The organism is Salmonella sp. SJTUF15591 (assembly GCF_043356435.1).
Lineage (GTDB): Bacteria > Pseudomonadota > Gammaproteobacteria > Enterobacterales > Enterobacteriaceae > Salmonella > Salmonella enterica.
Genome location: NZ_JBEUJO010000009.1, coordinates 1 through 169,208 on the forward strand (window position 1 = coordinate 1; position 169,208 = coordinate 169,208).

Sequence of the window (169,208 nt, forward strand, 5' to 3'; positions counted from 1 at the left end):
TTTGCCTGGCGGCCGTAGCGCGGTGGTCCCACCTGACCCCATGCCGAACTCAGAAGTGAAACGCCGTAGCGCCGATGGTAGTGTGGGGTCTCCCCATGCGAGAGTAGGGAACTGCCAGGCATCAAATAAAACGAAGGGCCCTGTCGGAAGACAGGGCCTTTTGTTTTATCTGTGGTCTGTCGGTGAGCACTCGTTGCGCAGCAACGGCCCGTAGGGTGGCGGGCAGGACGCCCGCCATAAACTGCCAGGCATCAGACAAGTGAAGAAGCCCGTCCGTCTGGACGGGCTTCTTTGCGTGTGTGGTAACTGTAAAAATGTAGGCCTGATAAGCGCAGCGCCATCAGGCAACCTGCACCGCCGGATGGCGGCTCCGCCTTATCCGGCCTACAAGGAACGTGCTTTCTCTAACCACCGCAAAATGAAGGCAGAAATCTGCGATACATCATTAAGATCCAAAACGGGTACCGCTACGGCAAGTGGAATATCACTGGCAACCGCAATAACATGCTCATCAAGAATTAATTCTTCCTCGCTGTGCCCACATCCCTGACGAAAAAGTAAGATCTTCGCAACTGCCTCGTGTTTAAACCCTTCTACCAGCACCATATCCAGCTTTGATGCATCCATCCGGCTCACCAGCCATGCCAGATCCAACTCTTCTTGCCCCGGCGTTTCAGTCATTAACGCCCAGCGCTGCTGACTGGCAACCAGCGTTTGTGCCGCCCCGGCCTTACGTAATTCGTAGCTATCTTTACCCGGTTTATCAACATCCATATCATGATGGGTATGCTTAATCAGCCCTGGCCGAATACCGTGCGCACAAAGTGCTGGGATCAGTTTTTTCAGCAGTGTTGTTTTTCCCGTGCCGCTCCACGCGGCAATGGCGAGTAGCGGTATCATGGTCTCTTTTGCCATTGCGCGAGTTCCTCCGGCGTGTTGACGTTCACAAATGCCTCCTTACAATCGCTGAAATCAACGGCGTGTCCGCCTACCTGGCGCATAAAAATCATTACCCGCCGCTCGCCTGCTTGCAAATAAGCTGTCAACTGGGGCTCAACGGCACGATTAATCAACGCGATCGTTGGATGATCGCGCTCTCCATCATGAACCCAAACCACGGGTGCGCCATGACGCTGCGTTGCTAAACGATCGACCAGGGTGGGGGGGATACAGGGATTGTCACAGGGACAAAACAGAAACCAGTCGCCTGCTACCTGCTGAAAAACGGAAAGCATACCCGCCAGCGGACCGGGAAAGTCAGCGATTGAATCCGGAATGACTTTCAGGCCGCTGGCCTGGTAGATATCCAGATGGCGATTAGCACTAATGACGACCGTAGCCAGTTGCGGCGCGAGCGCATCGGCAACGTGCCGCCAGAGCGGTTTCCCGTCCAGTTCAAGCAGACCTTTATCCGCACCTCCCATCCGCCGGGCTTTACCGCCTGCCAGCACCACGCCGGTTATTACTTCATCCAGATTCACCGATATCGCCTCTTTTATTGTGGGATTGACCCTGCTACCGTGTCTGTATCAAGAATAAGGAGCACAGCTATGAAATGTAAACGCCTGAATGAAGTCATTGAACTCCTCCAGCCAGCCTGGCAGAAAGAGCCTGATCTTAATCTGACGCAATTTTTGCAGAAACTGGCGAAAGAGTCAGGTTTTGACGGCAAACTGGAAGATTTAACTGATGATATCCTGATCTACCATCTGAAAATGCGTGATTCCGCCAAAGACGCCGCCATTCCAGGGATTCAAAAAGACTATGAAGAGGACTTTAAAACGGCGCTTTTACGCGCCCGCGGCGTTATTAAAGAGTAAAACCTTGTAAGCGGCGCCACCGAAATCGTCACGAAATGATATCCTGAATCATTCGTAGTATTTTCCGGATGATGGGATGAACGACAACGCTTTTACTTTCCAGACGCTACACCCGGAAACCATCATGGATGCGCTGTTTGAACAGGGGATCAGGGTGGATTCCGGGCTGACTCCACTAAACAGTTATGAAAACCGCGTCTATCAGTTTCAGGATGAAGACCGTCGACGTTTTGTCGTTAAGTTTTATCGTCCTGAACGCTGGTCTGTTGATCAAATTCGGGAAGAACACCAATTCGCGCTTGAACTGGTGAAGGATGAGGTTCCGGTTGCTGCTCCGCTCGCGTTTAATGGCCAGACACTGTTAGCGCATCAGGGCTATCATTATGCCATTTTCCCCAGCGTAGGCGGTCGTCAGTTTGAAGCAGATAATATCGATCAGATGGAGGCGGTAGGGCGTTATCTTGGTCGATTGCATCAGACGGGGCGAAAACGTCCTTTCACTTTCCGGCCTGACATTGGGCTTGCAGAGTATCTTTTTGAACCTCGCCAGGTATTCGAAGATGCCGCACTGATTCCCTCCGGGCAAAAAGCGGCTTTCCTGAAAGCCACTGATACTCTACTGTCTGCAGTTACCGAATGCTGGCGCACCGATTTCGCCACGCTGCGATTGCACGGCGATTGTCATGCCGGCAACATTCTATGGCGTGATGGACCGCTGTTTGTCGATTTAGATGATGCCCGTAACGGCCCGGCGATACAGGATTTATGGATGCTGCTGAACGGCGACAAAGCCGAACAGCGAATGCAGCTTGAAACCATTATTGAAGCTTATGAAGAAGTTAGTGGGTTCGATACGGCTGAAATTGGTCTCATTGAACCTTTACGCGCCATGCGTTTAGTTTATTATCTTGCCTGGTTGATTCGTCGTTGGGGCGATCCTGCGTTTCCAAAAAACTTTCCCTGGTTAACAGGGGAAGATTACTGGCAGCGACAGACAACGACTTTTATTGAGCAGACTAAAATTTTGCACGAACCCCCTTTACAATTAACGCCAATGTATTAATCGGAGAGAGTTGATCATGAAAAAGATTTGGCTGGCGCTGGCTGGTATGGTTTTAGCTTTTAGCGCCTCGGCAGCACAGATCAGCGACGGTAAACAGTATATCACGCTGGATAAACCGGTCGCTGGCGAACCCCAGGTACTGGAGTTTTTCTCCTTCTACTGCCCACATTGTTATCAGTTTGAAGAAGTGCTTCATGTGTCTGACAATGTGAAGAAAAAGCTGCCGGAAGGCACCAAAATGACCAAGTACCACGTTGAGTTCCTGGGGCCGTTGGGCAAGGAGCTCACCCAGGCATGGGCGGTGGCGATGGCGTTGGGTGTAGAAGATAAAGTCACGGTCCCGCTGTTTGAAGCCGTACAGAAAACCCAGACAGTACAATCTGCCGCGGATATCCGTAAAGTGTTCGTTGATGCGGGCGTCAAAGGCGAAGATTACGATGCGGCATGGAACAGCTTCGTGGTGAAATCACTGGTTGCGCAACAGGAGAAAGCCGCGGCTGACCTGCAACTGCAGGGCGTTCCGGCGATGTTCGTCAATGGCAAATACCAGATTAACCCACAAGGCATGGATACCAGCAGCATGGATGTTTTTGTTCAGCAGTATGCTGATACCGTTAAATATTTGGTTGATAAAAAATAAAAAGAACGCCGGTCACTGACCGGCGTTTTTATAAGATGTTTTAATCTCTTCTATCTGTATATCTTTCTTATCCCACAGCGTATTAAGCCAACGTTGAAAACGGCGTTTGAATGTTTTGTCGTTCACGTAATCGCCGTGCAGTTCTTCATTTATGGGTTCCAGTTGCACCCGAACAACAATACGCGTCAGCCTACCGCTTAGCATATCGTAGAAGGGGTGACGATCGTTGTTTGGGTAACACAACGTAATATTAAGCAGCTTATCGAACTGTGAGCCTAAAACATTAATCGCCATTGCAATACCGGCTGCTTTTGGCGGCAACAGATGTTGATAAGGTGAATGCGTTTGCTGACGTTTCTCATGCGTAAATCGCGAGCCTTCAACAAAGTTAACGATAGTGGTGGGATACCGACGAAACTTTTCGCAAGAGCGACGAGTTGTTTCAACATCTTTGCCGCGTCGATCGGGGTGGCGGAGCAGGTAGCTACGGGAGTAGCGCTTCATAAACGGCATATCTAATGCCCAGCACGCCAGGCCAATGAACGGTACCCAGGCCAATTGCTGTTTAAGAAAGTACTTATTCATTGGGATATGCTTGCGGAACAGAACGCAAAGCACAACGATATCGGCCCAGCTGCGATGATTACAAATCAGTAAATACCAATTTTTCTTGCTCAGCCCTTCTAACCCTTCTACATCCCATTGCAAGTGCGGATTAAGGCGTAACAGCGCTGCAAGACCAGCACACCAGCAATACATCATGAAATTGCAGAAAATGGAGACCTTGCGCCAGATACCGGGAACAGGCAAAAGAAGCTTTACCATACCGGCAATGATGATTGGTACGGAGCAAACAATAGTGACCAGGATGGTCAATACGATACTCAATGGGAGCGTGATAGCCGCGAGTATTCTCGTCATAATAAATTATTCAAAAGTTAGCCATAAACGGTGCGCGAAAAGGGCGCAAGAGGCTGATTCTATCAGAAAACGATGCTAATGATGGCGCTGAGTGAAATAGAAACACTCGTAACAACTATCCACATTATGATAACGGCATGAATCAGATAATCAGAAAAACGTGATGTTAACAACTCATTGAAAATAATGGGTAATTATTAAGATGAGAAGGCTATCGCGCTGATTTTAAAGTAATGGTAAGAATTTACACACAAAGTTATCCACAGGTTGTTTTGCGAGCGATCCTGAAGATCGACAAAACTTTTCCGCAAATGCGGCGAAAAACTCAAGTTTTCCTCCTGTATGTGGCATCCTTTAACCATAATCTGTTAAACAGGCACGGACATTATGGTTCAGATCCCAGAAAACCCACTTATTCTCGTAGATGGCTCATCCTATCTCTATCGCGCCTATCATGCGTTTCCGCCGTTAACCAACAGCGCGGGAGAACCTACGGGCGCAATGTATGGTGTCCTCAACATGTTGCGCAGCCTGATCATGCAGTATCAGCCGACGCATGCTGCGGTGGTGTTTGACGCCAAAGGAAAAACCTTCCGTGATGAGCTCTTTGAACATTACAAATCGCATCGTCCTCCGATGCCGGATGATCTGCGAGCGCAAATAGAGCCGTTACATGCCATGGTTAAAGCCATGGGGTTACCTCTGCTGGCAGTCTCTGGCGTAGAAGCGGATGACGTTATCGGTACACTGGCGCGAGAAGCGGAGAAGGTGGGGCGTCCGGTATTAATCAGCACCGGCGATAAAGATATGGCACAGTTGGTGACGCCGAATATTACGCTGATCAACACCATGACTAACACCATCCTCGGCCCGGATGAAGTCGTTAATAAGTACGGCGTGCCGCCTGAGCTGATTATCGACTTTCTGGCGCTGATGGGGGACTCCTCGGATAATATTCCGGGCGTACCAGGCGTGGGTGAGAAGACGGCGCAAGCCTTGCTTCAGGGATTGGGCGGCCTGGATACGCTGTACGCCGAGCCGGAAAAAATTGCCGGTCTCACTTTCCGCGGCGCCAAAACGATGGCCGGTAAATTAGCGCAGAATAAAGACGTAGCGTACCTGTCTTATAAACTCGCCACCATTAAAACGGATGTTGAACTGGAGCTGACCTGCGAACAGCTTGAAGTACAGCAGCCGATTGCGGATGAACTGCTGGGCCTGTTTAAAAAATATGAGTTTAAGCGCTGGACGGCGGACGTTGAGTCAGGCAAATGGCTACAGGCAAAGGGCGCGAAACCGGCGGCCAAACCGCAGGAAACGGTCGTTATTGATGAATCGCCCAGCGAACCGGCAGCGGCGCTCTCTTATGAAAATTATGTCACGATTCTGGACGACGTTACGCTGGAAAGCTGGATTGAAAAGCTGAAAAAAGCGCCAGTTTTTGCTTTCGACACGGAGACCGACAGCCTGGATAATATCGCCGCCAACCTGGTGGGCCTCTCGTTTGCCATCGAACCTGGCGTTGCCGCGTATGTACCTGTCGCGCATGATTATCTGGACGCTCCGGATCAAATCTCCCGCCAGCGTGCTCTGGAACTGCTGAAGCCGCTGCTGGAAGATGAAAAAGTGCGCAAAGTGGGGCAAAACCTCAAGTACGATCGCGGCGTCTTGCAAAATTACGGTATTGAGCTGCGCGGTATCGCCTTCGATACCATGCTTGAGTCTTACATTCTGAACAGCGTCGCCGGACGCCATGATATGGACAGCTTGTCCGATCGTTGGCTGAAGCACAAAACTATCACCTTTGAAGACATTGCCGGTAAAGGTAAAAACCAGCTCACCTTTAACCAGATCGCACTGGAGGAAGCGGGGCGCTATGCGGCAGAAGATGCGGATGTCACGTTACAGTTGCATCTCAAAATGTGGCCTGAGCTCCAGCAGCACAAAGGCCCGCTGAATGTTTTCGAAAACATCGAAATGCCGCTGGTGCCGGTACTGTCACGCGTTGAGCGCAATGGCGTAAAAATCGATCCTGCCGTCCTGCACAAACATTCGGAAGAAATCACGCTACGTCTGGCGGAACTGGAAAAGAAAGCGCATGACATTGCGGGCGAGGCGTTCAACCTGTCCTCGACGAAGCAGTTGCAGACCATCCTGTTTGAAAAGCAGGGTATTAAGCCGCTGAAGAAAACGCCTGGCGGCGCGCCGTCAACGTCGGAAGAGGTGCTGGAAGAGCTGGCGCTGGACTATCCGCTGCCGAAAGTGATTCTGGAGTATCGTGGTCTGGCGAAGCTAAAATCCACCTATACCGATAAGCTGCCGCTGATGATTAACCCGAAAACCGGGCGCGTCCATACGTCCTATCATCAGGCGGTAACGGCGACGGGACGTTTATCGTCCACCGATCCGAACCTGCAAAATATTCCGGTGCGCAATGAAGAGGGCCGCCGCATTCGTCAGGCATTTATTGCGCCTGAGGATTATCTCATCGTGTCTGCGGACTATTCACAGATTGAGCTGCGTATTATGGCGCATCTTTCCCGTGATAAAGGGCTGCTCACGGCGTTCGCCGAAGGGAAGGATATTCACCGCGCAACGGCGGCGGAAGTCTTTGGCTTGCCGCTGGATAGCGTGACCGGGGAACAGCGCCGAAGTGCGAAAGCCATTAACTTTGGCCTGATTTACGGGATGAGCGCCTTCGGTCTTTCTCGCCAGCTTAATATTCCGCGTAAAGAGGCGCAGAAGTATATGGATCTCTACTTCGAACGCTACCCTGGCGTGCTGGAATATATGGAGCGCACCCGCGCTCAGGCAAAAGAACAAGGCTATGTGGAAACGCTGGAGGGACGCCGCCTTTACCTGCCGGATATTAAATCCAGCAACGCGGCGCGGCGCGCGGGGGCGGAACGCGCGGCGATCAATGCTCCCATGCAAGGAACGGCTGCCGATATCATCAAGCGCGCCATGATTGCCGTCGATGCCTGGCTACAGGCCGAGCAGCCACGCGTGCGGATGATTATGCAGGTACACGATGAATTAGTGTTCGAGGTGCATAAAGACGACTTAGATGCGGTAGCAAAACGTATCCATCAGTTGATGGAAAACTGCACGCGTATTGATGTGCCGTTGCTGGTGGAAGTCGGTAGCGGAGAAAATTGGGATCAAGCGCACTAAGCATTTAAGGAAGAACGCGCTTTTTTCGTAATTAAGCAACATAAGCACGGGGGTTTTGTGATGGGTATTAGAATTCCCTATGTAAAGAATGAAAAAAAATTACGAAAAGGTCTTTCTGTGTTGCTCAAAAAAGAGTAAAGTTATTCACGTAGGGTACAGAGGTAAGATGTTCTATCTTTCAGACCTTTTACTTCACGTAATCGGATTTGGCTGAATATTTTAGCCGCCCCAGTCAGTTTATGACTGGGGCGTTTTTTATTGGGCGTAAGAAAAGTTTCGCTCACACCGTAGGCCGGATAAGACGCGCAGCGGCGCCATCCGGCATAGCGGATGATTATTCCCCGTCCTGAATCTCTTCGACCGGTGCCAGTTCGCTAAACCAGCTATCCAGTTTCTGACGTAACTTATCCACGCCCTGCTTTTTCAGCGAGGAAAACGCTTCTACCTGCACATCGCCATTAAAAGCCAGCACGGCTTCACGTACCATATTCAACTGCGCCTTGCGCGCGCCGCTGGCCAGTTTGTCCGCTTTGGTCAGCAGAACCAGAACCTGGATATTGCTCTCTACAGCCCACTGGATCATCTGTTGGTCGAGGTCTTTCAACGGATGGCGGATATCCATTAAAACGACTAAGCCCTGTAGGCTTTGACGTTTCTCCAGATATTCCCCCAGCGCGCGTTGCCACTTGCGTTTCATCTCTTCCGGGACTTCCGCATAGCCATAGCCCGGCAGGTCGACCAACCGTTTGCCCTCTACGACTTCAAACAGGTTAATCAATTGGGTACGGCCCGGCGTTTTAGAGGTGCGCGCCAGGCTTTTTTGGTTGGTCAACGTGTTCAGGGCGCTGGATTTGCCTGCATTGGAACGGCCAGCAAAAGCCACTTCAATTCCGCAATCGGAAGGTAAATGGCGAATATCAGGCGCACTCATCACAAAATGCGTCTGTTGATAATTCAGGTTAGTCAAAGCGGTCGTCTCCGTCAGTCAAAGCATTGTGGCGATTATACCTGAACGCCAGCAAAAGACGGATTTTTCGGCGCGTCGGTGCTGTAAGCAAAAGCCATACGCTTTGTGAGACATTGTCCATTGCACTTATGCGACATGACAGAGTCGTTGTCAGGCTCAAAGCCAGTTAATATAGTTAAATCATGAATTTATAGAAAGGTAATTGTCTGAAAAAAAGGGATTTGCCGTGTCGGTATCTTGTGAGTTTACCCCAAAAGAGTAAAGTAATGCACATAGCGAGGACGCTAACAGGATCAACGACTCAGGATGAGGGTCAGGAGCGCCAGGAGGCGAAGACACAGGATTGTCAGGAAGACAAACGTCCGGAGACGTTAGTAAAAGGAAATGGAAACAACATGGAATGTTCCAGGCTAAGGGAAAAACAGGGCGTGTTGATAGCCAACAGGGATGGTGGAACCCGTTAAGGGTCGTGAGTCAAGAAAAAAGGCGGCAGATTACTCTGTCGCCTTTTTTCTTTGCTTGCTTTCTGCTAGATTCCGCCTCAATTCTATACTGAATAAAACGGCTTAAAGATCTGACATCATGAAAAAACCAACCTCTGCACCGCGCAGTAAAGCCTTTGGCAAACAGCGTCGTAAAACGCGTGAAGAGTTAAACCAGGAGGCGCGCGACCGTAAACGCCTGAAAAAACATCGCGGTCATGCGCCGGGAAGTCGCGCGGCGGGCGGCAATTCCGCTTCGGGCGGCGGCAATCAGAATCAACAAAAAGATCCACGTATTGGCAGTAAAACACCTGTTCCATTGGGCGTGACTGAAAAAGTGACCCAACAGCATAAACCGAAAAGTGAGAAACCTATGCTTTCACCGCAGGCGGAGTTGGATTTACTGGAAACGGATGAGCGCCTGGATGCGCTGTTAGAACGTCTGGAAGCGGGCGAAACCCTGAGTGCGGAAGATCAAGCCTGGGTAGATGCCAAACTGGATCGTATTGATGAACTGATGCAGAAGCTTGGTCTGTCTTACGATGACGACGACGAAGACGACGAGAAGCAGGAAGATATGATGCGCCTGCTAAGAGGCGGCAACTAACGGGTTTACACCGTGGGCTTGCCCGTCCTGCTTATAACCCTTCCGGTTATATGTTATCTGGTGTGGTTATTCGTTAAACTACAGCGATTGTCGCGGCGACAGAAATGGCTGCGCAGCCGGCTTGCCGCCCGTCATGGCGTGAAGCCGGTACGCCGTACCCGCCAGAGACGCCATCGGAAGGAGTGAGCATGTCTGAACAGCAAATAGACTGGGATCTGGCCCTGATCCAGAAATATAACTATTCCGGGCCACGATATACCTCGTACCCAACCGCGCTGGAGTTTTCTGAAGACTTCGAGGACGCCGCATTCTTGCAGGCTGTGGCGCGTTATCCTGAACGTCCGCTCTCGCTGTATGTGCATATCCCGTTTTGTCACAAGTTGTGTTATTTCTGCGGCTGCAACAAGATTGTCACCCGCCAACAGCATAAAGCTGACCAGTATCTTGACGCGCTTGAGCAGGAAATTCGCCATCGCGCGCCGCTGTTTGCAGACCGTCATGTCAGCCAGCTTCACTGGGGCGGCGGTACGCCTACTTACCTGAATAAAGCGCAAATCAGCCGCTTAATGACGCTGTTGCGTGAAAATTTCCACTTTAATACCGACGCGGAAATCTCGATCGAAGTCGATCCCCGTGAAATTGAGCTGGATGTGCTCGATCATTTACGTGCGGAAGGTTTTAACCGCCTGAGTATGGGCGTGCAGGACTTTAATAAAGAGGTGCAGCGCCTGGTTAACCGCGAGCAGGATGAAGAATTCATCTTTGCGTTGCTTAATCACGCCCGCGATATCGGCTTTACCTCGACCAATATCGATTTGATCTACGGTCTACCGAAACAGACGCCGGAAAGCTTCGCTTTCACGCTGAAGCGTGTGACGGAACTGAACCCCGATCGTTTGAGCGTCTTTAACTATGCGCATCTGCCAACGCTTTTTGCCGCCCAGCGTAAAATTAAAGATGCCGATTTACCCAGCGCGCAGCAGAAACTGGATATTTTGCAGGAGACGATCGTATCGCTTACTCAGGCCGGTTATCAGTTTATCGGGATGGACCATTTTGCCCGTCCGGACGACGAACTGGCCGTCGCGCAGCGCGAAGGCGTGCTGCACCGTAATTTTCAGGGCTATACGACCCAGGGCGATACCGATCTGCTGGGGATAGGGGTTTCTGCTATCAGCATGATTGGCGATGGCTACATGCAGAACCAGAAAGAGCTGAAGCGTTATTACCAGCAAGTGGATGAGCGGGGCAATGCGCTATGGCGTGGTATTACGCTGACCCGTGATGATTGCATTCGTCGCGATGTTATCAAGGCGCTGATTTGTAACTTCCGCCTGGATTTTAACGCTGTCGAACAGCAGTGGGGGTTGCATTTCGCTGAGTATTTTGCCGAAGATTTGCAGTTACTGTCGCCGCTGGCGAAAGATGGGCTGGTGGATATTAGCGAGAAGGGAATTCAGGTGACGGCGAAAGGTCGTTTGCTGATCCGCAATATCTGCATGTGCTTTGACGCGTATCTGCGCCAGAAAGCGCGGATGCAGCAGTTCTCGCGCGTCATTTAGCCGGGTTGCCCGGTGGCGCTGCGCTTACCGGGCCTACACGTTGCGACAACCTGTAGGCCGGATAAGCATTAGCGCCATCCGGCACATTGTCAGCTGAACAGTCCTACCAGCGCGGCACACAACACGGCGGCTAGCGCAGTTTGTGGCGTGTGGCTGTCGACCGCTCCACTCGATACCAGATTAATAATAGATTCTAACATAATGAATCCCCCCGTTTGCCGGGCATGATCATACTGAACTCATCGGAACAGTAAAGCGCAAAATAGCAGCGTTTTGCGCTCAATTATTAATCTTTACACTCGCGGGTAATGTTTACTCCATTCCCAGCTCTTTCAACTTCCGCGTTAGGGTGTTTCGCCCCCAACCGAGCAGCCTGGCGGCTTCCTGTTTATGACCCTGCGTATGGCGTAACGCCGTGGTCAGTAGCGTTCTTTCCAGTTCTGGCTGCGCTTCAGAAAGCAGGTTTTGATGACCGGATCGCAAGGCGCGGTCCGCCCATTGCGCCAGTAATGTAGCCCAGCTATCCGGCGGCAGGTGGGACGGGCTATCCGGCGCCGAGGCTTCAAACAGTTCGCCCGGTAAATCCTGGATCAATACCTCCTGTCCGGCGGCCATGACGGTGAGCCAGCGGCAGGTATTTTCTAACTGACGCACGTTACCAGGCCATGCCAGGCGCGTTAACGCCGTTTCGGTTTCCGGATGTAATAATTTGGCTTCCACGCCTAATTCACGGGCGGCGACCTGCAAAAAATGGCGTGCCAGGCGCGGAATATCCTCACGACGCTCGCGCAACGGCGGGAGATGGATACGAATCACGTTCAGGCGGTGGAACAGGTCTTCGCGGAATTTCCCTTCCTGAACGCGTCGTTCGAGGTTCTGGTGGGTGGCGGCGATAATGCGCACATCCACTTTTACCGGCGCGTACCCGCCCACACGGTAGAACTGTCCGTCAGCCAGCACGCGTAACAGACGAGTCTGGACATCCAGCGGCATATCGCCAATTTCGTCCAGAAACAGCGTGCCGCCGTCAGCCTGCTCGAAACGGCCCTGCCGGATGGTATTCGCCCCGGTAAAAGCGCCTTTCTCATGGCCAAACAGTTCGGATTCAATCAAATCTTTCGGGATGGCCGCCATATTGAGCGCGATAAACGGCGCTTTGGCGCGTGGGCTATGGCGATGTAGCGCATGGGCGACCAGTTCTTTACCGGTTCCTGATTCGCCGTTAATCAGCACGCTAATCGAAGAACGCGACAGCCGACCAATAATGCGAAACACATCCTGCATGGCGGGCGCTTCGCCTATCATGTCTGTTGTCGGGCCGTTAACCTCGATATTACGCGGCTGCTGCTGCTCCTGATAGTGGCTAATCGCGCGCTCGACCAGAGCGACGGCTTCATCAATATCAAACGGTTTAGGCAGATAATCAAACGCCCCCTGCTGATAGGCGCTCACGGCGGCATCTAAATCGGAATGCGCGGTCATAATGATGACCGGAAGCATCGGGTGACGCTGTTTAATCTGCTTTAATAGCGCCAGCCCGTCCATTCCCGGCATTCGGATATCCGACAGCAAGACGTCCGGCGTTTTACTGGCCAGCGCAGCCAGTACTTCATTACCATTCTCAAAGGTGGTACAGGTCAACCCTGCCCCGGCGAGAGCACGTTCAAGTACCCAACGGATGGAACTATCATCATCGACGACCCAGACTATTCCTCGTTGCATAAACACCTCTATTTCCGAATCGGCAGGTAAACCGAAAACTCGGTATGCCCCGGCCAACTGGTAAATTCAATTTTGCCGGCGTGTTGATCGATAAGATTGCGGGCGATAGATAACCCAAGCCCGGTGCCGCCTTCGCGACCGCTGACCATCGGGTAGAACAGCGTATCCTGTAAATGGGGAGGAATGCCCGGCCCATTGTCTTCAACGTCTATACGCGCCGCCAGGCGATAGCGTTCGCCATGCAGCGTTAACTGGAAGGCGGTACGGGTACGCAGCGTAATTTCGCCGCCATCCGGCCCCAGCGCCTGCAAGGCATTGCGGACAATATTCAGCAGTACTTGCTCAATTTGTTCCGGGTCATGCGGCAGTTCTGGCAGACTGGGGTCGTAATCGCGGATAAGCCGGACATTATCCGGCAGTTCCATCGACACCAGCGCCACCACGCGCTCCGCGACTTTATGTATGCTCTCGGTAATGTGCATTCCCGGGTGCTGCGGCCCCAGCAAACGATCGACAAGGTTGCGTAGCCTGTCGGCCTGTTCAATGATGACTTTGGTATATTCCGTTAGCGCCGGGTCGGGCAGCGCCTTGCTGAGTAGCTGCGCCGCGCCGCGCAGGCCGCCGAGCGGATTTTTGATTTCGTGCGCCAGACCGCGCACCAGATCGCGGGCGGCGATTTGCTGCGCGTGCTGCAACTGCTCCTGACTCAGACGACGCTGGTTATCCATCGGTGCCATTTCGAGCAGTATAAAATCGTCGGGCAGACGTTGGGCGGTCAAAGAGAGAATATGCGAGCGACTATCAATCACCAGCGTCACTTCGTTATCGGTAAAGCCTTGTCCTGCCGCTAAACTTTCGCGCATCAGGTCAATGTTTAACGAAAAATAGCTCAACAGTTCAGGTAACGGCGTCCCGAACAGTTTGCGTGAGCTTTGCGCGAGCAACTGCTGCGCGGCAGGATTGGCGTAATGGATTGCCAGCGCGTCGTCGACCACCAGCACGCTGTTGATTAACGAATTGAGGATCTGCCCAGCATCGGGCTGTATGCCGCTTGCCATTCAGCAGTCTCCTGGAAAAGGTTGCACCATTTTAGTGCATTATAGCTTTTTACCACTAAAAAGCGCGTGAGATCAGATTGTTGGTGGAGAAAAAAGCCCATCCTGGGATGGGCTGAAAGTTTCCACGGCAACTCAAAAACTCCTGACGCCTTTCACGCTGTTGTTGTGTTGGCTGCTTTCGCTTACCCCAGTCACATCGCTATCTATGCTCCTGGGCATGTGCTCAGTTGCCGCCTTGCAGCAACGCGAAATTCGTCGGATTTTTAATATACGATTAAACGCTGTAGTACAGCTCAAACTCTACCGGGTGCGGGGTCATACGCACGCGGTCATCTTCTTCGCGACGCAGCGCAATATACGCATCGATCGCTTCATCAGTGAACACGCCGCCTGCTTTCAGGAACTCGCGGTCCAGGTCCAGCGCGTTCAGCGCTTCTTCCAGAGAACCCGCTACCTGTGGGATCTCTTTCGCTTCTTCCGGCGGCAGGTCATACAGGTTTTTGTCCATGGCTTCGCCCGGGTGAATCTTATTCTTAATCCCGTCCAGACCGGCCATCAGCAGGGCGGCAAAGCACAGATACGGGTTAGCCGCCGGGTCCGGGAAGCGAACTTCGATACGGCGCGCTTTCGGAGACGCCACCACCGGAATACGGATGGAGGCGGAACGGTTACGGGCGGAGTAGGCCAGCATCACCGGCGCTTCGTAACCCGGGACCAGACGCTTGTAGGAGTTGGTGGTCGGGTTCGCCAGGGCGTTGATGGCTTTGGCGTGTTTGATGACGCCGCCGATGTAGTACAGCGCCTGCTCAGACAGACCGGCATATTTGTCGCCAGAGAACAGGTTGGTGCCGTTCTTCGCCAGCGACATGTGGCAGTGCATACCGGAACCGTTATCGCCGAACATCGGTTTTGGCATAAAGGTCGCGGTCTTACCGAAGCGGTGAGCCACGTTATGCACGACATATTTGTAAATCTGAATTTCGTCGGCTTTTTTGGTCATGGTGTTAAAGCGGGTCGCCACTTCGTTCTGACCTGCGGTCGCTACTTCGTGGTGGTGCGCTTCAACGACCAGGCCCATCTGCTCCATGACCAGACACATTTCAGAACGGATATCCTGCGCGGAGTCAACTGGCGGAACCGGGAAATAACCGCCTTTCACGCCCGGACGATGGCCTTTGTTGCCGCCTTCATATTTGGTAGAGGAGTTCCAGGCGCCTTCAATATCGTCAATCGCCACATGTGAGCCGGAGATAGATGCGCCGAAGCGGATGTCGTCGAACAGGAAGAATTCAGGTTCCGGCCCAAACAGGACGGTATCGGCGATACCGGTCGCGCGCAGGTAGTCTTCCGCACGTTTTGCGATGGAACGTGGGTCACGGTCATAACCTTGCAGAGTGCCAGGCTCCAGGATGTCGCAACGGATAATCAGGGTAGAGTCCGCGAAGAACGGGTCAATCACTGCGGTGGATGCGTCTGGCATCAGCACCATGTCGGATTCGTTAATGCCTTTCCAGCCGCCGATAGAGGAGCCGTCAAACATTTTGCCTTCTTCAAAGAATTCGGCATTTACCTGATGAGCAGGAATCGTGACGTGCTGTTCTTTGCCTTTGGTATCGGTGAAGCGCAGATCGACAAACTTCACTTCGTGCTCGTTCAGCATCGTCAAAACGTGTTCAGCGGACATACTTGTACTCTCCCGGATTGGTCATGGTCGGTCGTCGTGGTAACGAGATCTTCAATTCTGCTGGCCGTGTCGCCGTAAAAATATAAAGCGAAATCTGTGCCAACTTTCACATTGCCCCCAAAAGGCGTTATCATGCGCACCATCGTGCAAAAGGGCTGCACCACGGTGACTATGTTGCACCAAAATAGTGCTTCAATGTGAACATTAAGCACCACATTGGTGCAATAGAACGCAAGCCACCCTTTTAACGCTCCGTGAAAGCGATCACAAAGAGACTCTGCAATACTTGTTTGCGGAGGATGTTTGTGATCCTGTTTTGTAGTGCGATTAATCCGTGTACAATAACGCGCTATTTCTAATGCCTGAGGCAAAGTTGTGATCGAAAATTTGCGTAACATCGCCATCATCGCGCACGTTGACCATGGTAAAACTACCCTGGTTGATAAGCTGCTCCAGCAATCCGGTACGTTCGACGCGCGTGCCGAAACTCAAGAGCGAGTGATGGACTCCAACGATTTGGAGAAAGAGCGTGGTATTACTATCCTCGCTAAAAACACCGCTATTAAATGGAATGATTACCGTATCAACATCGTTGATACTCCCGGGCACGCTGACTTCGGTGGTGAAGTAGAGCGCGTCATGTCCATGGTTGACTCTGTGCTGCTGGTGGTTGACGCATTTGACGGCCCGATGCCGCAAACGCGCTTCGTGACCAAAAAAGCCTTTGCTCATGGCCTGAAACCTATTGTGGTTATCAACAAGGTTGACCGTCCTGGCGCGCGCCCTGACTGGGTTGTTGACCAGGTATTCGACCTGTTTGTTAACCTCGACGCGACCGACGAACAGCTGGACTTCCCGATCATCTACGCTTCGGCGCTGAACGGTATCGCGGGTCTGGACCACGAAGATATGGCGGAAGACATGACCCCGCTGTATCAGGCGATCGTTGATCATGTTCCGGCGCCGGACGTTGACCTCGATGGTCCGTTGCAGATGCAGATCTCCCAGCTGGACTACAACAACTACGTTGGCGTTATCGGCATCGGCCGTATCAAACGCGGCAAAGTGAAGCCGAACCAGCAGGTCACTATCATCGATAGTGAAGGGAAAACCCGTAACGCGAAAGTAGGTAAAGTGCTGACGCATCTGGGTCTGGAGCGTATCGACAGCGATATCGCCGAAGCGGGCGATATCATTGCGATCACCGGTCTGGGCGAGCTGAACATTTCCGACACCATCTGCGACCCGCAGAACGTTGAAGCGCTGCCGGCGCTGTCCGTTGATGAGCCGACCGTGTCTATGTTCTTCTGCGTTAACACCTCGCCGTTCTGCGGTAAAGAAGGTAAGTTTGTGACTTCTCGTCAGATTCTTGACCGTCTGAACAAAGAGCTGGTGCATAACGTGGCGCTGCGCGTTGAAGAAACCGAAGATGCGGATGCGTTCCGTGTATCCGGTCGTGGCGAACTGCACCTGTCCGTGCTGATTGAAAATATGCGTCGTGAAGGTTTCGAACTGGCGGTTTCCCGTCCGAAAGTTATCTTCCGTGAAATCGACGGTCGTAAACAAGAGCCGTACGAAAACGTGACGCTGGACGTCGAAGAGCAGCACCAGGGGTCTGTCATGCAGGCGCTGGGCGAGCGTAAAGGCGACCTGAAAAACATGAATCCGGACGGTAAAGGCCGCGTACGTCTCGACTACGTGATCCCAAGCCGTGGGCTGATTGGTTTCCGTTCAGAATTCATGACCATGACTTCCGGTACGGGTCTGCTGTACTCCACCTTCAGCCATTACGACGATATTCGTCCGGGTGAAGTGGGCCAGCGTCAGAACGGCGTACTGATCTCCAACGGTCAGGGTAAAGCGGTGGCGTTTGCGCTGTTCGGTTTGCAGGATCGCGGTAAGCTGTTCCTGGGTCACGGTGCGGAAGTTTATGAAGGCCAGATTATTGGTATTCACAGTCGCTCCAACGACCTGACGGTAAACTGCCTGACCGGTAAGAAACTGACCAACATGCGTGCGTCTGGTACGGATGAAGCGGTGATTCTGGTTCCGCCAATTAAAATGAGCCTTGAGCAAGCGCTGGAGTTCATTGATGACGACGAACTGGTAGAAGTCACCCCAACCTCTATCCGTATCCGTAAACGTCACCTGACGGAAAACGATCGCCGCCGTGCGAACCGTGGTCAGAAAGAAGAGTAATTAACGTTCTTACGGATAAAAACCCTGCCGAAATGAAAACTCGGCGGGGTTTTTTTATTCACATTGATAAAGGGATAAGGTTGCCAAAAAATCAGCAATCGCTGGCGTATTATGCCGACCAATGACAATGGTCAGTGAGCGAAGCTTTGGCAGATCTTCATCGGTTAACATCAAATTAATGAGTGTTCCTGGGTTAATTCATTGCCCCAATCAATATTAAATCGCTTATTCATTTGTTTCCCTTCTCTATAAGCATGAATACGGTAAAACGCTTTGTGAATATTATCATGGCGCTTAGGGGCAGGATATCGGGAGTCTGATTCAGGATGAATGAGCGGGCAGAACAACTACCCGCTGTGATGCAGATTCGGAAAATAGAGGCGATAATATCAGAAGAAATACTTCGCCCCGATACGAATCTGGTTTTGCTCTCTATGGTAGGGACCCACGTTACGATCTAACCAGCGTAATTCAAAGTAGGGCAACCAGTGTTCATTGATACGATAACGGAAGGTATTAGTGATTTCCCAATGATGCTTCGTACCATTACTACTATTAAAATCATTAACGTTATAAAAATAGTGTGGTTCAAAGGTATAAGAAAATTTATCGGTAATGATAAAATTCCAATAGTTACCGATTTCATAGCTGTCATTATTATCCAGTTCGCCATTCAAATCGGTTGAACTATAATTATTGTGATTATATCGGTTACGTACCGTAAGATTAAACCACGGGGTAAATTTATAGTTAACATCCAGATAGACGGCGCCGCCGGAACCAATGCTTTTGTCGTTTATTAACCCGCCAGGCTGGATGGTTAATTTATCTGTAGGTTTAAATAACGGATACCAGCCCTCAATCTCATTATAACCGTGCTTTAATTCATCATCACGCTGTAGCGTATAGGTATTGGTCAACATAATTCCGGCACCCATATCGGAGTTATAGCCGACGCGCAGCATAAACTCCATTTGGTCAGACGCCAGGTTATAGGCCTCACGGTTTTCTACATAAGCGCCAGCAAAAACAGAGGTGGATATTACTGAAGTTAATATCACTAGAGTATTCAGAGATTTCATAATAAATCCATTTTTCAAATATAGGGAAGCCGCCATCCATAGGGATGGATAAAGCGGCAAGCGTCGTTTAATTATTTACAGTAGAAATACTTTGTTTATTATTAGTCGCGACAATTTGATTACCTGTTTTCTTTCGTTGGGCAATTTCCTCGATAATAAAAGCGAAACGTTGTTCATTGAGCTTATAAAAAAAGCCCATCGTTAGTGCTGCGATAATGGCAAGACCGCAAGGCCATAAAAAAATGAGCTGACGCAAACCAAGCAACGTGGTGTCACTTTGAGCTATGTTGGGGATATAACCGATTTGCGTCAGCATAATACCTGGCAAAAAGCCAGCAAGCGCAGCGGAAATTTTGCGGGAAAAGGTATAACCCGTGTACACCGAGCCTTCAGCGCGAATACCCGTTTTCCATTCACCGTAGTCAACCGTATCCGGAACCAGTGCCCAGTTCAGGCTGTTGACGAAAGCGGTACCGAAGAAGGCGATACAAGAGAAAATGACAAAATAAAAGGAGTTATAACCCCAAAAATAATTTAAAACATCGCCCGCGGCCCATAAAAGCATACCTGCTAAATACACGCGTTTCTTGCCAAAGCATTTTACGGTCCAGGGAACTAACAAAACACCAATAATTACACAGCCCATACTAAAAAAACCCATCCAGGATAATAGGTTAATGTCATTTAGTACATATTGGGTATAATAAACCTGAATAGCGAGCTTGATATTAAATGCTGCTAGTGTACACAAATTTGCAATGCATAGAACTAATAGTGGTGGGTTGTGAAAAATTGCACAAAATGATTTGATGATGCTTGCCTTATGTCCCGGCGATGGGGGCTCAATGTAATGTTCTTTGGTTCCTTTATAACATAGCATAATAAAAATGAAACCAAAGATAGAGAAAGTTAAGGCTGCATAACCATAACCAATGGTAGTTGTAGAGAATAAAGATTGAAGTGGAATAAAAGCAACCGTACAGATTAATAATCCTATTGTTGCCCCTCCCTGCCGAAAAGCTGCCAGTTGTGCGCGTTCATTTGGATTTTTTGTTATTGCTGGGATCATAGCGCCATATGAACAGTTCATTAGACTGTAAAACAGTCCGAATAACATAAATAGACCGGTAGCAATAGCGGTCTTTATCGGCAGACTAAATGTTGTAGCAATAAACTGAACTGTCGCAATAATTGCTGATGGTACTGCTGCATACAGAATGAAAGGTCTAAATTTCCCTCTGATTCCAATGTTTTTTTGAGAATCGAGAAGAAATCCGGTTAGCATATCTGTAAATGCAGTAAAGAATTTTGCTATGAGGAAAATAACCCCGCCATAATATGCAGGCATTCCTAGCTCATCTGTGTAAAACTTGAGCAAATATAATGTGCCAATGCTTAGCATTAGATTAGAGCCAATATCACCCGCACCGTAAGCGAGTTTTTCTCTCAAGCTTAGTTTTAGCGTTAGCGGATCATGGTCAGGCATAACCACTCCTTACAACGCCCCGAAGGGCATCAGTCATTATTATTGTTAAGCAGTACGTTTACGTGCTTCTATTTCCTCAACGATACGTATGTACATTTTCTCGTTGAGGTTGTAAAAACAGCCCATTGTAATCATGGCCAACACTGCGAGGGCACAAGGATATATGAAGATCAACTGACGTAATCCTTCAACAGTGCTGGTTGATTGCACCACGTTGGGTATGTAGCCAATTTGAGTAAGCATCCATCCGGGAAAAAATCCAGCCAACGCTTGGGACATTTTGCGAAAGAAGGTGAGCCCGGTATAGACCGTCCCTTCGGAACGAACACCTGTACGCCATTCACCATATTCCACTGTGTCCGAGACTAGCGCCCAGTTCAGGCTGTTGACGAATGCTGAACCAAAGAATGCCAGACAGGAGAAGGCCACGAAGCTCACCGAACTGTCGCCGAAGCTGTAGTTAAGCAAATCACCCACGGCCCAAATTAGCAGTCCGCCGATATAGACTTTTTTCTTACCAAAACGGCGTACAGCGGTAGGCATTAAAAATACGCCGATGAAGATACAACCCATACTGAAGAATCCCATATAGGACAACAGAATCGGATCGTTCAGCACGTACTGGGTGTAGTAGACCTGAATCGCCAGTTTGACATTAAATGCCGCAAGGGTGCAAAGGTTGGCGACGCACAGAATAAACAACGGGCGGTTACCGGCGATGGCGCGAAAGGATTGCAAAATTCCTGCTTTTTGTGCGGAATCAGCCTGTTTGACCTCGACATAACGCTCTTTGACACCCGCATAGCAAAGCCACATAAATAGCAGCCCGCATAACGAGAAAAGAGCAGCGGTTACGCCATATTGCAATTGTTGATTGCCTTCAATCAAATTCATTACTGGTACAAAAGCAACGGTGCCAATGAGAAGGCCTAAGGTGGATCCGCCCTGGCGCCAGGCTGCCAGCGAGGCACGTTCATTTGGATTTTTGGTTATAGCTGGCACCATCGCGCCATAAGAGCAGTTCATTAGGCTGTAGCATAATCCATACAGCATAAACAGCAGCGTTGCGACGACCGTTTTGCCCGTAATTTCTAACGGTGTTCCTATAAAGTTGGCTGTAGCCAGCAGTGCTACTGGGAATGAGCCATACAGAACGAACGGGCGAAATTTACCTTTCGGTCCTATTTTTCGCCGCGAGTCGAGCACAATACCAGTGCCCATATCGGCAAATGCGGTAAAGAATTTAGCGATTAAGAAAATAATCCCACCATAGGTTCCCGGAAGACCGAGGACATCTGTGTAGAATTTCAACAAATAGAGTGTGCCAATATCCAGCAGAATATTGGAACCCAGATCGCCTATGCCATAAGCTATTTTTTCTTTAAGCGGCAGGCGTAGCGTTGCCGGATCAGCAGAGGTCTGACTCATTATTTTTCTCCATCTGCCCGCAGGTTTCCCTGCGGGCGAGTCGTATTAGATATTCCGTAAAGAAGCAAAAAGTGAAGCCCACTCGCTCTTCGCGCGATAGAAGACCGGCGGTTTGCCAATGGGCGCATCCACGGTAATGTCACCGCCGTGGTGAACTTCGCCGGTCCAGATATTCACCCAGTGATCTTCCGGCAGGTACAGCGTCCAGTCGCAACGCCCCTGCTCGTGAACCGGCGCGACCAGCAGATCCTGACCGAGCAGATATTGATATTTCAGGGTGTAGGTTGTGGCATCGTTCTCGTAGTGCAGGAATAGCGGACGCATGACCGGCAGACCGGTAGCCGCGTTTTGCGCCACCGCCTGCTTGAGATACGGTTTCAGCGTGGTAAAGACGGTGGTCATGCGGGCAAAGTGGGCAATAGTTTCCGCGTCGCCGTCGAACTGCCAGTTATCGCCGGGGCGGTTGCCTTCATGGGTGCGCATCATCGGCGTAAAGGCGCTGAAATCGCACCAGCGCAGCAGCAACTCTTTGCTGCGTTTCATGTCAAACAGGGTGGTGTAGCCGCCGATATCGCTGTGATGCAGACCATGGCCGGTCATCGCCAGCGACAATGCCGCAGGCACTACAGAGGCCAGACCATCATCAAGGCTCCAGTCAACGTTCTGGTCGCCTGCCCACATCATGGTGGAATATTTCTGACTGCCGGTGTAACCCGCACGCATAAAGAACAGGATCTCGCCGAGTTTGCCGGTCTCCTGTAGCGCTTCGTAGTTACATTTCGCCCACAGCGCAGGCCAGGCGTTATGCATGATCTCGGCGCTGACGCCGTTGTGCAGATACGTGTCGGTCGGCAGATATTCGCCGAAATCCGCCATCCAGCCGCTGCAGCCGAGCGCGATCATGTTCTTTTTGATGACGTCTTTGAACCAGTCGTAAGCTTCAGGATTGGTCAGATCGACCACGCCGCCATAGAATTCGCCAAACTCGACCAGATAGTCGCCGCCCGTGGCGTCTTTCGCCAGATAGCCGTGTTTCGCCGCCTCGGCGCAGAGGTCTTTATCACTGGCGACGTATGGGTTGATATAAGAGAGGAACTGTACGCCTTCTTCTTTCCACTGTTTAATCCGGCTATCCAGTTGCGGATAGTTGTCGCTATTCCACTTCCAGTTCCACATCACGCGCTTGCCAAAGGAGGTCATGCGGATACCGGACCAGTCCTGCGCCCAAATACCGTTCACTTTTACGCCTGCGTTGCGCATGGTATCCAGTTTTTGCTGGCAAACTTCCGTACCGCCCTGAATGCCTAGCGTGACGCCGTTGTAAACCCAGTCCGGCAGCTCCGGCTGGCGGCCTAACAGCGCAGTCAGTTTTTCCAGCAGGGCGATGTAGGTGGCGGCACACTCAAAACGCAGCGTAGTTTTATCTTCCCACAGCGCCAGTTCGTGATACTCCGGCGCGCTGAAGTCGAAATTCATATAGCAGCTATTATCGACGTGGCAGTAATACTTCTGCGTGCTGACAAAGGTCGGTTGCGGGAAGAAGGTCCAGTAATAGTCGCCGCCGGCATTCTCTTTACAGTCTGCCTGCCAGGTGACATAGCTGGTTTTATTACGGCCAACGCCCTGTTCGCTGGTCCACAGCGGGAACGGCTTGCCGCGCAAATCGAAATAAGAGAACTGTTCGCCGCAGCCGTAGATATGGTCGTCTGGATTAGCCGCGAGGCGTAACCAGATACGGTTATGGTGTAGGTCGTCGTTTTGCAGATCCAGCTTCAGGCGTCCCGCCTCATCGGCGGAGATGCGAAGGGTGGCGCTAATTGTTGCGCCACGGCTGAATTGTACCAGCCAGCCGTCGGGTAGCTCGCTGACCGTGGCCTCTGTTAATGCAATCTTCTCGTTAAGTTTGTCTTTGATGCTGAAGTTGCCGCGGAACATATCAATGTCGGCAACGCCCGCGCCAATCCACAGACAGGGGTTTTCGGCGCTGTGGCGTAAAATCAGGCGCTGGTGGTACGTCAGCGTAAAGCCCTCAATGTTCTTTTCTATCAGGACAGAGGATAAATGCTTACTTTGCGTGCTCATAAAATATTCTCCATGAAATTGAGGAACGCGAGCATACTGATTGTTTATGATTCGTTATTATTCATTAGCCTTAAATAGTTATGCGCTACTCTTGAAGTAGCGCCTGAACAAAGCAAGCACTTATTATTTGCTGGCATCCACTTTACGAATCTCAGCAATTTTTTTGCCTAAAAGTATTTGTAATATTGCCAACAGTACAAATGGTGGTAGAAGCGCAGTAGCCGCTGAAACACCTAATGCACCTTTTATTAACATTGCACCCGAAGCAATTAATAATAAAAATACTAAAACGCGGAATACTTTTACCGAAATACGCTTATGAACATATTGCCCGACTAAGGAACCGAGTATCATGGTAGGGATACAGAAAATAACCAGTTTAAATGTTGAAATTGTTAATATTCCACTGGTTGCCAGGCCGCCGACAACTGCAATGTTGTTTGCCGTAAAGAATGCATTCAGCGTACCGCGAAAAGCGGCTGGGCCAAGGTTACGTAGCATTCCATACATCACAACTGGCGGTCCATTTGTGGAAAAGGCCGCTCCTAGCGCCCCAGCTATCGCCCCTAACGGTGCAGCAATCCAACGTCTGTCATAGATGGGTAGACGGGGAATAAACATACTGTAGAATGAGTAGAGAATAAGAAAACCACCCAATCCTATTTTCATTATGTGATCAGGTAGATAGGAAAGTGCATATAAACCTACCGGAATGCCAAGAAAAGAGAAGCCGATAAGAACGGCAGCCGATCGCCAGTCCGTTTCTTTACGAGATAACCATGTGGCATAAATGGCGGTCGCTGTTCCGACAATAACAGAAAGTGGTGTTGCCATTTTTACAGGTAGCATTAGGGTTATGAGCGGCATGGTAGTCAATCCACCACCAAAGCCAGCACATATTCCTACGAATGTATAAAGAAACATTAAGGCGATAACGGTGTATATAACACCAGGTTCCAACATCACGCCATCAGGTGTAAATAAATTAAAGAAATCCATTATAATTCCTTCATTATCAAATTCTAAAATATTACTTTGACTGTTTTAAGTCAGGGTAATAGGTATCCTGCACAAATAAATACATGAACTATATGCATTCACCACAAATATTAAAAAACAATATATGCTGTTGTTTTGGTTTAAGTAATAGTAAGTCGATCCCAGAATTAAAGGCATTCGGCGGACAACTCATCGGTTCGATAGCTAATCCCCGGCGATTCAACTTTTCGCCACTATAGACCTGAAGCCACGGTTGATCGGAACATAAACTAACAGCCAGTTCCTGTTGATGGTTAATAATTTTCGCCTCCCATCGCTCGCTGTAAGTTTTGAAAGTATGATCAATCCGTTTATCACCAATTTTTTGTTGGATGGAATAGTCCAGATTCAGCTCATCGACGCGTAGTAACGTTGATGAGTTAGACTGTGTATCGAAAGCAAAAACCTCTTTTGCAGGAAGTTGCAGCGTATAATCATCAACAGGTGCTAAGTCACAGGTTAAATAGGGGTGAACACCGACGCCATAAGGTGCTGGTTTATCGCCGATATTTTGGCTAATTATTTCAACGGACAGCCCTGTTGTTGCGTCCAGTGAGTAAATAACCTGCGAAATCAATGCGAATGGGTAGCCATAGCTTGGCGGTAAAAATATGGAGAACGAGGCTTTTGTGGCTGTTAATTCATCAACTTGCCAGTCTCTCCATGCAAGCAAGCCGTGAATAGCGGCGTTAGAGCCATGTTCATTAATCGGCAACTGATACTCATGCCCATCATGCTGATAGATACCATTGGCAATACGATTTGGCCAAGGGATTAATACCTTACCAAGATGAGCAAGAGGCATCTCTTCTGGTTTATGAGGTATAACCAGATGCTTGCCCTGCCAGGTTAATTCGGCAAGACCGGCACCCACTGAAACTATTTGCGCCCGGTAATCACCTGCAGCGAGTAATATCGTATTCCCACCACTATGCATACATATCACCTTAATATTAGATACCCTTACTAAACAACGGCATATGCAATGTTTATTTGCTGATATGCCGTCGTTACCAGGCTTATTTATTTCGCATTGATATCTAACAAACCTGCTGCTACGGCTGGTGCCAGCCCTGGAGCGAGCGGGATGCGTGGAATTACCAGACAGTGCAGAAGATGGTATATATCCTGCTTACCGTCCCAGACTTTAGTGGTCACCTTGTTGTCAGCATCCAATTCTTGCCACCAGGAACCATTTTCATAGTCCATCAGGTATTTAATGCAGTAATCCCACCATGTTTGATACCAGGTTTCGTATTGACGATCCCCTGTTACGGTATAGAGGGCATAGGCTGTCCCCATCGCTTCTACAATTGGCCAGCGTACACGTTCACGTACAACGGGTTTCCCTTCCCAATCAACGGTATACACAATGCCGTCTGCTCCATCCGGAGCCCAGGCATCACGTACCGTAGCGTGGAACAAACCTTTCGCGTCTTCCAGCAGCCATGCAGGGGGTTGTTCGCATCTGGCTTCCAGTGCTGCGTGGATATGCAGCATTAAACGACCCCATTCGATCCAATGACCTGGAGTACCGCCAAATGCACGGAAACGGTGTGCTGGATTTTCTTTGTTATAGTCGCGGATAGGATTCCACTGTGAATCGAAATGTTCATTAACACGGTAATGATTATTTCTGGCTACATCATGAATAATGACTGATGCGATTCTGATAGCGCGATCCAGCCATTTTTTGTCATGGGTAACGTCATAAACAATCAGGAACGCTTCGACGGCGTGCATATTGGCGTTACCGCCACGGTAATCTTCGGTTTTGCTAAAGGCTTCGTCCCAGGACTCCAGGCACATCTGCTCTTCTTCACTCCAGAAGTATTTCTCAATCACTTCTATGGTGTAATCCAGCAATTTTCTGGCTTCAGGGTGCCCGGTCGTGACGGCGCTGGCCGCGCCCAGCAAGGCGAAGAAGTGTTGATAACCCTGTTTAGAGGCATCTACCACGCCCTGATCGTTAACGCAGGCATACCAGCCGCCGTATTTTTTGTCGCGCAGCGCGCCGTTCATGGCTTTGATGCCATGATCGACCAGATCATAAGCGCCCGGTCGGCCCATCGACGCCGCCACGGAATAAACGTGCAGCATACGCGCCGTGATCCAAAGATGGGTGCCCATCTCTTCTTTGATTTGCCCTTTATTTCCCAGCCAGCCGAAGCCTGTCGGCACCACGGCGTTTTTACCGAAATTAAAGATGCGGTCGGTTTCCTGCTCCAGCCAGCGGTTGTGGCTCAATGTGTTAAACCATTTCATTCTTTCATCCTCGTATTAGCGGCGACAAGCCATCATTTCATCGACAATGTCACCTAAACGTTGCAATTTAGGCGCGGAAACATCACGTAGCATCAGCTCGGTATCCGGTAGACCAATTACTGATGACCAGACCGCGCGTCCCGCCAGGAACCCGGATGCGCCAGCTTCCATGGCGACCCTGACCGCGCGAGGGAACAGTTTTTCGTCCACACCGGAAGAGAGGATGACCCACGGCATATTGATATGCCCATTCAGGCGTTGTGAGGCGGTAAGAAGATCGGAACGCGCGCCTTTGCCGTAGAGCGGCATTTCAACTTTGTAAAGATCGGCGCCGCTGTCGCCCAGCTCTTTGGCGGCATCGATAATCGCCTGCTCGCGATCGAACTTGTCGCCGCAGCGCGGCGGACGTACAACCGGTTCGATAATGCTCAACAAACCATTGGAGTGGCATAATTCGTTGAATTCCTTGACCATATCCAGACGCTGCTGCGCGTCTTCGTCGCTGCGCCACAGCACCAACAGTTTTAAGGCTTTCGCGCCATCCCGTTTTACCGCCTGCGCATTAATTTTTTTATCAATGACCACGTTATCAACGGGAATACCGTTGCCCGGGATGAAATCATCCGCCGCGACGATCATGGCGCAGCTTTTAGCGACCGCGTTTTGTTCTACGGCCTGGCGATAACAGAACTGCTGATCCAGCAGAACGGCAGAGGCATACGGGGAAAGAATTTTCGCCGCATTCACTTTGAAATCCGTCAGCACGCTATCGGCAACGGGTGTTTTCGCACCAGCAGCAGCAAACATTAAACGCATCGCCTCGCGCTGATCGACAGCCAGCATGGCAAACCCGCCGGACGCTCGCGTAATGTCTTTGATGGTGTAGTTGTTCATTCAATTTTCCTTTATACAGTCGTTACTTTTTTACGTTGGCGGTCAGCCCGGCGCTGATGCGCACCTGTTCCAGGATGGCGCTCCAGTCTTCCCGACCGCGGCCTGCGGCCCGCGCCAGGTTATAAACTTCACGGGAGGCGGCGCCGAGCGGCATCGGTACGTGCAGTTGATTGGCGACATCCAACGCGATGCCAAGATCTTTGTGCGCCAGATCGATCATGAAGGCGGGAGACAGATCTCCTTTCATCACTTTATTCGGCCAGGTGGTGGTGAAATGCCCTTTGCCTGCGGCAGTGCCGCTCATCACTTTTAAAGCCACGTCGAAGGAAAGCCCCAGCGCTTCACACAGCACGGCGGCTTCGGCGGAGAGCGCATTTAGCGCAATACTCATGTAGTTGTTGATCAGTTTTACGCGAATACCCATTCCCGGGCCGCCGGTGTTGACCAGCTCATTACCCATCGCCATCAGAACAGGGGTAGCACGCTCTACTTGCTCCGCCGTACCGCCTGCCAGCAGCAACAATGTGCCGGTAATCGCGTTGTCGGATGTCCGGCCTACCGGCACATCCATCATGCTGAACCCTTTGCTCTGCATGTCGGCAATCAGCTTATCGGTTTGCAACGGATGAATAGTGGACATATCAATGACCAGCGCTTCACGGGAAAGGGTTTCACAAACGCCTTGCTCGCCAAACAAAACGGAACGAACCAGATCGCCGTTCGGGAGCATGGTGATAACAAATTCAGCGCCGATGGTTGCCTGAGCCGGGCTGCTTGCAGGTTGCGCGCCTTTGTCTACCAGACGCTGTACGGCGTCGGGATTAACATCGAAGACGCTGAGTTGATGGCCCTGCTTTAGCAGATTGCTCGCCATAGGGGAGCCCATCTGTCCCAACCCGATAAATGCTATAACTGCCATATCGTTCTCCTGAACACGGTGGTGTCATTTTTTGTCATTAATGAGCCTTTTTCTGTCTGTTTGTGATCGTATTTGTAATTTATAGTCAAAAAATTGACAGCCGTCACTTTTTAAACATTTCGTGAAATTAAAATGAGCACATCGAAAATGCTTGAGGAATGATCATGGTTCGTATTGCTTGTGTAGGTATTACCGTGATGGATCGCATCTATTACGTGGAAGGATTACCGACAGAAGGGGGTAAATATGTGGCGAAGCGCTATACGGAAGTGGGCGGCGGGCCTGCGGCGACCGCTGCCGTGGCTGCGGCGAAATTGGGCGCGCAGGTGGACTTTATTGGCCGTGTGGGCGATGACGACACCGGAAACAGCCTGCTGGCGGAACTGGAATCCCTGGGGGTAAATACCCGTTATACCCGCCGCTACACGCAGGCCATGTCGTCGCAGTCAGCGATTATGGTGGATGCCAAAGGAGAGCGGATTATCGTTAATTATCCCAGCCCGGATTTATTACCTGACGCCGACTGGCTTAACGACATCGATTTTTCGCAGTGGGATGTGGTGTTGGCGGATGTGCGCTGGCATGACGGCGCAAAACAGGCGTTTACGCTGGCGCGTCAGGCTGGCGTCATGACTGTTCTTGATGGCGATATTACGCCACAGGATATTAGCGAGCTGGTGGCGTTAAGCGACCACGCCGCCTTCTCCGAGCCAGGGCTGGCACGCCTGACGGGGATGAGCGAAGCCATTGATGCGCTAAAAAAAGCACAAATGCTCACAAATGGACATGTCTATGTCACGCGAGGCAGTGAAGGCTGCAACTGGTTGGAAAAAGCGGCGGTACGCCACCAACCGGGTTTTACCGTGGAGGTGGTGGATACTACTGGCGCGGGCGATGTTTTTCATGGCGCACTGGCATTTGGCCTGGCAAGCGGATACGCCATCGAAGAGGCTGTCAGATTCGCCAGCGGCGTTGCCGCGCTGAAGTGTACGCGCCCGGGTGGCCGGGCGGGTATCCCTGATTGTGAGCAAACCCGATCTTTCTTGTCACTTTTTGTATAATATGAGCAGTAGGAAGCTTTTAGAGGAATGCTCATGAGTCTTACCGAACTGACCGGTAATCCGCGACACGATCGGCTGTTAATGCTAATTGATGAGCGCGGCTATATGAATATCGATGAGTTAGCCAGTTTGTTGGAGGTCTCTACCCAGACGGTTCGCCGCGATATTCGTAAATTAAGCGAGCAGGGGCTGATTACGCGTCATCACGGCGGCGCTGGCAGAGCGTCCAGTGTGGTCAATACCGCCTTTGAGCAGCGAGAGGTCTCCTGGACGCAAGAGAAAAAAGCCATTGCGGAAGCCGTGGCTGACTATATTCCGGATGGCTCCACGATATTTATCACGATTGGAACGACGGTTGAGCAGGTGGCGCGCGCGCTGCTCAACCATAATCATCTGCGCATTATCACCAATAGCCTGCGCGTCGCGCACATTCTTTATAATAACCCTCGCTTTGAAGTGATGGTGCCTGGCGGCACGCTGCGCCCGCATAATAGCGGCATTATCGGGCCATCCGCGGCGGCGTTTGTGGCGGGGTTCCGGGCGGACTATCTCGTCACCAGCGTAGGCGCGATAGAGAGCGATGGCGCGTTACTGGAGTTTGATGTCAACGAAGCCAGCGTAGTGAAAACCATGATGGCCCACTCGCGACATATTCTGCTGGCCGCCGATCATACGAAATACCATGCTTCTGCGGCGGTTGAGATCGGCAATGTGTCACAGATTACCGCTCTGTTTACGGACGAGTATCCCGGTCCGGCATTACAGAATTTACTTCAATCCCAGCAAATCGAAGTGGTTCAGGTGAGTCCTTCGCTGGACGACGCTGTTTCAGCGTGACAAGCGCCCTTGCGCCGGATGGTCGCGTCAGCGCTTTATCCGGCCAATAAAACGGCGCTGTGATGCAGGCGATATTGGGCATCGTCTGCGTTTCTATTGTCTTTTTGTTAATTGATTTATAAAGGGATACATAGTCAAACTTCTCCTTTCCCGCTACAGTTATTCATCCCCGGTTAGCAAGGAGAATGACATGCTCTACATCTTTGATTTAGGTAATGTGATTGTCGACATCGACTTTAACCGCGTATTAGGTGTGTGGAGCGATCTGAGTCGAGTACCGCTGGCTACGCTGAAGCAAAAATTTACGATGGGCGAGACTTTTCACCAACATGAACGCGGTGAGATAACGGACGAAGCGTTTGCTGAAGCTTTCTGTCATGAAATGGCGTTATCGCTCAGTTATGAACAATTTGCGCACGGCTGGCAGGCGGTATTTGTCGGATTACGGCCCGAAGTGATTGCTATCATGCATAAACTGCGCGAGCAGGGGCATCGCGTGGTGGTGCTATCCAATACTAACCGACTGCATACCCACTTCTGGCCGGAGGAATACCCGGAGGTGCGCGCTGCCGCCGACCATATCTATTTATCGCAGGATTTGGGAATGCGTAAGCCGGAAGCGCGTATTTATCAGCACGTCCTGCAGAAAGAAGGTTTTTCCGCTGCCGATGCGGTCTTTTTCGACGACAATGCCGATAATATAGACGGGGCCAACCAGTTGGGGATCACCAGCATTCTGGTGAAGGATAAAGCCACCATCCCTGACTATTTCGCGAAGCTGTTATGCTAAAAACCGTTCACCAAAAAGCTGGACGCCATACGCGCCCTGTTCGGGCCTGGCTCAAGCTATTATGGCAGCGTATCGATGAGGATAATATGACGACTCTGGCGGGAAATCTCGCTTATGTCTCATTACTCTCCTTAGTACCGCTTATTGCCGTCGTTTTTGCCCTTTTCGCTGCTTTTCCGATGTTTTCTGATGTCAGCATTCAGTTACGCCATTTTATTTTTGCTAACTTTATGCCAGCCACCGGAGACGTGATTCAGCGCTATATAGAGCAGTTTGTCGCTAACTCCAACAAAATGACGGCGGTGGGCGCCTGTGGACTGATTGTGACGGCATTGCTGTTGATGTACGCCATTGATAGCGCCTTAAACACTATCTGGCGCAGCAAACGCACACGGCCAAAAGTATACTCTTTTGCGGTGTACTGGATGATCCTCACGCTCGGCCCGCTTCTCGCCGGCGCCAGCCTGGCAATCAGCTCCTACCTGCTTTCTTTACGCTGGGCCAGCGATCTGAATACGGTCATCGACAATGTATTGCGCATCCTTCCGCTGCTGCTCTCGTGGATCTCATTCTGGTTACTTTACAGTATTGTCCCAACAACTCGCGTACCGAACCGTGACGCCCTTGTCGGCGCGTTTGTCGCAGCGTTGCTGTTCGAGGCCGGAAAGAAAGGTTTCGCGCTTTATATCACCATGTTCCCGTCATATCAGCTCATTTATGGCGTACTGGCAGTGATCCCTATCCTGTTTGTCTGGGTATACTGGACCTGGTGTATAGTCTTGCTTGGCGCAGAAATAACTGTCACTCTCGGGGAATACCGAAAACTCAAACAAGCCGCAGAACAAGAAGAAGCTGACCAACCATGATTGCATTAATTCAACGCGTAACCCGTGCCAGCGTCACCGTGGAGGACGAGGTGACGGGTAAAATCGGCCCAGGACTTTTGGTGTTATTGGGTGTCGAAAAAGAAGATGACGAACAAAAAGCGAATCGTCTGTGCGAGCGCGTGCTGGGATACCGTATCTTCAGCGATGCTGACGGCAAGATGAATCTGAATGTACAACAGGCTGGCGGCAGCGTGCTGGTGGTGTCGCAGTTTACGCTGGCGGCAGATACCGAACGCGGTATGCGGCCAAGCTTTTCCGGCGGGGCTGCGCCGGATCGCGCGCAGGCGCTTTATGAATATTTTGTCGAACGCTGCCGCCAGCAGGCGATAAACACGCAAACCGGACGCTTCGCTGCCGATATGCAGGTTGAGCTGGTTAATGACGGTCCCGTGACATTCTGGCTCCAGGTATGAGTCAGCTTCCGGCGTGGCCGCGGATAACAAGAGAGAGTACGGCTATGTATCACCTTCGAGTTCCGCAAACAGAAGAAGAATTAGAACGTTACTACCAGTTTCGCTGGGAGATGCTGCGTAAACCGCTGCACCAGCCGAAAGGGTCGGAACGGGATGGCTGGGATGCGTTGGCGCACCATCAAATGGTGGTGGACGAAGAAGGAAATTTAGTTGCAGTGGGCCGCCTGTATATCAATGCAGATAACGAGGCGTCTATTCGTTTTATGGCTGTACATCCCTCGGTACAGGATAAAGGGCTGGGGACATTAATGGCGATGACCCTGGAGTCTGTCGCCCGCCAGGAAGGCGTTAAGCGCGTCACCTGCAGCGCGCGCGAAGATGCGGTTGAGTTCTTTGCCAAACTCGGGTTTGTCAATCAGGGGGAGATTACTACGCCCACAACCACGCCAATCCGCCATTTTCTAATGATTAAACCGGTAGCATCGCTGGATGATATCCTGCATCGCGGCGACTGGTGCGGGCAGCTTCAGCAGGCCTGGTATGAGCACATTCCATTGAGTGAAAAGATGGGGGTGCGCATTCAGCAGTACACCGGGCAAAAATTTATCACCACGATGCCGGAAACCGGTAATCAAAATCCGCATCACACGGTGTTTGCCGGCAGCCTGTTCTCCCTGGCGACGCTGACCGGATGGGGACTTATCTGGCTGATGCTCCGTGAACGCCACCTGGGCGGGACGATTATTCTTGCTGACGCCCATATTCGCTACAGTAAACCCATTAGCGGAAAGCCAAACGCCGTGGCTGATTTGGGGTCGCTAAGCGGTGATTTGGACAGGCTGGCGCGGGGTAAAAAAGCGCGTGTCCAGTTGCAGGTTGAACTGTTGGGCGGCGAGACCGCTGGGGCAATTTTCGAAGGCATTTATATCGTACTGCCTGCGAAACCGTTCGGCCCGTATGAAGAGGGCGGGAATGAGGAGGAGTAGCTGGACATATCCAACTACTCGATGAAGGCATCCGCTGGTAGTTTAAAGCGTTGTGTAAGCGCTTTAATATGATTAACCGTTAGTGCTCTGCGGCCATTTAAGATGTTGCTGACGTTCGATTTAGAACCAAGTTCGTTGGCAAGATCTGCTGCTTTGAGACCGTATTGATCCATGAGCGTTCGCAATACTGAAACGCCAGGGGGCGTTTTCTCCAGGTGTTGGTTGAGTGCTTTGAATTCCGGCGCATGTTTTTCGTATTCACTGATTCGGGCACAGAGCAATTCAAATAGTGGGTTTTCAAGATCGTCGTGGTCGACCAGAAACTCCACTAGCGCTAGTGCCCTGCGATACTCATTGTCATTTCGGTCTTCCCCCATCAGTGGGACGCTTTTTACCGCATCGCTGAAGGTATCAACGATCTTTTTTGCGCTGGTTGCATCCATCTGACGATGAGTTCTCATTCTTTATTACCCCGATAATATGCGGTCAGTTTGTCATATTCGGCATGGGAAACGATATGTTTCACAAATATCTTATGTAACCTGAAATCTATGTAGGAAATGAGTCTCAGGCTGTTACCAGAAACATCAATCACCCACCATTTATCTCTGTACTTAAAATTATCCAGTGAAGGAATATACCGCTTCATCTCTTCAGGCTGAGTGAATGTTTTTTCTCCAGAACATTCAGCAACTCAGTGAGAGCAAGCTCATGGTTTGGATACATGAGCATCGCTTCATTGAACGGTTTTCGGCTGATAACATGCACAATGTAGTTCCATTACAAAGTTTTCAACCTGAAAACAATTTAGCGCAACGTTATCCAGTTTTCAAGTTGAAAACAAAATTGAATTTTAGGTCATTTTGCCTGTTGATGGACTTACAACACGCCAGGCCACATCTCGCATGGCGCTTCGTGCCGCCTGGCTCACGCCTCCGAGCTGGAAAAAGCCATGAATGACACCGAGATAGCGCTGGCAAGTACACGCCACGCCCTGGTCGTTCAGACGGTGATATAGCGCTTCGCCTTCATCACGCAGTGGGTCGAACTCTGCGGTGAGGATATGCACCGGCGGTAAACCGGCAAAATCTTCACGCCATATCGGACTGGCTTCCGGGTGACGGAGGTCGGTACCGTGGAGATACATTTCGAAGCCTGATAGTAGTGTGTCGCGGGTGATGATGTAGTCTTGCCCGTTGCTGGCATAGCTGGGGAAACTGGCGGTAGCGTCAAGCATCGGGTAGATCAACAGCAGCTTCGCCGGAGACCAGTGGGCGGTGGATTTCAGGCGTAGCGCGCTGACCAATGCCAGGTGCCCGCCTGCGCTATCGCCAGCAAACGTGATACGTTCACGATCGATGCCTAACTGCTCCGCGTATTGATGGACGATATTGGCCCCGCGTTCAGCGTCGTTATGAGCCGCAGGGAAGGTGTGCTCTGGCGCAAGGCGATACTGAATGGCAATCACCTTACAGCCGCTTTTCCAGGCTAGTTGCCGTAGCTGGGGGTCATGAGTCAGAAAGCCGCCGCTAACAAAACAGCCGCCGTGATAGTAGAGGATACAGGGTAGAGAACCGGATGCGTTTGGCGGCGAAACGACGCGAAATGTCATCCCTTCCAGCACGATATCTTCCGAACTCACCCGAATTTCTTTCTCACCCGCCAGCGTCGTGCTGGCAATATAGCCCGCTCTCCGGTCATCAATATTCTGCTCTCGTGAAGAGGGACGGCCCGCGGCGATAAACCCAGCGACCAGTTCGGCAATTCCTTTTTCCAGTGGCATATAACGCTCCTTTGACTGTATGTATGTACAGTTTATAACCTGGTTCGTTGGGGATGGAAAGTGGTGAAACGAGGGGATGATGATTCTGGATAGAGGTTCGCAAAAAATGGAATGCGGTTGGCGCTGGGTTTTTAATTTTTGTACTGTGAAACGATGATGCTATACGCCATTGACGTATAGATTATTTTCACTACTATAAGCCAATGGCGTATGGAATATGCAATTTATAGAAACGGAACTCTTTACTGAAGATGTTAAAAAACTGCTCGATGAGGATGAATACCATAAGCTTCAGGTTTTTATGGCTCAGCATCCAGATTGTGGTGATGTCATTCAGGAAACGGGCGGCCTGAGAAAAATGCGCTGGGGATCGCGAGGCAAAGGAAAGCGTAGTGGCGTGCGAATTATCTATTTTCACCGTAGTCAACGGTATGAGATTCGCTTGCTTCTGATTTATCAAAAAGGCATTAAAGATGATCTCACGCCGCAGGAAAAAGCGGTGCTTCGTATGCTGAATGAGAGGTGGTAGATGGATAAAGTGTTATTTGAGCGATTAACTCAAAGTATGTCTCAAATGAATGAAATCATTGAAGGGACCCGTGAACCTTCTCGTACCTTTCATATTGATGCAATGAAGATTAAAGAAATACGGCAGGCATCTGGGTTGTCGCAATCTAAGTTTGCAGAGCTGATTTCGGTCAACGTGGATACGCTGCGCAACTGGGAGCAAGGAAGACGTTCACCGACAGGGCCAGCCAAAGCGTTACTTCGCGCCATTGCCAACGACCCGAGAAACGTTATACAAGCATTGCGTTATTGAGCAATGATCCGGCTAACGTAGATTGCTAGCCGGTATACCAGAGAACTTATTCCCCTTCCCCCGGGAACAGGAACGGGTTGATGGAACTGCGGGCGAAGCCCTCCTGTTCCATGCGCGCGTCCAGCACCAGCGAGGCGAGGTCGTCGGCCACGGCTTCCACTTTCGGGTCTTTTTCCTGATAGAGAATCTTCAGGTAAGTTCCGCAATCGCCGCAGCTTTCGGCTTTCACCGCAGCCTGCTCATTTTCCAGCGACCAGTAGTGTAAGTCGCGGCTCTGTTCGCAGTTACTGCATTTTACGCGCACGACATGCCATTCGGTTTCGCACAGGTTACAGTGCAGATAACGCAGCCCCTGCGTGGTGCCGATCTGCACCATGCTGGAGACCGGCATCGAACCGCACACCGGGCAATACTGGCGCGCTTCACCGTATTCCGCGCGGGCTTTGCCTGGAATCAAGCTGGCCATTTGCGCCCAGTAAAGGGAGAGCGCGGCCCAGATAAACGGGGCTTTATCGCTGCTGACGGAGGCAAAATCCGAGGCAAACAGCGCGCTGGCCATCTGCTCCAGCTCCTGCTCTGAGGCTTTCTCCAGGTTCTCAATCACCGCCAGCGCGGGGCCGCTCATCTCGGGTTTTAGCTCGGCAATCAACGAATGCAGCAGTTTTTGCCAGTGCTTATCACGCGGCAGCACGTGGATATCCAGCGGCGGCTTGCCCTGGTCGTTCGCTTCTTTAATACGTGCGGTCAGATCCATCTCCAGCGGATGGTCGTACAGCACCACTTCCTGCGCGTGCGCGATAAGCGCGGCAAAGCGCAGGTAATCGCCCAGCGGGTTATTTTCAGCCAGCTCGCGCAGACGTTCGGCGCGGCGGTTGTAGACGTTTTTGAGTCGGGGGAACAATAACGGCGGAATCATATCCGCCGTACGTTTCTCGCTCGACCCCAGCTCATCTTGCGGGATTATGCGAATACTCATTCAGTTTCTTTTTCCGTTGTCTTGCGGACTTCTCGGTACCAGCGTGGGTGATGCTTCTTCGCCCACGACCGGGTTACCCAGCCTTCCACCATCGCGGTAATGGTGCCTTTCACCCAAAGGGCGGCGTAGATATGCACCATGATAACCACAATTAACGCTACTGCGGCAAAAGAATGCAACATTAACGCGAATCGGATCACCGGGATTGAGAAAGCAGGCGCAAAGTACGGACGCCAGATAATTACCCCGCTCACCAGCAGCAGCACCAGGAAGATAATCGCCGCCCAGAATACGCATTTCTGACCGAAGTTATAACGCCCGGTGTCACCCACTTCCTCGTTGACGACGATCTTACGAATATTCTTCGCCCAAAAGATATCATCCCGATTGATTAGATTGTGGTGCCAATAACGGAAAAACATGATGATGAACGAGGCAAACATAACCACGCCCACAAACGGGTGCAGAATTCGCGCCAGTTGCGGGGTGCCCAGGATATGCATCAACCAGTTGAAGGATGGGAATAAAAAGCCCAGCCCGCTCACCGCCGCCAGCACGAAGCAGAAGGCGACGATCCAGTGGTTGATGCGTTCCGGCGCCGTATAGCGCACGATGGTGTCACGTCGTTTCATTTGCGCACCTCGTCTTTCTCTTCATGCAGGTTGTCATCTTCCTCTTCCGCGCGGTTCGGACCGACGCCGACATAGTGGAAGACGCTGGCGGCAAAGGTCGCGGCAAAACCGAACGCGGCGAGCGGTTTCCAGACGCCTTTCCAGAACTTAACGGTTTCGCTGATTTCCGGGTTTTCCGGCAGACCGTGATACAGATTCGGCTTGTCGGCATGATGCAGCACGTACATGACATGCGTACCGCCTACTCCCGCCGGATCGTACAGACCCGCGTTGTCATAACCACGGGTTTTTAGTTCCGCCACACGCTCGCCCGCCAGCGTTTTCATATCCTCTTTCGAGCCAAAATGAATGGCGCCGGTTGGACAGGTCTTCACGCAGGCCGGTTCTTGCCCCACGGTCACGCGGTCAACGCACAGCGTACATTTATAGACGCGGTTGTCTTCCGGGTTGAGGCGCGGCACGTTGAACGGGCAGCCAGCGATACAGTAGCCGCAGCCGATACACTGCTCGGACTGGAAGTCGACAATACCGTTAGCGTACTGAATGATCGCCCCTTCCGCCGGACAGGCCTTCAGGCAGCCGGGATCGGCGCAGTGCATACAGCCATCCTTACGGATCAGCCACTCCAGTTTGTCGTTCTGTTCCACTTCCGAGAAGCGCATCACCGTCCAGGATTTCGCGGTTAAGTCCGCCGGGTTGTCATACACCCCGACGTTATTGCCCACTTCATCACGGATGTCGTTCCACTCGGAGCACGCCACCTGACACGCTTTACAGCCGATACAGGTGGTGACGTCGATGAGTTTCGCCACCTCTTCCTGGTGGTCCCGCGCCTGGGGCGCGGGGGTGAAACCGTTAGTGGCGGAACGACGAATGATGTCTTGCGATTGATAAGCCATAGGTCGTCTCCGTTACACCTTTTCCACGTTCACAAGGAAGGATTTAAACTCCGGCGTTTGCGTGTTCGCATCACCGACGAAAGGCGTTAACGTATTGGCGATAAAGCCTTTTTTCGCCACGCCTTCGTAGCCCCAGTGAATAGGAATACCGATGGTATCGATATCCTTGCCGTCCGCTTTCAGCGTGCGAATACGCTTGGTCACCACTGCTTTGGCTTTGATATAGCCGCGGTTCGAGGAGACCTTCACGGTATCGCCATGCGCGATGCCGAGCTTATTCGCCAGCTTCTCGCCAATTTCCACAAACTGTTCCGGCTGGGCGATAGCGTTAAGCAACGCGTGCTTGGTCCAGTAGTGGAAGTGCTCGGTCAGACGGTAAGTGGTTCCGACATACGGGAACTTATCCGCTTTACCCAGCGCGTCGGCATCGTCTTTAAAGATACGGGCGGCAGGGTTAGAGATAACGTTCGGGTGCAGCGGGTTAGTGCCCAGCGGCGTTTCAAACGGTTCGTAGTGTTCCGGGAACGGCCCTTCCGCCATCTTATCGATGGCAAACAGGCGACCCATCCCTTCCGGCTGCATGATAAACGGTCCGACGTCGCTGCCGGGCGCGGCGGCGCTGTAGTCCGGAATATCCCATCCGGCCCATTTTCCGCCTTCCCATTTCAGTAGCTGACGTTTCGGGTCCCAGGGATTACCCTGCGGATCGGCGGAGGCGCGGTTATAGAGGATGCGGCGGTTAAGCGGCCATGCCCATGCCCAGCCCAGCGTGTTGCCGAGACCCGACGGGTCGGCGTTATCACGACGCGCCATCATGTTGCCTTCCGGCGTCCAGCTACCGGCGAAAATCCAGCAGCCGCTGGACGTCGTACCGTCATCGCGCAGTTGCGCGAACGAACTGAGTTGTTGACCTTTCTTCACCACCACCGCGCCGGTTGCCGGATCGATAAGATCGGCCAGCGCTTTACCGTTACTTTCCATCGCCACTTCTTCAGAGGCGGGTTCGTATGGTTTGGTGTAGTTCCAGGTCATATTCAGCACCTGTTCCGGGTTGGCGCCGCCCTGTTCAGAGTACATCTTACGCAGGCGTAAGAAGATACCGGCGAGGATTTCGCCGTCGGTCATGGCAATTCCCGGGGCGTCCGCGCCTTTCCAGTGCCACTGCAGCCAGCGACCGGAGTTAACGATGGAACCATTTTCCTCGGCAAAACAGGTGGAAGGCAGACGGAACACTTCGGTCTGGATTTTCGCGGGATCAACGTCGTTCGACTCACCGTGGTTTTGCCAGAAGGTGGACGTTTCGGTGTTGAGCGGATCGATAGTCACCAGGTACTTCAGTTTGGAAAGCGACGCGACCACTTTGTTTTTGTTCGGGAATGAGGCCACCGGGTTAAAGCCCTGGCAGATATAGCCGTTGACCTTACCCTGTTTCATCATCTCGAAGTACTGCAACACGTCGTACCCTTTGTCCCACTTCGGTAGCCAGTCAAAGCCCCAGCTATTTTCCGCTGTCGCTTTATCACCAAAGAAGGCCTTCATCATCGAGACGAAGAATTTCGGATAGTTGCCCCAGTAGTTGACCTGATCCTTCAACAATGGCTTCGGCGTATTGGCAGCCAGATAGGTTTGCAGGTCGGTCTGTTTTTCGCTCGGCAGCGTCAGGTAGCCCGGCAGACTTTGCGACAGCAGTCCTAAGTCGGTCAGTCCCTGAATATTGGAGTGACCGCGCAGGGCGTTAACGCCGCCGCCCGCCATCCCCATGTTACCGAGCAGAAGCTGGATCATCGCCATAGTACGGATGTTCTGCGCGCCGATGGAATGCTGCGTCCAGCCCAGCGCGTACAGGAACGACGCGGTTTTATCTTTTGCGCTGGTTTCTGCAATGTACTCGCACACTTTCAGGAAGTCCGCTTTCGGCGTACCGCAGATATTTTCTACCACGTCCGGCGTATAGCGTGAGACATGCTGTTTCAACAGATTCCAGACACAGCGCGGGTGTTGCAGTGTCGTATCGCGTTTGGCAAAACCGTTTTCGTCCAGCTCATAGTGCCAACTAGTTTTATCGTACTGCCGCTTGTCTGCGTCATAGCCGGTGAACAGACCATCATCGAAGCCAAAATCTTCACGCACGATCAGGCTGGCATTGGTATAGGCCTCGGTGTATTCACGGTTGTATTTTTCGTTGGTCAGCAGATACAGCATCACGCCTGACAAGAAGGCAATGTCAGTACCAGAGCGTATTGGCGCATAGAAATCGGCCACCGACGCGGTACGCGTAAAGCGCGGATCGATCACAATCAGCTTCGCGCCGTTGTGAATTTTGGCTTCCATCGCCCAGCGGAACCCGACCGGGTGAGCTTCTGCGGCGTTACCGCCCATCACCACGACGAGGTTGGCGTTCTTGATGTCGACCCAGTGGTTGGTCATCGCACCGCGACCAAATGTTGGAGCAAGACTTGCTACCGTTGGTCCGTGTCAGACACGCGCCTGGTTGTCGACCGCGAGCATACCCAGCGCGCGGGAGAATTTTTGCGTTAAATAACCCGTCTCGTTACTGGATGCAGAAGCGCACAGCATCCCGGTGGTGAGCCAGCGGTTAACGGTAACGCCTTCGGCGTTCTGCGCCTGATAGTTGGCGTCGCGATCTTCCTTCATCAGTTTAGCGATTCGGTCAAACGCTTCTTCCCAACTGATCTGTTGCCACTTATCTGAACCCGGCGCGCGGTATTGCGGGAATTTCAGGCGGCTTTCAGAGTGGATAAAGTCCACCAGACCGGCCCCTTTCGGGCACAGCGCGCCACGGCTTACCGGATGATCCGGGTCCCCTTCGATATGGAAAATAGATGCTTTGGCGTTTTTCGCACCGTCGCCGAGGCTGTACATCAACAGCCCGCAGCCAACGGAACAGTAGGTGCAGGTGTTACGGGTTTCGCGGGTGCGCAGCAGTTTATATTGCCGTGTTTCCGCTAGCGCTACGCCGGGCGCGAAGCCCAGTGCCGCCGCCGTGGTGCCTGCCATACCGCCAGCGCAGATCTTAAAGAACTGCCTTCTGCTGACCTGCATGGTTTGCTCCTTGTTTCGACATTGTCACTTCTCTTTCACATTTCTCTATCTGAAACGCTCAGGGAGTGGTTGTTATTTTTCTTTGCGGACGGGCCCGCAAAGGTTCAGAATTGGATAAATTTTCCTCCATCCGGGAGGAGTTGTAACAGAATACCATAATGTTGGTGTGTGTGTTCTTATATGGTTAAAAGAAAGTGAACAATATACTGTCTGAAGAAGTCCTAAATGTGACTGATTTCACAACCTCACGCCAGTTGACTCTCTGGAAACGCGAGGATTTGCAGTCCCCCCAACTTGATGATGTTGCCGAGGAAGTGCCAGTGGCACTGGTGTATAACGGCATTTCGCATGTCGTTATGATGGCCTCTCCGAAAGATCTGACGCATTTCGCAATAGGGTTTTCTCTGTCGGAAGGGATCATTGACAGCCCGCGTGAAATCTATGGCATGGACGTTGTGCCGTCCTGTAACGGACTTGAAGTGCAGATTGATCTTTCCAGCCGTCGATTTATGGGGCTGAAAGCGCGTCGTCGCGCGCTGGCCGGACGTACCGGTTGCGGCGTATGTGGCGTGGAACAGCTCAATGACATCGGTAAGCCGGTGCAACCGCTGCCGTTTAGCCAAACGTTTAATCTCGGTAACCTTGATCGCGCGTTAAAACATCTGAATGATTTTCAACCGACGGGTAAGCTGACGGGTTGTACGCACGCTGCGGCGTGGGTCATGCCGTCGGGTGAACTGGCGGGGGGCCATGAAGATGTCGGACGCCACGTTGCGCTGGATAAACTGCTCGGCCGCCGCGCTACGGAAGGTGAGGAATGGCGGCAAGGCGCGGCGCTGGTTTCCAGTCGTGCGAGTTACGAAATGGTGCAGAAGTCGGCGATGTGCGGTGTGGAAATTTTGTTTGCGGTTTCTGCTGCCACCACGCTCGCGGTTGACGTCGCTGAGCGGTGTAATCTTACGCTGGTGGGGTTCTGTAAGCCGGGTCGGGCGACGATTTATACCCATCCGCAGCGGTTAATCGCAGACTAAAATAGTACCCTCTACATTTGCGTAAAATATATATTTTCTCAATTTTACAGCCTCTCTTGATAACGGAATCACGTATAGTGGCGAGGCCATACAGGTTTTAATCGTTTTTATGCTGGGCCGCAGCTTATTCCAGCCATTCACGAAGCGCTTGCTACCCGGTACTTCGAGCGAAAAAAGCGCCCTTGGGGCGCTCTTTCGACAGTCGCTAACGACTTATTTGCTCAGTTCAGCGGTCATATGCACGCGATTTGCAGCGTGAAAAGCTTAGAACTCACGCTCAAGATGATAGCCATTATAGGTATCGATGAGTTCGTTATAAGCTTTAACCACAGCCTCATAAGAACCATCTACCATATCGCCGCTGCCGCTATTGAGGTAGTCCTGCTCATGCGAGGTATACGCCACGTTATCGCGCACACGCCGAATGCGTTTTTTCACCTTGCCCTGGAATTTTTCCAGCTCAGAAATAAAACCAGGGAAGCTACGATGTTTATCTATATCAACGTTGATCTTCTCGTTTAGCTTCTGAGTATGCTCTTCAAAATCAGCGAGCTGTTTGCTTACTGCCGCCACATCAAAAGAATCATCAGCTACAGCGTCATTAAGCGTCTCGGCTTCCTGCATCGTCAAAAGCGTATAGTACTTAATGGATTTACCTTCTTTCTTCTCGGTCGCCTTAATTTCATTAGCCGCATGCTGCCCACTCATAATGGTAATCTCGGCGATATATTTTTTCGCAATGGGATCAAACTCATCGAACTGTTTTATAAACGTTTTATGGAACGCTTTAGCGCCAGCAAAGGCATCATCCTTGAAGTTATCTTGATCATAGTATTTATTCATACTATTGATTGTTTCAGCTAGTGGCCCAGCCGCATTAATAAATGCCAGAGCAGCACTATCCAGAGAGGCAAACGCCGGCTTTAATTCAGCCGCCGCCTTGATGTCTTTCCGGCAGTCCTGGATAAGTGCAGGATACACAGGAACCAGCGGAGAGGGATCGTCTTCCTTACCGGTAGGACCGGTGCGGAAATCGTCGAATGTGTTAGCATAACGATTTACAGCGCGGTAAATACCTGCCTGGAGATTATTATAACAATCAATGTAAACATTCAGCTTTTGGTTAAGAACATCGTTCGCATCTGCGCTTTCCGCTGATGTGGATTGTGTATTGCTCGCTGATGAATCCGCACTCTGAGCTACAGGTTGTTCGTCCGCTTTTTTTTCATCACAAGCGCTTAGCCCGGCAGTCATCAGCATAGCGATAATAATTGATGATAACAAATCCTTTTTCATTAGAATAACCTATAAATAATATCATTGAAATTTACAGATTCATTTTAATGAAAAAAAACAGGTATGTGATTTATTCAACACGAAAAATACTTAATCCATATTTCATTATAATTAACATTATCAATATCAATGTGTTCGTTAAAATAAGAGAACCCCAACGTAAATATACAAAAGGCAATTAAATGAAAAGGAATTTATTATCCTCAGCGATAATCATTGCGCTAATGACCCTGGGCGCAACAGGATGTGATGACAATAATGTTAAAACCGAGGCGACGCCGGCCGCCAGCAGTCAGCCTGCGACGCCAGCGCCTTCTCAGACGTCGGAAACGCAATCTGGCGAAAGTCCAGCACAGCCCCCAGCAGCGAAGCCAGAAACGGCAACTCAGCCCCCGGCGGCGAAGCCAGAAACGCCAGCTCAGCCGGAGGTTGACGCTGAAGAAGTTTATAGTGAAAAAATGGATGTCTATATCGATTGTTTTAATAAACTTCAATTGCCCGTTCAGCGCAGTTTGGCGCGTTACGCGGATTGGGTGAAAGACTTTAAAAAAGGTCCGACAGGGAAAGAGAGCCTGGTTTATGGCATTTATGGTATTACGGAGTCTTACATAACGAATTGCCAGAAAGAGATGAAACAGGTGGCCGCCTTAACGCCATTACTTGAGCCTATTGATGGCGTTGCCGTTAGCTATATTGATAGCGCCGCCGCGCTGGGTAATACCATTAACGAAATGGAAAAATATTATACCCAGGAAAACTATAAAGATGATGCCTTTGCTAAAGGTAAGGCGCTGCATCAGACATTACTGAAGAATATCGAGGATTTTAAACCCGTCTCGGAAAAATATCATGAGGCTATTCAGGAAATAAATGACAGGCGGCAATTGACACAGTTGAAGAGAATAGAAGAAGCGGAAGGTAAAACATTTAACTATTATTCTCTGGCTGTCATGATTTCGGCAAAGCAGATCAACAAGGTTATTTCTGCCGATACCTTTGATGCCGAAGCGATGATGAAAAAAGTCGCGGAACTGGAAACAATGATTGCGCAATTGAAAGAAGTGAATACTGATGGCCGTAATTCTTCTTTCATCAGCTCTGCGGCTGATTATCAGCTACAAGCTAAAAAATATATTCGTCGCATCAGAGACAATGTTGAGTATTCTGATTTTGAAAAGAAACGGGTGCAGGACCCTGCAACAGGATGGATGGTTGCGGATTCTTATCCGGCGTCGTTGAGAAGTTATAACGAGATGGTGGATGATTATAACCGCCTGCGTTGAGTGACGGCACATTAACTGAGCGCAGGCTGGCGCAAGTGCCTATAAAATTACGCTATAACGCCAATAAAAAGCGCCGATCAGGCGCTTTTTTCGTTTATGTATTCCTCATCAGGCAATATCCGTAAAAATAGCTGACGTAAACATTAACTAAAGAGAGCTATTAGAAAAACCAGTAATCTGAAGCTATCACAAGATGTTGACGTCACGCTGGAAGGTACTGGTAGTGTCATTGAGGATCGGCATTTATATGGAAAGCATTTATCCCGCCTGATGCGAAAATTCTGAGCCACTGCAGCATAGGGCGGCCCAGCCTTCATCACTTATAGGGTGTCACGTCCAACTGTTCTGTAAGACGTTAATTAATACCCGCCATTCGTAATAACGCGGTCACTACCGCGGCGGCGATAATCACCACAATAAGCGGCATTTTACGCCAGGCTAAAAATACGGCGAAGCCAACCCCAAGAACGCGCGCCATTCCGGCAAAATGTTCGCCTTCGTAAAAGGTGGTCGCCAGCGCGACGGAGAATAGCAGCACCGTTGCCGCATCCGAGAGCAGCGCCTGTGAACGCTCAGACAGCGCCAGACGGCTGCCAAGTTTCGCGCCGCCGAGGCGCATCAAATAGGTTCCCGCAGACAAAAGAGCAATACCGATAATAAATAGCGTCATATTGCCCATTATTTTTTCCTCGCCAGTAGGCCAAGCAGCGAAAGCAACACCGGCAATCCGGCAGCCACAAAAGGAACGGCGGCAAGCGACAGCGCGGCGCCGCTGCAACCACGAATCAATGTGGTGCGGTTTTTAAACGCCGGGATCACCAGCGCCAGTAAGATTGCCGGGAATACGGCATCCAGACCGATGGTTTCTGGGGCCGGAAGCAGTTTGCCGACACCTGCGCCAATCAGTGTGCCAATCGGCCAGAATAGGGCGACGCCCAGACCGCATAGCCAGTAGGCGGCTTTACGTTGTTCGGGTGTTTTTTGCGACAGGCCGAACACCACGCTCTCATCATTCATAATATGGCAGCCGAAAAAGCTGGCGGCGCGGGTGCCAACCAAATCGCGCACCGTTACGCCAAACGGCACGTGGCGCGCATTCACCAGCAGTCCTGCCGCCGCCGCCGCTAACGGATTGCCGCCGCTGGCAACAATGCCGATAAACATAAATTCGGACGCGCCCGCCAGTACAAAAATAGAGAGGACAAACGGCACCCACAGTGGGAAACCGTAGGCCATCGCCAGTGAGCCATAGGACATGCCGACGACGCCCACGGCCAGGCACACTAAAAATATCGCTTTTATCGTGTCTCCCTTGAGACAGGAAAAATAGTGTTTCATCTTCTTTAGTCATATCGAACGAATTTTCATTATAATGAACGGAACAGATTTGCTTTACAAGACGAACATTTCGTTCGTTATAGTGAACGTTGGATGCTTTATGACACAACCTATTAGCGTCATTGCCAGAAGTCTGGTACGCGAACGCCAGCGAACCGGACTGTCGCTGGCGGAGATTGCGCGGCGCGCAGGCATCGCTAAATCTACGCTTTCACAACTGGAAGCAGGGAACGGCAACCCCAGCCTGGAGACGTTATGGTCGCTATGCGTCGCGCTCGACATTCCCTTTGCCAGGCTGCTGGAGCCGCAGGTACAAAAAACGCAGGTGATTCGCCGCGGAGAAGGCACCAAAGTGGTGGCGGAGCAGGCGCATTATCAGGCGATATTACTGGCGGCATGTCCGCCCGGCGCGCGGCGTGATATCTATCTGCTGTTGACGCAGCCGGGGGCCGACCGGATCTCTCACCCGCATCCGCCGGGGTCGGTGGAACATATTATTGTTACGCAGGGAAAAGCCCTCGTCGGCTTAACCGAGGCGCCGGAAGAGCTGGCGGAAGGCGATTACATTTGTTATCCCGGCGACCAGGCGCATATCTTTAAAGCGCTGGAACCGGATACTCTGGCTATCCTGGTAGCGGAGCAGAATTGAAATTGCCGGATGGCGGCGTAACCGCCTTATCCGGCCTACAAAAAATAAAACCGTAGGCCCGGTAAGCTTGCGCCACCGGGCACACGACTTACTGCAGATAGAACACCTCTTTTAGCTCTGCGCTGACCGGGCTGTTATCCGGATTCGCGGGCATAACGTCACGCATATGTTTCCACCAACGCTGGCAAACGTCGGTGCTGGCAACGGCGTTCCAGCGCTCCTCGGATTCAATCTCAACGGTGGCGAACAGCAGATTGCGCTTCTGATCGAGATAAATCGCGTAGTGATGCGCGCCGTGAGATTTTAATACGGCTTCCAGCTCCGGCCAGATTGGGTTATGACGACGCTGATACTCCTCGTGCGCGTCGGCATTTACCTGCATCACAAAGGCTTTGCGGATCATAACGCCTCCAGGTACAGCTCGCGAACTTCATCGCGGCTGGCGGTGCGCGGGTTACACGGCGCGCACGGGTCGGCGAGGGCTTTATCCAGCCAGCCTTCGATATCTTCTTTTGTGACGCCCAGCTTGCTGAAACCTTCTGGAATGCCGACGCGTTTGCTCAGCGTACGGATAGCGTTAATCGCTTCCTGACTTGCGGCTTCGTCAGACATACCGCGCGTCTCCACGCCCATCGCCTGAGCGATGCGGGCAAAACGCGCGACGGCGTTCGGACGGTTAAAGTTCTCGACAATTGGCAGCAGGATAGCGTTGCAGACGCCGTGCGGCAGGTTGTGAGTTGCGCCCGGCTGGTGCGCCAGCGCGTGAACCAGCCCCAAACCGGCGCTGTTGAACGCCATGCCTGCCAGGTACTGGCCGAATGCCATTTGCTCACGGGCTTCGAGGTTATGGCCATCGTCAACCGCTTTCGGTAGCCACACATTGATTAAGCGAATCGCTTCCAGCGCGTTAGCGTCGGTGAGCGGATGCGCGCCAACGGAGACATAGGCTTCCACCGCATGGGTCAGGGCATCCATGCCGGTTGCGGCAGTCACAGAAGCCGGGATTTCCAGCATAACGCTGGCGTCATCCACGGCAATATCCGGGATGATATTCGGGTCGATGATCACCTCTTTGACCTTACGGGCAGAGTCGATAATCACCGCGTTGCTGGTCATCTCTGCCGCGGTACCTGCCGTAGTATTAATCGCTACCAGCGGTACGCCGGCGTTTTTCACTTTGCCGACGCCGGAGTAGGCGGTAGATGGACCTGGGTTGGCGGTCAGAATTTTCACCGCTTTTGCGGTATCGATCGGGCTGCCGCCGCCGAAGGCGATAATGTAGTCACATTCTGCGCTCTGATACGCCGCAAAACCTTTCTGCACCAGCTCTTCTGTCGGGTTTGGGAACACCTCATCAAACAGGTGGTAAGACATTTGATGTTCATCCAGTGCGCTAAACAGGCTATCCAGCAGGCCCAGCTTTACCAGTTGACCATCGGTAACGATCAGCGCTTTGCCCCATTGCTTATTCGCCACGAGGTTCACCATATCGGCAATCGCTCCAGCGCCATGCAGGCTAATTTTTGGCAGTGCCAACATAAAGCTCATCACTATTCTCCTTAAAAAAATTCCCTGTTGCCCGATGGCGCTACGCTTATCGGGCCTACGGTAAAATGCGCACCGTCCTGTAGGCCGGATAAGGCAAAGCCGCATCCGGCGTTGAGTTGGGAGGTATCAGTACAGATCTACGGCGCTGGCCAGCGGTGTCACGCCAAAACGTTTGCCGAGTGCGACCAGTTCTTCGCGCGTGATGGTCTGCTTCATACCGCCCATCGAATAGATTTTGACTAATACCTCAGCGGATTTCTCTGCGGTATCTATCAAACCGAAGGTTTCATCCAGCGTAGGTCCGCTTCCGAACACGCCGTGGAACGGCCACAGCACCAGCGAATGTTTCTGCATTTCTTGCGCGGTGGCCTGGCCGATTTCATCGGTGCCTGGCACCATCCACGGCAGAATGCCGACACCGTCCGGGAATACCACCAGACATTCGGTGCTGCCTTCCCACAGTTTGCGGGTGATCAGCGCAGTGTTGTTTTCCAGTACGTAGGTGAGGGCGATCAGGTTAGTCGCATGGCAATGCATAATGACGCGGTCTTTGCCGTGGGTGGCTTTGATGCGTTCGCAGTGGGAAAGGAAATGCGCCGGGAGTTCAGAGGTGGGTACCGCGTCGTGGGTTAAGCCCCACAGAATGTGGTAGCCTGCGCCGTCGCTGTCGATTTTGACCACGCCTAAATTGGCTGCCGGATCGAGCTGCACGTTGCGGAAGAATTTGCCGGAACCGGTAACGATAAACGGCGTATTCGCCAGCAGCGGCATGGGTTGACTTAGCGCGATATAGCGTGGTTTTTCGTGGAAATTAGTCGCAAAAGGCGCGATATCGGCTTCATCCAGACGTAGCGTCAGGTTACCGCCATTACGTTCGTCCCACCCTTTCAGCCACGCATCAGACGTGGCTTTAATCATGCCCTGGACAAACCAGGAATCGGTAATATTTTGCATGTTCGTGTTCCCATTCATTGCCCGAAGGTTATTCGGGTCTTACGTAGGCCGGATAAGCGCAACGCCATCCGGCAATCGTGTTTCATTTATTGCCGGATGGCGACGCGGGCGTCTTATCCGGCCTACAGATCAGGTGTCGCTGTCAGCTACGTTTGCTCAGGATCTCTTTTTCGTAGGCGCGAACGCTGTCCAGCCACTGGCTGCCAGCCGGCGTGTCGTGACGCTGGCAATACATTTCCCAGACGGCCTGCCACGGCAGAGATTTCTGCTCTTCCAGCAGCGCCAGACGCGCGGTGTAATCGCCGCTGGCTTCAAGCTGACGCAGTTGATCTGTGGGTTCCAGCAGAGCGCGCAGCAGCGCTTTTTTCATGTTGCGGGTACCGATAACCCACGCGGCGACACGGTTGATAGAGGCGTCGAAGAAATCCAGACCGATATGCACACGGTCGAACAGGTTATGACGGACGATTTCGCTGGCAATTGCCTGGGTTTCATCGTCCAGGAGCACCACGTGGTCGCTATCCCAGCGTACCGGGCGGCTAACGTGCAGCAGCAGCCGTGGCACGTAGAGCATGGCGGCGGAAATTTTGTCGGAAATCACTTCAGTGGGATGGAAGTGGCCCGCATCCAGGCACAGCGCGGTCTGACGGCTGGTGGCGTAGCCCATGTAGAACTCATTGGAGCCGACGGTGTAGCTTTCCGCGCCGATGCCAAACAGTTTGCTCTCAACGGCGTCGATGTGGTGCGCCGGATCGAATTTCTCGCTAATGACCTCATCCAGCGCTTCCAGCAGGCGCTGGCGCGGGGCTAAACGGTCGACGGTAATGTCTTTCATGCCGTCCGGGATCCAGATGTTCATCACCGACGGCGTGCCGAGCTGCTCACCAAAGTATGCCGAGACGCGGCGGCTGGCCTTGCAGTGATCGATCCAGAACTGGCGAATTTTCGCGTCTGGATGAGAGAGGGTAAAACCGTCAGCGCTCAGTGGATGAGAAAAACAGGTGGGGTTGAAATCCAGCCCCAGCCGGTTCGCTTTCGCCCACTCCACCCAGTTTTTAAAATGCTCCGGTTTGATCTGGTCGCGGGCAACCGGCGTATCCGACTCAAGATAAATGGCGTGCAGGTTCAGCCGTTTTGGTCCTGGGATCAGACGCAGCGCCTGTTCCAGATCGGCGCGCAGTTCGGTGGCGTTACGCGCTTTGCCCGGATAGTTGCCGGTTGACTGAATTCCGCCCGTCAACGAACCTTCCGGGTTCTCGAATCCGGCAACATCGTCGCCCTGCCAGCAGTGCATGGAAACCGGCAGGCGATCGAGCTGGCGCAGCGCCTCCTCGACATCAATACCTACTGCGGCGAAACGTTGTTTTGCCAGTTCCCAGGCTTGTTCCAGTTGAGTGGTCATGCGCAAAGCTCCTTTGTCTGTCGTTTGGGTTGAAACTGCGCAACGTGGCGGGCAATTTCACTATCAGGATTAGGGATATAGGTTGTCAGGTCGTAGTTAGCGCTGACGACCTGACGGAAGTCATCGACGTTGTTTAATTCGTCGAGGGTCATAAGCTGAATACCAATATTGCCAAGGGTGGAGGCTTCAACCGGCCCGGCCATCACGCGAATACCACATGCATCGGCGCACAACTGGTTGAGTAGCGCGTTTTGGCATCCGCCGCCGACAATATGCAGTTGGGTAAATTTTTCGCCGCGCAGATTTGCCAGTTCGTGCAGAATGTCGGCATACAACAGCGCCAGACTGTCGAAAATGCAGCGCGCCAGTTCGGCATCGCTGACGGGAACGGGCTGGTCGGTCTCGCGACAGGCGGCCTGGATTTCAGCGCGCATATCGTCAGGATTGATAAAGCGATCGTCATTCGGGTTAATCAGGAAACGGCAGGCCGGCAGCGCTTCTGTTTGGGCGATAAGCGCAGGCAGATCGGTAATGCGCCGTTCTTTCAGCACACGCTGGAGCAGCCACAAACCCATAATGTTTTTCAGTACCCGATAACGCCCTTCCGCGCCGCCTTCGTTGGTGATATTGGCGGCCAGCGCCTCATCAGTGGTGTAGGGCATTTTGCTTTCAAAACCCATCAATGACCAGGTGCCTGAAGACAGGTAAGCGCTATGTTTATTTGCCAGCGGAGAGGCAATAACGGCGCTGGCGGTATCGTGGCTGGCGACGGCTACCACCGGAATACGGTTGCCCTGCGGGCAAATCCAGTCGCCGATAACATTGCCAGGGTGCGAGGGGCGACCGAACCAGCTCTTTTTCGCGCCGGTCCACGCCAGCAAGGTATCGTCCCAGTCATCGGTATTGATATTGACCAACTGGGTGGTCGTGGCGTTGGTGTATTCCCAGTTCATTTCACCGGTCAGGCGGTAGCTGAAATAATCGGGCATCAGCAGTGCATGAGCGACCTGCGCCGTTAACTCAGGCTGTTGTTTCGTCAGCGCGCGTAGCTGATAGATGGTGTTAAACGGCAGAAACTGAATCCCGCTGCGGCGATAGATTTCGCTTTTGCCGATCTGGACCAGCGCTTGCGGCATGATGCCCGTGGTACGGTTATCGCGGTAGGAGACCGGCAGGCCGACACGCTGACCTTGTTTATCCAGCAGGACATAATCGACGCCCCAGGTGTCGATGCCGATGCTGTCTATAAGAATGCCTTCATTGCAGACTTTCTTCAGACCAAGACGGATATCCTTTTCCAGACTGTCGATGTCCCAGGTGTCAAACCCGTCTGTTTTTTGTAGGCAGTTCACAAAACGGTGAATTTCACGTAGCGTCAGGGTACGGTGTTTGCTGTCGTAACGCGCCAGCATCACGCGCCCGCTGGATGCGCCGAGATCAACCGCGACACAATGGCGAAAAGTCATAATCAGGTCCTTCTTAGAGTCATTGCGCACAGTCTAAAAAAGCCCTCAAAGACCTACCTTCTCGTTACTGACAGGAAAATGAGCCGCTGGCAACAAGGCAAAGATGAACGTGATAGCGTTCACAGTTTCTACTAATAGGCCGGTGTGATGTCGTCCGCATTTCCCGCTTTTTCCCGCCTTTTCTTGAAAAAAAGACCATGTTTGCGCGCTTTAGCGTCAAAAATTTAAGGTGAGGCCGATAACCCTTAATTACTATTCGGACATGTTGAATTCAGGAGGAAGCAACCATGACCGTACTGCATAGCGTGGATTTTTTTCCATCAGGTAAAGCACCCGTGGCGATTGAACCTCGTCTGCCGCAAGCCGCTTTCCCTGAACATCATCATGATTTTCATGAAATCGTGATTGTGGAACACGGTACGGGCATTCATGTATTCAACGGGCAGCCGTATACCATCAGCGGCGGTACCGTGTGTTTTGTTCGCGATCACGACCGGCATTTATATGAACATACCGACAACCTATGCCTGACGAATGTACTGTGGCGTTCACCGGACGCCTTCCAGTTCCTGGCGGGGTTGGATCAATTGCTGCCGCAGGAGCAGGATGGTTACTATCCTTCTCACTGGCGGGTGAATCAGAGTGTGTTGCAGCAGGTGCGCCAGTTGGTCGGTCTGATGGAGCACGCCGGAGACGGCATGGATGCGCCTGCCGTGGCGAATCGCGAAATTTTGTTTATGCAACTACTGGTGTTGTTACGCCGCAGTAGCCTGATGGAAGGCGCGACCAATAACGACGCCAAACTCAACCAACTGATGGCATGGCTGGAAGACCATTTTGCGGAGGAGGTTTGCTGGGAGGCGGTAGCCGAACAGTTTTCGCTGTCGCTACGCACGCTGCATCGTCAGCTTAAACAGCATACCGGGCTGACGCCGCAACGTTACCTTAATCGCCTGCGTTTGATCAAAGCCCGGCATTTATTGCGCCATAGCGATCATAGCGTGACAGAAATCGCGTACCGCTGCGGTTTTGGCGACAGTAACCACTTTTCGACTCTGTTTCGCCGAGAATTTAACTGGTCGCCGCGGGATATCCGTCAGGGACGCGATGCGATAATCCAGTAACGCGAACGCTATCAACGTTTTCGTCGCCAATATGCTGATAATTATACCCTTTAATACCGGATGGCGGCTGCGCCTTACCTGGCCTACGGCGGCGAGCGGTAGACAGAATAAGCGTAGCGCCATCCGGCAAGCATTCAACATGAGGTGCTGCGGTGGCAAATCAGTTAATCCTTTTGAAAAAAGATTTTTTTACTGATGAGCAGCAGGCCGTTACGGTTGCCGATCGCTATCCACAGGATGTTTTTGCGGAACATACGCATGAGTTTTGTGAACTGGTGATGGTCTGGCGGGGCAATGGCCTACACGTTCTTAATGAGCGCCCATACAGAATTACCCGCGGCGATCTGTTTTACATTCGTGCTGAAGACAAACACTCCTATACCTCCGTTAACGATCTGGTGCTGCAAAATATCATTTACTGCCCGGAGCGTTTGAAACTCAATGTAAACTGGCAGGCGATGATTCCCGGCTTTCAGGGAGCGCAGTGGCATCCTCACTGGCGGCTGGGCAGTATGGGAATGAATCAGGCGCGGCAGGTCATTAACCAGCTTGAACATGAGAGTAATGGACGCGATCCGCTGGCGAATGAGATGGCGGAATTGCTGTTTGGTCAACTGGTGATGACGTTAAAACGGCATCGCTACGCGACCGACGATCTTCCGGCAACCTCCCGAGAAACCCTGTTGGATAAATTAATTACCGCTTTGGCTAATAGCCTTGAGTGTCCCTTTGCGCTGGATGCGTTTTGCCATCAGGAACAATGCAGCGAACGGGTGCTGCGGCAGCAGTTTCGCGCCCAAACCGGGATGACGATTAATCAATATTTACGCCAGGTCCGTATTTGCCACGCGCAGTATCTGCTTCAGCATAGCCCGCTGATGATTAGTGAGATTTCGATGCAGTGCGGTTTTGAAGATAGTAATTATTTTTCAGTGGTGTTCACGCGGGAAACCGGGATGACGCCGAGCCAATGGCGTCATCTCAGTAATCAAAGCGATTAACTGGCCATGCCTAAACCGACAATATTCGCCGCGATAATAATTACCACGCAGCCGAGGCTTAATACGGCAACGGGACGGCGGCCAGCATTTTTCCACTCTTTTAGCACCAGACCGACAAGCCCCCCGCACAGCACATAGAAGCTCATGTGCAGCATCCAGCTCATGTAGTCATATTGCGCGGGAATGCGCGCGTGACCCCAGGCATAGAAAAAGAACTGTAGATACCACATCAGACCGCCAAGCGCGGACAGCAGAATATTGCTGATAATCAACGGTCTTGCCAGCGAGAAGTCGGCTTTTATCGACAGATTTGGCACTTTTGCCAGGCGGATAAAACAGAAACCGAGGTTCACCAGCGCGCCGCCGCCCATAATCACCACGTAACTCGGCAGCGCGACATAGAGCGGGTCAACGCCAAGCGCGGCAGCAGCTTCATGCATCGGTTTCGCGGCGTTCATGGCAAAAGACATCCCCGCCGAGAAAATACCGCACATCACTGCCAGCAGAAGCCCTTTCTTCAGATTGAACTCCTCCGCTTTAATGCCCATTTTGCGTTCTTTTAACTGTCCGGCGCGCGTCACAATCCCGACGCCGATCAGCGCGACAAAAACGCCAAGTAGCGTCATGCGTCCCCCTTCGGTATGGATTAACACATCGAAGTTACCGTTGATGATAGGCGTCATCAGCGTGCCGACGATAAGCGTAATGCCGATAGCGATGCCGATACCCATCGACATCCCGAGATAACGCATGGTCAGACCGTAATTAATATTGCCGATGCCCCACATGGCGCCGAACAGAAAAACCGGTAAAAGGGTGGAGAGGTTAAACTGTCCATAATAGGCCCAGAAATCAGGCAGTAACAGAGCGCTAATTGTCCACGGCAGAATAAGCCATGAGACGATGCCGCCCACTGACCACATGGTTTCCCATGACCACTGTTTCACTTGCTTGAACGGGGCATAGAAGCAGGCTGCACTGGCCGCCCCTATCAAATGCCAGAAAATACCCATCGTAATCGCGTTACTCATGACATGTTCCTCATTATTTTTTATGGACGGGATACCCCTTCCGTTTGCATGAGTTTAAAAATTACGCAGCCTGGTAACCTTATAACGATTGCCGCCGTTGGGTGTATTCTGGCAATCAGCACGTTAATGAAGTGATTAACTTCACGTTTTAAAAAAGTCGGAGCGCATCGTGACCGTCTGGATGTTATTTAAATCAGTGGGTAATATTTGTTTTCTAAAATACCTTCATCATAACGACACGAAACGACTTAGCTGGCAACAATGCAAAGAAAACGCTGCGTGAGATCACATAATGGGAATAGTCTGACTTACCGTTTGATAAAAGGGTAGTTATACAGTAATTATTTAGTTGTTTTATTTGTATTTACAATTTAAATATATTGAAATTAACGTTAGGAATCAATAAAATATAAATATAAGGAAAGTCCTATATTGGTGTTGTTGATGACGCTTTGATTTTTATGTTATATGGCGAATATAAATTTCATTTATTTTATTTTGCTTTTTGAATATTATCCCAATTTTAAATTAAAGATCTTTGCCTATATTGTCGCCATTCACATTGCGTATTATGGTTGTAACGGTCTGACATAAAACAACGTTTTAATTTTAAATTAAATGGATTCTGTTATGAGAAAATCTCTTTTCTTACTATTACCTCTTGTTGTAACAAATGCGCATGCAGTATATGTCGATGTTCGTCATGAATATCTTGATGACAGTAAAGCTAACTATGACCGTGCGTATATTTCTCATCGGTTTGCGAATGGTGTTGGTTTTGCGATAGAAGCTATCTCAAAATCAGGCGGGGATGACACCAATAAAGCGTTTAATGACCTGGAAACACAGGGTAACGAATATACGATAAGCTACCAATTTAAAACCGGTGATGTCGCCTGGCAACCGGGTTTTGTGCTGGAAACAGGCAACGGTTACTCTACCTATAAGCCTTACTTCCGCGCGACGTGGACATTAAATGAAAGCTGGTGGGTTGGTGCGCGCTATCGCTTTGAATATGTACGCCGTTCTTCTGATATCCGTGATGATGATACCATCAATCGTATGGATGTCTGGGCGGGTTATAAATGGAACAACTTTGACTGGACAATCGAAGGAATTTATAAGAAAGCCGATAAATATGATCTTTACGATGGCGGCAAAGATAACTATGAATATAACTTCAGAACTGCCTATATTATTGACCAATGGTCGCCATTCGTTGAGGTAGGTAATGTTTCCGTCAATAGCAACAGCGATGAAAGACAAACCCGTTTCCGCGTGGGTATAGGCTACACATTCTAATCATTATCCCTGTTTATTATTTATTCCCTTTTCCGGCTACTTTATAGGTAGCCGGTTTTTTTTACCTGGTGATGACCTGCGGATAATTATTATCGTGCGTTGGCCGGATAAGACGCGAATCGCCATCCGGCAACGAGATGTGCAGGAAACTATGCGCTTACATGATGCCCAGTAGACGGGGTAAGAACAGTGTGATTTCCGGAATGTAGGTAATTAATAACAGAACGCCGATAATCGCGCCGTAAAAAGGCAGCAACGGTTTAATCACTTCCTCAACTTTGACCTTACCGACGCTCGCCCCGACATATAAACCACTGCCAACTGGCGGCGTAATGGTGCCAATCGCCAGGTTATAGATCATGATAATGCCGAAATGCACCGGATCGACGCCCAGTTTAGCCATGATCGGCAGCAGAATCGGGGTAAAAATCAGAATGGCCGGACCGATATCCATAAATGCGCCGATAATCAACAAAAAGACGGTAATGACTAACAGGATAACCAGTTTATTGGCGGAAATACCGAGGATCATATCGCTCAGCGCCGCAGGAATATTGGTGATCGACATCGAGAAGGACATCGCCGAAGAGGTTGCCAGCAGGAACATGATGACCCCGGTCATTACCACTGTCTGGAGCAAAATCGAAGGCAAATCCTTAATTTTCAGCGTGCGGTAAAACACCATCGTCAACAATAATGTATACACCACGGCAATCGCGGAGGCTTCAATGGCGGTGAAAATCCCCTGCACAATGCCGCCGACGATAATCACGATCAGCAGCAGGCTGGGAATGGCCTCAACGGCAACTTTTAGCGCCATGCCTTTTTGGACGGTGAAGAAAACCCGATAATTTCGACGCTTAGCGACCACCAGCGTGACCAGCATACAGCCAACGCCCCACAGCACTCCCGCGACCAGACCGCCGGCGAACAGAGCGGCAATCGATGTTCCCCCGCTTGCCAGCGCATAAAGGATAAAAGCCGTGGTGGGCGGAATTAACATTCCCGTCGGCGCGGAGGCGATATTCACCGCGGCCGCAAAGCCGCGATCGTAACCTTCGCGCGCGCTCATCGGCACCATCACGCCGCCGATGGAGGTTGAGGCGGCAATCGCCGATCCGGAAATTGCACCGAACATCATATTGCCGACGATGTTGGTATAAGAGAGCGAGCCGGGCAGTTTGCCAGTAAACAGTTTGGCAAAATTGACCAGCCGGGCGGCAATTCCCCCGCTATTCATGATCACCCCGGACAAAACGAAGAACGGCACGGCCAGCAAGGCAAAACTGTCCAGGCTGGAGAACATTTTTTGCGCGGTGGCGAACATCGAAATATCGAAAGGCAGTACCAGCATCATGGTGCTAAAAGAGGCGATAACGATGCAGATCCCGATAGGCGCGCCCATGGCCAGTAAAACAACAAAGACGGCAATTAGCGTACAGGACGCAAAAATAGGGTCAATCATGTGATTTCTCCAGAGTGTGCTCAGTGGTATCCGTGGCGGAATGGATAGCTTTCAGGGCGTCAACGATATTCAGCAGCCCATAGAGGATGATCAGTACGCCCGCGCAGGGGAGCGCGTAATAAATTTTTCCCATCGGAATGCCCAGCGCAGGGGAGATTTGCAGCATAGAAATCGCAGAAATCTTTAAGCCGCCGATAATCAATACCCAAATGGAAAACGCGATAAAAATGACCTGCAGAATAATATCCCACCAGCCGCGAATCGTCGGCGACACCTTATCCAGTAAGAGAGTCAGGCTAATATGCTGTTTCTGACCGGCGACAAAAGCCATGCCCAGCATTGATACCCACACCAGGAGAAATCGCAGCATCTCTTCGGTAAGGGTGCTGGGAACGCCCAGAATGTAGCGGCTCACCACCTGCCAGCAGGCGATGCCCACCATTATCGCCAGCACCAGGCAACAGATAGCGCCCAGCAATAAATCAAGTCCTTTTCTGAATGTGTTCATCTTAATTTCCTGATTAGATTAATTTTTTGCTGTCTGGATACGTTGATACAGCCCGTAAAGCCGCGGTTTGTTTTTCAGACCGTCGTAAATAGGCTGTACTGCCTTCTGGAAGGGTTTTTTGTCGATCTCGTAGAATTCAACGTTGAAATCTTTTACCGCCGCCAGCCTGGTTTTCTCTATTTCCTTGTCCCATGCGGCTTTCTCAAATTCGATCGACGCCTTGATGGCGGCTTCGACGATGCGCTGCTGTTCCGGCGTCAGCTTTTCCAGCGTGAGGGTACTCATTAGCAGGATATCGGGAATGCGGGTGTGCATATCGTAGGTGTAATAACGGGCGACTTCGCCGTGGCGGGCGATGGTGAGAGCGAACTCATTGTTTTCCGCGCCGTCGAGAATGCCTTGTTGTAACGAGGTATAGACCTCCGCCTGGCTCATGGCGATGGGCGAAGCGCCCAGCAGTTTGAGGGTTTGGATCGCCGTCTCACTCTGCATGACGCGGATCTTCTTCCCGCGTAAATCCTCAATGCGTTTAACCGGCGCTTTGCTCATATAAAAATTACGCGCGCCGGAATCATACCAGCCTACGCCGACAAACCCCTGCGCGGCGGTGGACTGATAAACAGGCTCCATCACCTGTGGGTTATCCATTACGCGGTAGTATTCATCGACGGTGGCAAACAGGTAGGGAAGTGAGAACACGCCGTACTCAGGCGAAAAACTCTCCATCAGCCCGGACGACACTTTAGTGATGTCGACGACGCCGACCTGCGTCAACTCCACCAGTTCGCGCTCGCCGCCAAGCTGTCCGTCCGGGAAGTACTGTACTTTGATATCGCCGCCCGTTTTCTCTTCAACTTGCTGCCCCAGGAAGTGCAACGCATCTTTTACCGGCTGGCTATTTTCAGCGTAGGCCAGGCGCAAAATGGTTTCGCCGTGGGAGAAGAAAGAGAGTGTGGAGAGTAAGGCCAACGTAGCCAGACGTATAAAACCAGGTTGCTTCATAATTCCCTCGCAATTGTAATAATTTACCGGGAATGTAATAGCATGGTGAAATTATAACCTTCTTGATTTTGCCACCGCTGACAAAAATTGGCACCAAAAGAAAGATTTTGAAACCCTGTTTCACATTTCATGATTTCCAGGAATTCATCAACAGGCGGTTTCGGTTGGAGGCGTAAAAGACGTTTTTTTTCAGCGGATGCCGTAACGTTTATAACCATGGAAAAAGTACGGCATTGATAATCATTTTCAATATCATTTAATTAACTATAATGAACCAACTGCTTACGCGGCGTTAACACTGTGCCGCTCGACAATAATGGAGATGATTATGAGTTATACACTGCCATCCCTGCCGTACGCTTATGATGCACTGGAACCGCACTTCGATAAGCAGACGATGGAGATTCACCACACCAAACACCATCAAACCTATGTCAACAACGCTAACGCGGCGCTGGAAAACCTGCCTGAGTTTGCTGACCTGCCGGTTGAAGAACTGATTACTAAACTGGACCAGGTGCCAGCGGACAAAAAAACCGTGCTGCGTAACAACGCGGGCGGCCACGCTAACCACAGCCTGTTCTGGAAAGGGCTGAAAAAAGGCACCACTCTGCAGGGCGATCTGAAAGCGGCTATCGAGCGTGACTTCGGTTCCGTTGACAACTTCAAAGCTGAATTCGAAAAAGCAGCAGCAACCCGTTTCGGCTCCGGCTGGGCGTGGCTGGTGCTGAAAGGCGACAAACTGGCTGTGGTTTCTACCGCAAACCAGGATTCCCCGCTGATGGGTGAAGCCATTTCCGGCGCTTCCGGCTTCCCGATCCTGGGTCTGGACGTGTGGGAACACGCTTACTACCTGAAATTCCAGAACCGCCGCCCGGACTACATCAAAGAGTTCTGGAACGTGGTGAACTGGGACGAAGCAGCAGCGCGTTTCGCCGCTAAAAAATAATTTGCATTGCACGTCTGTAGAAGCGAGTCTGATGACTCGCTTTTTTTGTATCCGCGTAAGGAGCAGCAGATGCATTATCCGGTTGACGTGTTTATTGGCAAAATTCGTGACTATGACGGCAGCCGCCCGAGCGCTATCGCCAAGGTGCAAATCGACGGCGAACTCATGCTGACCGAGCTGGGTCTGGCAGGCGATGAGCAGGCCGAAAAGAAAATCCACGGCGGCCCCGACCGCGCGCTATGCCATTACCCCCGCGAACACTATGCTGATTGGATTCGCCAGTTCCCCGAGCAGGCGACGCTGTTTTGCGCCCCGGCGTTTGGCGAGAATCTGTCGACGAACGGAATGACCGAACACAACGTGTTTATTGGCGATATCTACCGCTGGGGGGAGGCGTTGATCCAGGTCACTCAGCCGCGCTCTCCATGCTTTAAACTTAATTTCCACTTTGCCATCAGCGACATGGCCCTCCTTATGCAGAACAGCGGAAAAACCGGCTGGCTGTATCGGGTCATTGCGCCAGGTAAGGTCTCCAGCGATGCGCCGTTGGAACTGGCGTCGCGTCTGAGCGATGTCTCGGTTCATGAAGCGGGTGTTATCGCCTGGTCTATGCCGTTTGATGACGAACAATATCACCGGCTGTTGAGCGCCGCCGGGCTGTCGGCGAGCTGGAGCCGCACCATGCAGAAGCGTCGTTTGAGCGGCAAAATTGAAGATAGCGCCAGACGACTGTGGGGGGATAAAACTCCGCCAAAATGAAAGGAAGGATTATGACTGAAGCTGAAAATGCGGTGGCGATCGTAAAAGAATTTTTGGTGGCCTCGATGATTCCCGATGCTGAACGCGCCGCAACGTATATGCACCCGGAGGTGAAAATTACCTTCACCGGAGGCCGGGCGATGGCGGGCGCGGCAGATATCGCGCAGTTTAACGGCGCTCGCTACAAGTGGGTGAAGAAGGCGCTGGGCGAGTTTGATGCGGTGCAGCATGATGATTACGTTGTGATTTATTCCAACGGTACGTTGTATGGGGAATGGCCCGACGGTCGCCCGTTTGCCGATAACCGCTTTATCGATCGTTTCGAAGTGCGCGATGGCAAAATTACCCGGATGGACGTGTGGAACGACAGCGCCGAGTGGATTTTAGCGCCGGAAATCTCCCGATAGCGCGGTACGTAGGCCGGATAAGCGTAGCGCCGTCAGGCAGTCAGGTGTACATTGCCGGATGACGGCGTTTGCCTTATTCCGCTGGTAACCTATTAATTATTCACAAAAGATATGTAAATTGTGGACGCACATATTCTCGAGGCTTGTACGGAAGAAGTTAAGCACATCTTATTCGAAGAGTATCACCTCAAATCTATTGAGGAGCTTTGGGAGCGGTCTCTGGATGAGGAGTTTTTAGCTGAGTTGTATCAACAGTTTAAGTTCATAACGGAAAAGTATGGCGTGAATGGTGATGAATTGGACAGCATCCTCGATACGCTTTAAATGGTTAAGGCTCGGTAAGGGAAAGTATTACCGAGCCATGAATAACATTAGGTTCGCTTGTACAGCGGTAGCCACAGCGTGAGCCGCAACCCACCCAGCGGGCTATCGTCAGCCTTAACCCAGCCGCGGTGCTGCTGCATGGCGCTTTCGACAATCGCCAGACCCAGGCCAGTACCACCGGATTCACGGTCGCGCGCCTCATCAGTGCGATAGAACGGACGGAAGATCTGCTCGCGGTCTTCAGGGCTGACGCCCGGCCCGTCGTCATCGACCGTGATCGTAATACCGTCTTTATCCACCGAGAAGCCGACTTCAATCTTCGTATGTGAATAGCGCAGCGCATTACGAACAATATTTTCCAGCGCGCTTTCCAGCGCGTTTGGGTTGCCATAGAGCGGCCACGGCCCCGGCGGATAATTTACCGTTAACGACTTGCCCATCTGTTCGGCTTCAAAGGCGGCGTTATCCAGCACTTCGCCCCATAGCTGATTGGCTTTCATCGTTTCGCTGACCAGCGCATTTTTCTGTTGGTTACGCGACATCACCAGCAGGTCATTGATCATGCTGTCCAGACGCTGCGCTTCGGTTTCAATACGCTCCAGCTCTTTGCTTTCGCCGCCACGACGACGCAGTAGCGCGGTACCCAGTTGCAGGCGCGTAAGGGGCGTTCGCAGCTCATGGGAGATGTCTGACAGCAAACGCTGCTGCGAGGTCATCATCCGTTCCAGCGCCGTCACCATCTGGTTAAAACTGGCGCCAGCGGCGAGGAACTCCTGCGGACCCGCCTCCAGCTCCGGATGCTGACGCAGGTTGCCTTGCGCCACTTCATCAGCCGCGTTTTTCAACTTACGCGCCGGTTTCGCCAGACTCCATGCCAGCCATAGCAAGAGCGGCGAACTGACCAGCATCGTGACAATGAGCAACAGGAGCGGGCGGTCAAACAGCAGATTAATAAAATCGGATTGCGAACTGCTGGCCGGTCGAATCAGGTAAAGCTGGTAATTATCCTCTCCGTCGCGAACGGAGAACGGCCCCACCATCTCTACGCGGCCATATTTTTTCTTCTGCGGATGATCGGCGTTATCCGCCTGACCAATGAAGTTACGAATGATCTGCATTTCGCTGCGTTCAGCGCCGATCACACGTCCTTCAGAGGTCACCAGTAATAACCGCTGTCCAGGCGGCGCCCACTTATCGATCGCGCGGAACAGGCGACGCCACCACATCAGGTCGTTGGGCGGATCGTTCGCAAGTTCAGCTTCTACATGTTGCTCTATCATCAATCCCTGGCGCTGCTCGCTGTCCAGCAGCTCGGTCATCTGGCGTGAATCGAGCTTGGGCAACATCAGTACCAGCATTAGCACCAGCGCCAGCGTCAACCAGAAGATGGCGAAGATGCGCGCGGTTAAACTTCCTATCATGAAGCGGAAACCATCAGATAGCCGCGACCACGCAATGTTTTAAACCACGGGTGACCGTCTTTGCGTTCCGGCAGTTTGCGGCGCAGGTTAGAAATATGCATATCAATGGCGCGATCGAATGGCGTCAGGCGCTTACCCAGCACTTCCTGACTTAAATGTTCACGGGAAACCACCTGGCCGAGGTGTTGCGCCAGCAAATAGAGCAGGGTGAACTCCGTACCGGTCAGCTCCAGCGTTTGGCCATCGAAACTGGCTTCCTGGCGGCCCGGATTAAGGCTTAGCGCATCGACTTCCAGCGTCGGCGAGCCGTTGTCGCTGCTCTGCTGCTGTTCGCTCCAGTGGGAACGGCGCAAAATAGCCCTGATGCGCGCTACCAGCTCGCGGTCGTTAAACGGTTTGGGCAAATAGTCGTCCGCGCCCAGCTCAAGGCCGAGAACGCGATCCAGCTCGCTGCCGCGCGCGGTCAGCATAATGACAGGCGTCTGGTGTGTCTGGCGAAGCGCTTTCAACGTATCGATACCGTTTTTCTTCGGCATCATGACGTCAAGCAAAAGTAAATCGATGCTGTCATCCAAAAGCTCAAGCGCCTGCTCGCCGTCGTGGGCCACCAGGACATTAAAACCTTCCATTTCGAGGAGCTCTTTTAACAGGGAAGTCAGCTCTCGGTCATCATCAACTAACAGGATTTTATTCATTGTTTACGTACCTCCGAGGCAGAAATTACGTCATCAGGCGTCGCTAATCCATGACTTTACGTTGTTTTACACCCCCTGACGCATGTTTGCAGCCCGAATCGTAAACTGTCTCTCGTTGAATCGCGACAGAAAAGATTTTGGGAGCAAGCGATGCGCAAAGTTACCGCTGCTGTTATGGCCTCAACGCTGGCATTCAGTTTTTTAAGCCACGCAGCTGAAGTTGTTACAAGCGATAACTGGCACCCCGGTGACGGGGCCACGCAGCGTAGCGCGCAAAATCATATGTTTGACGGCATAAGTTTAACCGAACATCAGCGTCAGCAGATGCGAGATCTTATGCAACAGGCAAGGCACGAACAGCCTCCTGTTAATGTTAGCGAAATGGAGACAATGCATCGGCTTGTCACCGCAGAAAAATTTGATGAAAGCGCTGTGCGCGCTCAGGCAGAAAAAATGGCGCAAGAGCAGGTTGCCCGCCAGGTCGAAATGGCCCGCGTGCGTAACCAGATGTATCGCCTGTTAACGCCGGAGCAGCAAGCGGTTTTGAATGAAAAGCATCAGCAACGAATGGAGCAACTGCGCGACGTGGCGCAATGGCAAAAAAGTTCATCGTTGAAATTATTGAGTAGTAGCAACTCACGTTCCCAGTAACAACCCTGTTTTCCTTGCCATAGACACCATCCCTGTCTTCCCCCACATGATGTGGGGGTTTTTTTTATCAATTACTTACATGCAATCAAAAGTAAAAACAGTCACTTATCGAAAGCTGTAAGGGTTTGGAGTGGTTTCAAAATTTCTTGAGTGTGGACACTATGTGGACACTCAGAGGGGGAAATTTATAATGTCACTCCGCCTTTTAGTGGATTCAGAGCGACGGCATTTTGCAGGTAGTCAGGCGCAAGGTGCGCATAGGCCATCGTCTGCTGAATGCTCGCATGTCCCAGAATCTGTTGCAGTGCGATTATATTGCCCCCATTCATCATGAAATGGCTTGCGAATGTATGCCGCAGGATGTGGGTTGCCTGATTGGGTGGTATATCAGGTTTCACTCTGCGTAAAATCCCGCAAAATTTCTCATAATCAACTTTGAATAATTTGGCGCTGGCCTCCTCTTTAACTTTTTTCTCCAGTTCCTCAGAAATCGGCACGGTTCGCTTTTTACCGTTTTTGGTTTTCAGGAAGGTAACCCTGCAATTTGTAATCTGTGCTGGTTTTAGCGTGGCAACTTCCGTCCATCTTCCTCCAGTGCTCAGACATAAAAGCGCGACAAGTAAGTCATCACCAGCCAAAACATTTAACAGTTTTTCGATTTCTGCTTTTTCCAGGAACGTCATTTCAGGGTTGGCCTCCGCCAGTGGCGGCAGTCCGTGAATTGGGTGTTGCCCGGAAAATTCATCCAATTGAATTAATTTTGTGAACATGCCGGATAATCGGTACATGTCACGGTTTATCGTTGCGGCACTGATACCATCACGTAGTCGCATGGAACGATAATCCATCAAAGCCCTTTTGCTCATCCGGCTCACTGGTATATCACCTATGCCGCTGATGGTTTTGAGTAGATGATTAAACTCTTTTGTTCCATGCTCGTGGTTTTGCCCGTGATATTTCCACCAGATGTCCAGCAACTCACTCAAAGTTCGGCGGTCTGCTCGCTGGCCTCCCCATTCTTTCTGACTGGCATTGGCGATTGTGTATCGCTCAAATGCTAGTGCTTCAGCTTTTCTTTCGAATTTCCTGCGGATGCGTTTTCCGTCGCGACCGCGAGGTCTAATGTCCACTTCATAGCGACCATCATCGAGCTTCTTAATTGCCATAAGAAAGCCCTCCGGCGCTGTATTCACCATCTTGGTAGCAAATGGTGAAAATGTAATCTTTATATAGAGTTAGCCAATCCTTTTCGCGGAGTGGTTGGACTCTGTTGACTCTGGCCCAATGTGCGCGAGAGCCGGTGCGATCTGTCCTGCGTCCGGCGCGGTTTTATCTGTCATAAGCCATAGAGCATATTTTTGGAATGTGGGATGCATAGTGATTTTTAGCAAAGCTGTGCCACCGGGTTCAAAGTTTCCTCCTTCATATTTTTTAAGTGTGCTTAGCGGTAACTCTATGATTTCACAGAATTTTGATTGGCTTAGCCCTTCAGCCTCACGCAAGGCCTTAATCTTTTCGCTTAATTTCATTTGACATGGTGCCTATATAGGGACTAAATTCCCTCAAAACTGGAACCTATATAGGTTCCGTTGATTTGAGAATAAACCAGCGTCTAAACGGTTTTGAGTGGTTTAGAAAGGGCTGGATCCTATGAGGGTACCATATATGGACGCTGAAAATTATGTGATTCAGTATCCGCTTGATGCGGTTCATGTGGATAAATTTGCTGATTTATTAGGGAAGCCAAAGACAGCCGTCAGTGAAATGGTGAAGGCAAATAAATTACCAATTATTGAATTGCGTGATCCTTGCAAACCGAAGGCTCGTGCCGGTGAAAAATGGGTTTTCATTCCTGAGTTTAATCGCGCTGTACGTGAGGCGTTTTATAACCGACCGGTTGAACAGCGTGATGCATGGCTTTTGTGGATGGGGTTGTGATTATGAATGAGCCGCGTTGTATTGCTCAGTTATTGCGTAACGAAAGCCCCAGGGCGATTGACTTCACCATCACCCACGGTAAGGGGCGTAAGGGAATCATTATCCGCACCAAAAAACAGAGTCCGTTAAAAAAGGTTCTGACCTTTCTGAAAAGCCGGAGGGTATGGAAATGACAGTGATGACGCTCAATCTCGTTGAAAAACAGCCAGCAGCTATGCGCCGGATAATTGGCAAGCATCTTGCCGTCCCTCGCTGGCAGGAGACATGTGATTATTATAATCAGATGATGGAGCGCGAACGGCTAACGGTTTGCTTTCATGCACAGTTAAAACAGCGTCACGCAACGATGCGTTTTGAAGAAATGAACGACGTCGAACGTGAACGGCTGGTTTGTGCAATTGATGAATTGCGCGGGGCATTCTCAAAACGCCGTCAGGTTGGCGCAAGTGAGTATGCATATATTAGCTTTTTAACTGTCAGTCAGCGCCGTACTTTATTTATGCATGCCGGATTGACTGAAAAAGAATTCAACCAGCCATACTGGCGAATTAATGAAGAGTCATGTTACTGGCGTGATGCTTTATTCCGTGCATTACGTGAATTATTCAGCCTGTTTGAGTATGCACCGACAATTCTGACGTCGGTAAAACCAGAGCAATATCTGCATTAAATAATTAACCAGAGTTTTTAACGCACTTAATTGTGCGGGGCTTCTTTTTGCCTGGAGAAAGTCATGTATACAGTTTCTGAAAATCAGTGCGGTAAATACGCATTACTGCTGCAACAGGCCAGAACCGAAGCACAGGCCGACGCTGCGACGCGCTTTTCTTCTCATCTTGACGCCATGATTCGCCACATCACAAAGGCGGAGTTATCCCGCGTGGAGATAGTCGAGCTGCTCAGTCAGGAGTCGGAAAAATTTCACAATATCGGATTGTCTCGCGGGGAGGTGCTTTGATGTCCTGTTCTCGTTCAGTTGTATTACTGAATAACGCCTTAAAAATCACCGTTATGGAAAATGGTGATTTGTCTCTTATTCAACTTTGTCTTGATAAAGAAAAGCGCGACATAACTGAATCTGTTATCGCGATTTATCAGAATGAATTAAACCTCCTGTCTGATGTGGTCAATTTACTTGTTAAACGCGCTGTATTTCACAAGCAAATTTCCTCCGTGGATGAACTGACGAAATTAACGACAGAAATCGCCAGCTATTGCGCTGATGAATTTAAAAAACTGAACGACAAAAGGAACTGGTAATGCCGGACAACGTAGATTTTATTCAGGAACAACAGGCTGAATTACTGGAGCGCCAGATTAACGCGGCAAGGGTAAAACATTGCGGTGTTTCTTCGCTGGTTTGCGAAGAGTGTGATGCGCCAATACCTGCTGCCCGTCGTGCGGCTTATCCGTCAGCCACGCGTTGTGTTTCCTGTCAGTCAGTTTTTGAAGCAAAAAACAAACATTACCGGAGAATGGCATGAGTATTCGTATTGAAATTGGCGAGCGTTATGTCGTTACCAGTGACAGCTTTCAGTTTATTCTCCACGAGAAAAAGAGAGCGGAAAGCGGTAAAAACGCCGGTCAGGAATGGCTGGCGGTGGTTGGTTATTACCCGAAATTAAGCCAGCTCGTTTCCGGCCTGATGCATCACGATATTCTGACCGGAAGCGCAAAGTCTTTTGCTGATTTAAACGCGCAGGTTGAGCAACTCAGCAAGCGTTGTTCAGAGGCTTTGGGCTCATATGACCGTTAAAGCCTCCGGGCGTTTTGTCCCTCCGTCAGCATTTGCCGCAGGCACCGGTAAGACGTTTACCGGTGCTTATGCATGGAACGCGCCACGCGAGGCTGTCGGGCGCGAAAGACCCCTTACACGTGACGAGATGCGTCAGGTGCAAGGTGTTTTATCCACGATTAACCGCCTGCCTTACTTTTTGCGCTCGCTGTTTACTTCACGCTATGACTACATTCGGCGCAATAAAAGCCCGGTGCACGGGTTTTATTTCCTCACATCCACTTTTCAGCGTCGTTTATGGCCGCGCATTGAGCGCGTGAATCAGCGTCATGAAATGAATACCGACGCGTCGTTGCTGTTTCTGGCAGAGCGTGACCACTATGCGCGCCTGCCTGGAATGAATGACAAGGAGCTGAAAAAGTTTGCTGCCCGTATCTCATCGCAGCTTTTCATGATGTATGAGGAACTCTGCGATGCCTGGGTGGATGCGCATGGCGAAAAAGAATCGCTGTTTACGGATGAGGCGCAGGATCATCTGTATGGTCATGTTGCTGGCGCTGCACGTGCTTTCAATATTTCCCCGCTCTACTGGAAAAAATACCGTAAAGGACAGATAACCACGAGGCAGGCATATTCTGCCATTGCCCGTCTGTTTAACGATGAGTGGTGGACTCATCAGCTTAAAGGCCAGCGTATGCGCTGGCATGAGGCGTTACTGATTGCTGTCGGGGAGGTGAATAAAGACCGTTCTCCTTATGCCAGTAAACATGCCATTCGTGATGTACGTGCACGCCGCCAGGCAAATCTGGAATTTCTTAAATCGTGTGACCTTGAAAACAGGGAAACCGGCGAGCGCATCGACCTTATCAGTAAGGTGATGGGCAGTATTTCTAATCCTGAAATTCGCCGGATGGAGCTGATGAACACCATCGCCGGTATTGAGCGTTACGCTGCCGCAGAGGGTGATGTGGGGATGTTTATCACGCTGACCGCGCCGTCAAAGTATCATCCGACACGTCAGGTCAGAAAAGGCGAAAGTAAAACCGTCCAGCTAAATCACGGCTGGAACGATGAGGCATTTAATCCAAAGGATGCGCAGCGTTATCTCTGCCGTATCTGGAGCCTGATGCGCACGGCATTCAAGGATAATGATTTACAGGTCTACGGTTTGCGTGTCGTCGAGCCACACCACGACGGAACGCCGCACTGGCATATGATGCTTTTTTGTAATCCACGCCAGCGTAACCAGATTATCGAAATCATGCGTCGCTATGCGCTCAAAGAGGATGGCGACGAAAGAGGAGCCGCGCGAAACCGTTTTCAGGCGAAACACCTTAACCGGGGCGGTGCTGCGGGGTATATCGCGAAATACATCTCAAAAAATATCGACGGCTATGCACTGGATGGGCAGCTCGATAACGATACCGGCAGACCGCTGAAAGACACTGCAGCGGCTGTTACCGCATGGGCGTCAACGTGGCGTATCCCGCAATTTAAAACGGTTGGTCTGCCGACAATGGGGGCTTACCGTGAACTACGCAAATTGCCTCGCGGCGTCAGCATTGCTGATGAGTTTGACGAACGCGTCGAGGCTGCACGCGCCGCCGCAGACAGTGGTGATTTTGCGTTGTATATCAGCGCGCAGGGCGGGGCAAATGTCCCACGCGATTGTCAGACTGTCAGGGTTGCCCGTAGCCCGTCGGATGACGTTAACGAGTACGAGGAAGAAGTCGAGAGAGTGGTCGGCATTTACGCGCCGCATCTCGGCGCGCGTCATATTCATATCACCAGAACGACGGACTGGCGCATTGTGCCGAAAGTTCCGGTCGTTGAGCCTTTGACTTTAAAAAGCGGCATCGCCGCGCCTCGGAGTCCTGTCAATAACTGTGGAAAGCTCACCGGTGGTGATACTTCGTTACCGGCTCCCACGCCTTCTGTGCACGCCGCAGCAGTGCTTAATCTGGTTGATGACGGTGTTATCGAATGGAATGACCCGGAGGTCGTGAGGGCGCTCAGGGGCGCATTAAAACACGGCCTGAGAAGACCAAACCGTCAGCAAAGAAACGGAAGCCCGTTAAAACCGCATGAAATAGCGCCATCGGCCAGACTGACCCGGTCGGAAAGAATGCAAATTACCCGTATCCGCGTTGACCTTGCTCAGAACGGTATCAGGCCGCAGCGATGGGAGCTTGAGGCGCTGGCGCGTGGTGCGACCGTAGATTACAACGGGAAAAAATTTACGTATCCGGTCGCTGATGAGTGGAGTTGGTTTTATTGTTATTCAGAGCAATAAACATCTGATTTAATTTGTTGCATAATAGTAAAATTGCTGTTTATCTGCATGTGTTAACTATTGATAATTATGTTGCTAATAATGTGTGCAAATTTATACTGAAAAAGGTGAAAACGATGAATGATATCTTTGTTCTTACAAGGGAAGAGCTTGAAACACTAGATTATAGTGTTTTTATGCATATACCAGTTACATTTCATGCACATAAAATAAAAAAATATCTGGATGGGATTGCTGAATCATCAGAAAACCCCAAAGAGAAAAAATTAGCATCTCTTTTTGGTATGCTATATAGTTTCAATTTGCAAGTTGTTAACAACACTCCATCATTTGAACCCCAAATGATTTGGGGTAATAAAAGATCAATATTGCCTGAAGATTTTGATGAGCAGGTGAATGACTGTCTTTTATATGTTTCTCAAAAAATAACCAATCCATTTTTGTTATCAAGAATATATGATGTTGTTTGGTGTAATAATCGGAAAAATAAAGACGTGGCAATTAAAGCAATTGATTCCTATGCTGAAATGCTAAATATAGCAATTGAAAAACTAATAATAAAAAACGAAAGCATGGATGAAAGTGATTTAAATTGCTTTATTTTTGCTCGTGATTATATTGCTAGGGCTTTGCACATTAATAAAATGGTCTACCCTAGAAAATCAGAAGGAAACATGGCGATTAAAAATGCCATTCATTCTCTTTATAGTATTCAAAATGAAAGATTAATCTTTGAAGGTTTCAATAATTTGACTTGGTTTATGGTGCGTGATTTTGATGGGTATAATCTGCAGTATGCGGAAAATGCTGAGAAGATGGCTGAGCAGCATAAAGATAAAAAATATTATGATGCTGTAAAATCACTTTATATGACAAGTGCAGTTATTTATGAAAAAAATGGTGAGTATGAACGTGCCAAGAGATGTAAACTGGCATCTGCAAATATTACTATTAAAGTTGCAACAGATCGACCTGATAATATGGGTAAGATCTCTTGGTTAAGAACAGCTATCTCTGAATTAAGACAGTACGGTGGTGATAGCCAACAGATAGAAGATTTAAAGGAACAACTTGCTAATTTGAGAGAAGAAGTAAGGAGTGAATATGTCACTTTAAGCCATTCTATTGATATTAGTGACTTGGTTGCTGAAAGTGAAAAAAAACTGACGGGGCGTTCTTTGCCCGATATATTCAAAGTTTTAATGCGTGAAACACCGATTGAAAATATTGAAAGCATGAGGGAGCAAGTTTTAAGATTATCAGAAAAAAGTTTATTCTCTAGTTTTGTTGGAACAGAAATTAATGATGAGAGTGGGCGTAAGGTATATACAATCCCGCCGTTGGATAATAAAAAAGATATAAGTGATGATGTTGTTATTGATCAATATCTAAGAAATTTCGAGATTACTCATAAGATTTTTGTAAACGGTGTCTTTGAACCTGCTCGCTATGTACTTTCTCAAGAACATGGCTTGACGTTGTCAACATTCGTTAAATTAGTTACAACTAGTCCAATTGTCAAGCCGGAGTTTAGGGAGATTTTTAATTTGGGCTTTTACAAATTATGGCAGGGAGATTACATCAGTGCAGCTTATCTTTTAATACCACAAATGGAAGGTATGGTTCGTTATTATTATGAGCTTAGTGGAAAGGATGCTACTAGATATTTGGATAAGGGATTAGAGGAGTCAACAAGTATTTCTCAGCTTCTAGATAAATGCAGAGATGATTTGGAAAGTATCTTTTCTAAGAATCTTGTTTTAACTATCGATGTTCTTTTTAATAGAAAGAGTGGGGCAACCTTAAGACATAAATTAGCACATGGTAATTTATATACTAATGCTTGTTACGATGAAACAACGACATATGCATGCATCCTGATTTTCTTTCTGTGTGCTTATCCTCTCCTACCATATTTTGATACTGTATTTGAGCAGGGCTCTGTTTGATAACGTATACGTTGAGGCATAAAACCTATGCATACTTAGCTGCATCAATTTGCACGAGGTATTTCAGTATGCATTTTCTGCGTAATAGTAGGGATTGCTTGGTTTGGTAGTTGTAATTCAACTGCATTCAAACCGACCCATGAAGCGGGCGGGCGAGGCGGGGAAAGCACTGCGCGCTGGCGGTGGTGCTGATTTTATTTTTTCAGCGTCTGAGCGCGTCGTGACGGCGTTTAGTCTGCCCGTTGGGGGCGTTGGTGTGTCTGCGGGATGTTTTGTGCGGTGGTGAGCGTGTGAGGGCGTGATGGCGGGGTGTAAAAAAGCCGCCCGCAGGCGGCGATGTTCAGCCGTTGTCAGTGTCCAGTGAGTAGTTTTTAAAGCGGATGACCTCCTGACCGAGCCAGCCGTTTATTTCCCGAATCCTGTCCTGTAACGGGATAAGCTCATTGCGGACAAAGACCTTTGCCACTTTCTCAATATCACCCAGCGACCCGACGTTCTCCGGCTTGCCGCCCATCAACTGAAAGGGGATGCGGTGCGCGTCCAGCAGGTCAGCGGCGCTGGCTTTTTTGATATTAAAAAAATCGTCCTTCGTTGCCACTTCACTGAGCGGGATAATTTTAATTCCGTCGGCTTTCCCCTGCGGGGCATAGAGAAACAGATTTTTAAAGTTGTTGCGGCCTTTCGACTTGACCATGTTTTCGCGAAGCATTTCGATATCGTTGCGATCCTGCACGGCATCGGTGACGTACATGATATATCCGGCATGAGCGCCGTTTTCGTAATACTTGCGGCGGAACAGCGTGGCCGACTCATTCAGCCAGGCAGAATTAAGGGCGCTGAGATATTCCGGCAGGCCGTACAGCTCCTGATTAATATCCGGCTCCAGCAGGTGAAACACGGAGCCGGGCGCGAAGGCTGTCGGCTCGTTGAAGGACGGCACCCACCAGTAAACATCCTCCTCCACACCACGGCGGGTATATTTTGCCGGTGAGGTTTCCAGTCTGATGACCTTACCGGTGGTGCTGTAACGCTTTTCCAGAAACGCATTACCGAACACCAGAAAATCCAGCACAAAGCGGCTGAAATCCTGCTGGGAAAGCCACGGGTGCGGGATAAATGTCGAGGCCAGAATATTACGTTTGACGTAAATCGGTGAGCTGTGATGCACGGCAGCACGCAGGCTTTTTGCCAGACCGGTAAAGCTGACCGGCGGCTCATACCATCTGCCGTTACTGATACATTCGACGTAATCCAGAATGTCACGGCGGTCGAGTACCGGCACCGGCTCGCCAAAGGTGAATGCCTCCATTTTCGGGGCGCTGGCGGTGATTGTTTTTGCCGCAGGTTGCGGTGTTTTCCCTTTTTTCTTGCTCATCAGTAAAACTCCAGAATGGTGGATGTCAGCGGGGTGCTGATACCGGCGGTGAGTGGCTCATTTAACAGGGCGTGCATGGTCGCCCAGGCGAGGTCGGCGTGGCTGGCTTCCTCGCTGCGGCTGGCCTCATAGGTGGCGCTGCGTCCGCTGCTGGTCATGGTCTTGCGGATAGCCATAAACGAGCTGGTGATGTCGGTGGCGCTGACGTCATATTCCAGACAGCCACGGCGGATGACGTCTTTTGCCTTGAGCACCATTGCGGTTTTCATTTCCGGCGTGTAGCGGATGTCGCGCGCGGCGGGATAGAACGAGCGCACGAGCTGGAACACGCCGACACCGAGGCCGGTGGCATCAATACCGATGTATTCGACGTTGTATTTTTCGGTGAGTTTGCGGATGGATTCCGCCTGAGTGGCAAAGTCCATGCCTTTCCACTGGTGACGCTCAAGGATCCTGAATTTGCCACCGGCCACCACCGGCGGTGCCAGTACCACGCATCCGGCGCTGTCGCCACGGTGTGACGGGTCGTAACCAATCCATACCGGGCGTGAGCCGAACGGATTGGCGGCAAAGGGTGCATAGTCTTCCCATTCTTCCAGCGTGTCGACCATGCAGCGTTGCAGCTCCTCGAACGGGAACACCGACGCCTTGTCGTCAACAAATTCACACATGAACAGGTTTTTAAAATCGTCGGCGCTGTTTTCGCGTTTAAGCTGTTCAATGTCGAACAGCGTGCAGCCGCCTTTCAGGGCGTCCTCAATGGTGACAATCTGCCGCCACTGGCCGTCCGCACAGAGAAGCCCACCGGCAAGGGCGTTATGACTGACGTCGATTTCCACGCGTTCGGCGGCGCTGGCGCGTCCCCGGTTAAACAGTTCACCCGACCAGAACGGGTAGGCGTCGTGCGCCAGCGTGGACGGGGTGGAGAAATAGGTCGAGCGCAGGTGACTCTGTGAGGCCATACCTGATGCCACCTTACGCAGTACCTGAAAATTCGGGATCCAGAAAATCTCGTCGACGTACAGGTCGCCGTTATGACTTTGTGCGGTGTTGGAGTTGGTGCCGAGAAAAATCAGTTTTGCACCGTTATTGCCCAGGACAATCGGGTCACCGGTCAGGTCAACGTCAACCAGACGGGCAAAGGCGATGATGTATTCGCGGAACACATACGCCTGCGTTTTACTGGCCGACAGAAAAATCTGGTTATGACCGGTTTTCAGGGCGCGCAGCAGCGCCTCGCGGGAAAAATAAAACGTCGCGCCAATCTGGCGGGATTTCAGGATATCGCGGATGCGGTGCTCAAGCCCGGCGCGATACCAGTGCAACTGATATTCGAAAGACTGCTCAAAGAAAATCTGCTCCAGCTTTTCGATGGCTTCGTCGCTGAAAAAATTCTTTTTCGGTTTGCGCCGCCCGCCTTTGTTGCGGTTAGCGATGTTCGGATTAAGGTCTGCCTCGTTGCCGGTCTGGTTGTAGCGGTTTACCCGTGCCAGTCGTTCAATCTGGCGTCCGAGCAGGTCAATTTCCTTGAAGTCACCGCCGGTTTTCTGCGGTTTTATGATGAGCTGGGTCAGCCGCGCTTCCAGACTCATTTCGACACGGCTGATGGGAGCAACGCTGTCCCAGCCGTCGCGCTGTTTCCAGCTCTGCACCGTCGGGCGTTTCATCTGCAACATGGCGGCAATCTGCGGCACGGAAAACCCCTGCCAGTACAGCAGCGCCGCCTGACGACGCGGGTCGTGTAAAAGAGTGGTGTCTGTGGTGATGGTCATGAATACCTCGCCGTGATGAATACACGGCAAGGCTACTGAGTCGCGCCCCGCGATTCGCTAAGGTGCTGTTGTGTCAGTGATAAGCCATCCGGGACTGATGGCGGAGGATGCGCATCGTCGGGAAACTGATGCCGACATGTGACTCCTCTAATCACTATTCAGGACTCCTGACAATGGCAAAAAAAGCATCAAAATTCTTTCGTATCGGCGTTGAGGGTGACACCTGTGACGGGCGTGTCATCAGTGCGCAGGATATTCAGGAAATGGCCGAAACCTTTGACCCGCGAGTCTATGGTTGCCGCATTAACCTGGAACATCTGCGCGGCATCCTGCCTGACGGTATTTTTAAGCGTTATGGCGATGTGGTCGAACTGAAGGCCGAAAAGATTGACGATGATTCGGCGCTGAAAGGCAAATGGGCGCTGTTTGCGAAAATCACCCCGACCGATGACCTTATCGCGATGAACAAGGCCGCGCAGAAGGTCTATACCTCAATGGAAATTCAGCCGAACTTTGCCAATACAGGCAAATGTTATCTGGTGGGTCTGGCCGTCACCGATGACCCGGCAAGCCTCGGCACGGAATACCTGGAATTCTGCCGCACGGCAAAACACAACCCTCTGAACCGCTTCAAATTAAGCCCTGAAAACCTGATTTCAGTGGCAACGCCTGTTGAGCTGGAATTTGAAGACCTGCCTGAAACCGTGTTCACAGCCCTGACCGAAAAGGTGAAATCCATTTTTGGCCGCAAACAGGCCAGCGATGACGCCCGTCTGAATGACGTGCATGAAGCGGTGACCGCTGTCGCTGAGCATGTGCAGGAAAAACTGAGCGCCACTGAGCAGCGCCTTGCTGAGATGGAAACCGCCTTTTCCGCACTTAAGCAGGATGTGACTGACAGGGCGGATGAAACCAGTCAGGCATTCACCCGCCTGAAAAACAGTCTCGACCACACCGAAAGTCTGACCCAGCAGCGCCGCAGCAAAGCCACCGGCGGTGGCGGTGACGCCCTGATGACGAACTGCTGACCGGCGTCAGTCAGTCCGGGAAAACCTTCACGATTAACCCTTAATTTCAGGAAAAACTATGCGCCAGGAAACCCGCTTTAAATTTAATGCCTACCTGTCCCGTGTTGCCGAACTGAACGGCATCGACGCCGGTGATGTGTCGAAAAAATTCACCGTTGAACCGTCGGTCACCCAGACCCTGATGAACACCATGCAGGAGTCCTCTGACTTTCTGACCCGCATCAACATTGTGCCGGTCAGCGAAATGAAAGGGGAAAAAATTGGTATTGGTGTCACCGGCTCCATCGCCAGCACCACCGACACCGCCGGTGGCACCGAGCGTCAGCCGAAGGACTTCTCGAAGCTGGCGTCAAACAAGTACGAATGCGACCAGATTAACTTCGATTTTTATATCCGCTACAAAACGCTGGACCTGTGGGCGCGTTATCAGGATTTCCAGCTCCGTATCCGTAACGCCATTATCAAACGCCAGTCCCTTGATTTCATCATGGCCGGTTTTAACGGCGTGAAGCGTGCCGAAACCTCTGACCGCAGCAGCAATCCGATGCTGCAGGATGTGGCGGTCGGCTGGCTGCAGAAATACCGCAATGAAGCCCCGGCGCGCGTGATGAGCAAGGTCACTGACGAGGAAGGCCGCACCACCTCTGAGGTTATCCGCGTGGGTAAGGGCGGTGATTATGCCAGCCTTGATGCACTGGTGATGGATGCGACCAACAACCTGATTGAGCCGTGGTATCAGGAAGACCCTGACCTTGTGGTGATTGTGGGACGTCAGCTACTGGCGGACAAGTATTTTCCCATCGTGAACAAGGAGCAGGACAACAGCGAAATGCTGGCCGCTGACGTCATCATCAGCCAGAAACGCATCGGCAACCTGCCAGCGGTACGCGTCCCGTACTTCCCGGCGGATGCGATGCTCATCACGAAGCTGGAAAACCTGTCCATCTACTACATGGATGACAGCCATCGCCGCGTGATTGAGGAAAACCCGAAACTCGACCGCGTGGAGAACTACGAGTCAATGAACATTGATTACGTGGTGGAGGACTACGCCGCCGGTTGTCTGGTGGAAAAAATTAAAGTCGGTGATTTCTCCACACCGGCTAAAGCGACCGCAGAGCCGGGAGCGTAACCGATGACGAGTCCCGCACAGCGCCACATGATGCGGGTCTCGGCAGCGATGACCGCGCAGCGGGAAGCCGCCCCGCTGCGACATGCAACTGTCTATGAGCAGATGCTGGTTAAGCTCGCCGCAGACCAGCGCACACTGAAGGCGATTTACTCAAAAGAGCTGAAGGCCGCGAAAAAACGCGAACTGCTGCCGTTCTGGTTGCCGTGGGTGAACGGCGTGCTGGAGCAGGGCAAAGGCGCACAGGATGACATTCTGATGACAGTCATGCTGTGGCGTCTGGATACCGGCGATATTGCCGGTGCGCTGGAGATTGCCCGTTATGCCCTGAAGTACGGTCTGACCATGCCGGGTAAACACCGCCGCACCCCGCCGTACATGTTCACCGAGGAGGTGGCACTTGCGGCCATGCGCGCCCACGCTGCCGGTGAGTCTGTGGATACCTGCCTGCTGACGGACACCCTCGAACTGACCGCCACGGCTGACATGCCTGATGAAGTGCGCGCAAAGCTGCACAAAATCACCGGTCTGTTTCTGCGTGACGGTGGTGATGCCGCAGGTGCGCTGGCGCACCTGCAACGTGCGACACAGCTCGACTGTCAGGCAGGCGTCAAAAAAGAGATTGAACGACTGGAGCGGGAGCTGAAACCGAAGCCGGAGCCGCAGCCAAAAGCGGCCACCCGTACCCCGCATAAGACCCGGAGCGTGACACCGGCAAAACGTGGACGCCCGAAAAAGAAAGCCAGTTAACAACCGAATGCGCCCCGCGCCAGGGCGGCACGCCGGTCAGTGTGGGTGAATCACCTGACACTGTACCGGCGTCCACCGCCCGACTTTTCTGAGGTAGTCATGATGACGCTGATTATTCCGCGAAAGGAGGCTCCCGTGTCCGGTGAGGGTACGGTGGTCATCCCGCAACCGGCAGGCGACGAGCCGGTGATTAAAAACACGTTCTTTTTTCCCGATATCGACCCGAAGCGCGTCCGGGAACGTATGCGCCTTGAGCAGACCGTCGCCCCCGCCCGTCTGCGTGAGGCCATCAAGTCAGGCATGGCGGAGACGAATGCGGAGCTGTACGAGTACCGCGAACAGAAAATTGCCGCCGGTTTTACGCGTCTGGCTGACGTCCCGGCGGACGATATCGACGGTGAAAGCATCAAGGTTTTTTACTACGAGCGCGCCGTGTGTGCGATGGCGACCGCGTCGCTTTATGAGCGTTATCGCGGCGTGGATGCCAGTGCGAAAGGCGACAAGAAGGCCGACAGCATTGACAGCACTATTGATGAACTGTGGCGGGATATGCGCTGGGCGGTGGCGCGTATCCAGGACAAGCCGCGCTGCATCGTGAGTCAAATCTGATGAAGACCTTTGCGCTACAGGGCGACACGCTCGACGCCATTTGTGTCCGGTATTACGGGCGCACTGAGGGCGTGGTCGAGGCTGTGCTCGCCGCAAATCCGGGACTGGCTGAACTGGGGGCGGTGCTGCCACATGGCACCGCCGTCGAACTGCCCGACGTTCAGACCGCGCCCGTGGCTGAAACTGTCAATCTGTGGGAGTAACGCATGACAGCAGAAGAAAAAAGCGTCCTGTCGCTTTTCATGATTGGGGTGCTGATTGTTGTCGGCAAGGTGCTTGCCGGTGGTGAACCCATCACCCCGCGTCTGTTTATCGGGCGCATGTTGCTCGGTGGTTTTGTCTCGATGGTTGCCGGTGTTGTTCTGGTGCAGTTTCCTGACCTGTCACTGCCTGCGGTGTGCGGTATCGGCTCCATGCTGGGTATCGCCGGTTATCAGGTGATTGAGATTGCCATTCAGCGCCGTTTTAAGGGCAGGGGGAAACAGTAATGCCGGTAATTAACACGCATCAGAATATCGCGGCCTTTCTCGACATGCTGGCAGTGTCCGAAGGGACGGCGAATCATCCGCTGACGAAAAACCGGGGCTATGACGTGATAGTCACCGGACTGGACGGGAAGCCGGAAATTTTCACCGACTACAGTGACCACCCGTTCGCGCATGGCCGACCGGCGAAGGTGTTTAACCGTCGCGGTGAAAAATCCACGGCCTCCGGTCGCTATCAGCAACTTTACCTGTTCTGGCCGCATTACCGCAAACAGCTTGCCCTGCCGGATTTCAGTCCGTTGTCACAGGACAGACTCGCCATTCAGTTGATCCGCGAACGCGGTGCACTGGATGACATCCGGGCGGGACGCATTGAGCGCGCTATTTCACGCTGTCGCAATATCTGGGCGTCCCTGCCGGGAGCCGGTTACGGTCAGCGTGAGCATTCACTGGAAAAACTGGTCACCGTCTGGCGTACCGCCGGCGGCGTACCGGCTTAAACGGAGTAAACACCATGAAGAAATTATCCCTTTCACTGATGCTGAACGTGTCGTTGGCGCTGATGCTGGCACTGTCCCTGATTTACCCGCAGAGCGTGGCCGTCAGTTTTGTCGCCACCTGGGCGATTCTGGCGACGGTTATCTGTGTGGTTGCCGGTGGTGTCGGTGTGTATGCCACTGAGTATGTACTGGAACGCTACGGACGGGAGCTGCCGCCGGAATCGCTGGCCGTGAAGATTGTCACGTCGCTGTTTTTGAAGCCGGTGCCGTGGCGCAGACGGGCAGTAGCTCTGGTGGTGATGGTGGCGACATTTATCTCGCTGGTTGCTGCCGGGTGGATTTTTACCGCGCTGATTTATCTTGTGGCGTCGCTGTTTTTCCGGCTGATACGTACGGCCTGTCGTCAGCGTCTTGAGGGGCGGGAACCATGTCAAAGCTGATGATTGTGCTGGTCGTGTTGTTATCGCTGGCGGTGACAGGTCTGTTTCTGGCGAAGCATGAAAACGCCAGCCTGCGCGCCTCGCTGGACAGGGCGAACAACGTCGCCAGCGGTCAGCAGACGACCATCACCATGCTGAAAAATCAGCTTCATGTTGCGCTCACCAGGGCAGATAAAAACGAGCTGGCGCAGGTTGCACTGCGTCAGGAACTGGAGAACGCCGCGAAACGTGAAGCACAGCGCGAGAAAACCATCACGAGGTTACTTAATGAGAACGAAGATTTTCGCCGCTGGTACGGTGCTGACCTGCCTGATGCTGTGCGCCGGTTGCACCAGCGCCCCGCCTGCACCGACGCCAGTGATTGTCCACAACGCCTGCCCGAAAGTGAGTCTTTGCCCGATGCCGGGCAGTGACCCGGAGACGAACGGCGATTTAAGTGCCGATATCCGGCAGCTTGAGAACGCGCTGGCACGCTGTGCCAGCCAGGTAAAAATGATTAAACACTGTCAGGACGAAAACGATGCTCAAACCCGACAGCCTGCGCAGGGCGCTGACTGATGCCGTCACGGTGTTGAAAACTAACCCCGATATGCTGCGGATATTCGTGGATAACGGGAGTATTGCCTCCACACTGGCGACGTCGTTGTCATTCGAAAAGCGTTACACGCTCAATGTCATTGTGACCGACTTTACCGGTGATTTTGACCTGCTCATCGTGCCGGTGCTGGCATGGCTGCGGGAAAATCAGCCCGACATCATGACCACCGACGAAGGCCAGAAAAAGGGCTTCACGTTTTATGCAGACATCAACAATGACAGCAGCTTTGATATCAGCATCAGCCTGATGCTGACCGAGCGCACGCTGGTCAGTGAGGTTGACGGTGCGCTGCATGTGAAGAATATCCCGGAACCTCCGCCGCCGGAGCCGGTCACCCGCCCGGTGGAGCTGTATATCAATGGCGAACTGGTGAGCAAGTGGGATGAATGAGTTTAAGCGTTTTGAAGACCGGCTGACCGGACTTATTGAATCGCTGTCACCGTCAGGGCGTCGGCGACTGAGTGCCGAACTGGCGAAACGTCTGCGTCAGAGTCAGCAGCGTCGGGTGATGGCACAGAAAGCCCCGGACGGCACACCCTACGCACCACGCCAGCAGCAGAGCGCCAGAAAAAAGACCGGTCGCGTTAAGCGAAAAATGTTTGCGAAACTTATCACCAGTCGTTTTTTGCATATCCGCGCCAGCCCGGAACAGGCATCAATGGAGTTTTACGGCGGAAAGTCACCGAAAATCGCCAGTGTGCATCAGTTCGGTCTGTCGGAAGAAAACCGGAAAGACGGTAAGAAAATTGATTATCCGGCGCGTCCCCTGCTCGGCTTTACCGGTGAGGATGTGCAGATGATTGAAGAGATTATTCTGGCGCACCTCGACCGTTAGTTGTGCCATTCCCGACACCTCATCGTCACATTGCCGCCGGTATGACCCGGCGGCATCCTTCCCGTTATGAACACTCTCGCAAATATTCAGGAACTCGCGCGCGCACTGCGCAACATGATTCGTACCGGCCTTGTCGTCGAAACCGACCTTAACGCCGGTCGCTGCCGTGTGCAGACCGGCGGCATGTGCACCGACTGGCTTCAGTGGCTGACCCATCGTGCCGGGCGTTCGCGCACATGGTGGGCACCTTCCGTGGGGGAACAGGTGCTGATTCTGGCCGTGGGCGGTGAACTCGACACGGCGTTTGTTCTGCCGGGGATTTATTCCGGCGATAACCCCGCGCCGTCTGCGTCGGCTGATGCCCTGCATATCCGTTTCCCTGACGGGGCGGTGATTGAGTATGAACCTGAAACCAGTGCACTCACGGTAAGCGGAATTAAAACGGCCAGCGTGACGGCTTCTGATTCTGTTACTGCCACGGTGCCGGTGGTCATGGTGAAAGCATCAACCCGCGTCACCCTGGACACCCCGGAGGTGGTCTGCACCAACAGGCTGATTACCGGCACGCTGGAAGTGCAGAAGGGCGGGACGATGCGCGGCAACATTGAACACACCGGCGGTGAACTCTCATCAAACGGTAAGGTACTGCATACCCATAAACACCCCGGCGACAGCGGCGGCACAACCGGGAGTCCTCTATGACAGCGCGTTATCTCGGAATGAATCGCAGTGATGGCCTGACTGTCACTGACCTTGAGCATATCAGCCAGAGTATCGGCGATATCCTGCGCACACCGGTCGGCTCACGGGTGATGCGTCGTGATTACGGCTCGTTGCTGGCGTCAATGATTGACCAGCCGCAGACCCCGGCGCTTGAGTTGCAGATTAAGGTCGCCTGTTACATGGCCGTGCTGAAATGGGAACCCCGCGTCACCCTGTCATCCGTCACCACGGCGCGCAGTTTTGACGGGCGAATGACGGTCACGTTAACCGGTCAGCACAACGACACCGGCCAGCCACTTTCGTTAACCATCCCTGTGAGTTGAAACCATGCCGATTATCGACCTGAACCAGCTACCCGCACCGGATGTGGTCGAGGAGCTGGACTTTGAAACCATTCTTGCCGAACGCAAGGCGACACTGATTTCCCTTTACCCGGAAGACCAGCAGGAGGCGGTCGCCCGTACCCTGACGCTGGAATCCGAGCCTCTCGTCAAACTGCTGGAGGAAAATGCTTATCGTGAGCTTATCTGGCGTCAGCGTGTGAATGAGGCCGCACGGGCGGTGATGCTGGCTTGTGCCGCCGGTAATGACCTTGATGTGATTGGTGCCAATTACAACACCACGCGCCTGATTATCACCCCGGCAGATGATTCGACTATCCCGCCGACACCGGCAGTGATGGAGTCTGACACCGATTATCGTCTGCGTATTCAGCAGGCGTTTGAGGGCTTAAGCGTCGCCGGGTCGGTGGGAGCCTATCAGTATCATGGTCGCAGTGCTGACGGGCGTGTCGCGGATATCTCTGTCACCAGTCCGTCTCCGGCCTGCGTCACTATCTCCGTGCTGTCACGTGAAAATAACGGCGTCGCATCCGAAGACCTGCTGGCCGTGGTGCGTAACGCCCTTAATGGCGAGGACGTCAGGCCGGTGGCCGACCGCGTGACCGTGCAGTCTGCCGCCATTGTTGAATATCAGATAAACGCCACGCTTTACCTTTACCCAGGTCCCGAAAGCGAACCCATCCGCGCTGCTGCCGTGAAAAAACTGGAAGCGTACATCACGGCACAGCACCGGCTTGGGCGCGACATCCGTCTGTCTGCCATTTATGCCGCTTTGCATGTGGAAGGCGTGCAGCGTGTCGAACTGACTGCACCTCTGGCTGACATCGTGCTCAACAGTACGCAGGCGTCTTTCTGTACTGAATACCGCGTCGTGACCGGAGGCTCGGATGAGTGATTCGCGACTGCTGCCGACCGGCTCATCACCGCTTGAAGTCGCCGCCGCAAAAGCCTGTGCGGAAATTGAAAAAACGCCGGTCAGTATTCGTGAGCTATGGAACCCGGATACCTGTCCGGCAAATCTGCTGCCGTGGCTGGCGTGGTCATTTTCGGTTGACCGCTGGGATGATAAGTGGCCGGAAGCGACAAAACGCGCTGTTATCCGCGATGCGTATTTCATTCACTGCCATAAGGGCACTATTGGTGCGATTCGCCGTGTGGTGGAGCCGCTCGGCTATCTGATTGAGGTGAGGGAGTGGTGGCAGCTCAACGAGGAGCCGGGGACGTTCCGCATCGTTGTTGGCGTGCTTGAGCAGGGTATTACCGAGGAAATGTATCAGGAGCTGGAGCGTCTCGTTGCTGATGCAAAACCTGCAAGCCGCCATCTGACGGGACTGGCTATCAGTTTAAGTACAACCGGCAACATTTTTGCCGGTGCGGGATGCTATCACGGCGACGCCCTGATGGTTTATCCCTACACCCCGGAGGCCATTATTGTCTGAGGGGATTATTTCCCGGCCTCGGCCATTCATTTAATTGATAACCTGAGAGTAAACGCATGACAGTGAAATACTACGCCATTCTGACTAATCAGGGCGCGGCACGGCTGGCTAACGCGACGATGCTCGGCAGTAAGCTGAATCTGACGCAAATGGCCGTTGGTGATGCAAATGGTGTCTTGCCGACACCAGACCCGGCACAGACAAAACTTATTAACCAGAAACGCATCGCGCCGCTGAATCTTCTGAGTGTTGACCCGAACAACCAGAGCCAGATTATTGCGGAGCAAATCATCCCTGAGAACGAGGGCGGATTCTGGATCCGTGAGATTGGGCTTTATGATGATGAAGGCGTACTCATTGCGGTGGCGAACTGCCCGGAAACGTACAAACCGCAGTTGCAGGAAGGCAGTGGTCGTACCCAGACTATCCGCATGATTCTGGTTGTCACGAATACCGAAGCTATCACGCTGAAAATCGACCCGTCGGTGGTACTGGCGACCCGTAAATACGTGGATGATGAAGTCCTGGAATTAAAGCTGTATGTGGATGACCAGATGAGAAACCACATTGCCGCACAGGACCCTCATACCCAGTATGCGCAGAAACATAATCCGACATTTACCGGAGAACCAAAAGCGCCGACGCCTGCCGCAGGAAATAACACCACGCGGATTGCGACCACTGAGTTTGTTCAGGCCGCTGTTACCGCTCTGATTAACGGTGCGCCTGCCACGCTGGACACACTAAAAGAAATTGCTGCAGCCATTAACAATGACCCGAAATTCAGCACCACCATTAACAATGTGCTGTCAGGTAAGCAGCCACTGGATGAGACGCTGACTCATTTGAGTGGAAAGGATGTTGCCGGTCTTCTCGCATACCTTGGTTTAGGAGAAACGATAAATCTGGCAAGAAATGCCGTTCCGGCGACACGCCGGATTAACAGTAAACCACTGACCGGTGATATCACCCTGTGGGCGTCAGATGTGGGGGCATTACCAATTGCCGGAGGACGACTGAATGGTGCGTTAGGCATTGGTGCTGATAATGCGCTGGGTGGTAATTCGATTGTGCTCGGTGATAACGACACAGGAATTAAGCAAAACGGAGATGGTGTGCTTGATATTTACGCGAACTCCGCACATGTACTCCGCTTTATCAGTAGCCTCGTGGAGAGCATGGTTTCCCTGAAAGTAAACGGAAACGCTGTAGCCACAGGCGAAGTACAGGCAGGAAATGGCTCATCGCGCATGACTAATAACGGCGACATCTTTGGTTCTGTCTGGGGGAATAGCTGGCTGAGTCTGTGGATTAATAATAATTTTGTCGCAGATGTTCAGTTAGGGGCTGGCACATCTGTGACTACCTGGAACAATGCGGGGTCATGGCCTAACACTCCCGGATATGTAGTTACTTCCGTCTGGAAAGATAATCAAGGCGAAAATATTGATGGTATTAATTATGCGCCTTTGCAAAAACGAGTCGGGAATCAGTGGTATACCGTACAAGGGGGAACGACATAATGAAAAAATATCAGGATATTAAAAATTTCAGACTTATTGACGCGCCCGTAAACAGAGGGAAAACGCAGTCCGAAATAAACATAGGTGCATATTTTCTGGAGTCAGAAGACGGGCAGGACTGGTATGAGTGTCAGTCATTATTTTCTGATGATACTGCAAAAATTATGTACGATCCTGAAGGGGTTATCTGGAGTGTTGTTAATCAGCCAGTCCCGCAACGTGGAAACACATACGCCGTATCAATGTTGTGGCCGGTTAATATGTCTGTTGCGGAAATAGACGCTGCTGACTGCCCTGATGATTGTCGTGGTGATGGCTCATGGTTGTACAGGGATGGTCAGGTTTTACCCGTTCCGGTGGATTATCAGGCTAAGGCGGAAACCACCCGACAGAAATTACTTAACGATGCAAATAATGTCATTAAGGACTGGCGTACAGAATTAACGCTGGGGATTATTAGTGATGAAAACAAAGTCACTCTAATAAATTGGATGGGATACATTAATAAGTTGAAAGATATTGATTTTTCACAAGTTAATGATGAGGCCACCTTTGAAAAAATAAAGTGGCCTGAATTACCTAAATAATGTCTTACTGACTGGCTGGCTTCTCCGGCCAGTCAGGGTCAGATGAATCAACCCGACTGACCAGAACGCTGTAGAGTTCCCATGCTTCCAGCCGCTTCCGCTCCTCATCGGTTGCGATACCCATCTTTACTGCGCGCGACAGTGGCTTAATAACGACTTCGGCTTCTTCGAGTAACTTCTGTTTTTTCGCCTCTGCCTGCTGGCGTAGCTCCTCCGGCGAATAAACACGTTTACTCACCTGCTCACCATTAAACATCCAGCGTCCTGATACATCCGCCCGGCGATTAGCTGTGATATCAGGTAACTCAACAACGCTGCACCCATCAGGATTTATTGCCGAAACATCTTTGTTAATATCCACAATAACATTATTTTTATCGTAGGCAATTTTTAACGAGTCGGCAGAAAATTTCTTCTGTTCCTCATACCAGTTTTTACCATCTTCATCAAACAGCCACACCACACCAAATTTTTTAGTGAGTTGATACTGGTCAGGCGTTTTTGGATTACCGGCTACGATATTTTTCAGATGCATCATAATTAAATACTCACCACGTTATACCACTGGTTGCCAATTAGTTTTTGTATTGGACGTCTGTGCGCTCCGTCAACCAGTTCATCACTATTGCCATTAGTGATGCCGGTTATTACATAACCAGAAGTATCACTGAACCCCGGACCGTTCCATACCTGCCCATATTGCAGGCTACCCAGCCTGATATCCTGCACGTAACGGCTGTCAAAGTTGGAATAGCTATTCGGTTCCATCTGACCATTTACTCTGAACGAAATACTGCCATCTGTATTTCTCTGGCTGTAGAATTGCCATCCCTGATCGTCGTCCAGTTCAATCACTGTGGGTCTGTCTGCACCACCCCATAAATTAAACGTGGCTGTCATTGTCGAGTTATTATTACTCGTCAGTGAAAACTGTTTTCCGTCACCTACTCGTATGCCACCATTAGTGAGAACATTTACTGACATGTGCAGCCCGGAATTGTCGATATAACCGATCCTGGCATTATTGGCGTAAATACCCAGAACGCCGTCGCCATCCTGTTTAAACCCTGTATCGTTATCACCGAGCACAATCGAATTACCACCCAGCGCATTATCAGCACCAATGCCTAACGCACCATTCAGTCGTCCTCCGGCAATTGGTAATGCCCCCACATCTGACGCCCACAGGGTGATATCACCGGTCAGTGGTTTACTGTTAATCCGGCGTGTCGCCGGAACGGCATTTCTTGCCAGATTTATCGTTTCTCCTAAACCAACGTTTTTGAAAATGCAGAGTTAACGGCTAACTGGCATCATCTCCGGTTTTTATTCAGGGGGATGCTCATGCTTATTGGCTATGTTCGCGTATCAACAAATGACCAGAATACGGAATTGCAGCGTAACGCGCTGGAGTGTGCAGGATGTGAGCTGATTTTTGAGGACAAAATCAGCGGCACGAAGTCTGACCGACCGGGGCTGAAAAAACTGCTCAGAACATTATCGGAGGGTGACACTCTGGTAGTCTGGAAGCTGGACCGGCTGGGGCGTAGTATGCGGCATCTGGTCATTCTGGTTGAGGAGCTGCGCGAACGCGGCGTTAATTTTCGCAGCCTGACGGATGCTATTGATACCAGTACGCCGATGGGGCGTTTTTTCTTTCATGTGATGGGTGCCCTGGCTGAAATGGAACGAGAACTCATTGTCGAGCGGACACGCGCCGGACTGGAAGCGGCCAGAGCCAAAGGTCGTATTGGTGGCAGACGTCCGAAACTCACCGCGAGTGAGTGGGAGCAAGCCGGGCGGTTGCTGGCTGCGGGGAAGTCACGTCAACGCGTGGCGCTGATTTTTGATATTGGCCTGTCCACGCTCTATAAAAAATTCCCCTCATCAGCGATAAAGAATAAATTGTGTCATCCCTTAGCCAACCGGGACAAATAGCCTGACATCTCCGGCACAACTGAAAATACCACTCACCCATTAACCACGGAGTTAAACGGATGAGTGACTATCATCACGGCGTGCAGGTGCTGGAGATTAACGACGGCACCCGCGTCATTTCCACCGTATCCACGGCCATTGTCGGCATGGTCTGTACGGCCAGCGATGCGGATGCCGAAACCTTCCCCCTCAATAAACCGGTACTGATTACCAATGTGCAGAGCGCAATTGCAAAGGCCGGTAAAAAAGGCACGCTGGCGGCGTCGTTGCAGGCCATCGCCGACCAGTCAAAACCGGTCACCGTTGTCGTGCGTGTGGAGGACGGTACCGGCGACGACGAGGAAACGAAACTCGCGCAGACCGTTTCCAATATCATCGGCACCACCGACGAAAACGGTCAGTACACCGGACTGAAAGCCCTGCTGGCGGCGGAGTCGGTAACCGGTGTTAAACCGCGTATTCTCGGCGTGCCGGGACTGGACACCAAAGAGGTGGCTGTTGCACTGGCATCAGTCTGTCAGAAGCTGCGCGCTTTCGGGTATATCAGCGCATGGGGCTGTAAAACCATTTCCGAGGTGAAAGCCTACCGCCAGAATTTCAGCCAGCGTGAGCTGATGGTCATCTGGCCGGATTTCCTCGCATGGGATACGGTCACCAGCACCACCGCCACCGCGTATGCCACCGCCCGTGCGCTGGGTCTGCGTGCCAGAATCGACCAGGAGCAGGGCTGGCATAAAACGCTGTCCAATGTCGGGGTGAACGGTGTTACCGGCATCAGCGCATCTGTATTCTGGGATTTGCAGGAGTCCGGCACCGATGCTGACCTGCTTAACGAGTCAGGCGTCACTACGCTGATTCGCCGCGACGGTTTCCGCTTCTGGGGTAACCGTACCTGCTCTGATGACCCGCTGTTCCTCTTTGAAAACTACACCCGCACCGCGCAGGTGCTGGCCGACACGATGGCTGAGGCGCACATGTGGGCGGTGGACAAGCCCATCACCGCAACGCTGATTCGCGACATCGTTGACGGCATCAATGCCAAATTCCGTGAACTGAAAACAAACGGCTATATCGTGGATGCGACCTGCTGGTTCAGCGAAGAATCCAACGATGCGGAAACCCTCAAGGCCGGAAAACTGTATATCGACTACGACTATACACCGGTGCCTCCTCTCGAAAACCTGACCCTGCGCCAGCGTATTACCGATAAATACCTGGCAAATCTGGTCACTTCGATTAACAGCAATTAAGGAGCCTGACCGATGGCAATGCCGCGCAAACTCAAGTTAATGAACGTCTTTCTGAACGGCTACAGCTATCAGGGCGTCGCGAAGTCCGTCACGCTACCAAAACTGACCCGTAAGCTCGAAAACTATCGCGGTGCGGGGATGAACGGCAGCGCACCGGTAGACCTCGGCCTTGATGACGATGCGCTGTCAATGGAGTGGTCGCTCGGGGGCTTCCCGGATTCGGTTATCTGGGAGCTTTACGCCGCAACCGGCGTGGATGCCGTGCCGATTCGTTTTGCTGGCTCTTACCAGCGCGACGATACCGGCGAAACGGTGGCCGTCGAAGTGGTCATGCGTGGACGTCAGAAAGAAATCGACACCGGCGAGGGGAAACAGGGAGAAGATACCGAGTCGAAAATCTCCGTGGTCTGCACCTATTTCCGGCTGACGATGGACGGTAAGGAGCTGGTCGAAATTGACACCATCAACATGATTGAGAAGGTGAACGGCGTCGACCGGCTGGAGCAACACCGCCGCAATATCGGTCTGTGATTTTCATCCGGTCAGCCAGGCTGACCGGTTAACCCCGATTCAGAAGTGAGGAAACCATGAACAAAGAAAATGTGATTACCCTGGACAATCCGGTCAAACGTGGTGAGCAGGTTATCGAACAGGTCACGCTGATGAAACCTAATGCCGGGACGCTGCGCGGTGTCAGTCTGGCTGCGGTCGCGAACTCCGAAGTCGATGCACTGATTAAAGTGCTGCCGCGCATGACGGCACCGATGCTGACCGAGCAGGAAGTCGCCGCGCTGGAACTGCCTGACCTTGTGGCGCTGGCCGGTAAGGTGGTCGGTTTTTTGTCGCCGAACTCGGTGCAGTAACGTTTCCGAAAAATCTGTCGGTCGATGACCTGATGGCGGATGTGGCAGTGATATTTCACTGGCCGCCATCAGAACTGTATCCCATGAGTCTGACCGAACTCATCACATGGCGCGAAAAGGCGCTCCGGCGAAGCGGAAACACGAATGAGTAACAATGTAAAATTACAGGTATTGCTCAGGGCTGTTGACCAGGCATCCCGCCCGTTTAAATCCATCCGCACAGCGAGTAAGTCGCTGTCGGGGGATATCCGGGACACACAAAAATCACTGCGCGAGCTGAACGGTCATGCATCCCGTATTGAGGGATTCCGCAAGACCAGTGCACAGCTCGCCGTGACTGGTCATGCACTTGAAAAGGCACGGCAGGAAGCCGAAGCCCTTGCCACACAGTTTAAAAACACCGAACGTCCGACCCGTGCTCAGGCGAAAGCGCTGGAATCCGCAAAGCGTGCGGCGGAGGACTTACAGGCGAAATATAACCGCCTGACGGATTCCGTTAAACGCCAGCAACGGGAACTGGCCGTTGTGGGAATTAATACCCGCAATCTTGCACATGATGAGCAGGGACTGAAAAACCGTATCAGTGAAACCACCGCACAACTTAACCGGCAGCGTGACGCGCTGGCGCGTGTCAGTGCACAACAGGCAAAACTTAATGCAGTAAAACAGCGTTATCAGGCCGGAAAGGAACTGGCCGGAAATATGGCCTCAGTGGGCGCTGCCGGTGTGGGGATTGCGGCGGCGGGAACGATGGCCGGAGTTAAGTTGCTGATGCCCGGTTATGAGTTTGCGCAGAAAAACTCAGAATTGCAGGCCGTGCTCGGTGTGGCAAAAGACTCCGCCGAAATGACCGCACTACGCAAACAGGCGCGCCAGCTCGGCGACAATACCGCCGCCTCGGCGGATGATGCGGCCGGTGCACAGATAATCATCGCGAAAGCGGGTGGGGATGTTGATGCCATTCAGGCGGCAACGCCGGTCACGCTGAATATGGCGCTGGCGAACCGCCGCACGATGGAAGAAAACGCCGCCCTGCTGATGGGGATGAAATCCGCCTTTCAGCTTTCAAACGATAAGGTCGCTCATATCGGGGATGTTCTCTCCATGACGATGAACAAAACCGCCGCCGATTTTGACGGCATGAGCGATGCGCTGACCTATGCCGCACCTGTGGCAAAAAATGCCGGTGTCAGCATTGAAGAAACCGCCGCAATGGTCGGGGCGCTGCATGATGCAAAAATCACAGGCTCAATGGCGGGGACGGGAAGCCGTGCCGTGTTAAGCCGCCTGCAGGCACCGACGGGAAAAGCATGGGATGCACTCAAAGAGCTTGGAGTGAAAACCTCAGACAGCAAGGGAAACACCCGGCCAATATTTACCATTCTGAAAGAAATGCAGGCCAGTTTTGAGAAAAACCGGCTCGGTACTGCCCAGCAGGCTGAATACATGAAAACTATTTTCGGGGAGGAGGCCAGCTCAGCCGCCGCCGTGCTGATGACTGCCGCCTCAACCGGAAAGCTGGACAAACTGACCGCTGCGTTTAAAGCCTCAGACGGGAAGACCGCCGAGCTGGTAAATATCATGCAGGACAACCTAGGCGGTGACTTTAAGGAGTTTCAGTCTGCTTATGAGGCGGTGGGGACTGACCTGTTTGACCAACAGGAAGGCGCACTGCGTAATCTCACGCAGACGGCCACAAAGTATGTGTTAAAACTCGACGGCTGGATCCAGAAAAACAAATCACTGGCGTCAACCATCGGCCTTATTGTCGGTGGCGCACTGGCGCTTATTGGCATCATCGGTGCAATTGGTCTTGTAGCCTGGCCGGTTATCACCGGCATTAATGCCATCATCGCGGCAGCAGGCGCAATGGGGGCAATCTTCACGACGGTTGGCAGTGCTGTTATGACGGCCATCGGGGCGATTAGCTGGCCGGTTGTGGCCGTGGTGGCCGCCATTGTCGCCGGGGCGTTGCTTATCCGTAAATACTGGGAGCCTGTCAGCGCATTCTTTGGCGGTGTGGTGGAAGGGCTGAAAGCGGCATTTGCGCCGGTGGGGGAACTGTTCACGCCACTTAAACCGGTTTTTGACTGGCTGGGTGAAAAGTTACAGGCCGCGTGGCAGTGGTTTAAAAACCTGATTGCCCCGGTTAAAGCCACACAGGACACCCTGAACCGTTGCCGTGACACGGGGGTCATGTTCGGGCAGGCACTGGCTGACGCGCTGATGCTGCCGCTTAATGCGTTCAACAAACTGCGCAGCGGTATTGACTGGGTACTGGAAAAACTCGGTGTTATCAACAAAGAGTCAGACACACTTGACCAGACCGCCGCCAGAACTCATGCCGCCACGTATGGCACCGGTGGTTATATTCCGGCGACCAGCTCTTATGCAGGTTATCAGGCTTATCAGCCGGTTACGGCACCGGCTGGCCGCTCTTATGTGGACCAGAGTAAAAACGAATATCACATCAGCCTGACGGGTGGTACTGCGCCGGGGACACAGCTTGACCGCCAGTTACAGGATGCGCTCGAAAAATACGAGCGGGATAAACGTGCGCGCGCCCGTGCCAGCATGATGCATGACGGTTAAGGAGGTGACGAAAAATGATGCTCGCGTTAGGTATGTTTGTTTTTATGCGCCAGACGCTGCCACACCAGACCATGCAGCGTGAATCAGATTATCGCTGGCCGTCAAATTCCCGTATCGGTAAACGGGATGCCTTTCAGTTTCTCGGTGTTGGCGAGGAAAACATCACGCTTGCCGGTGTGCTTTATCCCGAACTGACCGGCGGCAAGCTGACGATGACCACGCTCAGACTGATGGCAGAGGAAGGCCGGGCGTGGCCGTTGCTGGATGGCTCCGGCATGATTTACGGCATGTATGTCATCAGCAGGGTGAGTGAAACAGGGAGTATTTTCTTTGCAGACGGCACACCCCGGAAAATTGATTTTACGCTGTCGCTCACCCGCGTGGATGAATCACTGGCCGCGCTTTATGGCGATATCGGTAAACAGGCGGAGTCGCTCATCGGTAAGGCTGGCAGTATGGCGACCAGATTCACGGGTATGACGGGGGCGGGATAATGCTGGATGCGCTGACATTTGATGCAGGCAGTACGCTGACGCCGGATTACATGCTGATGCTCGACAGCAGGGATATTACCGGCAATATCAGCGACCGTCTGATGAGCATGACCCTGACGGATAACCGGGGCTTTGAGGCTGACCAGCTTGATATTGAGCTGAACGATGCCGACGGGCAGGTCGGGCTGCCGGTTCGTGGCGCTGTCCTGACGGTGTATATCGGCTGGAAAGGTTTTGCCCTGGTATGCAAAGGGAAATTTACCGTTGATGAGGTTGAACACCGGGGCGCACCGGATGTGGTCACCATCCGCGCCCGGAGTGCAGATTTTCGCGGGACGCTCAATTCCCGCCGTGAAGGCTCATGGCATGACACCACGCTCGGTGCGATTGTTGAGGCGATAGCCTCCCGTAATAAGCTGGAAGCCAGTGTCGCTCCGTCACTGGCCGGAATTAAAATCCCGCACATCGACCAGTCGCAGGAGTCTGATGCGAAATTCCTGACCCGTCTTGCAGAACGCAACGGCGGTGAGGTGTCGGTAAAAATGGGAAAACTGTTGTTTCTCAAAGCGGGGCAGGGGGTGACGGCCAGCGGTAAAAAAATCCCGCAGATTACCATCACCCGCAGTGACGGCGACCGCCATCATTTTGCGATTGCTGACCGTGGAGCCTATACCGGTGTAACGGCAAAGTGGTTACACACCAAAGACCCGAAGCCGCAAAAGCAGAAGGTAAAACTGAAACGCAAAAAGAAAGAGAAACACCTGCGCGCACTGGAGCACCCGAAAGCGAAACCAGTCACGCAGAAGAAAGCGCCAAAAGTACCGGAAGCACGCGAAGGTGAATACATGGCCGGTGAGGCTGACAACGTTTTTGCCCTGACCACGGTATATGCCACGAAAGCGCAGGCCATGCGCGCCGCTCAGGCGAAGTGGGATAAACTGCAACGGGGCGTTGCGGAGTTCTCCATCATCCTGGCTACCGGTCGTGCAGATATTTACACGGAAACGCCGGTCAAAGTGTCAGGCTTTAAGCGCGTCATAGACGAGCAGGACTGGACAATCACTAAGGTGACACATTTTCTGAATAATAGCGGCTTCACGACGTCCTTAGAGCTTGAGGTCAGGCTTTCTGATGTGGAGTACGAAACAGAAGATAATGAGTGATATGTTTTATTTATCTGTTTGTTTTATAAGGATAAATTAACTAGAATGGCACTATCAACAAAACCGGAAGAGGTGCTCGCGATGTTTCATTGTCCTTTATGCCAGCATGCCGCACATGCGCGTACAAGCCGCTATATCACTGACACGACAAAAGAGCGTTATCACCAGTGTCAGAACGTGAATTGCAGCGCCACGTTCATCACCTATGAGTCGGTACAGAGATACATCGTGAAGCCGGGAGAAGTCCACGCCGTAAGGCCGCACCCGTTGCCGTCAGGGCAGCAAATTATGTGGATGTGATCACAAAAATAGCCCCTCAGTTGAGGGGCTTTATTTATGGTCGATGTGGACGCTATGTGGACAGCGGTTGACATAAATCCATTTATATCATCAGGTTAGGTGCTTTTTTGTGACACCATCCCTGTCTTCCCCCACATGATGTGGGGGTTTTTTTTATCTCCAGTTTGTCATTCTGTTATTAGCTTACTGTTTTAAACCATCCGTTATACTACCGGCAGAAGATAGCGGGAGTATTTATGAATCAAACCTATGGACGGCTGGTTAGCCGGGCGGCTATCGCGGCAACGGCGATGGCATCAGCGTTACTTTTGATCAAAATTTTTGCGTGGTGGTATACGGGATCGGTGAGTATTCTGGCGGCGTTGGTGGACTCGCTGGTGGATATTGCCGCGTCATTGACGAATTTGTTGGTCGTGCGTTATTCGCTGCAACCCGCAGATGATGAACACACGTTTGGGCACGGTAAAGCGGAGTCGCTGGCGGCGCTGGCGCAAAGTATGTTTATTTCCGGTTCGGCGTTGTTTCTGTTTTTGACCAGTATCCAGAATCTGATTAAGCCGACGCCAATGAACGACCCCGGCGTGGGGATTGGCGTTACCGTCATCGCTCTGATATGCACTATTATACTGGTCACGTTTCAGCGCTGGGTGGTACGCAAGACCCAAAGTCAGGCGGTACGGGCGGATATGCTTCATTATCAGTCTGATGTTATGATGAACGGAGCGATTCTTATCGCGCTGGGGTTATCCTGGTACGGTTGGCATCGTGCGGATGCCCTGTTTGCGTTAGGTATCGGCATCTATATTTTGTATAGCGCGTTGCGTATGGGGTATGAGGCGGTGCAGTCATTATTGGATCGCGCGCTGCCCGATGCGGAACGACAGGAAATTATTGATATCGTGACGTCATGGCCGGGAGTCAGCGGCGCGCACGATCTCCGCACGCGGCAGTCAGGGCCGACTCGCTTTATTCAGATTCATTTGGAAATGGAAGATAATCTGCCGCTCGTTCAGGCGCATTTTGTGGCTGACCAGGTAGAGCAGGCGATTTTGCGGCGTTTTCCGGGTTCAGATGTCATTATTCATCAGGATCCCTGTTCAGTCGTCCCCAGGGAAGGCAGGAAGTTCGAGCTTGTATAATTGATTGTTAAAAAGTGAGCCAGGCCAGCATTTTGTGTATAAATTACCGCCATTTGGCCTGACCTGAATCAATTCAGCAGGAAGGGATTGTTATACTATCTGTATATTCGTTGGATCGTTTCGAAGTGCGAAATCGGCTTCCGGCAATAGATTTCATTTTGCATTCCAAAGTTCAGAGGTAGTCATGATTAAGAAAATCGGTGTGTTGACAAGCGGCGGTGATGCGCCGGGCATGAACGCGGCAATCCGCGGTGTTGTGCGCGCAGCGTTGACGGAAGGGCTGGAAGTCATGGGCATTTATGACGGCTATCTGGGCCTGTATGAAGATCGTATGGTGCAGCTTGACCGTTACAGCGTATCTGACATGATCAACCGTGGCGGTACTTTCCTCGGTTCCGCCCGTTTCCCGGAATTCCGTGACGAAAATATTCGCGCTGTCGCGATCGAAAACCTGAAAAAACGCGGCATCGATGCGCTGGTAGTTATTGGCGGCGACGGTTCTTATATGGGTGCAAAACGTCTGACTGAAATGGGCTTCCCGTGCATCGGTCTGCCAGGCACTATCGATAACGACATCAAAGGCACCGACTACACTATCGGCTATTTCACTGCTCTCGGCACTGTAGTGGAAGCGATTGACCGTCTGCGTGACACCTCCTCTTCTCACCAGCGTATCTCTATCGTTGAGGTGATGGGCCGTTATTGCGGCGACCTGACGTTGGCGGCGGCTATTGCTGGCGGCTGTGAGTTTATCGTGGTGCCGGAAGTTGAATTTAATCGCGAAGATCTGGTGGCCGAAATCAAAGCCGGGATCGCGAAAGGGAAAAAACACGCTATCGTCGCTATTACTGAGCATATGTGCGATGTTGACGAACTGGCGCACTTTATTGAAAAAGAAACGGGCCGTGAAACGCGTGCGACGGTGCTCGGCCACATTCAGCGCGGTGGTTCCCCGGTACCTTACGATCGCATTCTGGCTTCCCGTATGGGCGCGTATGCTATTGACCTGCTGCTGGAAGGCCATGGCGGTCGTTGTGTCGGTATCCAGAACGAGCAGCTTGTTCATCATGACATCATTGATGCGATTGAAAACATGAAGCGTCCGTTCAAAAGCGACTGGATGGAGTGCGCGAAAAAACTGTACTGATTGTTTTTGCGCGCCTGATGGCGCTACGCTTATCAGGCCTACAGGTTGCAGAAACGTGTAGGCCGGATTAGGCGCTAGCCGCCATCCGGCAATCCCTCAGATTTATTCCTCGAAGTTATAGCCAATCTTTTTTTATTCTTTAATGTTTGGATCGCTTTCTGGCACGCTTTGCTCATCACAACACAACATAAGCGAGTCGGGCGATGAAAAAGTGGGGCGTGGGATTCACATTATTGCTGGCGTCAACCAGCATTCTGGCAAAGGATATTCAGTTACTTAACGTATCGTACGATCCAACGCGTGAGCTGTACGAGCAGTACAACAAAGCGTTTAGCGCGCACTGGAAGCAGGAAACCGGCGACAACGTCGTGATCCGCCAATCGCACGGCGGTTCGGGTAAACAGGCGACTTCCGTCATTAACGGCATTGAAGCCGATGTCGTGACGCTGGCGCTGGCTTACGATGTGGACGCTATTGCTGAACGTGGTCGTATCGATAAAAACTGGATCAAGCGTCTGCCGGATAACTCAGCACCTTACACTTCAACCATCGTTTTCCTGGTCCGCAAAGGCAATCCAAAACAAATTCATGACTGGAACGATCTGATTAAACCCGGTGTGTCGGTGATTACGCCAAACCCGAAAAGCTCCGGCGGCGCCCGCTGGAACTATCTGGCGGCATGGGGCTACGCCCTGCACCACAACAATAACGATCAGGCCAAAGCGCAGGACTTTGTCAAAGCCCTGTTTAAAAACGTTGAAGTGCTGGACTCCGGCGCGCGCGGCTCAACCAATACTTTCGTTGAACGCGGTATCGGTGATGTGCTGATCGCCTGGGAAAACGAAGCGCTACTGGCGACGAATGAACTGGGTAAAGATAAATTCGAGATAGTGACCCCGAGTGAATCTATTCTCGCAGAGCCGACCGTTTCCGTGGTCGACAAAGTGGTGGAAAAGAAAGACACCAAAGCGGTAGCGGAAGCCTACCTGAAGTATCTCTACTCGCCGGAAGGGCAGGAGATAGCAGCGAAAAACTTCTACCGTCCGCGCGATGCTGACGTGGCGAAAAAATACGACGATGCGTTTCCGAAGCTGAAGCTGTTCACCATTGACGAGGTGTTTGGCGGCTGGGCGAAGGCGCAAAAAGATCACTTCGCTAATGGCGGTACGTTCGACCAAATCAGCAAACGCTAAACCGTTTATAAACCCGGTAACGTATTATGTTACCGGGTTTTTTCTTTGCCACAATTTTGCGTTACTCTTCCCCGTCTATGGGTCACAGGGAACGCATATCATGAAAAAAACAGGCTACTTTTTACTGGCGGTGATAGTGATTGTCGCCGCGGCGGGCGTCGGTTACTGGAAATTTTCCGGCAACCCTGATGCATTACGGGAAATCGTGCTTGAACAATGCCTGCCCGATCAGTTACAGCATCAAAACCCAGCGCCGTGCGCGGAAGTCAAACCTCGCGCTGGCTATGTCGTCTTTAAAGATCGTCACGGTCCGTTGCAATATTTATTGATGCCCACCTACCGTATCAACGGTACAGAAAGCCCGCTATTGCTGGAACCCGCTACGCCCAACTTTTTCTGGCTGGCCTGGCAGGCTCGCGGCTATATGAGTAAAAAATACGGGCATGATATTCCGGATAGCGCGGTCTCGCTGGCGATTAATTCGCGGCTTGGTCGTTCACAGGACCATTTGCATATCCATATTTCTTGCATCCGTCCTGACGTTCGGGAACAACTGGATAACGATCTCACGCGCATCAGCACTCGCTGGCTTCCGCTGCCGGGTGGCCTGATGGGGCATGAATACCTGGCGCGCCGGGTAACCGAGAGCGAACTGGCGCAGCGTAGTCCGTTTATGATGCTGGCGGAAGAGGTGCCGGAAGCGCGCGATCATATGGGACGCTATGCGCTGGCGGTGGTACGCCAAAGCGACGACTCTTTTGTTCTGCTGGCGACCGAGCGTAACCTGCTGACGCTTAATCGCGCATCGGCGGAAGAGATTCAGGACCATAGTTGCGCCATTTTGTCTTCCCGCTGATTTTCGTTACACCCCCCTGCTCATTATCTTATTGATTCTTATCCCGGTTTAAAACTGGGGTAAGATCGTGTCTATAAAAATATGTGAAACCGATCAAAAGATATAAAGGTATACCTTTATATCTTTTGGTGGTTAGTTACACTCTCTTCATAGCCTCCATAGATTGTCTGGTGGATGGCTTATATAAAAACGTTTTTATTTCATGTAGTGACATCATTAATTGTTCACCAGATTTGCGCTGTTAAGCGTAAAGGAATATCAACATGAAACTTTCTATCGTGGAAAAAATCGGCTTCGGCGCGGGAGATATGGCGATAAACGTTGTGATTATCGCCATGCAGCTGCTCCTCGCCTATTTCTATACCGATATCTACGGCCTGAGCGCCGCTGATGTTGGCGTACTGTTTGTAGTTGTGCGGATGATTGATGCCATTATCGATCCGGCCATGGGGGTTCTGACCGATAAACTGAACACGCGCTGGGGGCGTTACCGCCCGTGGCTGCTGTGGTTTGCCATTCCTTTTGGTTTCGCCGTGTATTTGATGTTTATTACGCCTGATATGGCTTATATGGCCAAACTGGCATGGGCCTATGGCACCTATATTCTGATGACTCTGGTCTATACCGCGATCACCATTCCCTATATTTCGATGATTGGCGTCATTACCAGCGACCCCGTCGAACGGTTAAGCGCCAACGGCTATCGTTTTGTGATGACCAAGATTGCCGCTTTCCTGGTGACTATCGTCGTACCGATGCTTGCCGTCTGGCTGGGGCAGGGCAACAAGGCGCTGGGTTACCAGTTTTCGATGGGGCTGATGGGGGCGATGGGCGCCTTGCTGTTTATCTTCTGTTTTCTTACCACGCGTGAACGCAGCGAGCCGGAAATTACGTCGTTATCGGTGGGGAAACAGTTTAAATATCTGTTACGCAACGATCAGTGGATTATTCTCGGCGTTGTTATTCTGCTGCTGATGTGCGGTTATGTTATTCGCGGTTCCGTTGCCGCTTATTACGCCAAGTATTATCTGAACGGCGGAGATAGCCTGATTTCACCCTTCCTGACTACCGGCGTCGTTGCCTCTATTTTAGCGATGATCGCCACCACCTGGATAACCAAGTTCTGGGACAAAATTAAGATGTTCCGCTACACCCAGATTATTACCTTTATCCTGAGCGCGCTGATGTATTTCTCCGTCGGGCGTGAAAATCTTATCCTGGCGTTTGCGTTCTATTTTCTTATTAATTTCTTCTGCGATATGCAAATGCCGGTGTTCTGGTCCTCTATCGCCGAAGCGGTGGATTACGGAGAAAAGAAAACCGGTCTGCGCGTTTCCGGGTTGGCGTTTGGCGGCATCCTCTTCTTCCAGAAGTTTGGGATGGGGATCGCGGGCGGGATACTCGGATTCCTGCTGAGCCACTTTGGCTATCAGGCCGATGTTGAACAGACCGCGCGTTCGCTCACCGGCATTGCGCTGATGATGACGCTCATTCCGGCTCTGTTTCACCTTGCGGTTGGACTGCTTATGAAAAAGTATCTGATTAATAATGAATATTATCGAGATATTCAGCTTGCCCTGGCGCAGAAACAGGCATAAGGAGGCGCAAATGAAGGCCATGAATAAGGTTTGGGTTATCGGCGATGCCTCCGTTGACCTGGTGCCGGAAAAACAGAACAGCTATCTGAAATGCCCCGGCGGAGCGTCGGCGAACGTGGGGGTATGCGTTGCCAGGCTGGGCGGGGAGTGCGGTTTTATCGGTTGTCTTGGTGATGATGACGCCGGTCGCTTCCTGCGCCAGGTTTTCCAGGATAACGGCGTGGATGTCACGTTTCTAAGGCTGGATGCGGACCTGACCAGCGCGGTGCTGATCGTCAACCTGACGGCTGACGGGGAACGCAGCTTTACCTATCTGGTGCATCCGGGGGCTGATACCTACGTTTCGCCGCAGGATTTGCCGCCGTTCAGGCAGCACGAATGGTTTTACTTCAGCTCAATTGGCCTCACCGACAGGCCCGCTCGCGAGGCGTGCCTTGAGGGAGCGAGAAGAATGCGTGAAGCGGGTGGTTACGTACTGTTTGACGTCAATCTGCGCAGCAAAATGTGGGGGAATACTGATGAAATCCCTGAACTGATCGCCCGGTCCGCCGCGTTGGCTTCTATCTGCAAAGTCTCGGCAGATGAGCTGTGCCAGCTCAGCGGGGCCAGCCACTGGCAGGATGCGCGTTATTACCTGCGCGATCTGGGCTGCGACACCACCATTATTTCGTTGGGGGCCGATGGCGCTCTGTTGATTACCGCCGAGGGGGAGTTCCATTTCCCCGCACCGCGCGTCGATGTTGTCGATACCACGGGAGCCGGTGATGCTTTTGTCGGCGGACTGTTGTTCACCCTTTCCCGCGCAAATTGCTGGAACCATGCCCTGCTGGCGGAGGCCATCAGCAATGCCAACGCCTGCGGCGCTATGGCGGTGACGGCAAAAGGCGCAATGACCGCTTTACCGTTTCCTGACCAACTCAACACTTTTCTTTCCAGCCATTCGCTGGCACAAGCCATGACCGTGAAATAAGGAGTCATCATGCACGTTGATCAAAACAAAATACTGGGATGCCTGGTGGGCGCCGCCGCCGCGGACGCGATGGGAGCCGCGACGGAAGTACGCACCCAGCAGCAGATAAAAGACTATTTTGGCGGCTGGGTGACGACCTTTCAAAAACCGCCTGCGGACACGTTTGGCCGCTGCAATGAAGCGGGGATGTGCACGGATGATTTTATTCAGGCTAAGTACATTATGGACGCGCTGCTGCGCCATCAACGCCAGGTCAGCGACGAGGCGATGCGCGAGGCTTTTCAGCAGTGGCTGGATTATCCTTTCTACGCCAACTTTACCGGTCCGACGACGCGTGCGGCAATGAAAGCGATATTTAATGATAATCGTGCCTCTTTGCAGGGCGAGCTGGAAGGCGAAAAACAGTCGGTACAGATTATTAATAAGGGTAACGCGGAGGCAACGAACGGCGCCGCCATGAAGATTTGGCCAGCGGCGGTGCTGCATCCTGGCGATATCGACGCGGCGATTGACTGCGCGCTGCAGATTTGCCGCTTTACGCATAATAACGTGCTGGCGATGTCCGGCGCAGCGGCGATGGCGGCGGCAACCAGCGAGGCGTTAAGAGCGCAGACCAACGCAGACAGCATTATTGCCGCCGGTATTTACGGTGCGCAAAGGGGCTATCTGCTGGCGCAGGAGCAAGGGGCGATGATGGTGGCAGGTCCTTCCGTTGCCCGACGCATTGAGCTGGCCGTAGATATCGGTAAACGTCATCGCCATTGGGAAACGGCGGTGGTGGAACTTGCTGATATTATTGGCTCCGGGCTGCACGTGAGTGAAGCGGTGCCGGCGGCCTTTGGCCTGTTCGCGTGTTGTCCGAATTCTGCCGTAGATGCTATTATCTCCGGCGTTAATATCGGCAATGATACTGATACTGTCGCCACCATGGTCGGGGCGATTTCCGGCGCATTCCATGGCGTGGAGGCTTTTCCCGCCGATTATTTAACGACTTTGGATCGTATGAATCATTTCGATTTGGCAGAACTGGCCAGGCAAATCGCAGGGTAGCGACTTCACCCTGCCGGGGACGGTAAAACGTCCCCTGCTGGCGAAGACGTGAGGTGCGCAGCTTGCAGGTTGATAAAACGAGCTTTACTCCGCTTTATAAGCAACTATTTTTTATCATCTGTCAGCAGATCCAAAATGGATCCCTGCCTTTAGGCAGCCAGCTGCCGACGCAAAAAGAGATTGCCAGAGCCTACAACGTCTCGCTGATTGTGGTTAAACAGGCCTGGAGCGAATTAATCAATGCGGGCATTATTTCCTCCCAGCGCGGAAGTGGTTCGGTGGTGTGCTCGGTGCCGGAAGGCGTGAGCTACGGGCACACGTTTCGCGGTATTACCCGCGATCTCCAGGACGCCAGCGTGGCGATTGAGAACCGTATTCTGGAAATCGCGCCGCGCCGCGCGCGCGACGCTCAGGCAGACGGCTTGAGCCTGCCCGCACAGCATCACTATCTCTATATTTCGCGTATTCGTTGCCTGAATAACCGTCCGTTTAACCATGAAAAGATCTATCTTGATCTTAGCTTCTTTCCCGATCTGCAACTCACACCGCAGGCGCTGGAGCATACGTCGCTTTATTCGTTATTAAACGTCACAAGCGACTCGGCGATAGAAAAAGTTGAGGCGATTTTACCTTCCGCTGACCTGTGCGAAAAATTGCAAATCGCCGCCAATAAACCGCTGTTATCTGTCGCCAGACAGACGTTTCAGGTCGGGAAGGACAGCCCTTTTGAGTATTGCCGCTATTACGTGCTGTCTGAATACTTTGGTGAAATTCATTATCACTGATCTGTCCACTTAATCCTGCGATAACCTCACTATACCTGGCGTTTACCTGCCTGACTGTCCGTCGTATTCTTGCTGAAAAAATCGTCAGGAGACAGGTATGTCGCTCTGGTTGTCCCATCCTCTGTTCCTCCCGTCCATCATCGTTGGCATTACCATTTTGCTCTGGGCGACCTCGCTGCTGCCGGAGTTTATGACCGCACTGCTATTTTTTGCTGCTGTGGTGGCGATGGGACCAGGGAAAGTTCCTGCGCGGGCGGGGATGCTGTGATGTATCGCGCTGGCGGTGATACGCCAAAGCGATGGCTCTTTTGTCCTGCTGGCGACCGAGCGTAATTTACTGATCTTCAATCGCGCTTCTGCCGAGGAAATTCAGGATCATCAGTGTGATATCTTGAACCAACAGGTCATCAAATGGCAGCTTGATATTGCATTAACGAATGCCGTTTGGAGGCCGGACAAGGCTCTCGTGGCGCTATCCGGCAAAATCTGGCGATGGCGCGGGCGTTACCAGGCCGGTGGATCTGCGGGGTGGCTGTCATTTTCCAGATGCGGCGATTTAATAAACACGCCTTTCCAGGGTTTATCGCCGTTATTAATGAGATAATGCGCCTCCCCAGGTTCGCACTGTAAAACATCTCCAGTTTGCAGGATATGAGGTGTTCCTTCCAGATACAGGCACACTTCACCGCTTAGGGTATAAAAAATCTCACAAGCGGTATTATGGCGATGGTTAGGGAATGACTGCCCTGGTTGTAGTATGACGACGCCCATATCGCAGCCCGGCCCACGGATTAAGTATTTAGGGCCATTATCGCCAAAGCGGTATTCATGATTCTTCTCATTCGTTTTTTGCATGCTTATTCTCCTGTTACAGGCCTGGCGCTTTCCAGAGGGATGTCGTTAAGCCACCATCGACCAGCGCGCGTTGATCCTGATAAACGGCCTGCCATTTTTCTCTGGCCTGCTGATAGACAGCAAAATTTTCAGGATTAGGTTTATGCTCCCGATCCCAGCGCACTAGCTTTTCTCCCGTTTCCGCCAGCGATGGCCAGACACCCACGCCAACGCCTGCGGCAATAGCGCACCCTAGCGCGGTAGCTTCTTTGACGACAGGTACGTGAACGGTGAGTCCCGTAACGTCGGCAAGTATTTGGCTCCATAATTTGCCTTTAGATCCTCCGCCGGCAAAAACCAGCGAGTCGGCCTGTACGCCGGAAAACGCGGCAATTTGCTGTAAATTGCAGGCGGAAACAATGGCGGCATTCTCTTCCAGCGCGCGAAATAGGGTCGCTTTATTACACTTTTCAGGATCGATAGACAGATTGATAAACGACGGCGCGGCATGGTACCAGCGTTTAAAACGCATAACGTCAGAGAAGATGGGCATCACACCGTGCGCGCCGGGAGGCACCCGGCTGGCCATATCTTCCAGCAGGGAATACGCATCAATACCTAACCTTTCAGCGATTAGTTTTTCCTCGGCGCAAAAGGCGTCGCGGAACCAACGCATCGTTAACCCAGTAAAAAAGCTAATAGACTCGGTTTGTACCATACCGGGGATCACATGAGGATTGATGCGAACGTTCATGTTTGGGTCGGTGACCGGCGCGGGAAGATTGACCACCTGTTGCCAGAAGGTTCCGCCCAGCACGGCCGTTTGCGCCGGGCGTACGACGCCCAGCCCCAGACAGCCTAACTGCACATCGCCGCCGCCAACGATGACCGGCGTACCCGCTTGCAGGTCGCACTGTTCAGCCGCTTTCTGTGAAATGTGACCGAGCAGCGTCCCGGTTTCTTTTACCGGCGAGAGAATGTCAGAACGCAGGCCCGCCATCTGTAACAGACTACGTTTCCAGTTGCGGGTCACCAGATCCAATAACCCCGTCGTGCCTGCGTTGGAGGGATCGACCGCCAGTTCGCCGCTGAGCATAAAGGCCATCCAGTCGCTGATCATAGTGACGGTTGACGCGCGATGATAAATATCCGGACGATGGTGGGCAAGCCAGAGCAGACGCGGAATAGCGCTGAGCGCCAGCGTTTGCCCGGAGCAACGATAAACTTCCTCCTCAAAGGTGTTATCGTGCAGCTCTTTTAATTCACTGACTTCGTGCGCCGCGCGGGCGTCAACATTAGCGCAGGCCCAAATTGGTTCGCCGTTACTGTCATAAATAACAATGCCTTCACGCATCGAGCAGGCCGATACGGCAGCGATAGCCGTTGCAGGGATGGCGGCTTTCTGTAGTGCCTGACGGATACACTGGCAAGCCAGTTGCCAGTTTTTGGCAAGATCAAACTCCATCGAACCAGGCACATCCGGCACGGCCAGATGCTGCCATTCCGCTTGACCGACAGCTATTTGCTTTCCTTGTAGATCAAAAATTACTGCTCTGACGCTACCGGTACCGGCGTCAAGAGCCATCAGGTAATGTCCTGATTCAGTATGGGTACAGAGTCGAGCCATTTTTTTATCCTCGGCTATTTTTACATCGTTACATAAAATCCTGTCAGTTATTGTTTATTGAATTGAGGTAAGTGTTATTTTATTTTTTATTTTTCAATAAGTTGAATTATTTTCCCTGCGGTTTTCTGATCGGTAACCAGCGCATTGATATAGTTACCGCGCATAGCGGCAATAATAGCTTCTGCTTTTTGTTCGCCGCCGGCGACGCCAATCACGGTTGGGATCGTGGAAAGTGAATTTAACTTCAGGCCAATTAATTCGTTATGGATTTTGATGTCTGGAATAATTTCGCCATGAGCATCAAAAAAATAGCCCAGAATATCGCCTACTGCGCCTTTGCGGCCAATCATGAGTTGTTCACCCTGAGTGATATAGCCGGATTTTAAGATACTGGCTTGATCTTTCTGGTTAATTGCCCCAATCCCCACGATGGCGGCATCGGCAGCTTGCGCTGTGAGCATCACATCCCGCACGCTATTTTCATTGCGCAGCGTGCAGGCAATTTCCTGCGATGATGCGCGCAGCGGCGCGGGCATAATACTTACGCTACAAGCGGCATCAAGCTGGCCTATTCCGGTCATATACGGCCCCACGCCGCCGGATAACGTGACCAGTCGGATTTGTTGCGCCGAGATAAATCCGCTGAGGCGTTTTAATGTGGTCATCGTGGCTTCGCCAAAGCCGACGGCCAGCAGTTGCTGTGGCCGCAGTGACTCCATCAACATATGGGCGGCGCCGATTCCTAAACGCAGACCAATATCGGCATCGGGTAATGCCGGCAGCACGCGGATATTCTGCAATGCGAAGTGGTTGCGCAAGGCATTTTCATACTCAAGACACCCTTCGAAGCGGGAGTTGATTTGTACGCGAATAATACCGGACTGATGCCCTTTCTCCAGCAGACGAGAAACCTTTAGCCGGGTTAGCCCCAGACGCTCGCTGATTTCACTCTGCGTCAATCCATCGTGATAGTAGAACCAGGCAATACGCGCCACCTGCTCTTCTTCGCACATTCCATAATCAGATACCAACGTATTATCGCTCATTGTCATAACCTGGCTTTACTTTGAACATTTCTAAATCATTAACACAATTGTTCAGTTATCACTCCGAAATAACCGTGATTAACGCCACAAAAACGCGCCAAATCTGAACATTTATCATCTAAAAATTCATTTATTCAGAAAACGTGATCTGGATGAGAGTTTTTTAACCAAATAACTACTACCGTTTTGAACAATTTCTTTTTCAAAAAACATTTGTTCAGTCCCGTCAGTCAACATTGAGGGAGCGGAGGCAACATGCAAATCAGTCACAATACTGCATCCCCTCTGATTTGTGTGCAGAACATTTATAAAAGTTATTCCGGCGTCGAAGTACTAAAGGGAATTGACTTTACTCTGCATGCGGGAGAGGTGCACGCATTGCTTGGCGGCAATGGTGCGGGTAAATCAACATTAATGAAGATTATTGCCGGTATAGTCCCGCCAGATGGAGGGACTATCGATATTGCTGGTGTGCGTTGCAGTCATTTAACGCCTCTGAAGGCGCACCAGTATGGCATTTACCTGGTTCCCCAGGAGCCTCTGTTATTTCCGAGTTTATCTGTGCGGGAAAATATCTTGTTTGGCTTGCAGGGACGTCAGGCCTCCACGGAAAAAATGCAGCAGCTATTAAAGGCGATGGGATGCCAACTCGATCCGGCGAGCGCTGCGGGTACGCTTGATGTTGCAGACCGCCAGATCGTTGAAATTATGCGCGGCTTGATGCGCGACTCGCGAATCTTAATTCTTGATGAGCCCACGGCGTCGTTAACGCCAGCCGAAACTGACCGGTTATTTACGCGTCTGCAAGAGTTGCTGAAAAAGGGGGTCGGAATTGTATTTATTTCTCATAAGCTACCAGAAATTAGACAGTTAGCTCACTGCGTTAGCGTGATGCGTGACGGTAAAATCGCATTATTCGGAAAAACGCATGACCTTTCTACCGACGAGATTATTCAAGCTATCACCCCGGCAACGCAGGGCGTCAGTCTTTCCGCGAATCAAAAGTTGTGGCTGGAATTGCCTGGCAGCCGCCCGCAGAACGAACGTGGTGCGACGGTATTAGCGCTGGAGTCACTGACGGGCGAAGGTTTTATGAATATCAACCTTGAGGTGCGGGCAGGCGAAATCCTTGGTCTGGCCGGGTTGGTCGGCGCGGGACGCACAGAACTGGCTGAAACGCTGTACGGTATTAGACCGGTCAATGCGGGGCGGATGCTGTTCAATGGCGAAGAAATTAACGCCCTGACAACCCAACAGCGGTTGCAGCTCGGCCTGGTCTATTTGCCGGAAGATCGGCAGTCATCCGGGCTGTATCTTGATGCTTCCCTGGCATGGAATGTCTGTTCGCTGACCCACAACCAAAAAGGATTTTGGATAAAGCCCCAGCGGGATAACGCCACCCTTGAACGTTACCACCGCGCGTTAAATATCAAACTCAATAATGCCGAACAGGCGGCGCGTACTTTATCCGGCGGTAACCAGCAAAAAGTATTGATTGCCAAATGCCTGGAGGCCTCTCCGCAATTACTGATTGTCGATGAACCGACCCGCGGTGTCGATGTCTCCGCCCGCAGCGATATTTATCAGCTGTTGCGCAGTATCGCGCAACAAAATGTCGCGGTGCTGTTTATTTCCTCCGATCTGGAAGAGATAGAGCAGATGGCCGATCGCGTATATGTCATGCACCAGGGGGAACTGGGGGGGCCTGCGTTATGCGGCGAGGAAATTAACGTTGATACCATCATGCACGTTGCGTTTGGCGAACATGGTGCGTCGGAGGCAACATGTTGAAATTCATCCAAAATAACCGGGAAGCGACGGCACTGCTGGCAATAGTCTGTTTATTCGTGTTTCCTGGCGCGCTGGATAGCCAGTATTTGAGCGTGCAAACGCTGACAATGGTTTTCAGTAGCGCGCAAATTTTGATGCTGTTGGCGATTGGCGCGACGATGGTAATGCTCACCCGCAATATTGATGTATCGGTGGGCTCGACGACAGGCATGTGCGCGGTATTGCTGGGAGTGATGTTAAACGCCGGCTATAGCCTGCCAGTCGCCTGCCTGGCCACACTAATATTAGGAATTGTCGCCGGATTTTTTAATGGCGTACTGGTTGCCTGGTTGAAGATACCCGCCATTGTCGCCACTCTGGGAACGCTGGGCTTGTATCGTGGGATCATGCTGCTATGGACAGGGGGAAAATGGATTGAAGGATTACCCGCAGGCTTAAAGCAACTCTCTGCTCCCGTGTTTCTGGGAATTTCCGCAATCGGCTGGTTTACCCTGGTGTTAGCGCTGCTTATGGCCTGGCTCCTGGCGAAAACCGCCTTTGGCCGCAATTTTTACGCCACCGGCGATAACCTGCAGGGCGCCCGGCAATTGGGTGTCCGTACCGAGATGGTACGCATCATGGCATTTTCACTTAATGGCGGTATGGCGGCATTGGCTGGAATCGTGTTTGCCTCGCAGATTGGCTTCATTCCCAATCAAACCGGCACGGGGCTGGAAATGAAAGCCATCGCGGCCTGCGTATTGGGGGGAATTAGCCTGTTAGGCGGGTCAGGCACGGTCATCGGCGCTATTCTCGGCGCTTATTTTCTTACGCAAATCGATAGTGTGTTAGTGCTGCTGCGTATCCCCGCCTGGTGGAACGATTTTATTGCTGGCCTGGTATTGTTGGGCGTACTGGTATTCGATGGGCGGCTGCGTTGCGCATTACAACGCAATCTGCGCCGCCAGAAATATGCCCGTTTTATATCACCACCCACTCCACTACAGGCGGAAGCAAAAACGCACGCACAACAGAATAAAAACAAAGAGGTGGCATGATGAATCCATGGCGACGCTATAGCTGGGAAATTGCGCTGGCAGCCTTATTGATCTTTGAAATTCTGGCTTTCGGTCTGATTAATCCACGTTTATTAGATATTAATGTCTTACTTTTTAGCACTAGCGATTTTATTTGTATCGGTATTGTCGCTTTGCCGCTAACAATGGTTATTGTCAGCGGTGGTATGGATATTTCATTTGGTTCTACAATCGGGCTATGCGCGATTACCCTGGGTGTGCTGTTTCAGCTCGGTATGCCGCTACCTTTAGCGATTATTATTACCCTACTACTCGGCGCAATATGTGGGCTGATAAATGCCGGACTTATTATTTATACCGGCGTAAACCCGTTGGTGATTACCCTGGGAACCATGTATTTATTTGGTGGTAGCGCATTATTGTTATCTGGTATGGCTGGCGCCACGGGTTATGAAGGTATTGGTGGATTTCCCACAGCGTTCACTGACTTTGCCAATATTTCATTTCTTGGTATTCCCATGCCGCTTATTTTTTTTCTTGTGTGCTGTCTGTTTTTCTGGCTGCTCATGCATCGTACGCATATGGGACGCAACGTTTTCCTGATTGGCCAGAGCGCCCGTGTCGCGCAGTACAGCGCGATCCCGGTGAATCGCACGTTGTATACCGTGTATGCCATGACCGGATGCGCCTCCGCGATCGCCGCCGTATTACTGGTTTCTTACTTTGGCTCCGCACGTTCGGATCTGGGCGCCTCTTTCCTGATGCCGGCCATTACGGCGGTTGTGCTGGGAGGCGCCAATATTTATGGCGGCTCCGGGTCGATTATGGGGTCCGCGTTGGCGGCGCTGCTGGTGGGATTTTTACAGCAGGGGCTACAGATGGCCGGAGTGCCGAATCAAATTTCCAGCGCATTGTCCGGTGCGCTTCTCATTGTTGTTGTCGTTGGTCGTTCCGTCAGTTTGCATCGTCACCAAATCCTTGAATGGTACTCACGCCGTCGCAATGCGCATCAGGCATGATTTCCTTTTGAAATTTATGGAGAAAAAAATGGCAAGACACAGCATTAAAATGATCGCCTTACTCACTGCGTTTGGTCTGGCATCTGCGGCAATGACCGTGCAGGCGGCAGAGCGGATTGCTTTTATTCCCAAACTGGTTGGCGTGGGCTTTTTTACCAGCGGCGGCAATGGCGCGCAGGAAGCGGGAAAAGCGCTGGGCATTGACGTAACTTACGATGGCCCTACAGAGCCCAGCGTCTCAGGCCAGGTTCAACTGGTGAATAACTTTGTCAATCAGGGGTATGACGCCATTATCGTTTCTGCCGTTTCGCCTGATGGCCTGTGCCCGGCGTTGAAGCGGGCAATGCAAAGAGGCGTGAAAATATTAACCTGGGATTCCGATACCAAGCCGGAGTGCCGTTCTTACTATATCAATCAAGGGACGCCAAAACAGCTCGGCAGCATGCTGGTAGAGATGGCCGCTCATCAGGTGGACAAAGAGAAAGCGAAAGTCGCTTTCTTCTATTCCAGCCCAACGGTGACCGACCAGAACCAGTGGGTGAAAGAAGCTAAAGCCAAAATTAGCCAGGAACATCCGGGGTGGGAGATAGTCACTACCCAGTTTGGCTATAACGATGCCACGAAATCGCTCCAGACGGCGGAAGGTATCATCAAAGCGTATCCCGATCTGGATGCCATCATCGCGCCTGACGCTAACGCTTTACCTGCTGCGGCACAGGCGGCGGAGAACCTTAAACGCAATAATCTCGCGATTGTTGGTTTTAGTACGCCGAATGTAATGCGCCCTTATGTTCAGCGCGGCACTGTTAAAGAGTTTGGCCTGTGGGATGTCGTCCAACAGGGAAAAATTTCCGTATATGTCGCCAACGCGTTGCTGAAAAATATGCCAATGAATGTCGGTGACTCACTGGATATTCCCGGCATCGGCAAAGTCACCGTTTCACCTAATAGTGAGCAGGGATATCACTATGAGGCAAAAGGTAATGGCATTGTGTTATTGCCGGAGCGTGTCATTTTCAACAAAGACAATATCGACAAATATGATTTCTGATAACTGTTATGTATCGACGGAGTAAAGAATGGCTGATTTAGATGATATTAAAGATGGCAAAGATTTTCACACCGATAAACCACAAACTAACACTTTGTTCGCATTAAAAGGCTGTGGCGCGCTGGATTGGGGAATGCAGTCCAGACTGGCGAGGATTTTTAATCCCAAGACCAGAAAAACGGTCATGCTGGCCTTTGACCATGGATATTTCCAGGGGCCGACAACCGGACTTGAGCGTATTGATATCAATATTGCGCCGCTCTTTGAATATGCTGATGTCTTAATGTGTACTCGCGGCATATTACGCAGTGTGGTACCTCCGGCAATTAATAAACCAGTCGTTTTACGCGCGTCCGGGGCGAATTCTATTCTCACTGAATTAAGCAATGAGGCGGTTGCGGTGGCGATGGATGACGCTGTGCGGTTGAATAGCTGTGCTGCTGCCGCACAGGTTTATATTGGTAGTGAGCATGAACATCAGTCGATTAAAAATATTATTCAACTGATTGATGCCGGGTTACGCGTCGGGATGCCAATAATGGCAGTGACCGGGGTGGGTAAAGATATGGCTCGCGACCAGCGTTATTTTTCACTGGCAACGCGTATCGCTGCGGAAATGGGGGCGCAAATTATCAAAACGTATTATGTCGATAAAGGTTTTGAGCGTATTGCGGCAGGTTGTCCGGTGCCGATTGTCATCGCCGGCGGTAAAAAACTGCCTGAACGTGAAGCATTGGAAATGTGCTATCAGGCGATTGACCAGGGGGCTTCTGGCGTAGATATGGGGCGTAATATATTCCAGTCAGAAGATCCGGTAGCCATGATTAAAGCGGTACATGCTGTCGTTCATCATAACGAAACAGCAGAGCGTGCTTATGAGCTGTTTTTGAGTGAGAAAGGTTAAATGAGATCGCTTCCCCATCTTTTACCGATGCGAGGAGATGGGGATGACTGTTATTTTATTTGGAATAATCAGGGGGGTAATGATGCACGTTACGCTGGTTGAAATTAACGTTCATGATGACAAGGTTGAACAATTTATCGATGTTTTTCGGCAGAATCATCTGGGCTCAATTAAAGAGCCGGGGAACTTGCGTTTTGATGTTCTGCAGGATCCGCAGGTGCCTACGCGATTTTATATTTATGAAGCCTACGTTGATGAACAGGCCGTCGCTTTTCACAAGACAACGCCACACTACAAAACTTGCGTGGAGCAGCTTGAACCGTTGATGACCGGTCCGCGGACAAAAAAAGTTTTTATGGGTTTGATGCCTTAAGGAGCGCTCATGAACAGCCAGTTTGCCGGATTAACGCGCGAAGCATGTGTGGCATTGTTAGCGTCATATCCGCTTAGTGTGGGTATTCTGGCAGGGCAGTGGATTGCGTTGCATCGCTATCTGCAACAGTTGGAAGCGCTAAACCAGCCGCTGTTGCATTTGGATTTGATGGATGGTCAATTTTGCCCGCAGTTTACCGTTGGGCCATGGGCAGTTGGGCAACTGCCGCAAACCTTTATCAAAGATGTTCATTTGATGGTAGCGGATCAATGGACGGCAGCGCAAGCCTGCGTGAAGGCGGGCGCACACTGCATCACGCTTCAGGCTGAAGGCGATATTCATCTGCATCATACGCTAAGCTGGCTTGGTCAGCAGACCGTGCCCGTTATCGGCGGTGAAATGCCGGTGATCCGGGGGATTAGTTTATGCCCGGCAACGCCTCTGGATGTCATTATCCCCATTCTGAGCGACGTTGAGGTTATTCAACTACTGGCAGTAAACCCTGGATACGGCAGTAAAATGCGCTCCAGTGATTTGCACGAGCGCGTGGCGCAGCTTCTCTGTCTACTTGGTGATAAACGCGAAGGTAAAATTATCGTTATTGATGGGTCGTTAACGCAGGATCAATTGCCTTCGTTGATTGCACAGGGCATCGATCGTGTTGTTTCTGGTAGTGCGTTATTTCGTGATGATCGGCTGGCTGAGAATACGCGGAGCTGGAGGGCGATGTTTAAGGTTGCCGGGGATACTACTTTCTTACCCTCCACAGCATAAATGCCGGATGGCGGCTTTACCTTATCAGGCCTACATAAGCACTCGGCTGGTAGGCCTGATAAGCGCAGCGCCATCAGACATTGATTGGCAATTAAGCCTGTTTAGCAGCTTCTGCTGCTTTCACGATCACGGCGAAGGCGTCAGCTTTCAGAGAAGCGCCGCCTACCAGCGCGCCGTCGATGTCCGGCTGCGCGAACAGTTCGGCTGCGTTGGAGGCATTAACAGAACCGCCGTACTGGATAATAACCTGTTCAGCGATTTTCGCGTCAGCTTTAGCAATGTGGTCACGGATGAATTTGTGCACTGCCTGCGCCTGCGCAGGAGTTGCAGATTTACCGGTACCGATCGCCCATACGGGTTCGTAAGCGATAACCGCGCCTTCAAAGGCTGCCGCGCCCTGCGTTTTCAGTACCGCGTCGATCTGGCGTGCGCACACTTCTTCTGTTTTGCCCGCTTCGTTTTCCGCTTCGGTTTCACCGATGCACAGTACCGGCGTCAGACCTTGTTCTTTCAGTACGGCGAATTTTTTGGCGATCAGCTCGTCAGATTCTTTGTGATAAGTACGACGCTCGGAGTGGCCGATAATAATGTACTGCGCGCCGATATCCTTCAGCATTTCAGCCGAAGTTTCACCGGTGAATGCGCCAGACAGATTCAGATCAACGTTCTGCGCGCCCAGCATAATGTGGCTACCGGCAGCAGCGCGTTTCGCCAGATCGATATACATTTCCGGCGGAGCGATTGCCACGTCGCAGCCTGCTACGCCCGTCAGTTCTTTACGCAGGTTAGCCACCAGTTCGTTTACCATGTGGCGGCTGCCGTTCAGTTTCCAGTTACCCATCACTAAAGGATGTCGCATTTCATTTCTCCACGCTTAGTCAGCGAATTAAGGAAGATGGCCGCTCGTCAGAGCAGCATGGTCTGTGAAACAGTATAGAGATTCATCCCCGGAAAGGCTTTGCTTTTTGTCATCAATTCGCCCCTTCCAGATTTTCAGATAACGCCAGCTTAATCGGTTCAACCGCGAAGGTCAGCCCCTTTTCGCCGTTATCTGCGACAACATAACGTACCGCGCCTTCGGTCTCGGCGTAATAGTGTTTACCTTTACCGGCGATAAGCATCTTTTGCAGTTTTTTCTGGCTTTGCTCTTTTGTCAGCAACGGGGCGACAGTGCGAATAATGGCGGCCATATATTCCAGCGCTTTCGCTTTCGCCGCTTTCTGTTCCGGCCCCTGAATGGGCAGCCAGGTAATCTGCATACTTTTCACTTTGAGCGTACCGCGCTCCAGCGCCGTGGAGGCATACAGATTTTCGTTAATCTTACTGGCGGCGCGGGTCAGATTCGCCTTATCGCGGCTATTCTCAATGGCGCGAAATTCATTGAGCGGCAGATCGGGATTCTGGCGGTTAAAGTTCTCACGAAACTGGCTAATAGAAAGATCAAAGGTTGGCGAGCCCGCCAGCAGATAGGGCGCTGTCGTGGTCGATGAAGAGAGCTGCGCGTGCGCCGTTATGCTGGCGGTGAGAGCAGAAAACAACAGTAAAAACAGAGTACATCCTGGCTTCATCAATCTTACCTTTCGTTAGGACTGCTCACGATTAAAACGATAACTGTCGGGCTTGTCAAAAGGGTAAACTGTAGCGGAAGGCAAAATATAAGGAACTTACATGACCATACAGCAATGGTTATTCTCATTTAAAGGGCGTATCGGACGCCGTGATTTCTGGATTTGGATCGGCCTCTGGTTTGCCGGGATGCTGGCGCTATTTTCGCTGGCGGGGAAAAACCTGCTTGATATCCAAACGGCGGCATTTTGCCTGGTGTGCCTGCTGTGGCCGACCGCCGCCGTCATGGTCAAACGTCTGCATGACCGGGGGCGATCCGGCGCGTGGGCGTTGCTGATGATTCTGGCGTGGATGCTGCTGGCCGGAAACTGGGTGATGCTGCCGGGGATGTGGCAGTGGGTCGTCGGGCGATTTATTCCGACGCTGATCCTGGTGATGATGCTTATCGATCTGGGCGCGTTTGTCGGTGTTCAGGGGGAAAATAAGTTTGGGAAAGCGACACAGGACGTGAAGTTTAAAGCAGAACCGTAAACGGGCGGTAAACCGTAATTTGCCCGGTGGCGCTGACGCTTACCGGGCCTACAGATTGGTGATGATTTGCAGGCCGGATAAGCCCCAGCCGCCATTCGGTAAAACATCACCAGTAATGTTCAGCCGTCATATGCCCCGGTCGGCGGCGCAGATGTTTAGTCATCTGTCGGGTCTCTTTCAGCAGTTGCTGCGTATCGCGCACCATCTGCGGGTTCCCGCACAGCATGACGTGGCTGGTCTCTTTATCCATCGGCAATCCAACGGCTTTTTCCAGCTCGCCGTTTTCAATGAGCGCAGGCACGCGCCCGGTAAGCGAGCCTGGCACGCTCTCCCGGCTGACCACCGTTTGGATGCGCAGCTTGCCTTCATAACGCTGTTGCAGTTCCAGCATTAGCGGCAGATAGCTTAAATCGGCGGCGAAGCGTGCGGCGTGGACCAAGACCAGATTTTTAAAGCGCGCGACATCCTGGCCATATTGCAGAATAGACAAATACGGGCCAATAGCGGTTCCGGTTGCCAGCATCCATAGCGTCTCGCAGTCAGGCACTTCATCCAGTACAAAGAAACCCGACGCGTCGCTGACCACTTGCACCTCATCGCCAGGTTTTAGCGCTGCCAGCCGCGGGCTGAGCTTTCCTTGCGGAACCGTCACCAGATAAAACTCTAAATTCGGATTGTCAGGCGCATTCACATAGGAATACGCGCGCTGAACGCGCTCGCCATCGATCTCCAGTCCGAGTTTGGTAAATTGGCCTGCAGTAAAAGGATTAATGGGGGCGTGAACGGTCAGGCTGAACAGTGCGTCAGTCCAGTTTTGCACCTTAGTGACTTTACCTGTTACCCAATCGGCCATGGTTTTCTCCTGTTCTGAATCGCTAACCTTATCTTCGTTCGTCAGGAGAAAGATTTCCAGCCCCGCGAGGCTGGAAGGCTCTAACTAACAAATGCGCTAGAGGATATGCGCCTGTACATCCGGATCTTTACGATCAAGATAGTGGATCGACTGAATGCGGCGGATGGTGCGTGATTTGCCGCGGATCAGCAGCGTTTCCGTCGTGGCAATATGGCCTTTCCGGCTAATTCCTTCCAGCAGATCGCCTTTCGTGATGCCGGTCGCGGAGAAAATAACATTATCGCTACGCGCCATGTCGCCCAGGCATAACGCCTTGCCCGCTTCAATGCCCATTGCTTTGCAGCGCGCCAGTTCCTGTTCGCCAATGCGGCGGTTTTCTTCGCTGTCGCCTTTCACGTCATGGCGCGCCAGCAGACGTCCCTGCATATCGCCGTCCAGCGCGCGGATCACCGCTGCGGATACCACGCCTTCTGGTGCGCCGCCAATCCCGTACAGCACGTCGACTTCGCTATCCGGCATACAGGTCAGAATTGAGGCCGCGACGTCGCCGTCAGGAATGGCAAACACGCGTACGCCCAGTTTAGCCATCTCTGCGATAACCTCGTCATGACGCGGTTTTGCCAGAATGGTCACGGTCAGATCGCCAAGCGGTTTACCCAGCGCATCCGCGATGTTGCGCAGGTTATCCGCCAGCGGCAGATTGAGATCGATCGCCCCTTTGGCGCCCGGACCGACAATCAGTTTTTCCATATACATATCGGGCGCATTCAGGAAGCAGCCTTTATCGCCGACCGCCAGCACCGCCAGCGCGTTCGCCTGACCCATCGCCGTCATGCGCGTACCCTCAATCGGATCGACGGCGATATCTACCGCATCGCCGTGGCCGGTACCGACTTTCTCGCCGATATAGAGCATCGGGGCCTCGTCGATTTCGCCTTCGCCAATCACGATGGTGCCGTCAATGTTGACCTGGTTGAGCATGATACGCATGGCGTTGACCGCCGCGCCGTCCGCGGTATTTTTATCGCCGCGTCCCAGCCATTTGTAGCCAGCCAGCGCCGCCGCTTCGGTCACACGGGAAAATTCGATGGCAAGTTCTCGTCTCATAACAAACTCGTAGCAAAAAGGAGTGGCGCGCAGTGTAGCACAGGGGAAGGAGGGAATAATTGATGTGTGTGCGGAGTTGCCCCCGCACAAAGATTTTGCCGGATGGCGACCTTACTTGTCGTGATCTTCCCACGCCATTGCGCGTTTAACCGCTTTCTTCCAGCCGCTGTAACGGTAGTTACGCTCGGTGGTTTCAATGCCGGGGCGGAATTCTCGCTCAATGACGGCTTTTTCCTGCAGCTCGTCCAGGTTCTGCCAGTAACCGACGGCCAGACCAGCCAGATAGGCGGCGCCCAGCGCGGTCACTTCGCGCACTTCCGGGCGTTCCACCCGCGTGCCGAGAATATCTGACTGGAACTGCATCAGGAAGTTGTTGGCCACTGCGCCGCCGTCCACACGCAGAGCGTGCAGGCGGATACCGGAGTCGGCCTGCATCGCTTCCAGTACGTCGCGGGTCTGGTAAGCGATGGATTCGAGCGTCGCGCGGATAATGTGATTAGAGTTCACGCCGCGAGTCAGGCCAAAAATGGCGCCGCGGGCATACGGGTCCCAGTACGGCGCGCCCAGACCGGTGAAGGCCGGAACCACGTAGACACCGTTGGTATCTTTCACTTTCGTGGCGAAATATTCGGAGTCGAACGCGTCGCTGATGAGCTTCATTTCATCACGCAGCCATTGAATGGACGCTCCCGCCATAAACACCGCGCCTTCCAGCGCATAGTTGACTTCGCCGCTTGGGCCGCAGGCGATGGTGGTCAGCAGGCCGTTTTCCGATTTTACCGCTTTCTCGCCGGTGTTCATCAGCATAAAGCAGCCGGTGCCGTAGGTATTCTTTGCCATTCCTTCCTTTACGCACAGTTGACCGAATAGCGCGGCCTGCTGATCCCCGGCAATCCCGGCGATAGGAATACGTGTACCGCCTTTACCGCCAATATTGGTCTGGCCGTAGACTTCGGAGGACTTACGTACCTGGGGCAGCATCGCGCGTGGGATATCCAGCACGTCCAGCATCTTATCGTCCCAGTCCAAATCATGGATGTTGAACAGCATGGTTCGTGAGGCGTTGGTGTAATCCGTAACGTGGACGCGGCCCTGCGTCATCTTCCAGATAAGCCAGGTATCCACCGTACCGAACAGCAGCTCGCCACGCTTCGCGCGTTCGCGCGAACCTTCCACATGGTCAAGGATCCATTTCACTTTAGTGCCAGAGAAGTACGGGTCGACGACCAGACCGGTATTGTCGCGGATGTAATCTTCCAGGCCGTCGCGTTTAAGCTGTTCGCAAATATCGGCGGTACGACGGCACTGCCAGACAATAGCGTTGTATATCGGTTTGCCGGTTTCACGTTCCCAGACGATCGCGGTTTCACGTTGGTTGGTGATACCGATAGCGGCAATCTGATCGGAACTGATATCGGCCTTAGCCAGCACTTCTACCAGCGTTGAGCTTTGGGACGCCCAAATTTCCATCGGGTCGTGTTCTACCCAGCCTGGCTTAGGATAAATTTGCTCAAATTCACGCTGTGATACGCTGACGATATTCGCGTCATGATCCATAACGACCGCGCGGGAGCTGGTGGTACCCTGGTCGAGCGCAACGATATATTTTTTTTCAGTCATAATTTTGTCCCGTAATCAGATTACAGCGAAGCATTTTGTTGTGTGGTCGCGGTGGAGTCCTTCTCTTCCACGACGCAGGTATCGCACGGCAAATGACGGCCAATAAATTTGCGATAAGCAAACGCGCCCAGAATGGCGCCGACGATGGGGCCAAACAGCGGCACCAGGAAGTAAGGAATGTCTCTACCGCCGGTAAACGCAATTTCACCCCAGCCGGCAAGCCCGGCGAACATTTTGGGGCCAAAGTCACGCGCCGGATTCATCGCAAACCCGGTCAACGGCCCCATAGAGGCACCGATAACGGCGATCAGTAAACCAATGAGCAGTGGCGCAAGCGGACCGCGAGGTACGCCGTTACCGTCGTCGGTCAGCGCCAGAATCAGCCCCATCAGAATAGCGGTAATCACCATTTCAACCGCGAAGGCCTGCACAAAATTGATATGAGGATTCGGGTAAGTTGAGAAAATGCCTGCGAGATCGAGACTTTCAACGCTGCCACGGACGATATGGTGGGTTTGTTCGAAGTCCACAAAAAGATTGTAATAAAGCCCGTAAACTAACGCCGCTGCGCAAAAGGCGCCGGCAACTTGAGAAATAATAAAAGGAACAACTTTACGTTTGTCGAAACAGGCAAATAGCCAGAGTGCGATGGTCACTGCCGGGTTCAGGTGTGCGCCAGAAACACCTGCCGTCAGGTAGATAGCCATCGCTACCCCCAGACCCCAGATGACGCTGATTTCCCACTGTCCAAAAGTAGCTCCGGCAACTTTAAGCGCAGCGACACAACCCACACCGAAAAAAATCAACAACCCGGTACCGAGGAATTCAGCAATGCACTGGCCTTTTAAGGTTGATGTTTGACTCATAATCGGATCCTGAAGAGTATGTAATGATTATTGGTATGCGAGGAAGTCATGGACATCCACGATGCCCTGTAGGCACACTGTTAATTTATCGTTAACGAGCAAAAACGAGAAATATCGAAATCAAAATGTGTGTACTGCGTCAATAAAATGAGCGTTATCGCGCCATGAGGCGCATTTTGAGACAGCAGAAGAGAGTGAATTGAATCATTTCATTAACCAATATGTTAACACTTTTAAGTTATTGAATGAATGTTACCAGGAGATGGATGAAAATTGCTGCAAACCGCGATCTACGCGGTATGTCGCTGGACAGCGAGAGCGGGGCTTCATACAATCGACACTATATATTGTGCGCGTTTACGTGAAGCGTCGCCTTGCAATTCAGGAGAGGTAAGATCATGTCTTTAGAAGTGTTTGAGAAACTGGAAGCAAAAGTACAGCAGGCGATTGACACCATCACCCTGTTACAGATGGAAATTGAAGAGCTGAAAGAAAAGAACAACAGCCTGACGCAGGAAGTGCAGTCTGCACAGCATCAGCGTGAAGAACTCGAGCGTGAAAATAATTCTCTGAAGGAACAGCAGAGCGGCTGGCAGGAACGTTTGCAGGCGCTGCTTGGTCGTATGGAAGAAGTCTAATCCTCGTCATATTTCACGTTATGGCGGCGTTGGCTGCGTGCGTTCACCCCAGTCACATAGCGGCCTATGCTCCTGGGGATTCACTTACTTGCCGCCTTGCCCTGACGCGAAATCTATAGAGGATTTAGAATGCGGATACCGGTGGGCCGGATAAGGCGTAAGCTGCCATCCGGCAATCAGCGACAACGCATAAAAAAGGCGCCTTACGGCGCCTTTTTTGATCACTCGATATCAAGCGGGTCTTCGGAAAGGATAATCCCGGTGTTGTCGGCATAGAGATGATCGCCGGAGAAGAACGTCACGCCGCCGAAATTGACGCGCACATCGCTTTCCCCAATGCCTTCACCTGCGGCGCCAACCGGAATGGCGGCGATCGCCTGAATGCCGATATCCAGCTCTTCCAGATCGTCCACCTGACGCACCGCGCCATAGATAACCAGCCCTTCCCATTCATTTTGCGTGGCCAGACGCGCCAGCTCCGCATCGACTAATGCACGGCGGACAGAACCGCCGCCATCGACCAGCAGAACCCGACCACGGCCATTTTGTTCGAGCAGATCGTACAGCAACCCGTTGTCCTCGAAACATTTTACCGTGATGATTTGTCCGCCAAACGACGACCGCCCTCCAAAATTAGAGAACAGCGGTTCCACGACGTTGACATCTTCCTGATAGATGTCACAAAGCTCGGAAGTATCGTATTTCATAGGCTTAACGTTCAGTTGCTGCGAGAATTTTTAGTATATCGCGCTAAGTATACTGTTGGCAAAATCATCAATTGTTAATTGATATTTGTCAGTTAAACGGCCCACTGACTTAAGAGTATCCCAATCACAAATAACAGGTTGGTTAACAACGCGCCTTTAACGGTACGTTCAAGCATCGGGCGCATTGCCGCAGGCTCCCTTTCGCGCATTACGTAGCGCGCTTGTTTAATGAGCAAGGGCGCGGCCAGAATAAACAACCATCCCCACGGACTGTGTAGCGAGAGCAGATTAAACAGCGCCAGACAGAGCAGCGCACCTAGCAACAGGCAGGCGTGATAACGACGCGCGTTGACATCGCCCAGTCGTACTACAAGGGTGTTTTTGCCGTTCTCTCTGTCGCTATTAATATCGCGCAGGTTATTAATATTCAGCACCGCCGTCGCCAGTAAACCGCAGGCGGTGGCCGGGAGAATCAGCGCCGGAATCAGCGTATGCGCCTGGAGATACCAGCTCCCCATGACACTTAGCCAGCCAAAGAATACCAGAACAGAGATATCACCCAGCCCGATATAACCGTAGGGCCGATTACCCACGGTGTAGGTGATGGCGGCGATAATCGACAGCCCGCCCAAAATCAGGAAGCCGACAAAATCGGTTAACGTATGGCACGCGACCGCCACCAGCGCCAGTCCGGAGATACAGATCAGCACGACGGTAATGATTAACGCCCGCTTCATCTCCTGCCGGGTGATGACGCCTTTTTGCATTCCCCGCAGCGGCCCGATGCGATCCGGTTTATCACTGCCTTTGACAGCGTCGCCGTAATCGTTGGCGAGGTTGGATAAAATTTGCAGCAGCCCGGCGGTGATAAGGGCCAGCAGCGCGACCAGAGGATCGAAATAGCCTTGCCACCATGCCAGGGCCGTACCGACGATAATCGCCGCGAAGGCGAGGGGTAAGGTTTTGGGTCGTAAGCTTTCCAGCCAGGCCTGGGTGCGGCTAATTTGTTGTTGTTCAGTCATATTTAGCGCCAATAAAAATGGGGCTTTTCAGCCCCATCAACAGTGATGAAAATGCATTGGACGCGATTATAAGATAAAACGGCTTAGATCTTCATCTGCGACCAGCGCATCCAGATGTTTGCTCACATATTCCGCATCAATTGTGATGTTTTGGCCGTGCAGATCGCTGGCGTTATAGGAAATTTCTTCCATCAGACGCTCCAGTACGGTATGCAGACGGCGCGCGCCGATGTTTTCGGTGGTTTCGTTAACCTGCCAGGCGGCTTCGGCAATACGTTTAATACCGGAATCGGTGAACTCGATATTGACGCCTTCAGTTGCCATCAGCGCTTTATACTGCACGGTGACGGAGGCGTTTGGCTCGGTCAAAATGCGTTCGAAATCGCTGGTGGTCAGCGCCTGAAGCTCAACGCGAATCGGCAGGCGGCCCTGCAGTTCCGGGATCAGATCAGACGGCTTCGCCACCTGGAACGCGCCAGAGGCGATAAACAGAATATGATCCGTTTTGACCATCCCGTGTTTGGTCGAAACCGTGCAGCCTTCTACCAGCGGCAGTAAGTCGCGCTGTACGCCTTCGCGTGAAACATCCGGGCCGGAGGTTTCGCCACGCTTACAAATTTTGTCAATTTCATCGATAAACACGATGCCGTGCTGTTCAACCGCGTCGATAGCGTCCTGTTTCAGCTCTTCCGGGTTGACCAGCTTAGCAGCCTCTTCTTCAACCAACAGTTTCATCGCGTCTTTAATTTTCAGCTTACGCGGTTTCTGTTTCTGACCGCCCAGGTTCTGGAACATAGACTGCAACTGGCTGGTCATCTCTTCCATGCCCGGAGGCGCCATAATCTCTACGCCCATCGGCGCGGCGGCGAGGTTAATCTCGATCTCTTTATCGTCGAGCTGGCCTTCGCGCAGTTTTTTGCGGAACGTTTGACGGGCGGCAGAAGGCTCCTGCTGCTGTTCGGCCTGGCCCCAGTTATTTTTTGCGGGTGGGATCAGCACGTCGAGAATACGTTCTTCCGCCAACTCTTCCGCACGATAGCGATTTTTCTCGATAGCCTGTACGCGAACCATTTTCACCGCGGCATCGGTCAGATCGCGGATGATAGAGTCCACTTCTTTCCCGACATAGCCCACTTCGGTGAATTTGGTGGCTTCGACTTTAATGAACGGCGCGTTGGCGAGTTTTGCCAGACGACGGGCGATTTCGGTTTTACCGACGCCGGTCGGGCCAATCATCAGAATATTTTTCGGCGTTACTTCGTGGCGCAGCTCTTCATCAAGCTGCATACGACGCCAGCGGTTACGCAATGCAATCGCCACGGAACGCTTTGCGTTATCCTGGCCGATAATGTGTTTGTTCAGTTCGCTGACAATTTCGCGTGGGGTCATTTCAGACATGAGAGGTCCTTACGCTTTGGCGGTCAATTCTTCAATGGTGTGGAAATGGTTGGTGTAAATGCAGATATCGCCTGCAATATCCAACGCCTTTTCAGCAATTTCGCGCGCGCCGAGCTCGGTATTTTCCAACAGAGCGCGAGCGGCAGCCTGGGCATAAGGACCGCCGGAGCCGATAGCAATTAAATCGTTTTCAGGTTGCACGACATCGCCGTTACCCGTGATGATGAGCGAGGCGGTTTCATCCGCGACGGCCAGCAACGCTTCCAGTTTGCGTAGCATACGGTCGGTACGCCAGTCTTTCGCCAGTTCAACGGCGGCTTTGACCAGGTGCCCCTGATGCATTTCCAGTTTACGTTCAAACAGCTCGAACAGCGTGAATGCATCCGCAGTACCGCCCGCAAAGCCCGCAATGACCTTGTCGTTGTAGAGGCGGCGGACTTTCTTCACGTTGCCTTTCATTACTGTGTTACCCAGTGTGGCCTGACCATCACCGGCGATTACCACGTGGCCGTTACGGCGTACGCTTACTATTGTTGTCACGAGCAGACCCCTTGGTTACTAATGCTGAATTGCGGCCCCGTACGGCGTACGGGGCATAATGCAAGTATAGATGGGGGAGATTTTGAGGGTTTCAACCCCCGGTGGCGAGTCGAATGCAGTTTGTATGGCCCGCCATCTTCAGACGGTTAATGGTGCTGTCGGCATTTTCTTTACCTTTCACCGGCCCGATAACTACGCGATTCCAGCCGTTATTGGTGGTAATTTTGGAGTCAAAGCCTTCAAACGCCAGCTGAGCGCGGACGCTTTCTGCCTGCTCGGCGCCTTTGAATGAACCACATTGCACCATCCAGCGACGCTCATCTTTTTTTTCTGCTGTCGCCTTCGGCGCTTCAGGCGCGCGTGTAATTGGCGTGGCTTTCGGCGCTGCCGCGCTGGTATGCGCCGGCGTTTGCAGCAAATCCTGATAAGGTTGCTGCGAAGCCGTCTGCTTCGGCGGCTGACTTTGGCGCGCAGGTTGCGCCGGGGCGGACTGTACCGTGCGCGTTTGCGGCTGCTCGTTTACCCGCGGCTGCGTGCGTGGTTGCTGAACAGGCTGCGTGCGTGGTTGCTGAACAGGCTGCGTTTGAGCCCACTGCTGCTGCTGCTGCGCCTGACGCTGGCGCTGTAGCGTTTGTTGGCGTTGTTCTGGCGTCTGCTCGTTCCACGGCACTTCGTTAAGTTGCGTCGGCTGCTGACGCATATCCGCCTGCATCTGTTCCAGGAGTTGACGCTGCTCGCTGGTGAGCTGATTCGGATTCATGACTTCGCCGCCGGCGGACGGTTCCGTTGGCGTACGCACGCCCGGCTGGCGACTTTCCAGCTCTTTGATGTAACGCCAGCGCTCTTCCGGTTTTGGCGGAAGCCCATTGCCGGTGACTTTCTGGTTTTGTAGCGTTTCGGACTCTTCTTTCTTATGGTGAGTAATGAAGTACAGACCGCCGATAAAGGTCACAAGGACGGCTGCCGCAATCGCGACCATTGCCGGCGAGACGGCAGGCATGTTGCTTTGCTTCTTCCGTGAGTTCCGTGAGGTGCTCTTTTTGCGCCGCGAAGGAGCCGGTTGGCCGCGACGTACATAATCTCGTTGTGCCACTATCGTTTCGCTGTATTTATTCGTTCGTCAGCCCGTCATGTTACTGAAGCGGCGGGCCTTTGACCAGACAGGTGAGTCTTAAAGCTATTTACTTTAGGGTAAAGCGCGCGTAGAACCGCGAATAATCAGCTCGCAATCCATTAAACGCGAGCCGCTGCTCACATTTTGCCCCTGCATCTGATCGAGCAACAGCAGCATCGCCTCGCGACCAATGTCAAAACGCGGCTGCGCCACGGTTGTCAACGGAGGGTCGCAAAACTCGGCCAGCGCGATATTGTCAAAGCCGATAATCGACAGATCGTCAGGCACTTTCAGACCCTGGCGCTTAGCCCAGGAGAGGGCGCCCAGCGCCATTACGTCGCTATGACAAAAGACGGCGGTAGGCGGCAACGGTTGCTCAAGCAACTGCTTTAATGCGTTTGCCCCGGCTTCAAAGGTAAAGTCGCCACGGGCGATGTAATGCGGATCGACCACAATGCCACTGCGTCTTAATGCCTGTACGTAACCTTGTAAGCGATAGTGACAGAGCGGCATATCTTCCGGCCCCGCAATACAACCAATCCGCTTGTGGCCCAAATCCAACAGGTAGTTCATGGCATTGAACGCGGCGGTCAGGTTATCGATATGTACCGTCGGCAGTTCAAGCTCCGGCGCAAACTCATTCGACATCACCATCGGAGGCAAATTGCGCTGCTCCTCAACGCTGGCGTCAAAGGGCAGTCGGGAACTGAGAAGTACCATGCCGTCGATCTGTTTGGTGATGATGAGATTAAGAAAGGTTTTTTCTTTCTGGTTTTGATGGGCGCAATCGCCAATCAGCACCAGATACCCCTGTTCTGCCGCGGTCACTTCGATACCGCGGATAATTTCACTGAAGAAGGGATCGCAAATATCCGGGACAATCACCAGAATCGTACGGGATTCATTGCGTTTTACATTTCGCCCCATCGACTGCGGGAAATAACCCACTTCAAGCGCGGCCTGTTCAACCCGGCTACGGGTCGACTGGGAGACTTTATCGGGGTTCATTAACGCGCGGGATACGGTTGCCGTAGAGACTTTCGCCTTCAACGCAACATCCTTCATCGTAGCGGCAGTAACCTGCTTGTTCGATTTCACTCTTTCTCCTCGCCTGGGAACTGCTGGCGCAGATCTATCCCTGGTAACACTCATCGAAAACATTTTTATCAGATAGTGCGTGGAAGCGGTTACAGAATTTTCATAAAAAGTGTGATGGATCTTTAATTTTACGATCCGCCTCGCATCGTGAGGACTATCCTTCAATCGGATCGACGTCCAGAACCCATTTAACTTTCCGCGCTTCAGGGAGCGTATTGATCAACGCCAGCGTGCCGCTGATGATGTGTTGCAGGCGAATCCGTGAAGGATGCTGAAGTAAAATTTGCCAGCGATAGCGGCCGCCGCGTTTTGGCGCGAGGGCCGGAACCGGACCTAAGATCCACAGCTTATCGTCTGATAGCGGGCTGGCCTGAATCAGATTACGCAACTGCTGGAGAAAGACGGGGGCCTGCTGATTGTTGTGATCCTCTGCGCGAATAATGACGTGGCTGGTCCACGGCGGAAGCTGGAGCGTTTGCCGTTCCGCCAGCGCCTGTTCCGCAAACGCATCATAGCCTTTATACAGTAACGTTTGCAGCAAGGGATGCTCAGGATGGTGCGTTTGGAGCACCACTTCGCCCTGTTTGCCCGCGCGCCCGGCGCGGCCGGAAACCTGAGTATAGAGCTGGGCGAAGCGTTCCGCCGAACGAAAATCTGCGGAAAAAAGCGCGCCATCGACGTCCAGCAACGCCACCAGCGTGACGTCCGGGAAATGATGGCCTTTCGCCAGCATTTGTGTGCCTATCAGAATGCGTGCTCCGCCGCGGTGAACTTCCGCCAGATGCTGCTCCAGCGCGCCTTTACGACTGGTGGTATCACGGTCGATTCGTGAGATCGGCACGCCGGGGAAGAAGGGCGCCAGCACCTGCTCCAGCTGTTCCGTCCCTAACCCAACCGGTAACATATGTGTGGAGCCGCAGGAGGGGCACTGACGCGGTACCGGACGCTGGCTGTCGCAGTGATGACAGCGTAAATGATGCTGCGCCTGGTGCAGCGTGTAGTAGTGATCACAACGCGGGCACTCCGCAATCCAGCCGCAGTCGTGGCAAAGCAGCGCGGGCGCGAATCCCCGGCGGTTAAGAAATAAAATTACCTGATTGTCGGCCTGGAGATGTTGGCGCATACGGGCGATAAGGGCGGGCGCCAGTCCCGCCTGAAGACGCTGTCCTTTTAAATCCAGCACATGCTGCAGGGCTGGACGGGCATTGCCTGCGCGCCGCGTCAGACGCAGCATCCGGTATTTTTTCTGCCGCACGTTGCATAGCGTTTCCAGGGCTGGGGTGGCGGAGCCGAGAATAATCGGGATCTGCTCGCTATGGGCGCGATACACAGCCAAATCGCGGGCATGGTAGCGCCACCCTTCCTGCTGTTTATAAGAGCTGTCGTGCTCTTCGTCGATGACAATTACGCCAAGATTTTTAAACGGCGTAAACAGCGAGGAGCGCGTGCCGATGACAATCGCCGCTTCGCCGTTTTTCGCTTTCAGCCATGCCGAAAGACGCTCGCTGTCGTTTAGCCCGGAATGCAGCACTTCCACCGGCGCGTTAAAACGTTCGCGAAAACGGGCGATCGTTTGCGGCGTCAGGCCGATTTCCGGCACCATCACCAGCGCCTGTTTGCCCTGGGCGAGGACGTTTTCCAGCACGCTCAGATACACTTCGGTCTTGCCGGAACCTGTTACGCCTGCCAGCAACCAGGCGGAGAAACCGTCCGACGCGCTGTGAATCGCGCCGACTGCTGTCGCCTGTTCGGTATTCAGCCGCAGGCGCTCTCCTGCGACGGTGTAATGCTCCCGCCAGTCGGTAAACGCGGGCGTTTCACTGGCAAGCTCACAAAGTCCCTTACGCCGCAGCGTTTGCAGCGTGGCGTCAGTAAAATCAAGCTCGGCTACCTGATAGCGCCAGATCTTTCCTTGCCGTAGCGCCGCCAGCGCCTGTTGTTGTTTGGCGGAGCGTTTCAGGCTGTTGATATCGACGGCTTGCCCCTCTTCGGTGGCGAACCAATACCATAGGGGCGCGTTGCTGGCTGGTTTTCCCTGACGCAATAAAACCGGCAGAGCGTGAAACAGAACGTCGCCGAGGGGATGGTGGTAGTAATCCGCCGCCCAGAGGAGTAAGCGCCAGATGGAGGGAGAAAAGATTGGCTCGTTATCCAGGATTTCAATGACCGATTTTAATTCATCGAGCGGCAATTCGCTGTGGTCGCTAACCGAGACGACAATGCCCATGCGCTCTTGCTGCTTGCCGAATGGCACGCGCACGCGGCACCCGGCTTTGGCGACCCCGCCTTCCGGCAGCAGGTAATCAAAGGTTCGGGGAAGCGGAACGGGCAAGGCAACGTGCGCGACGGACATAGCATCTTCCTGACTTGAAATTTCGTCGGGTAGTATACACATTACGATAAGGGAGCGCGGATCAGTTTGCATACGGTGGTCAAATTCTGTATGATTCGCCGCCTTTGGTGCGTGTTGTGAGCATCAAACCCTTTACTATTAACTTCGCGTGGTGTCTGGCGTTAGGGCTGGAAGAGCGACGCGGCCTTACACTGAGGTTCCCCATGAAAAAAGGTATTCACCCGAATTACGTAGAAATTACTGCAACCTGTTCTTGCGGTAATGTTATCAAAACCCACTCTACCGTGGGTCACGACCTGAACCTGGACGTGTGCGGCAAATGCCACCCGTTCTTCACTGGTAAGCAGCGTGTTGTTGATACCGGTGGTCGTGTTGAGCGCTTCAACAAGCGCTTCAGCATCCCTGGCAGCAAATAAGTTACCGCCAGAAAAAAAAGCGCCGCAGGGCGCTTTTTTTGTTTTCCAGGGATAACAGTATTTGTTCAGACACATTCTGTGATCCGTAATCGCTTTCATTACGCTTCCTGCCGTGAGTTTTAACGAAGGATTTATAGTCAGTCCCGCGCTTTCCAGCCCCTTCGCTGTCCATTTATTGCAGGTATTGAGTATGCCGTAGCGGCCATTCGCGGCGTAAAACTGGCTATCGCCGTAAATTCCTTGTTTTAACGGAATCAGATTACCCTCTTCGTCACGCGCAAAGCTGCGGCCCAGATAACGCATCAGACTGTTACGCTGGTTTGTGTGCAGGAGCAGTGATTTTATCTCGCTACCGGCGAAATAACGTTCTGGTTTACCGGAAAAGGCGACGATGTGCATAACCGCGCCGGATGACCAGAACATGGCCTGGAGCGTAAGCGCGGTGGTTATTTCTTGTGACTGATAAAAGCCCTTATCGCCCCAGCCGATTTCATACCACTGCGTCTCCTGAGCGAACCGTTTTTTAAGCTGTGGCAGAACGGTATTAACATCATGGGCCGGCGCAATAATTCCCGTGTGCCAGCCATGACTGACGATATAGATTTCCGTCGGGGAGGGCTGTCCGCCTGTCGTAGGTTTTACGGCTTGTGGAAAGGTTGTGCAGCCATATAGCAATAAACTTAACCAGGCGATAAAGAGATTTTTCATGACATATCACCAGCAAAGGCGCGGTATGTTGTGGCGTTTGTCTAATGACGCTGCGTTTATCGGGTCGGTGCCGGATTGGTAATTCATTGATATTTTTGCATTCCTCTTCGAGGGCAATAAGGCGAATGTCATAACTACAATACGTTTTAACCATTCAGGCGGAAGTTAGCTTCCGCCTGTTTTACTTTTACTATCTCGCTTTATTTTTTAAACATCTGCTCTGGATCGATAATCAGCGCCCGATAACCCAGCATACCGGCACGGTTACTGTGTACTTTTAGCTCCAGCATCACATCCTGAGTACCGTCTTTGACTTCATCCAGAACGGAAACGATCGGTTTTGTACCGCTCATTCCCGCTGTAGCCGAGTACATGAACATCGTTTTGGTTTCCGGGCGATATTCCGTGACGGAAGTAATAGCGCTGTACCAGTCAAAACCGCGCTCTTTACCATATTCCCACATTTGGGAAACCGTCATATTTTTTTCGTCAATCTGATATTCCACGCCGCGGGAATATTTCATTGACGGCATGGCCGGTTGTTCCATACCGCGCGCATCGCCGTTATCAAAGGCGGTCACGACGGTTTTACCTCCGGTGCTTTTGGATGGCACTAACCAACCGGTATGTTGTGTCCATGTCCAGTCAAATCCACCGTCGCAGTGGTGCGCTTCGCAGGTTAGTGGTTTACCGTTGCTGTCTACGGGTTTCAGCACTTTTTTCGCCAGTTCGCCTTTCCAGCCGGATGGATCGGAAAGTATCCATTTCACTTTTTTATCGCGACCAATTTTGATGATGGCAGACTGGTGGCGCGAGCTAATGATAATGCTGTCGTCGCGAGGATCGTAGCTGACGGAGTTAACATGCGCCCAGTTGCGGCCCGGGCCGGAACCCGCGATATCGCCGAAGGGTTGTTTTGCAAGCTGCTCTTTGGTCATGACCTGACCGGAATGTTCGGCATCGACGCTCAAACATACCGCTCCCTGATCCATCGCCAGAATAACGTCGTCACGATAGGGGTCGAGGATTTTTGGCAGATCCCAGTAATCGACGGTATCGCCGTTCTGGTCAACTTCAAGAATATGATCACGCACCGTATTGATGGTGTATTTACCATTTAATGGATAATTTTCTTTTGCGACACGCAGCAGGTAGGTGCCTTTCGGCGTTTCGGTAATGGCGTGCGAAAAATCAATAAATCCTTTTGGCAGTCGTTTATCGGAAATAACGCGGCCTAAGAAATCATATTTAAAGTAACGTTGACCCTGGCCAAAAATAAGATTGCCATCGTTAACCTGATGGAAGCTCATCATGGAACCAAAGCGCGTTATATCATCCTGGTTACGGAATTTATCAATATTCATATAGCCGCGAACATCGCCATTCGTATCGCTAATCCAGTTGATACCGGTATAATCCCAGTTCGCCGCGCCGCCTGCGACATGCATAATGTGGCCGGCTCTTGGCATCCCTGTTATATGGTTAAAAAGATATAAGCGATTTTTAAGCGAGCTATCGACTTTAACCGGTTCTACCGTAGGAAGAACGGCAGTTTGCCCGGTAGTAGAGGGTAATGATACCGGTGCGGCGTAAATGGACCACGTATAAGTTTGTTTTTTACCTTCTTCAGTCCAGTCAACTTTAACCTTATTGACATAATCTGGATACAAGCCAAATACAGGTATGCCGTCATGGGTATTTATAGCCTGCGGGCCGACATCATAACTGATCGGGATGCCTTTTTCCCCTTTCCCTAAAACGGTAACCTTCACGTCCTGTACATTATGATTGGCTTTATTAATGATTGCTGTTAATGGGAAAACGCCGCCGTAGGGAGCGACATCGACCATACCTAATGGCCCTTCATGTACTGGAATGACATCTGCTGATGCGACCATTGGCCTGTTTGGGTCTAAAACGCCTGAGGCCAAAACGCTGCCGCTCAAACACAGGCAGCATAATACAGGTAAGACTTTCCTTGTAAATAACATATTTATTTCCCCATTCGATATTATCGATAAAATGAATGTATATTAACCTTCTTATTTATCGGAGATGAAAAAACATTTAAAAAAGTAAAACAATCCGCGGAGGGGAATAATGATGTTGGTCACAAATATGAGGTGTCCATGGTCTTTTTAACAATACTCATCGTTATACTATTTGTTCAGTAAATATATGGCGGTGTATTATTATTCATGTACGCTTTGCTACGTGAAACTTTAAATAAAGATTGGAAGTTTAAATATAATAAAATTATATCGGTTATGGCATGTCGGGAATTTTTTTCAGGAAAATAAAGAAGAGAAACTTATCATGTCTGACAAATTTATCCACCGAGGGCTATTCGGGAAGATGAACGTTTAGAAAAATGTCGGAGATAGCCGTGTACAGGGGGAATCGTTAAAAAAGCGCGGCCAGAGGCGTTCTGACCGCATGCTTTGCTATCAGTATTCCCACGTTTCCGGGTCAATCCCCATCTCACGCATGATCTCTTTTGCCGCTTCCGGGATTTCATCGCTGCGCTCTTTTCGCAGATCGGCATCATCCGGCAAGGGTTGCCCGGTAAAGGCGTGCAGAAATGCTTCACACAACAGCTCGCTGTTGGTGGCGTGGCGCAGGTTGTTCACCTGACGACGCGTACGTTCATCGGTGAGGATTTTTAACACCTTCAGAGGAATGGAAACCGTAATTTTTTTGACTTGCTCACTCTTCTTACCGTGCTCAGCGTATGGGCTGATATATTCGCCGCTCCATTCAGCCATGAGATACTTAATCCTCTTCGTCATTAATATTGAGGTCTGAACCTGAGCCCGGACCATAATCGCGCGTAGTTTACCGTAGTGGCGCGGCCCTGACACGAAGTTAGCGGTCGCAGATGTGCGCTAATGCATATAATTTTAACGGCTATTTGCGGTTTGCTCAATCTATACGCAAAGAAGTTTAGATGTCCAGATGTATTGACGTCTATTGTGGTAGTGGTTAATCTGTGGCCTGACTTTCACCGACTCAGCCAGGAATATCTTCATATGACGCGTAAACAGGCCACTATCGCAGTGCGTAGCGGATTAAACGATGACGAACAATACGGCTGCGTTGTGCCGCCAATCCATCTCTCCAGTACCTATAACTTTACCGGTTTCAATGAGCCGCGCGCGCATGATTATTCCCGCCGCGGTAATCCCACGCGTGATGTTGTTCAGCGCGCATTAGCGGAACTGGAAGGCGGCGCGGGCGCGGTATTGACGAATACCGGCATGTCGGCGATTCATCTGGTCACCACCGTTTTCCTCAAGCCGGGCGATCTGCTGGTCGCGCCGCATGATTGCTACGGCGGCAGTTATCGTCTGTTTGACAGTCTGGCGACACGCGGCTGTTATCGTGTGCGGTTTGTCGATCAGGGCGATGAACGCGCCTTACAGGCGGCGCTGGAAGAAAAACCGAAGCTGGTACTGGTAGAAAGTCCAAGTAATCCATTGTTACGCGTGGTGGATATTGCGAAAATCTGTCGGCTGGCGCGCGAGGCGGGCGCAGTGAGCGTCGTTGATAACACGTTTTTAAGCCCGGCGCTGCAAAATCCGCTGGCGTTGGGTGCCGATCTGGTGTTGCATTCATGCACGAAATATCTCAATGGTCATTCGGATGTCGTGGCCGGCGTGGTGATTGCTAAGGATCCGGAAATGGTCACTGAACTGGCGTGGTGGGCGAATAATATTGGCGTGACTGGCGGGGCGTTTGATAGTTATCTGCTGCTGCGCGGTTTGCGAACTCTGGTGCCGCGTATGGAGCTGGCGCAGCGTAACGCGCAGGCGATTGTGGATTACCTGCAAACCCAGCCGTTGGTGAAAAAGCTGTATCATCCGTCGCTGCCGGAAAATCAGGGGCATGAGATTGCCGCGCGTCAGCAAAAAGGCTTTGGAGCAATGTTGAGTTTTGAACTGGATGGGGATGAGGAGACGCTGCGTCGTTTTCTGGGCGGGCTGTCTTTGTTTACGCTGGCGGAATCTTTAGGGGGAGTGGAAAGTTTGATCTCTCACGCCGCCACCATGACGCATGCCGGTATGTCGCCGCAGGCGCGTGCCGCCGCCGGGATCTCCGAAACGCTACTGCGTATCTCCACCGGTATTGAAGATGGCGAAGATTTAATTGCCGACCTGGAAAATGGCTTCCGGGCTGCAAACAAGGGGTAAACATGAGTGTGATTGCGCAGGCAGGGGCGAAAGGTCGTCAACTGCATAAATTTGGCGGCAGTAGTCTGGCGGATGTGAAGTGTTACCTGCGTGTCGCAGGCATTATGGCGGAGTATTCGCAGCCTGACGATATGATGGTAGTGTCCGCCGCAGGCAGTACCACCAACCAGTTGATTAGCTGGCTCAAGTTAAGCCAGACCGATCGCCTTTCTGCGCATCAGGTATTACAGACGTTACGCCGCTACCAGTGCGATCTGATTAGCGGGCTGCTTCCCGCCGACGCGGCAGATGACTTAACCAGCGCTTTTATCAGCGATCTGGAACGTCTTGCCGCCTTGCTCGACGGCGGCGTAACGGATGCCGTCTATGCTGAGATCGTCGGACACGGCGAAATTTGGTCGGCGAGATTGATGTCCGCCGTCCTGAATCAGCAGGGGCTGGATGCCGCCTGGCTGGACGCGCGCGCATTTTTACGCGCCGAACGCGCCGCACAGCCGCAGGTTGATGAAGGGCTATCTTATCCTTTATTGCAACAGCTACTGGCGCAGCATCCTGGCAAACGTCTGGTCGTGACCGGGTTTATCAGCCGCAATCACGACGGCGAAACGGTCCTGTTAGGCCGGAACGGTTCCGACTATTCCGCCACGCAAATCGGCGCGCTGGCGGGCGTTTCCCGCGTGACCATCTGGAGCGATGTCGCGGGCGTTTATAGCGCCGACCCGCGCAAAGTGAAAGATGCCTGCCTGCTGCCGTTGCTGCGTCTGGACGAAGCCAGCGAGCTGGCGCGTCTGGCGGCGCCTGTTCTGCACGCCCGCACGCTACAGCCAGTGTCCGGCAGCGATATCGATTTGCAGTTGCGCTGTAGCTACACGCCGGATCAAGGGTCAACCCGAATTGAACGAGTGCTGGCTTCCGGGACGGGCGCGCGTATCGTGACCAGTCACGATGATATCTGTCTGATTGAGTTTCAGGTGCCCGCCAGCCAGGATTTCAGGCTGGCGCATAAAGAGCTCGACCACATTTTAAAACGGGCGCAGGCGCGTCCGCTGGCAGTGGGCGTGCATCGCGATCGCCAGCTATTGCAGTTCTGCTATACCGCCGAGGTAGCGGATAGCGTACTGAAACTCCTCGACGATGTCGGGCTGCCGGGCGAATTGCGCCTGCGGCAGGGGCTGGCGCTGGTGGCGATGGTCGGTGCGGGCGTTACTCGCAATCCGCTACACTGCCATCGCTTCTGGCAGCAGCTTAAAGGTCAGCCAGTGGAATTTACCTGGCAGTCGGAGGAGGGCATCAGTCTGGTGGCGGTGCTGCGTACCGGCCCAACTGAGAGCCTGATTCAGGGGCTGCATCAGTCGGTTTTCCGCGCCGAAAAACGCATTGGCCTGATGCTGTTCGGTAAGGGGAACATCGGCTCCCGTTGGCTGGAACTGTTTGCCCGTGAACAAAGCACGCTTTCCGCGCGTACTGGTTTTGAATTTGTGCTGGCGGGCGTGGTAGATAGCCGCCGTAGCCTGCTGAATTATGAAGGGCTGGACGCCAGCCGCGCGCTGGCATTCTTTGATGATGAAGCCGTTGAGCAGGACGAAGAGTCGCTATTCCTGTGGATGCGTGCGCATCCGTATGATGATTTAGTGGTGCTGGATGTGACAGCAAGCGAGCAACTGGCCGATCAGTATCTGGATTTCGCCAGCCACGGTTTTCATGTGATTAGCGCCAATAAACTGGCGGGCGCAAGCGCCAGCGATAAGTATCGCCAGATTCATGACGCGTTTGAAAAAACCGGGCGTTACTGGCTGTATAACGCCACCGTGGGCGCGGGGTTGCCGATCAACCACACGGTGCGGGATCTGATTGACAGCGGCGATACGATTCTCTCGATCAGCGGGATCTTCTCCGGGACGCTATCCTGGCTGTTCCTGCAATTTGACGGTACGGTGCCGTTCACCGATCTGGTGGATCAGGCCTGGCAGCAGGGGCTGACCGAACCCGATCCGCGCGTCGATCTTTCCGGAAAAGATGTCATGCGTAAGCTGGTGATTCTGGCGCGCGAGGCGGGATACGACATCGAGCCGGATCAGGTGCGTGTAGAATCGTTGGTGCCGGCGCATTGTGAAGAAGGGTCTATCGATCACTTTTTCGAAAACGGCGACGCGCTGAATGAACAGATGGTGCAGCGTCTGGAGGCAGCCCGCGAACTGGGGCTGGTGTTGCGTTACGTGGCGCGTTTCGACGCCAATGGCAAAGCGCGCGTCGGCGTTGAAGCGGTGCGTCCGGAACATCCGCTGGCGGCGCTGCTGCCGTGCGATAATGTCTTTGCTATTGAAAGCCGCTGGTATCGCGATAACCCGCTGGTGATCCGTGGGCCGGGCGCGGGTCGCGATGTGACCGCCGGGGCGATTCAGTCGGATATCAACCGCCTGGCGCAGTTGCTGTAATAAAGGCAAGTTCGTGAGCGAAGCGCCGGGTTGCGCTTCGCTCCCTCATCAATACGTTATGCAGTCATTCTGTAGATACTGATATACGAAGCGCTATCCGATTGCTGACGAAACATTATGGCGTGATGCTTTTTACATTCTCAACCCGGACATCCATCCGGGGGTAAGGAATATTGATGCCGTTTTCATCCATTGCTTCCTTGATATTTTCCAGAAGATCGTAGTAAGTACTCCAGTACTGAGCGTTGGGCACCCATACGCGAACATAGAAATTCAGGCTAGAGGGCGCAAGTTCGCCCAGGCGGACCGTAATATCGCGGGTTTTATCAATGCGATGATCTTGTTCAATAATACGATGTATCACGCTTTTTACGTCAGCAATACGGCTTTGGTAATCCACGCCAATAATCAGATCAATACGTCGATAGGGGTGTCGTGAATAGTTGATAATATTATCAGCAATAATTTTACCATTCGGGATGACAACTTCTTTGCTATCCGCAGTGAGCAGAGTGGTGGAGAAAATATGAACCTTTTCTACTGTGCCGATAACCAGGGCAATTTGTACAATTTCCCCGGCGCGGAAAGGGCGCAGGGAGACAAGCAGTACGCCTGCGGCAAAGTTGGAAAGTGACCCTTGCAGCGCCAGACCAATGGCTAAACCCGCCGCGCCGATAACGGCAATAATTGAGGAGGTTTCTATACCGATACGGCCAAGAGCGGCTACTGCCGTGAAAGCTATCGTGATGTAGCGAACCAGCGCGGAGAAAAAGTGGACAATAGTGGCATCCACTTGCCGCCTGAGAAGTAATTTTTCCAGCCCCCTCGATAGTAAGCGAGCTATTAACTTACCGATGAAAAGTAGAATGATGGCGGCAACAACATTCCAGCCAAAATGAATTACCGAGTCACTGTGCTCGGCCATCCATTTGATCGCGCCTTTAATTTTTGGAAATAACTCAAAACCTTCCATGTTTATCCTCTGTCAGCAGTATCCGCGGTATTAGCAGTAATAAAACGGTTCATTTTTGCCTGGATAATCGCCGCGCCGACGGGTGGCAGCAGTAACGCCCAGAATAGTGTCCAGCCGGTTCGTATTCCGCCATCTTCGTTTTTATTCGCCAGCAGAGCGCGGATTTCGTCGCTAAGCGTCAGACACAATATGGCTGTGCCAAACGGCATAATGGCTGACAGCCATCCCGCGCCACATGCGGTCATGAGTCGGGGCGAAGGCGCCACAAATTGCATTTCCCGGTGAATTCTGAAGAACCAATAAATAATATAAAATGGAATGAAAAAGGCCAATAATGCGACGACAAGGGGTTCTGCGCACTCAGGTCGCTGGGTTGATGAGAACCTTTTGGGCGGTGCAATATAGAAAAGTTCTTTTTTGAGCGGTAATAGTAGCAAAAGCGCGATAACCGCTAAAGTAATTACGATTATTCCTATATAAGGAATTGAGTATATAAATATAGACAGATAGCCAGCGATGATAAATTTGAACAGTAAGCAGAGGCTAAATAAAATAACAAATGTCTGAGCACTGCCGATAGCGCTGAAAAGCAGCATGGGGACTAACAGCGTTACGATCCCCATACCCAGATTAATTAAAAACTGCGCTATGATAAGCCTGACTACGTCAGACGGGCCATTTATGCAGAAGGAACAGACCACGCCAATGATTAACAGGAGCGCAACAAAGTAGAAGGGGTAACAATTTTTTATACGGCAGACAAACCAGCTGGCAACCATACCCAGGAGGTATCCCAGTTGGCCGCAAACGAGAATAACACCAATACGATCGGCTGGAATAGACAGTGATTTACTCCAAAAATAAACACCATACGACGATCCCAGCGAACTGATAAAAGAGAGCACCAAAAAGAAAAAAGTGATCCCCCAGAATCGATAGCTACTCAGGAGATCGGCGCAGGTCCATTTTTTATCTGACATTGACGGTAAAGTAATTTCCATATTTATCCCTTGTTTTCCATAGAAAATAAGAATGTATAGAACTATTTAAATTGATAATAAATATTGATTATGTGAATAACGTTTATAGCCGATTTTAACTTAAAACGAAGGGCCATTTTATCAAATAGTTCTATTCTTTTTCAGCGTATAAAAGCAGGATGTGAGGTGATTAAATCTGTAGCGCCTTCTGAATGATAATCTGTGATTTTTTATGCGTGGCATTACATCATTGGGTTAAATGTGATTCCATTGTGAGTTATATTTTTCCGTCAGCAAATACAGAATTTGCGTGACGCGTTTGGCGGAATAGTGGGCGCTTTGCTGGAATTCAGGTTGTTGCCATAGCCAGGTAACAAAGCGGCGACTGGCCGCCAGATTAACGGCGACACCTTGTTCTAAGTGGGAACCAGTTAACGAACAGACCATTTTGCGGTTGTGACCTTGCCCCCAGAGTTGCCACTGATTTTGCCACCATCCCTGCCATGTTTTGCCTAACAGTTGCCACTCTGCGCGGCAATCGTCATCGTTTATCTCTTCCTCAACGAACCACAGCGAGGAGAGACGCTGGCGAAACCGCTCCGCCCATGCCGTAATGACCGCGCCGCGCAAAAAACACTCATGGGCAATGATGTGTGTCGTGACATCAGGAAAGCGGTTTTTCAGCACTCGAAAATGACCATGCGCCGTAATGACCGGGCGAAGTATTGTTCCTTGCGCGTTACGTTTAAGCGCCGCCGGGCCATACTGAATCTCATCGAACTGACTGCGCTGTAAAAATTGCCGTTCTTTAATGGCGATACGGTGAATAATATCGCCATCCTCACCCTCGGGCGGCGCAATTCCTTTCCAGTGGTAATGCAAACTCTTTCCGGCAGAAAGTAACGTGAAATTGCTGGAAAGGTGAAGAACATTGCCGCGAACAGCGTCAAAACTGAATAAAAAGTACAATTGTTGGAAGGCATTCGCTCCCTGAAACGGTACGAGCAGCGGAATACTGCAAATCTGTTCCGGCGTTTCGGCGGCATTCAGCGCGTGCTGTTTTGGCGTCCAGACCTTCTTACAGTACTGGCACTGAAGTCGCTGCGTTCCGCCGGGATTACGTCCGTAACGAATCCATGTTTTTTGATAGCAATCGGGGCAAAAGTAACCATGCTCTTTGGCATATTGCGCGATATAAGCAGACGCCCAGCGGCGAAATTCCCCCTCGTTGAAGAGCGGCGGATAACTGCCGCAGGCTCGACAATGCAATGCCGGATAACCCAGGCGATAGTCCGGCCACACATAATCCGGCGAGTCAGGCAGCCCAAGATTGCGACAACCAGCGCTTTTGCAGGCATTAATGGTGAACAGAGGCGGCATACATTTTACCAACGATTTTGGCAGGTCGTTGATTCTGCCTTCATAAAACGGTACGCGGGTGTGAGGACTCTCACATAAAAAAACCTTTCAGAACGTAACGTAGCGAATCTTTATATGACTGAAAGGGACTTATTTATGAAAGTAAAACTGCTTGCTGCCGGTATTTTGTTCACGCTGCCGTTCTGGGCCTGCGCTAAAGATGTCACCATTATTTACACCAACGATCTACACGCCCATGTGGAGCCTTATAAAGTGCCGTGGATTGCTGACGGTAAACGCGATATTGGCGGTTGGGCCAATATCACTACGCTGGTGAAGCAGGAAAAAGCCAAAAATAAGGCGACGTGGTTTTTTGATGCCGGAGATTACTTTACCGGACCGTATATCAGCAGCCTGACGAAGGGTAAAGCGATTATCGATATTTTGAATACCATGCAGTATGACGCTGCCACTATCGGTAATCATGAGTTCGATCATGGCTGGGACAATACATTGTTGCAACTGAGCCGGGCGAAATTCCCTATCGTGCAGGGCAATATTTTTTATGAGGACAGCAGTAAATCCTTCTGGGATAAGCCGTACACCATTGTTGAAAAAGATGGCGTCAAGATTGGCGTAATCGGCTTACACGGCGTATTTGCTTTTAATGATACGGTTTCTGCCGCGACGCGCGTGGGCATTGAGGCACGCGATGAAATTAAGTGGCTGCAACGTTACATTGATGAACTTAAAGGTAAAGTCGATCTGACCGTCGCGCTGATCCACGAAGGCACCCCGGCCCGCCAGTCCAGCATGGGGAATACCGATGTGCGACGCGCGCTGGATAAAGATATTCAGACCGCAAGTCAGGTAAAAGGGCTGGATATTTTGATTACCGGCCACGCGCATGTCGGTACGCCGGAACCGATTAAAGTCGGCAATACGCTGATCCTCTCAACGGACAGCGGCGGCATTGATGTCGGCAAACTGGTGCTGGACTACCAGGAAAAGCCGCATCAGTTTACCGTGAAGAACTTCGAGCTGAAGACCATTTTTGCTGATGAGTGGAAGCCAGATCCGCAAACGAAACAGGTGATCGACGGCTGGAACAAAAAGCTCGATAAAGTCGTGCAGCAGACGGTGGCGCAATCGCCGGTTGAGCTGACCCGCGCGTATGGCGAATCGTCGTCGCTGGGGAATCTGGCGGCGGATGCGCTGCTTTTTACGGCGGGGAAAGACACCCAGTTAGCGCTTACTAACTCTGGTGGTATCCGCAACGAAATCCCGGCTGGCGCGGTGACGATGGGTGCGGTAATCAGTACCTTCCCGTTCCCTAATGAACTGGTCACGATGGATTTAACCGGTAAACAATTGCGCAGCCTGATGGAGCATGGCGCTGGATTAAGCAACGGCGTATTGCAGGTGTCTAAAGGGCTGGAGATGAAGTATGACAGCAGCAAACCTGTCGGCCAGCGGGTTACCGTGCTGACGCTCAATGGCAAGCCGATTGACGATGCTACGGTTTATCACATTGCCACCAACAGCTTCCTTGCCGACGGCGGCGATGGTTTCGCGGCATTCACGGAAGGCCAGGCGCGGAATACCTCTGGCGGCTACTATGTGTCGAATGCGATAGTTGATTACTTTAAGGCGGGCAACACCATCACGGATGAGCAGCTCAAAGGGATACGCGTTGCGGATGTGAAGAAGTAATTTCCCCTGCCGCGGCGCGTTCAGTGTCGCGGCGTGACATGAAGAAAATTCAACTTTGCTGAATATTCCTCATTCTTTGGCGTGATTTTTCAGTTGACGTCCTTCCGCTTTTCCGTCATTTTTACATCTGGACGTCTAAACGGATAGATGTTTACAACACAACAAATAATAACATGCGATTGATGAGGTAAGGTATGAGCTTTTTTCACGCCAACCAGCGGGAAGCCCTGAATCAGAGCCTGGCGGAAGTACAGGGTCAGATTAACGTTTCGTTTGAATTTTTCCCGCCGCGCACCAGTGAAATGGAGCAAACCCTGTGGAACTCCATCGATCGCCTGAGCAGTCTGAAACCGAAGTTTGTTTCGGTAACGTATGGCGCCAACTCCGGGGAACGCGACCGCACTCATAGCGTTATTAAAGGCATTAAAGAGCGTACTGGGCTTGAGGCCGCGCCGCACCTTACCTGTATTGACGCCACGCGCGATGAACTGCGCACCATCGCCCGCGACTACTGGAATAACGGTATCCGCCACATTGTCGCTTTGCGCGGTGATTTGCCGCCGGGCAGCGGTAAGCCGGAGATGTACGCCGCCGATCTGGTTGGTTTGCTCAAAGAGGTGGCCGATTTCGATATTTCAGTAGCGGCCTATCCGGAGGTACATCCGGAAGCGAAAAGCGCGCAGGCCGATCTGCTTAATCTGAAGCGTAAAGTGGATGCTGGCGCTAACCGCGCGATAACCCAATTTTTCTTCGATGTGGAAAGCTACCTGCGTTTTCGTGACCGCTGTGTTTCCGCCGGTATCGACGTAGAAATTATTCCCGGCATTTTACCGGTGTCTAACTTTAAACAGGCGAAAAAATTTGCCGATATGACCAATGTCCGCATTCCGTCCTGGATGTCGCTGATGTTTGAGGGGCTGGATGATGACGCAGAAACCCGCAAGCTGGTGGGCGCTAACATTGCGATGGACATGGTGAAAATTTTAAGCCGTGAAGGAGTGAAGGATTTCCACTTCTACACGTTGAATCGTGCGGAAATGAGTTATGCCATTTGCCACACGTTGGGCGTAAGACCGGGTTTATAACCTCCAGCTCCCTGCCGGGAGCTTTATTACAACTCATATTGATCTACATCTCTGTAACTAAAAATATAAAAGGTATTAGCTATCGAATCTGTGGATTAATTCAACTATATCTATTTGCTCCTGGTGTATATCGTAACGGTAACACTTTAAAAGGGAGCTGAGATATGAGCACGACCGACGATACCCATAACACGTTATCCACTGGAAAATGTCCTTTCCATCAGGGGGGGCATGACCGAAGCGCAGGCGCAGGGACAGCCAGCCGCGACTGGTGGCCGAACCAGCTTCGCGTGGATCTTTTGAATCAACATTCCAACCGTTCTAACCCGCTGGGTGAAGACTTTGACTACCGCAAAGAGTTTAGCAAGTTAGACTACTCCGCCCTGAAAGGGGATCTCAAGGCGCTGCTGACCGATTCACAACCGTGGTGGCCCGCCGACTGGGGCAGCTATGTCGGTTTGTTTATTCGTATGGCCTGGCATGGCGCTGGCACCTACCGTTCTATTGATGGTCGTGGCGGCGCGGGTCGTGGTCAACAGCGTTTTGCGCCGCTTAACTCCTGGCCGGATAACGTCAGCCTGGATAAGGCGCGTCGTTTGTTGTGGCCGATTAAGCAGAAATATGGCCAGAAAATTTCCTGGGCTGACCTGTTTATTCTGGCGGGTAACGTGGCGCTGGAAAACTCCGGCTTCCGTACCTTCGGTTTCGGCGCCGGGCGTGAAGATGTCTGGGAGCCGGATCTGGATGTGAACTGGGGCGATGAAAAAGCCTGGTTGACTCACCGACACCCTGAAGCGCTGGCAAAAGCGCCGCTGGGCGCGACCGAGATGGGCCTTATCTACGTTAACCCGGAAGGGCCGGATCACAGCGGCGAACCACTTTCTGCCGCCGCCGCTATTCGCGCTACCTTTGGCAATATGGGGATGAACGACGAAGAAACCGTGGCGTTGATCGCTGGCGGGCATACCCTCGGTAAAACCCACGGCGCGGCAGCGGCATCCCATGTAGGGGCCGATCCGGAAGCCGCGCCGATTGAAGCGCAGGGCTTAGGTTGGGCCAGCAGCTATGGTAGCGGCGTTGGCGCGGATGCTATCACCTCCGGGCTGGAAGTGGTCTGGACGCAGACGCCGACCCAGTGGAGCAACTATTTCTTCGAGAACCTGTTCAAATATGAGTGGGTACAAACCCGTAGTCCGGCTGGCGCTATCCAGTTTGAAGCGGTAGACGCGCCGGACATCATCCCGGACCCGTTCGATCCGTCGAAAAAACGTAAGCCAACCATGCTGGTCACCGACCTGACGCTGCGTTTTGATCCGGAGTTCGAGAAGATTTCCCGTCGTTTCCTTAACGATCCGCAGGCCTTTAATGAAGCCTTTGCTCGTGCCTGGTTCAAACTGACGCACAGAGATATGGGACCAAAAGCGCGTTACATCGGACCGGAAGTGCCGAAAGAAGATCTGATCTGGCAGGACCCGTTGCCGCAACCGCTCTACCAGCCAACGCAGGAAGACATTATCAACCTGAAAGCGGCGATCGCTGCATCCGGGCTTTCTATTAGCGAGATGGTTTCGGTTGCCTGGGCATCCGCGTCTACTTTCCGCGGCGGCGATAAGCGTGGCGGCGCTAACGGCGCGCGTCTGGCATTAGCGCCTCAGCGCGACTGGGATGTCAACGCCGTTGCGGCTCGTGTTCTGCCGGTATTAGAAGAGATCCAGAAAACGACGAATAAAGCTTCGCTGGCCGATATTATTGTGCTGGCGGGCGTGGTCGGTATCGAGCAGGCGGCCGCTGCTGCGGGTGTCAGCATCAGCGTACCTTTTGCGCCGGGCCGGGTGGATGCGCGTCAGGATCAGACCGACATCGAGATGTTCTCGCTGCTTGAACCGATTGCCGATGGATTCCGTAACTATCGTGCGCGTCTGGATGTGTCGACGACCGAATCGCTGTTGATTGATAAAGCGCAGCAGTTAACGTTGACCGCGCCGGAAATGACGGTACTGGTTGGCGGGATGCGTGTGCTGGGAACCAACTTTGACGGCAGCCAGAACGGTGTCTTTACCGACAGACCGGGCGTGCTCAGCACTGACTTCTTCGCTAATCTGCTGGATATGCGTTACGAGTGGAAGCCCACCGACGACGCTAATGAGCTGTTCGAAGGCCGGGATCGTCTGACTGGCGAGGTAAAATACACGGCGACCCGCGCCGATCTGGTGTTTGGTTCCAACTCCGTACTGCGCGCGCTGGCGGAAGTTTACGCGTGTAGCGATGCGCACGAGAAGTTTGTGAAGGACTTCGTCGCGGCATGGGTGAAAGTGATGAACCTGGACCGTTTCGATCTGCAATAATCTGACAGGTTAATTCGTCAGCGGCTGCTATTCGGTAGTCGCTGACGTTTTCCTCGTTTAATGCGAAAAATAACGAAAATGCCCCGTGACTTTCCAGTTAAATAATACATCTTCCTCCTGTGCTCCCGCGCCTATGTTATGCACAACCAGCGGCACCCCTTCAGGCGTGACGTTCAGGGATACCACGCCAATATGCGCAAGGCCGTTATCCAGTCGCCAGGAGACAATATCTCCCGGTTGATAATCGCTATATTTATCTGTCACTGGCAAAGCTTTGTTTTGACGCTGGAACCAGGTTTCCAGATTCGGAACGCGGCGATGGTCGATATTGCTGTCCGGGCGTTTCAGCTTCCAGTTATTCGGATAGGCAGAGAAATGCGCCTGCATGTCTTCATGTACCCGTTTCTGTAAATCAACCTGCTGACTGCGCAGCGCGCGGATGACGACATCTGCACATACTCCACGCTCCAGCGGAAGATCGCCATTCGGATAATCCAGACGAACATAGGCAGCATCATAAAATAGCGTCTTACCTATTTGCGTCCCGGCACTTTGGGCGATTGCAGCATTAGTTTGCGCCTGAACGGTTATTGGTCTGGTATCAGAGCGTGGCGAATGATGAGAGATATGGCTAATAAAAAAAGCAGCAAGAATACCTATAAGTGCCTGTGCGAATTTCATCTTCTTCGTCCGTGAAGTGTGTCAGTACGTCATTTGACTTTCCGCGGAGAGAATGGTGCGTGATAAAAAAGTCTATTTCAGGACAAAATGGACTGATTCCAGGCTATGGAATACCTGATGATGGCGCTTCGCTTACCCGGCCTGGATGATTGGATAACAAGGCCAGATAAGGTGCCTGTGTCGATATTCGGCAACTGAATTCTGTTGGGTCAGCAAGCTGAAATACTCCTGACTATCGTCAGGAGTATTGCTCAGACCTTATTCCCATTCCTGCAAGAAGCGTTGACCGTACTGGTCGGCGACCAGCAGCGCGGCGTACACTTCATCCGGCGTTGCGCCGCCAGGCATGTTATGAATAGTTTCACCTTCTGCGCAGGAGGCTTCCGCGACGGTGCGCATTTTGGCCGGGATATCCTGTTTAATATCCAGTTGCGCCAGCGTAATCGGCAGGCCAACGGAATGGCACAGCGCCGCAACGGTTTCGATTTCTTCGACCGGCGCGTTTTCCAGCACCAGTTGCGTCAGCGTACCGAAAGCGACCTTCTCACCGTGATAATAGTGGTGCGCATCAGGAATCGCCGTTAAACCGTTATGAATCGCGTGCGCTGCGGCCAGACCGCCGCTTTCAAAACCGACCCCGCTCAGGTAGGTGTTGGCTTCGATGACGCGTTCCAGCGCTGGCGTGACGACGTGCTGTTCGGCGGCCAACATGGCTTTTTCGCCTTCTTCGATCAGCGTGTTATAGCATAGCTCCGCCAGCGCCAGCGCGGCCTGTGTACACTTGCCGCCCGCCATTGTGGTGGCGCCGCTGCGTGAGCAGGCGCGCGCTTCAAACCAGGTCGCCAGCGCATCGCCGATACCGGCTGCCAGCAGACGCGCCGGCGCGCCCGCCACTATCTGCGTATCGACAATGACCATATTCGGGTTATGCGGCAGCAACAGATAACGGTCAAACTCACCGGCATCGGTATAAATAACCGAGAGCGCGCTGCACGGTGCGTCGGTAGAGGCGATGGTCGGCGCGATAGCGACCGGGACGTTCATAAAGTGCGCCAGCGCTTTGGCGGTATCCAGCGTTTTACCGCCGCCGATACCCAGTACGGCGCCACACTGACTTTTTTCGGCGACGGCGCGCAGCCTGTCGATCTCATTTTGCGAACATTCGCCGCCAAACGGGGCGATTTCTACTGACAAACCGGCATCCGTCAGGCTTTTGCGCAGAGTCTCTTCGGCAAATCCCAGCACGAATTTATCGCCCACAACCAGCCAGTTGTTCGCCATTGGTTTTAAATAATCGCCAAGACGCGCGATGACGTTTGCACCCTGAATATACTTACCTGGTGACTGAATAATGCGATCCATACATTTCTCTCCTACAGGTTCAGATTACCAAAAGCGTTTTTCCAGTCTTGCTCAAACTTCTCTATTGCTGACTCTACCGCAGGCGTATTGAGCATTTGTTGCGCTACATCTAAAGGAAGGGTAATCGCCTGGCAACCTGCCAGTAAGCAATCCAGCGCCTGCCGCGGTGTTTTAAAGCTGGCCGCCAGCACCATGCTGTCGGGAGCGTGATGTTCCAGTAGCGTTTGCAGCTCCTGAACCATACGAATGCCATCGCCGCCCTGCGCATCAACGCGGTTGACGTAGGGAGCGACATATTTTGCGCCCGCCAGCGTCGCCAGCAGGCCCTGCGACGCGCTGTAGACGGCGGTGCCCAGCGTCACGATGCCTTCTTTTTTCAGCAATTTAATCGCTGCAAGACCTTCGGCGGTCACCGGAATTTTCACCACAATGCCGGGGATGGCGTTATTCAGTCGTTTGGCTTCTTCCACCATCCTTTTCGCGTCGCGGCTCATGGTCTGCGCAAATAAAGTGCCTTCTTCGCCGATGGCGTTTTGCAGCCTGGGCAGCACATCCCAGATAGATTCTTTGCTGGCTGCCACAATGCTTGGATTGGTGGTGACGCCGGCAATCGGGAAAATGCGCGCCAGACGTTCAACTTCCGCCACGTTAGCGGTATCCAGATAGAGTTCCATAGTCTTTCTCTTCGTGAGTTTTCGTTATGGACAGGATAAAGGAGCGTGCCCCGGATGCGCTATGTGACAAATCTGCCAAAAACTGGACAAATGTGATGCTCTTGGTAAAGTGTGATTTACTTCACAAGTTGGTGATGATTAACGTATAACGTGCTGTTGTATGCCATGTGGGGGAGTGGGGTTTTTGCATTGATATTACAATAATCCAGTAAATGCGCGTTTTATCTACTGTATTCTCTTTACTGGCGTGTGGATTATTTTTCCGTTAGCTGGCTGTGATACTGGCGGCGATACTCCGACGGCGAGCGTTCCGTATTTTTGCGAAACAGGCGGCAGAAATAGTTACTGTCGACAAAGCCGCAGCGGTGCGCCACCTCTTTCACTTTCAGGTCATAACCCTTCAGTAACGTTTTGGCGTGTTCCAGTCGCGTATGGTTCAGGTATTCGTTAAAGCCGATGGCCCCCGTTTTCTGGAACAGGTGCGAGAGGTAATTTGGCGAGATATAAAACGCCTGTGCTACCGATTCACGCGTCAACGGCGCGGCGTAGCGTTCATCAATATACTCCCGAATGGCTTCAAAAAGCGCGCGGCTGCGGGAGGCGGTCTGGATTTGGCTGCCGAGCAGATCGCGGCAATGGCTTAGTAGGCTGGCGACAATCAATCTGGCCGTTTGCTGCTCTTGCGGCTGCATCTGCATCTCATTAAGCGTTTGTAACAGGAAAGAGCCGATACGCGGGCCGCGGCGCGCAACGTGCTGTTTCGTGAGGTTTTGATGCTGCTGACCGTCCCAGTGGACCACGCTGAAACCTAACTGCTGTTTGCCAAACAGAATGCTCAGGGTGGTGACGGGCGTTTGCCACTGCGGGATGTTCCAGCCGCCAGCCGGAACGTAGAGAACATCGCAAGGAATGAGCGGGGCGGTAATGCTCATGTCAGTAAGCTCGCCCTCCAGCACAATCTCCAGCCGCGGAAAATCCACCTGGTACGCCAGTTCCGGCGCTGGGCCGCTGGCGCTGGCAAAATAAATCTGGCGCAGCGGCAGCGGGCCGTTGATGAGACGGGAGAGAAGGTGGCTGACGTCGTGATACATGATAATCCCCTGCCGATCGCAAACAGAGGAAACAGTAACGTCGAAAACCGATGTCCTCAAGCGATTATTGCCGGATGGCGGCGCTTTGCGCCTTATCCGGACTACGGGAGAGAAGCACGCCAGGCCCGATAAGCGTTAGCGTTATCGGGCAGCATACAGGCTATTGATTGCCGACCTGATCGCCATACGGCAACGTATCATAATCAATCAGCGCGTTTTTCTTATACGGGTTGCCAATCCAGCGCGTGGTATCTTTGAACTGCGGGTTGGTGATGGAACGCGTCGGGTCGTAGCCATCATAGGTCAGGCCCGCTAAGTCCGACCAGGTATGGATAAGCTCGGAACTGCTGTACTTACGATCGACATCCTGTGAGAAGTCGCGCGGATGCGCTGCCTGCCATTTCTCTGAGGTCCACAGCAGGAACGGCACCGTATACATATGACGGGTTGGCGAATCTTCGTTTCGTCCCTGCGTCTTATGCGGCGGCGTGTCATACACTTCTTCACCGTGATCGGAGAAGTAGAGCAGGAAACCGTTCGGATCGGTCGCTTTATAGTCCTTAATCAGGCTGGCGACAACATAGTCATTATACAGGTTCGCGTTGTCGTAATCGTTATACGATTCCAGTTCGTCGCTGCTTAATCCCGGCGGAACATGGTCGGTTTTACCATCAAACTTGCCCTGGTTTTCTGGATAGCGGAACTTGTATTTAATGTGCGTTCCCAGCAGATGCACAATAATGAATTTTTTCGGCGCCGGGTCGGCTAACACCGCTTTAAACGGCGCCAGCACGTTGCTGTCATATTCGCGTGCGCTTTGAGTGCGCTGCTGGTTCATATAGAACTGCTTATCAGTCTGCTTAGAGAACACGGTCAGCATGGTATTACGCGCCGTCATCGTCTGCTGGTTAGTGATCCAGAAGGTTTTATACCCGGCCTGTTTCATCATATTCATCAGCGATGGCTTCGTCAGATACCAGTCCGGGTTCTTTTCGTCCGCGAACGTTAGCGCCTGTTGCAGAATCTCAATGGTGTACGGTCGCGAAGTTACCACGTTATTAAACACGGTCAGCCCGGGGTCGGTTTTATGCAGTGCGTCCAGTTCCGGCGTGGTTTCGCGCGGATAACCGTACAGACTCATACGGCCACGCTGGGTCGATTCGCCAATCACCAGTACCAGCGTGCGCGGCGCATCGCCGGAGTGGTCCTGGAAGTTAGCCAGCGGCGGCAGGGCATCGTTTTCATTCAACAGTTTATTCAGCGAGGCGAGCTGTAAACGGTACTGATAGTAGCCAGTAATAAATTGCCACGGCGCGGCGGGCTCCATTCGTGACGCCAGGCTATCCAGCGTTTTCTCCATCGACTTATGCTTGATAAAGGTATTCATCGCGATGGGATGGAGGATCAGCCCGTACAGCAGGGCAAACGACACCAGATAGCGCCAGGGGGATGGAATATAAACCGGGCGCAGACGTGTCCACAGCAGAATCGCCGCTACCGTATAAGCCAGGGCGACAAGAACAATTTTCAGACTGAAATATTGGCTTAAATATTCGCTGGCTTCATTGGCGTTGGTTTCAAACATCACAAACAGCACGCTTTGCGAGAACTCCTGCCCGTAGATTACGTAATAGCTCAGCGCCGCCAGCGAGGCGGCCCAGAGTACGACGCCAATAACGGCAGCAATAACCCGGATGCGGCCTGGAAACAGAAAGACCGGGATCAGCCACAGTGAGCTGTACAGTAGCGAATCCCGCAGACCGTTTGTCCCACTGTATCCGGTGAGATAAATAATGGCCTGCAGGAGGGTGGAAAAGAACCAAAAGTAGAGCAGTGCCCAGCCCAGGGCTTTCCAGCTAAACGCGGGTTTAGTCTGGAGTAATGTGGATTGCATAATGAGAGCCTGTCTTTAATCGTAGCGCCAAACGTAACGCCTGAACCTTAAAAGAATCTGAAGCAAACCTGCTTTATGCCGCACGTTTTGCTAAGAAAGATTTATAAATGCATAAAATGCAGACAGGAATATATTGAAAAAATGACGAGGATGACAGCAGTATTTCATGCCGCCCCCACATAACTGCGTGAGGGCGGCTTTCTTTTGGCGTTAGCCGGTGTTGCGCATACCGGCGGCGACGCCCGCAATCGTGACCATCAACGCCTGTTCGACGCGAGGATCGGGCGATTTGCCCTGCTCTTCAGTCAGACGGGAACGATACAGCAACTCGGCCTGCAACACGTTTAATGGATCGGTATAAACGTTTCTTAACTGAATGGACTCCGCAATCCACGGTAAGTCGGCCATCAGGTGCGAATCGTTGGCAATCGCCAGCACCACTTTAATGTCTTCTTCCAGCAGGTCACGTAGCTCTTTGCCCAGCGGCCATAGCGTTTTCGCCACCAGACGCTGATCGTAATAGTCGGCCAGCCACAGGTCGGCTTTCGAGAACACCATTTCCAGCATCCCAAGACGCGTGGAGAAGAACGGCCAGTCGCGGCACATGGCTTCCAGTTCGCTTTGTTTACCGTCTTCCACCACTTTTTGCAGCGCAGTACCCGCGCCCAGCCAGGCTGGCAGCATCAGGCGGTTTTGCGTCCAGGCGAAGATCCACGGAATCGCGCGCAGCGATTCGACGCCGCCAGTTGGACGACGTTTCGCCGGACGTGAGCCGAGCGGCAATTTGCCCAGCTCTTGCTCCGGCGTCGCGGAGCGGAAGTACGGTACAAAGTCTTTATTTTCGCGCACGTAGCCGCGGTAGGTTTCACAGGAGATGACGGAAAGCTCATCCATAATATGACGCCAGCTGTCTTTCGGTTCCGGCGGCGGCAGCAGGTTTGCTTCCAGAATTGCGCTGGTGTAGAGCGAGAGGCTGCTGACGGTGACTTCCGGCAGGCCGTATTTGAAGCGGATCATCTCGCCCTGCTCGGTAACGCGCAGGCCGCCTTTCAGACTGCCTGGCGGTTGCGAAAGCAGCGCCGCGTGGGCTGGCGCGCCGCCACGGCCAATAGAGCCGCCGCGGCCGTGGAAGAGGGTGAGCTCGATGCCAGCTTTTTCACAAGTTTTGATCAGAGCGTCCTGCGCCTGATACTGCGCCCATGACGCGGCCATAACGCCGGCGTCTTTCGCCGAGTCGGAGTAGCCGATCATGACCATCTGCTTACCCTGAATCAGCCCGCGATACCAGTCGATATTCAACAACTGGGTCATCACGTCGTCGGCGTTGTTCAGGTCGTCGAGGGTTTCAAACAGCGGCGCGACCGGCATGGCAAAGCCGATACCTGCCTCTTTCAGCAACAGATGCACAGCCAGCACATCAGACGGCGTTTTCGCCATTGAAATTACGTAGGCGGCGATCGATCCTTTTGGCGCTTCGGCAATAACCTTGCAGGTTTCAAGCACTTCGCGGGTATCGTTGCTCGGCTCCCAGTTACGCGGCAGTAGCGGACGTTTGGAGTTCAGCTCGCGGATCAGGAAGGCCTGCTTGTCGGCTTCCGACCAGCTTTCGTAGTCGCCAATACCGAGGTAGCGGGTAATTTCGCCCAGCGCTTCGGTATGGCGGATACTTTCCTGGCGGATATCAATACGCACCAGCGGTACGCCGAAACACTTCACGCGGCGGAGCGTGTCGAGTAACTCGCCGTTGGCGATAATGCCCATGCCGCAGGCCTGTAACGACTGGTAGCAGGCGTACAGAGGTTCCCAGAGCTGCTCGTTTTGCGTCAGCAGGCCAGCCGGTTTGGGCAGCTTCTCGCCTTTCAGACGCGCTTCCAGCCAGGACTGGGTCGCCATCAGACGGGCGCGCAATTTTTTCATCAGGTAGCGATACGGCTCAGACGCGCCTTCTTCGCCCACTAACGCCAGCAGCTCCGGCGTGGCGTCGACCATCGACAGTTCTGATACCAGAACATGAATGTCTTTCAGGAACAGATCGGTGGCTTTCCAGCGGCTTAACAAGAGCACGTGGCGGGTGATATCCGCCGTCACGTTCGGGTTGCCGTCACGGTCGCCGCCCATCCAGGAGGTAAAACGTACCGGCACAAAATCCACCGGCAATTTGTAGCCGAGATTTTCTTCCAGCTGTTCGTTCAGTTCACGCAGATAGTTAGGTACGCCCTGCCACAGGCTGTTCTCAACCACGGCGAAGCCCCATTTGGCTTCATCCACCGGGCTTGGGCGCTGCTTGCGGATCTCATCCGTATGCCAGGATTGGGCAATCAACTGGCGCAGGCGACGCATCACCTGGTGACGTTCGTAGTCGGCGATATCGGTATTATCAAGCTGTTTCAGACAGTTATTGATTTCACCCATCTTGTGAATAAGCGTACGGCGGGTAATTTCTGTCGGATGGGCGGTTAGCACCAACTCCAAAGACAGCGACTCTACCGCTTTTTTGATGGTTGCGTCGTTGAGGTCCGGTTGGTTTTTCAGTTTACGCAGAGTGCGGGCAATCACTTCCGGGTTGCTGGCGGCTTCGCCTTTTGGCGAAATGCTGTGGTATTGCTCGGCAGTATTGGCCAGGTTCAGGAACTGACTAAACGCGCGCGCAACTGGCAGCAGCTCGTCATTAGACAAATTTTGTAGCGTGGTGAGCAGCTCCTGGCGATTAGCTTCATTGCCGGCGCGTGAAGATTTGGATAGCTTACGGATTGTTTCTACGCGATCAAGAATGTGTTCTCCCAGCGCATCCTTGATGGTTTCTCCCAGCACCTTGCCGAGCATACTGACATTACTACGCAACGCGGAATATTGTTCGTTCATATGATCCCAGACACCCCATCTCTGTTGTAATTGTCCTGCATCTTTCACGCTGCGGCGGCGTTGGCTGCGCTCTCCCACCCAGGTCACTTACTTATGTAAGCTCCCTGGGATGTGCTCGTTTGCCGTCTTGCCGCAACGCGAAATCTTTCGGACCAAGCTTTTTCACATCACTTCTCATCTTTATAAAGCCACGTAAAACCCGTGGCGTCAATTACTGCGAAATCGGTTCAGCAAACGAAAAAATGGCGGTAATTTATTAAAGTTAATTCGCATCGTGCCAAATAAGAAATGCTTATGAACATGTGGCGTAGAGACGCCGGATGGCGCTGCGCTTATCCGGCCTACAAGACGGGGTAGGCCCGGTAAACATCGTGTCACCGGGCAATATGCATTAATGCCAGCAAAAATGGTGTACTACCTGGGTAATCAATTCCCGGGTTGGCTTAATAAAACGCGTTTCGAGATATTCATCCGGCTGATGCGCCTGATTAATTGAGCCCGGACCAAGCACCAGCGTTGGGCATAATGTCTGCATAAACGGCGCTTCAGTACAGTAGTTCACCACGTCGGTTTTCGTACCCAACAGTTTTTCTACTACTTCAACCAGTTGGTGGTCCGGTGGACACTCGTAACCTGGAATCGGCGGATGTAATTCCGCCACCGTCAGGCGGCCCGGCCAGCGTTCGCTTACCGGGGCCAGCGCGTCGTTAAGCAGTCCATTAAGGTCGTTTAACGTCATGCCCGGCAGTGGACGAATATCCATATGCAATTCGCAGCAGGCGCAAATACGGTTTGAGGCATCGCCGCCGTGGATATGGCCCAGATTCAGCGTTGGATACGGAACGGTAAACGCCTCGTAGTGATACCGCGCTTTCAGCGAGTCACGCAGTTGCATGATGTGGCCAATCGCATCGTGCATCAGTTCAATGGCGTTAACCCCACGCGCCGGGTCGCTGGAATGACCGGACTGCCCCAGGACGCGAACGACATTAGAGATATGCCCTTTGTGCGCGCGTATCGGTTGCAACGACGTCGGTTCGCCAATGATCGCGCAGTCCGGACGTAATGCCGTGGTTTCGGAAAAATAACGCGCCCCCGCCATGCTGGTCTCTTCATCGGCGGTCGCCAGAATGTAGAGCGGCTTTTTCAACTTTGTGACGTCAACGTCACGTAGCGCGTCCAGAATAAAAGCGAAGAAGCCTTTCATATCCGCAGTGCCCAGACCATAGAGCTTATTGTCGTGCTCGGTCAGCGTGAACGGGTCGCGCGTCCAGCGTCCGTCATCAAAGGGAACCGTGTCGGTATGGCCGGTCAGCAGCAAACCGCCCGCGCCATGTCCGGTGCTGGCGAGCATATTAAATTTGTTTCGCGTTCCTGGAACCGGTTGAACCTCTACGTTGAAACCAAGATCGCTGAACCAGCCTGCAAGCAAAGTGATTAAAGACGCATTACTTTGATCCAGGGATTCTTCGGTTGCGCTTATCGACGGTGTGGCAATCAGAGCGCGGTAAATCTCGATAAATGGCGGTAAAACGTTTTTCATTGTTGACACACCTCAGGTCATGATAGTATCAATATTCATGCATTAATTATGAATAAAAATACATTAACGTTGAGCATAAAGGAACCCGATGTTGAATACGCTGATTGTAGGCGCTAGCGGTTATGCGGGCGCAGAGCTTGTAAGCTACGTAAATCGCCACCCACATATGACCATAACCGCTTTGACCGTCTCAGCGCAAAGCAATGATGCAGGAAAGTTAATTTCTGATTTACATCCGCAGTTAAAAGGGATTGTCGACCTGCCATTGCAACCGATGTCGGATGTACGTGACTTTAGCGCAGATGTTGATGTGGTGTTCCTGGCGACAGCGCATGAAGTGAGCCACGATCTGGCGCCGCAATTTTTACAGGCCGGATGCGTCGTATTCGATCTTTCCGGCGCGTTTCGGGTAAACGATCGCGCCTTCTATGAAAAGTATTACGGATTTACTCATCAGTATCCTGAGCTGCTGGAGCAGGCGGTGTACGGTCTGGCGGAGTGGAATGCCGATAAACTGAACACGGCGAATCTGATTGCGGTTCCTGGTTGCTATCCAACCGCAGCGCAGTTGTCGCTAAAACCGCTGATTGACGGCGGGCTTCTGGATCTGACGCAGTGGCCGGTAATTAATGCCACCAGCGGGGTGAGCGGCGCGGGGCGCAAAGCGGCAATTTCGAACAGTTTCTGTGAAGTGAGTCTGCAACCGTATGGCGTGTTTACGCATCGTCATCAGCCGGAAATCGCCGTCCATCTGGGCGCGGAGGTCATCTTCACCCCGCATCTGGGGAATTTTCCGCGCGGGATTCTGGAAACCATTACCTGCCGCCTGAAAGCGGGAGTAACCCATGCGCAGATCGCCGACGTGTTGCAAAAAGCCTATGGCGACAAACCGCTGGTGCGCCTGTATGACAAAGGCGTTCCGGCGTTAAAGAACGTCGTCGGGCTGCCGTTCTGCGATATTGGTTTTGCCGTCCAGGGCGAACATCTGATTGTGGTGGCAACCGAAGACAACTTGTTGAAAGGCGCAGCGGCGCAGGCGGTGCAGTGCGCTAATATTCGTTTTGGCTTCGCTGAAACGCAGTCTCTTATTTAAGGGTGAAATGATGAATCCATTAATTATCAAGCTGGGTGGCGTATTACTGGATAGCGAAGAGGCTCTGGAACGTCTTTTTACCGCGCTGGTCAACTATCGTGAGTCCCATCAGCGTCCGCTGGTGATTGTTCACGGCGGCGGTTGCGTGGTGGATGAGCTGATGAAAGGGCTTAATTTGCCAGTGAAAAAGAAAGACGGCCTGCGCGTGACGCCTGCCGATCAGATTGGCATCATTACCGGCGCGCTGGCGGGAACCGCTAACAAGACTCTGCTGGCTTGGGCGAAGAAACACCATATCGCCTCTGTTGGTCTGTTTCTGGGCGATGGCGACAGCGTAAACGTGACCCAACTCAATGAAGCGTTAGGCCACGTCGGGCTGGCGCAGCCGGGGTCGCCGAAGCTGATTAACATGCTGCTGGAAAACGGCTTTCTGCCGGTTGTCAGCTCCATTGGCGTAACAGACGACGGCCAACTGATGAACGTCAACGCCGATCAGGCGGCAACCGCGCTGGCGGCGACGCTGGGGGCCGATCTGATCCTGCTTTCCGACGTGAGCGGTATTCTGGACGGCAAAGGCCAGCGTATCGCCGAAATGACGGCGTCCAAAGCCGAGCAGCTTATCGACCAGGGCATTATTACCGACGGGATGATTGTGAAAGTGAATGCGGCTCTCGATGCTGCGCGGGCGCTGGGTCGCCCGGTGGATATTGCTTCCTGGCGTCATGCGGAACAATTGCCTGCACTGTTTAACGGCACGCCGATTGGCACGCGTATTCTGGCTTAACTATTTGTTCGCCCGATGGCGGCTGCGCCTTATCGGGCCTACGTGAACAGAAATTGTAAGCCGGATAAGCGTAGCGCTATCCGGCAGTGAAATTCGAAGAATTTAAGGAAGTCTATTATGGCACTTTGGGGTGGGCGTTTTACACAGGCGGCAGACCAGCGGTTTAAACAATTCAATGATTCGTTGCGCTTCGATTACCGTCTGGCGGAGCAGGATATTGTCGGTTCTGTGGCCTGGTCCAAAGCATTGGTCACGGTAGGCGTACTGACTGCCGATGAGCAACGACAGTTGGAAGAAGCGCTGAACGTATTGCTGGAAGAGGTTCGCGCGAATCCGCAGCAAATCCTGCAAAGCGATGCGGAAGATATCCATAGCTGGGTGGAAGGTAAGCTCATCGACAAAGTGGGTCAGTTGGGTAAAAAGCTGCACACCGGGCGCAGCCGTAACGATCAAGTGGCGACGGACCTGAAACTGTGGTGCAAAGAGACGGTGAGGGAACTGCTTACCGCTAACCGCCAGTTACAGAGCGCGCTGGTGGAAACCGCGCAGGCGAACCAGGACGCGGTAATGCCGGGATATACCCATCTGCAACGCGCGCAGCCAGTGACTTTCGCCCACTGGTGTCTCGCGTATGTCGAAATGCTGGCGCGCGATGAAAGCCGCCTGCAGGACACGCTTAAACGTCTGGACGTGAGTCCGCTAGGTTGCGGCGCGTTGGCGGGAACGGCCTATGAAATTGACCGTGAACAATTGGCAGGCTGGCTGGGCTTTGCGTCTGCGACCCGCAACAGCCTGGACAGCGTGTCCGATCGTGACCACGTACTGGAACTGCTTTCTGATGCGGCTATCGGCATGGTGCATCTGTCACGCTTCGCGGAAGATCTGATTTTCTTTAATTCTGGTGAAGCGGGTTTTGTAGAGCTTTCTGACCGCGTGACTTCCGGTTCATCGTTAATGCCGCAGAAGAAAAACCCGGACGCGCTGGAGCTGATTCGCGGTAAGTGCGGTCGCGTACAAGGGGCGCTAACCGGCATGATGATGACCTTAAAAGGTCTGCCGCTGGCGTATAACAAAGATATGCAGGAAGACAAAGAAGGGCTGTTCGATGCGCTCGATACCTGGCTTGACTGCCTGCATATGGCGGCGTTGGTGCTGGACGGTATTCAGGTGAAACGCCCACGTTGTCAGGACGCGGCGCAACAGGGGTATGCCAACGCCACGGAGCTGGCGGATTACCTGGTCGCGAAAGGCGTGCCGTTCCGCGAAGCGCACCATATTGTCGGCGAAGCGGTGGTAGAAGCCATTCGCCAGGGTAAGCCGCTGGAAGCGTTGCCGCTGGCCGATTTACAGAAATTCAGCCACGTGATTGGCGACGATGTGTATCCGATGTTGTCTTTGCAGTCGTGTCTGGATAAACGGGCGGCAAAAGGCGGCGTTTCTCCGCAGCAGGTGGCGCAGGCCATCGACGATGCCAGGGCGCGCCTCGCGTTGTAGGCCTTATAAGCGTAACGCTATCAGGTAATACTGCCCGGCCGAGCATCAGCGACGCCGGGCTTTTTTACGCAAAAAAAAGCGGACCAGAGGTCCGCAAAAGTTCACGTTGGCTTTAGTTATTTCGGGTTCGAGAGATACCCTCTAAACGGGCGGTGTCTTCAAGGGTTAAACGAGAAACCGCTCCGTTCTGTGATGTATTATTAATCAGAAAGGTTGATAGGGATAATCGTTCGTTGCTATGCTACCTATCGCCATGAACTATCGTGGCGACGGAGGATGAATAATGAATATTCGTGATCTTGAATATCTGGTGGCGTTAGCCGAACATCGCCATTTCCGGCGAGCGGCGGACTCCTGTCACGTCAGCCAGCCAACCCTTAGTGGGCAAATACGTAAGCTGGAAGATGAGCTGGGCGTTATGCTGCTGGAGCGTACGAGCCGTAAGGTGCTGTTTACCCAGGCGGGCTTACTGCTGGTGGATCAGGCGCGTACCGTACTGCGTGAGGTCAAGGTGCTCAAGGAGATGGCAAGCCAACAAGGCGAGACGATGTCCGGCCCGCTGCATATTGGTTTAATCCCAACAATTGGTCCCTATTTGCTGCCGCTTATCATTCCAATGTTGCACCAGACTTTCCCGAAGCTGGAAATGTATCTGCATGAGGCGCAAACGCACCAGCTGTTAGCGCAACTCGATAGCGGCAAGCTTGACTGCGCTATTCTGGCGCTGGTGAAAGAGAGCGAGGCGTTTATCGAAGTGCCGCTGTTTGATGAGCCCATGATGCTGGCTATTTATGAGGATCATCCGTGGGCGAATCGCGATCGCGTGCCGATGTCCGATCTGGCGGGCGAGAAATTGCTGATGCTGGAAGATGGCCACTGTCTGCGCGATCAGGCGATGGGGTTCTGTTTTGAAGCGGGAGCGGATGAAGATACCCATTTCCGGGCGACCAGTCTGGAAACGCTGCGCAACATGGTGGCGGCGGGCAGTGGTATTACACTACTCCCCGCGCTGGCCGTACCGCAGGAGCGTAAGCGCGACGGCGTGGTTTATCTGCCATGCATTAAGCCGGAGCCGCGTCGTACCGTGGGGCTGGTTTATCGCCCGGGATCGCCGCTGCGTAGCCGTTATGAGCAACTGGCTGAGGCCATCCGTGGCGCAATGGATGGCCATTTCGACAAGGCGTTAAAACAGGCGGTTTAAGCCGTTCAACGCCGCAACCCGATAAGCTTCCGCCATGGTTGGGTAGTTAAAGGTGGTGTTAACGAAGTATTCGATAGTGTTACCGCCACCTTTCTGCTCCATGATCGCCTGGCCGATATGAATAATTTCGGCGGCGCGTTCGCCAAAGCAGTGAATCCCCAGAATTTCTTTGGTTTCGCGGTGGAAGAGAATTTTTAGCGTGCCGACGTTCATGCCGACGATTTGCGCTCGCGCCAGATGCTTAAACTGCGCGCGGCCCACTTCGTAAGGCACTTTCATTGCCGTTAACTGCTGCTCGGTTTTGCCGACAGAACTGATTTCCGGAATGGTATAAATCCCGGTGGGGATATCTTCGATAAGATGCGCGGTCGCTTCGCCTTTCACCAGCGCCTGCGCTGCAATACGCCCCTGATCGTAGGCGGCGGAGGCCAGACTGGGATAGCCAATCACGTCGCCCACCGCATAGACGTGCGGCAGGGCGGTCTGGTACATACTGTTGACTTTGAGCTGTCCACGGCTGTCTGTTTCCAGACCAATATTCTCCAGCGCCAGCGAATCGGTGTTACCGGTACGGCCATTAGCATAGAGCAGGCAGTCAGCCTTCAGTTTTTTGCCGGATTTCAGGTGCATGATGACGCCATCATCGCAGCCTTCGATTTTCTCATACTCTTCATTGTGGCGAATAACCACGCCGCTATTCCAGAAATGGTAAGAGAGAGAGTCGGACATCTCCTGATCGAGAAAGGCCAGCAGGCGATCGCGGGTGTTGATCAGATCCACTTTCACATCCATACCGCGGAAGATGGACGCATATTCGCAGCCGATAACGCCGGCGCCGTAAATAATAACGTGGCGCGGTTCATGGTGGAGACTCAGGATTGAGTCGCTGTCATAAATGCGCGGATGCGAGAAATCCACATCACTGGGATGGTAAGGACGCGAACCACAGGCAATAACAAATTTTTCTGCCGTCAGGGTTTCAACCGTGCCGTCATGGCATTCCAGCGCCAGGGTATGTTCGTCAATAAAATGGGCGTTGCCCTGCAATATTTCACAGTGGTTACGCTCATAAAACCCCTGACGCATACGCGTTTGTTGATTAATCACGTTATCGGCATGATTAAGGATGTCGGCGAAAGAAGAACGAAGGAGACGGGAGTGGTCGCTATAGAGCGGGTTTTGATTAAATTCAATAATGCGGCTGACGGCGTGGCGAAGGGCTTTGGATGGGATGGTGCCCCAGTGGGTACATCCGCCGCCAACGTTATGATAACGCTCAATCACCGCGACGCGTGCTCCTTGCTTAACCAGACCCATTGCAGCGCCTTCACCGCCGGGGCCTGACCCTATGACGACTGCATCATAATCCCAGGAATGTGGCATGGTATTACTCACCTGTTTTTATACATAAAATAAACACGATGATAACATTTGCCCAGCTTTAACCCAATTATCGTTGTGCTTTTTTGCGAAGCCGGAGCACAAACTGTCTGTAAACAATCATTCACAATCCAGTGTGAACCCGTTACTTTTATTCTCTGGTATAGTGCCGAATAAGGCATATGGAAGGATTCAGACATTGTGATGGGTGTTAGAGCGCAACAAAAAGAAAAAACCCGGCGTTCGCTGGTGGAAGCCGCATTCAGCCAACTGAGCGCTGAGCGGAGTTTCGCCAGCCTGAGTTTGCGTGAGGTGGCGCGTGAAGCGGGCATCGCGCCAACGTCGTTTTACCGTCATTTTCGCGATGTCGATGAACTCGGTCTGACGATGGTGGATGAAAGCGGTCTGATGCTGCGTCAGTTGATGCGTCAGGCGCGGCAGCGCATCGCGAAAGGCGGCAGCGTCATTCGCACGTCGGTCTCCACATTTATGGAGTTTATCGGCAACAACCCCAACGCCTTCCGTCTGTTGTTGCGCGAGCGTTCCGGCACTTCAGCGGCGTTTCGTGCCGCCGTCGCACGGGAGATTCAGCATTTTATTGCGGAACTTGCCGACTATCTGGAACTCGAAAACCATATGCCGCGCGCGTTTACTGAAGCCCAGGCCGAAGCGATGGTGACTATTGTCTTTAGCGCGGGCGCAGAGGCGTTGGACATCGGCGCTGAACAGCGTCGGCAATTAGAAGAGCGGCTGGTATTGCAACTGCGCATGATTGCGAAAGGGGCGTATTACTGGTATCGCCGTGAGCAAGAGAAAATAGCACATCATTCCGAATAACGTGAAGGACGAGTAATGAAACAGTCAGGTCAAGATAAAGGTACGCTGTTGCTGGCGCTCATCGCTGGCTTATCGATTAACGGCACATTCGCGGCGCTGTTTAGCGCTATTGTGCCGTTCTCCGTATTCCCGGTTATCTCGCTGGTGCTGACGGTATATTGCCTGCATCAGCGCTACCAAAATCGTACTATGCCGGTAGGTTTGCCGGGGTTGGCCGCCGCCTGTTTCATTCTTGGCGTTTTACTGTATAGCACCGTGGTGCGTGCAGAATATCCGGATATTGGCTCTAATTTCTTCCCGGCGGTGCTGTCGGTGATTCTGGTATTCTGGATTGGCTTTAAGCTGCGTAACCGCAAGCAGGACACCGCAGAGTAGTGTGCGAAGGCCGGATGGCGGTATAACCGGCCATCCGACGTACATTTTACCTTGCGGTGAGTAATACCCCGCATTCCATATGATGCGTATACGGGAACTGATCGAATAGCGCCAGGCGAGACACCGTGTGCGTCTGGCTTAACGTTTCCAGGTTTTTGCACAACGTTTCCGGATTGCAGGAAATGTACAGAATACGTGGATAAGCCTGCACCATTTTTTCCGTTTCGCTGTCCAGACCGCTGCGCGGCGGATCGACAAAAATGGTTTCGCACTGATAGCGCTTCAGGTCGATCCCCTGCAGGCGGTTAAACTCACGAACGCCGTTCATCGCCTGGGTAAACTCTTCCGCCGCCATGCGAATAATTTGCACATTATCAATATGATTAGCGGCAATATTGTACTGTGCGGCAGCGACGGACGGTTTGGCGATTTCGGTTGCCAGCACGCGGTTAAAATTGCGCGCCAGCGCTAAAGAAAAATTGCCGTTGCCGCAATACAACTCAAGCAGATCGCCTTTTGAGTCTTTCGTCACCTCCAGCGCCCACTCTAACATCTGAATATTCATGGCGGCGTTTGGCTGCGTAAAGCTGTTTTCGACCTGGCGGTAGATCATCTCTTTACCTGCCACAGGCAGACGCTCATCAATATAATCCTGATCCAATTCGATTTTAGTTTTAGTGGCCCGGCCAATCAGGTGTACGTTCAGACCTTGCGCGCGTAAAGCATCGCGTAACGCAGTGGCGGCTTCACGCCACTCTTCGTCCAGCTTCTTATGGTACAGCAACGACACTACCGCCTGGTTGCTCAAGGTCGTGAGATAATCGATCTGGAACAGCTTATGCCGCAGCGCATGATTATCGCGCACGCCGGCAATCATCGCCTTCATTAAGGTATTAATCAGTTGGCTGGCCGCCGGGAAGGTGTCAACGCGAATCCGGCTTTTGGTCTGCTGATCAAATATAATGTGGTACAGGTCATCGCCGTCATGCCACAGGCGAAATTCCGCACGCATACGATAGTGACTGACCGGCGAGCGAAATACTTCCGGAACCAGGCCAGAAAACGGCGCCATCATACTCTGCAAGCGCGCCACTTTTTCGGCCAGCTGCGCCTCATACTGTTCTGTCGGAAGATGTTCGGGGGTCATATCGCATCCTGAATAATAAAAGTACGCGGGGATTGTAGGGATTGCTCAGTGGATGTCCAGCTATTGATGATTTCTGATTTGTGATGCGCGGTCTGGACAGGGTGTTGTGACAGACGGTAGCATCCGTGGGCCGGTCCTGTGAGTTAATAGGGAATCCAGTGAAAATCTGGAGCTGACGCGCAGCGGTAAGGAAAGGTGAGATGAGAGCGTAAGCAGACACTGCCTCCGGCGGGAAGTCATCATTTCTGCTATCCAGCCAACGGATAACCCTCCAAGCCCGAAGACCTGCCGGCTAACGTCGCATCTGGTTTTTCATCATCGCGTACTATCGATGAAGCCTGCGGCATCCTTCTTATATTGTGGATGCTTTACAATGATTAAAAAAGCTACGCTGCTGACGGCGTTCTCCGTCACGGCCTTTTCCGCTTGGGCGCAGGACACTAGCCCGGATACCCTGGTTGTCACCGCCAACCGTTTTCAGCAGCCGCGCAGCGCGGTTCTGGCGCCCGTTACCATCGTGACGCGTCAGGATATTGAACGCTGGCAATCGACCTCCGTAAATGATGTTCTGCGCCGTTTGCCTGGCGTCGATATTGCGCAGAGCGGCGGCGCCGGACAAAACTCCTCCATTTTCATTCGCGGCACCAACTCCAGCCATGTGCTGGTATTGATTGACGGCGTGCGTCTGAATTTAGCAGGCGTGAGCGGGTCCGCCGATCTCAGCCAGTTCCCGGTGTCGCTGGTACAGCGCATTGAATATATTCGCGGTCCGCGTTCCGCTATTTATGGTTCCGATGCTATCGGCGGCGTAGTGAATATCATTACGACGCGCGATAACCCAGGCACAGAATTAACCGCTGGATGGGGAAGCAATAGCTACCAGAATTACGACATCTCGACGCAACAGCAACTTGGCGAAAATACGCGGGCGACGTTGATCGGCGATTACGAATACACCAAAGGGTTTGACGTGGTAGCGAAAGGCGGTACCGGGATGCAGGCGCAGCCTGACCGGGACGGCTTTTTGAGTAAAACGCTTTATGGCGCGTTAGAGCATACCTTTTCTGATCGCTGGAGCGGATTCGTGCGTGGTTATGGCTACGATAACCGTACCGATTACGACGCCTATTACTCGCCGGGCTCGCCGCTGATTGATACACGCAAACTTTATAGCCAAAGCTGGGACGCCGGGCTGCGCTTTAATGGCGAACGTATTCAGTCTCAGCTGGTTTCAAGCTATAGCCACAGTAAAGATTACAACTATGATCCGCACTATGGCCGGTATGATACCTCCGCCACGCTGGATGAGATGAAACAGTACAATGTTCAATGGACCAACAGTGTGGTCGTGGGGCACGGTAATGTTGGGGCGGGCGTAGACTGGCAGAAACAGACTACCACGCCAGGTACCGGCTATGTGCCCGAGGGATATGACCAGCGTAATACCGGGGTTTACCTGACAGGATTACAACAGTTGGGTAACTTCACTCTGGAAGCGGCGGCGCGCAGTGATGACAACTCCCAGTTTGGTCGTCACGGTACATGGCAAACCAGCGCGGGATGGGAGTTTATAGAAGGTTATCGCTTTATTGCCTCCTACGGAACCTCCTACAAAGCGCCTAATTTGGGCCAACTGTATGGTTATTACGGTAATCCGAACCTGAATCCTGAAAAGAGTAAACAGTGGGAAGGCGCATTTGAAGGGCTAACCGCTGGCGTCAGCTGGCGTATTTCAGGTTATCGTAACGATATTAATGACATGATCGATTATGACGATCATCTGCAAAAATATTACAACGAAGGTAAGGCGCGCATTAAAGGTATTGAGGCGACGGCGAATTTCGATACCGGACCGTTAACGCATACGGTCAGTTACGATTACGTTGATGCGCGTAATGCGATTACCGATACGCCATTACCGCGGCGTTCCAAACAGATGGCAAAATATCAACTTGACTGGGACGTTTACGATTTTGACTGGGGGGTGACATATCAATACCTTGGTTCCCGCTATGATTCGGATTACTCCGCTTACCCATACCGGACAGTAAAAATGGGCGGCGTCAGTTTATGGGATCTTACGGTTGCATATCCGGTCACCTCACATCTGACAGTTCGTGGTAAAATAGCCAACCTGTTCGACAAAGATTACGAGACAGTTTATGGCTACCAAACTGCAGGACGAGAATACACCTTGTCTGGCAGCTACACCTTCTGAACCACGTCCCACCGTGCTGGTATTTGATTCCGGCGTCGGTGGATTGTCGGTCTATGATGAGATTCGGCGGCTCCTGCCGGATCTCCACTATATATATGCTTTCGATAACGTGGCGTTCCCCTACGGGGAAAAGAGCGAAACGTTTATCGTCGAGCGCGTTGTCGAGATTGTGACTGCGGTACAGCAGCGCTATCCCCTTTCACTGGCGGTGATTGCCTGCAATACCGCCAGTACGGTCTCACTTCCCGCATTACGTGAAAAGTTTGCCTTCCCGGTGGTGGGCGTTGTGCCTGCGATTAAACCAGCGGCGCGGCTGACCGCCAATGGCGTCGTCGGGCTACTGGCGACGAGAGCGACGGTCAAACGTCCTTATACTCACGAGCTGATTGCGCGCTTCGCTAATGAATGTCAGATAGCCATGTTGGGGTCGGCAGAACTGGTGGAACTGGCGGAAGCGAAATTACATGGCGACTCGGTCTCGCTGGAAGAGCTGCGCCGCATATTACGCCCATGGCTACGAATGCCGGAGCCGCCTGACACGGTCGTTCTGGGGTGTACGCATTTCCCTCTATTACGGGACGAGCTTTTGCAAGTCCTGCCCGAAGGGACGCGGTTAGTGGATTCCGGCGCGGCGATAGCGCGTCGTACAGCCTGGCTGTTGGAACATGAAGCGCCGGATGCGAAATCAACCGATGCCAATATTGCTTATTGCATGGCAATGACGCCAGGAGCTGAACAATTATTACCCGTTTTACAGCGTTATGGCTTTGAAACGCTCGAAAAACTGGCGGTTTAATGGCGTTTTGGGTAAATACCAGGCACTTGAGAAATTATTTTAAATTTCCTCTTGTCAGGCAGAAATAACTCCCTATAATGCGCCACCACTGACACGGAACAACGGCATACAGGCCGCCGGGTCAGCGGGGTTCAGACCAGAACCTCACGGAGAAAAGCGAAAATAAACGCTTGACTCTGAAGCGGGAAAGCGTAATATGCACACCCCGCGCCGCTGAGAAAAAGCGAAGCGGCACTGCTCTTTAACAATTTATCAGACAATCTGTGTGGGCACTCGAAGATACGGATTCTTAACGTCCTCGGACGAAAAATGAATACCAAGTCTCAAGAGTGAACACGTAATTCATTACGAAGTTTAATTCTTTGAGCATCAAACTTTTAAATTGAAGAGTTTGATCATGGCTCAGATTGAACGCTGGCGGCAGGCCTAACACATGCAAGTCGAACGGTAACAGGAAGCAGCTTGCTGCTTTGCTGACGAGTGGCGGACGG

The 169,208-nt window shown here is 52.2% G+C and carries 166 protein-coding genes, 2 rRNA genes, 7 pseudogenes and 1 riboswitch; of the genes and pseudogenes, 98 read left to right on the forward strand and 77 right to left on the reverse strand.

Features of this window, described 5'->3' with window-relative positions; genetic code table 11:
• The first annotated feature begins 4 nt into the window (after positions 1–4).
• Positions 5–120, forward strand: a 5S ribosomal RNA gene (rrf, locus tag ABVM99_RS18845).
• 264 nt (positions 121–384) lie between these two features.
• On the opposite strand, the gene mobB is transcribed toward rrf, so the two are convergent.
• Together mobB and mobA are read right to left on the reverse strand one after the other, a co-directional pair.
• On the reverse strand, positions 385–900 hold the full coding sequence (gene mobB / locus ABVM99_RS18850) for a molybdopterin-guanine dinucleotide biosynthesis protein MobB (RefSeq protein WP_010989085.1): 516 nt from the start codon (positions 898–900) through the stop codon (positions 385–387).
• Complete coding sequence (gene mobA / locus ABVM99_RS18855) at positions 897–1,481, reverse strand: molybdenum cofactor guanylyltransferase MobA (protein WP_023195963.1); 585 nt, start codon at positions 1,479–1,481, stop codon at positions 897–899. Before mobA ends, mobB begins: the two co-directional genes overlap by 4 nt.
• Before the next feature lie 69 nt (positions 1,482–1,550).
• Here mobA and ABVM99_RS18860 point away from each other — a divergent pair, with 69 nt between their 5' ends.
• The 3 genes from ABVM99_RS18860 (at position 1,551) to dsbA (ending at position 3,523) form a co-directional block, all read left to right on the forward strand.
• Complete coding sequence (locus tag ABVM99_RS18860) at positions 1,551–1,820, forward strand: YihD family protein (RefSeq protein ID WP_000649858.1); 270 nt, start codon at positions 1,551–1,553, stop codon at positions 1,818–1,820.
• A 76-nt stretch (positions 1,821–1,896) separates the two neighbouring features.
• Complete coding sequence (locus tag ABVM99_RS18865; protein ID WP_001583726.1) at positions 1,897–2,883, forward strand: serine/threonine protein kinase; 987 nt, start codon at positions 1,897–1,899, stop codon at positions 2,881–2,883.
• Positions 2,884–2,899: 16 nt separating this feature from the next.
• Entirely contained in the window at positions 2,900–3,523 is a 624-nt protein-coding gene (gene dsbA, locus ABVM99_RS18870; RefSeq protein WP_000725364.1) for a thiol:disulfide interchange protein DsbA, read from the forward strand.
• A 12-nt stretch (positions 3,524–3,535) separates the two neighbouring features.
• On the opposite strand, the gene ABVM99_RS18875 is transcribed toward dsbA, so the two are convergent.
• Positions 3,536–4,444, reverse strand: a complete 909-nt coding sequence (locus ABVM99_RS18875) for an acyltransferase (RefSeq protein ID WP_000196890.1) — start codon at positions 4,442–4,444, stop codon at positions 3,536–3,538.
• Between the two features lie 387 nt (positions 4,445–4,831).
• Here ABVM99_RS18875 and polA point away from each other — a divergent pair, with 387 nt between their 5' ends.
• Positions 4,832–7,618, forward strand: a complete 2,787-nt coding sequence (gene polA, locus ABVM99_RS18880; protein ID WP_000249972.1) for a DNA polymerase I — start codon at positions 4,832–4,834, stop codon at positions 7,616–7,618.
• Between the two features lie 334 nt (positions 7,619–7,952).
• On the opposite strand, the gene yihA is transcribed toward polA, so the two are convergent.
• Positions 7,953–8,585 (reverse strand): ribosome biogenesis GTP-binding protein YihA/YsxC, encoded by a 633-nt coding sequence (gene yihA, locus ABVM99_RS18885; protein WP_000183331.1) that lies wholly within the window; start codon positions 8,583–8,585, stop codon positions 7,953–7,955.
• A gap of 239 nt (positions 8,586–8,824) precedes the next feature.
• On the opposite strand from yihA, the gene ABVM99_RS18890 reads away from it, so the two are divergent.
• The 3 genes from ABVM99_RS18890 (at position 8,825) to hemN (ending at position 11,236) form a co-directional block, all read left to right on the forward strand.
• A complete protein-coding gene (locus ABVM99_RS18890) occupies positions 8,825–9,049 on the forward strand; it encodes a hypothetical protein (RefSeq protein ID WP_001541209.1) in 225 nt (74 codons plus the stop codon).
• Positions 9,050–9,167: 118 nt separating this feature from the next.
• Positions 9,168–9,674 carry a Der GTPase-activating protein YihI gene (gene yihI / locus ABVM99_RS18895; protein ID WP_023195962.1) on the forward strand — a complete coding sequence of 169 codons (507 nt, stop codon included), beginning with the start codon at positions 9,168–9,170 and terminating at the stop codon, positions 9,672–9,674.
• A gap of 188 nt (positions 9,675–9,862) precedes the next feature.
• Positions 9,863–11,236 (forward strand): oxygen-independent coproporphyrinogen III oxidase, encoded by a 1,374-nt coding sequence (gene hemN / locus ABVM99_RS18900; RefSeq protein WP_023195961.1) that lies wholly within the window; start codon positions 9,863–9,865, stop codon positions 11,234–11,236.
• A gap of 89 nt (positions 11,237–11,325) precedes the next feature.
• Here hemN and ABVM99_RS18905 read toward each other — a convergent pair whose 3' ends face one another.
• The 4 genes from ABVM99_RS18905 to glnA all read right to left on the reverse strand — a co-directional run bounded on the left by ABVM99_RS18905 (position 11,326) and on the right by glnA (position 15,700).
• Positions 11,326–11,436 carry a YshB family small membrane protein gene (locus tag ABVM99_RS18905; protein WP_001578131.1) on the reverse strand — a complete coding sequence of 37 codons (111 nt, stop codon included), beginning with the start codon at positions 11,434–11,436 and terminating at the stop codon, positions 11,326–11,328.
• 112 nt (positions 11,437–11,548) lie between these two features.
• Positions 11,549–12,958 (reverse strand): nitrogen regulation protein NR(I), encoded by a 1,410-nt coding sequence (glnG, locus tag ABVM99_RS18910; RefSeq protein ID WP_001188782.1) that lies wholly within the window; start codon positions 12,956–12,958, stop codon positions 11,549–11,551.
• 8 nt (positions 12,959–12,966) lie between these two features.
• The gene (glnL, locus tag ABVM99_RS18915; protein ID WP_000146192.1) at positions 12,967–14,016 is read right to left on the reverse strand and encodes a nitrogen regulation protein NR(II); all 1,050 of its coding nucleotides are present in this window, start codon (positions 14,014–14,016) and stop codon (positions 12,967–12,969) included.
• Positions 14,017–14,290: 274 nt separating this feature from the next.
• Complete coding sequence (gene glnA / locus ABVM99_RS18920) at positions 14,291–15,700, reverse strand: glutamate--ammonia ligase (protein WP_001271699.1); 1,410 nt, start codon at positions 15,698–15,700, stop codon at positions 14,291–14,293.
• A 375-nt stretch (positions 15,701–16,075) separates the two neighbouring features.
• Here glnA and typA point away from each other — a divergent pair, with 375 nt between their 5' ends.
• On the forward strand, positions 16,076–17,899 hold the full coding sequence (gene typA, locus ABVM99_RS18925; protein WP_000572064.1) for a ribosome-dependent GTPase TypA: 1,824 nt from the start codon (positions 16,076–16,078) through the stop codon (positions 17,897–17,899).
• A gap of 54 nt (positions 17,900–17,953) precedes the next feature.
• Here the strand turns inward: typA and ABVM99_RS18930 are convergent.
• The 11 genes and pseudogenes from ABVM99_RS18930 to yihU form a co-directional block, all read right to left on the reverse strand.
• Positions 17,954–18,025: pseudogene (locus ABVM99_RS18930) on the reverse strand (hypothetical protein); the annotation flags it as partial.
• Positions 18,026–18,132 (reverse strand): annotated as a pseudogene (locus ABVM99_RS18935) (cytoplasmic protein); the annotation flags it as partial.
• A 156-nt stretch (positions 18,133–18,288) separates the two neighbouring features.
• A complete protein-coding gene (gene ompL, locus ABVM99_RS18940; protein ID WP_000838828.1) occupies positions 18,289–18,981 on the reverse strand; it encodes a porin OmpL in 693 nt (230 codons plus the stop codon).
• A gap of 67 nt (positions 18,982–19,048) precedes the next feature.
• A complete protein-coding gene (locus tag ABVM99_RS18945; RefSeq protein ID WP_001112785.1) occupies positions 19,049–20,467 on the reverse strand; it encodes an MFS transporter in 1,419 nt (472 codons plus the stop codon).
• A gap of 45 nt (positions 20,468–20,512) precedes the next feature.
• A complete protein-coding gene (locus ABVM99_RS18950) occupies positions 20,513–21,895 on the reverse strand; it encodes an MFS transporter (RefSeq protein WP_000084233.1) in 1,383 nt (460 codons plus the stop codon).
• Between the two features lie 45 nt (positions 21,896–21,940).
• Positions 21,941–23,977 carry an alpha-glucosidase gene (locus ABVM99_RS18955; protein ID WP_023195960.1) on the reverse strand — a complete coding sequence of 679 codons (2,037 nt, stop codon included), beginning with the start codon at positions 23,975–23,977 and terminating at the stop codon, positions 21,941–21,943.
• Between the two features lie 123 nt (positions 23,978–24,100).
• Positions 24,101–24,976: a sulfite exporter TauE/SafE family protein gene (locus ABVM99_RS18960; RefSeq protein WP_000345334.1), complete on the reverse strand. Its 876-nt coding sequence runs from the start codon at positions 24,974–24,976 to the stop codon at positions 24,101–24,103.
• Between the two features lie 88 nt (positions 24,977–25,064).
• Positions 25,065–25,967: an aldose-1-epimerase gene (locus ABVM99_RS18965; RefSeq protein WP_024131638.1), complete on the reverse strand. Its 903-nt coding sequence runs from the start codon at positions 25,965–25,967 to the stop codon at positions 25,065–25,067.
• 71 nt (positions 25,968–26,038) lie between these two features.
• Positions 26,039–27,280, reverse strand: coding sequence for a sulfoquinovose isomerase (gene yihS, locus ABVM99_RS18970; RefSeq protein WP_000870940.1), 1,242 nt, complete (start codon positions 27,278–27,280; stop codon positions 26,039–26,041).
• A 15-nt stretch (positions 27,281–27,295) separates the two neighbouring features.
• Positions 27,296–28,174, reverse strand: a complete 879-nt coding sequence (gene yihT, locus ABVM99_RS18975; protein WP_001067412.1) for a sulfofructosephosphate aldolase — start codon at positions 28,172–28,174, stop codon at positions 27,296–27,298.
• A gap of 22 nt (positions 28,175–28,196) precedes the next feature.
• On the reverse strand, positions 28,197–29,093 hold the full coding sequence (gene yihU / locus ABVM99_RS18980; protein WP_000268248.1) for a sulfolactaldehyde 3-reductase: 897 nt from the start codon (positions 29,091–29,093) through the stop codon (positions 28,197–28,199).
• Positions 29,094–29,257: 164 nt separating this feature from the next.
• On the opposite strand from yihU, the gene ABVM99_RS18985 reads away from it, so the two are divergent.
• The 6 genes from ABVM99_RS18985 (at position 29,258) to fabY (ending at position 34,067) form a co-directional block, all read left to right on the forward strand.
• A complete protein-coding gene (locus ABVM99_RS18985) occupies positions 29,258–30,154 on the forward strand; it encodes a sugar kinase (RefSeq protein ID WP_001520529.1) in 897 nt (298 codons plus the stop codon).
• 33 nt (positions 30,155–30,187) lie between these two features.
• A complete protein-coding gene (locus ABVM99_RS18990) occupies positions 30,188–30,991 on the forward strand; it encodes a DeoR/GlpR family DNA-binding transcription regulator (RefSeq protein WP_000059693.1) in 804 nt (267 codons plus the stop codon).
• Between the two features lie 190 nt (positions 30,992–31,181).
• Entirely contained in the window at positions 31,182–31,781 is a 600-nt protein-coding gene (gene yihX / locus ABVM99_RS18995; RefSeq protein WP_023195959.1) for a glucose-1-phosphatase, read from the forward strand.
• A complete protein-coding gene (locus tag ABVM99_RS19000; RefSeq protein WP_000921423.1) occupies positions 31,775–32,647 on the forward strand; it encodes a virulence factor BrkB family protein in 873 nt (290 codons plus the stop codon). The genes yihX and ABVM99_RS19000 overlap by 7 nt, the downstream gene beginning before the upstream one ends.
• Positions 32,644–33,081 (forward strand): D-aminoacyl-tRNA deacylase, encoded by a 438-nt coding sequence (dtd, locus tag ABVM99_RS19005; protein ID WP_000560974.1) that lies wholly within the window; start codon positions 32,644–32,646, stop codon positions 33,079–33,081. The genes ABVM99_RS19000 and dtd overlap by 4 nt, the downstream gene beginning before the upstream one ends.
• Before the next feature lie 44 nt (positions 33,082–33,125).
• Positions 33,126–34,067, forward strand: coding sequence for a fatty acid biosynthesis protein FabY (fabY, locus tag ABVM99_RS19010; RefSeq protein ID WP_001518251.1), 942 nt, complete (start codon positions 33,126–33,128; stop codon positions 34,065–34,067).
• Positions 34,068–34,081: 14 nt separating this feature from the next.
• On the opposite strand, the gene ABVM99_RS19015 is transcribed toward fabY, so the two are convergent.
• The 3 genes and pseudogenes from ABVM99_RS19015 to ABVM99_RS19025 form a co-directional block, all read right to left on the reverse strand.
• Complete coding sequence (locus ABVM99_RS19015) at positions 34,082–34,528, reverse strand: type II toxin-antitoxin system HigA family antitoxin (protein ID WP_001259009.1); 447 nt, start codon at positions 34,526–34,528, stop codon at positions 34,082–34,084.
• A pseudogene (locus tag ABVM99_RS19020) lies at positions 34,525–34,835 on the reverse strand (type II toxin-antitoxin system HigB family toxin). Before ABVM99_RS19020 ends, ABVM99_RS19015 begins: the two are co-directional and overlap by 4 nt.
• Positions 34,836–34,920: 85 nt before the next feature.
• On the reverse strand, positions 34,921–35,850 hold the full coding sequence (locus ABVM99_RS19025; protein WP_023195958.1) for an alpha/beta hydrolase: 930 nt from the start codon (positions 35,848–35,850) through the stop codon (positions 34,921–34,923).
• Positions 35,851–36,067: 217 nt separating this feature from the next.
• Here ABVM99_RS19025 and ABVM99_RS19030 point away from each other — a divergent pair, with 217 nt between their 5' ends.
• Together ABVM99_RS19030 and ABVM99_RS19035 are read left to right on the forward strand one after the other, a co-directional pair.
• The gene (locus ABVM99_RS19030; RefSeq protein WP_023138876.1) at positions 36,068–36,379 is read left to right on the forward strand and encodes a hypothetical protein; all 312 of its coding nucleotides are present in this window, start codon (positions 36,068–36,070) and stop codon (positions 36,377–36,379) included.
• The gene (locus ABVM99_RS19035) at positions 36,380–36,670 is read left to right on the forward strand and encodes a DNA-binding transcriptional regulator (RefSeq protein ID WP_000362050.1); all 291 of its coding nucleotides are present in this window, start codon (positions 36,380–36,382) and stop codon (positions 36,668–36,670) included.
• Positions 36,671–36,716: 46 nt separating this feature from the next.
• On the opposite strand, the gene fdhE is transcribed toward ABVM99_RS19035, so the two are convergent.
• The 4 genes from fdhE to fdnG are packed head-to-tail and all read right to left on the reverse strand — an operon-like array spanning position 36,717 to position 42,240.
• Positions 36,717–37,646: a formate dehydrogenase accessory protein FdhE gene (fdhE, locus tag ABVM99_RS19040; RefSeq protein ID WP_000027730.1), complete on the reverse strand. Its 930-nt coding sequence runs from the start codon at positions 37,644–37,646 to the stop codon at positions 36,717–36,719.
• Positions 37,643–38,278 carry a formate dehydrogenase cytochrome b556 subunit gene (gene fdoI / locus ABVM99_RS19045; RefSeq protein WP_000829025.1) on the reverse strand — a complete coding sequence of 212 codons (636 nt, stop codon included), beginning with the start codon at positions 38,276–38,278 and terminating at the stop codon, positions 37,643–37,645. Before fdoI ends, fdhE begins: the two co-directional genes overlap by 4 nt.
• On the reverse strand, positions 38,275–39,177 hold the full coding sequence (fdxH, locus tag ABVM99_RS19050) for a formate dehydrogenase subunit beta (protein ID WP_000331361.1): 903 nt from the start codon (positions 39,175–39,177) through the stop codon (positions 38,275–38,277). Before fdxH ends, fdoI begins: the two co-directional genes overlap by 4 nt.
• Before the next feature lie 12 nt (positions 39,178–39,189).
• On the reverse strand, positions 39,190–42,240 hold the full coding sequence (gene fdnG, locus ABVM99_RS19055; protein ID WP_077248424.1) for a formate dehydrogenase-N subunit alpha: 3,051 nt from the start codon (positions 42,238–42,240) through the stop codon (positions 39,190–39,192).
• Positions 42,241–42,434: 194 nt separating this feature from the next.
• Between fdnG and fdhD the strand changes: the two genes are divergently transcribed.
• Positions 42,435–43,271, forward strand: coding sequence for a formate dehydrogenase accessory sulfurtransferase FdhD (gene fdhD / locus ABVM99_RS19060; protein WP_001059739.1), 837 nt, complete (start codon positions 42,435–42,437; stop codon positions 43,269–43,271).
• Positions 43,272–43,535: 264 nt separating this feature from the next.
• Here the strand turns inward: fdhD and ABVM99_RS19065 are convergent, their stop codons facing one another.
• Complete coding sequence (locus ABVM99_RS19065) at positions 43,536–44,567, reverse strand: YiiG family protein (RefSeq protein ID WP_000710971.1); 1,032 nt, start codon at positions 44,565–44,567, stop codon at positions 43,536–43,538.
• A 182-nt stretch (positions 44,568–44,749) separates the two neighbouring features.
• Between ABVM99_RS19065 and ABVM99_RS19070 the strand changes: the two genes are divergently transcribed.
• A complete protein-coding gene (locus ABVM99_RS19070; RefSeq protein WP_023195957.1) occupies positions 44,750–45,850 on the forward strand; it encodes a YiiG family protein in 1,101 nt (366 codons plus the stop codon).
• A 355-nt stretch (positions 45,851–46,205) separates the two neighbouring features.
• Here the strand turns inward: ABVM99_RS19070 and ABVM99_RS19075 are convergent, their stop codons facing one another.
• Both ABVM99_RS19075 and ABVM99_RS19080 read right to left on the reverse strand, forming a co-directional pair.
• Complete coding sequence (locus tag ABVM99_RS19075) at positions 46,206–46,529, reverse strand: AzlD domain-containing protein (protein WP_000527677.1); 324 nt, start codon at positions 46,527–46,529, stop codon at positions 46,206–46,208.
• Positions 46,529–47,188: an AzlC family ABC transporter permease gene (locus tag ABVM99_RS19080; protein WP_000683586.1), complete on the reverse strand. Its 660-nt coding sequence runs from the start codon at positions 47,186–47,188 to the stop codon at positions 46,529–46,531. The genes ABVM99_RS19075 and ABVM99_RS19080 overlap by 1 nt, the downstream gene beginning before the upstream one ends.
• Before the next feature lie 100 nt (positions 47,189–47,288).
• On the opposite strand from ABVM99_RS19080, the gene ABVM99_RS19085 reads away from it, so the two are divergent.
• Positions 47,289–47,837, forward strand: coding sequence for a helix-turn-helix domain-containing protein (locus tag ABVM99_RS19085; RefSeq protein WP_023195956.1), 549 nt, complete (start codon positions 47,289–47,291; stop codon positions 47,835–47,837).
• A gap of 88 nt (positions 47,838–47,925) precedes the next feature.
• Here the strand turns inward: ABVM99_RS19085 and rhaM are convergent, their stop codons facing one another.
• The 5 genes from rhaM to rhaB form a co-directional block, all read right to left on the reverse strand.
• On the reverse strand, positions 47,926–48,240 hold the full coding sequence (gene rhaM, locus ABVM99_RS19090) for an L-rhamnose mutarotase (protein WP_023195955.1): 315 nt from the start codon (positions 48,238–48,240) through the stop codon (positions 47,926–47,928).
• The gene (gene fucO / locus ABVM99_RS19095) at positions 48,237–49,385 is read right to left on the reverse strand and encodes a lactaldehyde reductase (protein WP_000009253.1); all 1,149 of its coding nucleotides are present in this window, start codon (positions 49,383–49,385) and stop codon (positions 48,237–48,239) included. Before fucO ends, rhaM begins: the two co-directional genes overlap by 4 nt.
• Positions 49,386–49,511: 126 nt before the next feature.
• Positions 49,512–50,339 carry a rhamnulose-1-phosphate aldolase gene (rhaD, locus tag ABVM99_RS19100; protein ID WP_023195953.1) on the reverse strand — a complete coding sequence of 276 codons (828 nt, stop codon included), beginning with the start codon at positions 50,337–50,339 and terminating at the stop codon, positions 49,512–49,514.
• A 142-nt stretch (positions 50,340–50,481) separates the two neighbouring features.
• Positions 50,482–51,741 (reverse strand): L-rhamnose isomerase, encoded by a 1,260-nt coding sequence (rhaA, locus tag ABVM99_RS19105; protein WP_000211468.1) that lies wholly within the window; start codon positions 51,739–51,741, stop codon positions 50,482–50,484.
• Positions 51,738–53,207: a rhamnulokinase gene (gene rhaB, locus ABVM99_RS19110; RefSeq protein ID WP_000143965.1), complete on the reverse strand. Its 1,470-nt coding sequence runs from the start codon at positions 53,205–53,207 to the stop codon at positions 51,738–51,740. The genes rhaA and rhaB overlap by 4 nt, the downstream gene beginning before the upstream one ends.
• A gap of 287 nt (positions 53,208–53,494) precedes the next feature.
• On the opposite strand from rhaB, the gene rhaS reads away from it, so the two are divergent.
• Together rhaS and rhaR are read left to right on the forward strand one after the other, a co-directional pair.
• Positions 53,495–54,331 carry an HTH-type transcriptional activator RhaS gene (gene rhaS / locus ABVM99_RS19115; protein WP_000217109.1) on the forward strand — a complete coding sequence of 279 codons (837 nt, stop codon included), beginning with the start codon at positions 53,495–53,497 and terminating at the stop codon, positions 54,329–54,331.
• A 152-nt stretch (positions 54,332–54,483) separates the two neighbouring features.
• Entirely contained in the window at positions 54,484–55,332 is an 849-nt protein-coding gene (gene rhaR / locus ABVM99_RS19120; RefSeq protein WP_023195952.1) for an HTH-type transcriptional activator RhaR, read from the forward strand.
• Here rhaR and rhaT read toward each other — a convergent pair.
• Positions 55,329–56,363, reverse strand: coding sequence for an L-rhamnose/proton symporter RhaT (rhaT, locus tag ABVM99_RS19125; protein ID WP_023181427.1), 1,035 nt, complete (start codon positions 56,361–56,363; stop codon positions 55,329–55,331). The genes rhaR and rhaT overlap by 4 nt on opposite strands.
• Positions 56,364–56,981: 618 nt before the next feature.
• On the opposite strand from rhaT, the gene ABVM99_RS19130 reads away from it, so the two are divergent.
• Positions 56,982–57,665 carry an oligogalacturonate-specific porin KdgM family protein gene (locus ABVM99_RS19130; protein WP_000378721.1) on the forward strand — a complete coding sequence of 228 codons (684 nt, stop codon included), beginning with the start codon at positions 56,982–56,984 and terminating at the stop codon, positions 57,663–57,665.
• Between the two features lie 157 nt (positions 57,666–57,822).
• Here ABVM99_RS19130 and ABVM99_RS19135 read toward each other — a convergent pair whose 3' ends face one another.
• The 3 genes from ABVM99_RS19135 to ABVM99_RS19145 are packed head-to-tail and all read right to left on the reverse strand — an operon-like array spanning position 57,823 to position 60,640.
• Positions 57,823–59,130: a TRAP transporter large permease gene (locus tag ABVM99_RS19135; RefSeq protein WP_000566800.1), complete on the reverse strand. Its 1,308-nt coding sequence runs from the start codon at positions 59,128–59,130 to the stop codon at positions 57,823–57,825.
• The gene (locus ABVM99_RS19140) at positions 59,123–59,638 is read right to left on the reverse strand and encodes a TRAP transporter small permease (protein ID WP_001091413.1); all 516 of its coding nucleotides are present in this window, start codon (positions 59,636–59,638) and stop codon (positions 59,123–59,125) included. Before ABVM99_RS19140 ends, ABVM99_RS19135 begins: the two co-directional genes overlap by 8 nt.
• Positions 59,639–59,656: 18 nt before the next feature.
• A complete protein-coding gene (locus ABVM99_RS19145) occupies positions 59,657–60,640 on the reverse strand; it encodes a TRAP transporter substrate-binding protein (protein WP_000812816.1) in 984 nt (327 codons plus the stop codon).
• Between the two features lie 328 nt (positions 60,641–60,968).
• Between ABVM99_RS19145 and sodA the strand changes: the two genes are divergently transcribed.
• The 4 genes from sodA (at position 60,969) to ABVM99_RS19165 (ending at position 63,079) form a co-directional block, all read left to right on the forward strand.
• On the forward strand, positions 60,969–61,589 hold the full coding sequence (sodA, locus tag ABVM99_RS19150; RefSeq protein ID WP_000122632.1) for a superoxide dismutase [Mn]: 621 nt from the start codon (positions 60,969–60,971) through the stop codon (positions 61,587–61,589).
• A gap of 69 nt (positions 61,590–61,658) precedes the next feature.
• The gene (yiiM, locus tag ABVM99_RS19155) at positions 61,659–62,348 is read left to right on the forward strand and encodes a 6-hydroxyaminopurine reductase (RefSeq protein ID WP_001651174.1); all 690 of its coding nucleotides are present in this window, start codon (positions 61,659–61,661) and stop codon (positions 62,346–62,348) included.
• A gap of 11 nt (positions 62,349–62,359) precedes the next feature.
• Positions 62,360–62,755 carry a nuclear transport factor 2 family protein gene (locus ABVM99_RS19160; RefSeq protein WP_000133442.1) on the forward strand — a complete coding sequence of 132 codons (396 nt, stop codon included), beginning with the start codon at positions 62,360–62,362 and terminating at the stop codon, positions 62,753–62,755.
• A gap of 120 nt (positions 62,756–62,875) precedes the next feature.
• Positions 62,876–63,079, forward strand: coding sequence for a hypothetical protein (locus tag ABVM99_RS19165; protein ID WP_000338672.1), 204 nt, complete (start codon positions 62,876–62,878; stop codon positions 63,077–63,079).
• A 47-nt stretch (positions 63,080–63,126) separates the two neighbouring features.
• Here ABVM99_RS19165 and cpxA read toward each other — a convergent pair whose 3' ends face one another.
• Positions 63,127–64,500: an envelope stress sensor histidine kinase CpxA gene (gene cpxA, locus ABVM99_RS19170; RefSeq protein ID WP_000580402.1), complete on the reverse strand. Its 1,374-nt coding sequence runs from the start codon at positions 64,498–64,500 to the stop codon at positions 63,127–63,129.
• Positions 64,497–65,195, reverse strand: a complete 699-nt coding sequence (gene cpxR, locus ABVM99_RS19175) for an envelope stress response regulator transcription factor CpxR (RefSeq protein WP_001033731.1) — start codon at positions 65,193–65,195, stop codon at positions 64,497–64,499. The genes cpxA and cpxR overlap by 4 nt, the downstream gene beginning before the upstream one ends.
• A gap of 150 nt (positions 65,196–65,345) precedes the next feature.
• Between cpxR and cpxP the strand changes: the two genes are divergently transcribed.
• Positions 65,346–65,846, forward strand: coding sequence for a cell-envelope stress modulator CpxP (gene cpxP, locus ABVM99_RS19180; protein WP_001233463.1), 501 nt, complete (start codon positions 65,346–65,348; stop codon positions 65,844–65,846).
• Between the two features lie 185 nt (positions 65,847–66,031).
• Here the strand turns inward: cpxP and ABVM99_RS19185 are convergent, their stop codons facing one another.
• Both ABVM99_RS19185 and ABVM99_RS19190 read right to left on the reverse strand, forming a co-directional pair.
• The gene (locus tag ABVM99_RS19185) at positions 66,032–67,012 is read right to left on the reverse strand and encodes a tyrosine-type recombinase/integrase (RefSeq protein WP_000985246.1); all 981 of its coding nucleotides are present in this window, start codon (positions 67,010–67,012) and stop codon (positions 66,032–66,034) included.
• Positions 67,013–67,081: 69 nt separating this feature from the next.
• Entirely contained in the window at positions 67,082–67,375 is a 294-nt protein-coding gene (locus tag ABVM99_RS19190; RefSeq protein ID WP_000777029.1) for a DNA-binding transcriptional regulator, read from the reverse strand.
• A gap of 136 nt (positions 67,376–67,511) precedes the next feature.
• Between ABVM99_RS19190 and ABVM99_RS19195 the strand changes: the two genes are divergently transcribed.
• From ABVM99_RS19195 to ABVM99_RS19235, 9 genes are all read left to right on the forward strand, one after another.
• The gene (locus ABVM99_RS19195) at positions 67,512–67,784 is read left to right on the forward strand and encodes a Cox family DNA-binding protein (protein WP_001308179.1); all 273 of its coding nucleotides are present in this window, start codon (positions 67,512–67,514) and stop codon (positions 67,782–67,784) included.
• 2 nt (positions 67,785–67,786) lie between these two features.
• Positions 67,787–67,957, forward strand: a complete 171-nt coding sequence (locus tag ABVM99_RS19200; protein ID WP_001005164.1) for a hypothetical protein — start codon at positions 67,787–67,789, stop codon at positions 67,955–67,957.
• Positions 67,954–68,454 (forward strand): hypothetical protein, encoded by a 501-nt coding sequence (locus ABVM99_RS19205; protein ID WP_000217677.1) that lies wholly within the window; start codon positions 67,954–67,956, stop codon positions 68,452–68,454. The genes ABVM99_RS19200 and ABVM99_RS19205 overlap by 4 nt, the downstream gene beginning before the upstream one ends.
• Positions 68,455–68,517: 63 nt before the next feature.
• Complete coding sequence (locus ABVM99_RS19210) at positions 68,518–68,742, forward strand: DUF2732 family protein (protein ID WP_000288879.1); 225 nt, start codon at positions 68,518–68,520, stop codon at positions 68,740–68,742.
• Positions 68,742–69,044, forward strand: a complete 303-nt coding sequence (locus ABVM99_RS19215; protein ID WP_001277964.1) for a DUF5405 family protein — start codon at positions 68,742–68,744, stop codon at positions 69,042–69,044. Before ABVM99_RS19210 ends, ABVM99_RS19215 begins: the two co-directional genes overlap by 1 nt.
• The gene (locus ABVM99_RS19220; protein ID WP_001113272.1) at positions 69,044–69,268 is read left to right on the forward strand and encodes a TraR/DksA family transcriptional regulator; all 225 of its coding nucleotides are present in this window, start codon (positions 69,044–69,046) and stop codon (positions 69,266–69,268) included. Before ABVM99_RS19215 ends, ABVM99_RS19220 begins: the two co-directional genes overlap by 1 nt.
• Complete coding sequence (locus tag ABVM99_RS19225; RefSeq protein WP_000027666.1) at positions 69,265–69,540, forward strand: DUF5405 family protein; 276 nt, start codon at positions 69,265–69,267, stop codon at positions 69,538–69,540. The genes ABVM99_RS19220 and ABVM99_RS19225 overlap by 4 nt, the downstream gene beginning before the upstream one ends.
• A complete protein-coding gene (locus tag ABVM99_RS19230) occupies positions 69,530–71,812 on the forward strand; it encodes a replication endonuclease (protein ID WP_023223106.1) in 2,283 nt (760 codons plus the stop codon). Before ABVM99_RS19225 ends, ABVM99_RS19230 begins: the two co-directional genes overlap by 11 nt.
• Before the next feature lie 116 nt (positions 71,813–71,928).
• Positions 71,929–73,761 (forward strand): hypothetical protein, encoded by a 1,833-nt coding sequence (locus ABVM99_RS19235; RefSeq protein ID WP_023223105.1) that lies wholly within the window; start codon positions 71,929–71,931, stop codon positions 73,759–73,761.
• Between the two features lie 340 nt (positions 73,762–74,101).
• Here ABVM99_RS19235 and ABVM99_RS19240 read toward each other — a convergent pair whose 3' ends face one another.
• On the reverse strand, positions 74,102–75,136 hold the full coding sequence (locus ABVM99_RS19240; protein WP_006678249.1) for a phage portal protein: 1,035 nt from the start codon (positions 75,134–75,136) through the stop codon (positions 74,102–74,104).
• A complete protein-coding gene (locus ABVM99_RS19245) occupies positions 75,136–76,908 on the reverse strand; it encodes a terminase ATPase subunit family protein (RefSeq protein WP_000156844.1) in 1,773 nt (590 codons plus the stop codon). Before ABVM99_RS19245 ends, ABVM99_RS19240 begins: the two co-directional genes overlap by 1 nt.
• Before the next feature lie 173 nt (positions 76,909–77,081).
• Here ABVM99_RS19245 and ABVM99_RS19250 point away from each other — a divergent pair, with 173 nt between their 5' ends.
• From ABVM99_RS19250 to ABVM99_RS19335, 18 genes are all read left to right on the forward strand, one after another.
• The gene (locus ABVM99_RS19250; RefSeq protein ID WP_001074420.1) at positions 77,082–77,936 is read left to right on the forward strand and encodes a GPO family capsid scaffolding protein; all 855 of its coding nucleotides are present in this window, start codon (positions 77,082–77,084) and stop codon (positions 77,934–77,936) included.
• 58 nt (positions 77,937–77,994) lie between these two features.
• Entirely contained in the window at positions 77,995–79,068 is a 1,074-nt protein-coding gene (locus tag ABVM99_RS19255; RefSeq protein ID WP_001248558.1) for a phage major capsid protein, P2 family, read from the forward strand.
• 3 nt (positions 79,069–79,071) lie between these two features.
• Positions 79,072–79,815 (forward strand): terminase endonuclease subunit, encoded by a 744-nt coding sequence (locus ABVM99_RS19260; RefSeq protein ID WP_023223104.1) that lies wholly within the window; start codon positions 79,072–79,074, stop codon positions 79,813–79,815.
• 99 nt (positions 79,816–79,914) lie between these two features.
• Entirely contained in the window at positions 79,915–80,424 is a 510-nt protein-coding gene (locus tag ABVM99_RS19265; protein ID WP_000988633.1) for a head completion/stabilization protein, read from the forward strand.
• Positions 80,424–80,627, forward strand: a complete 204-nt coding sequence (locus ABVM99_RS19270) for a tail protein X (protein ID WP_000846399.1) — start codon at positions 80,424–80,426, stop codon at positions 80,625–80,627. The genes ABVM99_RS19265 and ABVM99_RS19270 overlap by 1 nt, the downstream gene beginning before the upstream one ends.
• 3 nt (positions 80,628–80,630) lie before the next feature.
• The gene (locus tag ABVM99_RS19275; RefSeq protein WP_000123124.1) at positions 80,631–80,912 is read left to right on the forward strand and encodes a phage holin family protein; all 282 of its coding nucleotides are present in this window, start codon (positions 80,631–80,633) and stop codon (positions 80,910–80,912) included.
• Positions 80,912–81,409, forward strand: a complete 498-nt coding sequence (locus tag ABVM99_RS19280) for a glycoside hydrolase family 104 protein (RefSeq protein ID WP_001144101.1) — start codon at positions 80,912–80,914, stop codon at positions 81,407–81,409. Before ABVM99_RS19275 ends, ABVM99_RS19280 begins: the two co-directional genes overlap by 1 nt.
• A gap of 14 nt (positions 81,410–81,423) precedes the next feature.
• The gene (locus ABVM99_RS19285; protein ID WP_000736607.1) at positions 81,424–81,849 is read left to right on the forward strand and encodes a DNZ54_00345 family protein; all 426 of its coding nucleotides are present in this window, start codon (positions 81,424–81,426) and stop codon (positions 81,847–81,849) included.
• Complete coding sequence (lysB, locus tag ABVM99_RS19290; protein ID WP_000040673.1) at positions 81,837–82,262, forward strand: Rz-like lysis system protein LysB; 426 nt, start codon at positions 81,837–81,839, stop codon at positions 82,260–82,262. Before ABVM99_RS19285 ends, lysB begins: the two co-directional genes overlap by 13 nt.
• Positions 82,162–82,407 carry an Rz1-like lysis system protein LysC gene (gene lysC, locus ABVM99_RS19295; RefSeq protein ID WP_016607902.1) on the forward strand — a complete coding sequence of 82 codons (246 nt, stop codon included), beginning with the start codon at positions 82,162–82,164 and terminating at the stop codon, positions 82,405–82,407. Before lysB ends, lysC begins: the two co-directional genes overlap by 101 nt.
• Positions 82,370–82,837: a phage tail protein gene (locus ABVM99_RS19300; protein ID WP_000917156.1), complete on the forward strand. Its 468-nt coding sequence runs from the start codon at positions 82,370–82,372 to the stop codon at positions 82,835–82,837. Before lysC ends, ABVM99_RS19300 begins: the two co-directional genes overlap by 38 nt.
• Complete coding sequence (locus tag ABVM99_RS19305) at positions 82,830–83,282, forward strand: phage virion morphogenesis protein (protein WP_001001780.1); 453 nt, start codon at positions 82,830–82,832, stop codon at positions 83,280–83,282. Before ABVM99_RS19300 ends, ABVM99_RS19305 begins: the two co-directional genes overlap by 8 nt.
• A gap of 66 nt (positions 83,283–83,348) precedes the next feature.
• A complete protein-coding gene (locus ABVM99_RS19310) occupies positions 83,349–83,984 on the forward strand; it encodes a phage baseplate assembly protein V (RefSeq protein ID WP_001093737.1) in 636 nt (211 codons plus the stop codon).
• The gene (locus ABVM99_RS19315; RefSeq protein WP_000127163.1) at positions 83,981–84,328 is read left to right on the forward strand and encodes a GPW/gp25 family protein; all 348 of its coding nucleotides are present in this window, start codon (positions 83,981–83,983) and stop codon (positions 84,326–84,328) included. Before ABVM99_RS19310 ends, ABVM99_RS19315 begins: the two co-directional genes overlap by 4 nt.
• Positions 84,329–84,332: 4 nt before the next feature.
• Entirely contained in the window at positions 84,333–85,241 is a 909-nt protein-coding gene (locus ABVM99_RS19320) for a baseplate assembly protein (RefSeq protein ID WP_001121478.1), read from the forward strand.
• On the forward strand, positions 85,234–85,785 hold the full coding sequence (locus ABVM99_RS19325; RefSeq protein ID WP_023223103.1) for a phage tail protein I: 552 nt from the start codon (positions 85,234–85,236) through the stop codon (positions 85,783–85,785). Before ABVM99_RS19320 ends, ABVM99_RS19325 begins: the two co-directional genes overlap by 8 nt.
• 56 nt (positions 85,786–85,841) lie before the next feature.
• The gene (locus ABVM99_RS19330; protein WP_023210806.1) at positions 85,842–87,308 is read left to right on the forward strand and encodes a phage tail protein; all 1,467 of its coding nucleotides are present in this window, start codon (positions 85,842–85,844) and stop codon (positions 87,306–87,308) included.
• Positions 87,278–87,895: a tail fiber assembly protein gene (locus tag ABVM99_RS19335; protein ID WP_010835343.1), complete on the forward strand. Its 618-nt coding sequence runs from the start codon at positions 87,278–87,280 to the stop codon at positions 87,893–87,895. The genes ABVM99_RS19330 and ABVM99_RS19335 overlap by 31 nt, the downstream gene beginning before the upstream one ends.
• Positions 87,896–87,899: 4 nt before the next feature.
• On the opposite strand, the gene ABVM99_RS19340 is transcribed toward ABVM99_RS19335, so the two are convergent.
• Both ABVM99_RS19340 and ABVM99_RS19345 read right to left on the reverse strand, forming a co-directional pair.
• The gene (locus ABVM99_RS19340) at positions 87,900–88,433 is read right to left on the reverse strand and encodes a tail fiber assembly protein (RefSeq protein ID WP_022631136.1); all 534 of its coding nucleotides are present in this window, start codon (positions 88,431–88,433) and stop codon (positions 87,900–87,902) included.
• A gap of 2 nt (positions 88,434–88,435) precedes the next feature.
• Positions 88,436–89,077 (reverse strand): annotated as a pseudogene (locus tag ABVM99_RS19345) (hypothetical protein); the annotation flags it as partial.
• Positions 89,078–89,239: 162 nt separating this feature from the next.
• On the opposite strand from ABVM99_RS19345, the gene ABVM99_RS19350 reads away from it, so the two are divergent.
• From ABVM99_RS19350 to ABVM99_RS19440, 19 genes and pseudogenes are all read left to right on the forward strand, one after another.
• Positions 89,240–89,833, forward strand: a complete 594-nt coding sequence (locus tag ABVM99_RS19350) for a recombinase family protein (protein WP_010835363.1) — start codon at positions 89,240–89,242, stop codon at positions 89,831–89,833.
• A gap of 59 nt (positions 89,834–89,892) precedes the next feature.
• Entirely contained in the window at positions 89,893–91,083 is a 1,191-nt protein-coding gene (locus ABVM99_RS19355) for a phage tail sheath protein (RefSeq protein WP_001286720.1), read from the forward strand.
• Between the two features lie 12 nt (positions 91,084–91,095).
• A complete protein-coding gene (locus tag ABVM99_RS19360) occupies positions 91,096–91,614 on the forward strand; it encodes a phage major tail tube protein (protein WP_001251408.1) in 519 nt (172 codons plus the stop codon).
• Positions 91,615–91,670: 56 nt separating this feature from the next.
• Positions 91,671–91,946, forward strand: a complete 276-nt coding sequence (locus ABVM99_RS19365) for a phage tail assembly protein (protein WP_001031303.1) — start codon at positions 91,671–91,673, stop codon at positions 91,944–91,946.
• 32 nt (positions 91,947–91,978) lie between these two features.
• Positions 91,979–92,098 carry a GpE family phage tail protein gene (locus ABVM99_RS19370; RefSeq protein ID WP_000785970.1) on the forward strand — a complete coding sequence of 40 codons (120 nt, stop codon included), beginning with the start codon at positions 91,979–91,981 and terminating at the stop codon, positions 92,096–92,098.
• Positions 92,091–94,538 carry a phage tail tape measure protein gene (locus ABVM99_RS19375; protein WP_023223134.1) on the forward strand — a complete coding sequence of 816 codons (2,448 nt, stop codon included), beginning with the start codon at positions 92,091–92,093 and terminating at the stop codon, positions 94,536–94,538. Before ABVM99_RS19370 ends, ABVM99_RS19375 begins: the two co-directional genes overlap by 8 nt.
• 14 nt (positions 94,539–94,552) lie before the next feature.
• Entirely contained in the window at positions 94,553–95,032 is a 480-nt protein-coding gene (locus ABVM99_RS19380; protein WP_000978885.1) for a phage tail protein, read from the forward strand.
• Positions 95,032–96,195, forward strand: coding sequence for a phage late control D family protein (locus ABVM99_RS19385; protein ID WP_000882949.1), 1,164 nt, complete (start codon positions 95,032–95,034; stop codon positions 96,193–96,195). The genes ABVM99_RS19380 and ABVM99_RS19385 overlap by 1 nt, the downstream gene beginning before the upstream one ends.
• Positions 96,196–96,276: 81 nt before the next feature.
• Positions 96,277–96,495 carry a prophage transcriptional regulator OgrK gene (gene ogrK, locus ABVM99_RS19390; protein ID WP_000468308.1) on the forward strand — a complete coding sequence of 73 codons (219 nt, stop codon included), beginning with the start codon at positions 96,277–96,279 and terminating at the stop codon, positions 96,493–96,495.
• A 236-nt stretch (positions 96,496–96,731) separates the two neighbouring features.
• The gene (fieF, locus tag ABVM99_RS19395) at positions 96,732–97,634 is read left to right on the forward strand and encodes a CDF family cation-efflux transporter FieF (protein WP_001077321.1); all 903 of its coding nucleotides are present in this window, start codon (positions 96,732–96,734) and stop codon (positions 97,632–97,634) included.
• A gap of 184 nt (positions 97,635–97,818) precedes the next feature.
• The gene (gene pfkA, locus ABVM99_RS19400) at positions 97,819–98,781 is read left to right on the forward strand and encodes a 6-phosphofructokinase (RefSeq protein WP_000591793.1); all 963 of its coding nucleotides are present in this window, start codon (positions 97,819–97,821) and stop codon (positions 98,779–98,781) included.
• A gap of 203 nt (positions 98,782–98,984) precedes the next feature.
• Positions 98,985–99,974 carry a sulfate ABC transporter substrate-binding protein gene (locus tag ABVM99_RS19405; RefSeq protein ID WP_000758711.1) on the forward strand — a complete coding sequence of 330 codons (990 nt, stop codon included), beginning with the start codon at positions 98,985–98,987 and terminating at the stop codon, positions 99,972–99,974.
• Between the two features lie 100 nt (positions 99,975–100,074).
• The gene (locus tag ABVM99_RS19410) at positions 100,075–100,830 is read left to right on the forward strand and encodes a CDP-diacylglycerol diphosphatase (RefSeq protein ID WP_000750762.1); all 756 of its coding nucleotides are present in this window, start codon (positions 100,075–100,077) and stop codon (positions 100,828–100,830) included.
• A gap of 263 nt (positions 100,831–101,093) precedes the next feature.
• A complete protein-coding gene (locus tag ABVM99_RS19415) occupies positions 101,094–102,428 on the forward strand; it encodes an MFS transporter (RefSeq protein WP_000777316.1) in 1,335 nt (444 codons plus the stop codon).
• Between the two features lie 10 nt (positions 102,429–102,438).
• Positions 102,439–103,398 (forward strand): aminoimidazole riboside kinase, encoded by a 960-nt coding sequence (locus ABVM99_RS19420; RefSeq protein ID WP_023195950.1) that lies wholly within the window; start codon positions 102,439–102,441, stop codon positions 103,396–103,398.
• Positions 103,399–103,407: 9 nt separating this feature from the next.
• A complete protein-coding gene (locus ABVM99_RS19425; protein ID WP_023195949.1) occupies positions 103,408–104,448 on the forward strand; it encodes an ADP-ribosylglycohydrolase family protein in 1,041 nt (346 codons plus the stop codon).
• A gap of 62 nt (positions 104,449–104,510) precedes the next feature.
• On the forward strand, positions 104,511–105,233 hold the full coding sequence (locus tag ABVM99_RS19430; RefSeq protein WP_023195948.1) for a GntR family transcriptional regulator: 723 nt from the start codon (positions 104,511–104,513) through the stop codon (positions 105,231–105,233).
• A gap of 97 nt (positions 105,234–105,330) precedes the next feature.
• Positions 105,331–105,456: pseudogene (locus tag ABVM99_RS19435) on the forward strand (hypothetical protein); the annotation flags it as partial.
• 51 nt (positions 105,457–105,507) lie between these two features.
• A pseudogene (locus ABVM99_RS19440) lies at positions 105,508–105,636 on the forward strand (CDP-diacylglycerol diphosphatase); the annotation flags it as partial.
• 101 nt (positions 105,637–105,737) lie between these two features.
• On the opposite strand, the gene ABVM99_RS19445 reads toward ABVM99_RS19440, so the two are convergent.
• The 3 genes from ABVM99_RS19445 to lsrR form a co-directional block, all read right to left on the reverse strand.
• Positions 105,738–106,088: a cupin domain-containing protein gene (locus ABVM99_RS19445; protein WP_001173080.1), complete on the reverse strand. Its 351-nt coding sequence runs from the start codon at positions 106,086–106,088 to the stop codon at positions 105,738–105,740.
• A 13-nt stretch (positions 106,089–106,101) separates the two neighbouring features.
• Complete coding sequence (gene lsrK, locus ABVM99_RS19450) at positions 106,102–107,694, reverse strand: autoinducer-2 kinase (RefSeq protein WP_000113083.1); 1,593 nt, start codon at positions 107,692–107,694, stop codon at positions 106,102–106,104.
• An 86-nt stretch (positions 107,695–107,780) separates the two neighbouring features.
• Complete coding sequence (gene lsrR / locus ABVM99_RS19455) at positions 107,781–108,740, reverse strand: transcriptional regulator LsrR (RefSeq protein WP_001283049.1); 960 nt, start codon at positions 108,738–108,740, stop codon at positions 107,781–107,783.
• A 255-nt stretch (positions 108,741–108,995) separates the two neighbouring features.
• Here lsrR and lsrA point away from each other — a divergent pair, with 255 nt between their 5' ends.
• From lsrA to ABVM99_RS19490, 7 genes are all read left to right on the forward strand, one after another.
• Complete coding sequence (lsrA, locus tag ABVM99_RS19460) at positions 108,996–110,531, forward strand: autoinducer 2 ABC transporter ATP-binding protein LsrA (RefSeq protein ID WP_001167248.1); 1,536 nt, start codon at positions 108,996–108,998, stop codon at positions 110,529–110,531.
• On the forward strand, positions 110,525–111,568 hold the full coding sequence (gene lsrC, locus ABVM99_RS19465; protein WP_000911133.1) for an autoinducer 2 ABC transporter permease LsrC: 1,044 nt from the start codon (positions 110,525–110,527) through the stop codon (positions 111,566–111,568). Before lsrA ends, lsrC begins: the two co-directional genes overlap by 7 nt.
• A complete protein-coding gene (gene lsrD / locus ABVM99_RS19470) occupies positions 111,565–112,566 on the forward strand; it encodes an autoinducer 2 ABC transporter permease LsrD (RefSeq protein WP_000981826.1) in 1,002 nt (333 codons plus the stop codon). The genes lsrC and lsrD overlap by 4 nt, the downstream gene beginning before the upstream one ends.
• A 28-nt stretch (positions 112,567–112,594) precedes the next feature.
• The gene (gene lsrB, locus ABVM99_RS19475) at positions 112,595–113,617 is read left to right on the forward strand and encodes an autoinducer 2 ABC transporter substrate-binding protein LsrB (RefSeq protein ID WP_000090737.1); all 1,023 of its coding nucleotides are present in this window, start codon (positions 112,595–112,597) and stop codon (positions 113,615–113,617) included.
• A gap of 28 nt (positions 113,618–113,645) precedes the next feature.
• Positions 113,646–114,521 (forward strand): 3-hydroxy-5-phosphonooxypentane-2,4-dione thiolase, encoded by an 876-nt coding sequence (gene lsrF, locus ABVM99_RS19480; protein WP_000774146.1) that lies wholly within the window; start codon positions 113,646–113,648, stop codon positions 114,519–114,521.
• 82 nt (positions 114,522–114,603) lie between these two features.
• Positions 114,604–114,894 carry a (4S)-4-hydroxy-5-phosphonooxypentane-2,3-dione isomerase gene (lsrG, locus tag ABVM99_RS19485; protein WP_001543603.1) on the forward strand — a complete coding sequence of 97 codons (291 nt, stop codon included), beginning with the start codon at positions 114,604–114,606 and terminating at the stop codon, positions 114,892–114,894.
• Positions 114,895–114,903: 9 nt separating this feature from the next.
• Positions 114,904–115,668, forward strand: coding sequence for an epimerase (locus ABVM99_RS19490; RefSeq protein ID WP_001088047.1), 765 nt, complete (start codon positions 114,904–114,906; stop codon positions 115,666–115,668).
• Between the two features lie 91 nt (positions 115,669–115,759).
• Here the strand turns inward: ABVM99_RS19490 and tpiA are convergent, their stop codons facing one another.
• Positions 115,760–116,527, reverse strand: coding sequence for a triose-phosphate isomerase (gene tpiA, locus ABVM99_RS19495; RefSeq protein ID WP_001216339.1), 768 nt, complete (start codon positions 116,525–116,527; stop codon positions 115,760–115,762).
• Positions 116,528–116,639: 112 nt separating this feature from the next.
• Entirely contained in the window at positions 116,640–117,236 is a 597-nt protein-coding gene (locus ABVM99_RS19500) for a YiiQ family protein (RefSeq protein ID WP_000802241.1), read from the reverse strand.
• A 100-nt stretch (positions 117,237–117,336) separates the two neighbouring features.
• Between ABVM99_RS19500 and ABVM99_RS19505 the strand changes: the two genes are divergently transcribed.
• On the forward strand, positions 117,337–117,765 hold the full coding sequence (locus ABVM99_RS19505; RefSeq protein WP_000155237.1) for a DUF805 domain-containing protein: 429 nt from the start codon (positions 117,337–117,339) through the stop codon (positions 117,763–117,765).
• Between the two features lie 106 nt (positions 117,766–117,871).
• Here the strand turns inward: ABVM99_RS19505 and fpr are convergent, their stop codons facing one another.
• The 4 genes from fpr to ABVM99_RS19525 all read right to left on the reverse strand — a co-directional run bounded on the left by fpr (position 117,872) and on the right by ABVM99_RS19525 (position 122,211).
• Positions 117,872–118,618, reverse strand: coding sequence for a ferredoxin--NADP(+) reductase (gene fpr, locus ABVM99_RS19510; RefSeq protein WP_000796303.1), 747 nt, complete (start codon positions 118,616–118,618; stop codon positions 117,872–117,874).
• Positions 118,619–118,714: 96 nt separating this feature from the next.
• Positions 118,715–119,725: a class II fructose-bisphosphatase gene (glpX, locus tag ABVM99_RS19515; RefSeq protein WP_001250624.1), complete on the reverse strand. Its 1,011-nt coding sequence runs from the start codon at positions 119,723–119,725 to the stop codon at positions 118,715–118,717.
• Between the two features lie 111 nt (positions 119,726–119,836).
• Positions 119,837–121,345: a glycerol kinase GlpK gene (gene glpK / locus ABVM99_RS19520; protein WP_000136808.1), complete on the reverse strand. Its 1,509-nt coding sequence runs from the start codon at positions 121,343–121,345 to the stop codon at positions 119,837–119,839.
• Between the two features lie 20 nt (positions 121,346–121,365).
• Positions 121,366–122,211 (reverse strand): MIP/aquaporin family protein, encoded by an 846-nt coding sequence (locus tag ABVM99_RS19525; RefSeq protein ID WP_000084285.1) that lies wholly within the window; start codon positions 122,209–122,211, stop codon positions 121,366–121,368.
• A gap of 398 nt (positions 122,212–122,609) precedes the next feature.
• On the opposite strand from ABVM99_RS19525, the gene zapB reads away from it, so the two are divergent.
• Positions 122,610–122,849, forward strand: a complete 240-nt coding sequence (gene zapB, locus ABVM99_RS19530) for a septal ring assembly protein ZapB (protein WP_000051370.1) — start codon at positions 122,610–122,612, stop codon at positions 122,847–122,849.
• Positions 122,850–123,070: 221 nt separating this feature from the next.
• Here zapB and rraA read toward each other — a convergent pair whose 3' ends face one another.
• The 7 genes from rraA to priA form a co-directional block, all read right to left on the reverse strand.
• Entirely contained in the window at positions 123,071–123,556 is a 486-nt protein-coding gene (gene rraA, locus ABVM99_RS19535) for a ribonuclease E activity regulator RraA (protein ID WP_000872918.1), read from the reverse strand.
• A 92-nt stretch (positions 123,557–123,648) separates the two neighbouring features.
• Positions 123,649–124,578 carry a 1,4-dihydroxy-2-naphthoate polyprenyltransferase gene (menA, locus tag ABVM99_RS19540; protein WP_000139639.1) on the reverse strand — a complete coding sequence of 310 codons (930 nt, stop codon included), beginning with the start codon at positions 124,576–124,578 and terminating at the stop codon, positions 123,649–123,651.
• 66 nt (positions 124,579–124,644) lie between these two features.
• Positions 124,645–125,976 (reverse strand): HslU--HslV peptidase ATPase subunit, encoded by a 1,332-nt coding sequence (hslU, locus tag ABVM99_RS19545; protein ID WP_001293360.1) that lies wholly within the window; start codon positions 125,974–125,976, stop codon positions 124,645–124,647.
• A gap of 9 nt (positions 125,977–125,985) precedes the next feature.
• A complete protein-coding gene (gene hslV, locus ABVM99_RS19550) occupies positions 125,986–126,516 on the reverse strand; it encodes an ATP-dependent protease subunit HslV (protein WP_000208240.1) in 531 nt (176 codons plus the stop codon).
• Between the two features lie 91 nt (positions 126,517–126,607).
• Entirely contained in the window at positions 126,608–127,609 is a 1,002-nt protein-coding gene (gene ftsN, locus ABVM99_RS19555) for a cell division protein FtsN (RefSeq protein WP_023195947.1), read from the reverse strand.
• A gap of 93 nt (positions 127,610–127,702) precedes the next feature.
• Entirely contained in the window at positions 127,703–128,728 is a 1,026-nt protein-coding gene (gene cytR, locus ABVM99_RS19560; RefSeq protein ID WP_000841337.1) for a DNA-binding transcriptional regulator CytR, read from the reverse strand.
• Positions 128,729–128,882: 154 nt separating this feature from the next.
• On the reverse strand, positions 128,883–131,081 hold the full coding sequence (gene priA / locus ABVM99_RS19565) for a primosomal protein N' (protein WP_023195946.1): 2,199 nt from the start codon (positions 131,079–131,081) through the stop codon (positions 128,883–128,885).
• A gap of 203 nt (positions 131,082–131,284) precedes the next feature.
• Between priA and rpmE the strand changes: the two genes are divergently transcribed.
• Entirely contained in the window at positions 131,285–131,497 is a 213-nt protein-coding gene (rpmE, locus tag ABVM99_RS19570) for a 50S ribosomal protein L31 (protein WP_000715284.1), read from the forward strand.
• Positions 131,498–131,545: 48 nt separating this feature from the next.
• Here rpmE and ABVM99_RS19575 read toward each other — a convergent pair.
• From ABVM99_RS19575 to metJ, 3 genes and pseudogenes are all read right to left on the reverse strand, one after another.
• Positions 131,546–132,205, reverse strand: a pseudogene (locus tag ABVM99_RS19575) (TIGR02117 family protein); the annotation flags it as partial.
• A gap of 200 nt (positions 132,206–132,405) precedes the next feature.
• Positions 132,406–134,196, reverse strand: a complete 1,791-nt coding sequence (locus ABVM99_RS19580) for an aryl-sulfate sulfotransferase (RefSeq protein WP_000899639.1) — start codon at positions 134,194–134,196, stop codon at positions 132,406–132,408.
• Between the two features lie 456 nt (positions 134,197–134,652).
• Positions 134,653–134,970 carry a met regulon transcriptional regulator MetJ gene (metJ, locus tag ABVM99_RS19585; RefSeq protein ID WP_000852811.1) on the reverse strand — a complete coding sequence of 106 codons (318 nt, stop codon included), beginning with the start codon at positions 134,968–134,970 and terminating at the stop codon, positions 134,653–134,655.
• Between the two features lie 264 nt (positions 134,971–135,234).
• Here metJ and metB point away from each other — a divergent pair, with 264 nt between their 5' ends.
• Together metB and ABVM99_RS19595 are read left to right on the forward strand one after the other, a co-directional pair.
• A complete protein-coding gene (gene metB, locus ABVM99_RS19590; RefSeq protein ID WP_000197211.1) occupies positions 135,235–136,395 on the forward strand; it encodes a cystathionine gamma-synthase in 1,161 nt (386 codons plus the stop codon).
• A 2-nt stretch (positions 136,396–136,397) separates the two neighbouring features.
• Positions 136,398–138,830 carry a bifunctional aspartate kinase/homoserine dehydrogenase II gene (locus ABVM99_RS19595; RefSeq protein ID WP_000110805.1) on the forward strand — a complete coding sequence of 811 codons (2,433 nt, stop codon included), beginning with the start codon at positions 136,398–136,400 and terminating at the stop codon, positions 138,828–138,830.
• A gap of 115 nt (positions 138,831–138,945) precedes the next feature.
• On the opposite strand, the gene mscS is transcribed toward ABVM99_RS19595, so the two are convergent.
• From mscS to ABVM99_RS19610, 3 genes are all read right to left on the reverse strand, one after another.
• A complete protein-coding gene (gene mscS / locus ABVM99_RS19600) occupies positions 138,946–139,803 on the reverse strand; it encodes a small-conductance mechanosensitive channel MscS (RefSeq protein WP_023195944.1) in 858 nt (285 codons plus the stop codon).
• 2 nt (positions 139,804–139,805) lie between these two features.
• Positions 139,806–140,804, reverse strand: coding sequence for a hypothetical protein (locus ABVM99_RS19605; protein ID WP_023195943.1), 999 nt, complete (start codon positions 140,802–140,804; stop codon positions 139,806–139,808).
• A gap of 234 nt (positions 140,805–141,038) precedes the next feature.
• Positions 141,039–142,163: a hypothetical protein gene (locus ABVM99_RS19610; RefSeq protein WP_023195942.1), complete on the reverse strand. Its 1,125-nt coding sequence runs from the start codon at positions 142,161–142,163 to the stop codon at positions 141,039–141,041.
• Positions 142,164–142,298: 135 nt separating this feature from the next.
• Between ABVM99_RS19610 and ABVM99_RS19615 the strand changes: the two genes are divergently transcribed.
• From ABVM99_RS19615 to katG, 3 genes are all read left to right on the forward strand, one after another.
• The gene (locus tag ABVM99_RS19615; protein ID WP_023195941.1) at positions 142,299–143,855 is read left to right on the forward strand and encodes a bifunctional UDP-sugar hydrolase/5'-nucleotidase; all 1,557 of its coding nucleotides are present in this window, start codon (positions 142,299–142,301) and stop codon (positions 143,853–143,855) included.
• 194 nt (positions 143,856–144,049) lie between these two features.
• Positions 144,050–144,940: a methylenetetrahydrofolate reductase gene (gene metF / locus ABVM99_RS19620; protein ID WP_000007507.1), complete on the forward strand. Its 891-nt coding sequence runs from the start codon at positions 144,050–144,052 to the stop codon at positions 144,938–144,940.
• 164 nt (positions 144,941–145,104) lie between these two features.
• The gene (katG, locus tag ABVM99_RS19625; RefSeq protein WP_000108103.1) at positions 145,105–147,285 is read left to right on the forward strand and encodes a catalase/peroxidase HPI; all 2,181 of its coding nucleotides are present in this window, start codon (positions 145,105–145,107) and stop codon (positions 147,283–147,285) included.
• A gap of 57 nt (positions 147,286–147,342) precedes the next feature.
• On the opposite strand, the gene ABVM99_RS19630 is transcribed toward katG, so the two are convergent.
• From ABVM99_RS19630 to argE, 7 genes are all read right to left on the reverse strand, one after another.
• Positions 147,343–147,966, reverse strand: coding sequence for a DUF1287 domain-containing protein (locus tag ABVM99_RS19630; protein ID WP_000666689.1), 624 nt, complete (start codon positions 147,964–147,966; stop codon positions 147,343–147,345).
• 258 nt (positions 147,967–148,224) lie between these two features.
• Positions 148,225–149,328 carry a glycerol dehydrogenase gene (locus ABVM99_RS19635; RefSeq protein ID WP_000374031.1) on the reverse strand — a complete coding sequence of 368 codons (1,104 nt, stop codon included), beginning with the start codon at positions 149,326–149,328 and terminating at the stop codon, positions 148,225–148,227.
• 11 nt (positions 149,329–149,339) lie between these two features.
• Positions 149,340–150,002: a fructose-6-phosphate aldolase gene (gene fsa, locus ABVM99_RS19640; protein WP_023195940.1), complete on the reverse strand. Its 663-nt coding sequence runs from the start codon at positions 150,000–150,002 to the stop codon at positions 149,340–149,342.
• A gap of 254 nt (positions 150,003–150,256) precedes the next feature.
• Positions 150,257–151,093, reverse strand: coding sequence for an AraC family transcriptional regulator (locus ABVM99_RS19645; protein WP_000274595.1), 837 nt, complete (start codon positions 151,091–151,093; stop codon positions 150,257–150,259).
• Between the two features lie 160 nt (positions 151,094–151,253).
• Positions 151,254–152,987 (reverse strand): phosphoethanolamine transferase CptA, encoded by a 1,734-nt coding sequence (locus ABVM99_RS19650; protein ID WP_023195939.1) that lies wholly within the window; start codon positions 152,985–152,987, stop codon positions 151,254–151,256.
• 210 nt (positions 152,988–153,197) lie between these two features.
• Complete coding sequence (gene ppc, locus ABVM99_RS19655) at positions 153,198–155,849, reverse strand: phosphoenolpyruvate carboxylase (protein WP_023195938.1); 2,652 nt, start codon at positions 155,847–155,849, stop codon at positions 153,198–153,200.
• A gap of 391 nt (positions 155,850–156,240) precedes the next feature.
• Complete coding sequence (gene argE / locus ABVM99_RS19660; protein ID WP_000800208.1) at positions 156,241–157,392, reverse strand: acetylornithine deacetylase; 1,152 nt, start codon at positions 157,390–157,392, stop codon at positions 156,241–156,243.
• Positions 157,393–157,480: 88 nt separating this feature from the next.
• Here argE and argC point away from each other — a divergent pair, with 88 nt between their 5' ends.
• The 4 genes from argC (at position 157,481) to oxyR (ending at position 161,964) form a co-directional block, all read left to right on the forward strand.
• Complete coding sequence (argC, locus tag ABVM99_RS19665) at positions 157,481–158,485, forward strand: N-acetyl-gamma-glutamyl-phosphate reductase (protein WP_017441856.1); 1,005 nt, start codon at positions 157,481–157,483, stop codon at positions 158,483–158,485.
• 7 nt (positions 158,486–158,492) lie between these two features.
• Positions 158,493–159,269 (forward strand): acetylglutamate kinase, encoded by a 777-nt coding sequence (gene argB, locus ABVM99_RS19670; RefSeq protein ID WP_023888157.1) that lies wholly within the window; start codon positions 158,493–158,495, stop codon positions 159,267–159,269.
• A 117-nt stretch (positions 159,270–159,386) separates the two neighbouring features.
• Positions 159,387–160,763: an argininosuccinate lyase gene (argH, locus tag ABVM99_RS19675; protein WP_023195937.1), complete on the forward strand. Its 1,377-nt coding sequence runs from the start codon at positions 159,387–159,389 to the stop codon at positions 160,761–160,763.
• A gap of 283 nt (positions 160,764–161,046) precedes the next feature.
• Positions 161,047–161,964 carry a DNA-binding transcriptional regulator OxyR gene (oxyR, locus tag ABVM99_RS19680; RefSeq protein WP_001025919.1) on the forward strand — a complete coding sequence of 306 codons (918 nt, stop codon included), beginning with the start codon at positions 161,047–161,049 and terminating at the stop codon, positions 161,962–161,964.
• Here oxyR and sthA read toward each other — a convergent pair.
• The gene (gene sthA / locus ABVM99_RS19685) at positions 161,947–163,347 is read right to left on the reverse strand and encodes a Si-specific NAD(P)(+) transhydrogenase (protein ID WP_001120791.1); all 1,401 of its coding nucleotides are present in this window, start codon (positions 163,345–163,347) and stop codon (positions 161,947–161,949) included. The two genes, oxyR and sthA, sit on opposite strands and share 18 nt — an antisense overlap.
• A gap of 198 nt (positions 163,348–163,545) precedes the next feature.
• On the opposite strand from sthA, the gene fabR reads away from it, so the two are divergent.
• Positions 163,546–164,181: an HTH-type transcriptional repressor FabR gene (fabR, locus tag ABVM99_RS19690; protein WP_000971958.1), complete on the forward strand. Its 636-nt coding sequence runs from the start codon at positions 163,546–163,548 to the stop codon at positions 164,179–164,181.
• Positions 164,182–164,196: 15 nt separating this feature from the next.
• Positions 164,197–164,556 (forward strand): YijD family membrane protein, encoded by a 360-nt coding sequence (locus ABVM99_RS19695; protein WP_000813838.1) that lies wholly within the window; start codon positions 164,197–164,199, stop codon positions 164,554–164,556.
• Between the two features lie 46 nt (positions 164,557–164,602).
• Here the strand turns inward: ABVM99_RS19695 and trmA are convergent, their stop codons facing one another.
• The gene (gene trmA / locus ABVM99_RS19700) at positions 164,603–165,703 is read right to left on the reverse strand and encodes a tRNA (uridine(54)-C5)-methyltransferase TrmA (protein ID WP_023195936.1); all 1,101 of its coding nucleotides are present in this window, start codon (positions 165,701–165,703) and stop codon (positions 164,603–164,605) included.
• A 114-nt stretch (positions 165,704–165,817) separates the two neighbouring features.
• A riboswitch (cobalamin riboswitch) is annotated at positions 165,818–166,011 on the forward strand.
• A 65-nt stretch (positions 166,012–166,076) separates the two neighbouring features.
• On the opposite strand from trmA, the gene btuB reads away from it, so the two are divergent.
• The 3 genes from btuB to ABVM99_RS19715 form a co-directional block, all read left to right on the forward strand.
• Complete coding sequence (btuB, locus tag ABVM99_RS19705; protein WP_023195935.1) at positions 166,077–167,921, forward strand: TonB-dependent vitamin B12 receptor BtuB; 1,845 nt, start codon at positions 166,077–166,079, stop codon at positions 167,919–167,921.
• Positions 167,866–168,717, forward strand: a complete 852-nt coding sequence (murI, locus tag ABVM99_RS19710) for a glutamate racemase (protein WP_000201804.1) — start codon at positions 167,866–167,868, stop codon at positions 168,715–168,717. The genes btuB and murI overlap by 56 nt, the downstream gene beginning before the upstream one ends.
• A gap of 379 nt (positions 168,718–169,096) precedes the next feature.
• Positions 169,097–169,208 (forward strand): 16S ribosomal RNA (locus ABVM99_RS19715); the annotation flags it as partial.

Coding starts and splice junctions, on each gene's coding strand:
- ABVM99_RS19385 (WP_000882949.1), top strand. CDS start 95,032: ATGCTGGATGCGCTGACATTTGATGCAGGCAGTACGCTGACGCCGGAT.
- ABVM99_RS19000 (WP_000921423.1), top strand. CDS start 31,775: ATGCTAAAAACCGTTCACCAAAAAGCTGGACGCCATACGCGCCCTGTT.
- rhaD (WP_023195953.1), bottom strand. CDS start 50,339: ATGCAAAATATTACCGATTCCTGGTTTGTCCAGGGCATGATTAAAGCC.
- glpX (WP_001250624.1), bottom strand. CDS start 119,725: ATGAGACGAGAACTTGCCATCGAATTTTCCCGTGTGACCGAAGCGGCG.
- ABVM99_RS19355 (WP_001286720.1), top strand. CDS start 89,893: ATGAGTGACTATCATCACGGCGTGCAGGTGCTGGAGATTAACGACGGC.
- ABVM99_RS19375 (WP_023223134.1), top strand. CDS start 92,091: ATGAGTAACAATGTAAAATTACAGGTATTGCTCAGGGCTGTTGACCAG.
- ABVM99_RS19285 (WP_000736607.1), top strand. CDS start 81,424: ATGAAGAAATTATCCCTTTCACTGATGCTGAACGTGTCGTTGGCGCTG.
- ABVM99_RS19130 (WP_000378721.1), top strand. CDS start 56,982: ATGGATTCTGTTATGAGAAAATCTCTTTTCTTACTATTACCTCTTGTT.
- rhaS (WP_000217109.1), top strand. CDS start 53,495: ATGACCGTACTGCATAGCGTGGATTTTTTTCCATCAGGTAAAGCACCC.
- ABVM99_RS19445 (WP_001173080.1), bottom strand. CDS start 106,088: ATGCAAAAAACGAATGAGAAGAATCATGAATACCGCTTTGGCGATAAT.
- ogrK (WP_000468308.1), top strand. CDS start 96,277: ATGTTTCATTGTCCTTTATGCCAGCATGCCGCACATGCGCGTACAAGC.
- ABVM99_RS19420 (WP_023195950.1), top strand. CDS start 102,439: ATGAAGGCCATGAATAAGGTTTGGGTTATCGGCGATGCCTCCGTTGAC.
- ABVM99_RS19215 (WP_001277964.1), top strand. CDS start 68,742: ATGTCCTGTTCTCGTTCAGTTGTATTACTGAATAACGCCTTAAAAATC.
- glnL (WP_000146192.1), bottom strand. CDS start 14,016: ATGGCAAGCGGCATACAGCCCGATGCTGGGCAGATCCTCAATTCGTTA.
- ABVM99_RS18945 (WP_001112785.1), bottom strand. CDS start 20,467: ATGCCTGACCATGATCCGCTAACGCTAAAACTAAGCTTGAGAGAAAAA.
- ABVM99_RS19500 (WP_000802241.1), bottom strand. CDS start 117,236: ATGAAGCCAGGATGTACTCTGTTTTTACTGTTGTTTTCTGCTCTCACC.
- rpmE (WP_000715284.1), top strand. CDS start 131,285: ATGAAAAAAGGTATTCACCCGAATTACGTAGAAATTACTGCAACCTGT.
- ABVM99_RS19225 (WP_000027666.1), top strand. CDS start 69,265: ATGAGTATTCGTATTGAAATTGGCGAGCGTTATGTCGTTACCAGTGAC.
- ABVM99_RS19360 (WP_001251408.1), top strand. CDS start 91,096: ATGGCAATGCCGCGCAAACTCAAGTTAATGAACGTCTTTCTGAACGGC.
- ABVM99_RS19275 (WP_000123124.1), top strand. CDS start 80,631: ATGACAGCAGAAGAAAAAAGCGTCCTGTCGCTTTTCATGATTGGGGTG.
- ABVM99_RS19300 (WP_000917156.1), top strand. CDS start 82,370: ATGCTCAAACCCGACAGCCTGCGCAGGGCGCTGACTGATGCCGTCACG.
- zapB (WP_000051370.1), top strand. CDS start 122,610: ATGTCTTTAGAAGTGTTTGAGAAACTGGAAGCAAAAGTACAGCAGGCG.
- lsrD (WP_000981826.1), top strand. CDS start 111,565: ATGATGAATCCATGGCGACGCTATAGCTGGGAAATTGCGCTGGCAGCC.
- ABVM99_RS18865 (WP_001583726.1), top strand. CDS start 1,897: ATGAACGACAACGCTTTTACTTTCCAGACGCTACACCCGGAAACCATC.
- ABVM99_RS19085 (WP_023195956.1), top strand. CDS start 47,289: ATGACACAACCTATTAGCGTCATTGCCAGAAGTCTGGTACGCGAACGC.
- ABVM99_RS19190 (WP_000777029.1), bottom strand. CDS start 67,375: ATGAAATTAAGCGAAAAGATTAAGGCCTTGCGTGAGGCTGAAGGGCTA.
- ABVM99_RS19195 (WP_001308179.1), top strand. CDS start 67,512: ATGGACGCTGAAAATTATGTGATTCAGTATCCGCTTGATGCGGTTCAT.
- ABVM99_RS19025 (WP_023195958.1), bottom strand. CDS start 35,850: ATGCCACTGGAAAAAGGAATTGCCGAACTGGTCGCTGGGTTTATCGCC.
- ABVM99_RS19240 (WP_006678249.1), bottom strand. CDS start 75,136: ATGAGCAAGAAAAAAGGGAAAACACCGCAACCTGCGGCAAAAACAATC.
- ABVM99_RS18905 (WP_001578131.1), bottom strand. CDS start 11,436: ATGTTAGAATCTATTATTAATCTGGTATCGAGTGGAGCGGTCGACAGC.
- lsrA (WP_001167248.1), top strand. CDS start 108,996: ATGCAAATCAGTCACAATACTGCATCCCCTCTGATTTGTGTGCAGAAC.
- cpxR (WP_001033731.1), bottom strand. CDS start 65,195: ATGAATAAAATCCTGTTAGTTGATGATGACCGAGAGCTGACTTCCCTG.
- ABVM99_RS18950 (WP_000084233.1), bottom strand. CDS start 21,895: ATGAGTCAGACCTCTGCTGATCCGGCAACGCTACGCCTGCCGCTTAAA.
- ABVM99_RS19615 (WP_023195941.1), top strand. CDS start 142,299: ATGAAAGTAAAACTGCTTGCTGCCGGTATTTTGTTCACGCTGCCGTTC.
- ABVM99_RS19610 (WP_023195942.1), bottom strand. CDS start 142,163: ATGCCGCCTCTGTTCACCATTAATGCCTGCAAAAGCGCTGGTTGTCGC.
- ABVM99_RS19350 (WP_010835363.1), top strand. CDS start 89,240: ATGCTTATTGGCTATGTTCGCGTATCAACAAATGACCAGAATACGGAA.
- fdoI (WP_000829025.1), bottom strand. CDS start 38,278: ATGAAACGACGTGACACCATCGTGCGCTATACGGCGCCGGAACGCATC.
- ABVM99_RS19280 (WP_001144101.1), top strand. CDS start 80,912: ATGCCGGTAATTAACACGCATCAGAATATCGCGGCCTTTCTCGACATG.
- lsrF (WP_000774146.1), top strand. CDS start 113,646: ATGGCTGATTTAGATGATATTAAAGATGGCAAAGATTTTCACACCGAT.
- mscS (WP_023195944.1), bottom strand. CDS start 139,803: ATGGAAGGTTTTGAGTTATTTCCAAAAATTAAAGGCGCGATCAAATGG.
- cpxA (WP_000580402.1), bottom strand. CDS start 64,500: ATGATAGGAAGTTTAACCGCGCGCATCTTCGCCATCTTCTGGTTGACG.
- ABVM99_RS19210 (WP_000288879.1), top strand. CDS start 68,518: ATGTATACAGTTTCTGAAAATCAGTGCGGTAAATACGCATTACTGCTG.
- ABVM99_RS19410 (WP_000750762.1), top strand. CDS start 100,075: ATGAAAAAAACAGGCTACTTTTTACTGGCGGTGATAGTGATTGTCGCC.
- metJ (WP_000852811.1), bottom strand. CDS start 134,970: ATGGCTGAATGGAGCGGCGAATATATCAGCCCATACGCTGAGCACGGT.
- mobB (WP_010989085.1), bottom strand. CDS start 900: ATGATACCGCTACTCGCCATTGCCGCGTGGAGCGGCACGGGAAAAACA.
- cpxP (WP_001233463.1), top strand. CDS start 65,346: ATGCGCAAAGTTACCGCTGCTGTTATGGCCTCAACGCTGGCATTCAGT.
- ABVM99_RS19645 (WP_000274595.1), bottom strand. CDS start 151,093: ATGTATCACGACGTCAGCCACCTTCTCTCCCGTCTCATCAACGGCCCG.
- ABVM99_RS19220 (WP_001113272.1), top strand. CDS start 69,044: ATGCCGGACAACGTAGATTTTATTCAGGAACAACAGGCTGAATTACTG.
- ABVM99_RS19415 (WP_000777316.1), top strand. CDS start 101,094: ATGAAACTTTCTATCGTGGAAAAAATCGGCTTCGGCGCGGGAGATATG.
- ABVM99_RS19135 (WP_000566800.1), bottom strand. CDS start 59,130: ATGATTGACCCTATTTTTGCGTCCTGTACGCTAATTGCCGTCTTTGTT.
- ABVM99_RS19015 (WP_001259009.1), bottom strand. CDS start 34,528: ATGAGAACTCATCGTCAGATGGATGCAACCAGCGCAAAAAAGATCGTT.
- lsrB (WP_000090737.1), top strand. CDS start 112,595: ATGGCAAGACACAGCATTAAAATGATCGCCTTACTCACTGCGTTTGGT.
- ABVM99_RS18860 (WP_000649858.1), top strand. CDS start 1,551: ATGAAATGTAAACGCCTGAATGAAGTCATTGAACTCCTCCAGCCAGCC.
- glnA (WP_001271699.1), bottom strand. CDS start 15,700: ATGTCCGCTGAACACGTTTTGACGATGCTGAACGAGCACGAAGTGAAG.
- ABVM99_RS19065 (WP_000710971.1), bottom strand. CDS start 44,567: ATGAAAAAGGATTTGTTATCATCAATTATTATCGCTATGCTGATGACT.
- fieF (WP_001077321.1), top strand. CDS start 96,732: ATGAATCAAACCTATGGACGGCTGGTTAGCCGGGCGGCTATCGCGGCA.
- ABVM99_RS19490 (WP_001088047.1), top strand. CDS start 114,904: ATGAACAGCCAGTTTGCCGGATTAACGCGCGAAGCATGTGTGGCATTG.
- ompL (WP_000838828.1), bottom strand. CDS start 18,981: ATGAAATCTCTGAATACTCTAGTGATATTAACTTCAGTAATATCCACC.
- yihS (WP_000870940.1), bottom strand. CDS start 27,280: ATGAAATGGTTTAACACATTGAGCCACAACCGCTGGCTGGAGCAGGAA.
- yihI (WP_023195962.1), top strand. CDS start 9,168: ATGAAAAAACCAACCTCTGCACCGCGCAGTAAAGCCTTTGGCAAACAG.
- btuB (WP_023195935.1), top strand. CDS start 166,077: ATGATTAAAAAAGCTACGCTGCTGACGGCGTTCTCCGTCACGGCCTTT.
- ABVM99_RS19200 (WP_001005164.1), top strand. CDS start 67,787: ATGAATGAGCCGCGTTGTATTGCTCAGTTATTGCGTAACGAAAGCCCC.
- fdxH (WP_000331361.1), bottom strand. CDS start 39,177: ATGGCTTATCAATCGCAAGACATCATTCGTCGTTCCGCCACTAACGGT.
- glnG (WP_001188782.1), bottom strand. CDS start 12,958: ATGCAACGAGGAATAGTCTGGGTCGTCGATGATGATAGTTCCATCCGT.
- ABVM99_RS19320 (WP_001121478.1), top strand. CDS start 84,333: ATGCCGATTATCGACCTGAACCAGCTACCCGCACCGGATGTGGTCGAG.
- ABVM99_RS19260 (WP_023223104.1), top strand. CDS start 79,072: ATGACGAGTCCCGCACAGCGCCACATGATGCGGGTCTCGGCAGCGATG.
- lsrK (WP_000113083.1), bottom strand. CDS start 107,694: ATGGCTCGACTCTGTACCCATACTGAATCAGGACATTACCTGATGGCT.
- fpr (WP_000796303.1), bottom strand. CDS start 118,618: ATGGCCGATTGGGTAACAGGTAAAGTCACTAAGGTGCAAAACTGGACT.
- ABVM99_RS19630 (WP_000666689.1), bottom strand. CDS start 147,966: ATGAAATTCGCACAGGCACTTATAGGTATTCTTGCTGCTTTTTTTATT.
- ABVM99_RS19695 (WP_000813838.1), top strand. CDS start 164,197: ATGAAACAGTCAGGTCAAGATAAAGGTACGCTGTTGCTGGCGCTCATC.
- ABVM99_RS18985 (WP_001520529.1), top strand. CDS start 29,258: ATGGTTCGTATTGCTTGTGTAGGTATTACCGTGATGGATCGCATCTAT.
- sthA (WP_001120791.1), bottom strand. CDS start 163,347: ATGCCACATTCCTGGGATTATGATGCAGTCGTCATAGGGTCAGGCCCC.
- ABVM99_RS19270 (WP_000846399.1), top strand. CDS start 80,424: ATGAAGACCTTTGCGCTACAGGGCGACACGCTCGACGCCATTTGTGTC.
- ABVM99_RS19325 (WP_023223103.1), top strand. CDS start 85,234: ATGAGTGATTCGCGACTGCTGCCGACCGGCTCATCACCGCTTGAAGTC.
- lysB (WP_000040673.1), top strand. CDS start 81,837: ATGTCAAAGCTGATGATTGTGCTGGTCGTGTTGTTATCGCTGGCGGTG.
- ABVM99_RS19605 (WP_023195943.1), bottom strand. CDS start 140,804: ATGGAAATTACTTTACCGTCAATGTCAGATAAAAAATGGACCTGCGCC.
- katG (WP_000108103.1), top strand. CDS start 145,105: ATGAGCACGACCGACGATACCCATAACACGTTATCCACTGGAAAATGT.
- oxyR (WP_001025919.1), top strand. CDS start 161,047: ATGAATATTCGTGATCTTGAATATCTGGTGGCGTTAGCCGAACATCGC.
- fucO (WP_000009253.1), bottom strand. CDS start 49,385: ATGAGCTTTATGTTGGCACTGCCAAAAATTAGCCTGCATGGCGCTGGA.
- dsbA (WP_000725364.1), top strand. CDS start 2,900: ATGAAAAAGATTTGGCTGGCGCTGGCTGGTATGGTTTTAGCTTTTAGC.
- rhaT (WP_023181427.1), bottom strand. CDS start 56,363: ATGAGTAACGCGATTACGATGGGTATTTTCTGGCATTTGATAGGGGCG.
- argC (WP_017441856.1), top strand. CDS start 157,481: ATGTTGAATACGCTGATTGTAGGCGCTAGCGGTTATGCGGGCGCAGAG.
- ABVM99_RS19075 (WP_000527677.1), bottom strand. CDS start 46,529: ATGGGCAATATGACGCTATTTATTATCGGTATTGCTCTTTTGTCTGCG.
- ABVM99_RS19205 (WP_000217677.1), top strand. CDS start 67,954: ATGACAGTGATGACGCTCAATCTCGTTGAAAAACAGCCAGCAGCTATG.
- ABVM99_RS19380 (WP_000978885.1), top strand. CDS start 94,553: ATGATGCTCGCGTTAGGTATGTTTGTTTTTATGCGCCAGACGCTGCCA.
- yiiM (WP_001651174.1), top strand. CDS start 61,659: ATGCATTATCCGGTTGACGTGTTTATTGGCAAAATTCGTGACTATGAC.
- ABVM99_RS19245 (WP_000156844.1), bottom strand. CDS start 76,908: ATGACCATCACCACAGACACCACTCTTTTACACGACCCGCGTCGTCAG.
- ABVM99_RS18875 (WP_000196890.1), bottom strand. CDS start 4,444: ATGACGAGAATACTCGCGGCTATCACGCTCCCATTGAGTATCGTATTG.
- ABVM99_RS19580 (WP_000899639.1), bottom strand. CDS start 134,196: ATGTTATTTACAAGGAAAGTCTTACCTGTATTATGCTGCCTGTGTTTG.
- ABVM99_RS19265 (WP_000988633.1), top strand. CDS start 79,915: ATGATGACGCTGATTATTCCGCGAAAGGAGGCTCCCGTGTCCGGTGAG.
- fsa (WP_023195940.1), bottom strand. CDS start 150,002: ATGGAACTCTATCTGGATACCGCTAACGTGGCGGAAGTTGAACGTCTG.
- argB (WP_023888157.1), top strand. CDS start 158,493: ATGATGAATCCATTAATTATCAAGCTGGGTGGCGTATTACTGGATAGC.
- lsrR (WP_001283049.1), bottom strand. CDS start 108,740: ATGAGCGATAATACGTTGGTATCTGATTATGGAATGTGCGAAGAAGAG.
- ABVM99_RS19070 (WP_023195957.1), top strand. CDS start 44,750: ATGAAAAGGAATTTATTATCCTCAGCGATAATCATTGCGCTAATGACC.
- murI (WP_000201804.1), top strand. CDS start 167,866: ATGGCTACCAAACTGCAGGACGAGAATACACCTTGTCTGGCAGCTACA.
- ABVM99_RS19145 (WP_000812816.1), bottom strand. CDS start 60,640: ATGAAGCAACCTGGTTTTATACGTCTGGCTACGTTGGCCTTACTCTCC.
- lsrG (WP_001543603.1), top strand. CDS start 114,604: ATGCACGTTACGCTGGTTGAAATTAACGTTCATGATGACAAGGTTGAA.
- lysC (WP_016607902.1), top strand. CDS start 82,162: ATGCTGTGCGCCGGTTGCACCAGCGCCCCGCCTGCACCGACGCCAGTG.
- metF (WP_000007507.1), top strand. CDS start 144,050: ATGAGCTTTTTTCACGCCAACCAGCGGGAAGCCCTGAATCAGAGCCTG.
- rhaA (WP_000211468.1), bottom strand. CDS start 51,741: ATGACCACTCAACTGGAACAAGCCTGGGAACTGGCAAAACAACGTTTC.
- glpK (WP_000136808.1), bottom strand. CDS start 121,345: ATGACTGAAAAAAAATATATCGTTGCGCTCGACCAGGGTACCACCAGC.
- ABVM99_RS19235 (WP_023223105.1), top strand. CDS start 71,929: ATGAATGATATCTTTGTTCTTACAAGGGAAGAGCTTGAAACACTAGAT.
- ABVM99_RS18990 (WP_000059693.1), top strand. CDS start 30,188: ATGAGTCTTACCGAACTGACCGGTAATCCGCGACACGATCGGCTGTTA.
- argE (WP_000800208.1), bottom strand. CDS start 157,392: ATGAAAAACGTTTTACCGCCATTTATCGAGATTTACCGCGCTCTGATT.
- argH (WP_023195937.1), top strand. CDS start 159,387: ATGGCACTTTGGGGTGGGCGTTTTACACAGGCGGCAGACCAGCGGTTT.
- ABVM99_RS19365 (WP_001031303.1), top strand. CDS start 91,671: ATGAACAAAGAAAATGTGATTACCCTGGACAATCCGGTCAAACGTGGT.
- ABVM99_RS18955 (WP_023195960.1), bottom strand. CDS start 23,977: ATGAGCACGCAAAGTAAGCATTTATCCTCTGTCCTGATAGAAAAGAAC.
- yihT (WP_001067412.1), bottom strand. CDS start 28,174: ATGAACAACTACACCATCAAAGACATTACGCGAGCGTCCGGCGGGTTT.
- ABVM99_RS19525 (WP_000084285.1), bottom strand. CDS start 122,211: ATGAGTCAAACATCAACCTTAAAAGGCCAGTGCATTGCTGAATTCCTC.
- rraA (WP_000872918.1), bottom strand. CDS start 123,556: ATGAAATACGATACTTCCGAGCTTTGTGACATCTATCAGGAAGATGTC.
- ABVM99_RS19305 (WP_001001780.1), top strand. CDS start 82,830: ATGAATGAGTTTAAGCGTTTTGAAGACCGGCTGACCGGACTTATTGAA.
- ABVM99_RS19505 (WP_000155237.1), top strand. CDS start 117,337: ATGACCATACAGCAATGGTTATTCTCATTTAAAGGGCGTATCGGACGC.
- ABVM99_RS19405 (WP_000758711.1), top strand. CDS start 98,985: ATGAAAAAGTGGGGCGTGGGATTCACATTATTGCTGGCGTCAACCAGC.
- rhaM (WP_023195955.1), bottom strand. CDS start 48,240: ATGATCCGCAAAGCCTTTGTGATGCAGGTAAATGCCGACGCGCACGAG.
- rhaB (WP_000143965.1), bottom strand. CDS start 53,207: ATGACTTTTCGCCATTGTGTCGCGGTTGATCTCGGCGCATCCAGCGGG.
- ABVM99_RS19160 (WP_000133442.1), top strand. CDS start 62,360: ATGACTGAAGCTGAAAATGCGGTGGCGATCGTAAAAGAATTTTTGGTG.
- yihU (WP_000268248.1), bottom strand. CDS start 29,093: ATGGCAGTTATAGCATTTATCGGGTTGGGACAGATGGGCTCCCCTATG.
- ABVM99_RS19140 (WP_001091413.1), bottom strand. CDS start 59,638: ATGAACACATTCAGAAAAGGACTTGATTTATTGCTGGGCGCTATCTGT.
- lsrC (WP_000911133.1), top strand. CDS start 110,525: ATGTTGAAATTCATCCAAAATAACCGGGAAGCGACGGCACTGCTGGCA.
- ABVM99_RS19250 (WP_001074420.1), top strand. CDS start 77,082: ATGGCAAAAAAAGCATCAAAATTCTTTCGTATCGGCGTTGAGGGTGAC.
- polA (WP_000249972.1), top strand. CDS start 4,832: ATGGTTCAGATCCCAGAAAACCCACTTATTCTCGTAGATGGCTCATCC.
- ABVM99_RS19035 (WP_000362050.1), top strand. CDS start 36,380: ATGGATAAAGTGTTATTTGAGCGATTAACTCAAAGTATGTCTCAAATG.
- ABVM99_RS19595 (WP_000110805.1), top strand. CDS start 136,398: ATGAGTGTGATTGCGCAGGCAGGGGCGAAAGGTCGTCAACTGCATAAA.
- ABVM99_RS19030 (WP_023138876.1), top strand. CDS start 36,068: ATGCAATTTATAGAAACGGAACTCTTTACTGAAGATGTTAAAAAACTG.
- fdhE (WP_000027730.1), bottom strand. CDS start 37,646: ATGAGTATTCGCATAATCCCGCAAGATGAGCTGGGGTCGAGCGAGAAA.
- priA (WP_023195946.1), bottom strand. CDS start 131,081: ATGTCCGTCGCGCACGTTGCCTTGCCCGTTCCGCTTCCCCGAACCTTT.
- ABVM99_RS19315 (WP_000127163.1), top strand. CDS start 83,981: ATGACAGCGCGTTATCTCGGAATGAATCGCAGTGATGGCCTGACTGTC.
- ABVM99_RS19185 (WP_000985246.1), bottom strand. CDS start 67,012: ATGGCAATTAAGAAGCTCGATGATGGTCGCTATGAAGTGGACATTAGA.
- ppc (WP_023195938.1), bottom strand. CDS start 155,849: ATGAACGAACAATATTCCGCGTTGCGTAGTAATGTCAGTATGCTCGGC.
- ABVM99_RS19255 (WP_001248558.1), top strand. CDS start 77,995: ATGCGCCAGGAAACCCGCTTTAAATTTAATGCCTACCTGTCCCGTGTT.
- ABVM99_RS19330 (WP_023210806.1), top strand. CDS start 85,842: ATGACAGTGAAATACTACGCCATTCTGACTAATCAGGGCGCGGCACGG.
- ABVM99_RS19650 (WP_023195939.1), bottom strand. CDS start 152,987: ATGCAATCCACATTACTCCAGACTAAACCCGCGTTTAGCTGGAAAGCC.
- fabY (WP_001518251.1), top strand. CDS start 33,126: ATGTATCACCTTCGAGTTCCGCAAACAGAAGAAGAATTAGAACGTTAC.
- ABVM99_RS19080 (WP_000683586.1), bottom strand. CDS start 47,188: ATGAAACACTATTTTTCCTGTCTCAAGGGAGACACGATAAAAGCGATA.
- yihX (WP_023195959.1), top strand. CDS start 31,182: ATGCTCTACATCTTTGATTTAGGTAATGTGATTGTCGACATCGACTTT.
- dtd (WP_000560974.1), top strand. CDS start 32,644: ATGATTGCATTAATTCAACGCGTAACCCGTGCCAGCGTCACCGTGGAG.
- sodA (WP_000122632.1), top strand. CDS start 60,969: ATGAGTTATACACTGCCATCCCTGCCGTACGCTTATGATGCACTGGAA.
- pfkA (WP_000591793.1), top strand. CDS start 97,819: ATGATTAAGAAAATCGGTGTGTTGACAAGCGGCGGTGATGCGCCGGGC.
- ABVM99_RS19230 (WP_023223106.1), top strand. CDS start 69,530: ATGACCGTTAAAGCCTCCGGGCGTTTTGTCCCTCCGTCAGCATTTGCC.
- ABVM99_RS19370 (WP_000785970.1), top strand. CDS start 91,979: ATGGCGGATGTGGCAGTGATATTTCACTGGCCGCCATCAGAACTGTAT.
- metB (WP_000197211.1), top strand. CDS start 135,235: ATGACGCGTAAACAGGCCACTATCGCAGTGCGTAGCGGATTAAACGAT.
- ABVM99_RS19425 (WP_023195949.1), top strand. CDS start 103,408: ATGCACGTTGATCAAAACAAAATACTGGGATGCCTGGTGGGCGCCGCC.
- menA (WP_000139639.1), bottom strand. CDS start 124,578: ATGACTGAACAACAACAAATTAGCCGCACCCAGGCCTGGCTGGAAAGC.
- ABVM99_RS19310 (WP_001093737.1), top strand. CDS start 83,349: ATGAACACTCTCGCAAATATTCAGGAACTCGCGCGCGCACTGCGCAAC.
- ABVM99_RS19635 (WP_000374031.1), bottom strand. CDS start 149,328: ATGGATCGCATTATTCAGTCACCAGGTAAGTATATTCAGGGTGCAAAC.
- trmA (WP_023195936.1), bottom strand. CDS start 165,703: ATGACCCCCGAACATCTTCCGACAGAACAGTATGAGGCGCAGCTGGCC.
- hemN (WP_023195961.1), top strand. CDS start 9,863: ATGTCTGAACAGCAAATAGACTGGGATCTGGCCCTGATCCAGAAATAT.
- ABVM99_RS19340 (WP_022631136.1), bottom strand. CDS start 88,433: ATGATGCATCTGAAAAATATCGTAGCCGGTAATCCAAAAACGCCTGAC.
- hslU (WP_001293360.1), bottom strand. CDS start 125,976: ATGTCTGAAATGACCCCACGCGAAATTGTCAGCGAACTGAACAAACAC.
- tpiA (WP_001216339.1), bottom strand. CDS start 116,527: ATGCGACATCCTTTAGTGATGGGTAACTGGAAACTGAACGGCAGCCGC.
- ABVM99_RS18960 (WP_000345334.1), bottom strand. CDS start 24,976: ATGGATTTCTTTAATTTATTTACACCTGATGGCGTGATGTTGGAACCT.